Origin of the sequence: Ruegeria conchae, from assembly GCF_000192475.1 — a bacterium.
Lineage (GTDB): Bacteria > Pseudomonadota > Alphaproteobacteria > Rhodobacterales > Rhodobacteraceae > Ruegeria > Ruegeria conchae.
Genome location: NZ_AEYW01000013.1, coordinates 226,974 through 451,696 on the forward strand (window position 1 = coordinate 226,974; position 224,723 = coordinate 451,696).

At 56.2% G+C, this 224,723-nt stretch carries 224 protein-coding genes, 4 tRNA genes, 1 other RNA gene and 1 pseudogene (2 of these 230 cut by a window edge); 133 read left to right on the forward strand and 97 right to left on the reverse strand.

Annotated features, from left to right (window positions below; translation table 11 throughout):
* The 5 genes from G7G_RS23710 to G7G_RS0113030 form a co-directional block, all read left to right on the forward strand.
* Positions 1-1,103: the final stretch of a hypothetical protein gene (locus G7G_RS23710; protein ID WP_010441869.1), read on the forward strand. It extends 1,987 nt beyond the left edge of the window; the window shows 1,103 of its 3,090 coding nt (coding positions 1,988-3,090); the start codon falls outside the window, past its left edge; it ends in the stop codon at positions 1,101-1,103.
* A gap of 350 nt (positions 1,104-1,453) precedes the next feature.
* A tRNA-Gly gene (locus G7G_RS0113015) sits at positions 1,454-1,527 on the forward strand.
* Between the two features lie 282 nt (positions 1,528-1,809).
* Positions 1,810-3,630, forward strand: coding sequence for an ABC transporter transmembrane domain-containing protein (locus G7G_RS0113020; protein WP_010441871.1), 1,821 nt, complete (start codon positions 1,810-1,812; stop codon positions 3,628-3,630).
* Positions 3,631-3,788: 158 nt separating this feature from the next.
* Positions 3,789-5,678, forward strand: a complete 1,890-nt coding sequence (locus G7G_RS0113025; protein WP_010441872.1) for an acyl-CoA synthetase — start codon at positions 3,789-3,791, stop codon at positions 5,676-5,678.
* Between the two features lie 12 nt (positions 5,679-5,690).
* The gene (locus tag G7G_RS0113030) at positions 5,691-6,614 is read left to right on the forward strand and encodes an alpha/beta hydrolase (RefSeq protein ID WP_010441873.1); all 924 of its coding nucleotides are present in this window, start codon (positions 5,691-5,693) and stop codon (positions 6,612-6,614) included.
* 8 nt (positions 6,615-6,622) lie between these two features.
* Here G7G_RS0113030 and G7G_RS0113035 read toward each other — a convergent pair whose 3' ends face one another.
* The 15 genes from G7G_RS0113035 to G7G_RS0113105 all read right to left on the reverse strand — a co-directional run bounded on the left by G7G_RS0113035 (position 6,623) and on the right by G7G_RS0113105 (position 23,527).
* Positions 6,623-7,459: an alkaline phosphatase family protein gene (locus tag G7G_RS0113035; RefSeq protein WP_010441874.1), complete on the reverse strand. Its 837-nt coding sequence runs from the start codon at positions 7,457-7,459 to the stop codon at positions 6,623-6,625.
* A 162-nt stretch (positions 7,460-7,621) separates the two neighbouring features.
* Positions 7,622-9,259: an ABC transporter ATP-binding protein gene (locus G7G_RS0113040; protein ID WP_010441875.1), complete on the reverse strand. Its 1,638-nt coding sequence runs from the start codon at positions 9,257-9,259 to the stop codon at positions 7,622-7,624.
* Positions 9,256-10,071, reverse strand: a complete 816-nt coding sequence (locus tag G7G_RS0113045; RefSeq protein ID WP_029621990.1) for an ABC transporter permease — start codon at positions 10,069-10,071, stop codon at positions 9,256-9,258. The genes G7G_RS0113040 and G7G_RS0113045 overlap by 4 nt, the downstream gene beginning before the upstream one ends.
* On the reverse strand, positions 10,071-11,027 hold the full coding sequence (locus tag G7G_RS0113050) for an ABC transporter permease (protein ID WP_010441877.1): 957 nt from the start codon (positions 11,025-11,027) through the stop codon (positions 10,071-10,073). The genes G7G_RS0113045 and G7G_RS0113050 overlap by 1 nt, the downstream gene beginning before the upstream one ends.
* Before the next feature lie 15 nt (positions 11,028-11,042).
* Positions 11,043-12,629 (reverse strand): ABC transporter substrate-binding protein, encoded by a 1,587-nt coding sequence (locus G7G_RS0113055; protein ID WP_010441878.1) that lies wholly within the window; start codon positions 12,627-12,629, stop codon positions 11,043-11,045.
* Positions 12,630-12,753: 124 nt separating this feature from the next.
* The gene (locus tag G7G_RS0113060) at positions 12,754-14,748 is read right to left on the reverse strand and encodes a CocE/NonD family hydrolase (protein WP_010441879.1); all 1,995 of its coding nucleotides are present in this window, start codon (positions 14,746-14,748) and stop codon (positions 12,754-12,756) included.
* Between the two features lie 44 nt (positions 14,749-14,792).
* A complete protein-coding gene (locus G7G_RS0113065; protein WP_010441880.1) occupies positions 14,793-15,896 on the reverse strand; it encodes a glycerate kinase type-2 family protein in 1,104 nt (367 codons plus the stop codon).
* Positions 15,896-16,333: a D-aminoacyl-tRNA deacylase gene (dtd, locus tag G7G_RS0113070; RefSeq protein ID WP_010441881.1), complete on the reverse strand. Its 438-nt coding sequence runs from the start codon at positions 16,331-16,333 to the stop codon at positions 15,896-15,898. Before dtd ends, G7G_RS0113065 begins: the two co-directional genes overlap by 1 nt.
* Before the next feature lie 22 nt (positions 16,334-16,355).
* Positions 16,356-17,039 carry a nitroreductase gene (locus G7G_RS0113075; RefSeq protein ID WP_010441882.1) on the reverse strand — a complete coding sequence of 228 codons (684 nt, stop codon included), beginning with the start codon at positions 17,037-17,039 and terminating at the stop codon, positions 16,356-16,358.
* Positions 17,040-17,069: 30 nt separating this feature from the next.
* Positions 17,070-18,161, reverse strand: coding sequence for a TFIIB-type zinc finger domain-containing protein (locus G7G_RS0113080; protein WP_010441883.1), 1,092 nt, complete (start codon positions 18,159-18,161; stop codon positions 17,070-17,072).
* A gap of 35 nt (positions 18,162-18,196) precedes the next feature.
* Positions 18,197-19,345, reverse strand: a complete 1,149-nt coding sequence (locus G7G_RS0113085; protein WP_010441884.1) for an SPFH domain-containing protein — start codon at positions 19,343-19,345, stop codon at positions 18,197-18,199.
* Positions 19,346-19,367: 22 nt separating this feature from the next.
* Positions 19,368-20,339 (reverse strand): DUF2927 domain-containing protein, encoded by a 972-nt coding sequence (locus tag G7G_RS0113090; RefSeq protein ID WP_010441885.1) that lies wholly within the window; start codon positions 20,337-20,339, stop codon positions 19,368-19,370.
* Positions 20,339-21,529 (reverse strand): toxic anion resistance protein, encoded by a 1,191-nt coding sequence (locus tag G7G_RS0113095; protein ID WP_010441886.1) that lies wholly within the window; start codon positions 21,527-21,529, stop codon positions 20,339-20,341. Before G7G_RS0113095 ends, G7G_RS0113090 begins: the two co-directional genes overlap by 1 nt.
* 29 nt (positions 21,530-21,558) lie before the next feature.
* A complete protein-coding gene (locus G7G_RS0113100; RefSeq protein WP_010441887.1) occupies positions 21,559-22,473 on the reverse strand; it encodes a 5-bromo-4-chloroindolyl phosphate hydrolysis family protein in 915 nt (304 codons plus the stop codon).
* 175 nt (positions 22,474-22,648) lie between these two features.
* Positions 22,649-23,527, reverse strand: a complete 879-nt coding sequence (locus tag G7G_RS0113105; protein WP_010441888.1) for a pseudouridine synthase — start codon at positions 23,525-23,527, stop codon at positions 22,649-22,651.
* On the opposite strand from G7G_RS0113105, the gene G7G_RS0113110 reads away from it, so the two are divergent.
* Positions 23,526-23,975: a nucleoside deaminase gene (locus G7G_RS0113110; protein ID WP_010441889.1), complete on the forward strand. Its 450-nt coding sequence runs from the start codon at positions 23,526-23,528 to the stop codon at positions 23,973-23,975. The two genes, G7G_RS0113105 and G7G_RS0113110, sit on opposite strands and share 2 nt — an antisense overlap.
* A gap of 4 nt (positions 23,976-23,979) precedes the next feature.
* On the opposite strand, the gene G7G_RS0113115 is transcribed toward G7G_RS0113110, so the two are convergent.
* Genes G7G_RS0113115 through G7G_RS0113125 form a run of 3 tightly spaced genes read right to left on the reverse strand, consistent with a single transcriptional unit; the run spans position 23,980 to position 26,812 of the window.
* Positions 23,980-24,948: an adenylate/guanylate cyclase domain-containing protein gene (locus G7G_RS0113115; RefSeq protein ID WP_010441890.1), complete on the reverse strand. Its 969-nt coding sequence runs from the start codon at positions 24,946-24,948 to the stop codon at positions 23,980-23,982.
* Positions 24,945-26,120 (reverse strand): M24 family metallopeptidase, encoded by a 1,176-nt coding sequence (locus G7G_RS0113120; RefSeq protein WP_010441891.1) that lies wholly within the window; start codon positions 26,118-26,120, stop codon positions 24,945-24,947. Before G7G_RS0113120 ends, G7G_RS0113115 begins: the two co-directional genes overlap by 4 nt.
* Positions 26,120-26,812: a metal-dependent hydrolase gene (locus G7G_RS0113125; RefSeq protein ID WP_010441892.1), complete on the reverse strand. Its 693-nt coding sequence runs from the start codon at positions 26,810-26,812 to the stop codon at positions 26,120-26,122. The genes G7G_RS0113120 and G7G_RS0113125 overlap by 1 nt, the downstream gene beginning before the upstream one ends.
* 57 nt (positions 26,813-26,869) lie before the next feature.
* Between G7G_RS0113125 and G7G_RS0113130 the strand changes: the two genes are divergently transcribed.
* Positions 26,870-27,541, forward strand: a complete 672-nt coding sequence (locus tag G7G_RS0113130; RefSeq protein ID WP_010441893.1) for a ceramidase domain-containing protein — start codon at positions 26,870-26,872, stop codon at positions 27,539-27,541.
* Between the two features lie 52 nt (positions 27,542-27,593).
* On the opposite strand, the gene G7G_RS0113135 is transcribed toward G7G_RS0113130, so the two are convergent.
* On the reverse strand, positions 27,594-28,157 hold the full coding sequence (locus G7G_RS0113135; RefSeq protein WP_010441894.1) for a DUF4202 domain-containing protein: 564 nt from the start codon (positions 28,155-28,157) through the stop codon (positions 27,594-27,596).
* Between the two features lie 152 nt (positions 28,158-28,309).
* Positions 28,310-28,468, reverse strand: coding sequence for a hypothetical protein (locus tag G7G_RS24540; RefSeq protein WP_010441895.1), 159 nt, complete (start codon positions 28,466-28,468; stop codon positions 28,310-28,312).
* Positions 28,469-28,692: 224 nt separating this feature from the next.
* Here G7G_RS24540 and gatC point away from each other — a divergent pair, with 224 nt between their 5' ends.
* The 5 genes from gatC to rnpB all read left to right on the forward strand — a co-directional run bounded on the left by gatC (position 28,693) and on the right by rnpB (position 32,381).
* Positions 28,693-28,980 (forward strand): Asp-tRNA(Asn)/Glu-tRNA(Gln) amidotransferase subunit GatC, encoded by a 288-nt coding sequence (gene gatC / locus G7G_RS0113145; protein ID WP_010441896.1) that lies wholly within the window; start codon positions 28,693-28,695, stop codon positions 28,978-28,980.
* Positions 28,981-28,983: 3 nt separating this feature from the next.
* Complete coding sequence (gatA, locus tag G7G_RS0113150; RefSeq protein WP_010441897.1) at positions 28,984-30,471, forward strand: Asp-tRNA(Asn)/Glu-tRNA(Gln) amidotransferase subunit GatA; 1,488 nt, start codon at positions 28,984-28,986, stop codon at positions 30,469-30,471.
* Positions 30,472-30,511: 40 nt separating this feature from the next.
* Positions 30,512-31,204 carry an excalibur calcium-binding domain-containing protein gene (locus G7G_RS0113155; protein WP_010441898.1) on the forward strand — a complete coding sequence of 231 codons (693 nt, stop codon included), beginning with the start codon at positions 30,512-30,514 and terminating at the stop codon, positions 31,202-31,204.
* Entirely contained in the window at positions 31,155-31,859 is a 705-nt protein-coding gene (locus tag G7G_RS0113160; RefSeq protein WP_037321442.1) for an N-acetylmuramoyl-L-alanine amidase, read from the forward strand. Before G7G_RS0113155 ends, G7G_RS0113160 begins: the two co-directional genes overlap by 50 nt.
* 124 nt (positions 31,860-31,983) lie before the next feature.
* An RNA gene (gene rnpB, locus G7G_RS23715) (RNase P RNA component class A) lies at positions 31,984-32,381 on the forward strand.
* 6 nt (positions 32,382-32,387) lie between these two features.
* Here the strand turns inward: rnpB and G7G_RS0113165 are convergent.
* On the reverse strand, positions 32,388-32,720 hold the full coding sequence (locus tag G7G_RS0113165) for a GYD domain-containing protein (RefSeq protein ID WP_010441900.1): 333 nt from the start codon (positions 32,718-32,720) through the stop codon (positions 32,388-32,390).
* A gap of 371 nt (positions 32,721-33,091) precedes the next feature.
* Here G7G_RS0113165 and rpmG point away from each other — a divergent pair, with 371 nt between their 5' ends.
* Complete coding sequence (gene rpmG / locus G7G_RS0113170; RefSeq protein ID WP_010441901.1) at positions 33,092-33,259, forward strand: 50S ribosomal protein L33; 168 nt, start codon at positions 33,092-33,094, stop codon at positions 33,257-33,259.
* A gap of 207 nt (positions 33,260-33,466) precedes the next feature.
* Complete coding sequence (locus tag G7G_RS0113175) at positions 33,467-33,973, forward strand: lipoprotein (protein WP_158005272.1); 507 nt, start codon at positions 33,467-33,469, stop codon at positions 33,971-33,973.
* 62 nt (positions 33,974-34,035) lie between these two features.
* Here G7G_RS0113175 and G7G_RS0113180 read toward each other — a convergent pair whose 3' ends face one another.
* From G7G_RS0113180 to G7G_RS0113190, 3 genes are all read right to left on the reverse strand, one after another.
* Positions 34,036-34,509, reverse strand: a complete 474-nt coding sequence (locus G7G_RS0113180) for a GNAT family N-acetyltransferase (RefSeq protein WP_010441903.1) — start codon at positions 34,507-34,509, stop codon at positions 34,036-34,038.
* Between the two features lie 78 nt (positions 34,510-34,587).
* Positions 34,588-35,325, reverse strand: a complete 738-nt coding sequence (locus G7G_RS0113185) for a Bax inhibitor-1/YccA family protein (protein ID WP_010441904.1) — start codon at positions 35,323-35,325, stop codon at positions 34,588-34,590.
* A 195-nt stretch (positions 35,326-35,520) separates the two neighbouring features.
* The gene (locus G7G_RS0113190; protein WP_010441905.1) at positions 35,521-35,739 is read right to left on the reverse strand and encodes a DUF1127 domain-containing protein; all 219 of its coding nucleotides are present in this window, start codon (positions 35,737-35,739) and stop codon (positions 35,521-35,523) included.
* A 127-nt stretch (positions 35,740-35,866) separates the two neighbouring features.
* Between G7G_RS0113190 and G7G_RS0113195 the strand changes: the two genes are divergently transcribed.
* Positions 35,867-36,745, forward strand: coding sequence for a LysR family transcriptional regulator (locus tag G7G_RS0113195; protein WP_010441906.1), 879 nt, complete (start codon positions 35,867-35,869; stop codon positions 36,743-36,745).
* On the opposite strand, the gene G7G_RS0113200 is transcribed toward G7G_RS0113195, so the two are convergent.
* Positions 36,729-37,697, reverse strand: coding sequence for an NADPH:quinone oxidoreductase family protein (locus G7G_RS0113200; protein ID WP_010441907.1), 969 nt, complete (start codon positions 37,695-37,697; stop codon positions 36,729-36,731). The two genes, G7G_RS0113195 and G7G_RS0113200, sit on opposite strands and share 17 nt — an antisense overlap.
* A 336-nt stretch (positions 37,698-38,033) precedes the next feature.
* On the opposite strand from G7G_RS0113200, the gene G7G_RS0113205 reads away from it, so the two are divergent.
* From G7G_RS0113205 to G7G_RS0113215, 3 genes are all read left to right on the forward strand, one after another.
* Positions 38,034-38,405 (forward strand): helix-turn-helix domain-containing protein, encoded by a 372-nt coding sequence (locus G7G_RS0113205; RefSeq protein WP_010441908.1) that lies wholly within the window; start codon positions 38,034-38,036, stop codon positions 38,403-38,405.
* Between the two features lie 44 nt (positions 38,406-38,449).
* Positions 38,450-39,241 (forward strand): histidinol-phosphatase, encoded by a 792-nt coding sequence (hisN, locus tag G7G_RS0113210; RefSeq protein WP_010441909.1) that lies wholly within the window; start codon positions 38,450-38,452, stop codon positions 39,239-39,241.
* Between the two features lie 114 nt (positions 39,242-39,355).
* The gene (locus G7G_RS0113215) at positions 39,356-40,690 is read left to right on the forward strand and encodes an 8-oxoguanine deaminase (RefSeq protein WP_010441910.1); all 1,335 of its coding nucleotides are present in this window, start codon (positions 39,356-39,358) and stop codon (positions 40,688-40,690) included.
* 65 nt (positions 40,691-40,755) lie between these two features.
* On the opposite strand, the gene guaD is transcribed toward G7G_RS0113215, so the two are convergent.
* On the reverse strand, positions 40,756-42,045 hold the full coding sequence (guaD, locus tag G7G_RS0113220) for a guanine deaminase (protein WP_010441911.1): 1,290 nt from the start codon (positions 42,043-42,045) through the stop codon (positions 40,756-40,758).
* Positions 42,046-42,184: 139 nt separating this feature from the next.
* Here guaD and mgtE point away from each other — a divergent pair, with 139 nt between their 5' ends.
* Together mgtE and G7G_RS0113230 are read left to right on the forward strand one after the other, a co-directional pair.
* The gene (mgtE, locus tag G7G_RS0113225) at positions 42,185-43,579 is read left to right on the forward strand and encodes a magnesium transporter (protein ID WP_010441912.1); all 1,395 of its coding nucleotides are present in this window, start codon (positions 42,185-42,187) and stop codon (positions 43,577-43,579) included.
* A complete protein-coding gene (locus tag G7G_RS0113230; protein WP_010441913.1) occupies positions 43,576-44,148 on the forward strand; it encodes a 5-formyltetrahydrofolate cyclo-ligase in 573 nt (190 codons plus the stop codon). The genes mgtE and G7G_RS0113230 overlap by 4 nt, the downstream gene beginning before the upstream one ends.
* On the opposite strand, the gene G7G_RS0113235 is transcribed toward G7G_RS0113230, so the two are convergent.
* Positions 44,145-44,372 carry a putative hemolysin gene (locus G7G_RS0113235; RefSeq protein WP_010441914.1) on the reverse strand — a complete coding sequence of 76 codons (228 nt, stop codon included), beginning with the start codon at positions 44,370-44,372 and terminating at the stop codon, positions 44,145-44,147. The two genes, G7G_RS0113230 and G7G_RS0113235, sit on opposite strands and share 4 nt — an antisense overlap.
* Before the next feature lie 87 nt (positions 44,373-44,459).
* On the opposite strand from G7G_RS0113235, the gene G7G_RS0113240 reads away from it, so the two are divergent.
* From G7G_RS0113240 to G7G_RS0113250, 3 genes are all read left to right on the forward strand, one after another.
* Positions 44,460-45,272 carry a TIGR00282 family metallophosphoesterase gene (locus tag G7G_RS0113240; protein ID WP_010441915.1) on the forward strand — a complete coding sequence of 271 codons (813 nt, stop codon included), beginning with the start codon at positions 44,460-44,462 and terminating at the stop codon, positions 45,270-45,272.
* 91 nt (positions 45,273-45,363) lie between these two features.
* Positions 45,364-47,142, forward strand: a complete 1,779-nt coding sequence (locus G7G_RS0113245; protein WP_010441916.1) for an SLC13 family permease — start codon at positions 45,364-45,366, stop codon at positions 47,140-47,142.
* Between the two features lie 96 nt (positions 47,143-47,238).
* Positions 47,239-47,985, forward strand: coding sequence for a YbaY family lipoprotein (locus tag G7G_RS0113250; protein WP_010441917.1), 747 nt, complete (start codon positions 47,239-47,241; stop codon positions 47,983-47,985).
* On the opposite strand, the gene G7G_RS0113255 is transcribed toward G7G_RS0113250, so the two are convergent.
* The 4 genes from G7G_RS0113255 to G7G_RS0113270 all read right to left on the reverse strand — a co-directional run bounded on the left by G7G_RS0113255 (position 47,986) and on the right by G7G_RS0113270 (position 53,112).
* A complete protein-coding gene (locus G7G_RS0113255) occupies positions 47,986-49,647 on the reverse strand; it encodes an FAD-binding dehydrogenase (RefSeq protein ID WP_010441918.1) in 1,662 nt (553 codons plus the stop codon).
* An 11-nt stretch (positions 49,648-49,658) separates the two neighbouring features.
* Positions 49,659-50,516 carry a bile acid:sodium symporter family protein gene (locus tag G7G_RS0113260; protein ID WP_010441919.1) on the reverse strand — a complete coding sequence of 286 codons (858 nt, stop codon included), beginning with the start codon at positions 50,514-50,516 and terminating at the stop codon, positions 49,659-49,661.
* A 72-nt stretch (positions 50,517-50,588) separates the two neighbouring features.
* Positions 50,589-51,323, reverse strand: coding sequence for a glutamine amidotransferase (locus tag G7G_RS0113265; protein ID WP_010441920.1), 735 nt, complete (start codon positions 51,321-51,323; stop codon positions 50,589-50,591).
* Positions 51,324-51,339: 16 nt separating this feature from the next.
* Positions 51,340-53,112 carry an SLC13 family permease gene (locus G7G_RS0113270; RefSeq protein ID WP_010441921.1) on the reverse strand — a complete coding sequence of 591 codons (1,773 nt, stop codon included), beginning with the start codon at positions 53,110-53,112 and terminating at the stop codon, positions 51,340-51,342.
* A gap of 111 nt (positions 53,113-53,223) precedes the next feature.
* Between G7G_RS0113270 and G7G_RS0113275 the strand changes: the two genes are divergently transcribed.
* Positions 53,224-53,964, forward strand: coding sequence for a YebC/PmpR family DNA-binding transcriptional regulator (locus G7G_RS0113275; protein ID WP_010441922.1), 741 nt, complete (start codon positions 53,224-53,226; stop codon positions 53,962-53,964).
* 170 nt (positions 53,965-54,134) lie between these two features.
* Positions 54,135-55,409, forward strand: a complete 1,275-nt coding sequence (locus tag G7G_RS0113280; RefSeq protein WP_010441923.1) for an MFS transporter — start codon at positions 54,135-54,137, stop codon at positions 55,407-55,409.
* A 2-nt stretch (positions 55,410-55,411) separates the two neighbouring features.
* Here the strand turns inward: G7G_RS0113280 and G7G_RS0113285 are convergent, their stop codons facing one another.
* Positions 55,412-56,299 carry a LysR family transcriptional regulator ArgP gene (locus G7G_RS0113285; RefSeq protein WP_010441924.1) on the reverse strand — a complete coding sequence of 296 codons (888 nt, stop codon included), beginning with the start codon at positions 56,297-56,299 and terminating at the stop codon, positions 55,412-55,414.
* A gap of 84 nt (positions 56,300-56,383) precedes the next feature.
* On the opposite strand from G7G_RS0113285, the gene G7G_RS0113290 reads away from it, so the two are divergent.
* From G7G_RS0113290 to G7G_RS0113315, 6 genes are all read left to right on the forward strand, one after another.
* Complete coding sequence (locus tag G7G_RS0113290; protein WP_010441925.1) at positions 56,384-56,983, forward strand: LysE/ArgO family amino acid transporter; 600 nt, start codon at positions 56,384-56,386, stop codon at positions 56,981-56,983.
* 40 nt (positions 56,984-57,023) lie between these two features.
* On the forward strand, positions 57,024-57,956 hold the full coding sequence (locus G7G_RS23030) for a DMT family transporter (RefSeq protein ID WP_010441926.1): 933 nt from the start codon (positions 57,024-57,026) through the stop codon (positions 57,954-57,956).
* Between the two features lie 61 nt (positions 57,957-58,017).
* Positions 58,018-58,590 carry a choline-binding transcriptional repressor BetI gene (betI, locus tag G7G_RS0113300; RefSeq protein ID WP_010441927.1) on the forward strand — a complete coding sequence of 191 codons (573 nt, stop codon included), beginning with the start codon at positions 58,018-58,020 and terminating at the stop codon, positions 58,588-58,590.
* Positions 58,587-60,095, forward strand: coding sequence for a choline-sulfatase (betC, locus tag G7G_RS0113305; protein WP_010441928.1), 1,509 nt, complete (start codon positions 58,587-58,589; stop codon positions 60,093-60,095). Before betI ends, betC begins: the two co-directional genes overlap by 4 nt.
* An 87-nt stretch (positions 60,096-60,182) precedes the next feature.
* On the forward strand, positions 60,183-61,841 hold the full coding sequence (gene betA / locus G7G_RS0113310; protein WP_010441929.1) for a choline dehydrogenase: 1,659 nt from the start codon (positions 60,183-60,185) through the stop codon (positions 61,839-61,841).
* A gap of 121 nt (positions 61,842-61,962) precedes the next feature.
* Positions 61,963-62,202 (forward strand): HP1242/YdcH family protein, encoded by a 240-nt coding sequence (locus G7G_RS0113315; RefSeq protein ID WP_010441930.1) that lies wholly within the window; start codon positions 61,963-61,965, stop codon positions 62,200-62,202.
* Positions 62,203-62,274: 72 nt separating this feature from the next.
* Here the strand turns inward: G7G_RS0113315 and G7G_RS0113320 are convergent, their stop codons facing one another.
* Both G7G_RS0113320 and G7G_RS0113325 read right to left on the reverse strand, forming a co-directional pair.
* Entirely contained in the window at positions 62,275-63,675 is a 1,401-nt protein-coding gene (locus G7G_RS0113320; protein WP_010441931.1) for a helix-turn-helix domain-containing protein, read from the reverse strand.
* Between the two features lie 64 nt (positions 63,676-63,739).
* Complete coding sequence (locus G7G_RS0113325) at positions 63,740-64,945, reverse strand: multidrug effflux MFS transporter (protein ID WP_029621991.1); 1,206 nt, start codon at positions 64,943-64,945, stop codon at positions 63,740-63,742.
* Positions 64,946-65,127: 182 nt separating this feature from the next.
* Between G7G_RS0113325 and G7G_RS0113330 the strand changes: the two genes are divergently transcribed.
* From G7G_RS0113330 to G7G_RS0113340, 3 genes are all read left to right on the forward strand, one after another.
* Positions 65,128-66,660: an acyl-CoA carboxylase subunit beta gene (locus G7G_RS0113330; protein WP_010441934.1), complete on the forward strand. Its 1,533-nt coding sequence runs from the start codon at positions 65,128-65,130 to the stop codon at positions 66,658-66,660.
* A gap of 29 nt (positions 66,661-66,689) precedes the next feature.
* Complete coding sequence (locus G7G_RS0113335; RefSeq protein ID WP_010441935.1) at positions 66,690-67,157, forward strand: DUF6497 family protein; 468 nt, start codon at positions 66,690-66,692, stop codon at positions 67,155-67,157.
* A 127-nt stretch (positions 67,158-67,284) separates the two neighbouring features.
* Positions 67,285-67,638, forward strand: coding sequence for a hypothetical protein (locus G7G_RS0113340; protein ID WP_010441936.1), 354 nt, complete (start codon positions 67,285-67,287; stop codon positions 67,636-67,638).
* An 86-nt stretch (positions 67,639-67,724) separates the two neighbouring features.
* Here G7G_RS0113340 and G7G_RS0113345 read toward each other — a convergent pair whose 3' ends face one another.
* A complete protein-coding gene (locus G7G_RS0113345; protein ID WP_010441937.1) occupies positions 67,725-68,876 on the reverse strand; it encodes a DcaP family trimeric outer membrane transporter in 1,152 nt (383 codons plus the stop codon).
* A 650-nt stretch (positions 68,877-69,526) separates the two neighbouring features.
* Here G7G_RS0113345 and G7G_RS0113350 point away from each other — a divergent pair.
* Entirely contained in the window at positions 69,527-69,730 is a 204-nt protein-coding gene (locus G7G_RS0113350) for a hypothetical protein (RefSeq protein ID WP_010441938.1), read from the forward strand.
* A 117-nt stretch (positions 69,731-69,847) separates the two neighbouring features.
* The gene (locus G7G_RS0113355) at positions 69,848-71,893 is read left to right on the forward strand and encodes an acetyl-CoA carboxylase biotin carboxylase subunit (RefSeq protein ID WP_010441939.1); all 2,046 of its coding nucleotides are present in this window, start codon (positions 69,848-69,850) and stop codon (positions 71,891-71,893) included.
* Positions 71,894-71,969: 76 nt separating this feature from the next.
* Here the strand turns inward: G7G_RS0113355 and G7G_RS0113360 are convergent, their stop codons facing one another.
* Entirely contained in the window at positions 71,970-72,416 is a 447-nt protein-coding gene (locus G7G_RS0113360) for a DUF4174 domain-containing protein (protein WP_010441940.1), read from the reverse strand.
* A gap of 170 nt (positions 72,417-72,586) precedes the next feature.
* On the opposite strand from G7G_RS0113360, the gene G7G_RS0113365 reads away from it, so the two are divergent.
* The 7 genes from G7G_RS0113365 (at position 72,587) to G7G_RS0113395 (ending at position 78,865) form a co-directional block, all read left to right on the forward strand.
* Complete coding sequence (locus tag G7G_RS0113365; protein ID WP_010441941.1) at positions 72,587-73,402, forward strand: hypothetical protein; 816 nt, start codon at positions 72,587-72,589, stop codon at positions 73,400-73,402.
* Positions 73,399-75,525, forward strand: a complete 2,127-nt coding sequence (scpA, locus tag G7G_RS0113370) for a methylmalonyl-CoA mutase (RefSeq protein ID WP_010441942.1) — start codon at positions 73,399-73,401, stop codon at positions 75,523-75,525. Before G7G_RS0113365 ends, scpA begins: the two co-directional genes overlap by 4 nt.
* 109 nt (positions 75,526-75,634) lie before the next feature.
* Entirely contained in the window at positions 75,635-76,237 is a 603-nt protein-coding gene (locus tag G7G_RS0113375; RefSeq protein ID WP_010441943.1) for a VOC family protein, read from the forward strand.
* Entirely contained in the window at positions 76,234-76,758 is a 525-nt protein-coding gene (locus tag G7G_RS0113380; RefSeq protein ID WP_010441944.1) for a GNAT family N-acetyltransferase, read from the forward strand. Before G7G_RS0113375 ends, G7G_RS0113380 begins: the two co-directional genes overlap by 4 nt.
* Before the next feature lie 9 nt (positions 76,759-76,767).
* Complete coding sequence (locus G7G_RS0113385; protein ID WP_010441945.1) at positions 76,768-77,448, forward strand: molecular chaperone DjiA; 681 nt, start codon at positions 76,768-76,770, stop codon at positions 77,446-77,448.
* Between the two features lie 3 nt (positions 77,449-77,451).
* Positions 77,452-78,453, forward strand: coding sequence for an endonuclease/exonuclease/phosphatase family protein (locus tag G7G_RS0113390; protein ID WP_010441946.1), 1,002 nt, complete (start codon positions 77,452-77,454; stop codon positions 78,451-78,453).
* A 37-nt stretch (positions 78,454-78,490) separates the two neighbouring features.
* Positions 78,491-78,865, forward strand: coding sequence for a hypothetical protein (locus G7G_RS0113395; protein ID WP_029621992.1), 375 nt, complete (start codon positions 78,491-78,493; stop codon positions 78,863-78,865).
* Here the strand turns inward: G7G_RS0113395 and G7G_RS0113400 are convergent, their stop codons facing one another.
* From G7G_RS0113400 to G7G_RS0113420, 5 genes are all read right to left on the reverse strand, one after another.
* On the reverse strand, positions 78,866-80,410 hold the full coding sequence (locus G7G_RS0113400) for a Ppx/GppA family phosphatase (RefSeq protein ID WP_029621993.1): 1,545 nt from the start codon (positions 80,408-80,410) through the stop codon (positions 78,866-78,868).
* 49 nt (positions 80,411-80,459) lie between these two features.
* A complete protein-coding gene (locus G7G_RS0113405; RefSeq protein WP_010441949.1) occupies positions 80,460-81,149 on the reverse strand; it encodes a P-loop NTPase family protein in 690 nt (229 codons plus the stop codon).
* Complete coding sequence (locus G7G_RS0113410) at positions 81,150-82,223, reverse strand: AI-2E family transporter (RefSeq protein WP_010441950.1); 1,074 nt, start codon at positions 82,221-82,223, stop codon at positions 81,150-81,152.
* Positions 82,224-82,313: 90 nt separating this feature from the next.
* The gene (locus tag G7G_RS0113415; protein WP_010441951.1) at positions 82,314-83,288 is read right to left on the reverse strand and encodes an isopenicillin N synthase family dioxygenase; all 975 of its coding nucleotides are present in this window, start codon (positions 83,286-83,288) and stop codon (positions 82,314-82,316) included.
* Positions 83,288-84,685 (reverse strand): FAD-dependent oxidoreductase, encoded by a 1,398-nt coding sequence (locus tag G7G_RS0113420; protein ID WP_120981161.1) that lies wholly within the window; start codon positions 84,683-84,685, stop codon positions 83,288-83,290. Before G7G_RS0113420 ends, G7G_RS0113415 begins: the two co-directional genes overlap by 1 nt.
* A gap of 133 nt (positions 84,686-84,818) precedes the next feature.
* Between G7G_RS0113420 and proS the strand changes: the two genes are divergently transcribed.
* Positions 84,819-86,177, forward strand: coding sequence for a proline--tRNA ligase (gene proS / locus G7G_RS0113425; RefSeq protein WP_010441953.1), 1,359 nt, complete (start codon positions 84,819-84,821; stop codon positions 86,175-86,177).
* Positions 86,178-86,206: 29 nt separating this feature from the next.
* Here the strand turns inward: proS and G7G_RS0113430 are convergent, their stop codons facing one another.
* Entirely contained in the window at positions 86,207-86,563 is a 357-nt protein-coding gene (locus G7G_RS0113430; protein ID WP_010441954.1) for a hypothetical protein, read from the reverse strand.
* A gap of 392 nt (positions 86,564-86,955) precedes the next feature.
* Here G7G_RS0113430 and G7G_RS0113435 point away from each other — a divergent pair, with 392 nt between their 5' ends.
* Positions 86,956-88,242 (forward strand): lipoprotein-releasing ABC transporter permease subunit, encoded by a 1,287-nt coding sequence (locus tag G7G_RS0113435; protein WP_010441955.1) that lies wholly within the window; start codon positions 86,956-86,958, stop codon positions 88,240-88,242.
* Positions 88,235-88,921, forward strand: coding sequence for an ABC transporter ATP-binding protein (locus G7G_RS0113440; RefSeq protein ID WP_010441956.1), 687 nt, complete (start codon positions 88,235-88,237; stop codon positions 88,919-88,921). The genes G7G_RS0113435 and G7G_RS0113440 overlap by 8 nt, the downstream gene beginning before the upstream one ends.
* Here G7G_RS0113440 and G7G_RS0113445 read toward each other — a convergent pair.
* Positions 88,905-89,342, reverse strand: coding sequence for a DMT family transporter (locus G7G_RS0113445; RefSeq protein ID WP_010441957.1), 438 nt, complete (start codon positions 89,340-89,342; stop codon positions 88,905-88,907). The two genes, G7G_RS0113440 and G7G_RS0113445, sit on opposite strands and share 17 nt — an antisense overlap.
* Before the next feature lie 97 nt (positions 89,343-89,439).
* On the opposite strand from G7G_RS0113445, the gene G7G_RS0113450 reads away from it, so the two are divergent.
* Positions 89,440-89,847 carry a cytochrome c gene (locus G7G_RS0113450; protein WP_010441958.1) on the forward strand — a complete coding sequence of 136 codons (408 nt, stop codon included), beginning with the start codon at positions 89,440-89,442 and terminating at the stop codon, positions 89,845-89,847.
* A gap of 5 nt (positions 89,848-89,852) precedes the next feature.
* Here G7G_RS0113450 and G7G_RS0113455 read toward each other — a convergent pair whose 3' ends face one another.
* Entirely contained in the window at positions 89,853-90,539 is a 687-nt protein-coding gene (locus G7G_RS0113455; protein ID WP_010441959.1) for a hypothetical protein, read from the reverse strand.
* Between the two features lie 42 nt (positions 90,540-90,581).
* Positions 90,582-91,244 carry a DNA-3-methyladenine glycosylase I gene (locus tag G7G_RS0113460; protein WP_010441960.1) on the reverse strand — a complete coding sequence of 221 codons (663 nt, stop codon included), beginning with the start codon at positions 91,242-91,244 and terminating at the stop codon, positions 90,582-90,584.
* A 337-nt stretch (positions 91,245-91,581) separates the two neighbouring features.
* Between G7G_RS0113460 and G7G_RS0113470 the strand changes: the two genes are divergently transcribed.
* From G7G_RS0113470 to G7G_RS0113500, 6 genes are all read left to right on the forward strand, one after another.
* Positions 91,582-92,532, forward strand: coding sequence for an ABC transporter substrate-binding protein (locus G7G_RS0113470; RefSeq protein WP_010441962.1), 951 nt, complete (start codon positions 91,582-91,584; stop codon positions 92,530-92,532).
* A 10-nt stretch (positions 92,533-92,542) separates the two neighbouring features.
* Positions 92,543-93,592, forward strand: a complete 1,050-nt coding sequence (locus G7G_RS0113475; protein ID WP_010441963.1) for a quaternary amine ABC transporter ATP-binding protein — start codon at positions 92,543-92,545, stop codon at positions 93,590-93,592.
* Entirely contained in the window at positions 93,589-95,652 is a 2,064-nt protein-coding gene (locus tag G7G_RS0113480; protein WP_010441964.1) for an ABC transporter permease, read from the forward strand. Before G7G_RS0113475 ends, G7G_RS0113480 begins: the two co-directional genes overlap by 4 nt.
* Before the next feature lie 103 nt (positions 95,653-95,755).
* A complete protein-coding gene (locus tag G7G_RS0113490; RefSeq protein ID WP_010441965.1) occupies positions 95,756-96,421 on the forward strand; it encodes an NnrU family protein in 666 nt (221 codons plus the stop codon).
* A 72-nt stretch (positions 96,422-96,493) separates the two neighbouring features.
* On the forward strand, positions 96,494-97,018 hold the full coding sequence (locus G7G_RS0113495) for a DUF2478 domain-containing protein (protein ID WP_010441966.1): 525 nt from the start codon (positions 96,494-96,496) through the stop codon (positions 97,016-97,018).
* Between the two features lie 148 nt (positions 97,019-97,166).
* On the forward strand, positions 97,167-98,606 hold the full coding sequence (locus G7G_RS0113500; protein WP_010441967.1) for an ArnT family glycosyltransferase: 1,440 nt from the start codon (positions 97,167-97,169) through the stop codon (positions 98,604-98,606).
* A gap of 86 nt (positions 98,607-98,692) precedes the next feature.
* Here G7G_RS0113500 and G7G_RS0113505 read toward each other — a convergent pair whose 3' ends face one another.
* The gene (locus G7G_RS0113505; RefSeq protein WP_010441968.1) at positions 98,693-99,721 is read right to left on the reverse strand and encodes a LacI family DNA-binding transcriptional regulator; all 1,029 of its coding nucleotides are present in this window, start codon (positions 99,719-99,721) and stop codon (positions 98,693-98,695) included.
* Between the two features lie 131 nt (positions 99,722-99,852).
* On the opposite strand from G7G_RS0113505, the gene G7G_RS0113510 reads away from it, so the two are divergent.
* The 11 genes from G7G_RS0113510 to G7G_RS0113560 all read left to right on the forward strand — a co-directional run bounded on the left by G7G_RS0113510 (position 99,853) and on the right by G7G_RS0113560 (position 108,885).
* Positions 99,853-100,038, forward strand: coding sequence for a hypothetical protein (locus G7G_RS0113510; RefSeq protein ID WP_010441969.1), 186 nt, complete (start codon positions 99,853-99,855; stop codon positions 100,036-100,038).
* Between the two features lie 22 nt (positions 100,039-100,060).
* Complete coding sequence (locus tag G7G_RS0113515) at positions 100,061-101,206, forward strand: TRAP transporter substrate-binding protein (RefSeq protein WP_010441970.1); 1,146 nt, start codon at positions 100,061-100,063, stop codon at positions 101,204-101,206.
* Between the two features lie 111 nt (positions 101,207-101,317).
* The gene (locus G7G_RS0113520; RefSeq protein ID WP_010441971.1) at positions 101,318-101,830 is read left to right on the forward strand and encodes a TRAP transporter small permease; all 513 of its coding nucleotides are present in this window, start codon (positions 101,318-101,320) and stop codon (positions 101,828-101,830) included.
* A gap of 11 nt (positions 101,831-101,841) precedes the next feature.
* Positions 101,842-103,170, forward strand: a complete 1,329-nt coding sequence (locus G7G_RS0113525; RefSeq protein ID WP_010441972.1) for a TRAP transporter large permease — start codon at positions 101,842-101,844, stop codon at positions 103,168-103,170.
* A gap of 12 nt (positions 103,171-103,182) precedes the next feature.
* Positions 103,183-104,490 carry a histidinol dehydrogenase gene (gene hisD / locus G7G_RS0113530; protein WP_010441973.1) on the forward strand — a complete coding sequence of 436 codons (1,308 nt, stop codon included), beginning with the start codon at positions 103,183-103,185 and terminating at the stop codon, positions 104,488-104,490.
* Complete coding sequence (locus tag G7G_RS0113535; protein WP_010441974.1) at positions 104,483-105,244, forward strand: SDR family NAD(P)-dependent oxidoreductase; 762 nt, start codon at positions 104,483-104,485, stop codon at positions 105,242-105,244. Before hisD ends, G7G_RS0113535 begins: the two co-directional genes overlap by 8 nt.
* Positions 105,241-106,221, forward strand: a complete 981-nt coding sequence (locus tag G7G_RS0113540) for an alcohol dehydrogenase catalytic domain-containing protein (protein WP_010441975.1) — start codon at positions 105,241-105,243, stop codon at positions 106,219-106,221. Before G7G_RS0113535 ends, G7G_RS0113540 begins: the two co-directional genes overlap by 4 nt.
* Positions 106,222-106,251: 30 nt before the next feature.
* Positions 106,252-106,662: a universal stress protein gene (locus G7G_RS0113545; RefSeq protein ID WP_010441976.1), complete on the forward strand. Its 411-nt coding sequence runs from the start codon at positions 106,252-106,254 to the stop codon at positions 106,660-106,662.
* Between the two features lie 59 nt (positions 106,663-106,721).
* Positions 106,722-107,228, forward strand: coding sequence for a sulfopyruvate decarboxylase subunit alpha (gene comD, locus G7G_RS0113550; protein ID WP_010441977.1), 507 nt, complete (start codon positions 106,722-106,724; stop codon positions 107,226-107,228).
* On the forward strand, positions 107,225-107,779 hold the full coding sequence (comE, locus tag G7G_RS0113555) for a sulfopyruvate decarboxylase subunit beta (protein ID WP_010441978.1): 555 nt from the start codon (positions 107,225-107,227) through the stop codon (positions 107,777-107,779). The genes comD and comE overlap by 4 nt, the downstream gene beginning before the upstream one ends.
* Positions 107,779-108,885 carry an alpha-hydroxy acid oxidase gene (locus tag G7G_RS0113560; protein ID WP_010441979.1) on the forward strand — a complete coding sequence of 369 codons (1,107 nt, stop codon included), beginning with the start codon at positions 107,779-107,781 and terminating at the stop codon, positions 108,883-108,885. Before comE ends, G7G_RS0113560 begins: the two co-directional genes overlap by 1 nt.
* Positions 108,886-108,944: 59 nt before the next feature.
* On the opposite strand, the gene G7G_RS0113565 is transcribed toward G7G_RS0113560, so the two are convergent.
* The 6 genes from G7G_RS0113565 to G7G_RS0113590 all read right to left on the reverse strand — a co-directional run bounded on the left by G7G_RS0113565 (position 108,945) and on the right by G7G_RS0113590 (position 113,802).
* Positions 108,945-109,019: transfer RNA gene (locus tag G7G_RS0113565), tRNA-Glu, on the reverse strand.
* A gap of 21 nt (positions 109,020-109,040) precedes the next feature.
* Positions 109,041-109,115 (reverse strand) — tRNA-Glu (locus G7G_RS0113570).
* Between the two features lie 108 nt (positions 109,116-109,223).
* Positions 109,224-110,966, reverse strand: coding sequence for a single-stranded-DNA-specific exonuclease RecJ (gene recJ, locus G7G_RS0113575; protein ID WP_010441980.1), 1,743 nt, complete (start codon positions 110,964-110,966; stop codon positions 109,224-109,226).
* A gap of 89 nt (positions 110,967-111,055) precedes the next feature.
* Positions 111,056-112,039: a class II fructose-bisphosphatase gene (gene glpX, locus G7G_RS0113580; protein WP_010441981.1), complete on the reverse strand. Its 984-nt coding sequence runs from the start codon at positions 112,037-112,039 to the stop codon at positions 111,056-111,058.
* 69 nt (positions 112,040-112,108) lie between these two features.
* Complete coding sequence (locus G7G_RS0113585) at positions 112,109-113,395, reverse strand: homoserine dehydrogenase (RefSeq protein WP_010441982.1); 1,287 nt, start codon at positions 113,393-113,395, stop codon at positions 112,109-112,111.
* Between the two features lie 128 nt (positions 113,396-113,523).
* Positions 113,524-113,802, reverse strand: coding sequence for a hypothetical protein (locus G7G_RS0113590; protein WP_010441983.1), 279 nt, complete (start codon positions 113,800-113,802; stop codon positions 113,524-113,526).
* Positions 113,803-113,872: 70 nt separating this feature from the next.
* Here G7G_RS0113590 and G7G_RS0113595 point away from each other — a divergent pair, with 70 nt between their 5' ends.
* Positions 113,873-114,460, forward strand: coding sequence for a TetR/AcrR family transcriptional regulator (locus G7G_RS0113595; protein ID WP_010441984.1), 588 nt, complete (start codon positions 113,873-113,875; stop codon positions 114,458-114,460).
* 7 nt (positions 114,461-114,467) lie between these two features.
* On the opposite strand, the gene G7G_RS0113600 is transcribed toward G7G_RS0113595, so the two are convergent.
* Positions 114,468-115,379, reverse strand: coding sequence for a pirin family protein (locus G7G_RS0113600; protein ID WP_010441985.1), 912 nt, complete (start codon positions 115,377-115,379; stop codon positions 114,468-114,470).
* Positions 115,380-115,539: 160 nt separating this feature from the next.
* Here G7G_RS0113600 and G7G_RS0113605 point away from each other — a divergent pair, with 160 nt between their 5' ends.
* The gene (locus G7G_RS0113605) at positions 115,540-116,010 is read left to right on the forward strand and encodes a hypothetical protein (protein WP_010441986.1); all 471 of its coding nucleotides are present in this window, start codon (positions 115,540-115,542) and stop codon (positions 116,008-116,010) included.
* Here G7G_RS0113605 and G7G_RS0113610 read toward each other — a convergent pair whose 3' ends face one another.
* From G7G_RS0113610 to G7G_RS0113620, 3 genes are all read right to left on the reverse strand, one after another.
* The gene (locus G7G_RS0113610; protein ID WP_139056607.1) at positions 116,011-116,526 is read right to left on the reverse strand and encodes a hypothetical protein; all 516 of its coding nucleotides are present in this window, start codon (positions 116,524-116,526) and stop codon (positions 116,011-116,013) included.
* 64 nt (positions 116,527-116,590) lie between these two features.
* Positions 116,591-117,214 carry a TadE/TadG family type IV pilus assembly protein gene (locus tag G7G_RS0113615; RefSeq protein ID WP_010441988.1) on the reverse strand — a complete coding sequence of 208 codons (624 nt, stop codon included), beginning with the start codon at positions 117,212-117,214 and terminating at the stop codon, positions 116,591-116,593.
* The gene (locus G7G_RS0113620) at positions 117,211-119,031 is read right to left on the reverse strand and encodes a VWA domain-containing protein (RefSeq protein WP_010441989.1); all 1,821 of its coding nucleotides are present in this window, start codon (positions 119,029-119,031) and stop codon (positions 117,211-117,213) included. Before G7G_RS0113620 ends, G7G_RS0113615 begins: the two co-directional genes overlap by 4 nt.
* Before the next feature lie 325 nt (positions 119,032-119,356).
* On the opposite strand from G7G_RS0113620, the gene G7G_RS0113625 reads away from it, so the two are divergent.
* The 4 genes from G7G_RS0113625 to rpoD all read left to right on the forward strand — a co-directional run bounded on the left by G7G_RS0113625 (position 119,357) and on the right by rpoD (position 125,596).
* The gene (locus G7G_RS0113625) at positions 119,357-120,787 is read left to right on the forward strand and encodes a Glu/Leu/Phe/Val family dehydrogenase (protein ID WP_010441990.1); all 1,431 of its coding nucleotides are present in this window, start codon (positions 119,357-119,359) and stop codon (positions 120,785-120,787) included.
* 379 nt (positions 120,788-121,166) lie between these two features.
* The gene (locus tag G7G_RS0113635) at positions 121,167-121,463 is read left to right on the forward strand and encodes a hypothetical protein (protein WP_010441991.1); all 297 of its coding nucleotides are present in this window, start codon (positions 121,167-121,169) and stop codon (positions 121,461-121,463) included.
* 80 nt (positions 121,464-121,543) lie between these two features.
* Positions 121,544-123,493, forward strand: coding sequence for a DNA primase (gene dnaG, locus G7G_RS0113640; protein WP_010441992.1), 1,950 nt, complete (start codon positions 121,544-121,546; stop codon positions 123,491-123,493).
* Between the two features lie 114 nt (positions 123,494-123,607).
* Complete coding sequence (gene rpoD / locus G7G_RS0113645; RefSeq protein WP_010441993.1) at positions 123,608-125,596, forward strand: RNA polymerase sigma factor RpoD; 1,989 nt, start codon at positions 123,608-123,610, stop codon at positions 125,594-125,596.
* 165 nt (positions 125,597-125,761) lie between these two features.
* On the opposite strand, the gene G7G_RS0113650 is transcribed toward rpoD, so the two are convergent.
* Positions 125,762-126,787, reverse strand: a complete 1,026-nt coding sequence (locus G7G_RS0113650) for an AraC family transcriptional regulator (RefSeq protein ID WP_010441994.1) — start codon at positions 126,785-126,787, stop codon at positions 125,762-125,764.
* Positions 126,788-127,098: 311 nt separating this feature from the next.
* On the opposite strand from G7G_RS0113650, the gene G7G_RS0113655 reads away from it, so the two are divergent.
* From G7G_RS0113655 to ribD, 6 genes are all read left to right on the forward strand, one after another.
* Positions 127,099-127,545 carry a thiol-disulfide oxidoreductase DCC family protein gene (locus G7G_RS0113655; protein WP_050806462.1) on the forward strand — a complete coding sequence of 149 codons (447 nt, stop codon included), beginning with the start codon at positions 127,099-127,101 and terminating at the stop codon, positions 127,543-127,545.
* The gene (locus G7G_RS23035) at positions 127,535-128,089 is read left to right on the forward strand and encodes a DUF4166 domain-containing protein (protein ID WP_010441996.1); all 555 of its coding nucleotides are present in this window, start codon (positions 127,535-127,537) and stop codon (positions 128,087-128,089) included. Before G7G_RS0113655 ends, G7G_RS23035 begins: the two co-directional genes overlap by 11 nt.
* 77 nt (positions 128,090-128,166) lie before the next feature.
* A complete protein-coding gene (locus G7G_RS0113665; protein ID WP_010441997.1) occupies positions 128,167-128,562 on the forward strand; it encodes a hypothetical protein in 396 nt (131 codons plus the stop codon).
* Between the two features lie 6 nt (positions 128,563-128,568).
* A complete protein-coding gene (locus G7G_RS0113670) occupies positions 128,569-128,979 on the forward strand; it encodes a secondary thiamine-phosphate synthase enzyme YjbQ (protein ID WP_010441998.1) in 411 nt (136 codons plus the stop codon).
* A gap of 119 nt (positions 128,980-129,098) precedes the next feature.
* On the forward strand, positions 129,099-129,569 hold the full coding sequence (gene nrdR / locus G7G_RS0113675) for a transcriptional regulator NrdR (protein ID WP_008756450.1): 471 nt from the start codon (positions 129,099-129,101) through the stop codon (positions 129,567-129,569).
* A complete protein-coding gene (gene ribD, locus G7G_RS0113680) occupies positions 129,566-130,666 on the forward strand; it encodes a bifunctional diaminohydroxyphosphoribosylaminopyrimidine deaminase/5-amino-6-(5-phosphoribosylamino)uracil reductase RibD (RefSeq protein ID WP_259462631.1) in 1,101 nt (366 codons plus the stop codon). The genes nrdR and ribD overlap by 4 nt, the downstream gene beginning before the upstream one ends.
* A gap of 3 nt (positions 130,667-130,669) precedes the next feature.
* Here the strand turns inward: ribD and G7G_RS0113685 are convergent, their stop codons facing one another.
* From G7G_RS0113685 to G7G_RS0113695, 3 genes are all read right to left on the reverse strand, one after another.
* The gene (locus G7G_RS0113685; RefSeq protein WP_010442000.1) at positions 130,670-132,667 is read right to left on the reverse strand and encodes a capsular polysaccharide biosynthesis protein; all 1,998 of its coding nucleotides are present in this window, start codon (positions 132,665-132,667) and stop codon (positions 130,670-130,672) included.
* 3 nt (positions 132,668-132,670) lie between these two features.
* Complete coding sequence (locus G7G_RS0113690; protein WP_029621996.1) at positions 132,671-133,801, reverse strand: polysaccharide biosynthesis/export family protein; 1,131 nt, start codon at positions 133,799-133,801, stop codon at positions 132,671-132,673.
* Between the two features lie 80 nt (positions 133,802-133,881).
* On the reverse strand, positions 133,882-135,180 hold the full coding sequence (locus G7G_RS0113695; RefSeq protein WP_010442002.1) for a capsule biosynthesis protein: 1,299 nt from the start codon (positions 135,178-135,180) through the stop codon (positions 133,882-133,884).
* Between the two features lie 141 nt (positions 135,181-135,321).
* On the opposite strand from G7G_RS0113695, the gene G7G_RS0113700 reads away from it, so the two are divergent.
* Entirely contained in the window at positions 135,322-135,909 is a 588-nt protein-coding gene (locus G7G_RS0113700) for a riboflavin synthase (protein WP_010442003.1), read from the forward strand.
* Positions 135,910-135,912: 3 nt separating this feature from the next.
* Here G7G_RS0113700 and G7G_RS0113705 read toward each other — a convergent pair whose 3' ends face one another.
* Positions 135,913-136,701, reverse strand: coding sequence for a phosphatase PAP2 family protein (locus G7G_RS0113705; RefSeq protein WP_238528800.1), 789 nt, complete (start codon positions 136,699-136,701; stop codon positions 135,913-135,915).
* Positions 136,702-137,295: 594 nt separating this feature from the next.
* Here G7G_RS0113705 and ribB point away from each other — a divergent pair.
* The 4 genes and pseudogenes from ribB to G7G_RS0113725 all read left to right on the forward strand — a co-directional run bounded on the left by ribB (position 137,296) and on the right by G7G_RS0113725 (position 139,814).
* Positions 137,296-138,416, forward strand: a pseudogene (gene ribB, locus G7G_RS23040) (3,4-dihydroxy-2-butanone-4-phosphate synthase).
* A gap of 2 nt (positions 138,417-138,418) precedes the next feature.
* Entirely contained in the window at positions 138,419-138,970 is a 552-nt protein-coding gene (locus G7G_RS0113715; RefSeq protein ID WP_010442005.1) for a 6,7-dimethyl-8-ribityllumazine synthase, read from the forward strand.
* Positions 138,967-139,449 (forward strand): transcription antitermination factor NusB, encoded by a 483-nt coding sequence (gene nusB, locus G7G_RS0113720; protein WP_010442006.1) that lies wholly within the window; start codon positions 138,967-138,969, stop codon positions 139,447-139,449. Before G7G_RS0113715 ends, nusB begins: the two co-directional genes overlap by 4 nt.
* Positions 139,450-139,508: 59 nt before the next feature.
* On the forward strand, positions 139,509-139,814 hold the full coding sequence (locus tag G7G_RS0113725) for a hypothetical protein (protein ID WP_010442007.1): 306 nt from the start codon (positions 139,509-139,511) through the stop codon (positions 139,812-139,814).
* 216 nt (positions 139,815-140,030) lie between these two features.
* On the opposite strand, the gene G7G_RS0113730 is transcribed toward G7G_RS0113725, so the two are convergent.
* Together G7G_RS0113730 and G7G_RS0113735 are read right to left on the reverse strand one after the other, a co-directional pair.
* A complete protein-coding gene (locus tag G7G_RS0113730; protein WP_010442008.1) occupies positions 140,031-140,456 on the reverse strand; it encodes an SRPBCC family protein in 426 nt (141 codons plus the stop codon).
* Positions 140,453-140,773, reverse strand: a complete 321-nt coding sequence (locus G7G_RS0113735; RefSeq protein ID WP_010442009.1) for an ArsR/SmtB family transcription factor — start codon at positions 140,771-140,773, stop codon at positions 140,453-140,455. Before G7G_RS0113735 ends, G7G_RS0113730 begins: the two co-directional genes overlap by 4 nt.
* A gap of 102 nt (positions 140,774-140,875) precedes the next feature.
* Between G7G_RS0113735 and G7G_RS0113740 the strand changes: the two genes are divergently transcribed.
* The gene (locus tag G7G_RS0113740) at positions 140,876-141,307 is read left to right on the forward strand and encodes an MmcB family DNA repair protein (protein ID WP_029621999.1); all 432 of its coding nucleotides are present in this window, start codon (positions 140,876-140,878) and stop codon (positions 141,305-141,307) included.
* Here G7G_RS0113740 and G7G_RS0113745 read toward each other — a convergent pair.
* Positions 141,304-141,492, reverse strand: coding sequence for a DUF6324 family protein (locus G7G_RS0113745; protein ID WP_010442011.1), 189 nt, complete (start codon positions 141,490-141,492; stop codon positions 141,304-141,306). The two genes, G7G_RS0113740 and G7G_RS0113745, sit on opposite strands and share 4 nt — an antisense overlap.
* A gap of 78 nt (positions 141,493-141,570) precedes the next feature.
* Here G7G_RS0113745 and G7G_RS0113750 point away from each other — a divergent pair, with 78 nt between their 5' ends.
* The 6 genes from G7G_RS0113750 to G7G_RS0113775 all read left to right on the forward strand — a co-directional run bounded on the left by G7G_RS0113750 (position 141,571) and on the right by G7G_RS0113775 (position 145,683).
* Positions 141,571-142,053 carry a GNAT family N-acetyltransferase gene (locus G7G_RS0113750; RefSeq protein ID WP_010442012.1) on the forward strand — a complete coding sequence of 161 codons (483 nt, stop codon included), beginning with the start codon at positions 141,571-141,573 and terminating at the stop codon, positions 142,051-142,053.
* Positions 142,054-142,100: 47 nt separating this feature from the next.
* Positions 142,101-142,177 (forward strand) — tRNA-His (locus tag G7G_RS0113755).
* Positions 142,178-142,266: 89 nt separating this feature from the next.
* Positions 142,267-143,286 carry a tRNA dihydrouridine(20/20a) synthase DusA gene (gene dusA, locus G7G_RS0113760; RefSeq protein WP_010442013.1) on the forward strand — a complete coding sequence of 340 codons (1,020 nt, stop codon included), beginning with the start codon at positions 142,267-142,269 and terminating at the stop codon, positions 143,284-143,286.
* Positions 143,287-143,314: 28 nt separating this feature from the next.
* On the forward strand, positions 143,315-144,139 hold the full coding sequence (locus G7G_RS0113765) for a sulfite exporter TauE/SafE family protein (RefSeq protein WP_010442014.1): 825 nt from the start codon (positions 143,315-143,317) through the stop codon (positions 144,137-144,139).
* Entirely contained in the window at positions 144,133-144,918 is a 786-nt protein-coding gene (locus G7G_RS0113770; RefSeq protein WP_010442015.1) for a hypothetical protein, read from the forward strand. Before G7G_RS0113765 ends, G7G_RS0113770 begins: the two co-directional genes overlap by 7 nt.
* Positions 144,919-144,954: 36 nt before the next feature.
* The gene (locus G7G_RS0113775) at positions 144,955-145,683 is read left to right on the forward strand and encodes a SpoIIAA family protein (RefSeq protein ID WP_010442016.1); all 729 of its coding nucleotides are present in this window, start codon (positions 144,955-144,957) and stop codon (positions 145,681-145,683) included.
* A gap of 499 nt (positions 145,684-146,182) precedes the next feature.
* Here the strand turns inward: G7G_RS0113775 and G7G_RS0113780 are convergent, their stop codons facing one another.
* The 3 genes from G7G_RS0113780 to ccmI are packed head-to-tail and all read right to left on the reverse strand — an operon-like array spanning position 146,183 to position 148,124.
* Positions 146,183-146,416, reverse strand: coding sequence for a DUF1289 domain-containing protein (locus tag G7G_RS0113780; RefSeq protein WP_010442017.1), 234 nt, complete (start codon positions 146,414-146,416; stop codon positions 146,183-146,185).
* A gap of 17 nt (positions 146,417-146,433) precedes the next feature.
* On the reverse strand, positions 146,434-146,898 hold the full coding sequence (gene ruvX / locus G7G_RS0113785; RefSeq protein ID WP_010442018.1) for a Holliday junction resolvase RuvX: 465 nt from the start codon (positions 146,896-146,898) through the stop codon (positions 146,434-146,436).
* Positions 146,895-148,124: a c-type cytochrome biogenesis protein CcmI gene (gene ccmI, locus G7G_RS0113790; protein WP_010442019.1), complete on the reverse strand. Its 1,230-nt coding sequence runs from the start codon at positions 148,122-148,124 to the stop codon at positions 146,895-146,897. Before ccmI ends, ruvX begins: the two co-directional genes overlap by 4 nt.
* Before the next feature lie 177 nt (positions 148,125-148,301).
* Here ccmI and G7G_RS0113795 point away from each other — a divergent pair, with 177 nt between their 5' ends.
* From G7G_RS0113795 to G7G_RS0113810, 4 genes are all read left to right on the forward strand, one after another.
* Positions 148,302-149,546 carry a sarcosine oxidase subunit beta family protein gene (locus G7G_RS0113795; RefSeq protein ID WP_010442020.1) on the forward strand — a complete coding sequence of 415 codons (1,245 nt, stop codon included), beginning with the start codon at positions 148,302-148,304 and terminating at the stop codon, positions 149,544-149,546.
* Between the two features lie 76 nt (positions 149,547-149,622).
* A complete protein-coding gene (locus tag G7G_RS0113800) occupies positions 149,623-149,952 on the forward strand; it encodes a sarcosine oxidase subunit delta (RefSeq protein WP_010442021.1) in 330 nt (109 codons plus the stop codon).
* Between the two features lie 70 nt (positions 149,953-150,022).
* Positions 150,023-153,037, forward strand: coding sequence for a sarcosine oxidase subunit alpha family protein (locus G7G_RS0113805; RefSeq protein WP_010442022.1), 3,015 nt, complete (start codon positions 150,023-150,025; stop codon positions 153,035-153,037).
* Positions 153,030-153,596 carry a sarcosine oxidase subunit gamma gene (locus tag G7G_RS0113810; RefSeq protein ID WP_010442023.1) on the forward strand — a complete coding sequence of 189 codons (567 nt, stop codon included), beginning with the start codon at positions 153,030-153,032 and terminating at the stop codon, positions 153,594-153,596. Before G7G_RS0113805 ends, G7G_RS0113810 begins: the two co-directional genes overlap by 8 nt.
* 110 nt (positions 153,597-153,706) lie before the next feature.
* Here G7G_RS0113810 and G7G_RS0113815 read toward each other — a convergent pair whose 3' ends face one another.
* The gene (locus G7G_RS0113815) at positions 153,707-154,474 is read right to left on the reverse strand and encodes an FkbM family methyltransferase (protein ID WP_010442024.1); all 768 of its coding nucleotides are present in this window, start codon (positions 154,472-154,474) and stop codon (positions 153,707-153,709) included.
* Positions 154,475-154,575: 101 nt separating this feature from the next.
* Here G7G_RS0113815 and G7G_RS0113820 point away from each other — a divergent pair, with 101 nt between their 5' ends.
* Entirely contained in the window at positions 154,576-155,175 is a 600-nt protein-coding gene (locus G7G_RS0113820) for a superoxide dismutase (RefSeq protein ID WP_010442025.1), read from the forward strand.
* A gap of 130 nt (positions 155,176-155,305) precedes the next feature.
* Here G7G_RS0113820 and G7G_RS0113825 read toward each other — a convergent pair whose 3' ends face one another.
* Complete coding sequence (locus tag G7G_RS0113825) at positions 155,306-156,232, reverse strand: DMT family transporter (RefSeq protein ID WP_010442026.1); 927 nt, start codon at positions 156,230-156,232, stop codon at positions 155,306-155,308.
* A 367-nt stretch (positions 156,233-156,599) separates the two neighbouring features.
* On the opposite strand from G7G_RS0113825, the gene G7G_RS0113835 reads away from it, so the two are divergent.
* A complete protein-coding gene (locus G7G_RS0113835) occupies positions 156,600-157,052 on the forward strand; it encodes a host attachment family protein (RefSeq protein WP_010442028.1) in 453 nt (150 codons plus the stop codon).
* A gap of 46 nt (positions 157,053-157,098) precedes the next feature.
* Here G7G_RS0113835 and G7G_RS0113840 read toward each other — a convergent pair whose 3' ends face one another.
* Positions 157,099-157,650, reverse strand: a complete 552-nt coding sequence (locus tag G7G_RS0113840; RefSeq protein ID WP_010442029.1) for an LOG family protein — start codon at positions 157,648-157,650, stop codon at positions 157,099-157,101.
* A gap of 126 nt (positions 157,651-157,776) precedes the next feature.
* Between G7G_RS0113840 and G7G_RS0113845 the strand changes: the two genes are divergently transcribed.
* From G7G_RS0113845 to G7G_RS0113855, 3 genes are all read left to right on the forward strand, one after another.
* The gene (locus G7G_RS0113845) at positions 157,777-159,138 is read left to right on the forward strand and encodes a LysM peptidoglycan-binding domain-containing protein (RefSeq protein WP_010442030.1); all 1,362 of its coding nucleotides are present in this window, start codon (positions 157,777-157,779) and stop codon (positions 159,136-159,138) included.
* Positions 159,139-159,197: 59 nt separating this feature from the next.
* On the forward strand, positions 159,198-161,009 hold the full coding sequence (locus G7G_RS0113850; protein WP_010442031.1) for an ABCB family ABC transporter ATP-binding protein/permease: 1,812 nt from the start codon (positions 159,198-159,200) through the stop codon (positions 161,007-161,009).
* A 137-nt stretch (positions 161,010-161,146) separates the two neighbouring features.
* Positions 161,147-161,470, forward strand: coding sequence for a hypothetical protein (locus tag G7G_RS0113855; RefSeq protein ID WP_010442032.1), 324 nt, complete (start codon positions 161,147-161,149; stop codon positions 161,468-161,470).
* Between the two features lie 46 nt (positions 161,471-161,516).
* Here G7G_RS0113855 and G7G_RS0113860 read toward each other — a convergent pair whose 3' ends face one another.
* Positions 161,517-165,332, reverse strand: a complete 3,816-nt coding sequence (locus tag G7G_RS0113860; protein WP_010442033.1) for an efflux RND transporter permease subunit — start codon at positions 165,330-165,332, stop codon at positions 161,517-161,519.
* A complete protein-coding gene (locus G7G_RS0113865) occupies positions 165,329-166,552 on the reverse strand; it encodes an efflux RND transporter periplasmic adaptor subunit (RefSeq protein ID WP_010442034.1) in 1,224 nt (407 codons plus the stop codon). Before G7G_RS0113865 ends, G7G_RS0113860 begins: the two co-directional genes overlap by 4 nt.
* A 226-nt stretch (positions 166,553-166,778) precedes the next feature.
* Here G7G_RS0113865 and G7G_RS0113870 point away from each other — a divergent pair, with 226 nt between their 5' ends.
* The 5 genes from G7G_RS0113870 to G7G_RS0113890 all read left to right on the forward strand — a co-directional run bounded on the left by G7G_RS0113870 (position 166,779) and on the right by G7G_RS0113890 (position 172,171).
* Positions 166,779-167,450 carry a hypothetical protein gene (locus tag G7G_RS0113870; RefSeq protein WP_010442035.1) on the forward strand — a complete coding sequence of 224 codons (672 nt, stop codon included), beginning with the start codon at positions 166,779-166,781 and terminating at the stop codon, positions 167,448-167,450.
* A gap of 41 nt (positions 167,451-167,491) precedes the next feature.
* The gene (locus tag G7G_RS0113875) at positions 167,492-168,814 is read left to right on the forward strand and encodes a PQQ-like beta-propeller repeat protein (RefSeq protein WP_010442036.1); all 1,323 of its coding nucleotides are present in this window, start codon (positions 167,492-167,494) and stop codon (positions 168,812-168,814) included.
* Positions 168,815-168,862: 48 nt separating this feature from the next.
* Positions 168,863-170,326 (forward strand): ribosome biogenesis GTPase Der, encoded by a 1,464-nt coding sequence (der, locus tag G7G_RS0113880; RefSeq protein ID WP_010442037.1) that lies wholly within the window; start codon positions 168,863-168,865, stop codon positions 170,324-170,326.
* 164 nt (positions 170,327-170,490) lie between these two features.
* Positions 170,491-171,477, forward strand: a complete 987-nt coding sequence (locus G7G_RS23045; RefSeq protein WP_010442038.1) for a fatty acid desaturase — start codon at positions 170,491-170,493, stop codon at positions 171,475-171,477.
* Positions 171,478-171,547: 70 nt separating this feature from the next.
* On the forward strand, positions 171,548-172,171 hold the full coding sequence (locus tag G7G_RS0113890) for a helix-hairpin-helix domain-containing protein (protein ID WP_010442039.1): 624 nt from the start codon (positions 171,548-171,550) through the stop codon (positions 172,169-172,171).
* Between the two features lie 50 nt (positions 172,172-172,221).
* Here the strand turns inward: G7G_RS0113890 and serS are convergent, their stop codons facing one another.
* Positions 172,222-173,514, reverse strand: a complete 1,293-nt coding sequence (serS, locus tag G7G_RS0113895) for a serine--tRNA ligase (RefSeq protein ID WP_010442040.1) — start codon at positions 173,512-173,514, stop codon at positions 172,222-172,224.
* Between the two features lie 72 nt (positions 173,515-173,586).
* Positions 173,587-175,251 (reverse strand): mechanosensitive ion channel family protein, encoded by a 1,665-nt coding sequence (locus G7G_RS0113900; protein ID WP_010442041.1) that lies wholly within the window; start codon positions 175,249-175,251, stop codon positions 173,587-173,589.
* A gap of 192 nt (positions 175,252-175,443) precedes the next feature.
* Here G7G_RS0113900 and yajC point away from each other — a divergent pair, with 192 nt between their 5' ends.
* The 10 genes from yajC (at position 175,444) to G7G_RS0113955 (ending at position 182,422) form a co-directional block, all read left to right on the forward strand.
* Complete coding sequence (yajC, locus tag G7G_RS0113910) at positions 175,444-175,731, forward strand: preprotein translocase subunit YajC (protein WP_010442042.1); 288 nt, start codon at positions 175,444-175,446, stop codon at positions 175,729-175,731.
* A gap of 33 nt (positions 175,732-175,764) precedes the next feature.
* The gene (gene secD / locus G7G_RS0113915) at positions 175,765-177,426 is read left to right on the forward strand and encodes a protein translocase subunit SecD (RefSeq protein ID WP_010442043.1); all 1,662 of its coding nucleotides are present in this window, start codon (positions 175,765-175,767) and stop codon (positions 177,424-177,426) included.
* A gap of 1 nt (position 177,427) precedes the next feature.
* A complete protein-coding gene (gene secF / locus G7G_RS0113920) occupies positions 177,428-178,396 on the forward strand; it encodes a protein translocase subunit SecF (RefSeq protein WP_010442044.1) in 969 nt (322 codons plus the stop codon).
* Positions 178,389-179,135 (forward strand): TSUP family transporter, encoded by a 747-nt coding sequence (locus G7G_RS0113925; protein ID WP_010442045.1) that lies wholly within the window; start codon positions 178,389-178,391, stop codon positions 179,133-179,135. The genes secF and G7G_RS0113925 overlap by 8 nt, the downstream gene beginning before the upstream one ends.
* 10 nt (positions 179,136-179,145) lie before the next feature.
* Positions 179,146-179,499 carry an Mth938-like domain-containing protein gene (locus G7G_RS0113930; protein WP_010442046.1) on the forward strand — a complete coding sequence of 118 codons (354 nt, stop codon included), beginning with the start codon at positions 179,146-179,148 and terminating at the stop codon, positions 179,497-179,499.
* A 130-nt stretch (positions 179,500-179,629) separates the two neighbouring features.
* Positions 179,630-180,244 (forward strand): heme ABC exporter ATP-binding protein CcmA, encoded by a 615-nt coding sequence (gene ccmA / locus G7G_RS0113935; RefSeq protein WP_010442047.1) that lies wholly within the window; start codon positions 179,630-179,632, stop codon positions 180,242-180,244.
* Positions 180,241-180,897, forward strand: coding sequence for a heme exporter protein CcmB (gene ccmB, locus G7G_RS0113940; protein ID WP_010442048.1), 657 nt, complete (start codon positions 180,241-180,243; stop codon positions 180,895-180,897). Before ccmA ends, ccmB begins: the two co-directional genes overlap by 4 nt.
* A 61-nt stretch (positions 180,898-180,958) precedes the next feature.
* Entirely contained in the window at positions 180,959-181,732 is a 774-nt protein-coding gene (locus G7G_RS0113945; RefSeq protein ID WP_010442049.1) for a heme ABC transporter permease, read from the forward strand.
* On the forward strand, positions 181,729-181,887 hold the full coding sequence (gene ccmD, locus G7G_RS0113950; protein ID WP_010442050.1) for a heme exporter protein CcmD: 159 nt from the start codon (positions 181,729-181,731) through the stop codon (positions 181,885-181,887). The genes G7G_RS0113945 and ccmD overlap by 4 nt, the downstream gene beginning before the upstream one ends.
* Positions 181,880-182,422 carry a DsbE family thiol:disulfide interchange protein gene (locus tag G7G_RS0113955; RefSeq protein ID WP_010442051.1) on the forward strand — a complete coding sequence of 181 codons (543 nt, stop codon included), beginning with the start codon at positions 181,880-181,882 and terminating at the stop codon, positions 182,420-182,422. The genes ccmD and G7G_RS0113955 overlap by 8 nt, the downstream gene beginning before the upstream one ends.
* Here the strand turns inward: G7G_RS0113955 and G7G_RS0113960 are convergent.
* The 3 genes from G7G_RS0113960 to acnA all read right to left on the reverse strand — a co-directional run bounded on the left by G7G_RS0113960 (position 182,417) and on the right by acnA (position 187,544).
* On the reverse strand, positions 182,417-183,118 hold the full coding sequence (locus G7G_RS0113960; RefSeq protein ID WP_010442052.1) for an SDR family NAD(P)-dependent oxidoreductase: 702 nt from the start codon (positions 183,116-183,118) through the stop codon (positions 182,417-182,419). The genes G7G_RS0113955 and G7G_RS0113960 overlap by 6 nt on opposite strands.
* Positions 183,119-183,233: 115 nt before the next feature.
* Positions 183,234-184,736: a BCCT family transporter gene (locus G7G_RS0113970; RefSeq protein ID WP_010442053.1), complete on the reverse strand. Its 1,503-nt coding sequence runs from the start codon at positions 184,734-184,736 to the stop codon at positions 183,234-183,236.
* A gap of 120 nt (positions 184,737-184,856) precedes the next feature.
* The gene (acnA, locus tag G7G_RS0113975; RefSeq protein WP_010442054.1) at positions 184,857-187,544 is read right to left on the reverse strand and encodes an aconitate hydratase AcnA; all 2,688 of its coding nucleotides are present in this window, start codon (positions 187,542-187,544) and stop codon (positions 184,857-184,859) included.
* A gap of 226 nt (positions 187,545-187,770) precedes the next feature.
* On the opposite strand from acnA, the gene G7G_RS0113980 reads away from it, so the two are divergent.
* Positions 187,771-188,472, forward strand: a complete 702-nt coding sequence (locus G7G_RS0113980) for a DUF1223 domain-containing protein (protein ID WP_010442055.1) — start codon at positions 187,771-187,773, stop codon at positions 188,470-188,472.
* Here the strand turns inward: G7G_RS0113980 and G7G_RS0113985 are convergent, their stop codons facing one another.
* From G7G_RS0113985 to purB, 4 genes are all read right to left on the reverse strand, one after another.
* Complete coding sequence (locus G7G_RS0113985) at positions 188,473-189,396, reverse strand: lysophospholipid acyltransferase family protein (protein ID WP_037321539.1); 924 nt, start codon at positions 189,394-189,396, stop codon at positions 188,473-188,475.
* Positions 189,397-189,481: 85 nt separating this feature from the next.
* Positions 189,482-190,576 (reverse strand): flagellar motor switch protein FliG, encoded by a 1,095-nt coding sequence (locus G7G_RS0113990; protein ID WP_238528801.1) that lies wholly within the window; start codon positions 190,574-190,576, stop codon positions 189,482-189,484.
* A gap of 66 nt (positions 190,577-190,642) precedes the next feature.
* The gene (locus G7G_RS0113995) at positions 190,643-191,185 is read right to left on the reverse strand and encodes a tetratricopeptide repeat protein (protein ID WP_010442058.1); all 543 of its coding nucleotides are present in this window, start codon (positions 191,183-191,185) and stop codon (positions 190,643-190,645) included.
* A 374-nt stretch (positions 191,186-191,559) separates the two neighbouring features.
* Positions 191,560-192,864, reverse strand: coding sequence for an adenylosuccinate lyase (gene purB, locus G7G_RS0114000; RefSeq protein WP_010442059.1), 1,305 nt, complete (start codon positions 192,862-192,864; stop codon positions 191,560-191,562).
* 88 nt (positions 192,865-192,952) lie between these two features.
* On the opposite strand from purB, the gene G7G_RS0114005 reads away from it, so the two are divergent.
* From G7G_RS0114005 to G7G_RS0114030, 6 genes are all read left to right on the forward strand, one after another.
* A complete protein-coding gene (locus G7G_RS0114005; RefSeq protein ID WP_010442060.1) occupies positions 192,953-193,285 on the forward strand; it encodes a hypothetical protein in 333 nt (110 codons plus the stop codon).
* A complete protein-coding gene (locus tag G7G_RS0114010; protein WP_010442061.1) occupies positions 193,282-193,704 on the forward strand; it encodes a DUF6314 family protein in 423 nt (140 codons plus the stop codon). The genes G7G_RS0114005 and G7G_RS0114010 overlap by 4 nt, the downstream gene beginning before the upstream one ends.
* Before the next feature lie 75 nt (positions 193,705-193,779).
* On the forward strand, positions 193,780-194,367 hold the full coding sequence (locus G7G_RS0114015) for a biotin transporter BioY (protein ID WP_010442062.1): 588 nt from the start codon (positions 193,780-193,782) through the stop codon (positions 194,365-194,367).
* A 139-nt stretch (positions 194,368-194,506) separates the two neighbouring features.
* On the forward strand, positions 194,507-195,064 hold the full coding sequence (locus G7G_RS0114020; RefSeq protein ID WP_010442063.1) for a hypothetical protein: 558 nt from the start codon (positions 194,507-194,509) through the stop codon (positions 195,062-195,064).
* Positions 195,065-195,074: 10 nt separating this feature from the next.
* Entirely contained in the window at positions 195,075-195,425 is a 351-nt protein-coding gene (locus tag G7G_RS0114025) for a hypothetical protein (RefSeq protein ID WP_010442064.1), read from the forward strand.
* A 239-nt stretch (positions 195,426-195,664) separates the two neighbouring features.
* Entirely contained in the window at positions 195,665-195,943 is a 279-nt protein-coding gene (locus G7G_RS0114030) for a hypothetical protein (RefSeq protein ID WP_120981142.1), read from the forward strand.
* A gap of 12 nt (positions 195,944-195,955) precedes the next feature.
* Here the strand turns inward: G7G_RS0114030 and G7G_RS0114035 are convergent, their stop codons facing one another.
* On the reverse strand, positions 195,956-197,170 hold the full coding sequence (locus tag G7G_RS0114035; RefSeq protein ID WP_010442066.1) for a bifunctional alpha/beta hydrolase/OsmC family protein: 1,215 nt from the start codon (positions 197,168-197,170) through the stop codon (positions 195,956-195,958).
* Between the two features lie 255 nt (positions 197,171-197,425).
* Between G7G_RS0114035 and G7G_RS0114040 the strand changes: the two genes are divergently transcribed.
* Entirely contained in the window at positions 197,426-197,620 is a 195-nt protein-coding gene (locus G7G_RS0114040) for a hypothetical protein (RefSeq protein ID WP_010442067.1), read from the forward strand.
* A 3-nt stretch (positions 197,621-197,623) separates the two neighbouring features.
* On the opposite strand, the gene dddP is transcribed toward G7G_RS0114040, so the two are convergent.
* Complete coding sequence (dddP, locus tag G7G_RS0114045; RefSeq protein ID WP_029622004.1) at positions 197,624-198,967, reverse strand: dimethylsulfonioproprionate lyase DddP; 1,344 nt, start codon at positions 198,965-198,967, stop codon at positions 197,624-197,626.
* A 124-nt stretch (positions 198,968-199,091) separates the two neighbouring features.
* Between dddP and G7G_RS0114050 the strand changes: the two genes are divergently transcribed.
* Positions 199,092-199,955: a heme-dependent oxidative N-demethylase family protein gene (locus G7G_RS0114050; RefSeq protein WP_029622005.1), complete on the forward strand. Its 864-nt coding sequence runs from the start codon at positions 199,092-199,094 to the stop codon at positions 199,953-199,955.
* Here G7G_RS0114050 and G7G_RS0114055 read toward each other — a convergent pair.
* The 5 genes from G7G_RS0114055 to G7G_RS0114075 form a co-directional block, all read right to left on the reverse strand.
* Entirely contained in the window at positions 199,871-200,782 is a 912-nt protein-coding gene (locus G7G_RS0114055; RefSeq protein WP_238528802.1) for a hypothetical protein, read from the reverse strand. The genes G7G_RS0114050 and G7G_RS0114055 overlap by 85 nt on opposite strands.
* 197 nt (positions 200,783-200,979) lie before the next feature.
* Positions 200,980-201,774, reverse strand: coding sequence for a lytic murein transglycosylase (locus tag G7G_RS0114060; protein ID WP_029622007.1), 795 nt, complete (start codon positions 201,772-201,774; stop codon positions 200,980-200,982).
* A 65-nt stretch (positions 201,775-201,839) separates the two neighbouring features.
* Positions 201,840-202,487, reverse strand: coding sequence for an MSMEG_1061 family FMN-dependent PPOX-type flavoprotein (locus G7G_RS0114065; RefSeq protein WP_010442072.1), 648 nt, complete (start codon positions 202,485-202,487; stop codon positions 201,840-201,842).
* A 105-nt stretch (positions 202,488-202,592) separates the two neighbouring features.
* A complete protein-coding gene (gene glnA, locus G7G_RS0114070) occupies positions 202,593-203,999 on the reverse strand; it encodes a type I glutamate--ammonia ligase (protein WP_010442073.1) in 1,407 nt (468 codons plus the stop codon).
* A gap of 41 nt (positions 204,000-204,040) precedes the next feature.
* On the reverse strand, positions 204,041-204,379 hold the full coding sequence (locus G7G_RS0114075) for a P-II family nitrogen regulator (protein ID WP_010442074.1): 339 nt from the start codon (positions 204,377-204,379) through the stop codon (positions 204,041-204,043).
* A gap of 170 nt (positions 204,380-204,549) precedes the next feature.
* Here G7G_RS0114075 and G7G_RS0114080 point away from each other — a divergent pair, with 170 nt between their 5' ends.
* The 3 genes from G7G_RS0114080 to tig all read left to right on the forward strand — a co-directional run bounded on the left by G7G_RS0114080 (position 204,550) and on the right by tig (position 209,091).
* Positions 204,550-206,142, forward strand: a complete 1,593-nt coding sequence (locus tag G7G_RS0114080; RefSeq protein WP_029622009.1) for an NAD(P)H-hydrate dehydratase — start codon at positions 204,550-204,552, stop codon at positions 206,140-206,142.
* 307 nt (positions 206,143-206,449) lie between these two features.
* Positions 206,450-207,574 (forward strand): porin, encoded by a 1,125-nt coding sequence (locus G7G_RS0114085; protein WP_029622010.1) that lies wholly within the window; start codon positions 206,450-206,452, stop codon positions 207,572-207,574.
* 185 nt (positions 207,575-207,759) lie between these two features.
* A complete protein-coding gene (gene tig / locus G7G_RS0114090) occupies positions 207,760-209,091 on the forward strand; it encodes a trigger factor (protein WP_010442077.1) in 1,332 nt (443 codons plus the stop codon).
* Between the two features lie 98 nt (positions 209,092-209,189).
* On the opposite strand, the gene G7G_RS0114095 is transcribed toward tig, so the two are convergent.
* From G7G_RS0114095 to rpsF, 6 genes are all read right to left on the reverse strand, one after another.
* Positions 209,190-210,044, reverse strand: coding sequence for an acyl-homoserine-lactone synthase (locus tag G7G_RS0114095; RefSeq protein ID WP_010442078.1), 855 nt, complete (start codon positions 210,042-210,044; stop codon positions 209,190-209,192).
* Positions 210,045-210,163: 119 nt separating this feature from the next.
* On the reverse strand, positions 210,164-210,865 hold the full coding sequence (locus tag G7G_RS0114100; RefSeq protein WP_010442079.1) for an autoinducer binding domain-containing protein: 702 nt from the start codon (positions 210,863-210,865) through the stop codon (positions 210,164-210,166).
* Between the two features lie 280 nt (positions 210,866-211,145).
* The gene (locus G7G_RS0114105; RefSeq protein WP_010442080.1) at positions 211,146-211,631 is read right to left on the reverse strand and encodes a lytic transglycosylase domain-containing protein; all 486 of its coding nucleotides are present in this window, start codon (positions 211,629-211,631) and stop codon (positions 211,146-211,148) included.
* Positions 211,632-211,784: 153 nt separating this feature from the next.
* Positions 211,785-212,405 carry a 50S ribosomal protein L9 gene (gene rplI / locus G7G_RS0114110; protein WP_010442081.1) on the reverse strand — a complete coding sequence of 207 codons (621 nt, stop codon included), beginning with the start codon at positions 212,403-212,405 and terminating at the stop codon, positions 211,785-211,787.
* A 12-nt stretch (positions 212,406-212,417) separates the two neighbouring features.
* Complete coding sequence (rpsR, locus tag G7G_RS0114115; RefSeq protein WP_005608650.1) at positions 212,418-212,645, reverse strand: 30S ribosomal protein S18; 228 nt, start codon at positions 212,643-212,645, stop codon at positions 212,418-212,420.
* 27 nt (positions 212,646-212,672) lie between these two features.
* Positions 212,673-213,026, reverse strand: a complete 354-nt coding sequence (gene rpsF / locus G7G_RS0114120; protein WP_029622013.1) for a 30S ribosomal protein S6 — start codon at positions 213,024-213,026, stop codon at positions 212,673-212,675.
* A 277-nt stretch (positions 213,027-213,303) separates the two neighbouring features.
* Here rpsF and G7G_RS0114125 point away from each other — a divergent pair, with 277 nt between their 5' ends.
* Positions 213,304-213,813, forward strand: coding sequence for a hypothetical protein (locus tag G7G_RS0114125; RefSeq protein ID WP_238528803.1), 510 nt, complete (start codon positions 213,304-213,306; stop codon positions 213,811-213,813).
* Positions 213,814-213,939: 126 nt separating this feature from the next.
* A complete protein-coding gene (locus G7G_RS0114130) occupies positions 213,940-214,512 on the forward strand; it encodes a YceI family protein (RefSeq protein ID WP_010442084.1) in 573 nt (190 codons plus the stop codon).
* A 52-nt stretch (positions 214,513-214,564) separates the two neighbouring features.
* On the opposite strand, the gene G7G_RS0114135 is transcribed toward G7G_RS0114130, so the two are convergent.
* Positions 214,565-215,794 carry a cytochrome b/b6 domain-containing protein gene (locus G7G_RS0114135; RefSeq protein WP_010442085.1) on the reverse strand — a complete coding sequence of 410 codons (1,230 nt, stop codon included), beginning with the start codon at positions 215,792-215,794 and terminating at the stop codon, positions 214,565-214,567.
* A gap of 172 nt (positions 215,795-215,966) precedes the next feature.
* Here G7G_RS0114135 and fabD point away from each other — a divergent pair, with 172 nt between their 5' ends.
* From fabD to mltG, 7 genes are all read left to right on the forward strand, one after another.
* A complete protein-coding gene (gene fabD / locus G7G_RS0114140) occupies positions 215,967-216,905 on the forward strand; it encodes an ACP S-malonyltransferase (protein WP_010442086.1) in 939 nt (312 codons plus the stop codon).
* Between the two features lie 44 nt (positions 216,906-216,949).
* On the forward strand, positions 216,950-217,687 hold the full coding sequence (gene fabG, locus G7G_RS0114145; RefSeq protein WP_010442087.1) for a 3-oxoacyl-[acyl-carrier-protein] reductase: 738 nt from the start codon (positions 216,950-216,952) through the stop codon (positions 217,685-217,687).
* A gap of 209 nt (positions 217,688-217,896) precedes the next feature.
* Positions 217,897-218,130: an acyl carrier protein gene (locus G7G_RS0114150; protein ID WP_008756330.1), complete on the forward strand. Its 234-nt coding sequence runs from the start codon at positions 217,897-217,899 to the stop codon at positions 218,128-218,130.
* A 139-nt stretch (positions 218,131-218,269) separates the two neighbouring features.
* Positions 218,270-218,809: a GNAT family N-acetyltransferase gene (locus G7G_RS0114155; protein WP_010442088.1), complete on the forward strand. Its 540-nt coding sequence runs from the start codon at positions 218,270-218,272 to the stop codon at positions 218,807-218,809.
* 123 nt (positions 218,810-218,932) lie between these two features.
* The gene (locus G7G_RS0114160) at positions 218,933-219,676 is read left to right on the forward strand and encodes a 1-(5-phosphoribosyl)-5-[(5-phosphoribosylamino)methylideneamino]imidazole-4-carboxamide isomerase (RefSeq protein WP_010442089.1); all 744 of its coding nucleotides are present in this window, start codon (positions 218,933-218,935) and stop codon (positions 219,674-219,676) included.
* 204 nt (positions 219,677-219,880) lie between these two features.
* Complete coding sequence (fabF, locus tag G7G_RS0114165) at positions 219,881-221,146, forward strand: beta-ketoacyl-ACP synthase II (protein WP_010442090.1); 1,266 nt, start codon at positions 219,881-219,883, stop codon at positions 221,144-221,146.
* On the forward strand, positions 221,147-222,304 hold the full coding sequence (mltG, locus tag G7G_RS0114170; RefSeq protein ID WP_010442091.1) for an endolytic transglycosylase MltG: 1,158 nt from the start codon (positions 221,147-221,149) through the stop codon (positions 222,302-222,304).
* 113 nt (positions 222,305-222,417) lie between these two features.
* Here the strand turns inward: mltG and G7G_RS0114175 are convergent, their stop codons facing one another.
* Complete coding sequence (locus G7G_RS0114175) at positions 222,418-223,677, reverse strand: DEAD/DEAH box helicase (protein ID WP_010442092.1); 1,260 nt, start codon at positions 223,675-223,677, stop codon at positions 222,418-222,420.
* A gap of 287 nt (positions 223,678-223,964) precedes the next feature.
* Positions 223,965-224,723, reverse strand: the 3' end of a protein-coding gene (locus G7G_RS0114180) for an adenylate/guanylate cyclase domain-containing protein (RefSeq protein WP_010442093.1). It continues 999 nt past the right edge of the window; 759 of the gene's 1,758 nt are visible here — the last part of the coding sequence; its start codon lies off the right edge, out of view — the gene reads right to left on this strand; the stop codon is at positions 223,965-223,967.

Consider the following 224,723-nt stretch of genomic DNA (forward strand, 5'->3'; position numbering starts at 1 on the left):
CCGAAGGTAAGGGTGCCACATGGCCGGACGACTGGGAACCGCTTATTGTAGGAGAGCCCATCGGCCAGTCCGTGCATTGTGGCGACGAAGTGATCGTCGGCCCCATCCCGTGGTGCCCCGAGGACATATGCGAGGAATACGTCCTTGCCAGCGCGGATACGCCGGACGATCGCAGCAATGTCGAGACGATTGCAGGCAGTCTACCTGTCGACCGGCTGGCGCTTGGTGACAACAACGTCGCCCTCCGCCGATTGGAGGTAAACCGCGCCGAAGATGACACCCCTTGCTGCGAGGAGGAAGAACCGAAGATGACCTATCGTTACGCTGTCAAGTTCGTCTGCGGCTGTTCCAAAGGCCGCATTTTATCCACTGGCCGCTATCACACAGCAATTAACATCGGCAACGGCAGCGGAGAACCGGTGCGTTTCCGCAAACGGGTATCCTCTGCCTTGCCAAACGAGAAACCGGGCAATGTCTCAGCCAGGACAAAAAACAAACTCGGACCTTGGGAATCGATGGAGATCGATTGTGAAGACGTGGCGCGACATCTGCGTGTGGCCGAGTGCTGTTTCCTGAAGGGGTTCGTCTTTATCGACAGCGAAACACCGCTGGACGTTGTCGCGGTCTACACCGCAGCCCATGGTGAAGGCGAAGTGGAAACAATCGATGTCGAACCGGTCGTGCCTCGGCTGATCAAAAAGACGCCACCACCACCTCCTCCACCTCCGCCTCCGGATACCGAAGAGAAGCCGGATTTGATCCCGGTACAGCCCTTCCCGCCCGGTCCGCCACCCTTCCCGGCTTGGTATTGTGAGGAACCACGCAAGTTGAGGATCATCGTGCGTAACATTGGTGCAGGGGCCGCGGGACCATCGACCACACGGGTCGATTTCTTCCAGAGCGGCGTGGTGGTAGACTTGCCAACGCCGGCGTTGGGGCCAAACGGGGATGAGACCACCCTGTCGCTCGTCTTCCCTGACGACGTCAAAGGTGGCGAGCAGATCCCCTTCAAGATTACCGTCAATGCCAATCCGGTCGATGGCGTGGTGGAGATTGACACCACCAACAACAGCGACTCCTCTTCCTGCGGCCTGGCCAGCTAGGGAGCGCCGCGGGTAGCCCGGGCCTGTATTGGCCCGGGCTGCGCGGCCACGAATTTTTGGTAGCACAACTCCATTGCATTCAAGGAATAAGTCTCGTCCGCGGGGGTATCTTTCGCACCCATAGCGAACGGTAGGTTCGACGGGCCGCAGTGCAGCGACCGAGTGTGGTGGTCAACAGCCGGTTTGGACCTGTTGTGCCATGACTAGAGATGCATTCTTTCCTGATGTCGAATTGGATCATCGATGTTTTAATAGCAAACAAAACTACCGGAAGGTTGAATTGTTTTCTTACTCTCGGGTGGTTCCACTTGACCTCCATATTCACATGAAATAGGAGGTGCTGTACTTGAGCGGGCGTTGTGTAGTGGTAAGACCTTAGCCTTCCAAGCTAATGACGCGGGTTCGATTCCCGCCGCCCGCTCCAAGAAATCCCTTCCGACACATGACCTACAAAATCAGAAGAGATTTCTCCTTAAATATTTAATAAAAAACAAAATAATTTGAATTAAAGCGTTTGTCTTCCAAGCTAATGACGCGGGTTCGATTCACGCCGCCCGCTCCAGTTCTTTCCCCATGCCAGTTGCGTCAAATGGCCCTTATCGGGCTGCAAATCTCTGCCTTCAGCTTGACCATAACCGTCGCTGCCGCCAAGAAGCAGTGATTGACGCCCGTTTTGGGGCGAATGACCACAACGTAAGGGCCAGACATGGCAAATTCACGCTCCGCCAGTCCAGCGAACAAACCGGCTCCGGGCACTCAGGAAGAGCGCGCGGGATCCAGAAAAATAGGTGTTCTGGCATCGTTGTGGCCCTTCATGAAGCCTTACCGATTACTGATGATTGGCGCGACACTTGCGTTGATTTTGACGGCGAGTATGACGCTGACGCTGCCGCTGGCAGTACGCCGGGTCGTTGACAATTTTCGCATCGAAGATGGCGAGCTGCTGGATTGGTACTTTTTGGCGGCTCTTGGTATTGCAGGCATTCTCGCGGTCGGGACGGGTATTCGCTATGCGTTGGTGACGCGGCTGGGCGAGCGTGTTGTCGCTGACATCCGGAGGGCTGTCTTCGATCGCGTGATTGGTATGAGCCCCGAGTTCTATGAACGGATCATGACTGGAGAGGTGCTCAGCCGGATCACGACCGATACGACGCTGATCCAATCGGTTCTCGGATCATCGGTATCGATCGCGTTGCGCAACATGCTGATGTTTGTCGGCGGGCTTATTTTGATGTTGCTGACATCGGCCAAATTGACAGGGATGGTCCTGCTGCTAATCCCCGCGGTGATCGTGCCTATACTGGTTCTGGGCCGCAGATTGCGAACCATCAGCCGGGAAAATCAGGACTGGATCGCGGCGTCTTCTGGCAATGCAGGTGAGGCGCTTGGGGCGGTGCAAACTGTACAGGCCTTCACCCATGAACAAGCCAGCCGTGCGCAATTTGGCGAAATGACAGAAATTTCGTACGAAGTTTCTCTGCGCCGTATTCAGACCCGTGCGGTCCTTACTGTGATCGTAATTTTCCTGGTGTTTTCTGGTATCGTCGGCGTGCTGTGGATGGGTGCGAATGACGTGCGCAATGGAGCGATGACCGAAGGTGTTCTGATCCAATTCGTGATCTACTCGATCATCATGGCAGGCTCGGTCGCCGCCCTTTCGGAAATCTGGAGCGAACTGCAGCGCGCAGCCGGAGCAACTGAGCGGCTGGTCGAACTTCTAAACGCAGAGGATACGGTTAACGACCCTGCGCAAGCCAAGACGCCGCCAGCTCCGGTGCGGGGCGAGATTCGCTTTGACGACGTGACTTTCCACTATCCCGCACGCCCGGACGTGGTAGCGCTGGATCAGTTTTCACTGCAGATCGACCCCGGTGAAACCGTGGCCTTCGTCGGACCTTCCGGCGCAGGCAAGACAACCGTGATCCAGATGATCCAGCGGTTCTATGATCCGGATTCCGGGCAGGTAAGCCTCGACGGGCTTGATCTGCGCGAACTAGACCGCAACGACTTTCGCCAGCATATCGCGTTGGTTCCACAGGACCCAGTTATATTTGCCGCCTCGGCGCGTGAAAACATTCGTTTTGGCCGCCTGGATGCTTCGGATGCCGAGGTTGAGGCAGCGGCGCGCGCCGCTGTCGCGCATGAATTCATCTCGGCGCTACCTGAGGGCTACGACAGCTTTGTGGGTGAACGCGGTGTGATGCTCTCGGGTGGGCAGAGACAGCGCATCGCCATCGCCCGCGCCATTCTGCGCGACGCGCCAGTCCTGCTGCTGGATGAGGCCACCTCGGCACTCGACGCAGAAAGCGAGCGCGCGGTGCAGGGGGCTGTCGATAATATGCGGGCCGGGCGTACCACGCTGATCGTGGCGCACCGTCTGGCGACCGTGAAGAAGGCGGACCGGATTATCGTGCTCGAGGCCGGGCGCATTGTGGCACAGGGAACGCATGACGATCTGGTGTCGCAGGACGGTTTGTATGCCCGATTGGCGCGTCTGCAGTTCACTGACGGGGTGGCCGCAGAATAAAGTGACGCACCGGCACATCCGGAATCGCCGTTGCGTCATTCTACATTTTCTCACAGCTGATCGCTAAGCCCTTGCTTGCGCGAGTTGAGTTTTACTTCCATCTTGGAGGCAACGAAAACCCGCGCGTGACACGGGAGAGAGATCAGGGGAGGAGCCACATGGCCTTTGTGGGAATCGAAGACAAGGCGCGTATGGAACAGGAGATGCCATGGGAGGACCGGGATGTGCCTGTGACCTTCCACCAGCTTTTGTCGCGGACGGCGGGCAGGTTCCCGAACCACAAGGCGATCAGCTTTCAGTTGCTATCTGGCCCGACCGACAAAGCAGAGACGCTGACCTGGTCGGAACTGCTAGGCAAAGTCAATCAGGCGGCGAATCTGTTCCGCTCGCTTGGGATCGGTGAAAAGGATGTGGTGGCATATGTGCTGCCCAACTGTAACGAGACCCTGGTCACGATGATGGGCGGAGCGGTGGCGGGGATTGTGAATCCGATCAACCCGTTGCTCGAACCCGAACAGATTGCAGCGATCCTGCGCGAGACCAAGGCGAAGGTTGTGGTCACTCTGAAATCCTTCCCCAAGACGGACGTGGCCCAGAAGGTTGAAGAGGCTGTGCGCCACGCACCCGGCGTTCACACGATTCTCGAGATCGACTTGAACCGTTATCTGACGCCGCCAAAATCCTGGCTGGTACCGTTCCTGCGCCCCAAGATGGGTGACAAGGAAAAGCTGGCCCACGCGACCTATAAGAATTTCATTGCTGAGCTGAACAAGCAGCCAAAAACGCTGACCTTCGAAGACAGCAAGGAAGATCGCGTCGCGTGCTATTTCCACACCGGCGGCACCACAGGCATGCCGAAGGTGGCGCAGCACAAGTATTCCGGTCTGATCTACAACGGCTGGCTGGGGCAGACTCTGCTGTTTGACGAAAACGATGTCATCATGTGCCCGCTACCGATGTTCCACGTTTTTGCGGTGCATGTGATCGTGATGGCAGCCGTATCGTCGGGTGCCCATGTCATATTCCCGACACCTGCGGGGTATCGCGGTGACGGTGTCTTCGACAATTTCTGGAAGCTGATCGAGCGCTGGAAAGTCTCGTTCATCATTACGGTGCCCACCGCGATTTCTGCCAAGATGCAACGCCCGGTGGATGCGGATATCTCATCCGTCAAAACCGCGTTCTCGGGCTCGGCTCCACTACCGGTTGAACTCTTCCGCAGGTTCGAAGAGGCCACAGGCGTGACCATCGTCGAAGGTTATGGCCTGACCGAAGCCACTTGCCTTGTGTCGTGCAACCCGGTGGATGGAGAGAAAAAGATCGGTTCGATCGGTATTCCGTTCCCATATACAGATGTGAAAATCCTGCAGGACGGGCCAGATGGTCCGACCGAATGCGGTGTCGATCAGGTCGGCGAAATCTGCATCTCGAACCCTGGCGTTTATGCGGGCAACACCTACACCGAGGTCGATAAGAACGTAGATCTCTACCATTTCGACAAGTACCTGCGCACGGGCGATCTGGGCCGCTTTGATGAGGATGGTTATCTTTGGATCACAGGTCGGGCTAAAGACCTGATCATCCGCGGCGGCCACAATATCGACCCCGCCGAAATTGAAGAGGCGCTTCTGGGGCACGAAGCTGTCGCCTTTGCGGGCGCGATCGGTCAACCGGATGCACACGCAGGCGAACTGCCATGTGCGTTTGTTGAGCTGGTCGACGGGGCCTCGACCACGGACAAAGAGCTGCTGGAGTTCTGCAAGGTTCACGTCCACGAACGCGCTGCACAGCCCAAGCATTTGACCATTCTCGATGAACTGCCGAAAACCGCAGTAGGCAAAGTATTCAAGCCTGATCTGCGCAAGCACGCGATCACGCGTATATATAATGGTGCTCTGGAAGCCGCCGGCGTCGCGGCACGGGTCGTTTCTGTCATCGACGACAAGAAACGCGGGCTCGTCGCGCAGCTTGACGCGAACGGCGCGTCCGAGGACGATGTGGCCAAGGTGCTGGGTGCGTTTACCCGACCGTGGGAGTGGTCTGAATAATCTGGAGGGACAATGGACTATGAACGTCTAATCGACGAAGAGACCTGGGATTTCATCCGGCGTACCGCCGAGAGCTATCCCGATGATACAGTCGAAATGTCCATTGCTGACCAACGCCGGGTCTATGACACGATGTGTCAGGATTTTCGCCAACCGCGACCCTCGGGCGTTGATGTTCAGGACAGGTCCGCCGATGGCGTGCCTGTTCGCGTTTACACTGCCGGTGATCCCACTCGAAATGTGATTTACTTTCACGGCGGCGGGTTCGTCGTGGGCGGACTGGACAGTCATGATGATGTCTGTGCTGAAATCTGTGTTCAGACTGGCTATCGGATAATCTCTGTCGATTATCGCCTGTGCCCTGAATATGTGCACCCGGCGCAGTTTCAGGACAGTTGGGCTGCTGTGAGCTGGGTGGTTCAGGAATATGGCGATCCAATCGTTCTGGCGGGAGACAGTGCAGGCGGTAATCTGGCTGCAACCGTTGCGCATTATGCCCGAGGGCGATTAGATAACGTGCTGGGTCAGGTTCTGATCTATCCCGGTTTGGGCGGTGACATGTCAAAGGGTTCATATATCGAACATGCAAATGCGCCGCTTTTGACCCTGGACGACATCCGGTTCTACCAAACTGTACGCTGCGGTGGGCCTGCACCGAATAACGATCCCTCATTCGCTCCGTTGCAGGATGATGATTTTTCTGGCCTCCCACCGACGGTTGTTGTGACGGCTGATTGCGATCCACTGCGGGATGACGGACCGGCCTATTGTAAGCATATAACTGCGGCAGGTGGGTTGGCCCATTGCATTAATGAACCGGGGTTGGTTCATGGGTATCTGCGCGCCCGAACTTCGGTCAGGCGCGCCGCTGACAGCTTTGAGCGTATCTCGGTGGCGATCGAGGCGCTGGGGCAGGGGATCTGGGCTTACGACTAACAAGTGCCTCAGGTCAGGAACGATTTGGCCTTCATAGTATCTGCCACAGGCGCACCGACGCGCTGTAGTATGGTTGGCGCAAGCTGAAGCTGGTCGATCACGGTCTCGGTGTCAGGCCCTTCGGCGTCACCAAAATAGTAAAGAGCCGTTTCCTGCTGTAACGGGCTGCGCCCGCCATGATGGCCGCGTTCATCTTGGCCATGATCGGCGGTTACGATGACATCGTAGCCAAGCTGCCGCCAACGCGGGATGAAAGGTGCCAGCATTTCGTCCATGACGAAACAGGCGTGGTCCATTTCCTCACAGTCGTGGTAGAAACGGTGCCCCATACTGTCCAGCGTGCAGGTGTGCAGAATACCGTAATCCAGACCAAACCGAAGGCACAGGTTGGTCAGCGTGGCGAACAGATCAACATCGGATGGCGTCATCTGGTTGGCTTTGCCGTAGCCAGTCATCGAATGGAATCTGCCATGGTTGATGGTCTTGCTGTCAGGCTCGTCATATTCCACATCACGAACGTAGTCGAAGGGGTGACGGTTGAAGAATTGCGACCAGTAGCTATGCGTGACCGCGCCGGTCACACCGCCCGCTTCTCGTACCTGACTGAAGACGTCCTTGTGGGACAGCCGAAACACGTTGCCATTACCGGTGCAGCCATGCTGTTGCGGTGTGACACCGGTATGGATCGAAGCGTAGCAACTGGCTGATGTCGAGGGCAGGACAGAGCGCAGTTTCCAAACTCGCGCATCGCCGCTGTCGACCCATCCTTCAAGATTGCCAAACAGTCTGCGAAAGTTGCGCCACGGTACACCGTCGAGAATGATCAAAAGCAGTTTGCGGTCCATTGTCCGGCCCTATTCTTTTCGAAGTATTGGTTGTCGCGACCCTAGGGGATTCGCTTGCACGGGGCTGCCCATTTGCGCCCTAAAATGTAAAATCCCGACGTTTGTTTTCAGTCAAACGCCGGGATTTCCAAACATTATGCTATGTTCGGGATAAGTCCGGGATTAGTTGCCCGCACTTTCCATTTTGCGATGGGCGACAACCTCTTCCAGCCAACCCAGATGCATTTCGGGCACCGAGCTGAGCAGCAAATCGGTATAGTCATCGAAGGGTGGGCTCAGCACCTGCGACTTGGGTCCATAGCGGACCACGCGGCCCTGATACATCACCGCGATACTGTCACTGATGGCGCGCACCGTCGCCAGATCGTGGGTGATGAACAGATAGGCCACATCCTCGATCTTCTGCAAGTCGAGCAGCAACTTGAGGATGCCATCTGCCACAAGCGGATCGAGCGCCGAGGTGACCTCATCACAGATGATCATTTTGGGCTTGGCCGCCAATGAACGAGCGATGCAGACCCGCTGTTTCTGACCGCCAGACAGTTCGGCTGGGTAGCGATCGATGAACTTCTCGCCCAGCTCGATCTCATCCAGAAGTTCTATGATACGCTTGCGTTTCTCAGCACCGCGCATGTTGAAGTAAAACTCCAACGGTCGCCCGATGATCGTACCGACTGTTTGCCGCGGGTTCATCGCGACATCCGCCATCTGATAGATCATCTGCAACTCGCGCAGATCTTCAAGTGAACGGCCCTTCAAGTCGGGGCTAAGTTTCCGACCGGCAAAGGTGATCTCGCCATCGCGCGGCGGCAGCAACCCGGTGATCACACGGGCCAGCGTCGACTTGCCTGAGCCGGATTCACCCACCACAGCCAATGTCTGCCCCGGATGAAGCTCAACATTGACGTTGTGAAGAACGTCGAAGTTCAAGCCTTTGTAGCGCGCGGTAATACCATCGACGCTCAGCACCGGATCCGCAGTGGGCTGCTTTTCTTCGTGTTCAATCGAGCGAACCGAAACCAGCGCCTGAGTATACTCTTCTTGCGGATTGTTGATGATCTGATCGGTGTTTCCATACTCGACCGTATTGCCCATCCGCAGAACCATGATGTCGTCGCTGACTTGTGCGACAACTGCAAGGTCATGCGTGATGTACAACGCAGCGACACCTGTATCGGCGATGGCCTCCTTGATGGCCATCAGGACGTCGATCTGAGTGGTCACGTCCAAGGCCGTGGTAGGTTCGTCAAACACAACTAGATCCGGTTCGGGGCACAACGCCAGCGCTGTCATGCAGCGTTGCAACTGACCGCCCGAAACTTGGTGTGGGTATCGATCACCGATATTGTCCGGATCGGGCAGGCCTAGCTTGGCGAACAATTCGCGCGCGCGGGCTTCGGCCTCTTTACGAGAGAATTTCTTATGTTCGACTGCAGCTTCGACCACCTGATCCATGATCTTTTTGGCGGGGTTGAACGAGGCGGCTGCTGACTGCGAGACATAAGACACCTCGCCGCCGCGCAGGTTGCGGATATCACCCAGCGCCGACTTCATGATGTCACGGCCGTTGACCCAAACCTCGCCACCGGTGATCTTAACGCCGCCCCGGCCATAGGCCATCGAGGCCAGACCGATGGTCGATTTGCCAGCTCCGGATTCACCGATCAACCCCAACACCTTGCCGGGCGCGAGGTCAAAGCTGACCCCGTGCACGATTTCGATGTCATGGGGCTTTTCGCCCGGCGGATAGACGGTCGCGCCGATCTTGAGGTCGCGGACCTTGAGAAGGGTATCACTCATCCTCGGCCTCCTTTCAGCGATGTGGTACGGTTCAGAACCCAGTCAGCAACAAGGTTGACCGAGATCGCTAGCGTGGCGATGGCCACTGCAGGGTAGAGCGCGGCACCAATACCGTAGACGATGCCGTCCTTATTCTCTTTCACGATGCCGCCCCAATCCGCCAAGGGCGGCTGGACGCCAAGGCCTAGGAACGAAAGCGTCGAGATGAACAGGACCATAAAGATGAACCGCAGACCGAACTCGGCCACCAGAGGCGACAGAGCGTTCGGCAGGATTTCTCGGAAAATGATCCACCTGCGTCCTTCACCGCGCAGTTTGGCGGCTTCGACGTAGTCCATCACGTTGATATCCACGGCGACAGATCGCGACAGACGATATGGTCGGGTCGCATCCAACAGGCCCATCACAAGGATCAGGATCGGAACGGTTACCGGAACGATTGCCAGAATAACCAGCGCCAGGATCAGCGTAGGGATCGACATGATCAGATCGACCGTCCGGCTAAGCGCCTGATCGGCCCATCCGCCCAAAACTGCAGCAAGTAGGCCCAATGACGTTCCCGTCAGAAAGCTGAGAAGTGTTGCAGCTGCGGCAATGAAGATTGTTGTGCGCCCGCCATAGATCATGCGGGTTAGCAGATCGCGGCCGATATTGTCCGTGCCCAGCAGATGCTCGGAGCTACTCGGCTCCCAAACGTCGCCGACCACTTCTGCCATTCCATAAGGCGCGATCAAGGGCGCGGCGATCGCGACAAAGAAATAGGCGCCGGTGAACATAAGGCCAATCAGTGCCGAAAGAGGAATGTTCTTTATCATTTCGGATGCCTCAGTCTTGGGTTGGCAAGGATCGACACGATATCCGCGACCATGTTCAACCCGATGTAAACGGCTGCAAACACCACACCGCAGGCCAGAACAACAGGCACGTCACGCTTTGTCACGGCATCTACGAGGTACTGCCCCATACCGGGATAGACGAAGACAACCTCGACCACGACGACACCTACGACCAGATAGGCCAGGTTCAGCATGACAACGTTCACGATAGGTGAAATCGCGTTGGGAAAGGCATGCCGGGCGATAACCTGAAAGGTGCTCAAACCCTTTAGTTCAGCCGTTTCAATATAGGCGGATTGCATAAGATTAAGAATGGCAGCGCGTGTCATGCGCATCATCTGCGCCAGAACCACCAGCGTCAGTACGAAGGCTGGCAAAGCAATGGCATTTAGCTTTTGCCCAAACGACATTGAATCGTTGACCATCGCTAGCGAGGAGAACCAGCCCAGTTTCACTGAGATGTAGTAGATCACCACGTAGCCGATCAGAAATTCCGGTATCGAAACCGTTGTGAGCGTGATCGCAGAGATCAGTTTATCCGGCCAGCGGTTGCGATAACGCACGGCCAGAAGTCCAAGAAAGATTGCAAGTGGAACGGAAACGATGGCAGCGACGCATGCCAGAAACAGTGTATTTCCAAGGCGTTTTCCAATGCTCTCAGAAATATCCAGCTTGTTTGTCAAGGATTGGCCAAGATCGCCCTGAAAAATGCCTCCCAGCCATTCGAAATAGCGGGTCAGGGCAGGGCGGTTCAAACCCATCTCTTCGCGCAGGTTAGCAAGGGCCTCTGGGGTTGCGGACTGCCCCAGGACGGCTTGCGCGGCGTCTCCGGGAAGGGCTTCGGTCAGGCCAAAAATCAAGGCCGAAGCGCCGAGCAGCAATAGGAGTCCCAGCGCCAGGCGCTGGGAAACCAATTTGATGATAGGATGCATTATCCGTAGCCCGTTTTAGACGAACCACATTTTGCGGGATATGTTGCCGTTCATCATCTCTTGCGTCGGGTCAGATTCCCATCCGTCCAGTTGGTTGCTGATGCCCTCGACAAAGTCGTTGAACATCGGACAGATCAGGCCGCCTTCGTCGCGGACCATCCGGCCCATTTGGCTGTAGATGCTTTTGCGTTTTTCAACGTCCAGCTCTGCCTTTGCCGCGAACAGCATATCGTCGAACGCCTGAACCTTAAACCGAGTGTCGTTCCAGTCTGCGGTCGACAGGTACGCGGTCGAATACATCTGGTCCTGAACCGGACGGCCGCCCCAGTACGAGGCACAGAACGGCTGAACGTTCCAAACCTCGGACCAGTATCCATCGTTGGGTTCACGCTTGATTTCAAGCGGAATTCCAGCCTGTGCGGCGGTCTGCTGGAACAGTGCAGCGGCGTCCACAGCACCCGGGAAGGCACCGTCGGCTACACGCAATATGATCGGCGAACCATCATGGCCGGACTTTTTGTAGTGCTCTGCAGCTTTCTCAATGCTGAATTCGCGCTGTTCGATGGTTTCATCAAACAATGGGTAGGCTGCGTTGATCGGCATGTCATTCCCGATCGAGCCATAGCCACGCAGGACTTTGTCTACCAATTCCGCACGGTTGATTGCGTATTTCAACGCGGTGCGCAATTCGTTGTTGTCGAACGGAGCCGTGTCGCAATGCATGATGAAGACATAGTGACCGCGACCGGCGGTTGAATGCACGGTCAGGTTTGGTGCACGGCCCAACAGGTCGGCAACTTTGGGTTCAACGCGGTTGACGGCGTGGACCTGTCCGGACTGCAGTGCAGCGGTCCGCGCAGTTGCATCGTTGATCACAACAACTTCGACGCTGTCAAAATTACCGAAATCGCTGTTCCAATGGTTTTCGTTCTTGGTGAACAGGTGACGGACGCCGGGTTCGTCCACTTCCAGTTTATACGGACCTGTGCCGATACCTGCCGCCGGGTTATCCATGCCCCCATCGGGCTGAATAATCAGGTGATAGTCGGCCATCAGATACGGCAGGTCGGCGTTTGGCTCGGTCAATGTGACTTGGAAATTGTCTCCATCGGCCTTCATCGACTCGATGCCTTTCATGATGCCCAATGCACCTGATTTGGAATCTTCGTTGGAGTGGCGCTGCATAGTTTTCAGCACGTCATCGCTGGTCATGGTCTTGCCGTTGTGGAACTCAACCCCTTGACGCAGCTTGAACGTCCATACTTTGGCGTCTGCACTTCCTTCGACGCTTTCCGCCAGGCGCGGTTCAATGGTCCCGTCGGGGGCCACTTCGACCAATTGGTCACCGAATTGCTTGCCGTTCTGGAACGGGACTGAGCTTGCGTAGGTTGCCGGATCAAGTGAGTTGGTCGATTCACCGCCCTGCAAACCGAATTTCAGATCGCCGCCCTTTTTTGGGCCAGCCGCACGTGCGGCCTCGGCAAACATATTGCTTGCGATTGCGGCCGAGACACCCAGTGCCGCTGCTTTACCCATGAATTCACGGCGGGTCAGCTTACCAGCCGTGACCTGCTTTGACATGTGAGTGAGTTGTTCGTTCATCCAGAGATCTCCCAGTTGATTGGATGTTCGGTCCATTGTTGGACTTTTTATTGACGCGTGAGTCAAAGTAGGGGCAATGCAGGGTGGTGGGCAAGTGAAAATCTTTCGTCTGAAGCTTCAAAACTTACATTTCATTGCGTGGCACCGTGTCTTCGAGCGTTTTTGAGTACACCAATTCGTTATTTTCGAAGGCGCTTATCTCTGCTCGAACAAAAAAGTTCTTATTATCGGACCACATCTCGCAAACGCTTTCGGTGAATAGGAACGATTCACCGCGCTGCTGTTCTTGTGTCCAACGACAATAGCCCCGCGCCGATAGGGGGTTGTCGGGGTGAATCGACCACTTTTCTGTTGCTGTGCTTCCGGTGATCAGCCCATGCGTTTCGTCACGGAGTTTGCCAAAGTCATCCTCGATGATCAGGTGGGTTTCGCCGGTGGTCATATCCAATTCTACACGCCGGGAATTTTGCGTTTCTCGAAGAACACTGACGGGATTTGCAGATTCTGCATCAGGAGGGGCGAAGTTGTATTCGTTTGATTGATGTGGCGGACGCGTTGGAATGATTATGTCGCCTTCAGTCAGTTGAAGCTCGACAGTTTCCGGCGAAGGCCAGATTAACGGCCAATAGGCGCTCGAGATCGCCACGCGTAAGCGGTGCCCTTTCGGTATTCGATAAGCGATGTGATCCAGGTCCAGTTCTATATCGTAGGTCTGATCGGGTATTAGGGGGGTGGGATCTGCATGACTGTCCCGGTGCGTCAGATTTAGCACCCCATATGTGATCCGCGTCGAAGCACCGTCCGGGTGTATATGATTCAGCCGAACAGCAATCTGCGCCTGAGGTTTGTCAGCCCTCAGTCGGAGCCGGATTTTGGGTGCGCCCACAATCTCGATGTCGGCTGCCAATGGGTCGCTGTCGAAACAGGCTGAAAGCGCGTCGTCCCCCCTCTGGTCCCCCGGCATATCCGGACCTAGCCAAATCGCACAAAACTCGCCGCTTTCAAGACCGCAGGTATGTGGCGATCGGATTGAGGTGTTCAGTGACCCTTCGTGCCCAAGGCCGGCATCGGTCAGTTGCATCGTCATGGTTGGCAGATGCGATGTCGCGCCTTCATCCTCGGCAATCCAACGCCCTGCGCGCTCTTTGTACCAGCGCGCCGGACGCACACCGTTCATCACATAAGCGCGGTAGTCTGGATCATCTTCGACACCTGTATCCTTTCCCTTTAGCCAATGGTCCCACCACCTTAGGGCCTCCTGCAAAAAACCGATGCGAGGTTCAGGAACTGCGAAATGAGGATATTTGTGCACCCATGGGCCAACAACACCTTTGACCGGCGCGTTCAACTGTTCGACCAGCAATGGCACAGTGTTCTTATAAGCGTCACCCCAGCCTCCAACCGCCAGAGTGGCCGCTTGAATTGAATCAAAATTCTCGCAGACGGAACCATGGCGCCAATAGGCATCACGTGTTTGGTGGCGCAGCCAGACGGAGGGCAGGAAAGGCTCATTCACTAACCGATCCAACCAGAGTTCACGCCAGTTTGACCGCAGATCTGGGTCTGGAGCGCGAGAGGAGTAGGACCACATTGTCGCGCCCCAGCCCAGATTTTCATTCAGCAGGCATCCGCCTTTGTAATGTATGTCATCGGCATACCGGTCCGCGGTCGAACAAAGCGTAATGATTGCCTTCAAAGGCTCAGGCTGCATCGCGGCAACCTGCAATGAGTTGAACCCGCCCCAACTGATACCCATCATCCCGACCGTGCCGCTACACCAGGGTTGATCGGCTAGCCATTGGATTACTGCGACGGCATCGTCCAATTCCTGCTGAGTGTATTCATCCTCCATCAACCCTTCGCTGTCACCATTGCCGCGCATATCCACGCGTACGCAGGCATATCCACGTTTGGCAAACCAAGGATGGGATAAGGCGTCACGTGCAGTGGTACCGTCGCGTTTGCGATATGGCAGATGTTCCACAATGGCGGGAACCGGGTCTTCGCCCGCATCGATCGGGCGCCAGATCCGGGCTGAAAGGCGGCAGCCATCCGGCATGGTGATACCCATATCAGGGATTTCTTCGATCTCGCGAAGTGCGTTGAAGGGCGGTGCCATATCTCTGAACTCCTGACCGATAGCAACCGGGCCAAGATGTCAGATCAATTCCGTATTGCAATCACCAAGTCCATCACATTGGTCCCTGTAGGCCCCGTAACCAGCAACGCACCTGCTTTGGCCAGGAAGCTGCCGCTGTCCGCGTTGTTGAGGTATTCTTGCGCTTCGTCTGACCATGTTTCGCCGGTAACGATAGCGCCGGCTGCGTCCGTTGGCCCATCCGTGCCATCTGTTCCACCAACGATCACTGTAATGTCCCGTTGCCCTTCAATTTCGTGCGCCAAAGCCAGCGCTAGGGCCTGATTTCGTCCACCTCGCCCGGGTTGGTCCGGAAGAACGACGGTTGGCTCTCCTCCAAAAACCATCACGCCTTTGGGCATGTGGCGCAGTCGTTCTCCTATCGCGGTCGCAACTGATAGGTAGTCATCGTGCAACGCCTCCGCGTTGGCGAGGACGACAAAGCCAGCTTGCTCGGCTGTTTGGGCGGCCGCGTTACGTGCGTGCTCATTTGATGCGATTATTGAGGTCTGGGCGGCAAAACGTGGCGCATCTGGCAACGCTCCGATACCGGATCCAATCACGCCCAGGTCGTCTCCGGGGACATCCGAGATCGCCAAAACGGTCACTTTTTTCCCAGGAAAACTGGACAGCAGTCCTCCGCCCTTAATGCGCGATAGTTTGCGCCGCTCAGCATTCATCGCTCTGATATCCAATCCATCGCCAAGCAATCTTTGGTTCAGGGCTTCAAGATCGTCCAGGGAGAACCCGGGCATTAAATCCTCGGCCAGAGAGGACGCGCCGCCAGATACCAGAAGCAACAGACTACTATCATGTTCCATGCTCTCTATGGTTTCGCGCAATGCCCGTCCCCCGGCCAGACTGCGATCATCGGGTACGGGATGAGAGGATTCGATGACATCAACATGCGCTGGCAGTCCATCGCTATGGCCATCTTTGGTAACGACCAACGTGGGGACCGCTCCGAACTGGTTCGCTGCAGCGCGGGCCATCGCACCCGCCGCCTTGCCAACGGCCAGTATCTGGTCTGGCCGTTCCATCATTTGGATCGCTTCCAACGTCGCGGTGTAACCATCGACAGCCGCCACACCGGCGCTCCAAATATCCTGAATCTGTTGAGAGGCCTGCATCAGCTTTCCATCCAAATTGTCACGGGCCCGTCATTGACCAGTTCTACAGCCATGTCAGCCCCGAATGATCCCGTTTCTACTGGTATGCCCAGTGAGGACAGGTTGCGAACAAACGCTTCATAAAGTCGTTCGCCCTCTGCTGCCGGGGCCGCACCGGAAAATCCCGGGCGGTTACCGCGTGACGTGTCAGCGGCCAAAGTGAATTGGCTGATTACCAATGCTGAGCCGCAGATATCCAAGATCGAACGGTTCATTTTTCCTGCATCGTCTTTGAAGATGCGAAGCTTTGCGATCTTGTTAGCCAGTTGTTCGGCCTGAGCCTCATCATCCCCTTGCATCGCACAGACCAAAATCATCAACCCCGGACCGGATTGTCCAATCACCGTGCCTTCGACTGTGACAGAGGCACTGGAAATTCTTTGAAGTAGCGCGCGCATCTGCAATTCCTACTCTTGGTGTTTATTCACGCCAATCAACGATATCATCCAGAGCGGCACGTCCTGTTCTGAAAGAGTTGGCTGGATGGTCTTTATCTGGATATCCGAATGAGATCGCACATAAAACAATCCGGTCATCTGGAATATCGAAGTACCGGTGAAGAAACGGACCATAAGCCGCAACCGCCGCCTGAGGGATACTGGCCACACCCAGGGCTTGTGCCGCCAAAGCGAATGCTGTCACAAACCCTCCGCAATCCATGGCACCATATGGGCCCAGCTCGGTGGGGCTGGATAGGATGGCGCAGTGTGGGGCTCCGAATAGAGTGTAGTTTTTCATCATTTGCTGCGCCGAAGCGGTGCGATCACCCTTTTCGACGCCGACCGCTTTGTATAACGCCCAGCCGCATGCGCGCCGACGATCCTGATAGACACCGGAATACCTGGTTGGAAAGGGCAGGTCCGGGTTTGGGCTGGCCTGTTGTGTCTCGCGCTGCAGCGCTTCGCGAAAATGGTCAGTTTCAGTGCCACTGGTGATTGTAAGCTGCCAGGGTTGCGCATTGCACCAGCTTGGAACACGCGTTGCGCTGGTGACGATCTGTTCAATCTGTTCACGGGGAACAGGGTCTGAGCGAAAGGCACGGCACGAGTGGCGCTGAGTTAAAAGAGCGTTCAGAGCGTCAAGGTGCAAGTCAATTCCCCCCATCCAACGCGCTATCTGACACGAGTGTTCTCTTTATTGCTGGCCGGTTGCAACCAGATAACCGACACCAGCAGCAACCAGCAGGCCCAGTACCACAGCGATGGTAATCTTGATCGCCGACCAGGGGCGCTCACCCTGAACGCGCCCGGTTCTGCCATTCACTACAAAGCGATAGGTCTCGCCCCGGTATTTATAGGCTGCCATCCAGACCGGCAGTAGGATATGTTTGAACGTGACATCTCGGACTTCCGTATCGACAGCGTGGATGCGCTGACGATCGCCACCGATATCAAACCGTACATCACGCTCGATCACGCGCGCCATGTGACCGCGCGCCTCCTGATATCCTTCCTGCAATTCGACCGTATAGGCTTCGGCACGGAATCCAGCCAGATATTCGGGCTGATAGGGCTCAAGTGCAGGCAGATCCCAGGGTTCCAGCGCATCCGTATAGGATTTGGGCAGGGATTGTGATGCCAACACCAGAACATCGTCAAAAAACCGTGCCACGCGTCCGGACTTTGGCGACCAGCGCACCTTGGGAACCTGCTGCTGAACGCGCTTTCCATCCCGCATCACGGTTCGGGTTTCGTAATAGACGACACCACGTTCGCCCCGATAACTCGACTTGGTATCGGCATCGAATGTCCAGTAGGGCACGTAGATGCCCTGCATCTTGCGGCCTTTGCGGGCGTATTCCTTCAGCCCATTGGGCGCAAACCACAGTCGCCCCAGCCAATCCCCCATGGCTTGGTGCGCCGAGCGTTCGTCCAGTGCAAAGGGCAACACACCGCGTGGCTTGATATGGCGGCTTACACCGGTATCTGTGACGACAGGTGTCGCACAAAATGGGCACTCTGCGGCGTGTGTGTTCGGGTCAAATTCGACCTGTGCTGCGCAGTTGGGGCAGGTAAGAACACGAGTTTCTTCAATTTCACTATCGGGGAGGCGATCCGCGATGGCCGTGTCGAAATCGAGTTCACGTAAACTGGCCCCTCCCCACGGGCCCGCGCCAATGGCCTCGGAATGTCCGCAGTGATCGCAGGTGAGCGTTCCGTCATCGGGATTGAACCGATAATCCGCCCCGCATTGTTCGCAAGGAAAACGGTGTTCGACTTTTGCCATTACAGAATCCTGGTCATGGATAGCCTAATATCGGGTCAGGCGCCCGGTGGCGGCGGTGGCAAGATGGTGAACAACTGCGCCAATTCTTGTACGTCCCCCGCCTTTTTCCAACCGTCCTGACCGGCGGTCCAGACGTGGGTATCACGCGTGATCTCACCGTCGGTTGCCATACGACCCATCTTGGCTTTGGAAAATGGTCCGCTAGTCTGGCCATCCACCGCGATATGCCACACATGCTCGACGGGTGGCGGGGGCGGCGGTGCCGCGTGCGCTGACGCTTGCGGTGCAGCGGGGACGGAACCGCTCCAGGGACCGCTGGGCTGACCCGCTGCCATGTTCGACATTTGCTGCGCCATCGCCATGCCCATCCCCATGCCAAGACCGGCACCCATGCCACCGCCCTGACCGGGGTTATTGGCAGCCGCTGTCATGGCCTCGGCAGCGGAATACTGAGTGAACTTGCCCAGATCGCCCGCCAAACCCATCGAGGTGCGCTTGTCCAGAGCCGCCTCGACCGCAGGTGGGAGCGAGATGTTCTCGATATAGAATTCGGGCATACTCAAACCATACCCATCCAGCACCGGTGACACCTCGGCTGCGATCAGTTTTCCCAGATCGGCGGTGTTCGCGGCCATATCGAGAACTGGAATGCCCGAGCCTGCGATGACGCGGCTGAATTCCTGCACGATGATGTTTCTGATCTGAAAGCTGATCTCGTCCATGGTGAATTCACCATCGGTGCCTACGATCTCTACTAGGAATTTCGCCGGGTCCTTGACCCGCACCGTATAGGTGCCGAAGGCCCGGATGCGTGTTGGCCCAAACTCGGGATCGCGCAGCATGATCGGGTTCTTGGTGCCCCATTTCAGGTCATTGAACCGGGTCGTGTTAACGAAGTAAATTTCAGACTTGAACGGAGACTGGAAACCATGATCCCAATGCTGCAGCGTCGTCATGATCGGCATGTTGTTTGTCTCAAGCATGTAGAGTCCGGGCGTGAACACATCCGCCAGCTGCCCCTCATGCACAAACACAGCCGCCTGACCTTCGCGCACTGTCAGCTTGGCGCCGTATTTGATCTCGTGGCCCTCACGCTCGAACCGCCAGACCATCGTGTCGCGGGTGTCGTCAACCCAGTGGATGACGTCGATGAATTCGCCGTTCAGAAAATCAAAAATTCCCATTGGATTTCTCCTGTCTTCGGGGTCAGAGCGACTGCCCCATCAATTCGCGTGCAATGATACGGACCACCGGACGTGCCTCGTCAGCGGTCATGCCCGCTTTCAAGCGTGGGTCGTAAAGAATCGTCAGTAGTTTTTCGTCATGGCTGGTGAGCAGGGCGAACTCGTCGTCATCATTGAAGATCGACGGTCGGGCCGATGGGCTGTCATTCGGAAGCCCCAATCCTTGCGCAATCTCTTCATGAACGCAGCTCAGGCGCACCAGATCGGGATGTTCTGCCCGTATCAGGGCAACAGCCCGGGTATAAGTCTGAGGCGTGCTGTTCGATGCCGACGCAAACACAAAACAATAGAAAGACCGCGGCAGTTTGTCGAAGAGATCAAGCTGCGCCTGTCCTATGCCGGGGATCAGTTGTCGCAACCGGGCTTGTACATAGGCGGTATCATCTTCACCCGCCACGAATACGTGAAAGTTCGCATTCCGGGTGGTGGTCGAGACCGGATGTCGAGTCAGCCGCGACAAACGGTTGGCATAGGCGTCAATTCGGGCAGTCTCTTGCTGGCGAACGTTTGGCGCGACTGAGGGTCCGAATTCGGGTTTGATGCGTACGGGTGACGACCAGCGACTTAACTGTCGGCTGGTTCTTCTGCTACCGCTCGAGACAGCCTGCCCCGGATACTCATTATAAAACGCAATGGTTTCGAAATTCCGTGCGAGGTCATCGGCGTCGTAGGGCGTATCCGGCCCACCACCATCGGTGCGCAACAACCCGCGCGTCAGCAGGTTGTTCTGAACGCTTTCATAATACCGCGCGAGGTCGAGGCTGGCGGGCGAAGGGGGCTGATAGGCATTGCTCAAGCCCTGAGGTTGCTCCGGGTGGGGTTCCGGAGCGATGGACGTCGTCAAGGCCTCTTCGCAGCCAGCTAATGCCAGCAGCGAAACTACCAATGTTGCAGTCCTAGCGCGATGTAATGGCCGCACGCCCGCTGTTTCCATTATCCGGGGACAGCCGTTCCGGCATTGTCACCGATCCCGTCCTGTCGCGCTTTGGCCGAGGCGAGCGTGTCGCGCAACTCGGCCTCCATCTTCTTCAGTTCTTCCTCGGCGGCGGCGCGCTTGGCTTTGCCTTCGTCCGCTATGGCGAGGCTTTCGTTGATCGTACCGATCAGGTCAGCGTTGGCCTGCTTGACGGCTTCGATGTCGAATACACCACGCTCCATCTCTTCGCGGATCATCTTGTTAGACTCGCGCAGGTTGGCCGCGTTCGAGGTCAGCAGCTCATTGGTCAGATCATTGGCATCACGTACGGCGGCTGCAGCTTCGGCACTGCGCTGGATGGTTACCGCTTGTGCCAGCTGGGTTTCCCAAAGCGGCACGGTGTTGACGAGGGTTGAGTTGATCTTGGTCACCAGCGACTTATCGTTCTCCTGCACCAAGCGGATCGAGGGCAGCGACTGCATCGTCACCTGACGGGTCAGCTTCAAGTCATGGACCCGGCGTTCCAGATCGTCGCGCGCGGCGCGCAAGTCGCGCAGTTCCTGCGCCTTCATCACCTGCTGGTCTTCGGGTGCGGCCTGAACCTCGGCCTCTTTTTCGGGAATGTCATGGCTGTCCAGTTCGGTCAGCTTCTCCTCACCCGCCGCGATGTAAAGCGCGAGTTCGTCGTAGAACTCCAGCGTCTTTTCATACAGCAGATCCAGAGACTTGATATCTTTCAGCAAGGTGTGCTCATGGCCCAAGAGGTCGTCTGTGATCCGGTCGATCTGGCTTTGAACGTCCTCATACTGCGCCGTGAACTTGGCAAAGGGCGCTGCGCGGCCTAGCAGTTTTTCCCACCAGCTACGCTCGCGGCGAACGTCTAATTCGCTGACAGAGAAACCTCTGATCGTCGTTACGATATTGCGAAGGCTGTCGCCCGCCGGGCCCACATCCTTATTGCGGACATCGGCCAGCATCGCCTGACTGATCTCCTGCAATTCCGCCTGTGCGGATGATCCAAATGACACGATCGAGTTTGTGTCGCCCATGTCGATCTCACCCATCCGCTTGCGGATTTCGGCGCCAACTGGTTCATCGGCGTCTTCAAGCGGCACAATCTCAGCCTGTGGTTCAGGGAGGGCGACGGCGGTGACTTCTTGCACCAGCGTTTCAGCCTCGACTGCCTTGTTCTTGATCTCATCGGACATGGGGTAATCCTCGCTTACATAAATGCCGGTCAATCCAACCGGACGCCTTCGCGCTGCAGCCGGTCACGCAGCACATCAATTTCAACCGTCAGATCACTACGGTCATCCAATAGCATCTTTCGCGTCCGCGCCGCGAAATTCTGTTCGAGATCGTCCAGCAGGGCCGAATAATCTGCCAGCGCCTGCGCATCGCGGGTACGCGCATAGACGTCCGAAAACTTCACCGTCGCATCGCGTGCGCCCTGCAAGTAAACCGTCAGATATTTCCGCGCGCCCGCCAGATCACGTGGGTCTTCTTCGACCGTTCGGAACAAATCGCGGGCGGTATCTTGAAACCGCTCGACACGCGCTTCGATCTGACGGTCTCCGGCGCGTTTGATCGCGTCGGTCATTTGGGTCAGGTGAGATTCCGCATCCTCAACAACGCGCGCCACGCGATCTTGTTGGAAGGTGTCGATGCCTTCCATACCCTTGTCTTTCAAGGGGTCGATGCCAAAGGACACCGAATGTAATGCAGTGGCAACAACCCCAAACAGAACCGGTGCCAACAGGCTGGCCTGAGCTGCGGTTTCTGCATCTAGAAACTCTGTTCGATACGCGGCCAATGCCGTGCCCAGCCCAGTCAGGACGCTTGAGAAGATTTTGCGGGGGAAGGCCGGGCGGCGGGCGGTACTTTTGGCATTGTATGCAGATTCCGCTCGCAGCCCTTCGCGCAGCAAGAATGCGGCGGCCGTCAGCAGACCTGCAGCGATCAAACCAATTGTCATTCCGATAGCGCCGTCGTTCAGTGACAGGAATGCCAACGGAATTGCGGGCACAAATAGGAGGTTCGCGCGTGCACCCGCCGGTTCGACCCGAGCTCCGTCAAACTGTCCACGAGAGGGTTGATCTTGGTCTGACGACGCACCCTGAGGGCTGAATTTCCCACCGAACCTTTTGGCCATGCCCTTACAAGCCCCCAAGCACGCCGGTACAGACGCCGAACAACAGCACCAGCAGCGCTGCATACGCCAATTTTTGTACTCCGGTCCCGGACATGGTGCCCCCAAACTGTCGCTATCACAGAAAATTTAGGCGATGCGATGGCTTGGCGCTAGGGGGAAGGTTACTTAAGCCGCGTCACTTGCGAGGTTTCTTGCCGATTGTCGGCCTTTTGCGCTGAGGCCGGGCAGGGCGTTTGACGGTTGGCTTGCCGCTTTCTTCAGCGTCCATCCCCAGTTGGTCACGCATAACACGCCGACGAATCTCTTCAACCTCACCGGATTTCAAGTCGCCAAGCTGAAACGGGCCATAAGAAACCCGCAAAAGTCGGTTTACCGCATAGCCGATATCTTCGATTGCACGGCGAATCTCGCGGTTCTTGCCTTCGCGCAGACCGATGGTTAGCCAGGCGTTCGCACCCTGTTGGCGGTCCAATGTAACGGTCATGGGCTGAAACCGTTCCCCGTCTATGACCAATCCCTTGCGAAGCGGTGCAAAATCTTCGTCCTTGGGGCGTCCGTTAACCCGCACCCGGTATTTGCGCAGCCATCCGGTGGCGGGCAGTTCAAGCTTGCGCTTGATGCCGCCATCATTGGTGAGCAGCAGCAACCCTTCCGAATTCAGGTCGAGCCGTCCGACACTCATGACCCTCGGCATATCCTCTGGCAGATCGTCAAAGATCGTCTTGCGTCCCTTTTCATCACGCGCAGTCGTCACAAGGCCTGGAGGCTTGTGATAGAGCCATAGGCGAGATGGCTCGGGCTCGGACACGGGTTTGCCATCGACAGTGATCCTGTCCTTGGCCGTCACGTTCAGCGCTGGGCTACTGATGGGTTTGCCATTCACGGTCACACGACCGGCTTCGATCATGCGTTCAGCCTCGCGACGCGAGGCGACACCGGCGCGGGCAAGCACTTTGGCGATCCGATCGCCGGGAGGAGGGGTATTGGTCATCCCTCGCCCATAGCCTATCCCGGCGGCTTGCGAAAGCCGGGTTTCTGGGGCAGTCAGAGGCATGGAGTTCCGATCTCACATGAAACTGGCGCTGGAACAGGCGCAGGCGGCGGCAGACCGGGGGGAGGTGCCCGTGGGTGCTGTAATTATCGGACCGGACGGTCAGGTGGTTGCCGCTGAAGGTAATCGGACACGCGAGTTGAACGATCCCACCGCCCATGCCGAGATACTGGTGCTGCGCGCCGCCTGCGCACAGGCCGGATCGGAGCGGCTGCCTGATCACGATGTATATGTGACGCTGGAACCCTGTGCCATGTGTGCGGCAGCACTGGCTGCGGCGCGTATCCGGCGTGTGTACTACGGCGCATCCGATCCGAAATCGGGCGGCGTCGCCCACGGCGCGCGGGTATTTTCGCACCCGCAGGCACATCATGCCCCTGAAATCTATGATGGGATCGGTGCCGAAGAGGCCGAGCGATTGCTCAAGGATTTTTTCGTGGGGCGGCGTTAGCGCGCTACCAACTCAGGCTATAGATCGTGTGATCGCCGGGCAAACCTTTCAGTGAAACTGATCTTGGTGTGCCAAAGGTCAACCCATCTTGCCCGTCCGCTAAAAGCTGGGTTGCGTCGGACAAACGGACCTCACCCGGTGCGGCTGAGGCCGCGATCCGGGCGGCCTTGTTCACCACCGTACCGAAGAAATCGTCATCGGTCTGGATCACATCTCCCGTATGTATGCCGACGCGAATCTGCAGCGTTGGTTCACCCAATTCACTGGCGTTGCGCCGCTGCAGGTCGACTGCGGCCATCAGTGCCGCCCGCGCCGACGAGAAGCTGGACATGGTTCCATCCCCCAGCGACTTTACCAGCGTTCCGCTCTGAGCCTCGATGACGTCACGAGCCAATTCAAAGTGTTTTTGGACCGCATCGGTCCAGATCCAGTCCCCCAGCTTGTCGGCAATAGCCGATGAATTGACGATGTCCGTGAACATAACCGAAGCCATGCCCTCGCGCTGATCCTGACGAAACCCGTCGCGTGCGGCTGCTACCAGCGCGTCCAGGGCTTTGTGCTCAATACCGATTTTTTCCATGTTATGGATCGGATTGGACACGTGGCAGTGCACCATCTTCCACACACCGTCTTCGAGATGCAGGATGAAGGTGAACCTATGCAACATTGCCTTTTGGTTCGTGGCGAAGCAAAGCGTTGCAACGCAATGGGCCCAACCAACTGCACCGCATTCAAATGCCTCCAGGCTGTGTTCTTCCCAACCGTAGTCGGGAATTTCGGCCACATGATCAGGGAAACCCTTTCGGAATAGCGAGCCTGACCAAATCTCCCCATCCGCTGAGCCTTGATATCGCAGGTACTCAGACGTCGACAGCATGTTGTAGAGCGCTGCTCCATCTTTGGCTCGGACAGCGTCATTCCAGCGTCGCACCACCGCGATCAACTCCGGCGATGGGCGAATAGGCTGATTCATTTGGATTTCACCACAAGCTCCCGAGGGATGTCCGCCAAAGGCTGACCACCATTGGCGGTAACCAAAAAGCTCTCGGTGATCGCCAGTCCCCAATCCGAAGTCCAGAGCCCGGGCATCAAATGGAAGGTCATATTTTCCTGAAGTTCGGTCGTGTCACCCGGCCGCAGGCTCATGGTGCGTTCACCCCAATCGGGAGGGTAACTTAATCCGATCGGATAGCCGGTGCGGTTGGCTTTGACATATCCGGCGCGGGCGAAACTCTCGTAGACACAGTTCGCGACCTCTTCGCAAGTTGTGCCCGGACGCGCCGCGCTCAAGGCATCATCGATGGCCCTGAGCACAGCAGCCTCGGCGCGGCGAATATCTTCCGGAGGATCACCCAGAAATAGGCTGCGACTGGCCGGGCAATGATAACGGCGATAGCACCCTGAGATTTCAAAGTAAGTTGCCTCATCCTGTGTTAAGGGTCTATCGTTCCAGGTGATGTGCGAAGCAGACGCCTCGGTACCTGAAGGGGCGATTGGAACGATTGCGGGATAGTCCCCGGCCAGTCCCGGCAATCCGGCGATCCCTGCTGCCTGAACTTCGGCAACCAGTTGGTTTTTTGGCAGCCCTTCGCGGAACGCATCGCGCAACACCTGATGCATATGGGCAGTAAGCCGCCCCGCTTTTTGCATCATTTCGACCTCAGCGTCGCTTTTGACCGCGCGCTGCCAGTTTACCAGGCCAGTGGCATCCAAAATCGCAGCGTCTCCGAATGCGTTCTGCAGTATGCGATGACTGGCGGCCGAGTAATAGTAGTTGTCCATTTCGACACCCAGTGCCGAAGTCCATCCGCGGTCCCGCAAAAGTTTGGCGAGGGAATCGACGGGATGGTGGTCGGGGTGTTGAACGTGCTCTTCAGGCCAGTCCAGAAGATCAGATGCATCCATCCATGTGGTCTGCGCTGCACCAGCCTTGTCCTGCGTACGCCCCCACCATAGTGGAGAACCGTTCGCTGGCAGGATGACCATCTGGGGTACATAAAAACTCCACCCGTCGTAACCGGTAAGCCACGCCATGTTCGATGGGTCGGTTATCAGCAGGGTTTCGATCCCCTGCTGTTCCATTGCTGCGCGGGTCTTCGCGATACGGTCGGCAAATTCCTGGGCGCTGAAATCTGTGGCGGGCATCAGAGAGAAATCGCTTTCATCACTTCGGGTTCGATCACATCGACGCCCGGCAAGCCGTCAATCAGGGCCTGAGCCGATTGTTCGAGAATCGGAAAGGTCTGGTAGTGGCACGGAATAATCGTTTTGAAATCAAAGTACCGTTTGGCCGCGTAGGCTGCGCCTTTCATGTCCATGGTAAAGTGACCACCGGCGGAAAGGATGCCGATATCGGGTTTGTAGAATTCCCCCATCCAATCCATATCCGCCATGATATCGGTATCGCCAGAGACGTACACCATTCGGCCCTCGGTTGAGATCATATACCCGACTTCGGTCCCACCGGTACGCAATCCGTCGGGGGTTGAAAAGGTCGAACTGTGCGAGGCTGGGACCATCGATACCTTGATACCGCTAAGGTCAACTGTGCCGCCTTTATTGAAACCAACTGTTTCGATCCCTTCCGCCTCGGCCCAATAGCCCATCAGATCGTACTGTCCCACGACGGGTACGTTCAGATGTTTGGCCAGTGGCAATACATCAACGACATGATCGAAATGGGTATGGGTCAGTAGGATATGGGTTGCACCCTCCACCGCCGCATCATGCTGATCTTCGGGCAATGACGGGTTCCCCGTCAGCCAGGGATCGAACAGCAGGACCTGCCCCGATGTTTCGATGCGAAAGCTGCCATGTCCCAGCCAAATAATTTCCATAGTGAACTCTCCCAAATTCTGCTTGGCGTCAGCCTAGCATCGGCTATGTAAAAATCCATGGACTGGACGCAGTATATTGACGGTTATTGCGAGCGGCTCTCGCCCGCGTATTGGGCCGAGCCGATAAATGCCGTGACCAATGTGGCGTTTCTTGTTGCGGCATTTGTGATGTGGCGCAGGGTGCACGGGCAGGGTGCTCCGCTGGCGATGGCCTTGGTTGTGATACTGGCAATGATTGGTGTCGGCAGCTACCTGTTTCATACGCATGCACAGGTTTGGGCCGCGATAGCAGATACAACGCCGATCTTGCTTTATATTCTGGTTTATATCTTTGCGGTGAACCGGGATGTCTGGGGGATGCGGCCCGTTTATGCGCTGGGTCTGACCGCGCTGTTCATTCCCTACGCGGCGTTGACAATTCCCGTGTTTCAGCTGGTGCCGGGTTTGGGCGCTTCAGCAGCCTATGCACCGGTGCCGCTATTGATCCTGATTTATGCTTTTCTGTTGAGGTCGCGGACCCCCGATACAGCGCGCGGGTTGGCGATCGGGGCTGGCATACTGATCGCCTCGATCATTTTCCGAGCCTTGGATGAGCCAACCTGCGGTCACTTTCCCATCGGAACGCATTTCATGTGGCACATCCTGAACGCCACCATGCTTGGCTGGATGATCGAGGTATATCTGCGCGCCGTTCGGAAGGTGCCTGTTACGACTGCGCCGGGTACTTGAGGCCAAACCAAAACACATTGGCGGGCTACCAGTACCTTGGAATCACTTGAGGTCAGTCACGGAATGCTGCCGCCAAAGCCTCGGGCAGATCAAATTCCGCCAAAACTTTGGCGCGGCCTTCGGCGGACATTTTGATGGCGGTTTTTTCTACGATGCGCTGAATTTTCTCGGCTGAATGCTTCGCTGCGAAGGGTTCAAAATACCATTTCAGGAAAACAAAACAGATCACATCCTCAAGCGCCTGCACGTCGGCATGGCGCTTGATGCCTTGTTTGCGCAGCATCTGTTCGACTGCTTCGATTTGATCCGCACCGTATTCGGCTTGTTCCATAAAGCCTCGCACCACGTCCGCGTGGTAAACACCTTGTGCCTTGCGCCAAGCCAGATAACCGGCACGCCCTTCCGGATATTCGGTGCGCTTCAGCTTCCAGCGTTCGACATGCTGCCCGCGCGCAGCAATCTGAAGTGCATCAGATGCATTTGGGAAAAGGCGATCAAGCTCGGCACTCATGCGCTGGCCATACAGCAGTTCTGCGGGCTGCCCGTTTTCCATATTGGGATCTTCCGCATTGGCGGCGTCAATTGCGTTCAGTACTGCTTGCTTGCGTGCGCTCATGTTCTGCTCCGTTAGCTCGCCTGATCGTCACCTGTGGGTGTTTCGGCTGATGGTCTTTGGTCATGCTAACGACTTGTCGGTCAGGGTACAGCGGTGATTTGGAAAAAGTGCCGGATCAGGAGGGGGAAGCCGATCCGGCACATGGGACAGGTCTACTTGCCTGTCTGGGTTTGATCTTTGGTCACAGGCTCCGATACAGGCTGAGGGAAGCTGAGGTTTCGGGTCAGATTGTTCATGTCTATTCCCAATGCCAGGGCAGGAGATGTCAGAACCACGGCGGCCAAGATGAATGCAGGGACAAAGGTTTTCATATGCTGTCTCCGGTTTCGAATTGTGTCACACAATTGAAATGAACAGTTCGGTTTAGTTTTCAATGCCGAAAATGAACTAATCAGTTCACCAACTTGCATATGGGGCATTCAAAAACGCATGGCTGCTGGCGAATTGAGTGCGCACGGCGGCGTCATCCGGTGACCGGTCTTGCGAGTGATGCGACAGACGGGTAAACGCCCCTTAACGCATATGAGGTTTTCCGATGTCGATAGACCAAAGCACCGCCGCCAAGGTGGCCAAACTCGCCCGGATCAAGGTCGAGGATGACGCGCTGCCCGCGCTGGCATCCGAGTTCAACACCATCCTTGGGTTCATCGAGCAACTGAACGAAGTGGATGTCGAAGGTGTCGAGCCGATGGTCTCGGTCACACCGATGCGTCTGAAGCGTCGTCAGGACGTAGTCACTGACGGAAATCAGCAGGACAAAGTTCTGTCCAATGCCCCCGATGCGCGCGAAGGGTTCTTCGCTGTTCCCAAAGTTGTGGAGTAAGTCATGAGCGAACTGAACAAACTGGGGCTGGCTGAAGCTCGCGACGCGTTGCGTGCCGGTGATGTAACTTCGGTTGAACTGACTGAATCCTGCCTGACAGCCATTGATGAAGCCGATGCGCTGAACGCGTTCGTCCACAAGACACCCGAGATTGCGATTGAGCGTGCAAAGGCCGCAGATGATCGGATCAAAGCGGGCGACGCCCCTTCGATGTGCGGCTTGCCGATCGGTATAAAAGATCTGTTCTGCACCAAAGGTGTTCCTTCGCAGGCCGCGTCCAAGATACTCGATGGCTTCAAGCCCGAATACGAATCCACTGTGTCTCAGCAATTGGCTGACGCAGGTGCCGTGATGCTGGGCAAGCTGAACATGGACGAATTCGCCATGGGCTCGTCCAACGAAACCTCCGTTTATGGTAACGCCGTTAGCCCGTGGCGGCGTGGCAACGACGAGGCTCAGCTAACACCAGGCGGCTCGTCTGGTGGTTCGGCCTCGGCTGTTTCTGCTGATCTGTGTCTGGCTGCGACCGGCACCGATACCGGAGGTTCGATCCGGCAACCTGCCGCCTTTGTTGGCATTACCGGCATCAAACCGACCTATGGCCGCTGCTCACGCTGGGGCATCGTTGCCTTCGCCTCGTCGCTGGATCAGGCCGGCCCGATGACCAAGAACGTACGTGACGCGGCGATCATGCTGGAAACCATGTGTGGCCATGACCCCAAGGATTCCACCAGCGCCGAATTGGCTGTGCCGAATTTTGAGGCAATGCTGACCGGCGATATCAAGGGCAAGAAAATCGGTATTCCCAAAGAATACCGCATGGACGGTATGCCCACCGAGATCGAAAAGCTCTGGGTTGATGGCGCTGCGATGCTGAAAGACGCAGGGGCTGAGATCGTCGATATTTCGCTGCCGCACACCAAATACGCACTACCTGCATATTATGTGATTGCTCCTGCTGAGGCGTCTTCGAATCTTGCCCGCTATGATGGTGTCCGCTATGGCCGCCGCGCGCAGCTGGCACAAGGTGACGGAATCACCGAAATGTATGAAAAGACCCGCGCGGAAGGCTTCGGCCCCGAGGTCCAGCGCCGGGTAATGATCGGCACATATGTGTTGTCGGCGGGTTTCTATGACGCCTACTACAACCGCGCCCGCAAAGTGCGGACACTGATCAAGAAAGACTTCGAAGATGTCTTCGCGACTGGCGTTGACGCAATCCTGACCCCGGCCACACCTTCGGCTTCGTTCGGCCTGGGTGAGATGACCGAAGCTGATCCGGTTCAAATGTATCTGAACGACGTGTTCACAGTGACCGTGAACCTAGCTGGCCTGCCCGGTATCTCGGTTCCTGCGGGACTGGACGCTCAGGGACTGCCGCTGGGTCTGCAACTGATCGGCCGCCCATGGGAAGAGGGCGATCTGCTCAACACCGCCTATGCGCTTGAGAATGCCGCCGGGTTTGTGGCCAAGCCGGGCAAATGGTGGTAATTCTCTGACCGGAAGAACGACAAGAAGGCGGAGCAGCCGAATGCGTAAATTGCTTCTGATTTCGACCCTCGGGCTGGTAGCAGCCTGTGATACGGTCGCCCCTGTATCGGGCACCGGGTTCAATACGCCGGAATACCAGGCCCAACGCGAGGCTGAACTAACCGGGCAGGGGCTGGCTGGTAACCCGTTGCTGCCACCCGAAGCGATTTCAGAGCAGCCGCTTTCGGCGCAAGGTGCTCCTCTGAATGACGGCAGTGCGGCTGATATTGCAAACCAGACGGCTGTGGCGCTGGCCAGTACGTCTGACCAGCAAGGCTTAATGGCCCCAGTGACAAACAACACAGGCATTTCTGACGAACAGGATTTTGAAGCCGTTTCAAACAGGCGTAGTATCGATGCAGATGCGGCGCAGATCGAACAGAACCGACAGACATATGAAGTTGTCGCGCCAACCGCGGTTCCACAGCGCGGTACAGATGGACAGCCCAACATCGTGCAATACGCGTTGAACACGTCAAACCCCGTCGGAACCCAGCTCTACAGCCGTGCAGGGTTCAATTTAAAGGCCAAAGCCGAGCGGAACTGTGCGCAATTCGCATCGCCGGATCAGGCCCAGATCGAATTTCTATCCAATGGCGGTCCCCAGCGCGACCGTAAAGGTCTGGACCCGGATGGCGACGGCTATGCCTGCGGCTGGGACCCCAGTGCGTTCCGCAGTGCCGTCAACAACTGAGCTTTCGCCGATCTGGCATCCATCGCCCAATTTCGGCCCCCGGCGCGATGGGTTGAAGCCTGCGCTGATCGTTCTGCACTACACCGCAATGGAAAGCGCATCAGCTGCGCTCGAGCGCCTTTGCGATCCCGGTCCTGAAGTTTCCGCTCACTATCTGATCGGCGGCAATGGCGAGCTCTGGCAGCTTGTGCGCGAGGAAGACCGCGCCTGGCATGCCGGGGCAGGGGAGTGGCAAGGGCAAACAGATATAAATTCCCGTTCCATTGGCATCGAATTGGACAATCGGGGCGATCACCCGTTCTCCGAGCCTCAGATGAACGCGCTGGAACAGCTTCTGTCCAAACTCATGCGGCGTTGGTCGATCCCCCCGGAAGGTATCATTGGACATTCCGACATGGCACCCGGGCGCAAGACCGACCCAGGCCCCCGTTTTGATTGGCAAAGACTGGAACGTCAAAGCCTCGCCGCTCCATCTGGCACCGAAGCGCCTTCCGGATCGACGTTCCGGGCGCTGGCGCAAGTCCGGGGATATACAGCTGATGTCGATGATGACATCCTGCTCAAAACCATTCGCCTGCGCCACCGTCCCTGGGCCAAAGGCCCATTGCACCCTGACGATTTCAAAGCGCTGGCCCTTCCTCCACATCCGACCTGATCCGCAATTCATCGGGCCAAAAATATTCCGGGGTTGAATTGACCGAAGGCCAAGAAGGGGCTGGCCCCTTCATCCTCCAACCGCTCTTGACGTAACCTCTCCCAAAGCATACGCAACACCTCGCGCGGAGGGCCGGATGGCCGCTGGGGCATATGCCCGAGAGGAAAGTCCGGACTCCACAAGGCAACGGTGCCGGGTAACGCCCGGGCGGGGAAACCCGACGGAAAGCGCCACAGAAATCAGACCGCCGCGGGCCTTGGCCCGAGGTAAGGGTGAAACGGTGGGGTAAGAGCCCACCGCGCCGCTGGCAACAGTGGCGGCACGGCAAGCCCCACCGGGAGCAATGCCGAATAGGGTCCCCGCGCGGGCCGGTCGGTGCAAACCGATACCGCCGCTAGGCTCGCTTTGGCCGAGAGGGACCGGGTTGGCAGCTTGAGCCGCGCAGCAATGCACGGCCTAGAGGAATGGTCATCGAAGGGGGCAACCCCGGAACAGGATCCGGCTTACAGGCCCTCCGCGCATAATTCCTCAGCCCGTCGGCGGCGTATACACCCCGGTTAGCGTTGCTGCTTTTGCAGCGACCGAAACGAACTCTTCGGCAGACCATGCGCGCACGGTTTCGATTTTCGATACTGCACCCGTGCTGGCAACGGCCATCCCGATTGCGACCGCATCAGTGCCGTCAGGGACCTCGCTGATGACAACAACATCGTTGCTACCAGTGGTTACGTAGAATGAGATCAGCTTTCCGCCCGCTTTCTCAAGCAGCGCACTGACCGGGCCGGTACGATCCTGAGGATTGGCAACCATCGCCTGAACGGCCTCGGATGAGTAGGATGCGTAAGTGATGAATACAGGCATGAAAACCTCCCACTGTTTAAGTCTATTCGGAACCATCCGACTGGCCGGTTCCATGGCCAGATTGCTTGCTGAGACGCCTGCAATTCAGGAACACCCGGGTAACCCGGGCGATACTATTGACGTGAGTGGTGTAGGGTGCCGGACGATAGTCCCGGTCAGATTTTGCCCATGTTCGCAACACGGACTCTTTGGTCACGGTGACCCTATCACAGTTTCGTGAACACACCAAGCGACACCCCGTTGAGGCGGAGTAGGGAATTGTTCCCGGAACACGGCGAATCTGGTTGACTTGGGCGTACGAGCAGTTAAAAGCGCACGCTCATAAGGATTCAACCGAAAGGCCCCTGCCTTTTCGGACGCAGGAGATAACCATGGCGAAGCCGACGACAATCAAGATCCGTCTGAACTCGACCGCGGGCACGGGCCACTTCTACGTGACCAAAAAGAATGCGCGCACCATGACCGAGAAAATGACCATTCGTAAATACGATCCGGTTGCTCGGAAACATGTCGAGTACAAAGAAGGCAAGATCAAGTAATCTGCCCTCTGACTTGAATTTTTGAAAAAGGACTCTGCCGATGCAGGGTCCTTTTTTGTTGGTTTGAGGCGTCCCACAGCGCGTCGGTGCGAAACACGGGCGTTGCAGGGGCGCATCAGCCCCTCGGGTGTTCTGGGTGAGGGCGGCTTGCTTTTACGCACTCCATGCCGCTACGCTTCAGCAACTCTTTCCAAAATGTTGACCGCCATGAAAAAAATCTTGTTACCCGCCCTTGCAGTTCTGACCCTGTCAGCCTGCGAAGATCCGTTTAACCGCGAAGGTGTTGGTTTCACCGGGATAGATGGTGAACCGCGTACGGTATCCGATGTGAAAGGAGCCGCGGCATTTGTTCAACCTGCAACCAACATCCCGGCAGAGCTCGCCAAGTTGCCGACAGTTCAGGTTTCGTCTGATCAGACCGAGCTTTCCAAGATGGCGAAAGTAGCTATCGAGAATGGTGGGCGCACTGATACCAGCGCCGTTCAACTGTCAGGCCAGAGCACTAATCTGCTGCTGAGCACGGTCAGTGTGAACGGGACATTGTTTGGTGTGTTGCGAACTGAAGAAGGGGACACTCGCGTGGACAATTCCATCGGTGCAAACTTCGGAGCTCGGACCGAGCGCTTTACCGGTTGCTTGCCCGCTGGAGATGTTTACCGCAAAGGCTCGTCCAAGCGCAGCTCTGGTTTTGCGGTGCCGCTGAACTGTAGCTGATTGCCAAAGTACCAAACCATTTTGTACCCCCGCCAATTTGGTGGGGGTTTTCTTTTTCGCCGTCATTCAACGCGCCATTCAGCGAAACTGATCACGGGGTTTAGCCCGGCGCGCGCCATCAATTCAGCTGAAGGCGTATTGAAGGTTGCATAGGTCGTGGCCAAAACATCTCCGCCATCAGCAAGCAGATGTGCGCGAACCTCGTTTATCAAGGCTAATCCGATTCCTTTCCGACGGTGCTTGGCATCGACGCTGATGTGGTGCAGCATCGCACGTGTTTCCGCCCGGCGAAAAGGTGTCGCAGCACGCCTCTCAAGCTCAAAAATCGCATATCCCAACAGTATTTGATTCTCCTCATAGCCCAATGCAACCACTGCGTCATGGCTGAGCCATTCTGAAAGATAGGAAACAACTTCCTTGTCATCTGGCAAAGGCGCGTATCGCTGCGGCTGGTTCTGAACGTGCAGGTCATGCACCTGTTGAAGTAATGGCAGCAAACGATGCGCCTGTGACGGGCAAATGGTGGCGATGGACATCAATGGTCCTCCGATTATCCAAACAAAAAGGGCGGGTCTTTTCGGACCCGCCCTTTGGCTGTGAGTATGAGGTTCGCGTTATTCGCGATTACCAAGCAGCTGCAGCAGGAACATGAACATGTTGATGAAGTCCAGATACAGGTTCAGTGCGCCCATGATGGCCGCCTTGCCTAGCCATTCCTGGTCACCCGCATGGGCCATCTGCAGATAGGTCGTTTTGATCTTCTGAGTGTCATACGCGGTCAGGCCCGCAAAGATCAGAACACCCAGGATCGACACAGCGAACATGATCGCAGGCGATTGCAGGAAGATGTTGATGACCATCGCGACGATCAGACCGATCACGCCCATCATCAGGAAAGTACCCATGCCGGACAGGTCTTTCTTAGTGACGTATCCGTAAAGCGACAGGCCCGCGAATGCGATCGAAGTCACTAGGAATACCTGAGCGATCGAGATGCCGGTGAAGGCTACAAAAATCCAGCTCAGCGACAGGCCCATGACGGCTGCAAATGCATAGAAGAACAGCTGCGCACCAGACGCCGAAAGGCGGTTGATGGCGGCACCAAAGCCAAACACCATTGCAAGAGGTGCGAACATTACGATCCAGCCCAGGATATTAGGGCTAAGCGTGACTGGGTCACGGAAGATCGACAGAAGTTGCGGGCTTGAGCCAACGGCCCAAGCGACAGCAAACGTGATCAGCATACCTACGGACATTGTGCCGTAGACTTTGTTCATATGGGCGCGCAGGCCCTCATCAATCTCGGCAGCGCGCGCGCCGGACGCCGTCCGGATCGTGTCGAATTGTGCCATCTAAGGGTCTCCCTTCAATATTCTGTGCTCAGCCTGCGATCGCAGGCCGATTTCCCACTAAATATCGGAGAGTACGGCCTTCGTTTCAAGGGTTTTCACTCCAAAACTCAGCAAAACTGTCGGCAAATTTGGTGACTGGTGCAAAAAACCTGACGGCGCAGTCCCTAATGCCGCCAGATTTCTTCTATTGTCCAATTAATACAAGTGTTTGTACCAGTAGTCAGGCGCATCCCACATAGGACGAGAAGCCTCGGCTTGTGCCTCGGAGCGGGTGATTCCGATATCTTCCAAAGCGCGATCATCAAGCTGAGCCAGTTTTTGCCGTTGCCGCGAAAGGCTCAACATGTTGAGCAGGCGGTCTCCAATCGATTTACCTTTGATGCGACGCAGAGTCGAAATGGCTAGATGGGTCATGGGTATTGCCCTTTCATGCTTGACTGATGAAACACTGTGCTTCAATCAATTTCCTTGATCTATATGGGGCATTCTGACATATTTTAAAAATGAATGTTTTTGACGTTACCCATAAGGAATCTTGAAGATGCGAAATCTGGACATCACTACGCTTCGTTCATTCGTTGCGGTCGCTGATCACGGCGGCGTTACCCGCGCAGCTGGATTTCTTCATCTCACGCAATCTGCTGTTTCCATGCAGCTCAAGCGGTTAGAAGAGCTACTCGGGCTGGAGCTGCTGGATCGATCCGGTCGAACCATTGCGCTGACCGCGTCCGGCGAGCAACTGCTTGCCTATGCGCGCCGGATGATTGCGTTGAATGATGAGGTGATCGGGCGGCTTACTGATCAGGCTTTTGAAGGAGAGGTCGTGTTGGGGGTGCCGCATGATGTCGTTCATCCGTTCATCCCCCGTGTCCTAAAGCGCTTCAATGCCAGCTTCCCGCGCGTGAACGTGAACTTGGTTACCTCGAATACGCGTCACCTGAAGGAGGAATTTGCGCGCGGAGGTTTTGATTTGATCGTAACCACGGAATCGGGAGCGGGCGAGGGGGCTGAAACCTTGTATCATATGCCACTGCGCTGGGTCGGAGCTCTGAACGGGTCCGCCTGGCGACAACAGCCTCTGCGGCTGGGGTTTTGCCGCAATTGCATCTTCCGTCCGGTTGCGACCGCGGCGTTGGATGACGCTGGGATCGAATGGGACATGAGCATCGACAGCGACTCAGACCGTACGGTCGAAGCAACAGTCAGTGCTGATCTGGCGGTGGGTGTACTGTTGGAGGGGACACAGCCCAACCATCAGGAACTGATCGACCATGCTGGGGTCCTTCCGGACCTGCCGGTGCAGTTCATCAACCTTTATGGTGCTGAAAGAGTGCGCGAGGAATATGTGGCTGAGCTCGCAAATCTCCTGCGGCAAAACTTTTCACACCCCAGTGCGCGCCCCCTCAAAGTGGCGAGTTGATCTGGATGACGATCTTACCGGTGGATTTGCGATCACGCAGCAATTCCAATCCCTTGGCTGCGTCCTGCAAAGGCAGGATGTGGCTGATATGAGGTTTAATCCGTCCTTCTGAGTGCCAGCGAAACAGAGTGCTGAAACTATTGTGAACGATTTCCGGCTTAAATTTCAGGTAACCACCGATATAGACGCCAATCACACTGAGATTTTTAACCAAAAGATGGTTGGCCGGAATCTGAGGAACTTCACCCCCCGCAAAGCCGATGGGCAATAGGCGGCCCTCGGGATTCGTGGCGCGGAACGCAGCCTTGAAAACGTCACCACCGATGGCGTCATAGACCACGTCGGCTCCGCCAAGGACGCGAACGCGGTTACGCAGATTCTCATCCGCATCGATCAAATGGTCCGCACCGGCCTGCTGCGCCACCGCCAATTTGTCGGTGCCGCGCGCTTGCGCGATGACGGTCGCCCCCATCAGTTTCCCGATTTCGATGGCGGTCAGCCCAACGCCGCCAGCCGCTCCGGTCACCAGCAGCGTTTCGCCGGCCTGTAGGCGTGCCCGGTGCTCCAACGCGATATGGCTGGTGCCATAGGCGATCTGAATGGCGGCAGCGTCTTCGAAACTCATTGTGTCTGGGATGACAATAACCCGGTCAGCATCGAAGACACCAGATTCGGCCAGGCCGCCCTGACCAGAGAAAACAGCGACGCGGTCACCTGGTTTTAGATGCGTAACACTATTTCCGACTTCGGCAACGACCCCTGCAATTTCCATACCCAGAGTAAACGGTGTGCCGGGTGTATCCTGATAGGAGCCTTTCTGCATCAAAAGATCGGCAAAGTTCAGCCCGCAGGCCCGAATGGATACGCGCACCTGATTTTCCGCTGGTGTCGGCTCGGGCATTTGGCAAATTTGCGCCATTGCTCCCTTGGTTTTGATACGAAATGCCAGCATCAGTGTTCTCCGGTATTTTAGGGCACATAGGCGGAGAGCGCGCGCGTTTTGTCAATTCCAATCAAACACCCTTCTCAAACAGGTGTCTGGTCTAATTTGTTGTCTCCGAACATACACAGATGTGATGATCCCGGTACTCAACCATAATCAACAGTCCATATTCTTGGATTCAACCGTCTTGAAAAAAGAATCGATTGCGGCAATATTATTGTTCTATGGTGCTGTTCGGGGGGCACGATCCTAGTTAGGAAGTTCTTAAGCAGCGACCCGCTAACTTGGCGGTGACGGCTGCTGTTGCGGTTTCCCGGACAGGTGTTTGTGTAAAGGAGACTACCAATGACCCATCACGTCGATGTCCATGTGGGCAAACGCGTCCGGCATCGCCGCTGGCTGATTGGCATGACCCAGCAGCAGTTGGCGCAGCAAGTTGGTATCAAGTTTCAACAGATTCAAAAATATGAAACGGGTGCCAACCGTGTAAGCGCGTCGCGTTTGTGGGACATTGCCGAGGCATTGGATGTTCCGGTCAGCTTTTTCTTTGAAGGCCTTGAAGAAGCTCAGAAAGCAGAGGCTGACAAAAAATCAGTTCCTGCAGATCTGATGGGTGATAAAGAAGCGCTTGATCTCGTTCGCTCGTACTATGCGATACCGGAAAATCAGCGTCGCCGCTTGTTTGAACTGGCGCGCGTGCTGAGCGACGTCGCCTAATACAATCGCTTGACTTCGCGGGGTGCCCGTCGCACGGGTAAGCCATGCAAAACACCCTACGAAGTGATCTAGAGATTGCCGAAGAAATGGCCGACGCGGCGCGGGCGGCCATTCTTCCGTTTTTCCGCCAATCTAACCTGAAGACGGACAACAAGCTCGATGCCGGGTTTGATCCTGTGACTGCAGCTGACCGCGAAGCAGAGAAGGCGATGCGTGCGGTGCTGGCCATTCACCGGCCCAAGGATGGCGTTTTAGGGGAAGAGTTCGGCCATTCCGAGGGGGTGAGCGGACGGGTTTGGGTGTTGGACCCAATCGACGGTACGCGCGGATTCATAAGTGGTACGCCCACATGGGGTGTTCTGATTGCCCTGAGCGATGAGACTGGACCTAAGCTTGGCGTAATCGATCAGCCCTATATCGGTGAACGCTTTATTGGAGAAAAAGAGCTCGCCTTTGTCAAAGGCCCTATGGGGCGTGCGGAACTCGAGACGCGGAATACGCGATCTTTGGATCAGGCGATCATCTTCACGACCTTTCCTGAGGTCGGTACCGAGGCTGAGGCGGCTGCCTTCAAGGCGGTATCTCAGAAAACGAAGCTGACGCGTTATGGGATGGATTGTTACGCCTATGCGCTACTTGCTGCAGGGCAAACAGATCTGGTGGTCGAGGCTGGGTTGAATGCCTACGATATCCAAGCCCCAATCGCGGTGATCGAAGCCGCAGGTGGTATTGTGACAGATTGGCAGGGCAATCCAGCCCATAATGGCGGGCGTGCCCTCGCAGCAGCCAATGCTGAGATTCATGCGGCGGCGCTGGAAATCTTGAAGCAATATTAAACGGGTTGCCGCACCCCCCATGCGGCTTTAAACTGATCGCGGCTGGTTCTTACGCCCGTTTTCCACCAGCCCAATACTCCACGCATGAGACGGGCAGGATGCGGGAGTGCTAAAATGACAGAAATTTTGATCCGGAATGCCGACATTATCGTGACGATGGACGATGATCGGCAAGAGCTTGTGGGCGCTGACCTGTTGGTTCGGGACGGAAAGATTGCCCAGATTGGCCATGGTTTGACCAGCCTGGGTGAAATACATGATGCCGCCGGATGTGTTGTTACCCCTGGTCTGGTGAACACCCATCATCATCTCTACCAAACCCTTACACGCGCGGTGCCCGGTGGGCAGGATGCGTTGCTATTTGGATGGTTGCGAACACTTTATCCCATCTGGTCCCGCTTTGGACCTGAAGAGATGTTTATCTCTGCTCAGATTGGTCTGGCAGAGTTGGCGCTGTCTGGCTGCACGCTCAGTTCTGATCACCTCTACCTTTATCCCAATGGTGCGCGACTTGAAGATACGATCCATGCCGCGTCGGAGTTGGGTTTGCGTTTTCAACCGACGCGCGGGGCAATGAGTATCGGCGAAAGTGATGGTGGATTGCCTCCTGATGCTCTGGTCGAAGCCGAGCAAGCCATTCTGGAGGACATGATCCGCGTGGTGGATGCCTATCACGATCCATCAGAAGGCTCGATGTGTCGCGTTGGTCTGGCGCCGTGTTCACCGTTCTCGGTTAGTCGGGACCTGATGCGCGATGCCGCGCTTCTGGCGCGCGATAAAGGCGTAATGCTTCATACTCATCTGGCAGAAAACGATGAAGATATCGCCTATTCTGAAGATCAGTTCGGTTGCCGGCCCGGCCAATACGCAGAGGAGCTGGGCTGGACCGGATCGGATGTCTGGCACGCCCATTGCGTCAAGCTGGATGGCTCCGAGATCGACCTATTTGCGCGTAGCCGAACTGGTGTTGCGCACTGCCCATGCTCCAATTGCCGCCTTGGCTCAGGTATCGCGCCAGTCCGCAAGATGCGCGACCTAGGCGTGCATGTCGGGCTGGGTGTGGACGGTTCAGCCAGCAATGACAGCGGCAATCTGATCGCCGAGGCGCGTCAGTCCATGCTTTTGCAACGGGTTGCAAATGGCGCTGACGCCATGTCAGCCCGCGAAGCGCTTGAAATCGCCACCCGTGGCGGGGCGAAAGTGTTGAATCGGCCCGATTGCGGCAGGCTTATGCCCGGCAAACGCGCTGACATAGCCATTTGGGACGTACGCGGCATCGAAAGTGCAGGCAGTTGGGACCCAGCTGCGCTCCTTCTGGCCGGACCAACGCGTGTCAAACACCTGTTTGTCGAGGGACGCCAGGTTGTGCGCGACGGCCAGATCGTCACGATTGACCTGCCGAAGGCTATGGAAACTCAGAATCGTCTGGCAAGCGCGTTGGCAGAATAGCGGATCCGCTCTTCATCTGGCTGAAAATATCCCCGCCGGAGGCATGGGCCATTGGCCCATTCCCATCATCCAGTAACAGCTCGCCCGGCGATCCAGACCTCGGCAACAGCCCGATCATCCCCCATCATTATGGTCGGGAACACCGCTTCCCAAAGATCATCAGCATGTGCTTCGCGTTGGGCGATGGCCGGAGTCGAGGCAAGGTCCAATACCACCAGATCCGCCTCCATACCCACCGCAATATTGCCGATACGATCATCCATCCGCAAAGTTTGAGCTGATCCAACCGTTCCAAGCCAAAGCAATTGCGAAGGGTGTAGCGGACGACCCCGCAGTTGACCAATTTCGTACGCTGCGGCCATTGTGCGCAGCATCGAAAAGCTGGAACCACCGCCTGTATCGGTGGCAAGACCAACCCGGTGCCCCTCGCGGATCAGGCCGTTCATGTCGAACAGACCAGAACCGATAAACGTATTGGACGTGGGGCAGTGGATCAGAGCTGCATCTACCTCGCGCAAGCGGTCACGTTCGCGATCCTCCAGATGGATCACGTGACCGTAGAGACCGTTTCCACCCAACAATCCAAACTGCTCATATGTATCCAAATAGTCGCGCGCCTCAGGGAACAGAGAGCGCACCCATTCAATTTCGTCGGTTTGTTCGCTGAGATGGGTTTGCATCAGGCATTCGGGATGCTCCGCCCAAAGTGCGCCCATGGCCTCTAACTGATCTGGTGTCGATGTCGGCGAGAAACGCGGTGTAATGGCGTAGGATATGCGATTCACCCCGTGCCACTTTTCAAGCAGTGACTTGGACTGGTCATACCCGGTCTGTGCGGTGTCACGCAGCCCCTCGGGTGCATTTCGATCCATGCAGGTTTTGCCGGCGACAACCCGTTGACCTCGCGCAATTGCTGCCGAGAAAAACGCATCAACACTCTCGGGATGAATAGTGCAAAAGCTGCACATTGTCGTCGTACCGTGTGCTGTCGTCAAATCGAGGTATCTGCTTGCAATTTCAGCGGCATAGACTGGATCGTCGAACTTCATCTCTTCCGGGAACGTGTAGCTGTTGAGCCAGTCGATCAGCCGCTTGCCCCAACTCGCAATCATTGCGGTTTGCGGATAGTGAACGTGCGGATCCACAAAGCCCGCCGAAATAAGCTTGTCGCCATAATCCTTAACTTTGGCCTCGGGGTGCGCGACAGAAAGATCGGACGCGGATCCCAATGCTGCGATGCGACCATCTTCTATCAATACGGCTTCGTGTAGTTCGGTCGCGTCTGTGGGTTCGCCTTCGAACGGTGATCCGTTGAAGCTGAGCACGCGTCCCTTCAAAAGCGTCTTTTGCGCCATCTGCTGTGTTCTCCGCCTGTTTGGGGCCGCTATCCAGCATAGGGATGCAAAAGATGTGGGTAAATTGGACCATTGTCATTGTTTTCCGGTAGCTGCTTCTTCTATCTAGGGTCAATCGGCAGGAAAAAAGGGGCAGCGCATGACGACAGGCAGTGACGAAGCCAGACCCGATCAGCCCCAGGACGAGGACGCCTATGCGCTCGACCCGCGAACCGTCGAAGCCATCCTCTATGCGGTGGAGGTCGAAGATCGCGCCAAGCTGATCGAGCTCATGGAGCCGCTACATGCGGCTGATATTGCCGACCTTCTGGAACAGATCAGCCCCTTTGACCGGGCGAGCCTGATCCGGTTGTACGATAAGGAATTTGACGGGGATATTCTTTCAGAACTGGATGAATCTGTCCGGGAAGAAGTGATCGATGTTCTGAAGCCGGATGTCTTGGCCGAAGCTGTTCGGGACATGGAAAGCGACGATGTCGTTGATCTGCTCGAGGATCTCGAAGAGCCGCAACAAGAGACGATCCTTGATGCGCTTGAAGACTCTGAACGAGTCGCGGCTGAGCAGGCGTTGTCCTACCCCGAAAATTCCGCCGGTCGTCTTATGCAGCGCGAAGTCGTCATGGCGCCCGAGCACTGGACGGTGGGGCAGGCCATTGATTTCATGCGGGCCAATGATGATCTGCCAGAACAGTTCTATCATGTGGTCCTTGTTGACCCGCGGCTGAAGCCCGTTGCGCAGGTTACACTGGGAAAGCTGATGGCGACCCGGCGAGAGGTGCCCTTGCATGACCTCGCCGAGGAAGAATTCCACACCATCCCTGTCGATCAGGACGAAGAGGATGTGGCCTATGCGTTCAACCAATACCATCTGATCTCGGCCCCGGTTGTGGATACGGATGGGCGGTTGGTTGGCGTCATTACCATTGATGACGCGATGGTGGTGTTGGATGAAGAATATGAAGAAGACATGATGCGTCTTGCTGGTGTCTCGGACGAAAGTTCTTTGTCCGATAGCGTAGCGGCAACCAGTAAACGGCGCTTGCCATGGCTCGGTGTTAATCTGGTCACCGCGATTTGCGGTTCGCTGGTTATTTCGCAGTTTGAGGCCGCGATCGATCAGCTTGTTGCACTCGCAATCCTGATGCCGATTGTCGCATCGATGGGAGGCAACGCTGGAACTCAATCACTGACAGTGGCTGTACGCGCGCTGGCGACACGTGACCTGACGAGTTCGAATGTGTGGCGCGTGATCCGTCGCGAATTACTGGTTGGGATGCTCAACGGATTATGCTTTGCCATCGTGTTGGGAACCGTTGGGATGATGTGGTTTGATTCTCCGTTGCTGGGTGTCGTGATTGGATCGGCGCTGGTCGTGAACATGATCATAGCAGGCTTTGCAGGTACGGTAGTACCGGTGGTGCTGGATCGTTTGGGGATCGACCCTGCACTGGCATCTGGAACCTTTGTGACCACGACGACGGACGTCATGGGGTTCTTCATCTTTCTGGGGCTTGCCAGCATGGTGCTACTGTGACCGACACAACCGATCTGACCGAAATCAAAGCTGCGGCCCGAAAGGCGGCTTTTGCACGCCGAAAGGCGGCGTTTGAAACGCGCCTACCGGGTGCTGCAGGACGTTTGTCCGAGGTTTTGGCCGGACACCGAGGTGTTCCCATCTCAGGATACATGCCCATCCGAACCGAGATCGACCCCTTGCCGGCAATGGCCGAAGCAGCCGCTTACGGAGCCGTCGGCGTACCCGTCATTCAGGCCGCCGGGAAGCCGCTGCGGTTTTCGCGTTGGACTCCGGAAGGCGCGCTGAAAGACGGACCATTTGGTGCGAAGGTGCCCGAGATCGACGATTATTTTGATCCCGAAATCCTGATTGTGCCGTTGGTTGCGTTTGATGCTCAGGGTGGTCGTCTGGGATATGGCGGTGGCTTCTATGATCGCACGCTAGAGGTGTTGCGCGGCAAGCGCCCGACATTGGCGATCGGGTTTGCCTTCGATGCGCAAGAGGCGGAGGAGCTGCCGCTTGAGCCGACGGACCAACCTCTGGATATGGTTATCACAGAAAGCCGCGTGCTGACGTTTTCGGCCTAGCCCGTGTGCTCAGCACGGAAATAGTCCCAGGCATCCTGTTTGGTTCCGTCTGGCAGGGTGCAGATCCCGGTTTGGCCGCCGTCGCCATCCTGAATATTGTACGTGCCGCCCCGTTCGATGCAAAAAGTCGCCGCCGGGTTTGCCAGTTCAGTTGATTGCCCGGCTGGCTGATCGCACGCGGCGAGGGTGGCGAGCAGGGTAACAATAATAAGATGGCGGGTCATAAGTTTCTCCTAACCAATATTATTTGCGGTTTATGGTGACAGTTTAATCACTTGTGCTTGTGTTGCACCACACTTAGGACGGATGGCATGAGGATATTATTTCTTGGCGACGTCATGGGGCGCTCGGGTCGCGCCGCCGTTCAACAGCACCTGCCGCGTTTGCGCGAGGAGTGGCGGTTGGATTTCGTCGTGGTTAACGGCGAGAATGCTTCCAATGGCATGGGGCTCAGTGGTGATCACGCCAAGCTGCTTTTGGACGCCGGTGCCGATTGCATCACTTTGGGCGACCATGCGTTCGATCAGAAAGACATGTTGCAGTTCATCGAGAAAGAGCCGCGCATTGTGCGCCCGGTGAACTATGCCAAAGGGGCACCTGGGCGAGGTCATCGGCTGTTCACGGCGCCGGGTGGACGCAAGGTGCTGGTGGTGCAGGTACTGGGGCAAGTATTTATGAAGCGCCCGTTCGATGATCCGTTCTCAACTATCGAACCAATTCTGAAATCCCACCCTCGCGGTGGGCAGGCGCAGGCGATTATCGTCGATATGCATTGCGAGGCGACGTCTGAAAAGATGGCGATGGGCCACTATTGCGACAAACGCGCCAGCCTTGTGGTGGGCACGCACACCCATGTGCCGACGGCGGACGCGCAGATTTTGACTGGCGGGACAGGATACTTGACCGATGCCGGAATGTGCGGGGACTATGACTCGGTCATTGGTATGGACAAACAAGAACCTATGCGTCGTTTCATCACCGGTATGCCCAAAGCCCGGTTCACACCCGCCAATGGCGAGGCAACGCTGAGCGGTGTGTATGTCGAAACCGATGATCGCGACGGAAGCGCAAAAACTGTGCAGATGGTCCGCGTTGGTGGGCGTTTGCAGCAGGCAGGCCCCTAAGTCGCATGTCAGGCTTGCCCTGTGGCATGCAATGCGTGAAACTGGCTGATAGGCGCGTGTGCCAGATCAGGTTTCGGACAGAATACCAAGAATGCAATTCCTTCAACTGACAGAAACGGGTAGCGCAATTCTGGCGCTGATGATTGTTGCAGGGATGTTCATCATGTTCCTGCGCGAGGTCTATCCGACCGAAGTTGTCGCCATTGGCGGCGTGGCCCTGATGCTTGTAACGGGTATACTGCCCTATCAAAGCGCGCTTGCGGTACTGTCTAACCCTGCGCCATGGACCATCGGTGCCATGTTCATCATCATGGGGGCTTTGGTGCGAACAGGGGCGCTTGATGCGTTCACATCTGTGGCGCAAAAGCAGGCGCAGGTTAATCCGCGTATAGCCATCGGTTTGTTGATGGGGTTTGTCGTCATCGCGTCTGCGGTGGTGTCGAACACACCTGTTGTCGTCGTGATGATCCCGGTCTTTATTCAAATCGCTCGCACACTGAACGTTTCGGCGTCCAAACTGTTGATTCCGCTTAGCTATGCGGCAATTCTTGGGGGAACGTTGACCCTGATCGGCACCTCAACCAACCTTCTGGTTGATGGCGTCGCGCGTGCGCAGGGCATGACGGCCTTCACGATATTTGAGGTCACCCCACTGGGCATAGCTCTGGTTATCTACGGCATGGTTTATCTGCGCTTCATAGCGCCGCGTTTGTTGCCAGAGCGCGACAGCATGGCCGAAATGCTGAGTGACCGATCCAAGATGAAGTTCTTTACTGAGGCGGTCATCCCACCCGAAAGCAACTTGATCGACCGCGAAGTTACGGGGGTTCAACTGTTCAAACGCCAAGGTGTGCGGCTGATCGACGTGGTTCGGGGTGATGAGTCGTTACGTCGGAACCTAAAAGGTGTCACGCTGAAAGTGGGTGACAGAGTGGTTCTCCGTACCGAGATGACTGAGTTGTTGAGCCTGCAAAGCAATAAGGAATTAAAGAGGGTTGATCAGGTCTCGGCAGTTGAAACCAAGACGGTCGAAGTTCTGATTACGCCAGGTTGCCGTATGGTTGGGCGAACATTGGGTGCGATGCGTTTGCGTCGTCGGTACGGCGTCTACGTTTTGGCTGTGCATCGCCGAAACCAGAATATCGGGCGCCAGTTGGATGCTCTGACTGTACGCGTGGGGGATACACTGCTGCTTGAAGGCTCACCCGGTGATATTCAAAGGCTGGCAGCAGATATGGACATGGTTGATGTGACACAGCCCTCGGCACGTGCCTTCCGTCGCAGTCATGCACCCATTGCCATTGGAGCATTGGTAGGAATCGTTGCGTTAGCAGCGCTGGGCGTCGCTCCAATTCTGCTTTTGTCTATACTGGCCGTTGCGGTGGTCCTGCTGTCCCGCTGTATCGATGCGGATGAGGCGTTTTCCTTCGTCGAAGGCAGATTACTGGCGCTGATCTTCTCAATGCTCGCAATCGGCGCGGCGCTCGATAAATCTGGCGCTGTGACGCTGATTGTCGAGGCGATCGCACCCGCGCTGGGCATGTTGCCGCCCTTCCTTATCATATGGGCTGTGTATTTGCTGACCTCGGTATTAACCGAATTGGTTTCAAACAATGCAGTTGCAGTGGTGGTAACACCAATTGCAATCTCGTTGGCGCAGGCAGTTGGCATCGATCCACGCCCATTGGTCGTTGCGGTGATGGTGGCGGCGTCGGCTTCGTTTGCGACGCCCATCGGTTATCAGACCAACATGATGGTGTACGGGCCGGGCGGGTACAGGTTCACCGATTTTCTAAAGGTTGGTGTGCCGTTAAACCTGACAGTTGGTTTGTTGGCCTCACTCTTGATCCCGTTCATCTGGCCACTTTGAGACTGGCACAGTTTCGCCGACTTGAATGTGTTGCCCTTGTAAATGGCGATCCAGCCACAATCTTTTTCTCAAAGACGAATGAGAGAGGATAGGATCATGCCTTTTCCAAAACTCGGACAGGCCATTGTGGCCGGAGCAGTTGTATTGGCTCTGCTGGGCAGCCAGAGCCACGCCGGATCGGTGACAGGCACAGCGACATATCGTGAACGGATCGCTCTGCCACCGGACGCAACACTGTATGTCGAATTACAGGATATCTCGCGGGCGGACGCGGCTGCCGTGACACTGGCAGCGCAGCGCTACGCTCTGAACGGCGTGCCATCAGAGTTTGAGTTGTCGTTTGATGATGCGCTGATCCACGAAGGAATGACCTATGCGGTCCGGGGTGCAATCTATCGTGGAGAGGAGCTGCTGTTTACGACCGATACGATTCACCCGGTGTTGACCAACGGAGAAGGCAGTTCCGCAGACCTGATACTGGTGCAGGCGCACGATCAGAGCGCCGCGACACTAGAAGGCACTGAATGGGTGGCCATCGGAATAGATGGAGAGGTGTTGGACGCAAAGCGCCCGCCACAGCTTTCATTTGCTCAAGGCGGAGCGTTCGGCGGTACAGGCGGTTGCAATCGGTTTACCGGACAAGCCGAAATCATCGGCAATAGCATAGAATTTCCTGAGAATATGGCTGCCACTTTGATGGCGTGCCCACCAGAAATGGAAGAGATTGAAGATCAATTTCTAGCCGCTTTGCAAAGTGTAACCACTTATGCGGTTGCCGGTGACAGTCTGGTTATGCTCGACGCCGCAGGCGAACCTGTCCTGAAGTTTGTGCGCAACCAGTAATCAGGCCACGGCGCGGGACCGTCCCGCATTGCGGCCCGAGAAGATGCAACCGCCCAGAAACGTGCCCTCCAGCGCGTTGTATCCGTGGTAACCGCCACCGCCAAAGCCCGCGACCTCTCCGGCTGCAAACAGGCCGGGGACGACTTGGCCGTTTGCGCCAATCATCTGACTGTCGAGATTGGTCTGCAACCCACCAAGCGTTTTGCGAGTCAGAACATGCAATTTAACTGCAATCAAAGGGCCATTTGACGGATCGAGGAATTTGTGTGGCTTAGCGGTGCGGATCAACCTATCGCCCCGGTAATTGCGCGCGGCATGGATCGCCATCATCTGAGCGTCTTTCGAGAATGGGTTGTCGATCTGAGAATCCCTCGCCTCGATTTGCGTGCGCAAATACGCTTCGTCAATCAGTCCGCCGCCCAATTGGTTCATGCCACTGACCAATTCCGTCAGCGTGTTGGCAACAACGAAATCCTCACCCTTTTCCTTGAAAGCCTCGACCGGTCCAGTCGCCTTTGAGCCGGATAGAATGCGCTGTTGAATAACCTCTTTCCAGCTGCCCGAAGTGAAGTCCGGGTTCTGCTCGGACCCGGAAAGGGCAAATTCCTTCTTGATCACTTTCTGGGTCAGAACGAACCAACTGTACTCATAACCCGTCTTCAAGATTTCGCGCAGCGTGCCCAGCGTATCGAAGCCCGGCAGACAAGGGGGTTGCAGACGATTGCCGCACGCGTCAAACCACATCGAGCTTGGACCGGGCAGGATGCGAATACCGTGCGCGGGCCAGATCGGATCCCAATTGCGTACGCCTTCCGTATAGTGCCACATTCGATCACCGTTGATCACATGGCCGCCTGCTTTCTCGCTGATCGGGATCATCCGGCCATCGACATGAAAGGGCACACCAGCGATCATGTCTTTGGGTGGCTCACCCAATCGGTTTGTGGGCCAGTTTTTTCGCACCATTTCGAAGTTCCCACCGATCCCGCCGGAGGTGACGATGACCGAAGGCGCGTAGACTTCGAACTCGCCCACTTCGTCTCGATTGGTCTTGCCACCCCTCTGGACGCTATCATCGGCTAGGACCTCTCCGGATACGCCCTTGGCTGTGCCATTTTGCATAATGATATGGCTGACTTGGTGGCGGAACTTCAATTGGATTAGACCGGCACTGACATGATTCTGCACACGTCTGATAAAATGTTCCAACACTCCCGGGCCCGTGCCCCACGTGATATGAAAGCGCGGGACCGAGTTGCCATGACCATTGGCGTATGACCCACCGCGTTCGGCCCATCCCACGACCGGAAACCAGCGCAACCCCATGTCATACAACCACGGACGCATTTCACCTGCCGCAAACTCGACATAGGCATCCGCCCACTTGCGGGGCCAATTGTCCTCATCACGGTCGAACTGAGCGCTGCCCATCCAGTCGCGCAGTGCCAGATCGTAACTGTCGCGAATACCCATGCGACGCTGTTCCGGGGTGTCGACCATGAACAGACCGCCAAGGCTCCAAAACGCCTGCCCGCCAAGGAAGTGCTCCGGCTCCTGATCCACAATGATCACACGCTTACCGCGATCCCCCAACTCTGCCGCGGCAGCCAGACCGGCAAGTCCGCCGCCGACGACAATCGCGTCTGCTGTATTATCAGCCATCTGATCTCCTTTCAGCGGTTGCGGAACCAAAGGATAAAGGGGGTCACGACCACATACATCGTGATACCATAAACTGCGGCCGGAACGGCAAGCGGACTGAAGCCCGTTGTGGTGCCTGTGATCAGTGCCGCCAACGTAATCCCCATCGCCGAATTCTGTATGCCTGTTTCGACCGAAATGGTTTTCGCCTCTTCCCATGTCAGCTTGGCGATCCGCGCCAGCCCAAGTCCAATCAGTAGCAGCGCGATATTTAGCGCGATCAAAGCGGCCCCGATCGAACTGAGGTTCTCAATGAAGAACTGCCAATTTCCGGCTAGCGCTGCCAGAACGATCAGCACAAACAGGATCGAGGCAAGCGTGGACAAAGGGTTATCGATCCGAACTGCGAACTCTTTGGCAAAGTGGCGAATACTAACGCCTATCGCGACAGGCAACGTTGTGATCAGGAATAATGCGGTAGCAAGGGCGCCAATCGATACTTCCGGGGCGGTCTCACCCATGAAGTAATCGATGGACCACGCGGCCAGAATAGGAACTGTCACAATTGACAACAAGCTGATCACAGCCGTCAGGCTGACTGATAGCGCAACGTCGCCTTTGGCAAACTTTGCAAGGATGTTGCTGGTTACGCCGCCGGGACAAAAGCTTAGAAGCATCACGCCAACGGCAATCTCAGCGGGTAGCCCGAACATCGTGACGGTTGTGAAGGCAGCCAGTGGTATCAACACAACCTGACTGATCGCACCTATGGCGAATGGGTATCCGCGGGTAAGAACTCGGCGAAAATCAGCGGCCTCAAGCCCGATCCCGAGCGACAGCATGATAATGGCCAGCGAAAGCGGCAGGCCAACATTTATGAGCAGGTCCAAGAACAACTCCTCCCAAAGTCATTCGGGCCAGCCTATGCGAGGGGGTGTTAATCAGGCAATAACGCCGTTGGGTCACCCGTAGCGTTCGGCGAACCGTCGCAGGATTTCCCCAGGTTGTGTAACGTCCGCCGCGTGGCAGATTTCGATCAGGCGTTGTGCATCTTCGGGCGGGAAATACCCGTGATCTTTGTAGATGTTAATCCGCTGTTCAAAGTCCTTGGCATCCGCTTCGGGGTGGAACTGAGTGGCATAGACATTTTGTCCCCAGCGGATCATCTGGATCGGGCAGGGGGCCGAGGCGACCAGATGCACGCAGCCTTCTGGCAGGGATTGCACGGCCTCTTTATGGCCGACAAAGGCTTCAAACTGCGGAACTAGGCCAGCGGTCAGAGGATCCTGCGCGCCATCTTCGGTCAGTTGGCAATCCGATGGTCCAACCGGTTCGCCGAATTGCCGTTTGCTGACATCACCGCCCAGGTGCGCCGCGAGAATTCCCAGGCCATAGCAGCATCCCATAAACGGGTGATCCTGTGCCGTGATTTGAGGCATCAATCCCATGATCGCGCCCTCGATCTTGGCATCCAATGTAGATTTTCTTGCCGGATCGTCGCTGACGCAACCCGGGCCTCCGCCAACGATCACACCGGCGTAGTCGGTAACGTCCAGCCCTTCGGGCAGGTCTTCGCAATCCAGCCGGATGCGGTGGGTTTGCGAAGGTTCAAGGCCGGTTTTGTCCAGAATTGAGGCGTACTCAGCATCCGAAGCATCGGTTTCTGGGCGGAGTTGCAGGATCAGAAAGCGTTTCATGCGCTGCCTTTACCCGTCAAAGCGGCCAGAACACAAGGATCGAGGGGATTGATACGGCGATGATCAATATCTCTAGCGGTAGGCCCATGCGCCAATAATCCCCGAAATGATAGCCTCCGGGACCCAGCACTAGCGTGTTGTTCTTATGACCAATCGGTGTGAGGAATGCTGCCGAGGCTGCCACGGCCACTGTCATCAGGAATGGATCGGGCGAGACCTCAAGCGTGCGCGCCATCTGTATCCCGACGGGGGCTGCAACAATTGCAGTGGCCGTGTTGTTGAGTACGTCCGACAGGGTCATGGTGACCACCATCAGCACAGTCAGGATCGCCCATGCAGGCAGACCGTTTGTCAACTGGATCAGTGCGTTCGCTATCAGTTCAGTGCCGCCGGATGTTTCCAATGCGCTTCCCAGCGGGATCATCGAACCCAGCAATACCACCACCGGCCACTCAATGTGATTGTAAATATCCGCAATCGGGATGATCTTGGTGAGCACATAGGCCACAACGACCAGACCCAAAGCGATGGGTAGATAGATCAGCCCGATGCTAGCGGCCAGTACGGCTGTTGCGAACAGGCCGATGGCGAGCCACGCTTTTTCGTTGGCGGTGACGTTCAGGCCGCGTGCCGCCAAGGGCAAACAGCCGAGCCACTCGGTCACGTCCGCGCCCCGGTCACGCGGGCAGAGCAGAAGCAGGATGTCACCCGCCTCAACTTCGGTCTTCCGGACTTGTTCCGTGATGCGACGGCCCTGACGAGAAATCCCCATCAGCACCGTGCTCTGTCGCCAGGCCAACCCCAGCGCCTGCGCGGTGCGTCCAGTGATGCGGGCGCTTTCGGGGGCAACGACCTCGATTACCTCAAGCCCGTCGCCCTCGGCAGTCAACACCTCTTGCCGCTTTGTGTCTGAAAAATCGAGATTAAGCGCAGCGCGGAATTCGTCCAACGCTTCGGGTCGGGCTTCAAGCACAAGCGCGTCACCTTCCCGCAAAGTGGTGTGGGTGGACCTGCCATAGCGCCGCTTGCCATCCCGGATCAGGCCGATGATGGCGACGTCGGATTTCTCTGCCGCCTCATAAAGCTCGCTAACGCGCTTGCCGATATGGGGTGACTCAGGCGGGACGGTCAGTTCGGCGATGTACTCGGCCAGAACTTCCGATGCTTCTTCCTGGACGCCACGATTGGGGATCAATCGCCAACCCACCAAGGCCACAAAGGCCAGACCGGCGATGGCTGCGATCCCGCCAACCGGGGCAAAGTCGAACATCCGAAATGGCTCGCCCAGAGTTTCGGCGCGGATTGAGGCGATAATGATATTGGGCGGTGTGCCGATGAGCGTGGCCATGCCTCCAAGAATGGTGGCAAAGCTTAGCGGCATCAGGCTAAGACCTACCGAACGCCCCGCCTTGCGAGCGGTTTGGATGTCGACTGGCATTAGCAACGCCAGCGCGGCAACGTTGTTCATAAAAGCGGACAGAACTGCGCCGATCCCGCCCATCAGCGCGATATGCGCGCCCAGACTGCGCGAGGCATCAACCAGTGTCCGTGTAATCAGGAACACCGCGCCCGACCGAACCAGACCCGCAGAGACCACAAGAACCAGTGCTACGATAATCGTTGCTGGATGGCCAAACCCGGCGAAGGCGTTCTCGACCGGGACAACGCCCAGCGTCACTGCAATCATAAGGGCAGTGAACGCGACGAGGTCATATCGAAACCGCCCCCAAAGCAGCATTCCAAATACGGCAATGAAAAGGGAAAAAAGAATAATCTGATCTGTCGTCATATCGCCACCATAGCCAAGGGCGAAGGCAGGGCAAGCCGCTCTCTTGATCCTGCCCCCCGCAAACGTCTATATGAGCGCCGAACACGCAATCACGAATGACGAGGACGCACCATGGCAGGCCATTCCAAATGGGCCAATATCCAGCACCGCAAGGGACGTCAGGACGCCGCGCGGTCCAAACTGTTTTCCAAACTGTCGAAAGAGATCACCGTTGCCGCCAAGATGGGCGACCCCGATCCCGACAAGAACCCGCGTCTGCGTCTGGCGGTAAAAGAGGCCAAGTCGAACTCGGTTCCCAAGGACGTGATCGACCGGGCCATCAAGAAATCTGTTGCGGGCGAAGGGGATGAATACGAAGAAATCCGGTACGAGGGCTATGGCCCAAATGGTGTGGCCGTGATCGTCGAGACGATGACGGACAATCGCAACCGCACCGCATCGACCGTGCGTTCGACGTTTTCGAAGAATGGGGGCAATCTGGGTGAAACCGGCTCGGTTGGGTTCATGTTCGACCGCAAGGGTGAAGTTGTCTATCAGGCGGATGCTGGCGATGCGGATACGATCTTTGAAGCCGCGATCGAGGCCGGGGCCGAGGATGTCGAAAGCTCGGAAGATGGTCACATCATCTGGTGCGCCGATACAGATCTGAACGATGTATCGAATGCGCTAGAGACCGCGCTAGGCGAATCCGAATCCACCAAGCTGGTCTGGAAACCCACAACCACGACCGAATTGGGTCTGGAAGATATGCAGAAACTGATGAAATTGGTGGATGCATTGGAAGACGATGACGACGTCCAGCGGGTTACGACCAATTTTGAGGCGACAGACGAGGTCATGGCCCAGCTCTGACGCGTCGGGCAATCGTTGGTTAATTAGAACCCGGCCTTTGGCTGGGTTTTTCTGTTGCAGGGCTACGCCTAACAGAAACTTTGGTCCCTAAGGTCCTTGCATTTATGATCAGATCAATGACGCTGAAAAATCTGAATAAGTAACCATAGGCGCATTACGCAGACCAAGAAATGGCGACGAACACGACCGATCCTGCCCGAAGAAATGTGCCGGTCATAGCTGGCCAGAGCATCCTGTCACAGGTTGCGTGGACTCTGGGCAGCCCCTCTGTTGTTTTGCCCTTTCTTGCGATCTCGTTAGAGCTGCCGATGTTCCTTGCGGCGGCATTAGTTTCTATTCGCATGTCGGGCAGTATGATCTCTGACCTCGTTCTGGCGCGTCCTATCGCGGCGCAGGTTCGCAAGAAACGCGGTATCGCCCTGACCGAAATAGGATTGGGCGGCTGCCTTTTGATGGCCTTGGCCATCGCGGCAACCGGCAGCGTTACACTGACCGCTATCGCCTTTGTTGCGGCGTTTTTCCTGATCGGACTGATTGAAGAGAGCCAATCCTTGATGTTGTCCGATCTGTTCGGTGATCATCTGAAATCGAAATCTCGCATGATTATCCGATATCTCCAATTGGGTGCCGGTGGTCTTTGCGCGATCGGATTGGTGTTATTGATCCACGAGATCACAAAAGAATATCCGCCATTTTCGCGACATTCTGCTGTAATCGCAGCATCGGTTTCGTTCTTCCTGTTTTCTGCGCTGTGCATTCTCGGAATGGCAGAGAGTGCCCCCGAAAAACCTGAAGATGGAAACATCAAGATTTCCAGCCGTCAATCGCTGCGGAGTATTATTTCCGGCATTGTTGAAATGTTCGAATACCCTTGGTTCCGTCGTTATATGGCGATGCGGCTTCCTTTGGTTGTTGTATCGCTGTCGGTCCCGTTCTTTGCGCTTATCGCTGCAGAGGCACACCATACTTCTGCAAAGGGGCTGACGGCCATGATCATTTCGTCCGCATCCGGGTATCTGGTTTCGGCGCCGTTGTGGCAGTTGGTGAACATGAAGTCTCACCGCGCGGTGATGGTCTCGGGCAACCTGATGGTCGCAGCAACCGGGATCGTTCTGCTAGCCTTCCACTATGCCCACATTGACCACGAAGTTCATCTGCACGCGATTGCATTGTTTGTCGTCTCGGTCGCAACAACCGGAATATCAAGCGCGCGGAAGCTCTATTTTCTGGACATTGCCCCCAAAGAACAACGTATTCAGGGTGCTGCAGCCATCAAGTCTATGTGTCGGTTAACGGCCGTTGCATTATCGGCTGCGTTGGCCGCAGTTGCCCATATGCACGAGGTTGCATCAGCTATTGTGTTCATCGTGCTTGTCAGTATTTGGGCAGCGTTTTCCTGTTACCGAATTGCGCAGCCGCAACAGAAGGCGGATACGCAGGCATAAGGTCAGTCTGTTGTGATGAGCGCCTGGGCTGCAACACGACGAACTGCCTTGGTCAACGGTGCAAGGGCAGGGGCAAGCACCCGCCCGATCTGCCAGGTCAGTTCCACATCCAATGGCGCGCCGGGAATAACCTCGCAGAGTTGACCTTTTACAATTGCAGGGCGCGTAAGGCTTTCAGGGTTCATCCCCCAGCCCAAGCCTGCAATCGCTGCCTCAACAAAGCCGTTTGTGGAAGGCATAAATTGCGTCGGTGGCGCAAGCCGACGTCCTATCTGTTTACTTATCCAGGTTTTCTGCAAATTGTCTTTGCTATTGAAAGTCAGACAAGGTGCCAGCGACAACGAGTTTGCCGATACGCCATCGCTGAACCAGCGCTCCATGAACGCGGGGCTGGCGGTTGGCAGATAGCGCAACGCGCCCAGCGCAAATGAATCGCATCCAGTGACGGCTTGTCCACCGACGGTAATCGCCGCGCTGACCTCGCCGCGCCTCAGCCATTCGGCCGAGTGATCCTGATCGTCAATCACCAGATCGAACAAAAGGTCGCCAGCCTTTGCCATCGCGTCGATAAACCATGTCGCCAGAATGTCGGCAGGAAGTGCAATCCGCACGCGGGTAGGGCCTTCGCGCTCATCTAAGGTCAGCTCTCGTGCGAGCTTTGCTTCAAGCAGGCCAATATCTTCGGCATGACGCGCAATCCGCAAGCCAGCAGGTGTTCCGGTGCAAGGGGAACCGCGATGTATCAGAGCGGCTCCAACACGATCTTCCAAAGCCTTGATGCGTTGAGAGATTGCGGAGGGGGTCACAGACAATTCAGCTGCTGCCGCATCAAAGCTTCCATGGCGCAATATTGCAGACAGCGCTGAAAGATGATGCGGGTCCAGGAGCATTAGATTTTCTTAATTCAGATTACAAACATTAATTTGATAGGGCCCCGGGATGGCTATAGTCAACGGCCAACAACAGGAGGTCGCATGTTCCCATCAATGATCGCAGGATTTGCCCTTAGCTTCAGCCTTATCTTGGCGATTGGCGCTCAGAACGCTTTTGTTCTGCGTCAGGGGCTGCGACGCGAGCATGTCTTTCCTCTCTGCATGACCTGCGCGGTTTCGGACGCAATTCTGATTGCGGCTGGGGTGGCTGGATTTGGCACACTGGCGCAGGCCGCGCCGTGGTTTGAAACGGTAATGCGCTATGGAGGCGCGATCTTTCTGACATGGTATGCTTTGCGCAGTTTCCAGTCCGCCTGGCGAGGGGGCGCAATGTTGGACACCGATGCAGGGCAGCGTACCAGTTTGCGCGCGGCTATGCTGACCGTCTTGGCCTTCACATGGCTTAACCCTCATGTGTATCTGGATACTGTGGTATTGATCGGATCGATTTCTGCCCAATACGATGACCGAATGGGGTTTGCTATTGGTGCAGTATCCTCTAGCTTCGTGTTCTTCTTCTCACTGGGATATGGTGCGCGCGTTCTTTCACCGATCTTTGCGCGCCCGCGTGCATGGCAAATACTCGACGTACTGATCGGCATCGTGATGCTGGGTATTGCGATGAAACTTGTTATCATGTGAAGGGTTGTTCCCGAATAGAAAACGGTGTTCAACCGTCGGTATGACTTCACCAAACGATCAGCAGCGCCCGCTTGTCGGCATGTTCTGGATGCTTTCGGCAGGTCTGTCTTTTGTGGGCATGAATGCTCTGGTGAAAGTGCTCGGGACCAGTATGGATCCAATTCAGGCCGCATTTTTGCGGTATGTTTTTGGGCTGGTTTTTCTTATTCCCGCGTGGCGTGCGTTGATTGGAACGCCGCTGTCCACTCGTAACTTGACCCTGTTTGGTTTGCGAGGTGTGATTCACGCGATAGCGGTTATGCTCTGGTTCTATGCCATGACACGCATTCCGCTGGCCGAAGTAACGGCAATGAATTACATGACGCCGATCTATGTTACTCTGGGTGCCGCGCTTTTCCTGGGAGAGCGGCTCGCTGTTCGTCGAATCGCAGCAATCGTTGTTGCGATTGTTGGGGTTGTCATCGTACTGAGACCCGGATTTCGCGAGGTATCGCCGGGACATCTGGCGATGTTGGGTACGGCCTTGGCACTTGGAGGTTCTTATCTGCTGGCTAAAGTTATGGTGCGTGATATTCGCCCATCGGCAGTAGTTGCGCATCTTTCTATCTGGGTCACGATTGCCTTGATACCTTTTGCTGTCGCCGTATGGCAGCCACCTTCCATGCGTGATTTGGGCATTCTGGTTGTCGTTGCCAGCTTTGCCACGGCTGGGCACTATTTCATGACGCTCGCGTTGCAAGCTGCCCCGGTAGCCGTGACTCAGCCCGTGACATTCCTGCAGTTGATTTGGGCGACGTTGCTTGGCACATTGGTTTTCCATGAGGGTGTCGACATCTGGGTTGTTGTCGGAGGCTCTCTGATCCTGGCAGCCGTCAGTTTTATCACTTGGCGCGAGGCGATACTTAGTAAGGGCAAAGCTACTCCGCCGACCCCGCTCCAGGGTTCAGAAACACCCGCCCAGAGTCGTTATTGATTGACGAGTCAATATAAAGCGCTTAGCTTCTCTTACACTCAAGCAGGGTAGAGAGGCGAAGATGCCAAAACTCGGAATGGAGCCGATCCGGCGGGATGCGATCGTAAAGGCGACGATTGCCGAACTTGGCGTACAAAAATCCCTCGATGTGACCGTCAGCCAGATTGCCAAGCGTGCGGGAATGTCCAGCGCATTGGCCCATCACTATTTCGGTGGGAAAGAGCAGATATTCCTTGCTGCTATGCGCCGTATCCTTTCGGATTTCGGAGCAGAAGCGCGCACCCAGCTTGGTTCCGCCAAGCCTGAAGAACGTGCGCAGGCCATCATCCGCGCCTGTTTTGCGCCATCCTGTTTCACGCCGGACGTGATTGCAGCATGGATGACCTTTTATGTTCTGGCGCAAACCAACGATGACGCGCTTAGACTTTGGCAAATCTATCAGGCCCGGATCCGCTCAAATCTCATCCATGCGCTACGCCCGCTAATGCGCGATCCGACCGAAGCCGCCGAAGACATGATTGCTCTGATCGATGGGCTGTACATCCACGCTGCTTTGAACGCCCCGCAAGAGCCGCAGTTGGCCGTGAACCATGCGCTGCGGGTTATGAAAGTTTTCCTAGAGGCCGAAAAATGACAAAGCCGAATATTCTGATCCTAATGGTGGATCAGCTCAACGGGACCCTCTTCCCCGACGGTCCCGCGGAATGGTTGCATGCGCCAAACCTGAAAAAACTGGCGGCAAAATCAACGCGCTTCGCGAATACATACACGGCGTCGCCACTGTGCGCGCCGGGGCGGGCCAGCTTTATGTCTGGCCAGTTACCCTCGCGGACAGGCGTCTATGATAATGCGGCTGAATTCCGCAGCGATATTCCGACCTATGCGCACCATCTTCGCCGCGCTGGGTATTACACTTGTCTATCAGGTAAGATGCACTTTGTTGGTCCCGACCAGTTGCACGGGTTCGAGGATCGCCTAACCACCGACATCTATCCAGCCGATTTCGGCTGGACACCGGATTATCGTAAACCCGGTGAGCGTATCGACTGGTGGTATCATAACGTGGGATCGGTCACCGGGGCAGGCGTTGCCGAGATATCCAACCAGATGGAATATGACGACGAGGTTGCCTATAACGCCAAAGCCAAATTGTATGATCTGGCGCGTGGGAAAGATGAACGCCCTTGGTGTGTAACCGTCAGCTTCACGCACCCACACGATCCGTACGTGGCGCGTCGTAAATATTGGGATCTGTATGAGGATTGTGAGCATCTTGAGCCACAGATCTCGGATTTGGGCTATGACAATCAGGACCCGCATTCCAAGCGTATTTTTGATGCAAATGACTGGCGCAGTTTCGACATAAAGACCGATGATATCCGCAAATCCCGCCGCGCCTATTTCGCCAACATCTCTTATCTGGACGACAAGATCGGCGAGATATTGGAAGTGCTGGAATCCACGCGGCAAGAGGCCATCATCCTCTTTGTCTCGGACCATGGCGACATGTTGGGCGAGCGTGGATTGTGGTTCAAGATGACTTTCTTCGAGGGGTCCTCGCGAGTGCCCTTGATGATTTCGTCGCCCGATCTTCCAACTGGCCGGATCGATACACCGGTATCAACGATCGATGTCACACCAACACTTGGGGCGCTCGCCGGCGTAGATATGGCCGAAATCGCTCCGTGGACTGATGGCGAAGACCTTGTGCCTTTGGCGAAGGGCAATGAACGAACAGCTCCTGTCGCGATGGAATACGCGGCAGAAGCCTCCTACGCGCCTTTGGTTTCGCTTCGGTATGGAAAGTGGAAGTACAATCGCTGTGCATTGGACCCGGACCAGCTTTTTGATCTTGAAGAGGACCCTCACGAGCTGAAAAACCTGGCGAGCCAACCCGAGCACGCGGGCACCCTGCAGTCCTTAAGCGCCAAATCCGAGGCGCGTTGGGACCTTGAGCGATTTGATTCTGATGTAAGGGCCAGTCAGGCCCGTCGGTGGGTAGTTTACGAAGCGCTGCGGGAAGGCGGTTATTACCCGTGGGATTACCAGCCGCTGCAGAAAGCATCCGAACGCTACATGCGCAATCACATGGATCTAAACGACGTTGAAGAAAGCCAACGCTTCCCGCGGGGCGAATAACGTTCACTTTTTCAAAATACTTCCGCCAGAGGCGATTAAGATTTTTCGCCGAAAAATCTTAGCCTGCGTGGAAATGGAGACACGAATATGGAAGCAGATTTTGTCATCGTTGGCGCTGGGTCCGCCGGTTGTGCGATGGCGTATCGACTAAGTGAGGCCGGTGCCTCGGTTCTGGTGATCGAACATGGCGGCACCGATGCGGGCCCATTCATCCAGATGCCAGCCGCTCTCAGCTATCCGATGAACATGTCGCGCTATGACTGGGGCTATAAATCCGAGCCCGAGCCTTATTTGAACAATCGCCGCCTTGTTTGCCCGCGCGGCAAGGTGATTGGCGGGTCTTCGTCGATCAATGGAATGGTCTATGTGCGTGGCCACGCACGGGATTTCGACACCTGGGCGGATATGGGTGCGGATGGTTGGTCCTATGCGGATGTGCTGCCGTACTACAAACGCATGGAAACCTGGCATGATGGTGGCCATGGTGGCGATCACGCATGGCGCGGGACTGACGGGCCATTGCATGTGTCGCGCGGACCCCGTGAAAACCCGCTGTTCAAAGCCTTTGTCGATGCGGGGCAGCAGGCGGGATATGAGGTCACCGGAGATTACAACGGTGAAAAACAAGAAGGCTTTGGGCCGATGGAGCAGACCGTCTGGAAAGGACGGCGTTGGTCGGCGGCAAATGCCTATCTGAAGCCCGCTTTGAAACGTGAAAATTGTGACATTGTTCGGGGTCTCGCCGCACGCGTGGTGATCAATGACGGCCGCGCCACCGGCGTCGAATTGATCCGTGGCGGCAAGAAAGAAATTATTGGGGCAAGGCGTGAGGTCATATTGGCCGCGTCATCTATCAATTCTCCCAAGTTGCTGATGCTGTCGGGGATCGGTTCTGCGGCGCATTTGACTGAACATGGAATCGAAGTGGTCGCGGATCGACCTGGTGTCGGCGCCAATTTGCAGGACCATCTTGAGCTATACATCCAGCAAGCCTCGCTGCAGCCGATCACGCTCTACAAACATTGGAACCTGATCAGCAAAGGCTTGATCGGGGCGCAGTGGCTGTTCACAAAAACCGGCCTGGGCGCGTCGAACCAGTTCGAGAGTGCGGCGTTCATTCGCTCGAAACCTGGTGTCGAATATCCCGACATTCAGTACCATTTCCTCCCTATCGCGGTGCGTTATGACGGTCAGGCAGCGGCTGAGGGGCACGGTTTCCAAGCGCATGTGGGACCAATGCGTTCGCCGTCTCGGGGGGCTGTCACACTGCGCTCGGCACGGGTTGAGGATGCCCCAGTGATCCGTTTCAACTACATGAGCCATGATAAGGACTGGGAGGATTTTCGGTCATGCATACGCCTGACGCGCGAAATCTTCGGGCAGGATGCTTTCAAGCCGTTTGCCGGCAAGGAGATCCAGCCGGGTAAAGACGTACAGACGGATGAGCAGCTTGACGCGTTCATCGCGGAGCACGCGGAAAGCGCCTATCATCCCTGTGGATCCTGCCGAATGGGGCGCGCGGATGACAAAAGTGCAGTTGTTGACCCGCATGGTCGTGTGATTGGGGTGGACAGGCTGCGCGTCGCGGATAGTTCGATTTTCCCTCAGATTACCAACGGAAACCTGAATGCGCCATCGATTATGGTAGGGGAAAAAATGTCGGATCACCTGCTGGACAAGGAGCCATTGGCTAAAGCAAATGACGCACCTTGGATCAGCCCGAGATGGGCCACGGCGCAACGTTGATTCGGTTCTACCAATTGAGGTATCACGCAAAGAATTCTCAAGGAATTTGATTGGCGTCAAAGCGGTGTGAGACAACCATGTTTATCTCTCCGAAGTAACGCAACATTGAGGAGTTAACAGGATGTCGCACACCCCGCATGAACTGGCTGAAGAGTTTCCCGATAAGATCGACACCATAAGCCAGCTCAAGCAAACGGACGCCCATTTTGCGAGGCTTGCGGATGAATATCATGAGGTCAATCGCGTAGTGCACCGAGCTGAAACCAATGTTGAGCCAATGGAAGAGTTGGCCGAGGTTGAGTTGCGCAAGAAACGAGCTGTTCTCAAGGATCAAATCTGGGCGATCCTATCAAAAAGCTGACGGACAGGCGGGGGCTCTGCCCCCGTCGCGGCAAGCCGCGACTCCCCCGGAGTATTTCAGGCCAGATGAAGATCAGGTGACTTCGTATGGAAGGATACTGCGGATATCGGAGTTGATGGTCAGGCGGCGTTCGAGTGGCGGTACTGAACGCTGATGACAGGTCTGGCGTTCGCATATGCGACAGGAGATGCCGATCGGTTCGTATGCACTGGCGTTGTTAATATCGAGATTGTCGGCGTAGACCAAAGCTTCGGCGTGGCGCACTTCGCACCCCAATGCGATGGCATAGCGACGAACGGGTGCGCCGAAGGAACCGCCGGATTTCGATACATCGCGCGCCAGTGAGATATATCGTACACCGTCTGGTGTTTCTGCCAGCTGCTGCAGAAAGTGGCCCGGAGTTTCAAAGGCACGGTGAACGTTCCACAAGGGGCAGGCCCCGCCGAAGCGTGCGAATTGAAGCCGAGTGGCCGAATGGCGTTTAGTGATCGTTCCGGCCTGATCGACCCGGACAAAGAAGAACGGGATGCCTTTGGCCCCCGGTCGCTGCAAGGTGGAAAGACGGTGCGCGACCTGTTCGATGGATGCCCCGAACCGATTGCTGAGCAATTCCAGATCGTGACGATAGTCCTGCGCAGCACTTAAGAACAGACCATATGGCATCAGGGACGCCCCGGCGAAGTAGTTTGCGAGGCCAATCTTGGCAATCGCACGGGCCTCTTCACTTTGGAAGCGCGCGAAGTCGAGCGTTGCCTCAAGCAGTTTGTCCTGACTGATCAGCGCGACCTGCAGCAAAAGCTGGAAGACTTGTGTTTGCGGAGCTGCGCGTGAAGAAAGGCGCAGTGTCTTATCATCCGCGTTGTAGCTACGTAGGATCTCGGTATCGGTGAAGGTGACGTGGATTCCTCGTTCGGTCAGGCTGTTGATCGCTGCCTGACGAATGCCACCGAATTCATCAGCGCGACTTGCGAACCGTTCAGCTGCCCGGTCAACGGCGTCAATGTAATTGTCGCAATAGTGAAAGAAATCACGCACTTCTTCCCAAGGGCTGGCTTGAATGCGGGCGTCTTCCCGACCTAATGCTTCGTCCAAAGAAGCCAGACGTTCATGAGTTTGGCGATAGCTTCGATGCAATTCAATGAATGCGCGGGCCAGCGCTGGGGCATTTGATGCGGTCAGCCGCAGGTCAGCCAATGGGGGCATGGTGTCAGCAAAAACCGGATCGGCAAGCGCCTCGCGCATGTCCGAAACCAGGCGCTCACTATCGCCCGTGCTAAGCTCGGTCACGTCCATGCCGAACTCTTGCGCCAGCGCCAAAACAACTGTCGTTGAAATCGGACGGTTGTTGTTCTCCATCTGGTTTAGATATGGCAGAGAAACGCCTAGTTTTGTTGCAAATTCCTTTTGGGTCAGAGATAGCCGGGTCCGCATCTCACGCAGTTTTGCGCCTGCATAGAGTTTTTGAGTAGCCATGTTAGTTCTTTGCAACTTAACTGATTGCTCAAGTTAACTTTGCAAACCTATTGGCGCAAGCCCTCTAAAGCCCCAGTTGCTTCTCGCGCCAGATTACGCTGCTGATAGCGCAAATCGCCAGAATGGAGGTTGCCAGCATCAGCCAGAGCAATGGCATTGCACCTGTCTCGCGTGTCAGCAATGCGCCCGCCCACGCGCTGAGGGCAGCGCCGCCGCCGAGCATGATCGCTCCGCTGAGGCCTGATGCGGTGGCTGCCAGATGAGGCCGGACAGACAATGACCCGGCTGTCGCATTGGGTATCGACATGCCGTTGCCAAGCCCAACAAAGGTCATCAGGCCAAAGAAACTGAGCGCGGTGCCAATGCCCGCTAAAAATAGGGAAGCGGAAATGGCTACGCCGATAGCATTCAGCCAGCATCCCCAGAGGACCATTCGGTTCACGCCAAAGCGTACAGAATAACGACCACTGATGAAGTTTCCGAAGAAGTAGCCAAGTGCGGGCGCGCCAAAATATATGCCAACTTCTGCTGCTGTCATGCCGAACACTTCGGTTCCGATGAAAGGTGCTCCACCGAGATATGCGAAGAACGCCCCAGACGAAAACGCAGAAGAGAGCGAGTAGCCCCAGAATCGGGGGGAGGCCAAAAGCTCGGGATATTCGCGGAATTGTTGTACCAAAGTTTTGCCGCTGGCAGCGGCGGTTTCGCCGAAATCACGGTAGGTAAGCAACAGGGCCAGTGCGCCCAACGCAAAGGGCAGCCAAAAATTCGCTTTCCAGCCGAACGCCTCTTCAAGCAGACCGCCAACTGCAGGTCCGATCATTGGGACGACGGCCATGCCCATTGTGACATACCCAAGCATCGATGCGGCTTTGTCCTGGGTGTACATGTCCCGCACCGCTGCACGGCTAAGAACGATGCCAACGACGATCACGGCCTGACTCATGCGGAATGCCAGAAAGACCTCGATCGTTGGTGCGTAGATGCAGCCCAGAGTCGCCAACAGGAACAATGCGAGCCCCCATAGAAGAACAGGCCGGCGCCCCGCCTTGTCGGCGATGGGACCGATTATGATCTGTAAGACCGCGTTGACCAAAAGATACAATGCAATCGATAGCTGCATCAGCTTGTAATCTGCCTCAAAGTAGGCGGCCATGAAGGGGAGACTGGGTAGGAACAAGTTCATGCTCAGCGCTGACAGGCCCGACAACAATATTAGCGTTGTAAGGGTCGGGGGTGTCCGGCTGATGGATGTTGAACTGAACTGCATGGTTCACACTTAGAACTTAGTTTGGGGGAATGCCAAGAGCGGGTTTGTGATGTTACATAACTTTACAAATTTGCAATTACCACCTGCTTGATTTTCTTATGTTTGCAAATTTGCTGAAAACTTCTTTGGTCTCGGTATTCGTATCGTTATGGTCCCGCAAAATCTCATGGGAGACTACCGTCATGAAAGACATCCTTTCCGAACTCGAGGGCCGCCGCAACGATGCACGCTTAGGGGGTGGACAACGGCGCATTGACGCACAGCATGCCCGAGGCAAGTTGACAGCGCGCGAGCGGATCGAGCTGCTGGTGGATGAAGGCAGCTTCGAAGAGTTTGACATGTTTGTCAGCCATCGTTGCACCGATTTCGGAATGGAAAAGCAAAAGCCAGCCGGTGATGGCGTGGTCACTGGTTGGGGCACGATCAACGGCCGGATGGTCTATGTCTTCAGTCAGGACTTTACCGTGTTTGGCGGCTCGCTGTCCGAAACGCATGCGCAGAAGATTTGCAAGATCATGGATATGGCGGTTCAGAATGGAGCGCCGGTGATCGGGATCAATGACTCGGGTGGCGCGCGCATTCAGGAAGGCGTTGCCTCGCTGGCGGGGTATGCCGAAGTTTTCCAACGCAACATCATGGCCTCGGGCGTGGTGCCTCAGATCAGTGTGATCATGGGGCCATGCGCTGGTGGTGCGGTCTATAGCCCTGCGATGACCGACTTTATATTCATGGTCAAAGACACCTCATACATGTTTGTGACTGGTCCGGATGTCGTAAAGACTGTCACAAATGAGGTCGTTACCGCCGAGGAACTGGGTGGGGCTTCGACCCACACCAAAAAATCCTCGGTTGCGGACGGGGCGTTCGAAAACGATGTTGAGGCGCTGGCCGAGGTCCGCCGGTTGGTCGATTTCCTGCCGCTCAACAATCGCGAAAAGCCTCCGGTTCGTCCCTTCTTTGATGAGCCGGGTCGGATCGAGACGTCGCTGGACACTCTGATCCCAGATAATCCTAACACGCCCTACGACATGAAGGAGCTCATCACCAAAGTCGCGGACGAGGGCGACTTCTACGAAATACAGGAAGATTACGCCAAGAACATCATCACCGGTTTTATCCGCCTTGAAGGACAAACCGTAGGCGTTGTGGCAAACCAACCGATGGTTCTTGCCGGGTGTCTGGATATCGACAGCTCGCGCAAAGCTGCGCGTTTTGTACGGTTCTGCGATTGCTTTGAAATTCCGATCCTTACGCTCGTCGACGTGCCGGGTTTTCTTCCGGGGACCTCACAGGAATATGGCGGCGTGATCAAGCATGGCGCGAAACTGCTGTTTGCTTATGGAGAGGCAACAGTGCCAAAGGTCACGGTGATCACGCGCAAAGCATATGGCGGTGCTTATGACGTGATGGCATCGAAGCATCTGCGCGGGGATTTCAACTATGCATGGCCCACGGCCGAGATCGCAGTGATGGGTGCAAAGGGCGCAACCGAGATCATCCATCGCGCTGATCTTGGAGATGCGGATAAGATCGCGCAGCACACGCAGGATTACGAAGACCGGTTTGCCAACCCCTTTGTCGCTGCCGAGCGTGGCTTTATCGATGAAGTGATCATGCCACACTCAACCCGCCGTCGCGTATCGCGTGCCTTTGCCAGTCTGCGCGGAAAGCAGCTGAAGAACCCATGGAAAAAGCACGATAATATCCCGCTCTAAGAGTTAGATGGAACAAACCGATTTGCTTCATGATCGACTTGATTGGACATAAAAGCGCGTTTGCCGCGCAAGCAAGTTCGGAGGGACTGGCTCGCGCTGGACGCTTCCTGGGGAGCGCGCTTGCATTGGCGATGTCTATGACTAGTTCGGTTCAGGCAAGTAATCTATTGCCCGTGCCATCGGGTCAGCCAGTAGAGCTCAGCAATGTACTGCTTGATACCAATCCCGGGGAACTCTGGGTTCGTTTCAGGTTTATTGCTCCCAATATCGGGGCGACCGTGGGCCGCATCACCTATGATGTCGCAGTGATCGACATGGAGCATCTGTGCCAGACGCTGGCGGTCCCTTACGTGGCGCAGCACGATCTGGATCCTGCGCGTGTCGTGATTTCTTTCTCGGATCGACCGCTGGAGTTCGGCACGTCCGAGCCAGATGCGACCCAGTTTTTTGAGGCCTATCGGCTGGAACAATCCCAATGTATCTGGGAGGGACTCTGACCATGAGAGTACGCGATCTCGGTCACAGGGTGCCCATATACAACTCAGAGGTTCATATCGTGTTTTCATCCCGGCAGGGTCGTCTGCACCCATGTAATTTCAATGCCTTAACCAGCGAGGTGTCGAAATGCTGAAACACCGTGGCTTCCCCGGCCGCTTGGCCGGAACTGACTTTCAGTTCACGATCCGGCGCGCCAATCCCAAGGGAGTGACTCCCTTGACCAGGCGCGAACGTTTTCGGGACCGCAAGCCTGCAGATAGGCGTGCAGATGCCGCATTCATGGAAGCGCTATGGGCGCAGTTTGGTGATCAGCCGTTCGAGCGTGGTAACCTGGATGCAGGCCGACTGAGTTGGCTGTTCGAGCGGGAAGTGATCGCCGCTGAAGATCCGTTTGACCCTGCCAGCTATGACGCGCTGTTGGTGATCGACCCGGAGGTTGCTCGTCAATCGTTTCCAGAAATCTTCGACGGGGTGCGCTGAATTTGCCCACCGCAGCTGCATATCAAGTTCGACCAACCCAAATTGGTGGAGCCCTGCCCGCGAACAGGCAGGGCACTTGGGGCAAGTCAGAAGTTCAGCTGTGCGGCCAACTGAATACGGTTGCCATCGAAAGTGTCACCCGAAATCGTATCGTTCCGCTCGCCATAGATGTATTCGGCGCTCAATGTCAGATTGTCAGTTGCTTTGTAGAACGCATTGACATGGATGGTCTCAAGCTCGGTGAAGGACAAACTTCCTGTCGAGGTGGGCAGGTCGTAATCTTCCTTACCGTAGGAGATGCCCACGTTCCATTTGGGGGTCAAATCTTGACGAAACTCGATGGTATACCCGTCGACATCGTTCGCCTGACCGCCAACAATCGCGTCACCCAAACCGATCAGGTAGGGGCCGATCGCTTCACCGTTGACGTAGTTGACTTGGAACAGGCCACCTTGCCAGGGACGGATCGAACCAGAAAGGGTAAAGCCGGTCTGATCCACTTCGACATCGCCGGATTGGGCTTTGCCGTACAAAACCGAGGCGCGCGCCAGGTATTTGCCGTCGTTATACTCGACCGCACCAGTCAGCACCGGATCATCCGAGTTCGAACCTCCGACGTTTTCCTCTACAGAAACAGCAAAGGTGGTATTCGATCCGAAGCCGTTAGTGTATCGAACCTGAGGAACACGGGCAAAAGGGATGCCGACCGGTCCATTGAACTCAACTGTGGTGGGGTAAGTGTCCAGAGGCTGGAAATTAGTCCAGTACTGACCGATGAGCCATTGTTCACCAATCCGGATATTCGCGTGACGAATGCGGAATTCTGCTGTACCGCCCGAGCCGAAAGCATCCACTTCGATCTGACCCTGGATGTCGCCAATGCCGCTTGGTGTGTTGGTACGCAGTCCGATTCGCGATTGCCGAACGGTGGCGCCAAATGTGCCATCGGTTTCGGCCGAGGGCTCACCTATGACATTCACAAACGCTGTGTCGCCCTGATCATATTCGAAGTCGTAGAAGAAATCGGCTTTGACATAGCCATAGACGTCCAGCGTGGTGTTTCCGATCCTCAGATCACCGGTCCCGGCTCCGGGCTTGGACGATTCCAAAGCCTCGACTCTTGCGCGAAGCGCATCGAGTTCAGCCTGAGTTTGTGCATCTTGCGCCAAGGCCTGCATTCCGGTCACGGAAAGCGTGCTGGCAGCAAGCAGGCTAGCAGTTTTGCCCTTTATTATCATGGGGATATTTCCTTGTTTGCGAGTGTGCACCGGCACCGTTTCACGCATAAGAGCCCGGGGAAAATCACCAATCTGCGAGGAATTCTGCGCAGTTTTTCAAGTAACCGTGTCAAGAATGGCTCGTGCTTTCACAGCTCGGTGAAAGCTCAGGATAAGCGCCTGGCCCCTGTAGATTTTCTTAGTGGACTTCCGAAAGCAACGCGTGAGGTATACCGCCGTGTTGGCCATCATCCGGCCGAGTATCGTCACATGAACGTGACTGGCATGAGCAGGGAATTCGGGGGTGCAGGGCGATATGGTGTCGGCGCAAAGTTGCGCGGACGCGCTGCCGGTGGGCAAGTTTTAGCCGGAATCTCAAACGGAAACGAAGATGGGTTTGCGCTGCAAATTGTGCTGTGCACAGTGAAGGGGCCGTGCGGCTCTACTTTGCCTGCGTCGCACAAGCACCTACTATTCCGTACCCCTTCCTTCCGCGGGCAGGCTTGTGTTCCCCACAGAGCTCTGTCCGCGGTTTTCTTTTTGGCGAACACAGTCCAAAAACGGCAAGAAACTGCGCAATTCAGTGGTTTGCAACCTCTGTTATTGCATAACAATGCCGGAATTCGGCATCTGCCCTCAAAGACTTTGAGAAACCAAAAAGGGCAGAAAACATGCAAAAATCACGAATCTTCCTTGCGTTGGCGACATGCGCCGGCCTTGTGGCCTGTGGTGACACAACGGGCGAGCAGGCGATCCTTGGTGGCGGCGCAGGCGCGGTCGGGGCTGCGGTCCTCAATGCAGATCCGCTGTTTGGCGCAGCGGTCGGTGCTGCGGGGAACGTGCTGTACTGCAAAACCCAAAACACCTGTAACTAACGCTGAATTTATCGGGGCAGCCAACACCCCGTCCGTCATCACGCATCACGCCGTCGTGGGGTCAACACCCTGAGGCGGCGTTTTGCGTTTCCAGAACTTCAATCCAAAGGACGTTCCATGTTCAACAAGATCCTGATCGCAAACCGGGGCGAGATTGCCTGCCGGGTCATCAAGACTGCCCGCAAGATGGGCATTGGCACGGTCGCCATCTATTCTGATGCTGACAGGAACGCCCTGCACGTGTCGATGGCGGATGAGGCCGTGCATATAGGTCCACCACCGGCCAATCAGTCATACATTGTCATCGACAAGGTAATGGACGCCATCCGTCAAAGTGGTGCGCAGGCTGTCCACCCCGGCTATGGCTTTCTGTCCGAGAATTCCAAGTTTGCTGAAGCGCTGGATGCCGAAGGCGTCGCCTTTGTCGGCCCACCGGTTGGTGCGATCGAAAGCATGGGTGATAAGATCACCTCGAAGAAGATCGCACAGGAGGCCGGGGTTTCGACGGTCCCCGGCTACATGGGGCTGATTGAAGACGCTGATGAGGCGGTGAAGATATCGAACGATATCGGGTATCCGGTGATGATCAAGGCCAGCGCTGGCGGCGGTGGTAAGGGCATGCGGATCGCGTGGAATGATGAAGAAGCGCGGGAAGGCTTCCAATCTTCCAAGAACGAGGCTGCAAATTCCTTTGGCGATGACCGGATTTTCATTGAGAAATTCGTGACCCAACCGCGCCACATAGAAATTCAGGTCCTGTGCGACAGCCATGGCAACGGCATCTATTTGGGCGAGCGTGAATGCTCGATCCAGCGCCGGAACCAGAAGGTTGTAGAAGAGGCGCCTTCGCCCTTCCTTGATCCTGAAACCCGAAAAGCGATGGGAGAACAGGCGGTCGCGCTGGCCAAGGCCGTGGACTATGCCAGTGCTGGAACGGTCGAATTCATCGTGGATGGGGAAAAGAACTTTTACTTCCTTGAAATGAACACCCGCCTTCAGGTGGAACACCCTGTGACCGAGCTGATTACCGGTGTTGATCTGGTGGAACAGATGATCCGTGTGGCTGCTGGTGAAAAGCTGACCATCACTCAGGATAACGTGACCTTGACGGGTTGGGCCATCGAGAACCGTCTTTATGCCGAGGATCCGTATCGCGGCTTCTTGCCCTCGATTGGCCGCCTGACCCGTTATCGCCCACCGCAGGAAATCGCCGCTGGCCCGTTGCTGGTGAATGACAAATGGCAAGGCGATGCGCCCAAAGGGGATAGCGCTGTACGTAACGATACCGGCGTCTATGAAGGCGGCGAGATCAGTATGTATTATGACCCGATGATCGCCAAGCTGTGCACTTGGGCGCCGACCCGCGAGCAGGCGATCGAAGCCATGCGTGTGGCGCTCGACAGTTTTGAGGTTGAAGGCATCGGTCACAATCTACCGTTCCTGTCAGCGGTTATGGACCACCCGAAATTCGTTAGCGGTGATATGACGACCGCCTTCATCGCCGAGGAGTATCCTGACGGATTTGAGGGTGTGGAATTGCCTGAAGCTGACCTGCGCCGAGTCGCTGCATCGTGCGCAGCGATGCACCGCGTGGCCGAGATTCGCCGTACACGGGTGTCGGGGCGGATGGACAATCATGAACGCAAGGTTGGAACAGATTGGGTCGTCTCGCTGCAAGGGCAAGAGTTCGAGGTTGCGATAGAGGCCGATCAGGATGGCTCCACCGTGTCGTTTGCAGATGGCACGAAGCACCGTGTCGCCTCCGATTGGACACCGGGTGATCAGCTTGCAGTGCTCGATGTCGATGGCAGCCCACTGGTTCTGAAGGTCGGCAAAGTGTCGGGCGGATTTCGCGTCCGCAACCGCGGCGCGGATCTCAAGGTGCATGTTCGCACCCCACGTCAGGCCGAATTGGCCCGGATGATGCCCGAGAAGCTGCCGCCTGATACATCCAAGATGCTGCTCTGCCCGATGCCCGGCCTGATCGTGAAGATCGATGTCGAAGTGGGGCAGGAGGTACAGGAGGGTCAGGCGCTTTGCACCGTCGAGGCGATGAAGATGGAGAACATCCTGCGCGCTGAGAAGAAAGGCGTTGTCTCCAAAATCAATGCTGGTCCCGGCGACAGCCTTGCCGTTGACGATGTGATTATCGAGTTCGAATGATCATGCGCGCGCCTGTTTCATACCTTTCAAGGTTCTCGGCGGCTTCCGTCGGGACTTTAAGGCAAGGTGCAGGTGTTCAGCCGCCTTCGCGTCGTTCGCGAATTTCGCGTTCACGCAAGGGCGTCTTGTCAATCGAGCGGCCTATCTCGCGCACGCTCCATGGGCTGGGTTTGCGCAGTTTCACTACACCATCCTTGTCGACAAATACCATCTGGAAACCGCGTGGTCGCAGTTTTGACCGTATCGGAGATCGTGCCGACGGATCGGTATCAGTCAATACGATTACGTCGCGATCACGCATTGCCGCTTCGCCCTCCAACAGCATGTCAATCTGTTGCTGGAACCTTGGGTCTGCAGGGGTATCGGCAAATACAACGATCGGGCGATGGGTCCAGAGAAAATCGCTCAGATCGCTGTCATCTACGGGACGCACAAAGCTGTCATCCGCAGGGGCATTCGCGTCCGCGGCCAAGGCGGCCAGCGGGAATAGTGCCGAGAAAACAAGGGCAAGCGTGCGTGTCATATGGCCTCCTGTTCTGTTGAATATAGCCTCTGCGCGGACGAATGCGACTGGCGAAATGTCTGCGGACATCAAAAAATTGTACTTCAGGCTCGATCCCGTTTCATCCGCGCCTATCCAAGCGCCGAGAATACAGGTTGTTCCTGAAGACTTTCGGTGGGGAGGGTAGGGCGATGGAGATCATCCTGCATTGCGGCGCACACAGGTGCGCAACCACCAGCTTTCAAAACTATCTAAGCAGGAATGAGAACACGCTGGCTGAGCAAGGGTTGGTCTATTGGGGGCCTGAACGCACACGTGCCAACGGTTTGAATAGCCTGAACAAATTGACGCCAGATGTTTGTGACGCGCTACGCCGTGATCTGGATGCGTGTCGGCGTGCGGGTGCCAAGCAGCTATTGGTAAGTCAAGAGAACTTCGTAGGTTCTATGGAGCGTAATATTGCATTCGCCTCGCTTTATCCCAGCATGCACGAGCGTAGTCTGCTGCTCGCGAAGGCCTTTGATGAAGGGGTTGGCAAATTGGCTCTGAATATCCGGGCATTGGATATGTATTGGTCTTCCGTTTCAGCCTATAAATTCAAACGCGGAAGTGAGCCGATTGAGCCCGCCAAATGGAAACGTATCACTCAGAGCAAGCGGAGCTGGCGAAATGTGATTGCGGAGATGGGCCGCGCGTTTCCGGGCGTTCCGCTACTAGTCTTGCCCTTCGAAGATTTTGCGGGCCATCAGCGTGCACAGCTTGAGGCTTTGACCGGGCGCGCGGCACCCGAGGACAACGACGGCCTTTCACTGAATGCCGCGCCACATCCTGCCCCTCACGGCCTAAACGCAGATCAGGCGATGAAGCTGTGGTCCGATTATGCGGATGATCTGGAATGGCTTGCCTCCGGCGCAGACGGCTTGGCCGAGCTTGTCTGCCGGACAGAAAGAGATACGCGCGGGGTCATCCCCGCGGAACCCCGATTGGAACAGAGGAAATCGACATGACCGACACCAACGACTGGCAGGTGCTGGCCGAAAAAGAACTGCGCGGGCGTCCGTTGGACGATCTGACCAAGGAAACTCTTGAAGGCATCGACGTTAAGCCGCTCTATACGCAGGACGACACCGCAGACCTGCCGCATATGGGGTCACTGCCTGGCTTCGGCCCGTTTACCCGTGGGGTGAAGGCGACGATGTATGCGGGTCGTCCCTGGACCATCCGTCAGTATGCGGGGTTCTCGACCGCCGAGGAATCGAACGCCTTCTATCGTCGCAACTTGGCCGCTGGTCAGCAGGGTGTCTCGGTGGCCTTCGACCTGGCGACGCACCGGGGCTATGACAGCGACCACCCGCGCGTTGTCGGCGATGTCGGCAAGGCCGGTGTGGCCATCGACAGTGTCGAGGATATGAAGATCCTGTTCGACGGTATTCCGCTGGACAAGGTTTCGGTCTCGATGACGATGAACGGGGCCGTGATCCCGGTTCTGGCCAGTTTCATCGTTGCGGGAGAAGAGCAGGGGCATGACAAGGCCGTGCTGTCGGGCACCATCCAGAACGATATTCTGAAAGAGTTCATGGTGCGCAACACTTATATCTACCCGCCCGAGCCATCGATGAAGATCATCTCGGACATTATCGAGTTCACCTCGAACGAGATGCCCAAATTCAACTCAATCTCGATCTCGGGCTATCACATGCAAGAGGCCGGGGCGAACCTGGTGCAAGAGCTGGCCTATACGCTCGCCGATGGCCGTGAATATGTGCGTGCCGCGACTCAGTCGGGCATGGATGTGGACAAGTTTGCGGGCCGTCTGTCGTTCTTCTTTGCTATCGGCATGAACTTTTTCATGGAGATTGCGAAGCTACGCGCAGCACGCACGCTCTGGCATCGGGTAATGACCGAGTTCGGAGCGAAATCCGAACGGTCGAAAATGCTGCGAACCCACTGCCAGACATCCGGCGTATCACTGCAGGAACAGGACCCCTACAACAACGTGGTCCGCACCGCCTATGAAGCGATGAGCGCGGTACTGGGCGGCACCCAATCGCTGCACACCAACGCACTCGACGAGGCGATTGCGTTGCCCACCGATTTTTCTGCCCGCATCGCACGGAACACGCAATTGGTGCTGCAAGAAGAGACCGGTGTAACCGATGTGGTCGATCCGCTGGCGGGTTCTTACTACGTCGAAAGCCTGACCAACGAGCTGGTTGAAAAGGCTTGGGCCTTAATGGAAGAGGTCGAGGAGATGGGCGGCATGACCAAGGCGGTTGCCAGCGGTATGCCCAAGCTGCGGATCGAAGAAAGCGCAGCCCGGCGCCAAGCCATGATTGACCGGGGCGAAGAGGTCATCGTTGGTGTCAACAAGTACCGCAAGGAACAGGAAGACCCGATCGACATTTTGGACGTCGATAATGTCGCCGTACGCGAGGCGCAGGTGGCGCGTCTGGAACGCATTCGCGCCACCCGTGACGAAGCAGCATGTCAGCAGGCGTTGGACGCGCTGACCACCACTGCCCGTGAGGGTGGTAACCTGCTGGCCGCCGCCGTCGAGGCCGCCCGCGCCCGCGCATCCGTAGGAGAGATCAGCATGGCAATGGAAAAGGAATTCGGTCGCCACCGCGCTGAAGTGAAAACCCTGGCCGGTGTCTATGGCGCGGCTTATGAAGGTGATGAAGGCTTTGCCGCGATCCAGAAATCCATTGAAAAATTCGCCGAGGCCGAGGGACGTCGCCCACGTCTACTGGTGGTCAAAATGGGGCAGGATGGTCACGACCGGGGCGCCAAGGTGATTGCCACCGCCTTTGCTGATATCGGGTTTGACGTGGACGTCGGCCCTCTGTTTCAGACTCCCGCAGAAGCCGCGCAGGACGCGGTGGACAATGATGTGCATGTGATCGGGATCTCTTCGCAGGCTGCTGGGCATAAGACGTTGGCACCCCAGTTGGTTGAAGAACTGAAAAAGGCCGGGGCCGAAGACATCATCGTCATCTGTGGTGGCGTCATTCCGCAACAGGATTACCAGTTCCTCTACGATCACGGTGTAAAGGCGATCTTTGGTCCGGGAACGAACATCCCTGACGCGGCACAAGATATCTTGCGTTTGATCGGTGAAGCCAAAGCCTGAGGTGAGCCAAGATTTTTCGTACGAAAAATCTTGTGATCCGGAACCTTTGAGGAAAACATGCGGCCAGACACTTCTTGTCTGGTCGCATGTTTTTTGGGAGAGCGTCTTAATGTTATTGGACCATTTGGCTGTTGCAGGTGAAACGCTGGAAGAGGCTTCTGACCATATCGAACAGGCGTTGGGCGTTCGATTGCAGGATGGCGGCAAGCACGAGAAATTCGGGACGTATAACCGCCTGTTGGGCTTGCGAGATGGCTTGTATCTGGAGGCGATTGCGATCGATCCCGATGCGCCCAACCCGCAAAGGACGCGCTGGTTCGATCTGGATCGGTTCTCCGGATCGCCCCGCCTGACAAACTGGATTTGCCAGGTTCCCGATATCGAGGCTTCGCTGACCGCCTTTCCTGACGGTGTTGGTCAGCCCATCGATCTGAACCGAGGCGCGCTGCGTTGGCGCATGGCGGTTCCACCGAACGGGCGTCTACCGTTTGATAATATCTTTCCCGCGCTCATCCAGTGGCAGGGCGATCTGCATCCTGCGCAAATGTTGCAGGACAGCGGCTGCCAGCTGCAACGCTTGATTGTGTGCCACCCGGATGCTCTCGATCTGGCCAAGGGCTTGGGGGCGTTGGATTATGTCGTTTTTGATAGTGGTCCGGCAGCATTGCGCGCAGAAATTGAAACTCCACATGGGCTGCGCGTGCTGGAATGATCATCCGACAGGCAACGGTCGAAGACGCACCCGCGATTACCGAGATCGCAAACGCGATCATTCGTGACACGCTGGTCACTTTCACCACCGATGAACGTAGCGTGGAAAAAGTGACGGCAGAGATAGAAACCCGTGGACCGGTTTTTCTGGTCGCCGAGCGCGATGGGGTGGTCGAGGGATTTGCAACTTATAACTTATTCCGATCGGGCCCCGGATATGCGCAGTGCCGCGAGCATTCGATCCAGTTGGCGCCTGAGGCCAGAGGGCAGGGCACGGGGCGCGCATTAATGCAGGCCTTGGAGGCCATCGCCAAAACAAACAATGTGCATGTTCTGGTTGCGGGTATTTCCTCGGCCAACCCTGCAGCCGTTGCTTTCCATTCGGCAATCGGTTTCAAACAGGTGGGGCATATGCCCGAAGTGGGGTTTAAATGGGGGCAGCGCTTGGATCTTGTTCTGATGCAGAAAATACTTGCCCCGCAGTCATCTGTCGCACCTGACAGTCGCGCAAAGGCGCGCTAGGGTGCGGCCATGTCGATCTGGACCAGAATAGCTGATGCGCTTAATGCGCTTGCCAAGGGCGAAAGCCTGACCGCAGTATTTGAAAAGCTACGTACGCCCCCCGAACGTTCGGTCGCGTTTGCAATTGCCGTTGTAGCACTAGGGGCCAAGATGGCCAAGGCCGATGGTCAGGTGACACGCGATGAGGTTACAGCCTTCCGCGAAGTGTTCCAGATCGCGCCCGAAGACGAAGACGGCGCAGCCAAGGTCTTTGACATGGCCCGAACCGATGTCGCTGGATACAAAGACTACGCCCGCAAGATCGCGGGAATGTTTGCGGACGACAGCACCACGCTTTGCGATTTGATGGAAGGGCTCTTTCACATCGCTATGGCAGATGGGTTCTATCACCCAAACGAGAATGAATTTCTTGAAGAGGTCAGCCGAATTTTTGGTCAGACTGACGCTCAATTCATGGCCTTGCGTGCGCGATTTGTGCCGGACGCACCAAAAGATCCGTACACAGTGTTGGGCGTTGCGAGGAATGCGCCACTGCCCGAAATACGCAAAGTCTGGCGGCAGTTGGTGAGAGAGACTCATCCCGATGCGATGATGGCACGCGGCGTGCCCGAGGAAGCGGTGCGTCTGGCCGAGAAAAAGATGATCGATATCAACCGCGCCTGGGATGAAATAAACGGCGCTCGGGTGTGATCGGTGCGGCTGGCGACCTACAATATCGAATGGTTCGCCAATCTGTTTGATCGCGACGATAATCTGGTCGTCGACGATAGTTGGTCAGGGCGGCGTGACATAACCAAAGTGCAGCAGATCGAAGCGGTGGCCAAGGTTCTGACCGCCGTCGATGCCGATGCTGTATTGGTCGTTGAGGCCCCAAATACAGGCAAAACGCAAAATACCGTCCGCGCCCTTCAGCGGTTTGCCGAAGCATTCAATCTGCGCACGTCCCATGCAGTGATGGGGTTTGCCAATGATACGCATCAGGAACTGGCGCTGTTGTTCGATCCGGATGTCTTGAAAGCACGCCACGAGCCAGTTGGACAACTGAGTGATCTAGCCGCTCCTCGGTTCGATGGCGTGTTCCGCATTGATCTGGACATCGATGCGACCGAAGATCAGGTCGAATTCTCGAAACCGCCAATGGAACTGGCCATTGAGATGGCCAATGGATCGACCCTCCGCCTGATAGGGGCACATCTAAAATCCAAAGCCCCCCATGGTGCCGGGTCACGGGACGAAATGATCCGTCTGTCCATTGCCAATCGCCGCAAACAACTGGCGCAGGCGGTTTGGTTGGCGCGACGCGTTGAACACCACATTGACGCCAACGAGCCGGTTATCTTGCTTGGTGATCTGAATGATGGCCCGGGGCTGGATGAGTTTGAGCATCTGTTCGGGCGGTCTTCGGTCGAGATTCTATTGCAGGCAGGGCTTTATGATCCTCATGCCGCGCAAGCGCATCGCCCGCGTCCCGGATCAATACCGGCTACGGCGCGTTTTGAACGTCGGGAGGAGGGAAGGTATCTTGAAGCGCTGCTCGACTACATCATGATCAGCAAAGATCTGCGTGGTCATGACCCGGTCTGGCGCATCTGGCATCCATTTCGGGACGCCGCATGCTGGGGCACCCCCGAATTGCGCGATGCTTTGCTGGCAGCATCCGACCACTTTCCTGTGACGCTGGATATAGATCTGTAGCCTTTCAACTGCATCGGCCACCTCTTATATTTCTACCATGCGACATGTGTTGAAGATCTGCGCAACCTGCGCACTGGTGGCCTTACCCGCCCATGCTGAAGAGGACAGCAAGTCCTTGATGGAGAGAGGTGCCGAGCTTTTTCTGGAAGGTCTACGGCAGGAAATGGAGCCCACGATCGAGGATTTGCGCGGTTTCGCCGAGCAGTTCGGCCCGGCATTGCAATCATTCCTGCAGGAGATGGGGCCAGCGCTGGCTGAACTCGCCACTCAGGTTCAGGATTGGACGGCCTATGAAACGCCCGAAATGTTGCCCAACGGCGATATTATCATCCGTAAAAAGCCGGCACAGGAACGACCCGAAGAATCGGTTCCGCAAGATGACATTCCATCCGATGGGTTGACTGATATTTGATCAGCCCCTCAGGATAACCTTGGGTTCAGAATTCACCGCATTAGCCAATGAGTTGAACCGCGCTTCGGCAACTTCGTTGAACAATGGACCTGCTGATTTGGGCAAGCGCAGTTCAAGCTTTTGCTTCTTCGGATAGTAGCGCAACTTACCCATAGCCGCGTCATGCTGCATCCAAAGCATTGCGCCAAAGCGAAGTGCTTTGCCCAGTATTTCGGCCTGTTCCTGGCCGCGCTCATCCAGCAGTTCATAGAGCTTGTTAAATCGGCTACCCTCACGCTTGTTCCGATATCGGTGCTGCAAAGCGAGGCCGATAAATACTCTCTCAGAGTGTTTGATCCCGCTCATGTTGGCACGGGTCACATATTCGAAACAGGCCTCGGCCCGGTAATCCGGGTGCGCGCGCCAACTGACGTCGTGCAGCAGACAGGCGGTTTTGATCAGCCGCACCCGCTGCTCTGGCGCCGAGCGGAAAAGAGGCATGACAAAATCGAACAAGTGTTTTCCGAACCCGGGCAGGCGTGCATCTTTGGCTTCGGCAAAGCGGCTGACCTCAATCAATGGGTCGCGGTCGCGCAAGCGTTGCGGCATCTGCTCGTACAGTAATCCTTCGCGAATGCCATAGCTTGATATCGCGATGTCCTTGGGCTTGAAAGTGCGAATCAAGCGGGAAAGCACATCCATTGCATAAGGGATCAGCGCCATACGCGAACCAGATACACCAGCCTTACTGCGCAATTCATCCGCGTCATTCTGTTCGATGAATTTGATGGTCTCGCGAACTTGACTCTGAGTCATTCGGTATTCGTGCAGCACGTTCAGCGGGTAGCCTCGGCGCAGCATGTCAAGGCGTGCGAAGGCGCGCCAACTGCCGCCAACAAGAAACAGGCGATCCCGCTGGGGGCCCATCTTATCGCGCATCTCTTCCATGGTCTTCTTGATATGCTCTTTACGCGCCCGACGACCGCCTTTGATATCGCGCAGTTTAAGCGGACCCAAAGGCGAGGTCATGCGACGCCCGACCTTGCCGCCTCCGATTTCTGCCAGTTCGACTGACGAGCCTCCGATGTCACAGATCAAACCATATGCGCCGGGCCATCCCAACAATACGCCCTGCGCTGACAGGCGGGCTTCTTCTTCGCCATTGACCACATTGATGATCAATCCTGTTTCCGCTTTTACCTGTTCGCAGAATTCGCGACCATCTTTTGCTTCACGCACTGCGGCAGTGGCGACGGCGTGCAGGGTGGGTAACCCGAGGTCTTCCGCCAGATATTTGAACCGATGCAATGCAGCCAGCGCGCGTACACGTCCCAACGGGTTAAGACGCCCGGTTTCGGATAGGCCTGCCCCCAATTCGCACATGACCTTTTCGTTGTAGAAATAAGCCGGAGAGCGCGCTGCGCCATCGAAGATCACCATGCGGACCGAGTTGGACCCGATATCGACTACACCAACCCGAGACAGCGCCCGAGCCCCCGGATCTTCGAAAATGGGCTTTCCAAACAGCCCGTGATCGGGGAAATCGGTCTCGGCAGTCTGTGTCATTGTGTCCCCAGATGTTTTGGGCGCAGGATGCGGGATCACCTGGGTTGGGTCAATCGTGGGCATCAGATTGTTCGAGTTCTGTGTTCAATAGACGCACCGCCAGCGCACGGGTGATATCGCGCTTTTCATCGAGTGCAATGCGATCCAATTCGTCAACCACTTTCGCTGCAGCTTCAAAGCTGCGATCCATGTGTTTGACCAGATAGGCGATGACATCCGGGCCGGGGCTTAGCTGACGGTCAGTGAAGAGCTTTGCGAGCACTGCACCTAACAGAGCGTCATCCGGCGCTTCCAAGGCCACATGGTGCGCTCCTTCCACGCGACTTTGCAGATCGGCCAACGGCAGGCGCCATAGCTTTGGCGCGGAGCGTCCGGTCATAAGTAAGGCGTTCCCTTCGGCCAGCACCAGATTATGCAGGTGAAATAGTGTTTTTTGCTGTTCAGGATCACCTGCAATTAGGGGAACATCCTCGATTGCGACCGAGGTACGCGCGAGGTTGGGAACCTCTTCGTATCGCAAATCAATGGCCTGCACGATGCGGCCGCCTGTTTCCGCCGCCCAAACATGGGCCAAGTGGGTTTTCCCTGATCCTGCCGGGCCGCTTAGCACCAGCTTGTTTCCTGGCCATGAGGTCGCAGAGATCATCGCGACGGCCAGCGCATTGGCGGGCGAGACAAAGAAATCTTCGCGGCCCAAGGCGGTCTTGGACGGCAGATCAAAGCTGAGTTGTGTGGCCATTTACTCGTCGTCCTGTTCGAGCCCGTCAAGCCCGGTATAAAGACGGCTGTTCAGATATTGCTCAGTCGCGAAACGGGCCAATACACCCAAGGCTGCAGCAACTGGAACTGCGACCAGCATTCCGACAAAACCAAATAGTGCGCCGAACACTGACAAGGCCAGTAGCAGCCAGACGGGGTGCAAACCGACTGAGCTGCCTACCAACTTAGGGGTCAGGAAGTTGCCCTCGGTCACCTGTCCGATGGCAAATATGCCCGCGACCAGACCGATATGCGCCCAGTCCCCCCAAAACTGAAACAGAGCGAGACCAATGGCCAGAGAGCCTCCGATCAAGGCACCGAGATAAGGAATGAATGTGACCAGCCCGGCGATGAAGCCAACGATCAGGCCGAATTGCAAACCAACCAGCATCAGCGCAACTGCATAATATGTACCAAGGATCAGACAGACTGTGCCCATTCCGCGCACGAATGAGGCCAGAACAGCATCAATCTCGCCAGCCAGCCGCTTGATCGTAGGGGCGTGATCGCGGGGTAGCAGCTCTCCGATCCGGGCAATCATACGGTCCCAGTCCATCAGCAGATAGACTGCAACAACCGGTACGATGACCAGTAAAACGACAACGTTTATGGCCGATCCCAGCGAGGCCAGAACCGTCTGCAAAACATCTCCGGTTTTGGACTTCAGCGTATCACCAAAAGACACCAACATCTGGTGCGTGTTCGATTCCCGGTCCAGAAGAGCGGGGAATTGTTGTTCAATAAATGCGCGTAATTGCTTGAAAAGGCTAGGTAAAGTGTCGATCAGATCCAGTAGCTGAGTGATCAGGGCCGGAACGACCATCAAGATCATCAATACAAAGCCCAGCACTCCAACCACGGTTATGATCGCGGTCGCCGCCATTCGCGATAGACCCAGTTTTTCCAGGCGGTCCGCAACAGGATCAAGGAAATAGGCAATCGCACCACCGATCACGAAGGGTAGCAAGACATCACCCAACAGGTACAAAAGCAGCACGAAAACAACAGTGGCAATGCCCCAGTATCTAAGCTGATCCTTCACTGGCAAGGCCATGGCGCAATTCCTCGTTTGCACAGCATTGCCGTGTTCTTGGCCTATGACGCCCCGCGATGCAAGCGGTTCATGGAGCGCGATTTTTGCACCTCAATCTGTCAGTGTACCCAGTTCCGGAGTATCTCCTGTAGCCATTTCATCAGGCCAATTGGTGCGCCAAATTTCTGCTGACCAGTGGCCGCAATGCACCTCGGGGCGATCAAAGCCAGTCAGGACAGGCAGCAGCGGCGCGACCACCACATCGTGGCGCGGAACGGCGAAATACGGAAAGGAATAGCGTTCATGCCCGGATCGATTGACTACGCGATGCGGGGTCGATTTCAATCGCCCGCCTGACCATAGTTCCAGCATGTCGCCGATATTGACCACGAAGCCGCCTGGAGGGCAGTCCGGTGTGATCCAGCCTCCGGTGCGGGTCTGTACCTCAAGCCCGCCGACCGGATCGGGTGCAATTATTGTCAGCGCGTCGGTGTCTTTATGTGGATGAATTCCATAGCCACGCTCTTCCGGGGCCTGAGGCGGGTAGTGCAGCAGGGTCATGTTGGTCATCGGGTCGCGGAAGGCGTCGCGCAGAGTGTTGGGTGGGATCTCTAAGCCAACCTCTAGGGCGCCCAGCAGAAGATCGGCTACGCCATCAAGCTGTTGCCAATAATCCAGTATGACCGTACGCGCCTGCGGCACCTCTCGGGGCCAGATATTCGGGCCGTAAAGTGCGCATTCAGCCCGGATCGGGGCATCTTCGGCTGCTTCGAAATGTAGCTTGTACCCTTCGTACTTATCCGCCGCGCCCGAGCCGTCATTGGGCGTGAAGAACCCCATCGGTATGTACCCGCGATAGTTTTCGCGGGTGATGGCCTGATCCCATTTTCGGGCCTCGTCGATATCAAAGATCGCTTTTACAGTGTCGCGCACCTGATCGATGTTCTCAGGCGCAATGCCTGTCCCGGTGATCGACAGAAACCCGATACTGGTGCAGGCATCCATGATCTGCTCGACCGTTGACCGATACTGTGGTCCGGCGGGATTGGTCAGCGGGCTGATATCAATAGTTGGAATACGCTCCATTAGGTAATTCTCACGCCTTGCCGTTCCAATTCCTGATGCACAGGCGCAAGGTTCATGCTGTCGAGTTCCTGATTGCTTTTCAGCGATAAGGCCGCCGCGATCCCTGCGCCCTGACCCATCACCGCGCAGCAGGACATGTTGCGCGTCGCGGCGTGTGCGACCCGATCCGCACCATGAGATCGACCCGCAACCAACAAACCCTTGATCCCTTTGGGCAGCATTGAGCGATACGGGATCTGCATATACCGTCCGGTGGTCGGCAAGATCAGTATGCCGTAACCATCAATGAATTCAGGGTAAATACCGATGGAATCCTCGAACCGGCCCTGATGGCGGGCATCTGTTTCGGTCATGTTGTAGACTGCATCGATCTTGCGCGTATCCCGAATACCGATGGTCATGCCGAAATTGCGCAAACGTGCGTTTTCGCAGCCCGGCATGAATCGGCGGAGGGCATCAATGGCGAGCATCGCCTGACGGCGGCCTTCGATCTCACCAAATGTCAGGCTGTCGGGGTCGGTCCCGTCGATCTGATCCAAATGGATCAGGTTCATATAGGTCAGCTCTCCGGTATCGTGCATGGCACCCCAGGTGCCTGCAATCGTGTTCAGGTGAGCTGGTATCAGGCCTTCATCAATCGCCTGCTGGAAGGGTTTCTTGACGAAGGGCGAGAACATGTCATCCTCTTTGCCAGAGGTCTCGATATTCCATTCGCCACCGCCGCCCCAGTCCTTGTAGGTCTGCGGATCGGCTTTGATACCTTCCATAAAGGCCCGTTTGTCAACGCCGGCCAGATGAAACATGACCGAGGCTGCCATCATGTCCTCGCGCGGTGTCTTGTGGGTCGGGGCGCCCGCACGATGTGCGACGTCTGCATCCCCCGTTGCGTCGATGACAACCTTGGCCAAGATCGCCTCACGCCCCGCTTTGGATTCGGTGATCACGCCGGTGATGCGATCCCCATCCATGATCGGGGCGACGAATTGTCGATGCAGCATCGGAAGAACGCCAGCCTCTTCGACCAGCTTGTCGGCCACCAGCTTGAAGCCCTCGCTGTCCAGTTCATAGCTGAGCGATTGGCTTTCAGGCACGGCTGCGCCCATTTCCTTGGCGCGGGTCTCGAATTCCAGGCCGATGCCTCCGGCCTCGACGGTTTGTTCGTGGCGATACCAGGCAAAGCCTTCGACGCCGACGGCGGTGATATTGCCGCCCATGCAACCGAACCTGTCCATCAGCGAAACTTCGGCACCGGCGCGCGCTGCGGCCAGTGCCGCCGACAATCCCGCAGGGCCAGAGCCCACAACCAAAACATCTGTCTGGTGAACAACAGGGATCTGGCGAGCGGGTTCGGTGATTGTTCGCATTGTTGCCTCGCGATTGAACGTTTGCGCCAACATTGAAAAACCCGGCGTTGCGGTCAATCGAAAAACCGACAGCGGCGGGGTCGTAAAAACGCCATTGCGTGATTGCCCCCGGCGGGGCTTTGGCATAATCACCTTGCAGCGAAATTCTCACCCGTAAGGTTACGTTATGCGCCTCAGCCGTTACTTTCTGCCCGTTCTCAAGGAAACCCCCTCGGAGGCTCAGATCGTCAGCCACCGGCTGATGTTGCGGGCCGGGATGATCAAACAGGCTGCTGCCGGGATTTATTCCTGGTTGCCGTTGGGCTTTAAAGTTCTGCGCAAGCTGGAAAACATCGTGCACGAAGAGCAGACGCGGGCAGGACATATCGCGATCCAGATGCCGATTCTGCAATCAGCTGACCTGTGGCGCGAATCCGGACGTTATGATGACTACGGTCAAGAGATGCTGCGCATGCAGGACCGCCACGGTCGCGATATGCTGTACACGCCGACCGCCGAGGAATTGGTAACTGATATCTTCCGCGGCCACGTCAGCAGCTACAAGGACCTGCCGCTGACGCTCTATCAGATCCAGTGGAAGTTCCGCGACGAAATCCGCCCGCGATTTGGCGTGATGCGGGGGCGCGAGTTCTATATGAAGGACGGCTATAACTTCGATCTGACCAAAGAAGACGCGTTGCATGCCTACAACCGCCATCTGGTCAGCTATCTGCGCACCTATGAACGCATGGGCCTGCAAGCCATACCGATGCGCGCTGATTCTGGTCCCATTGGCGGCGACAATACACACGAATTCCTCGTGCTGGCTGATACCGGTGAGTCTGAAGTGTTCTATGACAGCGATGTGGTCAACCTGTCTCTTGCAAATGTGGGAAATGGGCTCGACAGTCTTAATTATGACAGCCACGAAGATATGCAGGCAATCGCCAATTTCTTCACTTCTACATATGCTCGCACTGACGAGACCCATGACCCCAAGATATTTGAGTCTCAAGTGCCCGAAGAGCGTCGCCGCGTGGCGCGCGGGATCGAGGTTGGCCAGATCTTCTACTTCGGCACCAAATATTCCGAGGCGATGGGCGCAACCGTTCAAGGCCCCGATGGCAAGCCGGTTCCGGTTCACATGGGCAGCCACGGCATCGGCGTCAGCCGACTGATCGGTGCGATCATCGAAGCCAGCCATGACGACAAGGGCATCATCTGGCCCGAAGGCGTAACTCCGTTCCATTGCGGTATCGTGAATCTGAAGCAAGGCGATGAAGAGGCGGACGCGGCGTGCGATAAACTCTACAGCGCGTTGACCGCGCTGGGGCTTGAGCCGCTGTATGATGATCGGAAAGAACGGGCAGGGGGCAAATTTGCCACCATGGACCTGATTGGTCTGCCTTGGCGCATCACTGTCGGTCCGCGCGGTCTGAAAAACGGTGTTGTCGAACTGACTTGTCGCCGAACTGGTGAAAGTGAAGAGTTGAGCCCCGAGGCCGCTGTCACCAAGATCGCAGAAATCTACGAGGGTATCGCCTGAACAAGGCGATGTACTTTCTGAGATTTAGCTCAGTTTGCTGATGTCGGGCGGGCGGTCAGGATATCGCCGTCCGCTTCACTGCCTCGAGCGACCACGATTGGGCGACCAAAGCGGCGCACGAGCTCGGCGAGTTCAAAGCCAAGAAACCGCAATCCGCAGATACGTTCGTCTGTGGCGCGATCTGAGATGCACAGCCGCCCCTGCCGGAAAGCAAGGCGATAGCCTTTATCTCGTAAAATGTCAGTCAAACCGGCCCAGCTAGCGGCACTTATAAAAATTGGCCTGATTGCTGCGCGCAACAATGCGGCGCTTTCACAATCCATTTCTGTTGCTGCCGAACGGGCTAATATTGGGCCCGTGCCTTCCATATGTTCTTGAATACCCATGAGCGTACCTCCGCCCCTAAACTCTTAAAATGTGTCCCCCGCACAAAAAGGGTGACAAAATTTCCCACACTTATCAATTTGTGAAACAATATTTCGCGCCCAAATGTTGCGATTGTGACTCAGTCAGGTGCGGATATCTCACATTGACTTCATACCTGAAACAATAAGCCTTTGTCTGTGAAGAGGTTCACAACCTTTGGTGTATTGAAATGGGAGGTGATTCTCGCTTTAACGGTGAAGCACTGCCCTAAGGGTGAAATGATTCGTTTCAGACTGTTCTTTTCATGCCCGCGTCGGCTGCAGAAGCGCCAATTGGACATCCGCGCGATAACCGGCTTGACCATCTGACCAAATGTCGAGAGGGTCGCGAAAAATCTGAACCCGAGGCAGGAATGGCCAAAACACCACCGCCCTTCGCTCTTTTTGAATGGAAGATTGCCTGGCGTTATCTGCGTGCCCGCCGTGCGGATGGCGGCGTCAGTGTGATGACTTGGATCTCGCTGATCGGGATCACGCTAGCCGTGTTCGCATTGATCGCCACGTTGGCGGTCAGGTCTGGTTTTCGCTCCGAATTCGTGGGCACCATTCTGGGGGCCAACGCCCATGTCACCGTTTATTCCGCCGGAGAGATTGATGCACAGGGGCGGCTGGATCGCACCATCAGCGATTTCGATGGTATGGCCGAGCGGATCGCGCAGGTGCCCGGGGTTGAGCGCGCCGCCCCGCTGGTTAAAGGGCAGGTGTTGATCACCAATGCCGACCGCAGCTCTGGTGTGCAGGTCTTTGGCATGCGTCCTGACGATCTTGCTGATCTGTCGGGTATTGCAGAGAGCGAAGAAGCCTACGGCGATCTGTCCAGGTTCCCGGATGGCATCGCCATCGGCTCTGGCGTGGCGCGTGCGATCGGGGCGACTGTTGGAGATCGGGTGAAGCTGACTTCGCCCAATGGTGTGAAAACCGCCTTTGGTACGTCGCCGCGCGTGAATGCTTATGAAGTGGTCTATGTCTTTTCGGCCGGGCGTTTTGACATCGATCGTACCCGAGTCTACATGCCCTTCACCGAGGCGCAGAGCTTCTTCAACCGTGAAGGAGTGGCGGATGAGATCGAGGTGATGGTCGATCGCCCCGAAGAGCTGACCCCGATCCTGGTCCCGATTATCGAGGCAGCTGGAGAGCGTAGTCAGATATGGACTTGGCAGGATGCTTCAGGCGGTTTTTTGCGGGCATTGGAAGTCGAAGACAACGTTATGTTCATCATCCTTTCGATCCTCGTGTTGATCGCGGCGATGAATATCGTTTCGGGTTTGATCATGCTGGTGAAGAACAAGGGTCGCGACATCGGTATCTTGCGCACCATTGGCCTTAGCGAAGGGTCAGTGCTTAGGGTGTTCTTCATCTGCGGAGCGTTCACGGGCATCATCGGGACCGCAATGGGCGTCATTCTGGGCTGCCTCTTCGCCATCTATATCGACCCGATATTCTCGTTCGTGAACTACGTCATGGGTGGCGGCGTCTGGGATCCTTCCATTCGAGGTATCTATGCCTTGCCTGCCGAATTGCACTTGTCGGATGTCTTGAAAGCCATCGGTCTTTCGCTAGGCCTGTCCTTCCTTGTTACCTATTTCCCGGCCCGCCGCGCGGCGCGGCTGAACCCGGTTGAGGCGCTGCGCTATGAATGATGTGACGTTAAGGCTCAGCGGTCTGAGCAAGACATATCTTCCAGGCACGCCAGGTGAGATTCAGGTGTTGCGAGGTGCCGATCTGGAGTTGCGTGCCGGGGAGGCGGTCGCGCTGGTGGCGCCATCAGGCGCAGGGAAGTCGACTTTGCTGCACATCGCAGGTCTTCTGGATACGCCCGATACCGGCGAGGTTGAAATCGCTGGTCAGGGGGCAATGGGCAAAGGGGATCGCACACGCACAGCGATCCGGCGGCGTGATGTGGGATTCGTCTATCAGTTTCACCACCTGCTTCCCGAATTCACGGCACTGGAAAATATCATTCTGCCGCAACTTGCGAATGGCACATCCGAAAAAGCGGCGCAGGTACGAGCGATGCAGTTGCTCGATCGTGTTGGCGTTTCGGCCCGCGCGGAACACCGGCCAGCCGCATTGTCGGGCGGAGAACAACAGCGCGTGGCTTTTTGCAGGGCATTGGCCAACAAGCCCCGTGTTCTGCTAGCGGATGAGCCGACCGGCAATCTGGACCCCGAAACCTCGGATCAGGTCTTTGCAGCCCTTATGGCGCTGGTGCGGGACGAAGGGCTATCGGCGCTGATCGCCACGCACAACCTCGATCTGGCGGCGCGGATGGACCGGATGTTGCGGCTGGAAGGCGGTGTGCTCAGGCCAGCTGAGTGATTGCGACACCGATCGCCATTACCGCAATACCTCCCGCCCGCATCAATGTCAGCGGTGTGACCTGAGCACCGAACAGGCCAAAATGGTCAATCGCAGCTGTGCTGATCAACTGGCCCAGAAGTACGAAAAACACGGCATTCCCCACTCCGAAATGTGGGGCCACGTGGGTAATTGATAGCACGTAAAACGCGATCAGCACGCCGCCCAACAGTAAGTGACGCGGGGCTTGTGCAATTTTGGCAAAAGCCTCACTTCCTCCGAGGATCAAAAGCGCCAGAGCCGAGGACACAAAGGCAATCGCGAACAGAATCACGGCCGCAGCGGTCGGCGATCCGATCAGTCGGCCCAAGGCTGCATTTAGGGCGGCAAGGATGGGAACGCCGATCCCGGCGGCCAGCATTATTGCTGCGTATTGTGTCATGACCCTGTATCCCTGCGCTCGTTTCGTTGATCTGGATCATTGCGCCAGTGTGGCCGTCGGGCAAGTCTGGAATTGTCAGGCAGAAGGGAGAAAAGCGATGGTCCGATCAATACTTGGCTTAGTCTCGCTGTCGGTACTCACTGCGATTTCGTCGCCCGTTTTCGCACAGGATGCCGAGGCTGGGGCCGAGCTGTATCAGCATTACTGCGCGACCTGTCATGGGTTGGACGCAACCGGGCATGGCCCGATGGCTGGGGTGCTGGTGATCCAACCAACGAACCTGAAAGCGCTGCTGGATGTTGATGGAGAATTTCCGACCGCGCGCGTGGTCGCCCGGATTGATGGACGCGATCCGTTGGTCAGCCATGGAAGCCCGATGCCGGTATATGGGCCTTATTTCGAAGGGAATGACACCGCAATCAAGACGCCCGAGGGGCAGCCGATTCTGACCAGCAAGCCGATTGTGGATCTGGTGGCATTCCTGAAAACTCTACAGGAGGGCTAGAAGGCTCAACGGCAGATACCTTGCACTTTCACGCCCGACCAAGGCAGCAACACAGCGCTTTCGCGCTTATTTCCGGGGAGTTTTGAGACATCGAAATTTACGCTTAACATATCGTGCAGGCGTTTGGTTCGGGGTGCTTCGGGGTCGAGTGCGCGGCAGCAGACATATTCTTCGACAATCGCGCCTTGTTGTTCAAACCCATAGGCAAGAAAATCAGGCGAGGTATCCAGATCGAACAGATACGGATCATTCTGGCGCCCGTGCTCAGCCGCTGCGCGCAGCGGGTGATAGCCAGTCGTCTTGCGATTCTGCCATTGCCAGACATGGGTCAGTTCATGCGCCAGCAGCATAGCCGCGATCAGGTTCATCTGTTCAGGGTATTGGCTCATGTAGTCGTCCAGATACCAGTCTTTCGTAAAGTACACGTGATTAAACAGGGCGACACCCGCCGGTTTTCCTGTCACGGTTTCCTCTTTGATGGGTGGTAATATACGCTCTCGACAAGCGACCCGAGGGCGGGCTTTCCGGGTAAAAGTTACTGCGGCAACCGGTGCGCCCTCGACCAAGCGCACGCGGTCAAGGTTCAGCGTTTCGCCATGAATTTTGCCAGCGAAGGAGCGCTCCTGATCGGTCAGGGGGCGGCCACAGGAAGCAAACAGAAACAGAGCTGAAATCATCAGGGTGCGGAGCATATCAACAAGCCTAATGTGGAAGCTTGGCTCTGCAAGCCGTTTTCAAAGGCTCATCGCCAAAACCCGGCTTATTTCTGTAAGCGAACGCCCGGATTGTTCCATCCAAGTGTTGAAAGCGGTTTGCACCGCAGCCATGGCTTTTTGGGAAGTCGCGGGTTTGTCGATGATGCCCTCGGCAACCAAACGAGCCGTCACGTCGCGTGACAGAATAAAACTATCCCGGCCAGCAAATCGCATGGCGTATTGGGCTGATGCACCGCCGAGTCGCGATCCGCGATTGGCCAGCATTTGCAGCAATCCGACGTATTCCTGTGACGGCCAACCGCCCAAAGTTTGACCAACGCCACCCTCGGAGCGGAGTTCCAGAAGAAAGGCCGCATTGTCCCGAACGGCAGCGATTTTAGCGCCGTTTCGTACGATGCGAGTATCTTGGAGCAGGGCGTCGAACTTTTCATCATCCATGAATGCACAACGACCGAGGTCGAAGCCGTCAAAGGCTGTTTCAAACCCGTCCCACTTTGCCTCGATCACTTTCCAGTTAAACCCGGCCTTAAAAATCGTTTTCGTGATTATCGATAACCAACGGTCATCAGCCATCTCCGCCAGTTCATTTAGGGGGGTTGGTTTGGTTAGCTTGTTTTCCAGCGCTTCGGGTCCACTATGGCGGTCTGCTGCCAGCTCATAGATTTCATCAAAGTGACGCATCTTAGGCCCTCCGTTGCGCAAATGCTGATACATCCTGTTCGTTTGGCAAGTAAAAACCAGTACGCAATCCGAAAAACCGGGATGTTTTTATTGACTAGTCAATCAAGTTCTTTCACTTTGTGGTATGAAGGGTGCTGCGTATGGGGAACACCGGTCGGAAGGGGGCCGGAGCGATAGTTAGAATTGGCGGGGGCGGATGATCTGGTTAAAAACAACAACTGCCTGTTCAATTTCGACCAGAATTGTGCATGTTTCGATCGCACCGTGAACGAGGAAATACTGGATGGGCTGTTAAAAGCTCAAAAACGGCAAATGAAAAAGACAGGGAGTCAAAACAATGAAAAAGCTTAGCGTAAGCGTGTTAGCTATCTTGGTCGCCAGTTCAGCCCATGCGGCAGACATGGGCGCCGTGGACGAACCGATCAAGCTGGCAATCAATGAATGGACTGGTCAGCACGTTACCACCCATGTTGCAGGCGAGATGCTGAAGGCTGCAGGTTATAACGTGGAATATGTGACCGCCGGTATGATGAACCAGTTCCAGGCACTGGCTGATGGCGACATCGATGCGACGCTGGAAATCTGGTCCTCTAACGTGTCAGACGAGTATGCCAAGAAGATCGATGAAGGCACGGTGGTCGAAATCGGAGATCTGGGCCTCGATGCGAAAGAAGGTATTGCCTATCCCGCGCACGTTGCCGAGCTTTGCCCGGGCCTGCCTGCGTGGGAGGCGTTGAAAGACTGCGCGCAGGTCTTCGCCACTGCCGAAACACTGCCTGGTGGTCGCCTTGTCGACTATCCTGCGGATTGGGGCACACCTGGCGCGGACCGCATGACCGGTCTTGAACTGCCGTTCAAAGCGGTTCCTGCTGGTTCCGAAGGTGCTCTGATCGCGGAATTGCGCGCCTCGACCGAGCGCAAGTCGCCGCTGCTGATCACTTTCTGGCAGCCGCACTGGGCGATGTCGGCCTATGATGTGCAGTTTGTTGAACTGCCTGCGGGCGAAGAGGCGTGCTTTAACGATCCGTCCTGGGGCCCGAACCCAAATGCGGTGAACGATTGCGACTTCTCACCGTCCCGTATCTTCAAGGCCGGTTGGAGCGGCATGGAAGAGAAGTGGCCTGCAGCCTATGAAATCCTGACTAACTATCAACTGGCGGTCGAAGACCAGCAGCCAATGATGGGTGCGATCGACGTAGATGGCGGTGCAGTCGAAGAGGTGGTCGCTGCATGGATGGCCGAGAACGAAGGCAAGTGGCGTCCTGTGGTTGACGCGGCAACCAAGTGAGCCCGCTTTAGTGACTGACGCCAATACGCCAGCCATCGCCTGCCAGAATCTCTGGCAGGTGTTTGGCCCCGGCGCTGAGAAAGCTCTGACCGACGCGCTGTCTCGGTCAGGGAATGACGCCGACAAAGCCGCAACTGATCTTAGGGAACACGGGTTTATTCCCGCTGTTCAAGACGCCAATTTCGAAGTTCGCGAAGGTGAGCTATTCGTCATCATGGGGCTTTCGGGTTCGGGCAAATCGACGCTGATCCGCTGTATATCGCAACTGTTGCCTGGTACGGGCGGGGAAATCCGCGTGGATGGCGAGAACGTTATCGGTGCATCCAAAAAGGTGCTGACCGATCTTCGGCGCAAAAAGCTAGGCATGGTGTTTCAGCATTTCGGCCTGTTTCCACATATGACTGTGGCTGAAAACGTAGCATACCCGCTGCGTGTTCAGGGCGTGAGCAAAAAAGAACGTTTGGCCCGCGCGCAGGAAGTGATCTCTCTGGTCGGTCTGGAGGGGCGCGAAGACAGTTTCCCCCGGCAGCTTTCAGGCGGCCAACGCCAGCGTGTGGGGATCGCGCGCAGTCTTGCCGTAAATCCGGACATCTGGTTTCTGGACGAGCCGTTCTCGGCCCTCGACCCATTGATCCGCCGCCAGCTGCAGGATGAGTTCCTGCGTATTCAGGCGACGTTGAAAAAGTCGATCGTCTTTATCACTCATGATATCCAAGAGGCTCTGAAACTGGCCGACCGCATCGCCATCATGCGCGATGGCAAGATCGTGCAGATCGGCACACCTACGGATATCGTGCTGCGCCCGGTGGACGACTATGTGCGCGAGTTCTCAAAGGATGTTGCCAAAGGCCAACACGCCAAGGTCGCCTCGGTCATGCGCGATGATGGGGAACGTGGGCCAGATGATCCGGGCCTGACCACATCAATGACATTGGATGCAGCACTTGCGCATTGCATGGAGCTTTATGAACCCGTGCCCGTGCGCGATGCAGACGGCAATATTGTCGGCACCGTGCATCCGTCTGATTTGGCTGCAGCCTTGCAGGTGGATGAGACATGACCGCGGTGACGGACACTCCCGCGCAACAGGTTCGCCTGACAGCCGGGGCGCAAGCTGCGCTGATTACAGTGATCGTCGGCGCGGTCTGCCTTGCGCTGGAAGGCGTCGCCCCGTGGCTGGTCAAATGGCCTGCCGCGTGGGAATTGCCCGCAACTCAATGGGTTGGGGCATTTCTGGATTGGTTTCTGAACGGCATTAAACCGGCCATGCGGCTGTTTTCGGACCTGATGACCTATCCGATGAATGCTGCCAACTATGTGCTGGGGAACACCCCGTGGCCGATCCTCATCAGTATCGTCACCGCTCTGGGCTGGTATCTGGGTGGTTTGCCCATGGCGGCGCTGGGCTTTATCGGCCTCAGCTTCGTTCTGGCCTCGGGCTATTGGGCCGAGAGCATGAACACGCTCGCCCTCGTCGCCGTGTCGGTGCCCGTGGCGCTGATCATGGGCGGCGCGATCGGCATCCTCGCCAATGAGGTGCCGCGGGTGAAGTCATTCGTGCAGGCGGTGCTCGACATCATGCAAACGGTACCGACTTTTGCTTATCTGACGCCGCTTTTGCTGCTCTTTGGCTTTGGCCCGGTGGTCGGTCTGATTGCATCGGCAATCTACGCAGCCCCACCCATGGCGCGCAACGTGATGCTGGGTCTGGAACGGGTAGAGTCCGAGATCAAAGAGGCCGCCATCATGTCCGGCGGCACCCGCCTGCAGCAACTATTTCAGGTCGAGATTCCGGCGGCCACCACGCAGATCATGGTCGGTGTTAACCAGTGCCTGATGGCGGCCCTGTCGATGGTGATCATCGCCGCCGTCATCGGAGGCTTCAACGACATCGGTTGGGAGGTTCTGCTGACCATGCGCAAAGCACAGTTCGGCGAATCCTTGATGGCCGGTCTGGTCATCGTCGTTTTTGCAGTCGTCATCGACCGGATGAGCGGCACGTTGGCGACCGAACGCAAACGCTATGACAGTCGTGTTGTCTGGGCGATGCTGGGCTTTGCCGTTCTGTTCACAGCCGCCTTCTGGGCGTGGCTTCCCAATCCGTCCGAGCTGACCGTGCTGGACCCGATGGCCGGGGCCATTGACAGTGGCCTGACCGCGTTCACGCAGGCCAACGGGCCGTGGCTGGATGCGCTCAAGAACAACTCATTGTTCTATGTGCTGCTGCCGCTGCGGATCGGGCTGGATCAGGCGGTGCTGCCTTTCACATGGGGATTCCAGTGGACCCCGAGCATGAGCTGGGGTCTCTTCGCCGTTGGGGCCGCAATCGCGCTACTGATGGCTTGGCGCGGTCACCTGACCGGAGGGCTGGTAGTTTTGATCCTGATCGGCATGCTGGAAACCGGCATCGGCAACCTGCCATGGCCCTTTGTACTGACCGGGGCTGCCGCACTGGGCTGGGTCGCAGGGGGCTGGCGTCTGGCGGCGTTGTCGGTGGGTCTGCTCTGCACCATCCTTGTCTCAGGCCTGTGGGAACGCGCACTGTTGTCGCTCTATCTCAGCGGCGCTGCAGTGTTCTTCTGCGCCGTGCTTGGCGGTCTGATCGGGCTGGCCAGTGCGGTCTGGTCTCCGGTCTGGACCGTTGTGCGCCCGATCTGCGATATGCTGCAGACGATCCCGCTTTTCGTGTTCCTGATCCCGGTCCTGATGGTGTTCCAGATAGGAGAGTTCTCGGCTTTCCTTGCGATCTGTGCCTACGCGATTGTCCCGATGATCCGCTACACGCGGCACGGTTTGGTCAACACGCCAGAAGAGATGATGGAGGCCGCGATCTCCAGCGGCGCGACCGAGTGGCAGATCATGCGCGACGTACGCGCGCCTTATGCTGCACCGACCATCCTGCTGGGTTTGAACCAGACCATCCTTTATGCCTTTGCCATGCTGGTGATTGCAGCGCTGATCGGCACGACCGGTTTGGGCCAGTCAATCTATCTGGCGCTGGGCCAGGCTGATGTGGGGCTTGGCATCTCGGCTGGGGCGGCCATGGCCATTCTGGCCCTGATCGCCGATCGCATGGTGCAGGGCTTTGCCGAGGAACGCCGCAAGGCGCTGGGCCTCTAAAACAGCGCAGGGGCGGGCAACCGCCCCATGCCGCACTTGATTTCGGACAAAGACCCACGCGTGATCACGACGTAATCCGGGTGCAACATGTTCGGAGATAAAAATGACCGGTTGGGGCTTTTTCCTCGCAGCACTTGCCACCTTTCTGCTCAGCCACATGATCCCGGCGCGGCCAGCGGTGCGCGGCTGGCTGATTGGCACACTAGGGCGCACGGGGTACTTCGCTGCCTACTCCCTGATCTCGCTTGTGGTGTTAGGCTGGCTAATCGTTGCTGCCGCCAATGCACCTTATGTTGAAGTCATTCCGCCGCTCACCATTTTCCGCTGGGTGCCAATGCTCGTTATGCCGATAGTCTGTTGGCTGGCCATTGCGGGCCTCTCGATCCAGAACCCATTTTCTTTTGGAGGATTAGGGCATCGTTCCTTTGATCCAGAATCCCCCGGCATCCTGCGCACTACGCGCCATCCGATCTTAGTGGCGCTGATGCTTTGGGCCGTTGCCCACCTGCTGGCAAATGGCAGTCTGTCACATGTCATCCTGTTCGGATTATTCGCGGGCTTCGCTGCGATGGGAATGGTTCTGATCGACCGCCGCACAGCCCGTTACATGGGGTCGGATTGGCGTCGCCTGTCTCGAAATACCGCGCGTATCTCCTTGCGTGTGCCTCGTCCATGGCCACGCTTTTGGGTTTGGCTTGCCGCTTTCGCTGCCTACGCAGTTATCTTCCATCTGCACGAAGCTGTGATCGGGCTCTCGCCGATGCCCTGACACGCGGGAGTGGTCGAACTGCCCGGCCCGTGCTATCTGATCTGTCACCATTCGAAGTCTTGAGGTCTCACAATGCATCTCGCCTATGTCACAACCACCGATCGCGGTGCCACCGATCGCCTGCTCAGCGCTTTTGCCGAGGCGCTGACCGATGCAGGCACAGCGTTGTCGGGTGTGGTGCAAACCAACACCGAATGCGCCGAAGGTTACAAATGCGATATGGACCTTAAGGTGTTGCCGACCGGAGAAACCATTCGCATCTCGCAATCGCTTGGTAAGAATGCGCGTGGGTGTCGTCTGGACCCGGCCGAGTTGGAACGCGCTGTTGGATTGGTGACGCAATCTCTGGATAACGCTCCGCAGTTGCTGATTATCAACAAGTTCGGCAAGCATGAGGCCGACGGGCGCGGCTTTCGCCCTCTCATAGCAGATGCGTTGGGACGTGGGATACCGGTCCTGGTAGGGCTCAACAAACTGAATATAGAACGGTTTCAGGAGTTCGCGGGCGGGATGGCCGAAGCGCTCGAACCGGACCTCGGTTGCCTGACTGATTGGCTTGACGGTCTGAACCAGTCTGAAACGCAGCGCACAGCCTGACTGCCCATCATGGGCGGTCGTCAAGCCGCATTCGACACGAGAATGTGAAAAAACTGGACATGTCTGACTGCATCGGGTCTAGCTTCGGCGAGGAAGCAATCCGGTAGTCCGACAGGATAGGGACGCACCGGTGGAATCGGGGCGTATCATGAGCCAATCCCAGACGGATCCTTACCAGCTATCCACCAATCCTGGGCGGATTCAGCAGTTGGCTGGAACTGACAGATTTTGGCTTTGGTTATTTTGCGGTTACTTCTTGCTGCAAGTTGTCGTCCGGCTCGCAACGGGTGGTGCGCTTGGTCTGGACGAGGCCGAGATTTTGCTGGATGCCCGCGAACTTCAATGGGGTTACGGCCCCCAACTACCACTGTATGCATGGTTGCAATGGGCCGTTTTCCAGATCACCGGCCCAAGCATACTTGGGCTGTCGCTGCTGAAGAACGGGTTACTGTTGGCGACTGTCGTCACTCTTTATATGACTATTCGGACCCGACAAATTCCTGTAGCCGCGGGGGTGTCGGTGCTGTCTTTGTTGATGCTTTATCAATTCAGTTGGGAAGCGCAGCGCGCGCTGACGCACACGGTTCTCGCCAATCTCTGTTCTGCGCTGAGTTTCGCGGTGATCTGGGGCTTGATCCGCAATCCCACGACCAAAGGCTATGTCCTGCTAGGCGTGGTGATGGCGGCGGGTGGGCTGTCCAAGTACAATTACGCTATTGCGCTCCTGGCTATGTTTCTGGCGGCGCTCAGTACGCGAGAGACGCGTAAACCATTCTTATCGGTGAGGTTGTTGTTGTCGGCCGGTATCGCTGCGGCTCTGATTGCTGCTCCGATGGTGTGGATTCTGAACCATTCGGCCCTTGCCTTTGACAGCGCACGCAAACTCGACATGTCTAGCGATGGACGCACCTATTCGGCGGTCTTGCGCGGCGCAGCCGAGCTGTCGATGGCGGCACTGGGTTTTGTGGCGCTGCTATCCCTGATTATGAGCATTCTCTGGTTGATCTACCGGCGGCAAGGGGCGCCTGGTGTCGCAGATGACCTATTGCGTTTTATGCTGCGGACGGTGTTTTGGGCTTTGGTCCTGATGGCGTTGATCGTGATCATCAGTGGCAGTACCAATATTAAGGATCGCTGGCTGCAACCCATCCTGATATTTGCAGGTCCAGCCATTATGCTGTGGCTTCTACCCAAGATTGGTCGAGCTGGAACCCGGCGCTTCTGCCAGATCTCGGGCGGGCTAGCTGTGCTGATCGTCGTGGCCATGCTGCATCATAATCTTGCCGGAAACGCAAAGCGTGCGGCTCCGTTTGCTGCGCTTACCCCTCAGATACTGGACCAGACCCCGCCTGAGATCGTGATCGTTGCCCATAACTGGCTGGCTGGCAACATGGCCTATCTGGCCCCGGATCGATCAATTCACGGCGAACGCCGCATGAGCGTATCTGCTCCGGCGCTCCGTGTTTGGGCTGCAGGTCGAAAAGCACCGAAAGACATCAATCCGGCAGATGTTGTCACATTGGAAGCCCCTTATCGATTTGATTCTGGCGAATTGATGTCGCTGTCTTTCGCACCTGTGACCCGGTAGCGTTGGGCTGCAGCTCAATCGAAGATCAGGGCGCTCAACGGTCATCCCATGGTCTTGAATATACCGGACGCGCTTTGGCACGATCTCTAGGGCAAATCAGGTGGCCCAGCCAACGAGTGACGAACGACCATCCTAGTATCTATACAGACTGATCGGCCTTCTGACCTACCTTCAACCATTTCTACAAGTTCCTGCGCAGCCTTGCGCCCCATTTCGCGATGAGGGACGTGAACTGTCGTCAGGGACGGGCTTACAATTTCGGCCAACTCAATGTCATCAAATCCAGTTATCGAAAGCTGCTCTGGAACCTGAATGCCAAGGTTACGTGCTTCGCGCAGGGCCCCGGCGGCAAGGACGTCGTTGCCGCAAATCACCACCGTCGGCCTAGGGCTCAGGTTCATGAGTTTACGAAGGGCCTCGGCACCCTTTTCAATTTCGTATGTGGTTTCGATCAGCGTTAAGGTGTCAGGGTCGAGGCTGTTTTCCGTCATGGCAAGTCTGACACCCTCAACCCGACTTTGAGCCCGGTCATTGCCTTTCGTTTTCCCCGAAATCATTGCGATCTGTCGGTGACCGGTCAAAATCACCTTCCGGGCCAGTTCTCCCATTGCTGCGGTGTTGCTGAAACCGACCGAAGGGCGTTGCACCCTTGGATCGTAAGACCAGGCAACCAATGACGGAATTTGGTGCTGTTCGAGATAATTGTAGATCTCTGCATCTCGTGCATATCCAATCAGCAGCAACCCGTCTGCACCGCGCGCGACAAGAGTGCGAATTTGTTCTCGCTCGACTTCGGGATCATAGGCAGAGCTGGAGACCAAAAGCGTATATCCGCTTTCGCGAAGCTGGTCCTGAAATTCCTGCAGCCCGCGGGCGAAGATCGCGTTGTCCATAGTCGGGATTATCGCGCCGATCGTAAAGCTGCGATTCGCTGCCATCACGCGGGCCGCGAAATTCGGCGTATAGCCCAGCGATTCGACTGCTTGCATCACACGCTTGCGCGTGGATTCGACCACTCTTTCCGGTGAGTTCAGGCATCGCGAGACTGTGGCGGTCGATACGCCCGCCGCCTTTGCGACGTCGTTAAGTGTCGGAGCTGAACGGGTTTTTCCCATACTGTGCCTGCATCTGATCTGACGCCCGTCTTATCACAAAAAAGCCCATTTGCCATCTATTCATGTAAGCGCTTGCATTATCAATGTAAGCGCTTACAAGTGTATTTGAGATAACGAACTGGGATTCCGTGATGTTCCTCTGGGCTGCTGCCGCTGTGTTTATCGTGTTCTTTGCCAATGTGGCCTTGGGCGCCTTTGGCGGTGGTGCGTTTCTGGGGGATGTCGGGGAAATGCTGGTTTTGTTTGCCGCCTCGATTTTGTTCGTGGTGGCCATTCTCAAGCAGGAGGCTGACCATAAAAACAAAAACGGCAGCTGACGGATTTCATGGGAGGAAGACAATGACGAATGGCAAGGATGGCCTCAAATCTGCTGAGCGCCGGAATTTTCTGAAACTGGCCTCAACCGGCTCGTTCACAGCGGCGCTTGTGGCTGGTGCGGGTGGCGTATTGTGGTCATCAGAGGCGGCGGCGCAGACCGCCAAAGAAGAAAAAGAACGCGAAAAAGCGGCCGATCACGTAATGACTGTCGCCACAGCTTATGTTTTGGGCGCTTCGCGCAGCTATCCAATTATGCAATTGGATCTGAAAGAGAACATCCAGAACGCCACCAACGGCAAGGTATATGTCAAGCTTGCCCCAGGTGGCCAGTTGGGTGCAGGTGGCGCACTGGTCCAGAAGGTTCAGGGTGGAACAATTCAGGCGGCCCAGCATTCGCTGTCAAACTTTGCACCCTTTGCATCAACCGTTGACCTGATCAACATGCCGTATCTCTGCGGCTCGAACCAGCGGTTCACAAACCTGGTACATTCGGACACATGGACCAAAGAAGTTCACCCCAAGGTCGAAGCTGCTGGGTTCAAGGCCCTGTTCTACGTTGTCATCGATCCGCGTGTTGTCGCTGTGCGGCAGGGCGGGAATGCGATCATGACACCGTCTGATATGAGCGGTGTCAAATTCCGCGTGCCGGGATCAAAAATGCTGCAGCAATACTATCGGATGGTTGGTGCAAACCCGACACCCGTAGCCTGGGGTGAGACACCGTCGGCGATCAAGCAGGGTGTGGCGGATGCGCTCGACCCATCGGTTGGTGCGCTGTATGTCTTTGGTTTCAAAGATATCCTCAGCAATGTCACCTTCACGCAGGCGGTGCCTGACAGTCAGGTCTATTCCTGTAATCTTGAGTGGTTCAATTCAATGCCAGCCGATGTGCAGGAAGGCATCATGTGGGGGTCTGAGATGACCAGCCATCAGAATCTGTCCAAGGTTCCTTCGGCCAGAGCCTTTGCAATGGCGGAATTGAACAAGGCAGGAGTGCAATTCCATTCACTGTCCGATGACCAATTGGCCGAGTGGCAGGATGCCGGCGGATATCAGCGTTCGGAATGGGATCCGTTCAAGACGGAACTGGCAGGCTCGATGGATAATTTCGAGAAACTGGTCGAAGCGGCTGGTACGCAGGGCAAATACTACGTCCACGACGCGTAATTTAGTAGGGCGAGGGGCAAACGCCCTTCGCCCGCTTTTTCCCATTCAACCAGATGGTAGCGGTCCCTTTGGACCGGCAAAATTGAGCGCTGCCAGGGATCGGGGCTGGAAATGAGCTTATTGCAAAAGATCAACCGCGACGCCGAACGCTGGTTGCTACTGGTGTTCTACGTGATGCTTGTCGTTACCATGGCGATCGAGGTGCTGCGGCGCGAGGTATTTTCGTTTTCCTCGATCTGGGGCGAGGAAATCGTTCGCTATTCTTTCATCTATCTCGCCTGGATCGGCGCGGCGGCAGCGGTCAAGGAACGTGCTCATATCCGTATCGACGTACTCATGCACTATATGGGGCAGCGTCCAAAGGCGGTTCTGTATATATTCGGCGATCTGGTGATGCTGGGTGTGGCTGTCATTGCACTCTACTGGTCCTATGAAGCCGTCCATGTCTCCGCCAAGTTTGGATCGGTCACGGATGGGCTGCGGGTGTCCAAGGTTTGGTTTCTGATGGCAGTTCCCACCGGGTTTGCGCTGATGATTTGGCGCCTCATTCAATCCTTGATGCGCGACTTCAAATCTCTTCGAGACGGCACACCCGTCTTCGAAGGTGACAAACTGTTTGACTGAGGAGAACTCGAATGCTTTGGAATTCCCTCAATCAAACGGTCGAGCTCGGCTGGGATTTTTATCTGCCCGTCATTCTGTTCGTTGGCCTGATCGCATTGGCCGTACCGGTATGGGCGGCGATCGGCACCGCCGCGATTGTCATGTTGGTCATGTCAGGGGATCTGCCGCTGAGCGCGGTTGGTGAAAGCCTGTTCACCGGAATAGACGCCTTTGCCTTAACAGCTGTCCCCCTTTTCATCCTGACCGGGGATGTTCTTGTAAGGACTGGGCTTAGTAAGAAATTCCTTGATGTCGCCGAAGCGCTGACCTGTTGGACGCGCGGAGGTTTCGGGTCAGCCACGGTGCTGGTTTGCGGGATGTTTGCCGCGATTTCGGGCTCTGATGCGGCGGGCGCTGCTGCGGTGGGGCGGATGACCATCGCACGCCTCGTCGAAAGCGGTTACCCGCGACCTTATGCCTGTGCGCTGGTGGCTGCGGGCGCCTGTACCGGCATCCTGATTCCACCTTCGATCGCCTACATCATCATCGGCCTCGTGTTGGGCATTTCAGCCTCGACCCTATTTCTTGCGGCGTTAATCCCCGGCCTAGCGATTTTGGTTTCGATCCTGATTACCAATATTATCATGAACCGGATCTATACCTATGAAACCGGGGGCAATATGGGACTGAGCGAATGGCTCGGTAACCTTGGTCATTCGCTAAAATCCGGTTGGTACGCCTTCATCGTGCCCGGGATTATCTTCTACGGAATTTTCTCTGGCCGCCTGACCCCGACAGAGGCCGGTGCGACCGCGGTTGTCGTCACCATCGTGATGGGCTTCATTTTGGGAACTCTGAAGCTATCCGACTTTCCTGCGATGCTGGTCAGTTCTGCCAAAGTGAACGGGGTAATCCTGCCAATCATCGCGTTCTCGGCCCCGCTGGCCGAAGCGCTGGCAATCATGGGAGTCCCTCAGGGGTTCGTGACGGCGGTGACTGGTTTGACTGATGATCCGATGCTGTTGATCCTGCTGATGATCTGTATTCTGATCGCCGCAGGCTGCGTCATGGAAACAACGCCCAATATTGTGATCCTGGCACCAATCCTGAAGCCACTGGCCGACAATATCGGAATGAATGAGATTCAGTTCTGCATCATGATGATCACCGCGCTGGGTGTGGGATTCATCACACCTCCGTTGGGATTGAACCTCTTTGTTGTCTCGGGCATCACGGGCGAGTCCATACTCAAGATTGCTGCCCGCGCCATACCCTTTGTGCTGACAATGTTGATTGTGGTGCTGTTGATTGCATATTTCCCACCGATCTCGACCACGCTGCTTCCCGATATCTATAAATAGGACTACCCGGTAATGACTCGCGAATATCTGAAAAAGGCAGATCTGACCCCAAAATCAGACGCGTCTGAGACCCACAAAATCGTGCAGGACATCCTGAACGATATCGAGAGTGGGGGTGACGCCAAAGCACTGGAATATGCCGCAAAGTTCGACAATTACGAGGGCAATGTACTTTTGACCCCGGAAGAGATCGAGGCGGCTTGCGCGCTTGTGCCGGAAAAGCTCAAGGCTGATATCCGCTTTTCGCACAATAATGTGCGCCGGTTCGCCGAGCTGCAGAAAAGCACAGTGCATGATGTGCAGATCGAAATATCACCGGGTTTTATTACGGGTCAAAAGGCGATCCCGGTGGATGCTGCCGGCTGCTATGTGCCGGGCGGCCGTTATAGTCATATCGCCAGCGCCATCATGACCGTGACAACGGCCAAGGTGGCGGGTTGCAAGCACATTACGGCCTGCTCACCACCGCACCCTGGGGTAGGGGTTGCGCCTGCTATCATCTATGCGGCGCACATTTGCGGTGCAGATAAAATCATGGCGATGGGGGGCGTTCAGGGGGTTGCGGCAATGACCTTTGGCCTATTCGGGCTGCCAAAGGCAAATATTCTTGTTGGCCCTGGCAACCAGTTTGTTGCCGAAGCCAAACGGATACTGTTTGGTCGCGTCGGTATCGATATGATCGCCGGACCGACCGACAGCCTGATCCTCGCCGATTCCACGGCGGACGCACATATTGTGGCCACCGACTTGGTGAGTCAGGCCGAACACGGTTACAACTCTCCGGTCTGGCTGGTGACCGACAACCGTTCATTAGCGGAAGAGGTCATGCGATTGGTGCCAGCCTATATCAACGACTTGCCAGAGGTGAATCGTGAGAATGCAGCCGCAGCCTGGCGCGATTATGCCGAGGTCATTCTGTGTGCGGATCGCGAGGAAATGGCAGCCTGTTCCGACGAATATGCGCCCGAGCATTTGACGGTTCAGGCTGATGATCTGGACTGGTGGCTGGATCGGCTGACTTGCTACGGTTCGTTATTTCTGGGTGAGGAAACTACGGTTTCCTACGGTGACAAAGCGGCGGGCACCAACCACGTGCTTCCGACTTCACGAGCGGCAAGCTACACTGGCGGCTTGTCGGTTCATAAATACATGAAGATCGTGACATGGCAGCGATCCACACGGGACGGCTCGAAGCCGGTCGCTGAAGCCACCGCCCGAATTGCGCGACTTGAGGGCATGGAGGGCCATGCGCGTGCTGCTGACGTTAGATTGGCGAAGTATTTCCCGGATGAAACCTTTGACCTGACCGCGAATGGCTGACCCACGCGCATTGTTTGACCTAACCGGACGAACCGTTTGCGTCACCGGTGCCAGTTCAGGGCTGGGAAGACAGGCGGCCATTACGCTTGCGGCGGCGGGGGCGCGGGTTGTGGCCGTGGCACGCAGGGCAGAAGCTTTGCAGAGCCTCTGTGCGGAAATTGGTGCGGACGCTGCCTATGTGCAGTCGGATGTGGCAAACCAAAGTCAGACAGAGGCATTGGTCGCAGAGATTTCGCGACCCTTCGGCGCCCCGGATATTCTGGTACATGCCGCCGGGATAAACACCCGGCAGCCAGCAGATGAGGTCACGGTTGCCGAATGGGATAGAACTCTGGCGCTGAACTTATCTGCTCCGTTTTTTCTGAGTCAGGCAATGGTGCCAGCAATGAGGCAGCGAGGTTGGGGACGAATTGTTAACTTCGCCTCGCTGCAATCCTTCCGCGCTTTCCCCGGTGGCATCGCCTATGGGGCAAGCAAGGGTGGGGTCGGTCAGCTGACCCGTGCGATGGCAGAGGCTTGGTCTGGCTTCGGGATCTCCGCAAACGCGATTGGGCCGGGGTTCTTTCCAACCGAGCTCACACAAGCTGTGTTCAGCGACGAGCATCGTGCAGCGGGCAATGCGGCGCAAACCTGCATTGGCCGCAATGGTCGGCTTGAAGACATCGACGGGCCGCTGCTGTTTCTGTGTTCTGAGGCATCTGCCTATGTCACGGGTCAAATCCTGATGGTTGACGGGGGGTTTACGGCGAAATGAAAGCCCTGGTTTACGAAGGTAATGAAACGCTCGGTTTCCACGATGTGCCCATGCCGGTCGCTCAGGTAGGAGAGCATCTGATCCGCATCCAAGCCTCTGGCATCTGCGGATCCGACATGCATGCCTATCTGGGGCATGACGCGCGCCGCCCTGCGCCCCTTATCCTGGGACATGAAGCGGCCGGTGTTGTTACCGGTGGGCCCCGCGATGGCCAACGTGTGACCATAAATCCTCTGGTCAACTGTGGTTCTTGCTCTGCTTGCGCGTCAGGTCGGGAAAACCTCTGTCCCAACCGCCAGATCATCTCGATGCCCCCGCGCGAAGGCGCGTTTGCTCAATTTGTGGCCATCCCGGATCGCAATTTGGTTCCGGTACCGGATGACGTGCCCTTGGAAAAGGCTGCGTTGACGGAACCATTGGCAGTCAGTTGGCATGCTGTGCGTCTTGCACTGCAAGCGTTGCGTCCGGGAATGGACCGTCGCGCTCTGGTCATCGGTGGAGGGGCCATCGGACTTGCGGCGGCTCTTGCCTTGCGCGCAATGGGTGTGACTGACGTGATTGTTCAGGAACCCAATGCCGAGCGTCGGGCTTATCTGTCCGAGCGTTGCGGCCAGCAAACCATCGATGTGTTTCACGGCACTGTGCCACTGGTTGTAGATGCGGTCGGAATTGCAGCTACGCGCGCAACGGCATCTGCTGTTGCATTGCCGGGGGGGGTGATTGCACATGTTGGGCTAGGCGAGGATGTCGGAGGCTTAGATATCCGCCGCATGACTCTGCAGGAAATCACGTTCATCGGCACCTATACCTACACTGCACAGGATTTCCGAGATACCGCACGCGCGATCTTCGATGGTTGCCTCGGTCCGCTGGATTGGCCCGAGATGCGCCCTTTGTCTGACGGTGCTACTGCCTTTCAGGACCTGCGTTCTGGTTCGGTGGCTGCGCCCAAGATAATCCTCGATCCCTGGGCATAAGACACCTGCCCAAGAATAAGGAGAGCACAAATGTACGACAGAGTTCTGGTCCCCATGGCGCTGGATCACGGCGTTTCCGGCACAACCCTCACCGCCGCCAAAACCTTATGCAATCCGGGCGGACAGATCACCGCGCTGCATGTCTATGAGGCGCCACATAGTTCTGTCAGCGCGTATCTCGATGAGGAGGCCGTGCGCAGCGCGTGGGATAAAGCCCAGCAGAGGTTGGCAGAGAAAACGGCCGGCCATGGTGATGTGACAACCGAAATGGTCAAGGGACGTTCCTATCGCGCCATTCTTGAATTTGCTGAAAAACATGATGTGGATTGTATCGTTGTTGGCTCGCACAAACCGGGCCTCAGCGACTTTTTCCTTGGCAGCACCGCTGCGCGTGTGATCCGACACGCACCTTGTGCGGTTCATGTCTGTCGCACATCCTAGCTTTCAAACTGACACGCCAAATCGCGCAATGCGCCCTAAACAGGACAGATACTCCGGATATGGACATAGACAAAAAGATAACAGACGACCTGGTTGCGAACGATATCTCGTTTGTGACCACCGTTCCATGCAAGCAACTTGCAGGCGTGATCGAACATATCGATGCGCGAGATGGGATTTTCCATATCCCGTCGAACAAAGAAGACGAGGGCATGGGCCTGTGTGCCGGGGCATGGATGGGTGGAAAACGCCCGGCGATTATCATGCAAAACACGGCCGTCGGTGTAACCATCAACACGCTGGCGACTTTGATTCAGTATTATCGGATGCCACTGCCTATGCTGATTTCATATCGCGGAGAGCTGCGTGAACCGATTGCCTGTCAAGTCGAAATGGCCGTTCATACCAAGGCCCTTTTGGCTCAGCTCAACATACCTACCTATCATTTCCACCATCAGTCCGATGTCGAAGAACTGGACGCGATCCTGAAATATACGTTCATGTGCAATAAGCCGGTCGCGATCCTGACCGATGCCAATTTTTGGGGAGGCTATGGCGACCAATGATCCGTTCTGAAATTCTCAAGGAAATCGCTCCGATCCTGCGTGATCAACTGGTTGTCTGCAACATCGGCATTCCCAGTCAGGAACTGCACGCCATCGACGACCAACCGTCCAACTTTTATATGCTGGGGACAATGGGGTTGGCCTCTTCAATCGGGTTGGGATTAGCGTTGTCTCAACCCAAACCGGTGATCGTGATTGATGGTGATGGCTCGATCCTGACCAATCTGGGTACTTTGCCAACCATCGCGAATAATGTGGCGGACAACTACATCCTGTTGATTGTGGACAACGGTTCCTACGGGTCGACGGGGGACCAGCCGACTTATGCGGGTCAAAAAACCTCGCTTACGAAGATGGCCGAAGCCGCGGGATGTGAACGTGTGATTGAGTGCGCGGCCGAAGAAACAGGTCGTGTCCTACAAGAGGCCCTGGATGCGAAGCAGATGACCATCATTGTCAGCAAGTGCGAAAGCGGCAATGCCAAGATGCCACCGATTACAATGGACCCGGTGGTCATTCGTGACCGCTTCATGAAGGCCGTTCAGGCCTGATGGCCGCCAGCACCATTCATTCGGCCGAGGACGCGCGACGCCAGGCGCGTCGCAGGCTGCCTTGGATGGTGTTTGACTATATCGACGGCGCTGCCGGACAGGAATCCGGGGCGGCACGAAACCGTGCTGCCTTGGATGCCATTACTCTGCGTCCGCGTATCTTGAAGGATGTGAGCCAGCGATCGCTGTCGGCGCAGATTTTAGACCAACAATCAGATCGGCCTTTTGGGATTGCCCCGATGGGGATGTGCAACCTTTCAGCTCCTGGCGCTGATCTGATGCTGGCGCGTTTGGCAGCACACAACCGTGTGCCTCATGTCGTATCCACAGTCGCATCAACGTCAATGGAAGAGATCATTGCCGAAGCCGAAGGCAATGCCTGGTTTCAGCTTTATTTCAGCGGCGAAGGCTCTGGCACGTTTAAGTTGGTCGAGCGGGCGAAATTCGCAGGCTATGACGTTCTGGTTCTGACCGTTGATGTGCCCGAGGTTGGTCGGCGTCCACGCGAACTGCGCCATGGGTTCAAGATGCCGTTTCGTATCGGACCGCGCCAGTTCCTAGACTTTGCTCTGCACCCTCGGTGGTCGTTGACCACCTTGTTCAAGGGTCGCCCTGTGATGGCGAATTTCGATGCGGAAGGTTACGATTTTGACCGAACTGAAAGCCGCGCGCGTGCCGATTGGGGTACGCTGAGCCGGTTACGCGATGCCTGGCCAGGAAAATTGGTGATAAAAGGCGTATTGGATGTCGAGGATGCCCGAACACTTGTGTCGGCAGGGGTGGATGCAATTCAGGTCTCCAGCCATGGCGCAAGGCAGCTGGACTCTGCACCTGCACCCATCGAAAAGCTGCCAGAAATCCGTGATGCGCTTGGGCCGGACTTCCCGATTTTCTTTGATAGCGGCATCAGATCCGGCGAAGATATCCTCAAGGCTCTGACAGTCGGAGCGGATTTTGTCTTTGTGGGACGAATACTGCAATATGCCATCGCCGCTGCCGGAGAGCCGGGTCTGGAACAACTTTGGGATGTTCTCAGCGACGAATTGAGCATTGCTATGGCGCAGACTGGGCTGACGACATTGGACGATGTCGGTCTGCGCGAATAGCGATAGTGCGCGCGGGTGGTCCGGATCCGGCTTCCTAAAGCATTGAAAGTGTATGGAAATGGTAGCCCGTAGGGGAATCGAACCCCTCTTTCCAGGTTGAAAACCTGGCGTCCTAACCGATAGACGAACGGGCCATTTAGACCAAACAAACGAAATGGTAGCCCGTAGGGGAATCGAACCCCTCTTTCCAGGTTGAAAACCTGGCGTCCTAACCGATAGACGAACGGGCCACGTTGGCTTGTGGAGGGCCTTTTACGGTTTACCTTCCCCCCCGCAAGACGAAAAACGCAAGGCTACGAAACTTTTTTGACTGGTTGTACGGCGTGTTGAAAAAGGTGTCAGACGGCTTCTGCCGCATCCTCCAGTCGCAGTTGCACGCTCTGCCGACCGCCCCAGGAATTGACCTCAAGCCGACCTGCGAAATGGAAGCGGGCACCGCCATGATTTGAGAGGCGATCCCCCAGCGGACCATCGAACGCACCAAAGGCGATCGCATCCAGTCCTCCGGACATGCCATCCGATAGCGACAGTTTCAGATGTGTTTCGCCTACGCGTTTTGCAAAGCGCACCTGCAGATCGGGCAGAGCATAGCGTGGGGCAGGCGCACCGGCCCCGAACGGGCCTGCCTTTTCGATCTGCTCGATCAGGTCGACTGTTGCGGCGCCAGGCATCAGTGCCCCGTCCAGTTTCAGATCGGCAGGGCCTGCTTGCCCCGCACCCTGCTTGGCCAGGAGTTCCGACAGGCGCGCCATGGCGGGCTCTAACTGATCCCGCATCACCGTCAGACCTGCCGCCATCTTGTGTCCACCACCTTTGACCAACAACCCTTCGGCTGCCAGACGCTGGATCGACGCGCCCAGGTCAATGCCCGAGACGGAACGGCCCGACCCTTTGCCCTCATCTCCATCAAACCCGATCACGATCGCGGGCCGGTTTGCGGCCTCTTTCAGCCGCGATGCAACGATGCCTACGACACCGGGATGCCATCCCTCACCAGCAGCCCACACCAACGGTGCATCAAGCCCGCGTTCATCCGCCTGTGCCAGTGCTGCAGCGCGCACTGTGTTCTCGATCTCACGCCGTTCCGAGTTCAGGGCATCTAGTCGCTCGGATAGGGCTTCGGCTTCGGTCGCCGAGTCAGTGCTTAGCAACCGCGCGCCCAGATCAGCCTGCCCAATGCGCCCACCTGCATTCACGCGCGGCCCCAGCAAAAAACCTAGGTGATAGCTGTTGGGCGCAGTATCCATGCGGGCCACGTCCGACAACGCCACCAGCCCTGGCCGTTGCCGCTGGGCCATCACCTTCAGTCCTTGCCGCACCAAGGCCCGGTTGGCCTCAATCAGCGGCGCGACATCGGCCACCGTAGCCAGCGCCACAAGATCCAGCATGGCCATCAGATCCGGCCCTTTGGCGCCAGCCTCGCGGAGTTGGCGGCCCGCCTCGACCAGCATCAGAAACACCACCGCAGCCGCGCAGAAATAGCCCAGATCACCGCTTTCATCCTGCCGGTTCGGGTTCACCACTGCGACGCAATCCGGCAGGGTTTCTCCCCCCAAATGATGATCCAAAACGATTACATCTGCACCATTCGCCGCCGCGATAGGTTCATGGCTAAGTGTTCCGCAATCCACGCAAATGATCAGATCATGGCTAACTGCCAATTCCTGCATCGCCGGTACATTTGGTCCATAGCCCTCATCAATCCGGTCGGGCACATAGAGCGTTGCGGCTATTCCCATCTGGCGCAGCCACACCAGCAGTAGCGCAGCCGAACTGCCCCCATCCACATCATAATCGGCAAACACCGCGATATTGTGACGATTACGCACCGCTTCAAGAAACCGCGAAGCGGCAAGCTCCATGTCCTTCATCGAACGCGGATCAGGCAGCAGTTCTTTCAACTTTGGCTCCAGAAAGCCCGAGGCCTCCATCACCGGAACACCGCGTCGCGCCAGCACCTGACAAACGGCGCGCGGCAAATCGGTCTGCTGCGCCATCATCTCAGCTGACCGCTCGACCTCTATCCCCGGTCCAACCCAACGCCGACCGGTCAACGATTGCTCTACGCCCAGAAACGCCACATCTCACCTCATGCGCCAAGGCCGGGCCCCTTCGAACCCGGCCTCTTCATCTTTTTAGATACTCTCGCCGAAGGCAACGGCGCAAGCCGCTAAGCGTCGGTATGTGGCCACATAGGCGTCCGATAAGACATGCGACGAACAGAACCGGTCTTTGACCGCATCAGCAGCGTCGTTGTCTCAACCCAGCCCGGTTCCCGCTTGATGCGTGGAAGCAGAGAGCCTCCGGTCACGCCAGTGGCAGCGAAGATGACATCTGCAGTCACCATCTCGTCGCGCGCATAAACGCGGTCCAGATCGGTGATGCCTGCCTTGGCGGCGCGGCCGCGTTCGTCATCGTTGCGGAACAACAGGCGGCCAAAAATCTGTCCCCCCATGCATTTCAGCGCAGCAGCTGCCAGAACCCCTTCGGGTGCGCCGCCTTGGCCCATATACATGTCGATCCCGGTCACTTCGCTTTCGGCGCAGTGCATGACGCCAGCGACGTCACCATCGGTGATCAGGCGGATAGAGGCGCCGGTATCGCGGACTTCAGCAATCATTGCTTCGTGACGAGGACGCTCCAAGATGCAAACGGTGATATCTGCAGGCTCACACCCTTTGGCTTTGGCCAGAGCCTCAACACGCTCGCGCGGGCTCATGTCCAGATTGACAACGCCTTCAGGATAGCCGGGGCCAACGGCCAGTTTGTCCATATACACATCAGGCGCGTGCAGCATCGAGCCGCGCGGTCCCATGGCGATCACCGTCAAGGCGTTTGGCATATCCTTGGCTGTCAGCGTGGTGCCTTCCAGCGGGTCCAGCGCAATGTCCACGCCCGGCCCATTGCCAGTACCAACCTCTTCGCCGATATACAGCATCGGTGCTTCATCGCGCTCGCCCTCACCAATGACGACGACACCCTCGATGTCCAGAAGGTTCAGCTGTTCCCGCATCGCGTTTACAGCAGCCTGATCAGCGGCTTTCTCATCACCCCGGCCAACCAATGAGGCGGACGCCAGCGCGGCCTGTTCCGCCACCCGCGCAAGGCCCAGAGACAGAAGGCGGTCGTTAAAATCGATCTTGGCAGCACTCATATGTTCGTATCCTCAGGTCAATAAAGCCGTAATTACCGGCATAGCTTGCGTTTCATGCAGGTCGCAAGCTCAAACCTCTTCAATGCGCAAGGCGACAGGCTCACCCGCGATAACATCCGTGTCGCGCAAGCCTTCAAGCGCGACGTCAAGAGTTGCGCGTGTAGTCTTATGAGTGACGATCAACACGGGCGCGGTGCTTTCGGCATGCCCATACTGGCGCATCCGGTCAATCGAGACGCCTGCATCTCCCAGAATAGAGGCAACCTTGGCCAGCGCGCCTGGTTTATCCTGCAGGCCCAGCCGCAGATAGTAGGGCGCAGGCAAACCAGTAACGGCAGGCTTTGCCTCTTCCAGTGATGCGGCAGGGCGGCCAAATGTCGGGATGTGCAATCCGCGTGCCAGATCGCAGACATCGCCCATCACAGCGCTTGCAGTGGGACCTTCGCCCGCACCGGGGCCACGCAGAACAATCTGCTCAACTGCATCGCCATCCAGCACGACCATGTTGGTTCCACCTTCCAGCTGACCCAACGGAGAGTCACTCGGCACCAGACAGGGTTGCATACGCTGCTCTAGTCCCCGGGCAGTGCGCTGAGCCACGCCCAACAGCTTGATCCGGTATCCCATGTCGTGAGCCTGATGGATGTCATCCAGGCTGATCTGTTGAATGCCTTCAATCTCGATCCCGTTGAAATTCGGCTTGGTGCCGAAGGCAATCGATGACAGCAGCGCCAATTTATGCGCCGCATCGATGCCACCAACGTCCAGATTGGGATCGGCTTCTAGATACCCAAGCTGCGCGCATTCCTCGAAAAGAGCGTTGTAGCCCAACTCCTGCGATTGCATCCGGGTCAGGATATAGTTGCAGGTGCCGTTCATCACACCCATGACGCGTGTGATCTCATTGCCAGCCAGCCCCTCGGTCAGAGACTTGATCACCGGGATACCACCCGCGACCGCTGCCTCGAACCGAATGACGCGGCCTGCAGCTTCGGCCTTTTCTGCCAATTCCTGTCCATGGATGGCCAGCAGCGCCTTGTTGGCAGTGACAACATCTTTTCCACTGGCCAATGCCGCCTCGACAGAGGCTTTTGCGGGACCGTTCTCACCGCCCATCAGTTCAACAAAAACATCGACGTCGTCACGTTTTGCCAAGGAAACCGGATCGGTCTCCCACGCGTAGTCGGATAGGTTTACGCCACGATCCTTATTGGCATCGCGAGCCGAAACAGCGGTGATCTGAACGGGGCGCCCGGTGCGCGCCTGCAAAAGATCGGCATGCCGGCGTACGATTTTGACCACTCCCACTCCGACAGTTCCCAGACCGGCAATTCCAAGCCTCAGCGCCTGTGTCATTCCCTCGGGTCCTTTCTGCTCGCAATGCCGCCCGCGATGGCGAAGTGTCCTTTGCGGGCTGCCTTAGCGGGTTCAGGGGAAGGGTGCAATCCGTCTAATCTTTCGGAGGCTTAGGCGCAGCCAAAATCCTAGTTAATCTCGGCATTTTGCAACGCCTCGGCTTTTTTCGCCAAGGCTTCGCCGCGCGTCGACAGATCCTCTTCAACCTCTTCCGCTTCGCTGACGGGATCGGTGGGGGCACCGAGGGCCGGATCCAATGCAATGAGTTTGGGATAGGGGGCCTTGCGCAATGCGGCGGTTTCGCTGCCTTCCAACTCGGGGATATTCGCGCAACTCGCAGTGGCGAGCACAAGAAATATCGACGGCAAAAGCTTCATCGCAGACCTTTGGGTTGCAGAGTTTTTCATGTGATGCACCTTTTACCGCGCTGGTTCAAGCGGGGTTCTATCTGAACAACCGTTCATATAGGATAAGGTCATGGCACGTACACAAGGCTCTCATTCAGACATCACCGGCCCTCGCATTCGCGAGGCAGCGTTGGGGTTGTTTGCCCGTCACGGCTATGCCGCTGTATCGATGCGACAGATCGCGGGAGAAGTGGGGGTGCAGGCTGGAGCCCTGTATAATTATACCCCTGATAAACAAAGCCTGTTGTTCCGTCTTATGCGCGATCACATGCAGGATTTGTTGGCTGCATATGAAGAGCTTGAGCAGTTTGACGATCCACAAGATGCGCTGCGCCAGTTTGTCGGGTTCCACATCCGTTTTCACCTTCAGCGCCCGGATGAAGTATTTATCGCCTATATGGAACTGCGCAATCTGACGCCCGAAAATTTCACCGAAATTGAAGCGCTGCGCCGCCGCTACGAAGACTCGTTGGAGAGTATCTTGCGCATAGGACAGCAATCGGACCAATTCTCGGTTACCGATACCAAAATCGCCACTTTGGCGGTGATCGCCATGCTCAACGGCGTGATCACCTGGTACCGCAGCGGCGGGCGATTGTCGTTGGATGAGGTTGAACAGGTTTATTGGGATATGGTGCGCAAGGCCGTCACCGCCTGACCGGCCCTCAATGTGCCGGGCGGATGAATGTGCCGTTGCGCAATTCACGAAAGGCCTGCTGCAATTCGGCCTGCGTGTTCATGACGATCGGTCCGTGCCATGCAACAGGTTCATTAATCGGAGCCCCAGAGATCAAAAGAAATCGCACACCATCGGGCCCGGCCTGAACAGTGATTTCATCCCCTGTTCCAAACCGAACCAATGTCCGGTCGCCAGACATGTCGCGGATATTGACCTCATGCCCTGCGATTTCCTTTTCCAAAAGCACTCCGGAGGGGCGGGAGGCATCAGCGAAGGCAGCGCCCCCTTCAAAGATATAGGCGAACGCACGACGATAGGTATCTATTGGAAAGGTCTTTTTCACGCCCGCCGGTATACTGATATCCAGATATTGTGGATCTGCAGCGATCCCGTCGACAGGACCTGTACGGCCCCAGAAAGTGCCGACTATTACCCGGACCGCCGTACCATCGTCTTCGATAATCTCGGGAATATCGGTACTTTGGACGTCCTGATAGCGCGGGGCAGTCATCTTTTGATCCGATGGAAGATTGCCCCATAGTTGAAAACCGTGCATCTGGCCGCTGCCCGAGCCTTTGGGCATTTCCTGATGCAGAATACCAGACCCGGCCGTCATCCATTGAACGTCTCCTGCACCCAAAGTGCCGCTATTACCCAGCGAGTCACTGTGTTCTACTGAACCGGACAGGACATAGGTGATCGTTTCGATGCCGCGATGTGGATGCCATGGAAAACCGGCCACAAAATCTTGCGGGTTGTCGTTCCGAAAGTCATCAAACAATAGATAAGGGTCCAGTTCCGACGGGTCTTGAAACCCGAATGCGCGATGAAGTTTGACACCCGCGCCTTCCATTGTTGGAACCGAAGTGCGCGTCTCAAGGATCGGTCTGAGGGACATTTTAGCCTCCTGATTGCTTAGCAGCAATTTATGGCCAGTCCCGGCGTAATCAATTTGCGCAGGAACACGCAGTCTGTGCAATCACGCTCAGACCAGCGACATGGGTGTTGTTCTTTGCATATCAAACCAGCTAGAGCAGACGAGTAACGGGGAGAGTGACATGCAAGACGAAGTTCTGGCCTCTATTCAGGCCTCATCCGCGCGCCGATGGACCGGAGTAGGGATGTTGGCCACTGTCGGAGCGTTGGTGATTTATGTCGCGATAGCATCGCCTCCGGATCTTGGTTGGCAGATATTCCTGTTTGTTGTGGGAATTGGGGCTTTCTGGTTGTCGCATCACATGTGGCATTCGACTCAGGGCAGGATCGAACTGACCTCTACCGATTTACGCACCAGCTCGGGGCAGGTGATTTGCAAAGTGGAAGAGGTTGAAACAGTCGACCGGGGTGTATTTGCGTTCAAACCATCGAATGGATTTATTATCAAAACCCGCACGGCAGGATCGTTTGACTGGTTTCCAGGCCTTTGGTGGCGTGTCGGGCGCCGCATTGGTATCGGCGGAATGACGTCCGCCGCCGAAACCAAATTCATGTCCGAGATACTGACCGGACTGCTTGCCGAAAGGTCGTAGCTAGACGACGCAGGACGGATCAGTATTGACGATATTGTCGAATACGCGCGGATGAGTGAACACAAGGTTGTTCATGTCAAATTCGGCGAATTCGAATGCGATATAGAATGGCGGCCGATATGTGTTCCGGGTTTCGACCACGATCATTGATCCATTGTCAGGCATCGCGGGTAGCCGAGGCTTAATGTCGTCAATGTCTGCGTTTGACCATTTCGGCAGGCCTGTGCCACGAACGCAGGACCACAGTACATTATGGATGTCGTTCTCGGCATCAAATGTAAGATAGGTCATCCGCAACGTCACTGGTGCGCGTGTATCGACCAAGGTCTCCAAAAGATCATACATCGTGTTTACGTAGGCTTCGGTCACATTGCCATCTTCACGCGAAACCACATCGGCAACCGCGTAGGCACCCTTGATATTACGCGCACTTTGCCGATAGGCGTCATAGTAGGTGTATGAAGCAAGCATAGACCAGTATAGCAACGGCAATATCAGCATGGCTTCAACAGACATGATGCCGTCTTCCCGACGCCGGAAGCGACGAACGGCTCTTGCAATTGCGCCTCTGATTGAGAAATTAGCCGCCGGCATCTGCTACGTCCTCCGGTTCAGAAGTGCCACCTCCAGTGGGAGTACTTGATGAGCCTCCAAATGGTTCATGAACAAACACAGAAGAGGCGTGTATTTCCCACTGCCCGTCATTATCTTGCCTTACCAGATCGTTCATCATGGAGAGGCCGAATACAGGCGAGACTTCGAGGCAGGCTCGAATAATCATCATTTCGTTCGAGGTTCCCAATTCAAAGGCAACATCTTCGGGTTTTCTGATCGTCGCCGGTGTATCAACGCAATAAGGCGTAGGATCCAGCTGGTTGCCGACGCGGGGGTCAATGGATTTCATCTCAAGCGCGAGATTTTCAGAACAGTCGGAAATGATTGCGTTCTCACACACCATCTTCTTCAGAAGGGCATGATCCCACGTGTCTTCGCCAGGCGGCAGGCGATTCAGTCGAACCTCCCTGATCGTCATGTCCAACGACCGCTCAAGGTCGGCGTGGCGAAATGAGATCAATCCCAGGTCCATGCCAGAATATGCGACATATAAGAAGAGAGGGAACCAGAACATAAACTCAATGCTCGAGGATGCGCCATCCTCTTTACGCCAGAACCTTTGCGCCCGTATTCGCAACGACATGATCATTGGGTCAGCCTCAGGTTTTGAATCGAAGTGCTGATTGAATCGAAGACACGTTCAATCTGTGTGCCAGTTGCTTCGTAGTAGCGGGCAGGTTTGATCGCGCAGTCTTTCAGCATCTGCTTGACGCCGTAGGGGGCTTCGAAAGCGATCGAGAAAATTATGACTTTTTCTTTCTCAGCTTCTACGCAAAGATCGACAACCCGTGGATTTTTGGTTGAAGGGCCGATTTCGGTGGTCGACGCAGCCGCGAATTCATTGCCACGGGTCCAACCGTAGGCATGGCGGAACATATTCCGGATCGCGTTTTTCTCCGTATGTGCCCAGACATCAGGCCATTCTAGTTCTGCTGGCGACGAACCGCTTTCGTTGAAGTCGCGATCATTCGATCTGTCGATATCGTAACAGGTGCCATTGTAGTAATCCCGGCAACGATATCGTTTGTAGGTACCATTTCCGTGCGCATGATCCTGGAACTTGTCACGTGTCCAGTACCCGCCGGTATTATTATCCCAAATGGTGGTATTTACATTTGGCCAAGCCCAATGCCCATTTTCATCATCATAGATGGAATAAGTCTGTGCACTTTCGTTCCAATAAATATTGGAGCCACCCTCGTTATAGGGTGAGTTTACCTTATGCTGATAGGTGTTTTCCCCATCCGTCATCAGCACGAGTACCTTAAGGGTGTCTGTCGTGGTGTTCGGTGCAGGCCGAATGGCGAACGAGTCTGGGATTTCGGAGCTGTCTGCAATCTGGGCAATCAATGGCTGAATACTGTCATCAAGCAAGGTCAAGCCCCACTTCAATCCAAGATCAATCGAAGTCCAGCCGCTTGCGACCAGATTATCAATCTGGTCCTTCAAAATATCCGGGTCATTCTGGATAACCGTCATTTCCCGTTGATCGGTCGCGGATTCAAGCCGGCAAATGTTACTGGATACCAAAGTATCACTGAATCTTCTGTCGTTTGTGCCGCTGTCCTTGAAGTGTAAGGTTTGAGGAATGTAATCCCCCTTCCTAATGATATTCCCGCCATCATCGACGATATCGTAATAGTTGAAATTGGTTGTCGTGAAGTCCGAGGCCTGGAAGTCGATGCAATTTGCAACTTCGTTGGCACCGATCGTATTCAAGGCATCCATCAGATAGTCAGGCACCGAGACCTGTTCGGAATAGGGTACGATCGAAATTGACAATCTACCTTCTTCTGACTTCAGAACCATTTCATCAATAAAGTCGTTTGCGGCCTTCTGTAGGTTGGTCAGCTTTGTTCCGCGCATTGAGCCTGACACATCCAAAACCAACGAGATTTCAACGTTACCAATCGATTCTTCGGCAACGCTGGTCGCGGTTGAATCGATATGATCGACACCACTCCACTTCATAAAGTGGGTCTCAACGGTCATGTCAGCACTGGCTACAACCTTGCGCTTGCCTTCAAGCTCGGCGATCTGTTCAACAGAGCCATCCGCATTTGTCTTACATGTCTCGGGTTCGACTTCGATATTGCTGATAATATCAGGGTTGAAGCCTTCCTTGGTAATGTAATCGTTGACGACAACACGGGGGCAAAGCTCCTGATCCAGGTCCGCTGCTGCCAAAACGGCGCGATCAAGGGCATATTGCAGTCGCACCCTTTCCCGATCGTAACGCATGATATCGACGGCAAATCCGGCAACGGTGAAGACAATCATCACCAAGAAGAGCGCAAGGATCGTCATCGTGCCTTCTGTTTCAGATGCAAATTGCCGCAAGCGTCGGGCGCACCTGTTTTCTCGGCACAAAAAGTTAAACAATTCTTTTAAATCATAATTGCGCATAGTGAATTCCTCTGTCGACAGGGCGCACCAATGCCAGCGGTTTGCAGCGCTAATTAATTATACAGGGATCGTGGCGAGAATTAGGCGTGATCGTCACTATGCTGCTCGTTTTTAACGGTTTTCAGCTTTATTCGTGGCGTTTTCGCTGTCTTTGTTTCCCGCTTCGGGACAATTGCGCGTAGGTGATCGATGGTCGACTCACTTCGAACACGTCGATTGGCCTTTCGCAAATTGCTTAAAATAAGTGCAGTTACTGATTGCGGTAAATTACAAGCAGTGCGACAAAACGTCATGACGTTTGTCATTTGCCAGTACGGAGGATTGTATGACCGGCATTATAGAACCCAGCTTTCGTGAGAGTGTTGATCTGATGTTCAACAGAGCTGCGTCTCTGATGGATCTGCCGCCCGGACTGGAAGAAAAGATCAGGGTATGTAACGCCACCTACACAGTCAGGTTCGGAGTTCGGCTGAGAGGGCAGATTCACACATTCACCGGATACCGCTCGGTTCATTCAGAACATATGGAGCCGGTCAAAGGTGGTATTCGCTATGCTCTCGCGGTGAACCAAGACGAGGTTGAGGCGCTCGCGGCTCTGATGACCTACAAATGCGCTTTGGTCGAAGCGCCATTTGGGGGGTCGAAAGGCGGGTTGTGTATCGATCCGCGCCAATATGAAGAACACGAGCTAGAGCAGATCACCCGCCGTTTCGCCTATGAATTGGCTAAACGCGATCTGATCAACCCGTCTCAGAACGTCCCCGCGCCCGACATGGGAACAGGCGAACGCGAAATGGCGTGGATGGCCGACCAGTATGCCCGGATGAACACGACAGATATCAACGCGCGCGCCTGTGTGACGGGTAAACCGCTAAACGCTGGGGGTATCGCAGGTAGGGTCGAAGCGACCGGCCGCGGCATTCAATATGCGTTGCGCGAATTCTTCCGGAATCCGGAAGATGTCAAAAAGGCTGGTATGACAGGCAAATTGGACGGCAAGCGAGTTGTTGTGCAGGGCTTGGGCAATGTGGGCTACCACGCGGCAAAATTCCTCAGTGAAGAAGACGGATCGCGCGTGATTGGCATCATCGAATGGGATGGCGCATTATACAATCCCGATGGCATTGATGTTGAAGCGGTGCGTCAGTGGATCGTTAAGCATGGCGGCGTGAAAGACTATCCGGATGCGACGCATTCAGCCGAGGGCGGTGCGGTGCTTGAATCCGAGTGCGATATCCTGATCCCGGCCGCACTGGAAGGGGTGATTAACCTGTCTAATGCAGAACGGATCAAAGCGCCGCTGATTATCGAGGCTGCAAACGGTCCGGTCACGGCGGGCGCAGATGAAATCCTGCGCAACAAAGGTACAGTCATTATCCCCGATATGTATGCAAATGCGGGCGGTGTTACAGTATCCTATTTTGAGTGGGTCAAGAACCTTAGCCATATCCGCTTTGGCCGCATGCAGCGCCGCCAGGAAGAAGCGCGCCATGAATTGATCGTCAGCGAGCTTGAGCGGCTTGATCGATACCTGGGTGATGCCTGGTCGATGTCGCCGAACTTCAAGGCCAAATACCTTAAGGGTGCTGACGAGTTGGAGCTGGTGCGCTCAGGCCTCGATGACACGATGCGCATCGCCTATCAGGCTATGAGCGAGGTTTGGCATGACCGAGCTGATGTCGATGACCTGCGCACTGCAGCTTATATTGTGGCGATTGATCGGGTCTCAAAAAGCTATCGGGCAAAAGGACTCTGAGCACTCAGGCAATCGAATTTCTAAAAGCGGCCGCCCCATGGGTGGCCGCTTTTTTCGATTTGTCCTATTCAGTTTCGCAGAAAGATCGATCGATATGCCGTTAGTCGTTACGGAATTGGACCAGGACGACGTTTATGTCGATGTCCAATATACCTCGGGTACTACGCTTCTACAGAGGAAACTGTGATACGCCGCCATATGACTGTACGCGAGATGTTGAAACATCTGCAAAGAGTCTGTGCCTAGTGTTGCACTCGCAGAAAATGCAGCTGTTGTTAGCCGCCTGGGATTCGACTGAGGCACAAATTGAAATCGGCGATGGAAGGTGTTGCTGTGCAGGGTTAAGCTGCGCCAAAGGAAACGAATCCGGGAGAACCCCATGTTGCGTATTGCCATTGTCGCGGCCTTGCTGGCCTCACCCTTGGCTGCTCAGGAGACTAAAGAGCAAAGTTGCAAGTATCAGGCCGATGTCGTGGCTGCGGTTCAGAAGGCACGTTTGGACCGGGTCAAGGAACGCGACGTGGCGCAGGCAGTAGCAGACAGTGGTCCGACGTGGCCCGAGAACTACAATGCGGCGATTCCGTTGATCACACCTTGGGTGTACGAACAGAAAATGCGCGACGTGCGCAAAAAAGATCTCGGTGCCGCTTGGCTGGAGTTGTGTTTACAGCAATAATCCACAGACAGATCATTTCTCTGTGGACAACCGCGCGCCATCCCCTTGGCTCGCGTTTTCATTTCTGGCAGGTTTGACCCATGTCTTTGCCCCCCGGATTTCTGGATGAATTGCGCACGCGCCTCAGCCTGTCTCAGGTTGTTGGGCGTAAGGTCATGTGGGACCAGCGCAAATCCAATCAGGGCAAGGGTGATATGTGGGCGCCTTGCCCGTTTCATCACGAAAAGACCGCCTCATTCCACGTCGATGATCAGAAGGGATTCTATTACTGCTTTGGGTGCCATGCCAAAGGCGATGCTATCAGCTTTGTGAAAGAGACCGAGAATGTCTCGTTCATCGAAGCGGTCGAGATTCTGGCGCGTGAAGCGGGGATGCCGATGCCTGCGCGCGATCCGAAAGCGCAGGAGAAACAGGACAGACGCTCGCAACTCGCCGACGTCATGGAGCAAGCGGTTCAGTTCTTTCGCTTGCAACTCAAGACCGGGGCAGGGGCCGAGGCGCGCGATTACCTGACCCGCCGAGGGCTGGATGCGCAGGCGTTGGATCGATGGGAGATCGGGTTTGCCCCCGACGGCTGGCAGGCGCTGTGGGATCATCTGACCGGCAAGAATGTAGCCGATGATTTGATCCTTGCGGCGGGTCTGGTCAAACCGTCCAACAAGGGCAAAAAACCATATGACACGTTCCGAAATCGCATCATGTATCCAATCCGCGACCCACGCGGGCGTTGCATTGCCTTCGGCGGTCGGGCGATGGACCCGAATGACAACGCAAAATACCTGAACTCGCCCGAGACCGATTTGTTCGATAAAGGCCGTAGCCTCTATAACCACGGTCCTGCGAGACAGGCGGCTGGGAAGGGGCAGCCCCTGATCGTTGCCGAGGGTTACATGGACGTAATCGCGCTGGCCGAGGCGGGCTTTGGCGCGTCGGTGGCGCCATTAGGAACAGCGATCACCGAACATCAACTACAGTTGCTCTGGCGTGTTTCAGATGAACCGATCATTGCCTTGGATGGTGACACAGCGGGCCTGCGCGCCGCGATGCGGGCGATCGATCTGGCCCTGCCATTGCTGGAGGCAGGCAAATCCTTGCGATTTGCACTCATGCCCGAAGGCAAGGACCCAGACGATCTTCTGCGTGCCGAAGGACCGGGGGCGGTGCAAGCCGTTCTGGAAGGGGCCATTCCGATGGTCAAGCTGCTGTGGCAACGTGAGACGGAAGGCAAGGTGTTCGACAGCCCTGAACGGAAGGCGGCGTTGGATAAATCCCTGCGTGAGAAGATCAAGCTGATCCGCGACCCCTCGATCCGATCGCATTACGGGCAGGAAATTAAGGATCTGCGCTGGCAATTATTTCGCCCTCAGAGACAATCGCAAAATCGAACGTGGCAGCCGCGTGGAAAATGGCAACCGCAGACCCAGCCTGCCACGCCCGGTGCGCGCGCATCGTTTCTGGCGTCGTCCGAGAACGCGGATATTCAATTGCGCGAAGCGGCCATTCTGGCAATTGCTATTCTAAATCCACAAGTTGTGATCCAATTCGAACACCAATTAGAAGAAATGGAATGTCACTATCCCGATCATGCAGCATTGCGCGGGGCGATCTTGCGCCACGCGATTGACGACCCGGACAATCTGAGAGACCACATCGTTCAAAATTTGGGGCCGGAACCCCTTGAAAACCTTCTGGCCCTTCGCCATGTCGCAGTGATCCCCTGTGTGTACAAACCAGGCGACGTTGAAAAGGCCCAGATGACGCTGGCCGAGGAACTCGCAAAGATCAAAGCGCTCCGGGGGTTGGATGCTGAGATTGCCGAAGCGGCGGAGGAATTGTCTGATCTGGCCGATGAGGCGCTGACATATCGGCTGGCGCAAGCCGCCGAAGAGCGCAACCGGACAAGCCGCAGCCAGAACGAAGACAGGGCCGTTTTTGACATCGCCGACAATGGTGCGCGAATCAACCGTGACGAGAAAGACGCGTTTGAAGCGATCATGTCGGGTATCAATTTTGAGCGGAAACGCCGATAAAGTGGTGTTTTCGTAAGGCACTGGAAAAGAAAAACAGGTAAACGGGTGGCCGAATCACTTCTACGCGCTAATGATTCGGTCAAAACGAATCACCCATCCCTGCAGGAGCATTGAATGGCCGCCAAGGATACGAACGAAGACCGCAAATCCGACGAGCAGGAACAGGAGATCTCGCTTGATATGAGCCAGGCAGCGGTCAAGAAAATGATCGCCGAGGCCCGTGAGAAAGGTTACATCACCTACGACCAGCTTAATCAGGTTCTGCCACCTGATCAGGTCAGCTCGGAACAGATCGAAGACGTGATGTCGATGCTGTCCGAGATGGGCATCAACATCATCGAAGATGAAGAGGCCGAGGAAGAAGAGAATAAAGGTTCGACCGAACTGGTCACGACCGAAGGCCCACGCGAAGTTGCGCTGGCTGGTGCGGCTACCGAAAAGCTGGATCGTACTGATGACCCCGTACGCATGTATCTGCGCGAGATGGGATCAGTCGAACTGCTTAGCCGCGAGGGCGAGATTGCCATCGCCAAACGGATCGAGGCTGGTCGGAATACTATGATCGCCGGCCTGTGCGAAAGCCCACTGACCTTCCAGGCGATCACGATCTGGCACGACGAATTGTTGAGCGAAGACATTCTGTTGCGCGACGTTATTGATCTTGAAACAACGTTCGGCAACCAGTTGGATGAAGATGGTGACGTACAGGAGCCGGTCGTTGACACATCGTCGGTTCAGGCAGCCAAACCCGCCAAGGATGAAGGCCCAGAGCTGGATGCCGATGGCAACCCGATTGCCAACGACGACGACGATGACGAAGACGATCAGGCCAATATGTCACTTGCTGCGATGGAAGCAGCGCTGAAGGATCAGGTTCTGACTACGCTAGAGCGGATTTCCAGCGACTTTGCGATGCTCTCCGAGATGCAGGATAGCCGAATTTCGGCTACTCTGAATGAAGATGGATCGTTCAGCGAAAAGGACGAAGAGACCTATCAGAAGCTGCGTGCGGAAATTGTTGAGCTGGTAAATGGTCTACACCTGCACAACAACCGTATCGAAGCGCTGATTGACCAGCTTTATGGCATCAACCGCCGGGTCATGTCGCTGGACAGCTCAATGGTGAAACTGGCCGACCAGGCCCGGATCAACCGTCGTGAATTCATCGACGCCTATCGCGGGCGTGAGCTGGATCCGAACTGGCTGGCCGAGATGGCCGAAAAGCCGGGCCGGGGTTGGCAGATGTTCATTGAACGCTCGACCGCTAAGGTCGAGGAACTGCGCAACGACATGGCGCAGGTCGGTCAATATGTCGGTCTGGATATCCCTGAATTCCGCCGCATCGTGCAGCAGGTTCAGAAAGGCGAGAAAGAGGCGCGGCAGGCCAAGAAAGAAATGGTTGAAGCCAACTTGCGCCTGGTAATCTCGATCGCCAAAAAGTACACGAACCGCGGCCTGCAATTCCTTGATCTTATTCAGGAAGGTAACATCGGTCTGATGAAGGCAGTGGACAAGTTCGAGTACCGCCGTGGTTATAAGTTCTCGACCTACGCCACTTGGTGGATCCGTCAGGCGATCACGCGGTCAATCGCGGATCAGGCGCGCACGATCCGTATTCCGGTACATATGATCGAGACGATCAACAAACTGGTTCGGACTGGTCGCCAGATGCTGCACGAGATCGGTCGCGAGCCGACTCCGGAAGAACTGGCAGAAAAGCTGCAAATGCCGCTCGAGAAAGTTCGAAAGGTGATGAAAATCGCCAAGGAGCCGATCAGCCTCGAAACGCCCATCGGCGACGAAGAAGACAGCCAGCTTGGCGATTTCATTGAGGACAAGAATGCCGTGCTGCCGCTCGACAGCGCGATTCAGGAGAACCTCAAGGAAACCACCACGCGGGTTCTTGCCTCCCTCACCCCGCGCGAGGAACGGGTTTTGCGGATGCGCTTTGGTATCGGCATGAACACTGACCACACTCTGGAAGAGGTGGGTCAGCAGTTCAGTGTTACCCGCGAACGTATTCGCCAGATCGAGGCCAAAGCGCTGCGTAAGCTAAAGCATCCTAGCCGATCGCGGAAGCTTCGGTCCTTCCTGGATCAATAAGTCAAAGGCGCCCACGAGGCGCCTTTTTCATGCCGCACCTCACATTGTCTGAACAACAAATCAAATTGGCGAAATATCGCATGTTGCGTTGCGCCGCTGTACCTATGTGCTCATTGTCCACTCATGGACAGGCCGGGGTGAGGCGGCAGCGCCGATGACCCCCGGCTACTTTCCTTTATGTGTAAGCGGACGTGAAACCCTTTTACGGAACGCGGTCGGGGCCTGACCGGTCCAGCGTTTGAAAGCCGTCGAGAACGCAGCCTGATCCGAATAGCCCAAAGAATACGAGATTTCAGCTAGATTCATGCCGTTTTTGATAAATGTTTGCGCAAGATCACAGCGCAGATCTTCGACAATCTCGCGGTAGGAAGTGCCTTCATCCGCCAGACGACGGGCAAGTGTGCGCGGGCTGAGGCCAAGTTGAGAGGCGGCTTCATCCGCCTGAATTACCCCTCCGGGCATTGACCTGGTGATTAACCCTTCGATCTGTGCACGGTTTTTTTGTTTTGGCTTACGTCCTTCCGCCAGCAGACGCTCGCCATATTCCAGCAGATGCGCCCGCAGACTGGGATCATAGGTTGGGATCGGTGTTTCGAGTGAGGGTAGTGATAAGATAACCTCCAACCGTTCAGCCTCAAACTTTAGTGGAAAGCCTCCGATCTTTTGAAATGTGTCCGCATGTCGCCCCACACTGTGCTGAAATCGTATTTCGATAGGATACAGTTTCACCTGCGTCAAAGCCCGCATCCGAGCAATGCTTGCGAACAACAAAAACTCGGTTCGACGATGATATCGCGAAAAACTTGGGTCTTTCCATTCAGCCTCCAATGAGGCGGAGTTGCCGGAAACACGCAGACTGAACGCCAGTGCGGGGTCGATGATACCATGAAACCGCGTAGTGTTTTCCAACACCTGTTTCAGATCCCGCGAGTATTTACTGATATATGCCGTCACACTGGAGGAAGAATTGAACTCTAACCCCGCGCCTGCACCGAATGTGATGTCGCCGAGCGCATCACAGGCATGGCGAACAAACATGGCCTCTTTGCGGGCGCTACATAGTGCGGCAGGTGCTTCAACATCGATCCGGGTCAATGCGCTGTTTTTCAAAACTTGATCGACAACCGATAAGCTCGCGCGTTGTTCGAGGGCGCGCATCAGCAATTGAATGCGTGAAATATCGACGTCCATAACCTTGTCCGAAACTCATCCTGATAATCTGATCACGATAGCGGAAAGGCGCTGTATTTTGCCAGCCTCTGTTACCGACACTTGTGACGTGTCGGATATTCGAAAGGATTTGGCCGAAATTGCCAAGAATACCGCAGAAGTGACACCTAAATATCCATCGTTGCCGGGTCAGCACCTTTTGGGGATAAGGTCGAGCCCAAGCAGACGGTCCACCAAGCCGTTTCAATGGGTTCCCCGGCACAGCTCTCCTTATTGGTCGGTCATGTCGCATTGCTGCGAGATTTATGCCGTGCCAGTATCTTCTTGAATTGATGGTGGTATTTGGATTTACAGTGCCTGACTTGCCAGACATTGAAACTGATTTGATTGTCTTTGACGGTGAATGCGTTTTGTGTTCGCAGTTTTTTCAGTTCATGTTGCGCCATGATCGGGACCAAAAGTTCAGATTTGCGACCGCCCAGTCGGAGTTGGGGAGGAGACTCTATTCACGGCTGAATCTCCCGACCAAGGATTTTGAGACCAATCTGGTCATCGTCGATGGTGAAGTTCACCAGAAGCTTGATGCTTTTGCCGCCGCGATGCGCGCCTTACCGGGAGCTTGGTTCTTGCTGTCCTTGTGCCGATATTTGCCAGTGTTTGTGAAGGATCGGCTGTATCACTCGATTGCCCGTAATCGATATGCGTTGTTTGGTCGTTACAACTGTTGTTTGGTTCCCGATGCTAGCCTTCGGTCCCGGTTCGCTTCAGATGGCTTCTGAGCACGACCCGTTCCTGCAAGTTCTGGGTGTGGATGAAAAGCTGCCGGAAGCAATTCAAAAACTGCACTCGGCTGAGGGGCAATATTCGGGAAAATGCAGCATAATCCGAGGTCGGGGGCCATTGGTCGCCCTGGCTTTGCGCATCGGAGGATTCCCGCCAGAAGGGGACGACCTTCAGGTCACTCTCACTATACATCGAACAAAAGGGCATTGGATTTGGAAGCGGGACTTTTCCGGGCATGAGACATGTTCACGCATTAGTTTCGACCAGAGATACAATTGCGTCCACGAAAGGATCGGGGGGCTCGCAATTTGGTTACAGCCTGTACGAACCGAGGCAGGGCTTTCGCTTCAAATCCGTCGGCTCGCCTTGTTTGGAATACCTTGTCCAAAGTTTCTGCTGCCGCAGTCAGCCTCGACAGAAACCCAAGATTCAATGGACCGCTTTTGTTTTGACATCTCTGCCCATGTGCCCGGCCTGGGTTTGCTGATCCGATATAACGGGTGGCTTGAGCCGGATCGGAACGAATTGAGGTCAGTTTGAATTGATTGTGATCTCTACTGTTTGGAGTGGTGAGGCGCACTAGGTATATTTCAGGTGGAAACAGGAAGATGACGAGGATGAAACAGATATTATCAGTTACGTTGGGCGCAATCATATTGCTCGGTTCTCCGGCAATGACCAGCGCGGCGCCAAACGGATATCAAACCGAAGCAATCAGCAATACGGAATTCGAAGTCATCCCAAGGGCGCGCAGAGATGTCGATGGATATTGGTGTGCTGCGGCGGATTTCGCACGACGGTCTTTGGGTGCGGGGTGGCAACAGCGTATTTATGTTCTGCGTGGCTATGGGCCAAGCGTGACGACCGGCCGAAAGACGGCGGTGCAGTTTTCGCTCAAACCACCTGCAAATGCAGACCAGCAAGGCAGTATATCGGTTGGGTTCAAAGCCGGCGACAGTATGTCTGTGCAAGGTGCAAATGGCCGGTGCAGTCGTCGCATTAACTTTAGGTGATCTGCGGTGCAGACCGAATTCTCGATCTCAACGCAGGGTGCGGGGCTTTATGAGTTCACCGCCCCTGTGTGCGATTGGCTGAGGCCGGTATCAGATGGCCTGCTGACCCTCTTTGTGCGGCACACCTCTTGTTCTTTGCTGATTCAGGAAAACGCTGATCCAGAAGTGCAGACCGATTTACATGCCTTTTATGACCGGCTTGTGCCGCCTTCCGACCATCCTTCGATGGCTTATCTGCGCCATACATATGAGGGGCCGGATGACATGCCAGCTCATATCAAAGCTGCGATGATGCCGGTTTCGTTGTCGATCCCGGTGAGGGGTGGGGCACCTGTGTTGGGCACATGGCAGGGGATTTACGTGTTTGAACATCGCAATGCACCGCATATGAGAAAGGTCGCTGCACACTTTGCGTGACGCTTCATATTGGGGTGGAAAATTCCGACTACCCAAACCCTAGCGGCTGCCCTATAGTTGTGGATAAGTAAGCCGCAGCGCTTACAAAAGAGGCCGAACTAGGGACGAGGAGACGGCGGATGCGCTGCCCGTTTTGCGGAAATATCGATACTCAGGTCAAAGATTCACGCCCGGCAGAGGATCACGTCGCGATCCGCCGACGCCGGTTTTGTCCGGCCTGCGGCGGACGGTTTACGACTTATGAACGTGTGCAGTTGCGCGATCTGGTTGTGATCAAGACCAATGGAAAACGAGAAGATTTCGACCGCGACAAACTTGAGCGTTCAATCCGCATATCGATGCAGAAGCGGCCGATTGATCCGGAGCGGATCGACCAGATGATTTCGGGTATCGTTCGCCGATTGGAAAGCATGGGTGAAACCGATATCCCATCGAACAAAATCGGTGAGATTGTCATGGAAGCGCTGGCCCGGATTGATACGGTCGCATATGTTCGTTTTGCGAGTGTGTACAAGAATTTCCAGGCGGCCGACGATTTCGAGGAGTTTGTCCACGAGTTGCGCCCGCCGCAACCTTCGACGGACGAGTGAACGAAGCAGATAAGCGATTTATGGCGCTTGCCTTGTCTTTGGGGCGGCGCGGCCAGGGCACGTGTTGGCCGAACCCGTCCGTCGGGTGCGTGATCGTGCGCGATGGGCGTGTTGTCGGACGCGGCTGGACGCAGCCCGGAGGCCGCCCGCATGCCGAACCCATCGCACTTGCCCAAGCAGGCGAGGCGGCACAAGGGGCGACAGCGTATGTCTCTCTTGAACCCTGCTCGCATCACGGAAAAACGCCACCCTGTGCCGAAGCATTGATCGAGGCTGGAATTGCACGCGTTGTCTCGGCAATCGAAGACAGTGACCCGCGTGTGGCTGGACAAGGGTTCGCCTTGCTGCGTGAAGCTGGGATTGATGTCGTTACCGGGGTTCTGGCCGAACAGGCGGCACGGGATCACGCGGGGTTCTTTCTGAAAACCGAGCAAGGTCGACCGTTTGTAACACTGAAACTGGCCAGCAGCTTTGATGGTCGGATTGCCACGGAAACCGGGCACAGCCAGTGGATCACCGGCCCCAATGCACGCCGTGCAGTGCACGCAATGCGGGCCCGCCATGATGCGGTCATGGTCGGCGCGGGAACGGCGCGGGCTGATGATCCGTCGCTGACGGTTCGCGATTTAGGCGTAGAACGCCAGCCGGTCCGCGTGGTGGTGTCTCGGCATCTGGACTTGCCTTTGATGGGGCATCTCGCGCGGACCGCGTCCAAAATTCCGGTCTGGCTCTGCCATGGTCCTCATCCGGATCCTGATCGCGCCCGCACCTGGGAGGGGCTTGGTGCGCGACTGATCCCATGCGCATTGGACGATCATCACGTTGAAGCCGCTGATCTGCTGCACCAGCTCGGGCAAGCGGGGTTGACGCGCGTCTTTTGTGAAGGCGGATCAGCTTTGGCTGCGTCCTTGCTAGAAAGTGATCTGGTCGATGAGCTGGTTGGTTTCACCGCCGGGCTTACGATCGGAGCCGAGGGTCTTTCGGCGATCGGAGCCTTAGGGTTGGATACTTTGGAAACCGCACCCCGGTTCGATCTGATCGAAACGCAGGTTGTTGGCGGTGATATCCTGCACCGTTGGGCGCGCGTCACGCATTAGGCCTCAGCGCCACCAACGCGCATGCGTTGCCATCATTCCTTGTAGCTTGGACAGAAGGCGGTTCATAGGTCCTGTCGCCGTTGGTGCGCCGTGCGCAAGCCGCTCAACCGCGATCTCGACTGGGCAAGCCTGCCCGGTCACGGGATCAAAGTATCGCGGGTAGTCGATCAGGGTTGCATGTACCAAGCCCATCAATGAAGGCTGCGCGCCGCGACGAGCAGGCACCGCCCCCAAATCTGTCGTCAACCCCCACCCAGCATAGAATGGCGCGCCTAGCGTCGTGACCTTGACGCCGCGCAGCAAAGCTTCGAACCCCAGCAGAGAGGTCATAGTCCAAACCTCGTCTACCTGAGACATCAGGGTGGCGGGGTCGGTGCGCTTGACCACAATGTCAGCCAAATTTGATTCGATTTTGCCTTCTCGTAGTCCGGCTTCGACATCCGGGTGAGGTTTGTAAATTAGAACAGCATCAGGGTTGGCCTCGCGCGTTACACGCAGCAGGTCGAGGTTGTTGCGAATATTGCTTGTACCCAGTCTGATCGAGGCGTCATCTTCTACCTGCCCCGGCACCAGAATGCGATGGCCTTTCGGCAGGTCCGGGGCAGGACTACCGACGTTGTACTTGCTCAGGCCGTCAGAGAGTAACCGGGCTATCAGCCGTTCTGATCGGAGCCTCTGGTCCGGTCGCAACGTCTCGCGCGCAGTGATCCATTCCTCTAGCCGGCTGGGGTGGGTCGGGTCGTAGTAAATACCGATATCATCGGTCACAAGCGAAAGCGGCGGCACCAATTCCGCACCCAATCCACACGAGCGTAGAAAGCCATCCTCGACGCGTGTTGCGCTCAAGGTATCACGCGCTTGGCTCGCCCAGGCCATATGGGGATGTGTGGTATCTTTTGGCTGCTCGGATGTAAAACGCAACTTACCGTGTTGACCGAAAATGCGCTGCAGGCGCCGCCGCTTCCACACCCGCATACCCGATGCAGTCCAACCTTTGTGATCCTGTCTCCAAGCGCGGGTCTGCGCCTCGAGTGTATCGATCACGGTTTCCAATTCGCACAAGCAGTCTTGATATGGGTCGTACCAGCGCGGATACAGGATCATTGTTGCAGCAAAAAGCTGCGCCCGCGTGAGGTTGCGTTGTCGACGGGGGAGGGAGATGTCGTCCTGTGTCAGCCCCCACCCTGAGTAAAACGGTTGCCCGAACACTCGGGGTTTATGTCCCGCCAGAATGGCTTCAAATCCCATCTGTGACGACAGAGTATAAACACCGATAGCGCCTTCCAACAGTGACCAAGGGCTTATCGGGCGGTGCAGAATGGACACGCGGTCACTCAGATCTTGATCAGAAAAATACCCTTTCCGATGACCAGCGGTCGTTTCGGGATGGCTTTTGATGATGACGCGTGCGCCTGGGTTTTCCTCTTGTGCAATGACCAGCATCTCGCGGAACCGCGCATAGTCGCCGTGGCTCGCAGTAACGGCCGCATCTCCCTGGGTCTGATCAATCACCAGAACGTAGCCGGGTTCAGGGGGTGGTTGGTCAAGATCGTAGGCAGAGTATTTGCTGAGGTGCAATTCGCGTAGGCGCGCAATCGCGCCGCGCGCGCGATCCAGCAGGGCAGTGTCATCCAGCGGATGTGTCGTAAGCAGGGTTTCCAGATCGGATTGCGTAGTAGGATCAAAATGTAGACCTGCACGGTCAAGCAGCAATCCCAGCGAAGCCTCGCCGCTGCGTCCGGGTTGCAGAGATCTCAGGAACGCATCTTCGACCCGTAAGATGGGCACATCGCGTTTCCGCGCTATGGTCAAGCCGCGATGAGCAGTTGGGCTGTTGCCCCAGACCCCAACAAGATCTTCGTGTTGGGGCAGACCAAGCCGAATGTCATACCCGGACAAAGACAGGATCCGGCGCACACGCCGTTGTGTCAGGAAACCACCGTTGTAAACAAATAGCCGGGAGCGTTCGCCCCCGGCCGTGCTCTCCGGTTCAGGAAACATCCGCTAGTTTCCTGTAAGTGTCGCTACATTCGCAAATGGCGTCAGTCCTCCGGCGATCAGCGAGATTGATTTGCTCCACTGTGCATATGGGGCTTCGGTGACATAGATCGTGTCATCGTCGCGGATCACAAAATCACGTGCAACAAACAAGCCGTTGGGTGCGGTCAGGTTCAACAGGTAGATCATGCGTTGATCACCCGTCAGCTCAGGGCGCCCCATAACGCTACGTGCAATGTCCTGCCGTTCGTCGCGCAGAATGAAAATCCCGGTGGGGTCTGACGACAGCGACTGAAGGCCCCCGACTTGTGCCAGAGCTTCGAGAGCCGATAAATCCTGACTTTCGAACGCCACGCGGGACTGCCCAGTCGAACCCAGTGCAATATACGAGCGGCTATCCTGTTCAACCAGAATGCGATCGCCGCCGCGCAATGCGATGTCGGTTTCCGGATTGCGGAACAGATCGTTGTACCAGATCGTTCCCTTTTGATTTCCGCGGATCACGGTAACCAAAGCAATATCCGATGCAACTGCGACGCCTCCCGCTTGTGCGAGCATGGTCGACAAGGTTCCCGTCGGGCGCTCGATCGGGTAAATACCCGGTGCACCGATGGTCCCGGTCAAGGAAACAGTCGACCCATTGCCCGGCGTGCGCGTAACCTGAACCTGTGGATCCGGCGTTTGCTCTTCCAGTTTGCTGGAAATCAGGGTGCGCAATTGCTCGGGGGTATTGCCCGCCGCACGCAGCCGACCAGCGTAGGGAACGAAAATATATCCGTCATTGTCGACCTGAACCTGATCCAGATTGGTCGCACCACCAGCTTCTGAAGTCAGCAACCCGTCGTCGACATTCTCCCAGATGCTAAGATTTAGAACATCGCCGGGACGCACAGTATCAGACGCAATGCTTTGGGCGCTGCGAAAAGATTGTGAAAACCCGTATTGCGGAACCGCAGAGGCGGCACGTGCCACGCGGTCGTCGACCTCGACAACAAAGGCGTTGCCGCCGTTTTCGACAGAACCGGCCAGGATTTCTGTTTTGTTCGGTCCGGATTTCGGAAGCTGACACGCTGCCAGCAAACCAAGGACCACCACAAAGGAAGCCCCCCGTATCCATCGGGTAGGAAAACGCTGCACTGCCGATTTACCTCAGTCGTCTTTGTTTTGGGCAGGTTACTCGTTTCAATGCCAAACATCCAGCAACGGGTTGATTCAAGTTACTTAACAAGATGCAACTGTGGCGTTGCGGCCTCGTTGTCTTCCAGTGCCGACTGATATGGACCCTGTTTCATAAGCATCATATCTGCGGCGCGGCGCAATAATTGTCGACGTCCTTTTCGGGAATAGAAGCCACCCGGAATCTGACTGGTATTGAGAAGAAATTGTCGATAGTCCCGGTAGGCTTTGCTGTCCGGAGCATTGGGGCGAGCAAAAAAAGCCTCGATTGGCTGCCGGGAAACAAACTGTGGCTTGTCATATACCGACCGTCCGAAACTGCGCAGGGGAATGCCGCGCCACAGGGCTTGTTGGCCTGCAGTTGAATTCACGGTTACTGCTGATCTTGCTTCATCGAGAAGTTTTGCCAACTTACCACCCGGGACATAGTGAATGCGATCAGTGATATCGAGTTTTTCGGCCATGCGCTGGGCCATGTGCCGAAGTGGTTCACGATGGTTTTCCAGCGGATGCTCTTTGATGACGAGGTGGTGGTGCGCAGGGGCGCCCTTGGCAAAACCGTCAATCACCTGGCTAAGAAACTCGCTCATGCAGGAATAATCCGAATGGGATTGCACCGAGCTGTCATGACCCAGTTGCAACAGGACAAGGTGATAGGGAAAGCCCCCCCGCCTGACCCGAGTCGTTGCCCATCTTCGCTGTAATCTGTGGATTGGCATCAGTGCCAGGCGCTTGAAATACAACTGAAACTCTTTGGCGACCGGTAGCTCGCGGTGAGGCTGGAAATTTCGATAGCGCCGGTTCATGAACATCACGAACCAATGGTAAAGCGCGCCGTAGAAAATGTGCTGGCGCATATCCCCCCAATGCGAGGGCGGCGGAGGGGTTTGACCCTCAGACTGCGCCAATGCCGTCTGCATCTCTTCCACATCAAGCTCCATCAAACGCGAGTTTCCGTTCGAGCCATTGCGCTCATACGTCACCCACCAGGGGCGCAGATATCCCTCTTCGAAAACATGGATAGTAATGCCGCGTGATTTCGCAATTCGAACCGCATTTGCATGGATAGGCCGGGTATCACCATAGAGTACGATATCAGTGACACCATTGAGTGTAACTATGTCGGTGAATGTAGCTGGCCAATCGTCGGGATTCCCCAGATAGGGAATAAAGCTGGTCGTGTCGCTCCAAAACGCCTGATCGCCCGCGTTGAATCCAACACGGATGACTTTGGCTCCGGCCGCGCGCAGCATACCACCTAGTGCATTGAAGAATGGGCCATGGGGACCTTGCAGGAACAGGAACACACGCCGGTCAGGGCAGGTGGTTGAAGATGCCATATAGTCTGCTCGCAAGGAATATTAGTGGTACGTTTGGATGAAATTATGCCTCTTTGTTGGTTTCTGGGCAAGGCAGGGCTTGTTCGTCGGGCTGGGTGCCTTTACCTCGATTATTGAATTTAGGCTCTTGGGGTTGATGAAATGTTTACAGGGATCGTCACCGATATTGGCACCGTTGCCGAACTTGACCAGCAGGGTGACCTACGGGCAAGGATCAGGACCAGCTATGACACAGCAGGGATCGATATGGGTGCTTCGATCGCAAGCGATGGCGTGTGTCTGACCGTTATCGCGCTGGGGGACGACTGGTACGATGTTCAGATCAGCGCCGAAACGGTTTCGAAGACCAATCTGGATCACTGGCAGGTCGGCACGCGGGTAAATCTGGAACGCGCCTTGAAAGTCGGGGATGAACTGGGGGGGCATATCGTCTCGGGCCATGTTGATGGCGTAGCCGAAGTGATTGCGGTAGCTGACGAGGGCGATAGCACGCGTGTGACTTTGCGCGCACCCGTTGATCTTGCTCGGTTTATCGCGCCAAAAGGATCGGTAGCGCTGAACGGCACGTCTTTGACGGTCAACGATGTTGAGGGATGTGACTTCGGTATCAACTTCATCCCGCATACCAAAGAGGTCACGACATGGGGTGATGTTGCGGTTGGTGACAAGGTGAATCTTGAGATCGATACTCTGGCCAGATACGTGGCCCGTCTGGCCGAGATGTCCTGAACCTCAGGTTCCCGGCCCGAACCGTGCCGTGAGCCTTTTGGCCAGCCACCAGAAGAAAAGGACCAACAGGATCGAGGCATATCCATCAATGGCGTAATGCCACGCAAGATGTACCGATCCCAACAGGATGACAAAGGTAAACACCGTCAGCCCCCAGCCCAGCCACCGCGAATAAGTGAACCCATACAGCGCCAGGAGCGCGCTTGAAGCGACATGCATACTAGGCATAGCAGAGATACCTCGTGCGAGCCCCGAATTTTGAAAGCCATCCAGCAGCGTGCTTTGCACTTTCAGCGCCCAAACCGGGCTGATTTCATGTGATTGACGCAGCAATTCCATCTGCGGAACGAAATCCGTGCCCAGATTGAAGGGTTCATAATAAACAGGACCGACAGATGCAAAGACCGTCGCGATCACGTTACCCCCGACAAACCAGCACAGCACAAAGGCGACCAGGAATACCGTGCTACGAATTGGATCACGGCGATCTAGGCAGGCCACACAGACGGCGATATAAAGCATCGGAAACCAGATATGATAGGCCGCATTCAAAGCTGTTGTAATCACTGGCGACCCAAGGACGGGCCTTAGCAAAGTCCAGGGATCGACACCGCCGTGTAGGAACCTGTCCCATTGCGCAAACTGTGTGTCCCAAAGAGAGGGATTCAACGAGTGAATCTCGTTCTTCAAAAATGTGTAGGTTACGATCAGAGCGACGATGCTGACGAAGCAGATCAAAACGTCGGGTGCTTTTTCGACGTCTGTCAGTTTGGTCCGCAGGTCTTGCAACATCCAATGAATTGGCTTTTTCGGTTTGACCACAAAAATCGCAACACCAAGCCTCCAGAGGATGAAATTTGCGAACATAAAGCAAAGCAGACGGAGCGATATTCCTAAAAGGATGGGGGTCGAGGAATCCCAAAATGACCGGCCCACATATAGGCTGACGGCGATGGCGCATGCGATTTGCAGCGCAACCAGTAACAATAACAGCCTGTTACGCCAAAGGGAATTTATCAGAACTGCATTAGAAGCAGGGAGATAGGCGGTCTTGGACACTGGGCTCGATATCTCGACACACTAGGGAATTGTTGAGTTTTAGGTGCCTTTGATATCGGGCATTCCGAGGGCTTGATTGCGGCAATTTGTGGACAAAGCCCACATTTGCACCTCAAAGGTTCAGAAAATGGCAACAATATCGGCGTATCGAAACAGGGGTATTTACACCCGCCGTGGCCAGTTTTTTACGCCCGTCTCAGATTGAACTACTTGTTGCACATTCCGATGCCAGGGGCGGATCGCACAAACCGGAGCGCATACGGGCTGGTCATTGACGCGCACGTGGTCTATTTCGCCAGCAAACCTGCCATGCGAAAGGCTTACCCCATGAGCTTTGAAACCCCCGGACCGGTTGAGGCCCAGTTGCGCGAGGCGATTAGCCCGATCGAGGACATCATCGAAGAGGCCCGCAAAGGCCGGATGTACATTCTTGTCGATCACGAAGATCGCGAGAATGAGGGCGACCTCGTAATTGCTGCAGAATTTGCCGATGCGAATGCCATCAACTTCATGGCCACCCATGGGCGCGGGCTGATTTGTCTGCCCATGACAGCCGAACGGATTGATCATCTGGGGCTGCCGATGATGGCCGTTAACAACTCATCACGTCACGAGACGGCGTTCACCGTTTCAATTGAGGCGCGCGAGGGGGTTTCCACTGGAATCTCAGCCGCTGACCGCGCGTTGACCGTCGCAACCGCGATCAACGAGCAAAACACGATGGCGCATATTGCGACGCCGGGCCATGTGTTCCCGTTGCGTGCCAAGCGCGGTGGGGTGCTTGTGCGCGCGGGTCATACCGAGGCGGCAGTGGATATCTCGCGTCTGGCTGGGTTGAAGCCAGCGGGAGTGATCTGTGAGATCATGAACCCCGACGGCACCATGGCGCGTCTGCCCGATCTGGTTGAGTTCGCCAAAGAGCATGACTTGAAGATCGGGACAATCAGCGACCTGATCAGCTATCGCTCGCGTAATGATAATTTGGTCGTCGAAACCTCGCGTGAGACGGTGACCTCGGAATACGGTGGCGACTGGGAGATGCGGATTTTTACCGATCAAACCCATGGCATCGAACATGTTGTGATGATCAAGGGCGACATCACAACGCCCGAGCCGGTCCTGACTCGGACCCATGCTTTGCATGAAGCACCCGATATTCTGGGGCTCGGCCCGAAATCCTCGCGAGAGCTGCCTCGCGCGATGGAGAAGATAGCCGCAGAGGGGAGGGGGTGGTTTGCCTGTTCCGCCAGCCCCGCAATTCTCTCTATGCTGCCGAAGATGAAGGTCCGCGGACTATCAAGCAAACCGGCCTGGGTGCGCAGATTCTATCCAAGATGGGTGTTCAGGAACTGGTGTTGCTGACTGATTCACCCGAAACTGTATATCTGGGGCTCGACGCCTTTGGGCTGTCCATTGTCGGAACCCGCTCGATCCTCAAGGAAGACTGAAAATGGCTGAACAAGACAAACATGGTATCCTGCCGACACCGACATTCGATAAACCGGTGAAGTTGCTAATTGTGGCGGCTCCGTTCTACCGCGCGATTGCCGACAACCTGATTGCGGGTGCCAAAGCCGAGATCGAGGCGGCTGGCGGTACCTGCGAGGTTGTCGAAGTTCCCGGTGCGTTGGAAATTCCGACCGCTATCGCCATGGCCGACCGTCAGTGCAATTTTGACGGCTATGTCGCGCTGGGCTGCGTCATTCGCGGCGAGACCACGCATTATGAAACAGTCTGCAACGACTCGAGTCGTGCCATCCAACTGATGGGCCTGCAGGGCCTGTGCATCGGCAATGGTATTCTGACGGTCGAGAATGACGATCAGGCCGAAGTTCGCGCAAATCCTGAAAAGATGAATAAAGGCGGCGGAGCCGCCGCTGCGGCCTTGCATCTGATCGCGCTCAGCCGTAAGTGGGGCTCTTCCAAAAAGGGCGTGGGCTTTAAGCCGCCGTCCGAGTCCATCCTTGTGGCGGGCGACAGCAACGGATCCACAATCGCATGACCAAGACAGACGCGCCGAAACCGGCCAACCAGAAACGCCTGATGAAATCCGCCGCACGCCTCTATGCCGTGCAGGCGCTATTCCAGATGGAGCAATCGGGTCAGACGACTGAAGCAGTCGTAACCGAGTTTCTGGATCACCGTTTTGGCGCCGTCTATGAAGGCGAAGAAATGCTGGATGGCGATATCAGCGTCTTCCGCAAACTGGTGGATGACGCCGTGAACTATCAGGCCCCCATCGACCAGATGACCGACCGCGCGCTGGTGGCGAAATGGCCCATAGCCCGCATCGATCCGACCCTGCGCGCCCTGTTTCGAGCCGCCGGAGCGGAACTGACCCAAAGTAACACACCGCCCAAAGTCGTCATCACTGAGTTTGTCGACGTGGCCCGTGCATTCTTCCCCGAAGGGAAAGAACCCAAATTCGTCAACGCTGTGCTGGATCATATGGCGCGCGAGGCTCAGCCCGAGGCGTTCTGACACCTTTACCCGGACCAGATATGCACTAGCCTGAAAACCAGAGCGCAAGGAGGTTCACCATGCCCAAACTGGTCCGACTTTATATCACTCAAGTTGCATGGGGCTTTGTCATCTCGGCTGTTTTTGTCGGTGTGCTTCTGGCGATGAACGTTGCCAACCTGCGCCACCTGATTACAGGGTCAGAGATCGGACTGATCGCATTGGTGATGATCTGGTTTATGAACGGGATCGTATTCGCAGGGGTTCAGTTCGCCTACAAGATCATGAGCATGGCAGATAACACCCAGGGGCCGCACGGTGGATCAGCTGTTGCCCACAATTTCCGACCTGCAGTCGTGAAGCAGGAAGTGCGACCAGATCATTGATCTGAAAAGGAAAAATGTGGCGGGACCACCAGTCAACCGTGGGGCTTTGATTCCCGAGGACCTGTGTATACAGGTGGGCGCCAGATAATCAGGCCAGGACCTGAACAGAGCCAGCTCCCTCGGAATTGCTTAAGGCCACCGGAATGCTGCCGTGCACGAGAAGGGCAGAACCCGCCAAGCGCTTAAGTAGGGCGTGAAGCGGGTTCGCACAAGGGGTTATGCATCAACAGTTTCGTGCAGTGCTGTGCGCATCTTACCGAAATGTTCGTCCCAGCCATTGTCCAGTGCAAGGATCAGGCCAAAGGCGTCGACCCCTTGTGGTAGCCCTTCGTGCAACAAGCCAAGGCGTGTACCGCCCGGGACCGGTTCCAAGGTCCATTTGACCACGCTCACGGCTTTACCCATTGGTTTGACGGTGAATGTGTATTCCAGATATTCCGGGCGGCGCGCCTCACGCACTTCACCCCAGATCAGAAGATCACCGCTGGTCGTCCCGAACATCTCAAGCTTATTACCCGCTGCCAAAGGTCGTTCGGGTTTGTGGAACCATTCTGCCAGACGGTCGGGTTCGGTTAGGTAAGCCCAAACAGTTTCGGGCTCGGCCCGCAAGAATATGGTCTTTTGCAATACGGCATTGGTCACTTTTTATTCCTCTCTATCGCTTCTTGTAAGTTCGAAAGGCGGTCGTCCCAGAACCGATCAAAATAGCTGAGCCAGTCCAGAACAGGGGCTATCCCCTTGGGTTCAAGCCGATTAATGCGTTCACGGCCCTTTGCTTCGACCGTAATCAGACCGCCATCTGACAGAACAGTCAGGTGTTTTTTGACCGCCGCCCTTGTCATGTCGAAGCGTTCGGTGAGTTGTGCGATCGTCATGTCCTTGGCCGCCAACATCTGCACAATGTCCCGACGGGTAGGGTCAGCAAGCGCCCGGAACGCGTTTTGAATCTTCGGGTCCATGGTACACTCCATATGATACCATTAGGTACTATATTAATGAGATACCAAATGGTATCATGTCAAGAGCTTGATTTTTGTTCACTAATTGTTCACATTTTAGATATGACACTCGATCTACAACCTGGACAAAAACTGGCACGCGGTGTTTCGCGACATTTGTTAACCCATGGCTATGTTTCAATTGAGGAATTTGTACCGGCACGGGGTCTGCGCGTCGATGTAATGGGCTTGGGCCCAAAGGGCGAGCTGTGGGTGATCGAGTGCAAATCCAGTCGTGCTGACTATCAGTCAGACTCTAAGTGGCAGGGCTATCTGGAATGGTGTGATCGATTCTTTTGGGCGGTAGATACTGACTTTCCGACCGATTTGCTGCCTGAAGACACTGGGTTGATTATTGCAGACGCATATGATGCCGAGATCATCCGAATGAGCCCGGAAAGCAAAGTGGCTCCGGCGCGAAGAAAGAAGATGATCCAGAAATTTGCTGTAGACGCAGCCCGCAGGCTGCATACGCTGCGTGATCCGCGACTTTAACTGCTGACTGCCCGCGCTGCCTGAGCAGCGGCGCGGATTTCCTCGGCGATTTCTTCGGCCTCTTCCGGGTCAAAATCCATCGGAATCTCAATACCGGAACCTTCAATAAACAGACGCACCATACCCTGATCGGTGGGGCCGATCTGCAGATTCGCTTCGATTTCGCGTTCGGTGTTGATGCCCATTTGTGCCTCCGGGAATTCAGTCTTGGTGCTAGCGTGCAACGGGTTGAGAATCAAGCGGGCTATAGGGTCAGATAGGGAATGGATGACATCAACCTTAGACCCTTTCGTCCAGATGACACCGCGTGGCTGGTGGAACGTCACGGTACGCTGTATGGCCGCGATGAGGGGTTCGACGAGACTTTCGCCCCACTGGTGGCGCGAATTCTTGAGGATTTTATTGCCAATAGTAACTCGGAACGCGAATGCGGTTGGATTGCCGAGCGCGCAGGTAAGCGACTTGGAAGTATATTCTGTGTCACGCAGGACAACCACACTGCCAAGCTGCGCTTGTTTTTGCTGGTGCCCGAAGCTCGCGGGCTGGGGCTCGGAAAGCGTCTTTTGACCACCTGCATGGGCTTTGCGCGCGGCGCGGGATATCGTGAAATGGCGCTTTGGACTCATGAAAGCCACGCTGCGGCCTGCGGGCTTTACCGCTCGTTTGGATGGCGGCTTACAGACAGCAAGCCGGTACATTCCTTTGGTGTCGATCTGGTAGAACAAAGCTGGCGAATTCGCCTTTAATCCCCTTGCAATCCTCGCACGCCTTCGCTAAATCGCCCCTCACGAGTGCCGCCTTAGCTCAGTTGGTTAGAGCGCTGGATTGTGGATCCAGAGGTCCCCTGTTCAAGCCAGGGAGGCGGTACCATTTCCCCGGACTTGCATCGATTGCCGAATAAGGTCTCGGGGGTGATCCGGCGCTTGCCATAAACCGCATTCTAGAGGTGTAGTTGAGACATGCCGGACGCTAAGTTTTCAGAAACCCGCACTGCCGCCCGCCTCTCTGTCGCCCCCATGATGGACTGGACGGATCGTCACTGTCGGTATCTGCATCGCCTGCTGAGTTCGCGAACGCTGTTGTACACCGAAATGGTGACGGCACCCGCTTTGGTACGGGGTGGGGCGTTTCATTTGCTTGAATACAGCCCCCAGGAACATCCAATCGCGCTTCAGCTGGGTGGGTCCGATCCAAGCGAATTGGCACTGGCTGCCAAGATGGGGGCCGAGGCTGGGTATGATGAGATCAATCTGAATTGCGGCTGCCCGTCTGATCGTGTGCAATCGGGCACTTTTGGCGCCGTATTGATGCGCGAACCTGAGCGTGTTGCGGAATGTGTTGCGGCAATGCGAGAGGTCGTGGAGGCTGAAGTCACTGTAAAGTGCCGGATCGGCGTTGATGAGCAAGACCCTCAAAAGGTGCTGCCCGTTTTCCTTGAGCAAATCAAAACGGCGGGATGTGAACGTGTCACGATCCACGCACGAATGGCATGGCTGCAAGGGCTAAGCCCTAAGGAAAATAGGGATATCCCTCCGCTTGACTACGAACTGGTTCATCAGATGAAGGCAGATTTTCCTGACCTTCACATTTCGATCAACGGTGGAATTACATCGCTGGTACAGGCGCAGGAGCATCTGGACGCTGGGCTTGATGGCGTCATGATCGGGCGCGCGGCCTATCATCAGCCAACGGATATCCTGGCCGGGGCAGATCCGCTGATTTTTGGAATCGGCCAGATTGCAGATCCGATGGACGTGGTTCAAAAAATGTTGCCCTATGTCGAGGCGCATCTTGCCGGTGGTGGGCGATTGCACCAGATCACTCGGCATATGCTGGGTCTGTTTGCAGGACGTCCGGGTGCGCGGGGATGGCGGCGGATGCTATCTGAGGGCGCAGTGCGCGAAAATGCAGGGCCTGAGGTGATCCTGCGGGCTCTGGATTCGATTGTGTCGAATGCATCGGTAGAGCAGGTGGTTTGACACGGCCCTTGGCCGATTTGGAGGGATGATGCCGGATACGATGTTGCTGGCCCAGATGCTGGGGCTATTGCTTGTCATTGGCGCCTTCGCAGGGGTTTTGGCCGGGTTGTTGGGCGTTGGGGGCGGTATCGTGCTTGTGCCTGCTTTCTTCTATGCGTTTCAAACACTTGGATATGGCGGCCCACAGTTGATGCAATTGTGTCTGGCAACTTCGCTGGCGACTATAATTGTAACCTCTGTCCGCTCGGTGCTGAGCCATAACAAAAAAGGTGCAGTTGACTGGGATATTTTGCGCAGTTGGGGGCCGGGCATTGCGGCTGGTGCGATTATCGGCGTTCTGGTGGCTTCGGCGCTGAGAACAGAGTTGTTGCAGGCGTTATTCGGTATTCTTGGTATGGTTATCGGAGCCTATCTGGGATTGGGTAAGTCCGAATGGAGGCTGGGGGAAGCGATGCCCAAAGGTTTGCGCCGCGCCGCCTTGTCCCCCTCGGTCGGATTTCTATCGGTTTTAATGGGGATCGGCGGGGGCAGCTTTGGTGTCCCACTCATGAGCCTCTACAACACCCCGATCCATCGCGCAGTTGCGACCGCCGCTGGATTTGGCGTGATCATCGCAGTGCCATCGGTGCTGGGCTTTCTATTTCTTAACATCGCACCTGAGCATCGCCCGCCTCTGACCATTGGAGCGGTCAATCTGGTGGCTTTCAGTATCGTTGTGGCCATGACCATGATCACTGCGCCATGGGGCGTAAAGCTTGCTCATGCGATGGACCCGAAACCGCTTAGACGCGTATTTGCTGTCTTCCTTACGCTCGTGGCGTTGAATATGCTGCGCAAGGCTCTGGGATGGTAGACGCCTTTTACAACCGCGGTTGGGTCAGGTTTTCTCATGATGCAGCACTCGCTCAGTGGGTGGCGCAGGTTCTGCCTACGGCCCGCAAGGCGATCGACGATCCGCTACATTCTATCTGGCATGATTGCGAGGGGACTTGGTTCATCGGCGTGGACGCGCTGGAAAACGACGCGCAGGGCAGGGTAGAAGGGTCGCCAGCATTGTCCGGCGCGGCTATTGAGTTCGCGCAGCAACAATTCGGGGCGATCGACCTGCATAAGGCGCAGGTATCGGTCATTTATCCGGGGTATCCTCAGCCCCGCCGGGGTGAAAGTGAAGCCGCCGCACGATATCGCGCCAATCGCGATGCAGCGCATGTGGATGGATTGAAGCCATCGGGACCAGACCGGCGACGGCACGTGGATGAACCGCATGCCTGGATATTGGGCATTCCGCTGACAGAAGCGTCTTGTGATGCCTCACCCATGGTGGTTTGGGATGGTAGCCATAAAATACTTGGTGCAGCGTTCCGCAACGCGCTGAAAGATGTCTCTTCGGGCGAATTGGCCAACACTGATATCACGGATACCTATCAGGCTGCCCGACTGGAGGTGTTTCAAAACTGTCGGCGGATTGAACTGCCTGCACGGCCGGGTGAGGCCTATCTGTTGCATCGTCACTGTCTGCATGGTGTTGCCCCCTGGGGCGCTGACGCGGTTGCCGGGCCCGATGGACGGATGATCGCCTATTTCCGCCCCGAGTTGCCGGGCGGTGTGGCACAATGGCTGGAAACTCCGTAACCTCCTGCCATTATTTGGCTTTGGAGGATGATTTAGATGATTACAGTTCATACAAATTCTGATGGTGCGCTGATCGAAGTGGAGCTTTCAGGCGAGGTGACAAGCGCGGATTACGCCGCCACATTGGTGCCCGCAATCGAGGCGGCGCTTGAGGATCACGATTCGGTTCGCCTGCTGGCGATCGCAACGCCTGAGTTCAAAGGATACGACCTCGGCGCGGCATGGTCTGATACCAAGCTGGGGCTCAGTCATTGGCGTGGTTTTGATCGGATCGGGGTTGTCGCCGATCAAGGCTGGGTTCAGACAAGTATCCGATTGGCCGCCCCCATACTTCCGTGCCCTGTGCAGGTTTTTGGGATGGATGAAGTGGAAGAGGCGCGCCGCTGGATGCGTGAGTCTCTCGGGGCGATCCATGTGACCGATCTAGGTGGGCCGTGTGTTCAGATTAGTCTGATGGGCAAGCTTGATTCTGAAGAATACGGTCAGGCGCAATCCGACCTGGATGCAATGTTGCGTGAACGCGACGGATTTCGTCTCCTGATTGATCTGCGCGAATTTGATGGCTGGCAAGGACTTACTGCGATGGCGGCGCATTTTCGGTTGGCCGCTGGTCATATCGGTATGTTGGACCGTGCAGCGATTGTTGGCGATAAGAGCTGGCAAAAGATGGCGCAACGCATGGCCAGTCACGTATTGGGGACCCGGACACAGTATTTTCCTGCAGAAGAGTTCGAAAATGCGAAAACCTGGCTTGCGGCAGGGTAAGCTTGCTCAAGTAATAGCTATTGGAAACAATGCCTTGACCGGCGCCAAATTGATCTTTTCCAAGGTGACGTTACGGAATGCAGGCAATCGAGTACGTTTTTATTGACTGGCTGGTCAAAAAATTAAAGTGTGCGTTTTATCTTTCCCACGTTGCGAGGGAAGGGTGAAAACTGTTTCGCGCCGCTGTGGGCTGCCACTCACTCGACCTTCGGTCTCCGGGCTCTTCTACCCCCTCAGAGTTCGGGTCTGAACCACAGCGGCGCGGTTATTTTTTTGATCTGGCCCTAAGATGAAACTCCGCTCAGTTTTGAACCGAATTTTGATTTGGGAAAGGTCGGATCGACCTCGAGTCAGCAGCGTCCCAGATGAAGCGCGCAAAAACTTGAAACAAGCGGCAAATCGGGCTGAATTGGTCGAATTGTTCGGCGCAGAATTACGAGACCGAAATGTGCTCCAAGAATTACCACCAACTCAGAAAGCTAAATTCTGACATATAGTTTTATGAATTGCCCAAACGTGCGGCACGCCCGCCACGACGCCTGGCCAGACGCGGTTTGCGTTCGGGAAGGTCTTGCATAATCTCGGCCCGTTCGCTGCTATTCATTTTGGACCAGCGCGAGATCTCGTCAATTGTACGATAGCAACCAGTGCAGATACGCTCGGTCGGGTGAACGACGCAGATCTGGATGCAAGGGCTTTCGACCTCGTCCCGTTTCCAAACCATGTTCGTCATTGGCGATATCCGATCCGTCAAAGAAAGCGCAGTCTGTCCAGCGCCCCTTGCAGGATATAGCCGGCGGCGACGTGATCGATAACCTGTCCGCGACGTTTTCGTGTCGTATCCGCCTCCAACAGTGCTTTTTCTGCCGCAACCGTGCTAAGCCGTTCGTCCCAGAACCCGATGGGCAGATCGGTTAAACGTGCCAGATTACGGGCAAATGCACGCGTGGACTGACATCTTGGTCCCTCGCTGCCGTCCATGTTGCGAGGCAGCCCTAAGACAATACCGCCAATCTCACGGTCGGTCACGATCTCGATCAAACGCGCGGAATCCAGCGTGAATTTCTTACGACGAACGGTTTCAAGCGGAGTCGCAACGCCACGCATTCGGTCGGACACCGCAACCCCAATGGTTTTCTCGCCCAGATCAAGACCCATGAGGGCCGACATCGGTGAAAGGGCGGCGGCGAATTCCTCGAAGGCATCGTGGATCATTGTGCTATACCAGCCTGAACTGATGCAGCGTCGATCATTTGCAACGCCTGATCGTTACCCGCGAAAACTGCAACAGCCTCGTCACGAATTTTTATCGCCTGCGCCGCTTCGCCCAATACGCCTAAGGCTGCGATCAGTCGCGCCCATTCCTCGGGCGATCCACCTTCGCTGGCAAGCCGTTCAGAAAGCCGATCCACCATTCCTCGTATCATGTCCTGACGTTCTTCGGGCGATAGCTCGGCGGCAGCGTCCATATCTTCCTGGCTGGGACCTGGTGCCGCTGGCGTTGCAGACAGATCCGGCGCGTTGAATACCCCTGCGCGAAACGCCAAATCGTCGATCTGGGCACGAATGGCGTCTGCCCAAGGCGCACCTGCAGGTGCGTCGCGCAATGTATCCACCCAAACCCGATAGGCCATATCTGGTCGTCCGGTCTGCGCCAGCATTTGTCCCCAATAATATCGCGCAGGACCCAATCTTGGATTTCGCTCGAGCGCGTATCGCAATGCCTCCTCCGCTTCGGGAGAGACATAACCACCAGCGGCCAGAATCATCATCTCGGCCTGATCCGAGTAAGCTTGTGCCGGTGCGCTTTCACCCGACAGTTCGATTACACGCGTCTGCGCCTCATAACCTGCTTTAAAGTTTCCGGCATTGGTCTCATGCTGCGCTAACAGAGTTTGCCCCTGCAGATCATCCGGTCGTACGGCCACTGTTTCGCGCAATCGATTCAGAAGGTTTTCGTAACTTTCGTCCAGTGGCGGTGCTTGCACCGGCGTTGCTAATTCCTCGGCTTCTGCCTGGCCAGGCCGGTTCTCGCGCAGTTCTTCTGCCAATTCCAACCGCGCCGAGAGTGGCATATCTGGAAATCCGGCAGCGCCCAGTTGGCGATACATTACCAATGCTCCACCAATCAGTATGGCCGCCATGACGACGAAGGCCACCAAGGTGACTGTTGGTGATGGTCCTGTACTTTCAGCCTCGCCGCGCATCTGCGCATCAGCAGCCAGGATTCGGCGCGAGATTTCCGTGCGCACGCGTTCGGCATCGGCTTTTGCGATTACCCCGCGCGCCAAGTCTCGATCAACGCTTGTCAGCTGTTCGCGATAGACCCGCAGGTCATAGGCGGCGGTAGGGCCAGTGCCGCGACGACCGCGCAGCATGGTGTAACCCAAAAAAACGGCGATGAGCAGTGCAATCAGGAAGATGAGAACCCAAAACGACATGGTCCCTCCAAAATGGTTGCCCTGACTTAGACCTGTCTGCGCATGGAAAAAAGGGACAAATGGCCGCTAGGGGCGGTCATGTCGCAATAGTGCATTATTGCGACGTTGTGCGGCAGGGCTAATATGTCAATGCACGGCATATCTGCGCCAATCATCGAAGACCGAACGGATTCGCTCATGAAACACTACTCAGCCTTTGCTGTGGCGCGCGAAGCGCTGCGCTACCATACCGGGTGGGAACGCGCCTGGCGTTCTCCTGAACCGAAAAAGCGCTATGACGCTATCATCGTCGGTGCAGGTGGTCATGGTCTGGCAACTGCTTACTATCTTGGAAAGAACTACGGCATTCAGAATGTTGCAGTGATCGAGAAGGGCTGGCTGGGCGGTGGCAATACGGGCCGGAACACGACCATTATCCGTTCGAACTATCTGCAGGACCCTTCAGCGGCGATCTATGAAAAGGCGCGCGGCTTGTATGAGGATCTTAGCCAGGAGTTGAACTACAACATCATGTTCAGCCCGCGCGGCGTGATCATGCTGGCGCAGACTCAGCACGAGATTCGCGGCTATCAGCGCACCGCGCATGCGAATGCGCTGCAGGGTGTTCAGACCGAGTGGATTGGACCCGAGCGCGTGAAAGAGCTGGTGCCGATCATCAATCTGGAAGGCCCGCGCTATCCGGTTCTGGGCGGGCTCTGGCAGGAGCGTGGCGGCACCGCGCGCCATGATGCCGTGGCGTGGGGCTATGCACGTGCATGTTCCGCAATGGGTATGGACATCATCCAGCAGTGCGAAGTTACCGGCGTGCGTCAGGAAAATGGCCGCGTTGTCGGTGTCGACACCACCAAGGGTGCCATCGATTGTGACAAGCTGGGAATCGTAGTTGCGGGCCATTCCGGTCAGCTGGCCGAGATGGCGGGATTTCGTCTGCCGCTCGAGGCCGTTGCCCTGCAAGCGCTGGTGTCCGAGCCAATCAAACCCTGCATGGATGTGGTCGTCATGGCCAACACGGTGCATGGTTATATGTCTCAGTCCGACAAGGGCGAGATGGTGATCGGTGGCGGTACAGATGCCTATAACAACTTCACCCAACGCGGTTCGTTCCACCACATTGAGGAAACCGTCCGCGCGCTGGTTGAGACCTTCCCGATGATCTCGCGCCTCAAGATGCTGCGCCAGTGGGGTGGTATCGTGGACATGACTGGCGACCGGTCTCCAATCCTGTCGAAGACGCCGTTGCAGGGCTGCTTTATCAACGGTGGCTGGGGCACCGGAGGCTTCAAGGCGATTCCGGGATCCGGCTGGGGCATGGCACAGCTGATGGCGACCGGCCACTCATCGCTGACTGAAGCCTTCTCGCTCGACCGCTTCAAAGAGGGCCGCTTCATCGACGAAAGCGTCGCCGCCGGGGTGGCGCACTAGGGGTACACCCCAAACGCGCCACTGATTAGAATTCTGGTCGGCCAAGTTGTCGACCAACCGCCAAAAGGATGAACATATGCTGATCCTAAATTGCCCCTATTGCGGCGTCGACGCCGAAGAAACTGAATTGGCTGCTGGTGGCGAGGCGCATCTGAAGCGCTTTGGCCCTGGTTCGTCTGATGACGAATTCCATGACTACCTGTTCATGCGTGAAAACCCCAAGGGTGTTCATTTCGAACGCTGGCGCCACGCCAACGGTTGCGGCAAGTGGTTTCACGCCGCCCGTTGCACCCAATCACTCGAGGTGTTCGGGACCTATTCCGCCCAGACCACCGAGCCGCCAAAAGAAATCAAAGACGCCATCACCGCAAAACGCCCTGGATGGACGTGGAGAGAGTTCTCCTGATGCTTCATCTTTTCAAAAATACTCCCGCCGGAGGCTCCTCTGACGCCTCCACCCGCGAAAGGTCCGCACTATGAGCACCCGTCTCGCAAAACAAGGCCGGCTAATCGACCGGTCGAAACCGGTCAACTTTTCCTTCAATGGCACCTCGATGCAGGGTTACGAAGGTGACACGCTTGCCTCGGCTCTGCTGGCCAATGACCAGATGATGATGGGCCGGTCTTTCAAGTATCACCGTCCGCGCGGCGTCGTTGCCAGCGGCGCGGAAGAGCCTAACGCTCTGGTCGGGTTGGGGCAGGGCGGCCGCTTCGAACCGAACCAGCGCGCGACCACGACCGAACTGTTCAATGGTCTGACCTCGGTGTCGCAGAACCACTGGCCGAACCTTGAGTTCGACATTGGTGCAATCAACACGCATCTGTCACGGTTCTTGCCGGCCGGTTTCTACTATAAGATGTTCATCCACCCGAAGCCATTTTGGAAACATGTGTATGAACCTTTCATCCGTCAGTCGGCGGGCCTGGGCAAAGCGCCGGATAAGGAAACCAAGGACGCGGACACCTACGAACACTTCTATGCTTTCACCGATGTTCTGGTGATTGGTGGTGGTATCGCAGGTCTTCAAGCCGCCAAAACGGTTGCGCAGTCGGGTGCCAAGGTGTTGCTGATCGAGCAAACCGCCCATTGGGGTGGTCGCGCCCCGGTTGATGGCGGAACTGTCGGCGGTGAGCCTGTGGATAAGTTCGTGGAACAATTAGTTTCCGAACTCGAAACAATGGACAACGTCACCATGCGCAACCGTTGCATTGGGGCAGGGGTCTATGATCACGGCTATGTGTTGGGATACGAACGTCTAACCGACCATAAACCCGGCACCCAAGGTCCGCGTCACCGTTTGTGGCGGATCCGCGCCAATCAGGTGGTTACGGCGACAGGGGCAATCGAACGACCGCTTTCCTTCGCTGGGAATGACGTACCAGGTGTGATGCTGGCCGCAGCTATGCGCGACTATGTGGTCAACTGGGGTGTGACTCCGGGTGAGCGGGTCATCGTTGCGACGAACAATGACGATGCTTATCGCACGGCGATCATTCTGAAGCAGGCAGGTGTAGATGTTCTGCGTGTGGTCGATGCGCGCGATACCGCAGGTCCAATGGCAGAAGAGGCGCGACAGCTGGGCATCCGTGTTGATCCGGGCAAGGCGATTGCAAAGGTCAAAGGCGGCAAGCGCGTGAAAAAGGTCGAGCTTTGCAACCAGAACGGCATCGGCGGCGCGCGCGAAGAGGTTGAGTGTGATGCGGTTGCGATGTCGGGCGGCTGGTCTCCAGTTGTTCACATGTGGTCGCACTGTGGTGGCAAGCTGATCTGGGATGAGGCCCAGGTCCATTTCCGCCCCGACCCGGCGCGTCCGCCTCTGGGTGCCAATGGTGAAGGGTTCGTCGTTGCAGCTGGGGCGTCGAACGGACCGCTGGCATTGGCCGAGGTTCTGACTGATGCACATGCGGCAGGTAAAGCAGCCGCCAAAGCAGCGGGTTTCAAACCCAAGAACACCAAGACTCCTGTTGGTGAAACCACCGAAGAAGCTGCGATGGAAGCCGTCTGGCTCATGCCTGCCAATGCAGAGATTCAGCTACGCATGAAGTCATGGCTCGACTTCCAGAATGACGTCAAAGTCTCTGATGTGCAGCTAGCAGCCCGCGAAGGCTATGAGAGTGTTGAACACACCAAGCGGTATACCACTCTGGGCATGGCGACGGATCAAGGTAAGCTGAGTAACATCAATGGTTTGGCGATCTTGGCTGATGCGCTTGAGTCCGAGATCCCGAAAGTGGGAACCACTACTTTCCGCCCGCCATATACGCCCATTTCGATGGGTGCGATTGGTGGCGAAGCGCGCGGTGACGTGTTCCAGCCGATCCGGCAGACGCCGATGCACAATTGGCACGACAAAAATGGCGCTGATTGGGAACCGGTCGTTCATTGGCGTCGGACGTATGCTTATGTGCGTCCCGGTGAGTCCGTGCATGACGCGGTGAATCGTGAGGTGAAGAACACCCGCGAAAATCTCGGTCTGCTGGATGCCTCAACGCTGGGCAAGCTGATCGTCAAAGGCCCCGACGCAGGTAAGTTCCTGGACATGATGTACACCAACATGATGTCCACGCTGAAGATTGGCAAATGCCGCTATGGCCTGATGTGTTCGGAAAATGGTTTCCTGATCGACGACGGCGTTGTTGCACGGATCGACGAGGACACATGGCTGTGCCACACCACCACAGGTGGTGCGGAGCGTATCCATGGTCACATGGAAGAGTGGCTTCAGACCGAGTGGTGGGACTGGAAGGTCTATGTCGCCAACGTCACCGAGCAATATGCTCAGGTCGCCGTGGTAGGCCCCAACGCGCGCAAGGTGCTGGAAAAGCTTGGCGGCATGGATCTATCGAAAGAGGCGCTGCCATTCATGGAATGGCGCGATGGCAAGATCGGAGAGTTCGACGCGCGGGCCTACCGCATCTCGTTCTCTGGCGAGCTGTCCTATGAGATCGCGGTTCCCGCTTCTCAGGGTCAGGCGTTCTGGGACGCTCTGATCGAGGCTGGGCAGGAGTTCGGCGTGATGCCTTACGGCACCGAATGTCTGCACATCCTGCGGGCCGAGAAGGGCTTTATCATGATCGGCGATGAGACCGACGGCACCGTGATCCCACAAGATCTGGGGTTGCACTGGGCTCTGTCGAAGAAGAAAGAGGACTATCTCGGAAAACGTGCCCATTCGCGCAGCCATATGGCCGATCCAGAACGCTGGAAATTAGTCGGTCTTGAGACTGTGGATGGATCGGTTCTGCCGGACGGCGCCTATGCGGTGGGCGAAGGCGTCAATGCCAACGGTCAGCGTAATATGATCGGGCGTGTAACTTCGACCTATTATTCGGCCAATCTGGGTAAAGGCATTGCTATGGGCCTGATCAAGCATGGCCCGGATCGGATGGGCGAAGTGGTCGAGTTCCCGGGCACCGATGGCAAAACCTACAAAGCCAAGATCGTGGACCCGATCTTCTATGACAAGGACGGGGAGAAGCAGAATGTCTGAACCCATCAGCGCACTGAACCACGCCTCATATGATGGCATCGCCAAGATCGAGGAATGCGGCCTGCAGGGCATGATCACACTGCGCGGTGATCTGTCGGACAAGGTACTGGCCAAGGCTGTCAAAGATGCCACCGGGCAGAAAGTGCCTGGTCAGCGTGAAGCGTTTGTGGATGGCGACACCGGTGTTTGCTGGATGTCCACCGACGAATTGCTGGTGCTGGTGCCTTATGCCGAGGTTGAGGCCAAGCTGGCCGCGATGACCAACGCGCTGAGCGGTACGCACGCGCTGGCGGTCAACGTCTCCGACGCGCGGGCCGTATTCCGTGTTTCGGGCGCGAATGCGCGCGAGATATTGGGCAAGCTGGCTCCGGTTGAGTTGTCGGCCGAGGCATTCCAACCCGGCCAGATCCGCCGTTCGCGTTTGGCGCAGGTGGCCGGTGCCTTCTGGATGGATGACGCCGAGACCTTCCGCATTGTCTGTTTCCGCTCGGCGGCGTACTATGTTTTCAAACTGCTGAAGGTTGCAGCGCAGCCGGGTAGTGAGGTTGGGGTTTATTAATCCCTGATCGCCTGATGATATATGGGTGAGGGGGCTTTGCCCCCTCGGCCTGCGGCCTCACCCCCAGGATACCTTGGGCCAGATGAAGTGCGGATCACCTTTTCTCAGCGTCAGGAGTTCGCGCTGAACAGGAAGGTCGGGAACTGGGTGAGTGCCCGTTGGCTGGTGAGGGCTGATTTGCCGGTTTCGCCAGTAAGTGGGTCGTGGCAATGGGGATAGAAGGCTAGGTCTTCTGATAGTTTGTTCATGGCTGCGCCACGGTAATCTGCGCTAAGATAAGGTGCATGCGTTGAGAGAAACAGCGCTGGGCTTTCTTTTTCCAGCCAGGGAAGCAGAGAGGGCAGAACCGAAAATTCAGCGCCTTCAATATCCATTTTGACCAAAGAAACATTAGTCAGGTCTATGGATTCAGAAAATTGATCCCAACCGACGGTCAGTGCGTCAGTGCCATGGCTTCCATCGTGGAGCAATGATGAGGTGGAATCGCCTGCCTCTCCGTGTGCAGATGCCATTCGGGTCACCCCAAATCCATCAGATAAGGCGATGCTGAAAGCTGATACGTTGCGGATGTCGTTCAACTCTAGATTCCAGACCAAGTGGCGGTAAGCCACTGGGTCAGGCTCAAAACACCATACATGGCGAGCGCGCCGCGCCGCATAGAGGACCGTGGGGCCGATCCACGCACCAATATCGAGATAATCCTGCGCGGGCGACAGATATTGGTCCAGCACTGAAAATGTCTCGGGTTCCCACTCCCCGGCTGATGCCTTGCGCCAGAATTTCGAGTGATAGGGGTCCAGACGAAAGTGCTCACCGTTCAGGTTGCCCGCATAGTATCCGCGGGCGCGATAGAACATTTTGCGCGCCTGTGTCAGCATCGCGGACCTCCGGGTTTTTGTGTCGCGGGCCTTGACCTGCGGCGGCTGTCAAAGCATTTAACCTTTGGAACCGCAACATTCATTTTCAACAGGGGGCCGACATGGCTTTTGAACTTCCTGATCTTCCTTATGCACATGACGCGCTGGCAGCCAAGGGTATGTCGGCGGAAACGCTGGAATATCACCACGACCTGCACCACAAGGCCTATGTCGACAACGGCAACAAGCTGATCGCCGGCACCGAGTGGGACGGCAAGTCGCTGGAAGAGATCATCGTTGGCACCTACGACGCAAACGCCGTCGCGCAGAACGGTATTTTCAACAACATCAGCCAGCTTTGGAACCACAATCAGTTCTGGGAGATGATGGGCCCAGGCGGCAACGCCATGCCCGGCGAACTGGAGAGGGCTCTGACCGAAAGCTTCGGTTCGGTTGACGAATTCAAGTCGCAGTTCAGCGCTGCCGGTGCTGGTCAGTTCGGTTCGGGCTGGGCATGGCTGGTCAAGAATGCCGACGGCTCGCTGGCTGTCACAAAGACCGAGAACGGCGTGAACCCGCTGTGCTTTGGTCAGACCGCACTGCTGGGTTGCGACGTATGGGAACATTCCTATTACATCGACTTCCGCAACAAGCGTCCGGCGTATCTGTCGAACTTCCTCGACAACCTGGTGAACTGGGAAAACGTCGCCTCGCGGATGTGATCGGTTGATCGGAGAGTGACCTTCTCAGAGGCCTGCTTGCGAAAGCGAGTAGGCCTTTTTGTTTATTTATCCAGGACTGGCAAGAAGTCGGCAATTCTATTTAGTTTCAATGAACGATTAGAGCCCAAAGTCACCTTTCTGGCTCCTTGCTGATCACGGTCGTTACAGTTCGTGTTGAGCGACTTTGAGTGAGAGCTATAGCACCCAAAACCAGCGCACACGCAAACGCCTGCGCCACCGTGATCACTTCACCAAAGGCAAGAACTCCAACGGCGAACATCGTGGGCAGTTCAATACTGCCTATCACAGCGGTGCGCGTCGCACCGATGATAGGCGAACAGACGGTGTAAATCAGTTGTGGAACAAGCGCAGTCACAAGGCCGAAGCCAACGACCAGAAGCCAGCCGTTCCCGCTTTTTGGCAGAATTTCACCAGCGTCGGATGAGAAAATGAGAGGAGCAAGGCCAATGACGGAACCAAGCGAGACGGACGCAATTCTGGCCAAAGGCACAATGCGCGAGAGGCGGTGCACGAGAACGCATATGCCAAAGCCAAACCCGAACGGCGCCGCTAATGAGATGATAAGAATTGGAACCTGATTCGGCGGCACGGATGCCGGGGACCCTGCAATTATCGCAGCGATAACTATCAATCCAGCTGCAACAAGGCTGCGCCGCGTTGGTTGATCACCAAAAAGCATCCATGCGATGGCGATCGTAAACACCGGGTAAGTCATATAGAGGACACCAACTGTCGATGCAGGAACAGTCTCAAGAGCCGTGACATAGCCGACCCAGCCAAGACCCATGACTGCGCCTGCAATCACACCCCAGAGGATTTCCCGCCACTTTGAGCGATGCATCAGAAGTGCTGGCAGCAGGACAATCGCTGCCAATATATACCGATAAAAAGCAACCGCGTAGGGCGCGAGACCTTGATCAGTTAGCCCACGGCTAAAGTAAGGGACCAAGCCAAAACAGATGGATGCAAAAAGCACACCAATGACCGCAAGGGCATAGGGTGTCGCATTCTGCCTGACTGAAGTTTGTTGTTTCATTCATCGTAACTATCACGCCACTCCATGGTTGACATCATCAAGACAAATGAATGGCGTGAAAGTCCCGCAATGCAGACGTTGAATTTTCGCAAATATGGCGCCAAAAGTGCTGATCGGCTTTCTCTGCTAATTTCATAGCCCCCTCGCCGCTAGTTAGTTCACTGGTAAACTCTCGCTCATAAATTCGAATTAATCTGAACACGTATTGTACTACACCTCCCAATGCCTAGCTAATACAGGCGGAGGGAGAGAACCGCCAAATAATTGAAAAACAAAGCTGTTGCGCGTGGGTGTCTTCATTCGCACGAAGCTGAAATCATGGCCGCTGGGCGAGGGATCGGCACCTTAACCTTTGAAGGAGACCATTATGGCAGCACTTGAGCAGGGAACATGGGTCATCATCGCAGACGGGGAGAAGGCTCTGGTGATGGAAAATATCACCGACGCGCAAGATCCGAATCTGGTTGTCGTTTCAGTTGAAGAACAAGACACCGTAATAGCAAAGCCGACGGATCGGGCTGGGCGCAGGTCTGATATCGGCCCCAATCAGAAATCCGCCGTGGAAGAGGACACATGGAGGGCTCACGCCAAGTCTTTGTTCGTGCAGGATGTGGCAAATCTACTGAATCGTAAGGGCCTGAAGGGTGCATACAAACGCCTGGTGTTAGTGGCCAGTCCGCATGTTTTGGGTCTGTTGCGCCGCAGATTGCACAGCAAAGTGCTCGCTAAAGTGGTAGCAGAAGTTGATAAGACGCTGACCAACCATCCCTTGCACAAGGTTGAACAGATACTCAGGAATCGATTGGCCAAACCTGCCTGAGGAGAGGTGATCTGCGGGCGGTTCACACCGCCCGATTACCGTCTTTTCAGTTCAGCAGTCTGCGAAGTTCGGACATCGCTGCCTCAGGCGTGGTGACCCAGGTAATGAACTCTGCCAGAGAAGCGTCAGCAAAGCCTTGACCAATAAGTTGCTCCAGCAATGTATGCAGCGCGTCCCAGTAGCCATCTATATTCATCACCAGAATGGGTTTGTCATGCAGACCCAACTGCCGCCATGTGAGGGCTTCGAACAACTCGTCCAATGAACCAGGTCCGCCAGGCAAGACGACAACGGCATCGGCATTCATGATCATGACCTTCTTGCGTTCGTGCATCGTTTCGGTCACGACAAAGCGGGTTAGGTCAGTTTTACCAACTTCGCGTTGCAACAAGTGGACAGGAATCACTCCAAAAGTATCACCATCAGACGCCTGTGCCGCACGGGCTACTTCGCCCATCAGACCCACATCTCCGGCCCCATAGACTAGCCGCCAACTTTCTTTGGCCAGTAAAGTCCCAAAGCTTTGGGCGGCAGCGGCGTAGGCGGGATTCACTCCATTGCGTGACCCGCAATACACACAGACCGATTTCTGAGACATGGGTTGGGCTCTCTGCTCTTGTGTTAGGGGTTTTGACCCGTGATAGCGGGATTGATAGGTTGGCTCAACCGCTCCTGGGAATGTGTGCCAAATTGGCCAAGTACCGGGCGGAGTGAAAGGATAAGAATGAACGCCAAATCGGGAAGCGGAGGTTCTGGTACCTTCATATGGGGTCTGGTCGCCGGGATCGTTGTGGTGCTCGTTGCGGGCGGATTATATCTGTCAGGTCTGTTTGACCGACCTCAGGAACTGGCCGAGCCAGAAGCAGTTGAAACATCCGAACCGAACGTAACAGCCAAGCAGGAAGCCGAGGAACCTGCAGATATCCAGCCGGATGAACAGACGACAGAAGCTAGCGAACCTGCGCCTGCTACGCCCGTCGAGAGCACCGAGCAAGCCGCTGTAATCGAAGAAGAGCAGGTGCAAGAGAGAGAAGAGCCGGAAACCCCGGTTCTGGCATCGCCGGTGCTGGATCAGATTTTTGTCGAATCCGATGGAAACGGATTGTTGTCCGGTAGCGCCGAACCGGGGGCCGAGGTCAATGTTCTGCTCGACGGTGAAACTATTCATCGCTTTACCGTCGACGCAAGCGGTCAGTTCGCCGAATTCGTATCGATTCCATTTGGAGACGACGCTCGCGGGCTGGTTCTTGAAACCCGGAGTGGAGAAAGTACCAGCCGGTCAGATGACTATCTGATCGCAGCGCTGCCAGAACCGGTCTCGCCGGTCGAGTCAGAGCCTTCTGCCGATGAGCCGGTCAAAGAAGTTGCTGAGGCGCAGACCGTGGTCACCGAAACAAACGATCAGCAAGCAGCCGACCAAGCGGAGACCGAAGAAAATGAATCCGAGGTTGCTGGCACCGTTTCGCCGCCCGCAGACCAGGCTGCGCCCGCGACTGAAACACAGTCCGAAACAGTTGACGTGCCTGATCAACAAGTCGCGATCCTGCGCTCGGGCGAAGAAGGTGTTGAACTCGTGCAACCGCCCACCGTGCTGGACACACCGCCGGAACAGATCGCATTGGACACGATCGGGTATTCAGACGTTGGCGATGTGGAGTTGACAGGGCGCGCTCAGGACGGATCTGCAGTGCGCCTGTATCTGGACAACAAACTTGTTGCTGACCTTGAGCCTGCAACGGATGGACAGTGGCGTGGTGAGGTCGAGGGTATAGATCCCGGCGTTTACACCCTACGCGTGGATGAGGTTGCTCCAGATGGGACAGTTGTCAGTCGGCTTGAGACTCCGTTCAAACGCGAGCCCGTCGAGGCACTGCGTGCAGCCGAAACAACCGAGGCGGGTGAAACCCCGTCGGGAACTCCTGCGATCCGCTCCGTCACGGTTCAAAAGGGCGATACACTTTGGGCGATTTCTCGGGACAGGTTCGGAGATGGTGTGTTGTACGTTAAGCTGTTTGAGGCCAACAAGGACTCGATCCGTGATCCTGACTTGATCTATCCAGGGCAGATTTTCACTATCCCTGAGTAAAAAAGACCACTGGCCCAACACCGGGCCAGGGCTATCTCTGACCGCAGTTAAGGTACGTGATGAGGCAACCATCCGCGATTCAATCCGAGCCGGACGAACAACGTTCAGGCTGGCGCACGATCCGCAAGGTAGCACCCTATCTTTGGCCAGAAGATGAGCCATGGGTCAAACGCCGTGTGGTTTGGGCGATGGCGATGCTGGTGCTGGCCAAGCTGATCGCTGTTTATACACCGATCCTGTATAAGGGCGCAGTGGATGGACTGGCGGGTGAGGGCGTGCCACCGATTGCGCTGGGTGCGATTGGTTTGACGGTTGCCTATGGGGTTGCCCGCATGATGACCGTCGGGTTCCAGCAATTGCGGGATGCGTTATTTGCACCAGTTGGTCAACGGGCATTGCGGGCATTGGCGCTTGAGACGTTTCAGCATATTCACCAGCTTTCGATGCGTTATCATGTGACGCGGCGTACGGGTGGTCTGAGCCGAATTATCGAGCGCGGGGTGAAGGGCGTTGAATTCCTTTTGCGTTTTCTGCTCTTCTCGATTGGGCCACTGATCCTGGAATTGCTTCTGGTGTCGGTCATACTGCTGTGGCTATTCGACGTCTGGTATCTGGTCGTCGTCGCGGTGACGATCGCGCTTTATATTTGGTTCACATTTGCGGTGACTGAATGGCGCGTGAAGTTGCGGCGCGAGATGAACGATCAGGATACCGAAGCCAATCAGCGCGCCATCGACAGCCTTCTAAACTTTGAAACGGTTAAATATTTCAATGCCGAGATGCGCGAAGCAGAACGCTATGATGTCTCGATGAAAGGCTATGCCCAGGCTGCGCTGAAGACGGCTTATTCGCTGGCATTCCTGAATTTCGGCCAATCGTTCCTGATCACTTGTGGTTTGATCGGGGTGATGGTTCTAGCCGCCATAGGCGTGCAAAAAGGATCATTGACTGTGGGCGACTTCGTGATGGTCAACGCATACATGATCCAGATTACGGTTCCGCTGAACTTTCTGGGCACGGTTTACCGCGAGATCCGGCAGTCACTGGTGGATATGGGGCAGATGTTCGATCTGCTCGAACAACCGGCAGAAGTGACAGACAAACCTTGTGCGCCAAACCTCAAGGTAGATGGTGGAGAGGTCACGCTTGAGAACGTGCATTTCGGATATGAAGCGGATCGCGAAATCCTGAAGGGTGTGTCGCTGACGGTGCCTGCCGGGCAGACCGTGGCGATTGTCGGGGCGACAGGTTCAGGTAAATCCACCATTGGGCGGCTGCTGTTCCGGTTCTATGACGTCACAGGCGGCGCGTTGAAGATCGACGGGCAGGACGTGCGCGATGTCAGCCAATCGAGCCTGCATGCCTCGATCGGGGTGGTTCCACAGGATACGGTTCTGTTCAATGATACGATCCGCTACAATATCGCCTATGGGCGCGAAGGGGCGACCCAGCAGGATGTTGAGGCCGCCGCTAAAGCCGCTCAGATTCACGATTTCATCGTCAGTCTGCCTGAAGGGTATGACACCATGGTCGGCGAGCGTGGCTTGAAATTATCAGGTGGTGAAAAACAACGCGTTGGCATCGCCAGAACGCTTCTGAAAAACCCGCCGATCTTGTTGCTGGACGAGGCGACCTCGGCCTTGGATACGGAAACCGAGCAAGACATCAAAGACGCTCTGGCACGTGCAGGTGAGGGCCGGACAGTGATCACTATCGCTCATCGTCTCAGCACAATTGCCGAAGCAGACCGGATTGTTGTGCTTGAGCGAGGTGAGATCATCGAGCAAGGCACGCATGATGAGTTGCTTGGGCATGAGGGACGATATGCCCAGCTGTGGAGCCGTCAGCAATCCGACAGCCAAGCGGCCTGAGCCCAACGGCCCTTACAACTGATGATTGTGCGGATCGGTTTAAAAGAAAATCGGTCGCTGCGATACGGTTTTCCGTTTGACGCGGACCCGCCGCCGCGACACTGCGCGGGCCGAAACACAGACAAGGAAGAAACTTCATGAAAATGCGAGCGGCGGCGGTGTTGGCTGCAACACTAATGATGGCGACTTCGGCAGCAGCTGAGGATCTGGAATTCTTGATCATCAACTCAACCAGCTATGATCTGGTTGAGTTCAACGTGTCTCCGGCCTCGTCCGGCAGCTGGGAAGGCAATCTGCTTGAGGGTGGCTATCTGGGTGCGGATTACGAAGTGGGCGTCCTTATCGCGGACGGGCTAACCACCTGTGTCTATGACATCCGTGGTGTTTTCAGCGACGGAGAATCGATTGAAGACTATGGTCTGAACCTGTGCGATCTGGGCGAATACGCGTTCGTCGAATAACACTTCTGCCTGAAACGATAAGGCGAGCCCGAGGGCTCGCCTTTTTTTATTCCGCCGCCTTCAGCGGGGTTGTTGGCGGATGATCTGGCCGGTCGTCCAGAGCGCTCTGATCAGGGGCAACTCTGTCCGGTTCATCAGTCCAGATCATCTCGGCTGCTTGCACATCTCGCGCGCTTTGGCCGATTGCCATGTCCTGCGCGATCTGGCTGGACCGTCCCGCCGTGGCGCGCGCCAGCGCCCTACCCAGCCATACCGCGTAGGTTGTGACCCACACCCGTAGCGCCAGGAATGAAGGCGTGACGATCAGCGTCAGCACCGTGGCCGTGCCGAGGCCAAAGACCACCGCCGTCGCCAGCTGTTTCCACCACAGAGCCGTAGGGCTATCGATCGAATATCCGCCACCGATGAAATCCAGCGATAGGCCGAACATCATTGGGGTCAGACCCGCCATGGTCGTCAACGTGGTCAACAGAACCGGACGGATACGCGCCTCGGCCGTGCGGACGATGGCATCGATACGCGACATGTAACCGCTGTATTCCTGATAGGTGTCGATCAGAACAATGTTGTTGTTCACCACGATCCCGGCCAGCGCGACAATCCCGGTCCCGGTCATGATGATCGAGAACGGCTGTTGCATCACCATCATGCCTAAAAGCACACCTGTGGTCGACAGAACCACCGCTAGCAGCACCAGAACCGAATTATAGAACGAGTTGAACTGCGCCAGCAGGATCACGAACATCAGGCCTAGAGCGGCAAGGAATGCGCTGGACAGGAAGGCCTGGCTTTCAGCCTGATCTTCCTGATCGCCGGTCCACTCCCACGCGATGGTGCGGCCGAACGGGTCGGTCTGCAGCCATTCGGTAAGTACAGCAATCCGTTCGTTCGGATTGATCAGGGCAAACCGAGCTTCACCGCTTTCGATGGCGGCCCGCACTTCGCCCACATTCTCGGCGCCCGTCAGCTTCACGAGTTCGAACTCGGCTCCGTCCATATTGGTGATCGTGGTGCCGGTTGGCGTGGAACCTTCGCCAATCGCGCGCACGGTGGCCAGACGCAGTTCTGCGCCGTCTGGGCCAGAGGTCACGATCTTGCTCAGCCCCGGCTCGACATCCGCTTTCACGTCATAGTAACGCTGTTGATCCACGCGATTGATCTCGGCTAGTTTGGCCACCGGTTTGCGGGTGACAAAGTTTGACAGCGGCACCAATCCGTCAGGCGTACGCACCTTGAGCGTATCCAGCGTCGACAAGACACGATCCTGATCGGGCAGGCGGACACGAATTTCGACCTCTTCGTCTGTGGAATCCGGGCGCATTTCACCCAGCAGGATGCCGCGCGTCACAAGCTGTACCATCGCGCCTACGGTTGCGACGTCCGCGCCGAACCGGCCTGCCTTGGCCACGTCCACGTCGATCTGCCAGTCGATGCCGGGCAGGGGCAGGGTGTCCTCGATCTTGATCAGGCCGGGGGTGGCGTCAAAGGCTTCACGCGCCGCGACGGTCGCGGTTGTCAATTCTTCCCAGCTATCGCCCTTAATCCGCAGATGAACGGGCTTGGCCGAGGCGGGACCTTGCTCCAGCGCCTGAATATCAACGATGAAGCCGGGAAGAGTTGCTAACTCTGCGGTGAGTTCTTCCAGAACAAAATTGCCGTCATATTCGGCTGCAACTTCCTCCTTTGCAAAGCCGAGCAGACCAGCAATCGGCCCCCAGAACCAGCCGGTGATCTGCTCGGAACTGATCGGGCGATCTTCCCAAGGAATGAGCTCGAACTGCACACGGCCAATGGTGTCGGCTGGGGCTTCTGCTCCGCCATTGTTCTGATTCAGGCCGCCTTCGCCCGCAAAGGCAAATACGTTGATCACTGCCGGATGTTCACTGATGAAGCGTTCGGCCTGAAGAACCATCTCGTCTTTTTCAGCCAGAGACAGGTTGCCGCGCGCCCGAACATAGGCCGTAGCCTGTTCCGGTTCGCTCTCGACGAAGAATTCTACACCGCGCGAGTTCTGCGGGAACAGGATGAACGCGATCCAGAATACCGCCGCAAAGACTACGGCGATTGATACCACCGGCATGACCGGATTGCCGACCAGGAACTTGATCACGTAACCAAAGGGCGTGTGCTCTTTTGTGGTATGCACATGTTCATCCGGGGCCCGTTCGATCTTGGCAGCGCTCAGCGTGACCGACCCGGCGAATGCGCCGAACAGGAACAACAGCACACCAGCAAGTGAACCACCGGGTAGCAGGTAGTTGGGGTTCAATACCTGCATCGCGCCGAGGAAGATCATGTACAGAGAAGGCGGCACCAGTAGCGCCCGCAGCCACCACGGCGCGCGTGCCCGCAGCCAGTTCGAACTGCGCTCGAAGCTGCGGCTCATACGGCCCGACACACCGCCCACGACCGGCAGGTAGATCAGTGCTACGATCAGCGAAGCCGACAGAACGAAGATCAGCGTGATCGGCAGCATCTTCATGAACTCGCCGGGAATACCGGGCCAGAACAGCATCGGCAGGAAGGCGCACAAAGTTGTGGCGGTTGATGAGACAATCGGCCAGAACATCCGCTGCGCCGCCTCGACATAGGCGTGCATCGGGCCGACGCCTTCTTTGATGCGCTTGTCGGCATATTCCACCACAACGATGGCACCATCAACAAGCATACCCACTGCAAGGATCAGGCCGAACATCACCATATTCGAGATTGTGACCCCGATCATCGCCAGAAAGGCGAAGCACAACAGGAACGATGTCGGGATCGCAAAGCCCACCAGCAACGCGGCGCGCGTTCCAAGAGATGCCAGAACCACGATCATCACAAGCGCGACGGCGGTCAGAACCGACCCCTCAAGTTGACGCACCATCGAATCGACGATGCGGCTTTGGTCGTTCGAGGTGCCTACATCAACTGCGGCCTGCAACTCGGCTGGCCAATTGGTCTGAGCCTCTGCGACGGTGGATTTGATCAGCGCGACGGTGTCGATCAGATTGAAGCCCTTGCGTTTGACGACCTGCAGCGCGACGGTGGATTCTCCGTTGAACCGGGCCGTGCCTGCGCGGTCCTCAAAAGTATAGTTAATCTCGGCCAGTTCACCCAAGGTGACCACGCGGTCGCCATTGACCTTGACGGGCAGGCCATAGACGTCTTGTGCAGTCTTGAATGAAGAAGGGATCTTGACCGAGAACGTGCCCTGCTCGGTTTCAACCTCACCCGCCGCGATCAGTTGGTTGTTGTTCTGCACAACGTTGATCAGTTCAGCGGCCGTGACGTTGTACGCCTCAAGCCGGAGCGGGTCGATCACGACCTCAAGCATTTCATCGCGGTTTCCGGCAATGCCCGCCTCAAGCACCGCATCCAACGCCTCAAGCTCGTCCTGCAGGTCTTTGGCAACGCGCGCCATAGTGCGCTCGGGGACCGGACCGGTCAGGTTAACAATTACGATGGGGAACTCTGAGAAGTTGACCTCAGTAATCGTATACTGCTCGGCCCCATCAGGGAAATCAGCTTGTGCGCTGTTCATGGCGTCGCGCACATCGGCGATGGTGGCGGATTTGTCCCAACCGAACTCGAATTCCAACAGAACGCCCGCGTAGCTTTCAGCAGCAGTGGCGGTCATCGAGTCTAGCCCGTCGAGATCGGCCATCTCGGTTTCCATCGGCTTGATCAGTAGGCTCTCGCTATCCTCCGCCGAGATGCCCGGAAACTGGACCGATACAAATAGCATCGGGATATCGATATCCGGCTCACCCTCTTTCGGCAGCCCTACATAAGCATATCCGCCGATAACCAGCGAGATCGCGATGAAAGCCAGAACCATTCTGGCTCGGCTTGCGGCCCAACTGACGATACCCGTCATTGCGATGCTTCCCTGTAGGTCGGCGCAACGGTTACGCCGCGTGTCACGAATTCCTGACCGATCACGATAATATCGGCGGATTCTGGCAGGCCGCCAACCCAAACACCCTCGGCAGTGTCGCGCAGCAGGCGGATCGGGACGAAATCGACAACGTTGTCAGCGACAACGGTGCGTACACCAAGTTCGCCCTCATTGTTCAGGGTCAACGCGGATTGCGGCAGCAGATGTGCTTTGACGCCCTCGGCAGCGATTTGGATATTGGCGGTCTGGCCATCACGGATCAGAAGTTCCGGGTTGGGAACGGTGATTTCCACCTCGAACGTGCGGGTGGTTTCATCGGCCGAGCGGCTCAGGAAGGTGACGCGCCCTTCGACCTGCAAGCCTGTGACCAGTTGTGCAGACGCCATCGAACCGACGATAATCCGGTTCACTTCGGTTTCAGGCACAAAAGCCACCAACTTGATTGGGTCGAGCTGGATAATGGTCGCACACAGCGAACCGGGCTGCATCAGGCTGCCCAATTCCGCGGTATCGCTTTCCAGCAGCCCCTTAAACGGTGCCTCGATAGTGAGGCGATCCATCTCGCGTTGGGCGGCCGCAACCGCTGCAGTGGCGGCTTCAATGCCCGCTTGCGTTGATTCCAGACCAGCCTCAGCGGATTTGATGCCAGCCTCGGCGGTGCTCATTTCGGCCTCGCTCGAGATGCGGCGCGTTTCCGAACCGAACCCGGTTTCAGACAGCTTGCGCGCTGCTTTCAGATTGATTTCAGCCTCGGCCAGACGAGCATGAGCCTCTTCGATACGTGCTTCGGCTTCGGGGACACGGCTTTCGGCCTCAAGTTTTGCAGCCATCGCTTCGGCCAGACTTGCAGGGCGGGTGCCGGGATCCAGCTCACACAGTAGATCACCCGCTTCGACAAATGCGCCTTTGCGTTTAGGTTCGGACACGACGGTCGAGATCGTCTCAGCCAGTACCTCGACCTGGCGATTTGCCTTGGTTTGACCGCGCAACTGGACCGCACTGCCGATTTCGCGCGCAGTCGAACGCACCACGACAACACCTATCGCATCCGGAGCAGGCACTGATTCCGAAACCTCAGTTGCGGCTTCAGCAGGCTCATCCCCGCGACCAGCGAACGCAAAAAGCGTGTCGCGTTCGAATACAAGAAAATACAACGCAATAATAACCAAAACAGCGTTAACGAATGAAATCAATCGCATGCGGTACAATCTCCAGATCTGTTCGCGCGGCTGGCTCTCGCCTCTATCACTTGAAATGGGGTAATAGACACGGCTTTTCCATACTGAACTGAATAGTTCGGTTTAGTTTTTTTCGCAAGGGCGATGCGGATGCGGGCAAATGTGTGGATTCGAGCACTTGGCTTGGCCTGAACGGCGCGGTATGACATGGCGCTAGAAAACCGGACACTTAAGCCTGGGGGCAGGGATGAGCGACGTCGACAGTTTTATTGATGAGGTCACCGAAGAGGTGCGCCGCGATCGCATGTACCTGCTATTGCGCCGATGGGGTTGGGTGGGTGTTGTCGCTGTCGTTGCTATTGTAGGTGGCGCGGCATTCAACGAATACCGCAAGGCGCGCGATACAAACCAGGCCGAAGCTCTGGGTGATGCGATTCTGTCTGCTTTGTCTCAGAACGCATCCGATGAGCGCGCAGCCAGCCTGCGAGCGGTCGATGCCTCATCTGCGGGAGGTGACGCGGTTCTGAATATGTTATTGGCTGCATCGCAGGCCGATGCAGGGTCGCATCAGGATGCTGTGAACAGCCTGAACGCGATCGCTACACAGGGGGATTTGCCAGAAATCTACCGGGCGATTGCAAGCTTCAAGGCGTTGCTGCTGCAAGCCGACACGATGCCCGTCGCAGATCGCCGTCAACAATTCGAGGCGCTTGCGATACCCGGTGCGCCTTTGCGCTTGCTTGCCGAGGAGCAGCTGGCCCTGATTGATGTGACCGAGGGAAGTACACAGGCTGCGTTGGATCGCTTGCAGGCTTTGCGCCAGGACGCCGAAGCCAGCGCCGATCTACAGCAACGCGCAGCCCAACTGATCATTGCGCTTGGGGGTGTGCCCGAGCCTGTCGCAACCCAGCAGGGTTGACCCGGCAGCGAAACGGAACATCACAGGCGAGTTTGTCGAATATGGTAACACGTTATTTCTCACGCTTTGGATTGGTCGCCGCGGCAGTTTCCTTGACTGCGCTGAGCGCGTGTCAGGAACCAGAGGTTATTTTGCCCGGTGAGCGTGAGGATATTCGCGCCGCCGTTGACAACGAAACCGTTGAAACACGTGGCGCCAAGCCAATTAGCATTCCGGCCCAAAGCCGGAACGCGAACTGGTCGCAAAGCCCAGGCACCCCTGAATTTCGCACTACAAATGCCGCATTGAACCCCACGCCACAGCGTATCTGGTCAGCCAACATTGGTTCCGGCGACAGCCGGAAACAGCGGATTACTGCAGACCCGGTTGTTGCGGGTGGTTTGATTTATACGCTCGATTCCGGTGCGACTGTTTCGGCGGTGACGCCACAGGGGCAAGTTGCCTGGAGCACCAATCTGATTCCACCGAATGAAAAAGACGTCGATGCCACGGGGGGCGGGCTCGCTTACGCCGATGGTGTGCTGTACGTCTCATCGGGTTTTGGTCGTTTGACCGCGTTAGATGCTAAAACAGGCGCTCAAAAGTGGCAAAAGCGTTTGAATGCAACCGGCAGTGGCGCGCCTTTGGTCAGTGGCGGGATTCTCTATCTGGTGGCCGGGGACGAGACCGGCTGGGCGGTGAACACAAAGGACGGCCGGATCATTTGGCAGATTGACGGCACTCCGAGCGTCGGGAACGTTTTGGGTGCACCAGCGCCGGTCATCGCTTCGGACCTGTCGGTTTTTGCATTTGGGTCGGGTGACATTGCCGCGACTTTTCGCCGGGGAGGCATCTTGCGTTGGAACGCATCTGTAGCGGGTGGCCGCCGGGGTCGCGCGGCGGCTCAGATCGTAGACGTGACAGCCGGGCCTATGGTGTCTGGCAATTCGATCCTGATCGGCAACCACTCGGGTCGTACGGTTTCCTTTGATACTGGTTCAGGTGAGCGGAACTGGACCGCTCTGGAAGGTGCGGTTGATACGGTCTGGCCAGCAGGAAACAGTGTATTCCTGATCAGCGATCGCAGCCAACTGGTGCGTCTGGACGCAGCGGATGGCTCGATTGTCTGGGCAATCGATCTGCCCGGATTCGTCAAGAACAAGCCGGGCCGTCGGGGTCCGATCTTTGCTCATTACGGCCCGATCATGGCCGGAGGGCGGCTGGTTGTAGCTTCGAACGATGGGTATCTACGCTTCTTCAATCCAGCTGACGGCGCGTTGGTCCATCAGATCGAAGTGCCGGGCGGCGCGACCACTGCGCCGGTTGTGGCGGGTCAGACGCTCTATGTCGTTTCGACCAAGGGCGAATTGCACGCTTTCCGTTGACGACAAGATGCGCTAAAGGGCGCTTCTTGAGTCTTGAAAGATGAGAACATGTCGCTGACCCTCGCCATTGTGGGGCGCCCGAATGTGGGCAAATCCACCCTATTCAATCGCCTCGTGGGCAAACGTCTGGCTTTGGTCGACGACCAGCCTGGCGTGACACGTGATTTGCGCGAAGGCGAGGGCCGTTTGGGAGATCTGCGCTTTACTGTGATCGATACGGCGGGTCTTGAGGACGCGACCGATGACAGCCTGCAGGGCCGGATGCGGCGACTGACCGAGCGTGCTGTGGACATGGCTGATGTTTGCTTGTTCATGATCGACGCGCGGGTAGGGCTTACGCCGACCGATGAAATGTTTGCTGATATCCTGCGCAAAAAATCCAAGCATGTGATCCTTGCCGCCAATAAGGCCGAAGGCAACGCGGCCGATGCGGGTGTGCTTGAGGCTTACAACCTTGGTCTTGGCGAACCGGTGCGCCTGTCTGGCGAGCATGGCGAGGGGATGACCGATCTCTATGCCCAACTTATGCCACTGGCGGATGCGGCAGCAGAAAAGGCGCAGGACGACAGCCCCCAGATTGATATCGAACTGGACGAGGATGGCGAGGGTGAAGCCCCTTTGATCACGGCTGATAAACCTCTGCAGGTGGCTGTGGTTGGGCGGCCAAATGCGGGTAAATCCACTTTGATCAACAAGATCATCGGGGAGGATCGTCTGCTGACCGGCCCCGAGGCCGGGATTACCCGTGACGCTATCAGCTTGCGGATCGATTGGGCTGACCCAGATGGCGACAGCACACCGATGCGGATCTTCGACACAGCTGGGATGCGCAAGAAGGCCAAGGTGCAGGAGAAGTTGGAGAAGCTCTCGGTCTCGGATGGTCTGAGGGCGGTCAAGTTTGCCGAAGTCGTCGTGGTTCTGTTGGACGCGGCCATCCCGTTCGAACAGCAGGATCTGCGGATCGCCGATCTGGCTGAACGCGAAGGCCGCGCCGTGGTCGTCGCCGTGAACAAGTGGGACATCGAGGACAACAAGCAAGAAAAACTTCGTGACCTGAAAGAGTCGTTTGACCGTTTGTTGCCACAACTGCGTGGTGCGCCTCTGATCACGGTATCGGCCAAAACAGGTAGGGGGCTGGAGCGTTTACGCGCCGCGATCCTGCGTGCTCATGACGTTTGGAACCGCCGCGTGCCGACCGCAGCGCTGAACCGTTGGCTGACCGCCATGCTGGAACAGCACCCGCCTCCAGCGCCGCAGGGTCGTCGGATCAAGCTGCGTTATATGACTCAGGCCAAGACGCGCCCACCGGGGTTCGTCGTGATGTGCTCGCATCCCGACAAGATGCCCGCAAGCTACAACCGCTATCTGGTCAATGGGTTGCGCGAGGATTTTGACATGCCGGGCACCCCGATACGCCTGACTTTGCGTGGGCAGGGCGACAAGAACCCCTACAAGGGCCGTCGCAAGAAGAACGCAGGCGCCTTGGCCAAGCATCTCAAGGGACGCGCGTAACCGCGCTAATTTTCAGCATTTTCAGTGAGGGGGCGTGACAGCCCCGTTTCCGCGCGCTAGCATTCAAGTGCGTGCATTTGTATTTGTACGTGCTGCTTGATTGCGGGTTTGCCGCACGTAATTTGAGTTTGAGATTGGTCGGACCACCCTGGGGAGCGGGCGTGATGGATCTGAGAGAATATACAAGACAATACGCGGTACAGGACAATACGCTTGCCGCCCTTAGCTATTTTGGAACATTTGCGGTGTATTTCGCATCGCTGGCTTTGGCGATCACGTATGTGGACCAGTGGTATGTCATGATTCCGGCAGGGATCGTTTTTGCCTTTTCTGCAGTCCGTCTATACGTGCTGCAGCATGATTGCGGTCACCATTCGCTGTTTGAAACCCGTCTGCAAAACGAATGGGCTGGCCACGGATTGTCGCCATTTACCTTCGCCCCGTTCGAAGTGATGAAGCAGAACCATAATCTGCACCATGCTGGGATCGGAAACCTCGAACATCGCGAGACAGGTGAAATTCACACAATGACGCTGCGTGAATGGAACGAAGCCGATTGGAAAACGCGTCTGTTTTATAGGCTTTACCGGAACCCGTTCATTCTTGTGCCAGTTGGTGCTTTGTTCACCTACTTCATTCGCTATCGCTGGCCCAAGAATACTGTTCGGTTTGGGGTGATGGGTGTGCTGCTGCATAACCTCTCAATTATCGTGTTTCTGGGACTGCTTTACCTGATTGCAGGCGCCACCGGTATTTTAGTCTGGTTGGTCTTTTCTCTGCTCGGGGGCATGCTTGGTGTGTTTCTAGTGTATCTGCAGCATAATTTCGAAGACACCTATTGGGACCGACGTCCTGAGTTGGACCCCAAGCTAGCAGCGCTGGAAGGATCATCGGCATTGGATTTCGGTTGGTGGTTTGACAATGCCGTAGCTTGCATCACCTTGCACGACATTCACCACTTCAATGCGCGCATTCCGTCCTATCGTCTGCGCGCGTGCCACTATAACTTACCCCCGGAATACACGCCGCGTCGGATCAAATTTCCCGAAGCAGTGGCGGCACTGAACCTGAAGCTTTGGGATGAGGAAGCCAAACGCCTTGTCCCGTTCCCCAACAGAACAGAACAGCACCGGCTGGCCGAAAGCGGTTAACGCTACAAATGCTGTCAATCTCTCTACTTTTTGGTCGATGCCAAAACACTTACGTTGCCAGGTGGAGACAATGAAAGGAACCAACATGACCGCAGTTGCCGACGTGAGTGGGGTAGGGCCAACGCTGGAGCGGGCGCTGAATTCAAAGGGCTTCAAAACAGCAGAAGCCTTAGCCAAGGCCAAACCTGAAGACATGCTTGGTATTCCGCGCGTCGGTATTGCCCGCGCAACCAAGTTGATCGCAGCGGCGAAGGCTGTTGCAGGTGCCAAACCCAAGGCCGCGGCTCGTGCACCAGCACGCGGCTCAAGCACGCAAAAGCCAGCAGCAAAGCAATCTGCGGTACGTCGGGCAACTGCAAAAAGCAATGCCGCCGCGAACAAGGCCGAGGCCGAGCGAAAAGCCACAGAAGAACGCCTTGCGGCGGAGAGAGTCGCTGCCGAGGCCAAGGCGAAGAAAAAGGCAAAGGCCAAAGCCAAGGCTGAGAAGGCTGCGAAGAAGAAATCCGAAATGGAAGCAGCATTTTCCAAAGCCAAGGAAAAGGTCAAGGAAAAGTCCAAGAAGGGCAAGAAAGACAAAAAGCCCAAAAAGGACAACAAGAAGAAGGACGCTAAGAAGAAGTCTGACAAAAAGTCCGGCAAAACGTCTAAAAAAAAATCTGGTAAGAAGAGCAATAAGAAAAAGGCGAAGAAGTAACTCTTCTTCGCCTTGTCAATCGGGAACCGGCATCATCGATGCCGGTTTTGTTATGCCAGTTTACCGTCGATCTGTAGCGTAAGCTTGCCGCCCAGATAGGGGCCCAAGGCTTCAGGCAGGGTCACCGTGCCATCTGCGTTTTGGCCATTCTCAAGCACGGCGATCAGGCAGCGCCCGACAGCCAGACCAGACCCGTTCAAGGTGTGAACATATTCCGGCTTACCGCCAGCTTCTGGCCGGAAGCGTGCGTTCATTCGGCGGGCCTGGAAATCACCGCAGGTCGAAACCGAACTGATCTCGCGATAGGTGTCCTGACCGGGTAGCCAAGCCTCGATGTCATAGGTGCGACGTGCGCCAAAACCCATATCGCCCGTGCACAGAATGACGGTGCGATAGGGGATGCCCAGTTTTTCCAGAATGCCTTCGGCGCAGCGCAGCATGCGTTTTTGCTCGTCGTCCGATTTGTCCGGATGCGTGACCGAGACCATCTCGACCTTTTCGAACTGGTGCTGGCGCAGCATCCCGCGCGTGTCCCTGCCCGCCGAGCCCGCTTCGGACCGGAAGCACAGGGAATGCGCGGTATAACGGCGGGGCAGATAGCTTTCCTCGATCATCGTGTCGTTGACGATGTTGGTCAGCGACACTTCGGAGGTTGGGATCAACCACCAGCCCTCGCGGGTCTGATAGCTGTCCTCGCCGAATTTCGGTAGCTGGCCAGTGCCTTGCATCATTTCCGAGAGAACCAGGACCGGGCCGTTAACCTCGGTCAGCTCGTTCTCATTGATATGCGTGTCCAGCATGAATTGCGCCAGAGCGCGATGGATGCGCGCGACGCCGCCCGAGAGCAGCACAAAGCGCGAGCCAGAGAGTTTGGCAGCCGTCTCAAAATCCATACCGTTCTGAACGGCTTCGATTTCAAAATGCTCTTTCGGGGCAAAATTCAGTTCACCCGGCGTGCCCCAGCGGCTGATCTCGACATTGTCATTCTCATCCGCGCCCTCGGGCACATCCTCTGCCGGCAGGTTGGCGATACGGATCAACTGGTCGGTCAGCAGAGCGTCCAGGTCCTTGGCTTCGGTCTGCATCCGGGCCACTTCGGCCTTTTTCTCGGCCACCAGCGCGCGCAGACGTTCGAATTCGGCCTCATCGCCGCGCCCTTTGGCGGCACCAACCTCTTTGGAGGCCTTGTTTTGCTCCGCCTGCGCCGTCTCGGCCGCGAGGATTTTCGCGCGACGGCTTTCGTCTAGCCTCAGCAGGTCTGACGACACCGGCGCGTCCCCACGGCGCGCAAGGGCGGCGTCGAAGGCGGCTGGGTTTTCGCGAATGGCGCGGATGTCGTGCATGGTTCAGATCCTTAAATGCGTGAATCACTGAAACCGCTTATGCACCATCTGAAAGGAAGGGTGTAGCGCCGGTTACGACTTATCCGCGTCGTCGTGCGTTTCATGTGCCAGATGGCCATCCCACTCTTCCGCTGGGATCTTCGGCTCGGGCGGATCAGCCATGTACGAAGGTGTCATGATTTGCACGTTGTTTTCGTTGAACACGGCAACGATGTTGCGATGCAAATCCGAGCGGATCTTCGGGATGATACTGCCCCGTGTGCTATATCCGTTGATCTGATAATTGATCGCGTAATCCGCCAAAGCAGTCCACAAAACAAAGGGTTCGGGTTTGGCTTTGATGCTCTTGGTACGATGTGCGGCCTCGATCAGCATCGCTTCGACCTTCTCGGGCGGTTCTTCATATCCGATCCCAACCGTTGTATGCAGCAGCAACCCATTGCCATCGGTTTTTTTTGAGAAGTTCACCACGTCCGAATTCATCAATTGCGCGTTCGGGATCGAGATCAGCTCATTCTTGATCGACTTCAGATGTGTCTCCATCAGCTTGATCTGCACTACATCTCCGATGTGGTCTCCGATCTGGATACGGTCCCCGAGCGAAGTCGAGCGGCGATAAATCACGAAAAGCCCCGCCAGCATATTCGAGACCACCGAGTTCGCGCCCAGCGACAGCATCGCGCCGACAAGGATAGTCAGTCCCTGAAAGGCCGCAGAGTCCGATCCGGGAATGTAAGGGACAGCAAAGACTAGTGCGATCAGTATCACAACAACCCGGGCGATGTTAAACGTGGGGCCAATCCAGTGTTTCTCGAAATCGCCAAGATCGAACGATCCCGCTTCGACTGCGTCAAAGAACACGCGCATTCCCCGGATGATATACATCGTTATCCAGGTGATAAGCACCAGCATGATCAGGTTCGGGAAATAGCTGAGGATACCCTTGAAGATCAGCAGGACCGGCTCGGTCAGGTAGGTCAGCAGCAATTGCGCAAAGTATCGCGTTTCGGCAAAGGCCAGCAGAACGAAGGAGAGATAGTAATAGAAGCCAAGGAAAAAGATCACCAGCAATACGAAATTCAGGGCATACCGGATCAATGCCGCTATGGCCTCGGCCTGGACGCTCTTGGCGGTCGCGGTTTCGACGTTTTTGAGATAGCGTTTAACCAGTTTAAGCGTCCGCCGCCTGATGCGTCGGTGTAACCAGAGAATGATGACAACGAATAACGCGAAGCCGAGCGTCCAGGCCAGGGCCTCGATAGCACCCGAAACGCGTGCTTGTTCCGTGCGATTGGCGCGGTAGTTTTCGATCGCCTGTTCAATAGCTTGGCCGTGCAATAACCCGAGAACATTCAGATCCATTTGTTCAAGTTCGGAATCCGCATCGGTCACGATCGAAACCTGGATGCCATCGGCAAATATCCGGATCCCGAATTCAGAGTCCTCGAAGGTTATCGAAACTTTCTTTGCATCCGAGGATTCGGCTACTTCAATGATCTTGTTCTGAACACCCTCCGCCCGCTCGTTTGCGGGCAAAGCGCTGGAGCCGCGCACATGAAACAGTGTATCGCCATCAACGATAACTGGAGCCTGAAAGGTCTGTGTTTCAGAATCCTCTGTGTTTTGTTCTTCTCCGATTACGTTCTGTGACCAAAGTGGTGGTGCCAAGAGACAAAGAGAAACCGTCAAAAGGATTAGGCGAATAAACTTGCCAAAGGTCTGGATTAATTGAATCATTAGGCCCCCCTGGCCACAACTATATCCGACTTGCCGGGGCTGCCTAGAACATATCTGCAACGTCCCGCATCAATCCTGTGCACTTGATAGGTGAATTGCAGATGCGTTTGCTTGCAAACGTCTGAACCAAAGCATAGGTTCGCGCCAACTTTGCAGAGAGCCCTCTGCATTACCAGAACAAAGGAATATGTCATGGAAGGTGGCGCAATCGCCCAGTTTCTCCCGCTGATCCTGATTTTCGGGATCATGTATTTTCTGCTGATCCGCCCGCAGCAGAAGAAGATGAAGGAACATCAGGCCATGGTCGAAGCCGTGCGCAGGGGTGATCAGGTTGTCACGCAAGGTGGGCTGATCGGCAAGGTGTCCAAGGTCAAGGAAGGCGATAACGAGATCGAAGTCGAGATTGCCGAAGGCGTGAAGGTTCGCGTGGTCAAATCGACCATCGCTCAGGTTCTGAACAAGACCGAACCGGCGAAGTAACTTCGCGCGTTAAATCCTTGAAAAGGCAGGGTAATGCTGCAAATTGATTCCTGGAAACGGGTCCTAATATGGTCGGTCTGCGTGATCGGCCTACTGTTGGCCCTGCCGAATGCGTTCTATACACGCGTTGAGCAATCGAATGATGCCAAAGCCGCAATTGAGCTTGGCATCGATACACCTGAGATGCAGGCAGAGGCGGCGCAATGGCCGAACTGGCTGCCTTCATCGCTTGTCAATCTGGGTCTCGATTTGCGCGGCGGTGCGCATCTGCTGGCTGAAGTTAAGGTTGATGACGTCTACGAATCTCGGATGGAGGCGATGTGGCCCGAAATCCGCGATGCGTTGCGCGATGAGCGCGCCACGGTAGGCACCATTCGCCGACAAGACTCGGCCCCTGATGAGATTCGCGTGCGCATTAGTCAGCCCGAAGGTATGTCGCGTGCGCTGGAAGTCGTGCGCGGTCTGGCGCGTCAGGTGCAAACACTGACCGGGGTTGGGGCCACTGACATCGAAGCCCGCGCTGAAGGAGATACCATTGTCGTACAATTGTCCGAGGCTGAAAAGCTTGCCTCGGATGACCGTACGGTGCGTCAGGCGCTTGAGATTATTCGTCGCCGCATCGACGAAGTCGGCACGCGAGAACCGACAATCCAACGCCAAGGTGCTGACCGGATACTGATACAGGTGCCGGGCATCGGTAGCGCAGGTGAGTTGAAAGACATTATCGGCACCACGGCTCAGCTGACGTTCAACCCCGTGGTGGGGCGCGGTACTGATCCTGACGCCATCGCGGGTGTGGGTGAAGAAGTTGTTCCTTCGATCGATGAGGACGGGGTTTATTACACCTTGGAATCAGCGCCGGTGGTAACCGGGGAAGAGCTGGTCGACGCACAACCGTCATTCGATCAGAACGGACGCCCTGCGGTCAGCTTCCGGTTCAACACTTCTGGTGCCCGCAAGTTTGGTGACTACACGCTAGAAAATATCGGCGCGCCGTTCGCCATTGTTTTGGATGATGAGGTGATCTCGGCCCCTGTAATCCAAAGCCATATTCCTGGCGGTTCCGGCATCATCACCGGTAACTTCACGGTTGAGGAAAGCACCAATCTGGCGGTCCTGCTGCGTGCCGGGGCCTTGCCTGCGGGCCTGGAATTTCTTGAAGAGCGCACCATCGGCCCGGAGCTGGGGCAAGACAGCATTGATGCGGGTAAAGTCGCTACCATTGTGGCGTTTGTCGCAGTATTGGTGTTCATGGCGCTCAGCTATGGCCTGTTTGGCATCTTCGCCAATATTGCGCTGATCCTGAATGTGGGCTTGCTCTTCGGACTGCTCTCGTTGATCGGTGCGACGCTGACCCTTCCAGGAATCGCTGGCATCGTACTGACGGTCGGTATGGCTGTAGACGCCAATGTGCTGATCTTTGAACGCATTCGCGAAGAACTGAAATCTGCCAAAGGCCCTGCGCGCGCCATCGAGCTGGGCTATGAAAAGGCGCTTTCGGCCATTCTGGACGCGAACGTAACCACGTTCATCACCGCAACCATCCTGTTTGCCATGGGTAGCGGGCCGGTACGCGGGTTCTCCATTACACTTGGTCTGGGTATTCTGACCTCGGTCTTCACCGCGATCTTTGTAACGCGCCTGATGATCGTAATCTGGTTCGAACGCCGCCGTCCGAAAACGATCGAGGTTTGACATGAGACTGAAACTCGTACCGCAAAACACCTCGTTCGATTTCTTCAGCCGCTGGAAGATCTGGTTGGGAATCTCGGGCCTAATGATGGTGATCGCCTTCACGTCGTTCCTGCTGCAGGGGCTGAACTTCGGTATCGACTTCCGCGGGGGCACCACGATCCGCACGCAATCCGCGCAAGAGATCGACGTGGGCGCCTATCGCGACGCCATTGCGCCGCTGGAACTTGGTGATGTGACCATCACAGAGATTTTCGATCCGACCTTTGGCGAGGATGAAAACGTCGCCATGATCCGTATTCAGGCCCAGGATGGAGCCGAAGCTGTGTCTGCAGCAATCGTTACCGCCGTTGAAGAAGCATTGACTGTTGCCGCGCCGGACATTCAGTTCGTTTCGGTCGAATCTGTGGGCCCCAAGGTCTCGGGTGAGTTGATCCAGACCGCCGTTATCGCCGTCGCCTTGGCGATTGGTGCGGTGCTTGTCTACATTTGGCTCCGGTTCGAATGGCAGTTTGCTCTGGGTGCGGTCGCCGCGCTGGTGCATGACGTGATCCTGACAATTGGTATCTTCTCGGAACTGCAAATTCGCTTTGACCTGGCCATCATCGCGGCGCTCCTGACCATTGTCGGCTATTCGCTGAATGACACCGTGGTTGTCTTTGACCGCGTTCGCGAAAACCTTCGCAAATACAAGAAGAAAGACCTCAAAGAGGTTTTGAATATCTCGATCAATGAAACGCTTAGCCGGACGGTGATGACCTCGGTGACCACGCTGCTGGCGTTGATCTCGCTTTACGTGCTGGGCGGTGACGTGATCCGCGGCTTCGTCTTCGCGATGATTTGGGGCGTGATTGTCGGGACCTATTCGTCGGTCTTCGTGGCCTCGACCATCCTGCTGTGGCTGGGGGTCAAACGCGACTGGTCGAAGCCGTCGAACACGGCGGGCAACCAGTTTGCCAACATCGATGCCTGAGTATTTCGGCCAGACCCCAACCGGTCTGGCCGTTATCATTTTCGCTGCCTTTGTTGGGGGCATCGTGCGCGGTTTCTCCGGCTTTGGCACGGCCCTGATATTCCTGCCCATCGCCAGCCCCTATCTTGGACCTTTCGGCGCGATCATCGCGCTGACAGTTATGGACATATTCGGTCCCATCCCAAACCTACGCCGCGCATGGTCTGTCGTCGACAAAGGAGATTTGGCGCGCCTTCTACTCGGATGCGCATTAGTTCTGCCGGTCGGCTTATGGCTGCTGACGCTTACGCAACCCGAAGTATTTCGCTATTTGGTCAGTGTGATCTCGTTGTCGATGCTTGTCGTACTGATATTTGGTCTGCGCTATCGCGGGACGGTGCGGCGCCGCATGGTTGTGGCAATTGGCGGGGTAGCGGGGCTACTCGGTGGAGTGGCCGGGATTCCCGGACCAGCTGTCATCCTGTTCTACATGTCGCGTTCATTGCCAGTTGAGATAATCCGCGCGACGATCCTGCTGTTCCTGTTTGTTTTCGATTTGCTGATCCTTGGATACCTCGGCGGGATGGGGCGTCTTTCGATGGCGAGCATCGGATTGGGCCTCGCGCTGGCGATCCCCAACATCGCCGGTAACTGGCTGGGGGGCTGGATGTTTCGACCCGAACATGAAAGGCCGTACCGCGCCGCAGCCTATCTGGTGATCGCAACAGCGGCCTTGTCCGGCCTGCCGCTTTGGGGCTAGAACCCCGCACATGCGTTTGAACGAGATCACATATACAAACGCCCAACCCGTCGATGGCTATGGACCTGGCTTCTTTCGGATCGGGGGGCAGGTTTATGACGGGGCAGTCTTGACGGGCCCCACTGGCACATCGGCCTGGGCGGGTTACTCCGACGCCCAGGCGTTGCTGGCCTTGTCCGAACATGTCGACGTTCTGTTCATCGGTACGGGCAAAGACCTGACCCACATCCCCGCCGACCTGCGTACCACATTGGAAGAGGCGGGGCTGGGTGTCGAAATCATGAACTCTCCGGCTGCCTGCCGCACCTACAACGTGCTGCTTTCCGAAGGCCGCCGCGTTGCGCTTGCGCTGATACCGGTCTGAGGATCTGTTCTTCATCTGGCTAAAAATATCCCAGGGAGTGTGAGGGGCTGGCCCCTCACTGCGATCCAACCAGCCTCTCTGCGGCAATTCCGACCTTTTGCCTACACGCACAATCCGCTAAGCGGGCTTCATGACTTTGAAAGTAACCGACCTGGCCATCGCACGCGGCGGTGTCCCCGTGCTCGAAGGGCTGAGCTTCTCGCTTGAGGCCGGAAATGCGCTGATCCTGCGGGGGCCGAACGGGATCGGAAAGACAACATTACTGCGTACGCTTGCGGGCCTGCAGCCGCCGCTGGTGGGACAGATCGAAGGGGCAGAAGACCAGATCGCTTATGCGTCCCATTCTGACGGGTTAAAGCCGACCCTCACCGTGGTCGAAAATCTCAACTTCTGGGCGTCGGTCTTTGGGACCCGTGATATCCAGCACGCTTTGGATGCATTCGCCCTGAACGAACTGGCCGACCGCCACGCCGGCAACCTATCGGCGGGGCAGAAACGGCGTCTGGGATTGGCGCGAATGCTGGTTACCGGTCGCCCGATCTGGATGCTGGATGAGCCGACAGTCTCGCTGGATCGTCACGCCGTGGAGATGTTCGCGGATGCGGTGCGCGCGCATCTGGGGCAGGGCGGCTCTGCTTTGATCGCCACCCATATCGACCTTGGTCTGGATGGAGAGGTACTAGACGTCGGTCCCAATAAGGCCAAACCCAAACCCTTCGACGATTTCGATGGAGGCTTCCTGTGATCGCTTTATTGCTGCGTGATCTGAAACTGGCCTTCCGCGCAGGGAGTGGCTTTGGCCTCGGTCTTGCTTTCTTCCTGATCGTCACAGTTCTGGTGCCATTTTCGGTAGGCCCGCAATCCTCATTGCTTTCGACCATCGCGCCGGGCGTTCTTTGGCTGGGCGCGCTTTTGGCGTGCCTGCTTTCGCTGGACCGTCTGCTGGCGCTGGATTGGGAAGACGGCTCGCTTGATCTGCTTGCCACCGCGCCGCTGCCACTGGAGTCGGTCGTCACCATCAAAGCGCTAGCCCATTGGTTGACCACAGGATTGCCGCTGGTGTTGGCTGCGCCGTTTCTGGGCGTTTTACTAAACCTGCCTGTACCTGGGTTTTCGTGGCTGGTGATCTCACTGCTGCTTGGCACCCCGGCGATGAGCGTTATCGGCACCTTCGGCGCCGCCCTCACCGTGGGCCTGAAACGGGGCGGTCTGCTCCTGTCGCTTCTGGTTTTACCGCTTTACGTGCCGACATTGATCTTCGGGGCCGAGGTTGCCCGACGCGGTGCGACAGGCATGGAGACGCAAACGCCCCTGCTTATGCTGGCAGGGATTACTGCCGCAACGGTCGCACTTTTACCCTTTGCCAGCGCAGCGGTTTTGCGCATCAATCTTAGGTGATGGCAACAAAGCTTGACTGAGGTCAATTGAGAACCACGCCGACTCGGACTAGATAGTGCCCATGACAATCGCAGCCAAAGCCAACGCCCTTTGGGAATACGCCAATCCGCGCAAGTTCCTCGCCACCAGCGAGCGGGTTCTTCCGTTCTTCTGGATCGGTGCAGGTCTGTGTCTGGTCGTAGGATTGATCTGGGGTTTCTTCTTTACCCCTGATGACTACAAACAAGGCTCGACCGTAAAGATCATCTACCTGCACGTGCCTGCCGCGCTGATGGCGATCAATTGCTGGATCATGATGCTGGCGACCTCGCTCGTCTGGCTGGTGCGCCGCCACCATGTGAGCGCATTGGCCGCCCGCGCCGCTGCGCCGATCGGCATCGTGATGACGTTGATCGCTTTGGCCACCGGAGCGATCTGGGGCCAGCCCATGTGGGGTACATGGTGGGCCTGGGATCCGCGCCTGACCTCGTTCCTGATTCTGTTCCTGTTTTATTTGGGTTATGTCGCGCTATGGGAGGCGATCGAAGATCCGGACACCGCGGCTGATCTGACCTCGGTCCTTTGCCTCGTGGGCTCGGTCTTTGCATTCCTCAGCCGGTATGCGGTGAATTTCTGGAATCAGGGGCTGCATCAGGGGGCTTCCGTGATGCGTGCAGGGGCGATCACAGGTACGGATACCGAGGAGAAGGTTAGCAACATCTACTTCTATCCGCTGCTCCTGTGTATCATCGGCTTTGTGCTTCTGTTTATCGCGCTGGTCTTCTATCGCACGGGCACCGAAATCCGAGCCCGTCGAACCAAGGCGCTGATGGCGCGGGAAAGGGTGAACGGATGATCCCTGATCTTGGAAAATATGCCGATACTGTTTTGTGGTCCTATGTTGTATCCATCGGGCTTCTGATTGCGCTGGTGGGATTCAGCGTGATCCGAGGCCGCAAGGTGCGGGCTGAGATGGAGAAAGTCGAACAGAGGATGTCGCGCAATGGCTAAGATTTCGCCCCTGATGATCGCGCCTCCTCTGATTTTCGGAGCCTTCGCTGTGCTTGCTGGAATCGGCATGTTCCGCGACGACCCCAATGCCTTGCCTTCGGCGCGCGAAGGGCAGCCTGCTCCGCCCGTCGTTCTGACAGAATTCGCGGGTAAACCCGGTTTCGACGATGCCACCCTGCGTGATGGTGAGGTCAAGCTGGTCAACTACTGGGCCAGTTGGTGCGCCCCGTGCCGCGTCGAACACCCCAACCTGCAGGCTTTGTCCGACGAGGGGATTCCAGTTTACGGCATCAACTACAAAGACCAACTGGACAATGCCGAGGCTTTTTTGACCGAGCTGGGTGATCCCTATGCCGGGATCGGACGGGATGAACAGGGCCGTATGGGGCTGGATTGGGGCGTCTACGGCGTGCCCGAGACCTATGTGGTCGATGGTGAGGGCACGATTATTCTGCGCTGGGCCGGGCCGATTACGCAGCGGGTGATCGAGAGCACGATCCGCCCGGCGCTTGAGAAAGCCGCGGGGGGCTCATAAGCGATAGCCACCCGTCACGGTTAACACCTCGCCGGTGATAAACGACGCGGCATCCGAGGCCAAGAATCTAACAGCCTTGGCGATATCATCGGGCTTTCCCGCGCGTCCTAAGGCGGTGTCGTTGACAAACAGAGCAGTCAGTTCCTCTGATCGAGGTGCTTCGGGAATGTTAATCGCGCCTGGCGCCACTGCGTTGACACGTATCCCCTCGGGCCCAAGCTCTTTGGCCATGGCGCGGGTCCACAGGTTCAAGGCCGCTTTACTGGCGCCATAGGTCACTGCGTCTCGGGGGGGCAGGACTGCGTTCATTGATGAGATGCTGACGATTGAGGCATCGCGTTTCAGATGCGGCAGCGCGGCGGTTAACAACGCGGCTGGAGCCAGTAGGTTAAGGTCCAGAATGGCGCGATGATTCTCGGCCTGAAATTCTTCTTTCGGCGTAGATTTCACCAGACCGGCGTTATTGACGATCACATCAAGCCGCCCAAAGTGCTGCACTACCTGTTCGATCACCTTGGCAGGCTGATCTGGCGCAGATAGGTCGGAACGTATAGCCAGTTTATCCCCGACCAAAAGATCTGGCATCGGTTCGCTCGACAGCCATGTAAATGCAATGCGGTGATCGCGGCCCAGGTCTTCGACGATTGCGCGCCCAATGCCGCGCGCGCCGCCGGTTATCAATGCGACTTTTTCCATAGTCGCAGAAAATCGGTAAAGCGGCAGAGATTCAAGCAGCTACTTGCGAACCAAAATCCAGATCATTGCGCCGATGAAGGCAAATGTGGTGAGGTTCATCAGGGTGTCTGTCAGATCACCGATCAGCATGGATTTGCCCCTCCTCTCGTAACCCTCGGAATAGGCAGACCATCAGCAGAACCGAGATGAACACAAAGGGTAGCGCTCCAAGTGAAATCAGGACTTTGACCGAGTCCACCGAGCCCGACAGGATCATCGCGACGCTCAACAGGCCCAGTAATGCGCCCCAGAGCAGGCGCACGCGCGGTGGCGGATTTTCATCCCCCTCGGTCGAGAAGGTGCCCAGCACAAAGGCCGCGCTGACGACGCTGGTTACGATGAACAGAAACGCCGCGGCTACGGTTGCGAGTGTTGTGATCAGCGACAGCGGCAAACGGTCGAGCAGGGCAAAAGTTACACGCTCGATGTTTGTTTGCGTATAGGCCAACAGCTCTCCGGCACCGTTGAGCGCCTCAAACAGACCAATGCCGCCAAAGGCACCAAACCAAAGGATCGAGAACAGTGTGGGTGCGAAGAGCACTCCGATCACGAATTCTCGGATCGTGCGACCGCGAGAGATACGCGCGACGAACACGCCGACAAATGGCCCCCAGGCGATCCACCAGACCATGTAGGTCAGGGTCCAGTCGCTGAACCATTTGGTGACGTCATCGCCGAAGAACGTGAAGGTCTGAAAGCCCCGAGGGATGACATTGGTGACGTAATCGCCGAACCCCTGAACCACAGTGTTCAACAGATACTCTGTGGGGCCGAGGACAACCGTATAGGCCACAAGGCAGATCGCGATCAGCATTGCTGCATTCGACAAACGCGCCATGCCTTGGCCAAGGTCAATCAACAGAGCAGGGATATAGGCTGCGACCATCGCCAGGAAAACAACGCCGATCAGAAGGGCACCAACCGTTTCCCGACCACCCAGAACCGCGATCCCGTCCGCAACCTGAAACACGCCCATGGCCATGGAGCCGCCAACGCCGATGGCGATGGCGACGATGGCCATGAAATCCGACAGCCACCCGACCCGCTCGGCCCAGCGTTCACCGGGAAACAGGCTTTTGATCGGGGCGCTGACCATCATGCCCGTCCCGCGCCGAAAGCTGAAATAAGCGATGGTCAGCGCGGTGGAGCCGTAAATCGCCCAGGCGTGCAGGCCCCAGTGGAAGTTTGTCGCCAGCATCGCCTGCTGCGCGGCAACAAAATCGGGGGCCATGCCTGAGATGAAGTTGAAATGGGTTAGTGGCTCGGCGACGGCCCAGAACAGCAATCCGACGCCCATTCCGGCCGAGAATAGCATTGAGATCCAAGTGGCGGTCGAGAACTCGGGCTCTTCATCATCCCGGCCCAAACGAATGTTGCCATAGGGCGAAAATGCGAGAACCAAACACCCGATCAACATGCCCGAGGCCGCGAGCATCACGAACCATCCGCGACTGTGGAAGGTTTGCTGCACGATGCCGTTGGCCCAAGTCACCAGGCTCTGGATATCGATCACGCCCCATATCCCGATCACCGAGATGACGCTGAGCGAGCAAACCAGCAAGGCGTTAGGTTTTTTCATAGTGATTGGGTTCCAGATGTGCTTTCGCCTAACAGTTTCAGACTTTTGAATAAATGACCAGAAAACAAAACCCCCGGCGCTGGGCCGGAGGTGAAGATCGGATTGTAAGCTATTGCGTTACTAAGATTTTGCGAGGTTGCGCAGCACATATTGCAGCACACCGCCGTTTTCGATGTACTCGATTTCGGGCGCGGTATCGATGCGGCACTTCAGGGCGATCGTCTTCTCGGTCCCATCGCCATATACGATTGTGCAGGGCACCTCTTGCAGTGGTTCAACCGAGTCCAATCCGTGGATTGAGACGGTTTCATCGCCTTTCAGACCCAGCGTTTTGCGATTATCGCCGCCTGTGAACTCGAACGGGATCACACCCATTCCGACGAGGTTCGAGCGGTGGATACGCTCAAAGCTCTCGGCGATCACGGCTTTGACACCTAACAAAGCAGTCCCTTTGGCCGCCCAGTCGCGCGAAGACCCCGCGCCGTATTGCTCGCCCCCGAAAACGACCAGCGGTGTGCCGTTTGCCTGATAGGCCATCGAGGCGTCATAGATCGACGTCTGCTCGCCATCGGGTCCTTTTGTATAGCCGCCTTCAACGCCGTCCAGCATCTCGTTCTTGATGCGGATATTGGCGAAGGTGCCGCGCATCATGACCTCGTGGTTGCCACGGCGCGACCCGTAGGAATTGAACTCGCGCGGCTGAACCTGACGTTCAATCAGGTACTTACCAGCCGGAGTTGTTGTCGCAAAGGACCCAGCGGGTGAGATGTGATCGGTGGTGACCATATCACCCAGAACGGCCAGAACCTTCGCCCCGTCGATATTCGAGATTGTGCCGGGTTCATGTCCCATGCCCTGGAAATAGGGCGGGTTCTGGATGTAGGTCGAAGCAGGTGGCCAGTCGTAGGTTTCTGCATCGGTGGTATCAACCGACTGCCATTTCTCGTCGCCTTTGAAAACGTCGGCATATTTCGACTGGAATGCCTCGCGCGTCACGGTTTCCTGCACCAGATCGGAGATTTCCTTTTGGCTCGGCCAGAGGTCTTTCATGAAGACATCGTTACCGTCCTTGTCCTTGCCGATTGGCTCGGATGTCAGGTCGATATCCATGGTGCCCGCCAGTGCGTAAACGACAACCAGCGGCGGTGAGGCCAGATAGTTGGCGCGGACATCAGGCGAGATTCGACCTTCAAAGTTCCGGTTCCCCGACAGAACCGAGGTTGCGACCAAATCACCCTCGGCAATCGCTTCGCTGATTTCTTTCTGGATCGGACCCGAGTTACCAATACAGGTGGTGCAGCCATAGCCCACAAGGTTAAAGCCGATCGCGTCCAGATGTTCCTGTAGACCAGCAGCTTCAAGATACTCGGACACTACTTGCGACCCAGGGGCCAGAGAGGTTTTGACCCAAGGCTGACGATTCAGGCCCAGCTCATGCGCTTTCTTCGCCACCAGACCAGCGCCAATCATGACATAGGGGTTCGACGTATTGGTGCAGGAGGTGATCGAGGCGATTACAACCTTGCCGGACTCCATTCCATATTCTTCACCTTTGACTTCGACCTGCTTTCCCATCGGGCGCTTGAAGGTCTCAGCCATTTCCTTGGTGAAAGCGGCTTTGGCATCGGTCAGGGCAACATAATCCTGCGGACGTTTCGGGCCCGAGATAGCGGGAACGATCGTGCCCATGTCCAGTGACAGGGTGTCGGTGTAGATCGGGCTGTAATTCTCATCCCGCCAGAACCCGTTTTCCTTGGCATAGGTTTCGACCAATGCCAGACGATCCTCATCGCGCCCGGTATTGCGCATGTAGCGCAGAGTTTCGCCGTCGATGGGGAAGAACCCACAGGTCGCGCCGTATTCGGGGGCCATGTTGGCGATGGTCGCCCGGTCGGCCAGAGGCAGCCGGTCCAGTCCTTCACCGTAGAACTCGACGAATTTACCAACCACACCTTTCTCGCGCAGCATCTCAACGACCTTCAGAACAAGATCGGTGCCGGTTGTGCCTTCGACCATCGAACCCGTCAGTTCAAAGCCCACAACCTCGGGGATCAGCATCGAGATCGGCTGACCTAGCATCGCGGCCTCGGCCTCGATCCCGCCGACGCCCCAACCAAGAACCGCCATACCGTTGACCATGGTGGTATGGCTGTCGGTACCGACAAGCGTGTCGGGATAGGCGACTTCTTCGCCGCTCTGGTCCGTATCGGTCCAGACGGTCTGGGCCAGATATTCAAGGTTCACCTGATGGCAAATGCCGGTGCCGGGGGGCACAACGCGGAAGTTATTGAACGCACCCTGACCCCATTTGAGGAACTGGTAACGCTCCATATTGCGCTCATACTCGCGATCCACGTTCATCTGAAACGCGCGCGGGTTCCCGAACTCGTCGATCATGACCGAGTGGTCGATGACCAGATCAACCGGGTTGAGTGGGTTAATTTTCTGGGCGTCACCACCCAGTGCCTTGATGCCGTCGCGCATCGCTGCCAGATCAACCACAGCCGGGACGCCAGTAAAGTCCTGCATCAGCACGCGGGCAGGGCGATAAGCAATCTCGCGCGGGTTCTTGCCGCCATTTGCGCCCCATTCGGCGAAGGCCTTGATGTCATCTACGGATACCGAGAACCCGTCATCCTCGAACCGCAGCATATTTTCCAACACCACTTTCAGCGCGGCAGGCAGGTTCGAGAAATCACCCAGGCCTGCTTCTTGAGCAGCTGGAATCGAGTAATAGGAAATGGATTTACCATTCACGTTCAGACTGCGGCGTGTTTGGGCTGTGTCCTGTCCGACCTTGATGGGCATCTTTGGCCTCCCTCTCGAATGATTTGGATACTAGAGTTCGCTATGGCTTATCTGCATCACGGCACGCGTTGTTTCAAGGTGCAACGGCTCACATACATATAAAATTGTATACCATTGCACACATTTTGCCGAAGATTGAAGGTTTCGGTCTCAAGAAACCTTGATTGGCAGTTTTTTCAGTTTCGATCTAATGCTTGTTGGTGCTCACAAAAAATCGAGAGAACCCATGCTCAGATCGGCCACCGCATCCGCGTTTGTTTCGCTCTTTCTTGCTGTCTCGGCTGAGGCGCAAGACGATCCGGTGGTGGTCGAATTGTTCACGTCACAAGGTTGCTCATCCTGCCCGCCTGCAGACCGGATCATGCATGAACTGGCCAAGCGAGATGATGTGATCGGACTCGCGCTGCATGTCGACTATTGGGACTACATCGGGTGGAAAGACGAATATGCCAATCCCGATCATACAGTGCGACAGAGGGCCTATGCGCGCGAAGGTGGGCGGACAATGATCTATACGCCGCAGATGGTTGTGAATGGGCAGCAGGACGTGGTTGGGGCCAAGTCATTTGAACTGAACCGATTGATCGACGCGCACCTGACCGCAGCGCCCCAAGCCGAGGTTAGCGCCACGCGTACGGCTAACGACGTGACTGTGGACGTTGTCCCGGTCGAGTTGGCGGAAGGTGAAACCTATGATGTGCGGGTCGTGCAGTATTCGCCGATGCGTCACGCCTCGATCCGGCGCGGAGAACTGGCTGGGCACGAACTGGATTATGCGAATGTGGTTGAGAACTGGCAGGTGGCCGGTCACTGGGATGGCCAAACACCGAAGAGCTTCACTGCGTCGCTGTCATCGGATTTGCCGGCGGTAGTTCTGATCCAACGTACAGAGCATGGTGCGATCGTCGCTGCGGCAAGAGTCGAGTAATCAAGGCATATCTTTGGGTTGAACGCCTAGTCCACGCCAGGCCTTCCAGCGGCGGTGAATCCAGAACCATTGCCCCATATGTTGACGCACCATCGCTTCCAGATCGTCATTCGTGAACTGGGTCATGGTCTTGGGATCGGTATGGGGGACCGGATCATGCAGAACGATCTCAAAATCGATCCCATTGGGTTGGCGCACCGCATAGCAGGGGATCAGTACAGCCTTGTACTTGATCGCAAGTTCCGCGTTCAGCACCGAAGTCACGGCGGGTTTGCCGAAAAAGGTCAACTCTTCGCCGCCATGCGCATGCAGATCGGATACGATGGCGATAATACCTCCGCTTTTGAGCGATCTGACCATCTCAACCATGCCCCGGCGCCCCTGTTCGAACATGGGGGAACCAGTCTGATGGAATGCTTCGACATACATATCGTTGAAGTACGGGTTAGCCATGCGGCGATAAAGGCAGCCGATGGGTCGACCGCTGCGGGCCTGCAAAGCGACGCGCGCTGCCAGATAATGACCAAAATGCGCAGTGATCATCATCACCGGACGTCCCTCGGCGACGGCGGTATCAAACGCCTGGACACCCGATCCAGAAACTTTGGCCTTGCTTTGCCGATCAATGAAACCATCGGCCGAAAAGTGCTCCATGATCGCGCGTCCAGCATTGTCAGGCACGGCACGGCAGATTCGCTTGACCTCGGCCTCGGTTAAGTCGGGGCAGGTGAGTTTCAGGTTGCGGCGCACACGGGTCCGGAAACCAACCAAAGGCGCAAGCCAGCGAACAATTGCTCCCATTGCGCCGATACGGCGCTCATATGGCAGCAGGCGCATACAGCCGATCACACCGGTCAGAAACAAGTTGGCGATGTAGTATTTTCCAAGCTCAAAGCGGCTCAGTTCCGACTTTTCGACGGGCATGGGGAAGGACACCTGAGTGTTGTGAACTGCGCGCTCAGACATACAGTCCTCATCGTGCGATCACAAGTAGCCGCGCCGGGCCAGATTATTCTTCAGCCTCTTCCGTTTCGACAAGTGTAATCGCGCCTTCGTCCAGAAGGGCGCGAATGGCGGCGACGACCTGAGACATCGCATCCTCGGTATCGGATTGTTTGACTTTGCCACGTTCGGCCATTTCTTCACGCAGATTGTCTGCCATGCGAGAGGACACGTTTGCCAGCAAGAACTCTACCGTTGCAAGGTCTTCGTCGGTGCTGGCCCCGGCAAGTGCGGTGACAAGAATAGGTTGGTCCACGCTGCGCAGAATCGCAGGAATATCGCGGGGTTGGATGCGGGAAGGCACGTGCGAAAAGATGAAGATCGATTGCCGGACGGTATTGGCAAAATCGGCGTCTTCTTCATCCAGCGCGGTCAGCAAACCATCACGCGTCGCCGCAGCGGACTGGTTGAGGATCGCGCCCACACGCTCACCCGGTCCATCCCGAAAGGCGGGCTCGGGTCGTTGATCCAATTGAGCAGCCAAGGACCAACCAATCCGCTCAACCGCCTCAGGCGTCACGTTGGCCGTTTTCGATACCGCATAGGTTATCCGCCGCGCCGTGGGGCCGGGCAGGTGGCCCAGCAACTGGGCGGCCTTGGCGGTTTCGAGTTTTGACAGCATAACAGCTGCCACCTCTGTGCTTTCCGCTCTGGCCATCTCGGCCAGATTTTCTGCGGATACCTCTCGCAAGCGTTGCCATGGGTCACCGATCTGGCGTACCCCCGCCACCTTGCGCAACCGGGCAGCAGTGGCCGGTGCAATTTTGCCATTCACGGCATCCAGTGCGCCCGCCAACCCATGTGGAAATGAGAGACCGACACCATCAAGCGCATCGGCAAATTCCTGTGCGACAGCGGCGAGCGTCACTCGGTCAACCAGTCCCATTTGACCCAGTTGATGGGTCAACTGCTCCTGCAGCAGGTCAGGCAGTTCCTCAAGCGGGATATCCGCGCCTTCGTTCAGAAGAAGCCGTACAACAACCGCAGCCTTTTCCCGATTGCTGAGATTGCGAGGCACGACGCGTGGGGCGTCGTTCTCTTGGTCGGCCGCCGAGGACTGAGCACCCGGCGACATCTGTACCATTAGGTTCGTATCCTGCATCTGCCTGCATTGCCAATATTGCGTTACAGGTAGTTTAGGTAGACTCAGGTAAAGAAACCCTGAAACTCAGTAGCTATAGGTCAGCCCGGTGCGAATAGCCTCGCGCAGCGATGCTTCGGCCCAAGTACCTTCACCGCCGCGCGCCTTGATCTCGCGCCATTGCGCTATGGCTAGTTCGTTCTTTCCCTCGGCGACAAAGCCCTGACCCATATAGCTACGGGCGAGAATGTTATCAGGGTTGGTTTCGATGGCTTTCTGATAGAAGGTGTTGGCCAGTTCCAACTCACCCATTTTGCGATAGGTGAAGCCCCAATAGGTCTGCACCCGATCGTCACCTTGGTTCATGATACGCAGAATGCCCTGCGCGTTCTCATATTGCCCGTCATAGGCCAACTCACGCACGGCGTCATACAACTGATCGTCGGAGAACTTGGATTTGTCTGGTTTAACACAGCGCCCTGCAGACTCGTCGTAAACCCGACCAAACAGGCACTTCTTGGTGGTATTTGTCGGCTTGGGTGGGCTGCTATCACCACCACCCGCAGCAATTGCCATGGGTGCGAAGGTAAAGGCCTGAAGAGCGATGGCCGAGGCTAGTACGAGACGCATGTTCCTACTCCATTGTCAAAGTGACTTGTTACAATCATAGCGTGATCTACAAAAAAGCTAACGATTGACAGATCGCTTTTATTCACAAGCAGGAAATAAAAATGTCAGCTATTGACGATTTTCATGCAGCTTTGGCTTTCGCTGTCCCATGTCGTGCCTTCCGCACAGGACTGGGTTTGCTTTGCATGACCGCTGCAAGCAAGCCCGGCGGTGCCTGCGCAAATCAAAGCAATTGCACATAGAGCAGTTCTTAGCATCGTGTTTTCCTTTCGCGGAAAAGATGCCAGCAGATTAACCGAGTTTTGCCAATCTGGCAAAGAAACAAGGCCCGTCCTGAACAAACAGGCCGGGCCTTGCTTAAATCCGGTCCGGACTTATTCGCCGAACACGCGCGCGAAAATCGTATCAACGTGTTTGGTGTGGTAGCTGAGATCGAATTTCTCTTCGATCTCTTCGGGGCTCAGCGCGGCGGTGACATCTGCATCGGCCAGCAGTTCCTCTTTGAAGTCGGTGCGATGCTCCCAAACTTTCAGGGCATTGCGCTGAACCATGGAATAGGCATCCTCGCGGCTGACACCCGCCTGTGTCAGCGCCAGAAGAACCCGCTGGCTCATCACAAGGCCGGGGAACTTGTTCATGTTTTCAAGCATGTTCTCGGGGAAGATCAGCATCTTGTCGATCACCCCTGTCAGGCGGGCAAAGGCAAAATCCAGAGTGATGGTGGCGTCCGGCCCGATCATACGTTCGACCGAGGAATGCGAGATATCGCGTTCATGCCAGAGCGCCACGTTTTCCATCGCTGGGATCACTGCTGCACGCACCATGCGCGCCAGACCGGTCAGGTTCTCGGTCAGCACAGGGTTCTTCTTGTGCGGCATGGCCGACGAGCCCTTTTGGCCCATCGAGAAAAACTCGGCCCCTTCCAGCACCTCGGTCCGCTGCATGTGGCGGATTTCGATGGCGATGTTTTCGATGCTGCTGGCGATCACGCCCAGCGTGGCAAAGAAGGCCGCGTGACGGTCGCGCGGAATGACCTGCGTGCTGATCGGCTCGGGCACCAGACCCAGTTTGTCGCAGACATGCTCTTCGACCTGCGGGTCGACATTCGCGAAGGTCCCAACCGCGCCGCTGATCGCGCCGGTGGCGATTTCCGCTCGGGCGTCGCGCATGCGGGACAGGTTGCGATCCATCTCGGCATAGAAACGCGCGAAGGTCAGGCCCATGGTAGTCGGCTCGGCGTGGATGCCGTGGCTGCGACCGATGCGGATCGTGTTCTTGTGCTCGATCGCCCGGCGCTTGAGGGCGGCCAGCAGGCCTTCGAGATCAGAGATCAGGATGTCAGCGGCACGGGTGAGCTGCACGTTAAGGCAGGTGTCCAACACGTCGGAGGAAGTCATGCCCTGATGCACGAAACGGGCCTCTTCGCTGCCCACATGTTCGGCCAGATGAGTCAGGAAGGCGATGACGTCGTGCTTGGTAACGGCCTCAATCTCGTCGATGCGGGCAACGTCGAATTCCACGTCCTTGGCTTTCCACACCGCCTCGGCGTTTTCACGCGGGATCACGCCCAGATCGGCCATGGCGTCGCAGGCATGGGCCTCGATCTCGTACCAGATGCGGAACTTGCTCTCGGGCGACCAGATGGCGACCATCTCGGGGCGGGAATAGCGGGGAATCATTGGCGGCAGCACCTTTTTGTGATTGGGATGAGGCGTTGGCGCGGGGTTTAGCCGCGCATTGACCAAGGAACAAGGCGCGAGTGCTGGGATGAGACGGTTTGCCCTGATTTTATTGCTTTGGCCGGGAATTTTATCCGCCGAAGAGTTTCGGCGGCTGACAGCGGATGAAATACTGATGGCGCTCATGGGCAAGAAACTCGACTACGGTGAGGGTATCAGCCAGACCTTCGATGACAGCATGCACACGCAGTACTTTTCAGGTCGCCCAAGCGCGGGGCGCTGGGCTGTGCGTGAGGATCGATATTGTTCGGTCTGGCCGCCATCTGATATCTGGGCTTGCTACGATGTCGAGCAAAGCGGAGATACGATCCGATTTGTAGATGATGCAGGCAATACGACTGACGGAACCTTTGTAAAGTGAACCTACCCAGGAATATTGCGGATTTCCAAGGGGTTTGGAGCCTGACACGCCTCATCCGGGATGAGCGCGCGGGCCATATCATTCAGGCGGATGGTCAGGCAGAGTTGCAGCAAGATGCGCTGGGGTTGGTGTATGACGAGACGGTCACGCTTCGCATCCCGGGGCAGCCTGCAATGACGGGAACGCGTCGATACCTTTGGCATGATGCTGGGGATCAGATTGCCATTCACTTCGACGATGACCGGTTTTTTCACGCACTCAAGCTAGGTCAGCCCCGCGCCGAGGACCACCACGATTGCCCGCCAGACAGCTATGATGCAGTATATGATTTCTCGGGATGGCCGCGCTGGACTGTCCGTTGGAAAGTGTCCGGACCGCGAAAATCCTATGAAATGGAGACCAAATACGCGCTGCGATAGCGTAATCATCTTGCAGCAACGCTTCGGAACGGGCATTGCTGCAGTTGCAAATAAGTCCGAATGTGGAGAAATGAGATGAACGCAAACGTATTGGCCAATGCTTTTGGCCCGCGTGAGGGGACGGCGCTGCGCGTCAAGCAGGTGGCTCTGGTTGCCCTGGGTATCGTTGCTCTGGCTGTTGCTGCCAAAATCAAAGTGCCGATGTGGCCGGTTCCGATCACCATGGGCACATTCGCCGTTCTGACCATCGGCACCGCTTATGGCGCGCGCCTTGGCCTGATCACGATGCTGGGTTACCTGCTGGTTGGCGCTCTGGGCTTTGACGTGTTTGCGGGTTCCTCGGCCGAAAAATTCGGCCTGACCTACATGATGGGTGGCACCGGTGGCTATCTGGTCGGTTACCTGATGGCGACCATTCTGCTGGGTGCACTGGCCGCGCGCGGCTGGGATCGCTCGGTTGGCAAGCTGGCGCTGGCGTTGGTACTGGCCAATGTGCTGATCTACGTGCCGGGCCTGTTGTGGCTGGGTCAACTGTATGGCTGGGACAAGCCGATCCTGGAATGGGGTCTGACACCGTTCCTGCTGGGTGACGCGATCAAGCTGGCGCTGGCCGCTCTGCTGATCCCCGGTCTGTGGAAGCTGCTGGGCGACGCACGCACCTGATAGCGCGCTCTTGCGCAAGACACACCCGCGTTCGGAGCTTTCCGGGCGCGGGTTTTTTATTGTCTGCAGAATAGGATACTGGACAAAGTCAATCTGCGTGGGCAACCTGAGACCAGAAAACTGATCAGGTTATTGAGATATGCGTATTTTGTTAAGCTTGGCGCTTGCTGCAAGTGCCGTGACTTGGTTGGCTGTAACGCCTGTGCAAGCCGACACACCGGTGACCTACACCGATGAAGGGCGCGCCCTGTTCCGCTTTGAGGTTCCCGACTTCTGGACATTGCGCACCGGTGGCCCGCGTGAGATCGAGGATACCAATCTGGGCGATGCCCGTGCGGTTTCGCGCGTCATGGGGATCAGACCGGTGACTGACGATAATGTCTGGATGGGGTTCGTCTCACCATCGCGGGTTTCAAGCATTCAGGGCGGGCTGCGCTATCTTGAGGATATCGACAAATTCCTCGTCAAAGACCCGACCGTGACCAGTAAGAGCGATACAAGGATTGGTGGGCGGCCTGCCCAGGTTATTCGAGGCACCGGCAATCGAGATGGGCGCGGAGTGAACTTTACCGCCACCGTGATCGACCTGCCGCGCGACCGTGTGGCCATTGGGGTTGCGATCCTGCGGGACGGGGCCGACCCGTCTTATGTTGATGCCTTGAACGCCGTTTTCGCGTCGTTCCGGTCTTTGCAGTAAGGAGGCCTGGATGACACGCAAAGTGATAAAACGCTCAGTTTTGGCGCTGGGACTGGGGGCTGCAACCTTCACATTGTCAGCCTGCGATGGCGTAACGGTCGGGGTAGGGTATGGCGTCGGCTATGACCCATTTTACGATTCGATGCTGTGGAATGACTATTACCACGATCACGATGTAGACGTGGACGTGGATATTGATCGGCCCGACAGACCCGACAGGCCTGACCGCCCGGTGCGCCCGAACCCGCCGCAGCGGCCCAAACCTCCAGTCGCCAAACCACCTTCGCGCCCGCATCCCCCAGTGGCGCGCCCCCCGGCGGCGCGGCCGCCGATCCATCGGCCGTCTCCAAGACGTCGCTGAAGAACTCGGGGCAGATTGGTCAGCCCCGACCCGATCGGGGATTGGTACGTTAGGCCCCACAGATTATGCGAATTGCAAATCCGTGATAGAGTGCAAATTGGGCGGGCTTGATTTAGAAGTTCCGTAATAACAACCGCATCGAATGTCACAGCCCGCTCGACCTTTGCCAAAAGGAGTCGACGATGCTGACTTAAGAACAGCTAAGAGCCTTTGCAGCCGCGTTCTGCGGTATCCTGATTGTGCCCAATATCGGTCTACCGAACCCGTTTCGCATAAACCTGAATGCCAGGGCCATACCCGAAGATATTATGGACGAGATCGAAGATGATATGGGCGACTTTGGATTTGCCGCTCATCCACGCGGACCGTTTGGAAAGGATATCCGCGACGCCCTTATGGAGATTTCGTTCGATCAGAGGGGATGCGTCTATTCGATCTCTGTTGTCGGTGGGGTCAAGCGCGGTCTTGGCGCTACCAGACGCCGAGAGACGCACTCGACAGATTGGAAAGCGCCCTGATCCAACCGCAATTTACTGCAGAAGTTCAGTCGTGATATGGGCCGAGCCTTCAAGAGTTCTGTGAACAGGACATTTGTCGGCAATCTCCAGCAGCTTGGCCTTCTGATCCGCGTCCAGCGGGCCCTCCAGCCGAATTTTACGGCGAAACTGATCGACCTTGCCTTCGCTAGCAAGCCCGGCATCCTGCGCGTGAACTTTATCATGACAGACATCGACCGTGATACCTGTCAGCGGCCATCGCTTGCGGCGGGCATACATGCGAATGGTCATCGAGGTACATGCCCCCAACCCGGACGACACGAACCCGTAAGGTGACATGCCCCGATCCGAACCACCATAAGATGCGGGCTCGTCCGCGACCGCGTGATGACGCGGGCCCGACTGAATGTCCTGCAGAAAACCCGACGGGTCTGCCTCGGTCACGCGGACGACACCTTCTGGTGCCCCAGGTGGCGGGGCCGGAGGGCACAGCTTGACATAGCGGGAAACCCAGGCGGTGATGACATCAGCCGCATAATCCGCATCTTGCGCACGCGTGATCAGGTGGTCGGCATTATCGAGTGTAACAAAGCTTTTGGGATGTTTTGCCGCCATGAAGATGGTGCTGGCATTGTCAATACTGACCGTACTGTCGCGTGGTGCGTGCAGGATCAGCAAGGCAGCTTTCAGTTCAGCAATGGCCGGAGTGAGCGCGGTTTCTGAAATATCTTCAACAAACGCCTTGCCAATGCGGAACGGACGCCCTCCCAACGACACTTCGGCGCTGCCTTGAGATTCGATTTCGGGCAAGGCGGCCTCGAAATGGTGGGACACATGGCCGGGGTCGGCGGGTGCGCCGAGCGTTACCACGGCTTTGATTGACGGAATTCCTGCGCGTGCTCGCAATACGGCAGCGCCACCAAGCGAATGGCCGATCAGAAGCGACGGTGCCATATTACGGCCCGCAAGGTATTCTGCGGCTTTGATCAGGTCCTCGACATTCGAGGTGAATGTCGTATTGGCGAATTCGCCGTCCGAGTGACCAAGGCCGGTAAAGTCGAACCGCAGGACCGCGATGCCCATCGCCGCCAAGCGCGCCGAAATTCGCCGTGCTGCCGGAATGTCTTTCGAGCAGGTAAAACAGTGTGCAAATAACGCCGTCGCCAGAACCGGCCCGTCTGGCAAATCCAGGCGCGCGGCCAGTTGGCTGCCGTCGTGACCGGCAAAGGTAATGCGTTCGGTGGGCATGATTATTCCTAGGTTGTCAGGTTTCGACAATACTGTGCGCTGGGGGCGGGCGGCTCAACCCTTGTGTCAGCTGCGTCACGGGAAGGTGAGAGATCGGGAAGTGATCTTATCTGGGCACCAAGTTCTTTTACAATTTTCGTCAAAGAGCCCAATAAATCAAAAATGGTGATGTGTTGCCGTAAAAATATTCATTTTACTTATTTGCTGTCGCCTCCCAACTAATAGTCATTCCAATGACTCACTGTGGAGACCAAAATGGCACATTCGACACCTGTACCTCTGAGTCCGGCAATTCGTCCCGGAGTACTGATTGCGATCCTGCTGACGGGTGCAATCGGTTTCGCGCTTGGGCAAACCTGGCCACTGAGCACCTTGCCCCAAGAAACACAGATCATCACCGCGCCCGAGGATTGGCACGGTAACGTCAAACGATCTCACTGGTCGAAATAGCGCTTAGTTTGCGCCCATCAACTGTGCGTCGAACGGATACTTGGTCAGGTTTTCGTAGCCGTCTTCTGTAATCAGCACCTGATCTTCCAGCTTGATTGAGAAGTCGCCACCTACCTCACCAACCGCCGCTTCGACGCACAGCACCATTCCTGGTTCAAGCGGGTAGTCATAGGCCCCTTCCACCGCCTTGTCTGGATAAGCCACCAAAGGCCATTCGTCGCACAATCCCACGCCATGCATCAGGCAACCATATTTCTGTGCCTGGAATTTGTCGTCCAGCCGGTGTGCATTTGCGGTCAGTTCTGGGATCATGACGCCCGGTTTCAGCATTTCCATATTGGTCATGATATGCTCGTGCGCGTGCTGCATTGCATAAATCATGTCAGGCCGTGGCTTTTGATCGCCGATCCACCATGTGCGCGAAATGTCGATGCAAATGCCGTATGATCCGATCAGGTCGGTATCGAATGCGATGATCTCGTTCTGTCTCGTGATACGTGGGCCACATTCCTGAAACCATGGATTGGTACGCTGGCCCGAGGCCAGAAGCCGGGTTTCGATCCACTCGCCTCCGCGTCGAATATTTTCAGCATGCAAAACAGCCCAGATGTCATCCTCAGAGGTCTTACCATCCCCGACATTGGCACGTGCGAAGCGCTCCATTTCGGCCACCGCGGTTTCACAGGCGTGGCTGGCACAGCGCATGGCGAGGATTTCGTCAGGGCCTTTGACAGCGCGGGTTTTCTCGGTGAGCTCTTCCCCCTCCATAACTTCAAACCCTTGCGCCTCAAGCGCGCGCAGGCCGTGCAACATGATCTTGTCTACACCAAGTCGCTTATTTCCGCCGCCATGTTCCTTGATCAACACGCGCACTTCGTTCGAGAACACATCCGCCGCGATATCGATTTTGTCGCCCCGGTCGAAATAGAACAGATCCGCACCCGAGCGTTGCTCGCGCACCAGCGGGTTGAACTTCGACAGGAAAGGAGAGTTTTTGTAGTCCCAGATGACCATATAGCCATCTGCGCAAACCAACACCGCCCGGAACGGATTGTGAGTGTTCCAAAGCTGCATATTGGTGCTGTCGGTCGCGTAGCGAATGTTGAGGGGGTCAAACAGCAAGACACCACCCCAGCCACGTTTCACAATGGCTTGGGTTAATCGCGACCAGCGGTATTCCCGCATCCGTTCGAGATTGGGCAGGCTCAGCCCTGCTGCCGTCCATTCATCAAAGGCCAGCTGGGTCGGTCCGATTTCGATCCGATCATTGTCATTTGGGGTTCCATCGCCGAGAGTGGTACCCTTGGTGGGATCAATCTTACGGGTGTCGCGATAGGGTGTGTTCACGGGCGGGCCTTTCTGCTTGTCAACCCAGCCTGCAAAGCCAAAGACGATACGTCTCGAAAGTTTGCGACTGTCTAGAAGTCGCTTTTTGACCGGCAAAGCCAGTTTGGGATGCTATGCCTCAGTCATGACGGAGATATTGCAGCATTCCATCCCCCACAATCCGCTTGCCCCAAACCCGCTACCTGGGATCAAGCCGGCTGATCCTAACAACTGGTTGCACCAGGACGATGCCTTTGCGGCTCAGATGCAACGGCGGACAGATTTGTTGGAAGAGCGGACGTTAGATGTTCTGGCCCTGAGCCCCGAAGCATCGAAGCCCGCGCAGGAGTTGCTTGAATTGGTTCTTAGGCAAGCCTACCCGGGCGCTTCCGATCAAGTTGTTAGGCCAGACGGGATCAAGGTCGAAATTGATCGGGACCACCCGTTGGAAACGCTTTGCCAATTGGTACAGGAAGATTTCTGCATATTGCAGAAGCACGGAGATGAGCATGTACTTACAGGCGCGATCCTGTGCTTTCCTGCAAGCTGGATGTTGTCCGAAAAATTCATGCGCCCACTGACCGGAATTCATGAACCCGTGGATGTCTACGACGCAAACATAGCACGTAGGGTTCAGCGTTTATTTGATGGGATTCAACCGAACCGCCCGCTGTGGCGGTTTAATGCGCTTTGGTATCATGACGCTGAACTGTTCCAGCCACGCAGTATTGCGCAAAGACGTGCGCCACAGAACGAAAACACCGCCCGGTATCTGCGCAGCGAACGACAAACTCTCTTGCGTTTACCACAAACAGGCGCGGTGGTATTTGCCATCCACACATACGTGATGGTGGCGGAGCAGGTCTTAGAATTGGAAACCCCGCCTGATGGCGGGGTTTCCAAGGAGGGTCTTGGGTCGTTTGGTTACATGCCTAGGGCGCTTGCGACCTCGCCAAAAGCATTTGTAAGGTTCAGGCCGAAAATCGCGGTTGTAAATGCCAACACCTGAGTGTTGAGGCGAAAGTCCTCACCGCGGATCAGATTGACAGCCGCCAAGGAAACGGCAACCGGGGCAGATATGCTGGCAATCGCGCCTGTCATGCCCCAACTAGTCAGCCTAAGGATATCGCTTGGGCGATCGGTTTCCTCAGCGCTGTCCTGAGAAAGGTTTGCCGACGGCGACGGATCGGTTTCAGTGCGAAACGCGATACTGAGGAGTTGGTCATCGCTCAGCTTTATTGGGCGCGGCTTGCTCTGGGTTTTGGTATCCAATTGCACTGGATTGGGATCGGGCAAGTCGAGCCCGGCAAATGGACCGCTGATCGCTTCGAAAATCTGTTTACGATTTCGGGAATTGCGGGGGCTGATCGAGTCGAACGCGCTCATGAATTGTTCAATCGTCAGTACTGTATTGGGCGATAACCATTCAACCCGCCGGGTCGTACAGATATCGACCATGCGGTAAAGCATCACAACCAGCATCAGCTCTGAAATTTCGCTATCATCAAGCAGCTTTGAAACTGGACAAATTGTAATCGTCAACCGGTTGTCTGGGGGGGCTACGACACGACGCGCCTTGGTTCTGAGACCCGCAGTTTTGTCCATCCGTTCATGGTGGCTGTGTTCAACTGCCTTGGATTCTGAATCAAGGGTCAGACGCACAAGATACTGGCTGCAGACGATGCTAGCCTCGGACGCGCTGAGAAGCGTCTTGCGCTCGACCAGATGGCCATAATCCGCGAGTGTGGTGGATACGACATCGCAAACGCGTTCAAGCGCGCCATCCGCAGAGCCGTCGAACTGGAGACCGCCGTGGTACATATGCTTCGAAGTCACAGCATGTTCCTTTGCCGTAATAATCTTCACAACAATGTAGCAACCGAAATGGTGCAAATTTTGACGAAAATGCAAAAAAGTCAGAGATTTCCATCATTGATTACACTTTGGAAACCAAGAAAAACGCGGTTTTCTTTAATATATGTGGCGAGAATGTGGCTGAAATCGGATCTGCCGGGCCAGATAAGTTGGTCGACTCAACCGTCGATTCGAGCGGCCATAATAGCGATGGATTGCTGATAAACAGTGGCGGCATTCCACTGTTGAATAACCGCAAAATTCGGCTCGCCGGATTGGTAGCCACGTCCTGGCTTCCACCCATTCTTACGTAAGAAATTTGCAGTTGAGGCAAGGGCGTCGGTCATGTTGTAGAAATCGACCCGACCATCACCCGTTGCGTCCACGCCATAGGTCAAAGCATTGCCAGGCAAAAATTGCGTATGACCCAGCTCGCCATGTTTTGCCCCTTTTGTCGCCATCGTGACGCTTCCTTGATCGACCAATTTTAGCGCACCAATGGCATGCGGGATAAAGAACTCGGATCGGCGACAATCATAGGCCAATGTTGTGATTGCGGAAACAACCTGGCTGTCGCCCATGAAGTTACCAAAGCCGGTTTCCATGCCGTGGATGGCAATCAGAACACCCGCGGGCACCCCGTATTGGCGCTCCAGAGCAGCATAGAATTGCGGGTTGCGCGCCTTACGCTTACGTCCCCGCGCGACGATGGTATCCGCTCCGCGAATTTTCATGAACTTGTCCAGCGAGTATTTGAAGCTTTTTTGATTGCGATCAGCTGCAATGGTGCGGGTCGCGTATTGGGTCTGCGCCAATGCCTGCAGGCCTTTCTTTTTCACCCCCGCACGCTTGGCCGTTTTGGCGAAGTCGGCTTTCCAAGCCTCAAATCCGCTACCGGTATTACCGCATGGGGCCGTGAACGCCATCGAGGGCATGAGAATAGCGATAGCAACGCAGGTGCAAATTCTAAGCATGAAGGAAATCCGATTGCAGATTAACTGCTTCAGCCTAAGCTTTGATCGCTGTCGGGCAAAGCGGTTTAATACAGATCAAGTTCACCTGTGGTTTTCAGGGTTTCGAACCACTCGTCCGGGGTTTTATCGATCTTGGCATGCTTGACCATCATCGCGTTCATATTGGGAAGATGCGAAGAATCCGGCCATTCCTCTGGCTGCCACAGGTTCGAACGGATGATGCATTTGGGGCAATGCGCAAAAACGGTGTCGACATGGATCAACAATGCCAATTTGGGCATGTGACCTCCTACAGTCATGGTAGAAAGCAGTTCAGAATCCGCACAAATCCTAGCGGTGCCCCGAAGCCGCAGCGTTTCCATTTTTCCGGGGACTAAGAAGATCAAACTAACGCGCGGGTCCTTCAGAACGTTGTGAAAGGTATCTACGCGCTTGTTTCCGGGGCGGTCGGGCAGGGCGATCACCGTGTCAGAAATGATGAATGTGAACCCTGCCGGGTCCCCACGCGGAGAAATATCTAGATAGCCGGACGGGTTCGCCGACGCGATGAGGCAGAAAGGTGAGGTTGCGATAAAGTCACGGCACATCTGATCCAGCGCCGGAAGTTCTTTGTCGATGATCTGAGGCAGGGGGTGCCCGCAAATCTGTTCGAGTTCGGCTTCTGAGGTCACGAGACTTGCGAACTCTGAAAAAGGTGAAGCATCGACGGGCATGCGCGTTCCTCCTTTGGTGCTGGTTCAGCGAGTGTGGAAGATCGCGTCAAACGAAACAAGGGCGCCCCGAAGGGCGCCCTTGAAACAGTCCGATATGCTATTGGATCAGCAGCTGTAGTACATGCCGTACTCAACCGGGTGCGGTGTGTGCTCGTAGGTTTCGACCTCTTCCATCTTCAATGCGATGTAGCCGTCGATTTGGTCTTTTGTGAAAACGTCGCCCTGCAGCAGGAAGTCGTGATCGGATGCCAGAGCTTCCAGAGCCTCACGCAGCGATCCGCAAACGGTCGGGATGTCGGCCAGTTCTTCGGCGGGCAGATCGTACAGGTTCTTGTCCATGGCTTCGCCCGGATCGATCTTGTTCTTGATGCCGTCCAGACCGGCCATCAGCAGCGCAGCAAACGCCAGGTAGGGGTTTGCGGCCGGATCGGGGAAACGAGCCTCGACGCGCTTGGCTTTCGGGCTTTCGGTCCACGGGATACGGACACAACCCGAACGGTTACGTGCCGAGTAAGCGCGAAGAACAGGAGCCTCAAAACCCGGGATCAGGCGCTTGTAGCTGTTGGTTGCTGGGTTGGTGAAGGCGTTCAGGGTTTTGGCGTGCTTCAGGATACCACCGATGAAGTACAGCGCTTCGTCCGACAGGTCGGCGTATTTGTCGCCCGCAAACAGCGGCTTGCCGTCTTTCCAGATCGACATGTTCACATGCATGCCGGTGCCATTATCACCATAGATCGGCTTGGGCATGAAGGTAGCCGACTTGCCATAGGCGTGCGCCACGTTGTGGATGACGTATTTGTACTTTTGCAGCTCGTCGGCCTGCTTGGTCAGGCTGTCAAAGATCAAGCCCAGTTCGTGCTGGCACGACGCGACCTCATGGTGGTGCTTATCGACCTTCATGCCCAGACGCTTCATGGTTGACAGCATTTCCGAGCGCAGATCCTGTGCTTCGTCAATCGGGTTCACGGGGAAGTAACCGCCCTTGATGCCCGGACGATGGCCCATGTTGCCCATCTCGTATTCAGTGTCGGTGTTCCAGGATGCGTCGGTCGCATCGACTTCGAACGATACCTTATTGATGCTGTTCGAAAAACGAACGTCGTCGAACAAGAAGAACTCAGCTTCGGGGCCCATATAGGCAGCATCGCCGATTCCGCTGGATTTCAGGTAAGCTTCGGCCTTCTGCGCGGTGCCACGCGGATCGCGACCATATGCTTCGCCAGTGTCAGGTTCAACGATCGAGCAGTGCAGACACAACGTCTTTTCGGCATAGAACGGATCGATGTAAGCCGAGGTCGTATCGGCAATCAATTTCATGTCCGAGTTCTCGATCGACTTCCAGCCCGCAATGGACGAGCCGTCGAACATGAAACCTTCCTCCAGGAAGTCTTCGTCAACCAGATCAACGTCCACGGTTACGTGCTGCAGCTTGCCACGCACGTCGGTAAAACGAATATCGACGTAAGCGACGTCTTCTTCGCGGAGTGTCTTGAGCACTGCGTCTACGCTCATTCCATTGGTCCTTCTGATAGATATGTTTGTATTCGGATGATTTAGAGTGCGTCTGGACCGGTTTCGCCGGTGCGGATGCGAACAGCTTGTTCAACCGGTGAGACAAAGATTTTGCCATCGCCGATTTTGTCTGTTTTGGCAGCGGATATGATTGCTTCGATGGCAGCGTCAACCTGATCATCTTCAAGCACTACATCGACTTTTACTTTGGGTAGAAAGTCGACGACATATTCCGCGCCGCGATAAAGTTCGGTATGGCCCTTCTGGCGTCCGAAGCCCTTGACCTCGATCACGCTCAGACCTTGAACGCCCACGTCCTGCAGCGCTTCTTTCACTTCGTCCAGCTTGAACGGCTTGATGATCGCTTCGATCTTTTTCATTCCGGCTCACCTTGCATGGTTGTCTTGAAGGCACTGATCACGTCTAAGATTGGGCGGCAATCTGATTGCTGTGTTGCAGGCTGCCAGAAACAGTGAAAGCGATCATTGGATCAAATTTTGATCGCTGTGCACAAAAAGTAATCGAATTTGAATCGCCTGAGGGGCCAGAGATGACGAAACTGCTGACCGCTGCGCAAATACGCCTCATCGAGACCACCGCGATTGGTCTTGGGCAGGCGACGGGTCTTGAGTTGATGGAGCGCGCAGGACAAGGCGTTGTGGCCGCGATTTTTGAGGAATGGTCAGACTTAGCGAAATCCGGTGGTCGCGCGGTGATATTAAGTGGCCCGGGCAACAATGGCGGAGACGGCTTTGTGGTCGCGCGGTTGCTGCAAGGGCAGGGGTGGCAAGTCGAAGTGTTGCTCTATGGTGACCCTGCCAAATTGCCACCGGATGCGCGCGTAAACTATGAACGGTGGGAAGGAAGGACGCTTGGCGTGGCTGATTTTGGTAGGGCTGAAATTCAGCATCCTGACCTTTCCATTGATGCATTGTTTGGCACCGGATTGACGCGACCAATCGAAGATCCGGTTTTGTGGGAATACCTATGGGCGCATGATGATGCGGAAGACGCATGGGAAATGCGCAGGCAAGGTGGTGGAACCGATATCGTACCACCACGAACAGTCGCAATTGATCTGCCTTCAGGTCTCTGCTCGGATTCAGGCAAAGTTATTGGGGGCGCCTTTGCACAGCATGGTCGCCGTTGCGCACGGTCCGCCCTGACCGTTTCATTCCACGCGCGAAAGCTTGGGCATGTTCTGAGTGAGGGTCCATCTCATTGCGGTCGGCTGGTCGTGAAAGATATCGGATTGAATCGGGATGATGGAGGGATTGAGGCGGCAACTTCTGTCGAAGCGCCATCTGGCACTCATCTCTACAAAAGTGAGCACAGCCATAAGTACTCGCACGGTCATGCGCTTGTGCTGTCGGGCGGCGTCGGCAAAACCGGGGCCGCACGTTTGGCAGCTCGAGCGGCGCTGCGGATAGGGGCGGGGTTGGTGACACTGGGTGCGCCACCTGCCGCGCAAATGGAGATCGCGAGCCAGATCACCGCTCTGATGCTGAAGCGGGTTGATGGGGCAGGGGACTTACTTGAAACTCTGCAGGATGAGCGGTTTAACGCATTGTGCCTTGGACCGGGCCTGGGGGAAACGCGATCTCGGGAATTGGTGCCGGTTGCACTAAGCGCAGCGCGGCCGACTGTGTTGGATGCGGATGCCTTGTCAGCGTTTGCCGAAGAACCGGGGGCGCTATTAGAACTGCTGCATGAAAGATGCGTGCTGACGCCGCATACAGGAGAGTTCGCGCGTTTGTTCCCGGATATCGCAGAAAAGCTGAATGAAGTGCCCGCCAAGGGCCCGGCATTCTCTAAGGTTGATGCGGCTCGTGAGGCTGCGGCGCGAGCTGGATGTTGTGTATTGGTGAAAGGGCCTGACACGGTCATTGCCACGCTGGACGGGCGGTGCTCGGTCAATTCTGCACATTACAACCGGGCGGCCCCTTGGCTTGCAACGGCCGGATCGGGCGATACGTTGGCCGGCTTCATCACCGGATTGCTTGCCCGTGGGTTCGAGCCAATGCAAGCGGCAGAAACGGCGGCCTGGCTGCATGTTGAATGCGCTCGGATATTTGGGCCAGGCTTGATCGCCGAAGATTTAGCCGAGCAGTTGCCCGCCGTATTGCAACAGATTGAAGTATAAATGGATCGGCGGTTAATGGCCGATCACAGCCCAAAGCGGCGAATTTATGCCGCTGCGTCCCGCCAGTCGCATAGCGGCTGTTTGCAGTATGCAACGATCAGCGTCACAATTTTCTTGCATGGTTATTAGAGTCGCTTCTGGGACTCGATCAATGAATTGAAATTAATGCAGAATTCTTGCCTTCGACGCAGATACCTGTGGCGATAAAGCAATGAATGCGGAACTTGAGCCGGGTATCATTGGAAATGCAGGAGCCGATGAGCATTTGAGCAGTATCAAACTTAAAGAACCATCTACGGTGAATGACATGACAGTGAATTATAAACTGACTTCCTTAGCAGCAGCTTTTGCTGCAACAACCGCGATACCTGCCGCCGCCGAACTCAAATATGAAAACAACACAGGTGGTTATGTGTTGCTATACGGGCAGCTGCACCCTGCGTTGATCTCGGTCGATGATGGAGAAGACACCGAGACCCGCGTGTTGGACAACGACCTTTCGAATAGCCGGGTCGGACTTGAGCTGTTACAGCCTTTTGGGAACAACGATTTCACATTCCGGCTGGAAACCGGATTGGGACTTCCGAATTCAAGCGAGTGGAACCAGTTGGGCACTGATTTCAGCGGTTGGACTCGCGAAGACATCCGGCATGTAGATTTCGCTCTGGCGGGTGACTGGGGTAAATTCTCTGCTGGTCAGGGCAGCATGGTGGCGGACGGTGCCGCCGAAGTGGACCTGTCCTATGTCGGGACCGCGCTGTATTCATTCACTAATGACGAGAACGGCGGTTTTTTCTATCGCGGCACTGACGGTTTCCTAAGCGATATCACCGTAGGCGATTCCAGCAGCAACTTTGACGGCGCGCGTCGTGGCCGTGTTCGTTATGATACACCCGAGTTCAGTGGATTCACCGCTGGGCTGGCATATGGTCAGAACATCCTGTCCAGCAGCGATGACGATGACTATTATGATGTTGGCCTCAGATACAACAACACCTTCGGTGGCGGGGTCGAGTTTGCTGCAGCCATTGCTTACTCGGTTCGTTCGGCTGACGATGGATCAGGGGATCGCAAGGATACCATCGGTTCCGCGTCCGTTCTGCTGCAGAGTGGGTTGAGCTTCACCGTCGCTGCGGGCACGCGCGACAATGATGCGGACGGTGCGTCTGATCCGAACTACTTCTATGGAAAGATCGCGTATGAAGATCAGTGGGTCTCCTGGGGCAAAACCGGTATCGGGATCGACTACTATTCGGGTTCGGACTTCGTGAATGACGGGTCCAGCACAGACGCTTGGGGCATCGCTGTCGTTCAGCGTATCGACAGCATCAATACAGATGCCTACCTGAAATACCGCAATCACGACTTCGAAGATGGCGCTTCGTTCGACAACAACGAAGCCTGGGTGTTGGGCGCCCGCTGGAAGTTCTGAGCTCTTAACTCTGTAATGACCAAACGCTCCGGCCTGCGCCGGGGCGTTTTTTCGTCTGTGATATGGGCAAAACGGGGCTGAAAAGGCCTTTGCCTCTTGCACGCGGGCGGCTGGGCAAATAGAAGGCGTCAAATTTGCCCGGCGCGCCCGTTTTGCGCGCCCCGAATCCTATGGGGACTACCATAATGCAGGTTACCGAGACGCTGAATGAAGGTCTGAAACGCGGGTACAACATCGTTGTGACCGCTGCCGAGCTGGACAACAAGGTCAACGAAAAGCTGACCGAAGCGCAGCCCGAAGTCGAGATGAAGGGCTTCCGTAAAGGTAAAGTGCCGATGGCGCTGCTGAAGAAGCAGTTTGGCCAGCGCCTGCTTGGCGAAGCGATGCAGGAAACCATCGACGGTGCGATGAATAAGCACTTTGAGGACAGCGGCGAGCGTCCTGCACTGCAGCCTGAGGTCAAGATGACCAACGAGGACTGGAAAGAAGGCGATGACGTAGAAGTTGCTATGTCCTACGAAGCACTGCCCGAAATTCCAGAGGTTGACCTGAAATCGGTCGAGCTGGAGAAGCTGGTTGTCAAAGCCGATGACGCAGCCGTTGAAGAAGCGCTGAACAATCTGGCCGAGACCGCCCAGAACTTTAAAGCGCGCCGCAAGGGTTCCAAAGCCAAGGATGGCGACCAGATCGTTTTCGACTTTGTTGGCAAGGTTGATGGCGAAGAGTTCGAAGGTGGTTCGGCTGAAGATTACCCGCTGGTTTTGGGCTCGAACAGCTTCATCCCTGGCTTTGAGGAGCAGTTGGTTGGCGTAAAAGCCGAGGAAGAAAAGGACGTGAACGTCACCTTCCCGGAAGAATACGGTGCCGAGCATCTGGCCGGTAAAGACGCCGTATTCACCTGCACCATCAAAGAAGTGAAAGAACCGGTTGCAGCCGCGGTTGACGACGAACTGGCAAAGAAATTTGGTGCCGATGATCTGGCTGCTTTGAAAGAGCAGATTGGTGAGCGCTTGGAAGCGGAATATGCCGGTGCGTCGCGTGCGGTTATGAAGCGCGCGCTATTGGACGTGCTGGACGAGAAAGTTTCGTTCGACCTGCCGCCCTCATTGGTGGAAGCCGAAGCCAAGCAGATTGCACATCAGCTGTGGCACGAAGAGAACCCTGAAGTTGAAGGCCACGATCATGATCCGATCGAGCCCACCGACGAGCACAACAAACTGGCCGAGCGCCGCGTTCGTCTGGGCCTGTTGCTGGCAGAGCTGGGTCAGAAGGCCGAGGTTGAAGTCACCGATGCCGAGATGACTCAGGCGATCATGAACCAGGCACGTCAGTACCCAGGTCAGGAACGTCAGTTCTTTGAGTTCGTGCAGCAGAACGCTCAGATGCAGCAGCAATTGCGCGCGCCGATCTTTGAAGACAAGGTTGTCGACTACATTGTCGAGCTGGCTCAGGTCGCAGACAAAGAAGTCAGCAAAGACGACCTGCAAAAAGCCGTTGAGGCACTGGAAGAGGAATAATCCTCTTCCTTCTCCCAGCCTGGGGCCACAAAAAAAGCGGAGCCGTCTGGAAATTAGACGGCTCCGCATGGGTGGCTTTGTACTATGAGGTGAGGGGGTCAGGCCTCATGAGCAAAAGCACGGGGGGTCTGTAACAGAGCGGTCTTTTGCTCTGGGGTGAATGTATCGGTCAGCGCTTCGATCAGATTCAGCACTGCCTGTCTTTCCAATTCCGTCTTGGCCGCACTCATCTGTTCGACAAAATACTTCTCAAGATCAGTGAGCGGTTTGTGGTCGCGGTTTGCCGGGTTGGCAGTCTCTGCCTTTTTTGCCTCAAAGAACTCCAATGCCTTTTCTTCTTCGATAAAGACATCGTGGTGGATGTCAGCAAATTCTCGAAGGCCCGAAATCCTTTCCTCGGAGCAATCCAACAGGGCTGCCATCGCCGGCACTTTGCCCATCGGTACTGTTTCGCCAACATAGTCGTAGGGCGCACAGTTCGAGCGTTTGAGGACGCGGTTCATGACCGGGTCGATGACGGTGATGATGTCTTGAATACCTGCGCTGCGGCAATATTCCAGTGATCCAATCATCAACTCACAGGTCGCATATGAGACCGAGTTTTTCTCTTTCCCTCGGGTCAGTCGCTGCGTATCGACACAGAAGCGGGTCGATTCCCACATGGTCGCACCGCGCATTGGTGCTTCGCCGCATAGGATATCCGAGAACACATCCGAAAGCATGTGTGGACCAGTGGTCTGGAGTGCACGTACTGCGGCCACGACGTTCCCCTCATCGTCGAGACCGATTACATATGCAGGATCCAGATGATCGAATTGATCGATTTCTTTCCCATCTTGGATGTTAACGTCCCAACCAAGCCGCCCGCCAAAAACCCGAGCGCGCAGTTCGAACATATCGTCAAGAACTTCGGTGAACAGATGTCTGTTCAGCCCATCAACTACCAAAATCATGTTAACCCCCTTCGAGTGATCTGTCTGTGGATAAGACGTTACTCGGTTTCCACAGCGAATCTATTGGGGGTTTCCCGTAATATTGGCTTTTTTTAGCCCAATTTTGGCAAGATTTGGCTTTATCCTGGGTAGATTAAGCCGATTCCGATGGCGCGACCGACGGCCTGCGGAGTCGTCAGTGCATTAAGCTTTTCGCGAGAAGAGCGCAAGTGCACCTCAACCGTACGGTGCGAAATCGACAGAATATCGCCGATATCCTGCTGTGATTTGCCTGCTGCAGCCCATTGCAAAATCTCCAACTCGCGGCTGGAGAGGGTCGGGTGGTACAGCATTCGGCTGATTGTATCCGACGTCATGACGTTGTCATGAATGTGTACGGCCAAAGATTGCAGGTCACTTATCACGTTGGGCACCAGTTTCTTCCACTCTTCCCGGCTGCATTCACGCACGGCGCTGAGCAGGCCGATATCTCCGTACGGCCCGCGCACAGGAATCGTAATGCCCTGATCTGGAATGCCAAAATCATGTGCATCACGAAAAACGCGCTGGAAATCTTTGCCCCGTTCAAGACGACTCCAATCTACGGGCGCGATGCTACGTTGACTCATGTGCAACGTCGGATCGATCAGATGCAGACCTTGTTCTTGATAATGAGCTTTCCAGTCATCGCTATAGGTCACATGGCCGTGGATGGTTCCTGCGGCAGGGTTCATGCCAGCATAAGCGGCATGGTCCATTTCGTATTTGTCACAGACTTGGCGCAGGAACTCGTCATACCGAGTATCCTGTTCTGGAAGGGTGCTGAGATCAACAATATCCATACGGCAACGACCAGCTAGACCCGAGTGAGCGGGCGGATCCCTTTTTCCAGGAAAAAAGATACTGTCTTCCCTGACGTCAACAAGGACACCACATTTCCCACATCATGACAAGAAGCTAGGGGAAATGTCTGCCTTTTAAAGGGAAATGTGCCATTGGTGCACATCTTTATGGCGTCCTTTGCTTAGGTCAATGTCAGATTTGTGGTGCCCATTCCGAAGTTTATCGGGTGTTTGAGTGGTTATGCGCATACTTTACGAGGTGAATGCGCATTAATAACGTCTATTTTGTGGCGGAAACTAGACCAGTTTCAACTAGCATACCCCTCTTCTTAGCTTCGGGGTAGTACCCTTTCGCATAGAGAAAAATAGCGCGCTGTTGATCGCCGTCCGACAATAGCCACGCGCCGCGTAGGTATTTACCTGCAAATTCCAAGTTTGTGTCTGCGTCCAGCAATCCCTGGGCATTACCTGCATAGCCCATAGATCGCGCGGTCGCAGGCAGGATTTGCAGCAGCCCATAATAGGGGCGGTTCACCGCCCAGGGGCGATGTGTGCTTTCGCGGATGGCAAGTTTGTGCACCAACTCTCGTGGAAGCTCATAGTGATCGGCCCATTTGTTGATCGAGGCACGCAGTTCCGGCGTCTCATTGGGATAGAGGGGCGGGTCGGAGGTGTCGGTGCCACCTGAAGCGTTTGGGCCACCACAGGCGGCAAGTGGCGCAATGAGCAACAAGGTCAAAACGCTGCGGCGAAGGAGAGGGGTCATATATATGCTCCTGATATCGAAGGGCGATGATATGAAACCTTCGCCGGTCCGCAAGTCTAGGCGATCAATCGGGCTAAATCTTGCTGGTGGCGATAAGAAAACAAAAAAGGCCGCACATAAGTGCGGCCCTTTGGATTCGTAGAAGCAGCCGGATCAGGCTTTGGCTTCGTCTTCTTCAGCCGGAGCTTCTTCGGCAACCAACTCATCGTCATCCGACGCGGCCGAGCCGATGTCGTCAAAGAGTTCAGCGATTTCGAATTCAGCGGCGGCTTCTTCTTCAGCAGCCAGTTCCTGAATCGATTTACCCGATGCTTGCAGTTCGGCTTCTTCTTCCGAACGGGCAACGTTCATCTTGATCTCGACTTCAACCTCAGGGTGCAGTTTGACTGCCAGCGAGTGAAGACCCAGTTCTTTGATCGGGGCGATCAGAACAATCTGTTTCTTGTCGACGGTGAAGCCTGCGTCGGTCGCAGCGTCTGCGGCGTCACGCGGGGTGACCGAACCGTAAAGAGCGCCGGCATCTGACGCCGAGCGAATCACGATGAACTGCTGACCGTCCAGCTTTTCAGCCAGCGCTTCAGCTTCTTTCTTGGTTTCCAGGTTGCGTGCTTCAAGCTGCGCTTTCTGGGCCTCGAACGATGCGATGTTCGATTCGGATGCGCTCAGTGCTTTGCCCTGAGGCAGCAGGAAGTTGCGGGCGTAGCCGGGCTTGACGTCAACGACGTCGCCCATCTGACCCAGTTTCGCAACGCGTTCCAGAAGGATAACTTGCATGTCAGTCTCTCCTTACTTCACAGCGTAGGGCAGCAGGGCGAGGAAGCGGGCGCGCTTGATAGCACGGGCCAGTTCACGCTGCTTTTTCGCCGAAACGGCGGTGATGCGCGAAGGTACGATCTTGCCGCGCTCTGAGATGTAGCGCTGCAGCAGACGGGTGTCTTTGTAGTCGATTTTCGGCGCGTTCTCACCCGAGAACGGGCAGACCTTGCGGCGGCGGAAAAATGGTTTTGCGGCCATGGGTTATGTCCTTTCGTCAGGCGTTGATCAGCGGCGCTCGCGGCGACCTTCGCGCTCATCGCGCTTTTGCATCTGGACCGAGGGGCCCTCGTTGTGCTCGTCGACCTTGATGGTCAGAACGCGCATAACGTCGTCATGCAAGCGCATCAGGCGTTCCATTTCCTGAACTGCGCCCGAAGGGGCATCGGTTTTCAGAAAGGCATAGTGGCCTTTGCGGTTCTTGTTGATCTTATAAGCCATCGTCTTGACGCCCCAGTACTCGCTGTCTACGACGTTGCCGCCGTTGTCAGCCAGAACGGTGCCGAAATGTTCGACAAGGCTTTCTGCCTGCGCGTTGGACAGATCCTGACGCGCGATCATTACATGCTCATACAGTGGCATGTGCACTCCTGTTTATATCAAGGCGCATTTCAAAGGCGGGGTCATTGGTCCTTCGCGACCCTGCCACGAGAGGCTGCGCGATTCATAACCTTTGCGAAGGATGGCCCCGTATACACGTTTGCGCGGTCGGGGCAAGCCCTGCCATGGATGCCTTGGTGAAGTCGCCCAATTTCCTTTGGTGTGCCCAATTCCTGACGCTTTTCGCCCCGAGGTTGTTCATGAAGACCGGAGTACCCGGCAGTTTGGAAAAATTAGACAGGGCAAAACAATGGCCGTCATGAACACAAACACTTTTGAACAATCTGCGTCTCGCGCAGCATTTGAGAAATCAGTTCCCGTTCTGATTACCTTCGCGCCTAACTGGCGCGCACGGATCGTTCTTATGCGTGTCGTAGGGGCTTTTCTGATCCTCTCGGCATTTTCAATGTGGCTTATGCCTGGCTCTGTCATGGGGGCCGAAGTTTGGCCGATCAAACTGGCCGCATCGATGATGTTCCTAATTGTTGGCGTCAGCCTGCTGACCATCGAGGTCATGGATTCACGCCCAGATGCCTATTTTGATCCGATCCGCCGCGAAGTTCGCATTTTGCAGAAGAATGAAAACGGTCGGCCGCAAACGGTTCTGCGCCGCAGCTACGACTCGCTGGGCGGTGCACGATTTGCGGATGATCAGGTTGAATTGTTTGATGTGGATGGCAGCCTGCTGATGAAGCTGCCGCTGCAATCGGCCGATGTCAGCTCAGCGCTGAAAGGTCAACTCAGCCAAAACGTAACAATTTTCGCCTGAATTTTATTCTGTTCAAAAAGGAACAGATTCTGTGAATCAAAAAAACTTGTGTGCTGCCCTTGGGCAGCACATTTTTGTTGGTGAGCAACCCACCCGGTTTGCGACAACACCATTGCGGAGATTGTTATGAAATCCACCCTTCTTGCCGCTGCTCTGGCTGTTTCGGCCACGACTGCATTTGCCAGCGCTGAAAAATATACTCTGGATCCCAGCCATAGCCAGGTCATCTTCAACTACAACCATCTGGGTTTTTCGACCACCTACGGTATGTTCTCGGGCTTTGAAGGCGAGATCATGTTTGATCAGGAGAACCCTGCTGCTTCAAGCGTGAATGTGTCGATGCCAGTTGTTGAGATGTTCACGGGCTGGAAGCCGCGTGAAGACCACTTCATGACCGAAGATTTCTTCGGCGTGACTGAGGGTGATCTAATCACGTTTACCTCTACGGGTATTGAAGTTACCGGCGAAAACACTGCCAACATCACGGGCGATCTGACCATGAACGGTGTTACGAAATCGGTCGTACTGGACGCCAAGCTGAACCAAGTGGGCGAACACCCAATGGCGGGCAAACCCTGGGCCGGTTTTGACGCCACCACAACACTGGTGCGCAGCGAGTTCGATCTTGGCCAGTTTGCACCCTTTGTCAGCGACGAAGTCGAGGTTCGCATTTCGGTAGAGGCCCAGAAGGCCGACTAATCCGACGTTGACGAACTCTATTACCGCCGGAGGCAACCCTCCGGCGGTTTTTTCATTCCTGGTCGCGCTCTGCCGTCAATTCAACTTTGACAGCGACAGTGAAGCCTAACGAATCTTCAGTGGGTTGCGATGTGCCGACGTTGAAATCCATGCGGTTGAGCTCCAGACTGCCGGACATGGTCGCTTCATCGTCCGCAATCTCCAGCGTGAACGGCAGAACAACATCAACCGATTTATCTCGGATCGTCAGAGGCCCACGTGCTTCGTAGCCTGTTTCTGTTTTGAGAAGATCAGCTTTGAATTGAGCCGTGGGAAATGTCTTGCTGTCGAAGAAATCCGCACCCATCGCCTGATCGGTGACCGTACCAAGGCTGAGTGATCCGATCGCAATGGTCACATCGACCGATCCCGCCAGTCCCGGTTCGGTGGGGTCCTCGAACGCAATCGCCGCAGTCCAGTCGGCGAATTCACCGGTCACCGGGCTCCCCAACTGGGAAATCGTGATCGACAGGGTGCCTTCCTCAACCTCCCACTCTGATTGGACATCTTCAAGCTCTGCAGTGTCCAACGAGGCTTTGCCGTGGTCGTCAAACTCGCCAGTGGCCCAGCCAACGACGAGCACCGCAGCCCATATTGCCAAAGCGGCAAACGCGGGTACGGTCGAATGGTGCTGTGCTGGTGGCTGTGGCGCCTCGGATCGACCCGGCAGCATGCGGCGCAGAGTGCTGTCTCTGTCCACGACATGGTGTTTCAACGCACCCGCGATATGTAGCAAGAGCGATCCGGCCAGTACCAAGATGAATAACCAATGAAAGGCGGCGGTTAGCTCGGCGAGAAATGCCGATTTTGGAACAAACGGCAGGTTCTGACCGAACGGCCAGAGAATTGGGGCAAAGCCTTCGGCGGCGGCGTGGTGGATCCAGCCACTGAGTGGAACCAATATCAGCGAACCGTAAAGTAACCAGTGCACGGTTTCAGCGGCAAAGGCCTCGGGCTTGTTATCGGCGTTGAGCAGACCGGGTTTTGTTTGGTTTAGAGCCCAGAGGATTCGTGCCAGAGCCACGAAGAACACGGTGACCCCGACGGTCTTATGCAACGAAAATAGCCGGGCCGCGCGGGCGATATCATCCTCGGTCGTTTGGATGTTTGGATCATATATCGCGTGGGCCAGTTCATTCGCGAACCAACCCAGTGGCAGAGCCGTCAGGATCAGCAGTGCAGTCAACCAATGAAATGCTTTGGTTACACCACCATAGCTGGACTGGGTATTTGTCAGGGACATTGTTTAGCTCTCCGCATTTCTGGGTTGCGGCTAAGTTAAAGGGATGCTGTGCGGACACAAGGCGGAGAAATGCACAGTCAAGGTGTCCTGATGCAGAACGCATGCAACGCTTGTGCAGCGTCGTCAGTCAGTTTACACCCCGCCGCAATCTAACGTCATCCATGAGGTTGCAATGACACGCGCATTCGTTTTCCCGGGGCAGGGTGCCCAGACCATCGGAATGGGCAAAGCACTGGCGGAGGCCTATCCCGCCGCGCGCGCCATTTTCGATGAGGTCGATGAGGCCTTGGGCGAAAAGCTTAGCGATCTGATCTGGGAAGGCGATATTGCTGAATTGACGCTGACGCAAAATGCTCAGCCTGCGCTGATGGCGACATCGATGGCGGCGATGCGTGCACTGGAGGCTGAAGGAGCGTCAATCTCGATGGCATCCTATGTGGCCGGACACTCGCTGGGTGAATACTCGGCTTTGGCCGCTGCCCGTGCTCTGTCAGTTGCTGACACCGCACGGCTGTTGCGGACGCGCGGACGGGCGATGCAAAGCGCTGTACCGGTAGGTGAAGGCGCAATGGCCGCAGTCCTGGGTCTGGACCTAGAAGCAGTGCGTCTGGTGGCCGAAGAGGCCGCGCAGGGAGAAGTTTGTCAGGCTGCCAATGACAACGATCCGACACAGGTCGTCGTCTCGGGCGCAAAGGCCGCTGTTGAACGCGCTGCCGAGATTGCCAAGGAAAAAGGTGCCAAACGCGCGATTATGTTGCCTGTAAGTGCTCCATTTCACTGTGCGCTGATGCAACCTGCTGCAGATGTAATGGCAGACGCTCTGGCTGCCGTGGAAATCAAGGCACCTGCCGTGCCGTTGGTCGCGAATGTTCGGGCCGATGCTGTGACCGATCCGGATGTGATCCGACAGCTGCTGGTGGAACAGGTAACAGGTTCGGTTCGGTGGCGCGAGAGCGTGCAGTACATGGTCGCACAAGGTGTGACCGAGGTGTGGGAGATCGGCGCGGGTAAAGCTTTGTCTGGCATGATCCGCAAGATTGATCGTGCGCTGTCCTGCACGGCGGTTGGATCGCCTGAAGACGTACAAAAAGCCGTTAACCCCGGCGCATAAACAAAAGACAGTCGCCGGTTTCGGCGGCCAGAGAGGGAACATAGATGTTTGATTTGACAGGTAAGAATGCGCTAGTCACTGGTGCTTCGGGTGGAATTGGAGGCGATATCGCTCGCGCTCTGTACGACGCTGGTGCCACTGTTGGTCTTTCCGGAACGCGAGTAGAGCCTCTGCAAGCCTTGGCTGACAGTCTGGGCGACCGTGCGCATGTCCTGCCTTGCAACCTGAGCGATCCCGAGGCCGTCGAGGCACTGCCGAAACAGGCAGTCGAGGCGATGGGCTCGGTCGATATTCTGGTCAACAACGCAGGCATCACGCGCGACAACTTGTTCATGCGCATGTCAGATGAAGAGTGGCAGAGCGTGATCGACGTGAACATGACCGCCACTATGAAGCTGTGCAAAGGCGTGATCCGGGGCATGATGAAGGCGCGCTGGGGCCGGATCGTGAACGTTTCGTCGGTAGTGGCTGCGATCGGGAACCCGGGTCAGGCGAACTATGCCGCCTCCAAGGCCGGTATGATCGGCTTTTCCAAGGCGCTGGCGCATGAAGTTGCGACCCGTGGCATCACCGTGAACGCGGTTGCGCCGGGCTTCATCACCACCGCAATGACCGAGAAGCTGACCGATGAGCAAAAGAAGGGTCTGCTGCTCAAGGTTCCGGCAGGTCGTATGGGTGATCCACAGGAAATCGCAGCCGCTGTGCTGTATCTTGCAAGCCCCGAAGCAGGTTATGTTACCGGAAGCACCTTGCATGTGAATGGCGGTATGGCCATGTTGTAGTCGCAATTCGGGGCTGATGCGAAAGCGTTTGCCTTGTGCGTAGTCTGTGTTATAGGCGGCGCATATGCGCAGGAACCGGTCCAAGGGCCGGTTCTCTGATTTCCCGGGGACCCGGGACCCAAACCGCCCGGAAAGGGCAAAACCAGTCCATCCCGAACGGGCAAGGGCAGAACCGGGCGGACAGCCCTGAAATGAAATGAGGAATAGACATGAGCGACGTCGCAGATCGCGTAAAGAAGATCGTTGTTGAGCACCTGGGTGTTGAAGAGGACAAGGTTGCTGAAAACGCCTCGTTCATCGACGATCTGGGCGCAGACAGCCTGGACACCGTTGAGCTGGTAATGGCGTTCGAAGAAGAGTTCGGCATCGAGATTCCGGACGACGCTGCCGAGACCATCCAGACCTTTGGCGACGCGGTCAAATTCATCAGCGAAGCTTCCTAAGCTTATCGTTCTAAGACAAAAGCGGCGCTTCCGGGCAACGGAAGCGCCGTTTTTTTGTGCCTGACGTAATTCGCACTTGCCTTGATCTGTTGAGAATTCGCAATCTGGCGCTTGAGGCAAAAAATAAGCGGGTAAGGGCATGATAAGATCCATCCCGATGATCAATACGGCGCGTCTGACCTTGTGTGCGATGCGCCCCGAGGATTTCAACCGTTTCGCCGAGATCTGGCGTGATCCGAAAGTTGTGCGACATATCGGTGGCACCCCGAAGACGCGTGGCGAGGCCTGGGATTCCTTCTTGCGCAACGCTGGCCACTGGCAGATGACCGGTTTCGGTCAATGGGGTGTGATGCTGCAATCGAATCGCACTTTGATCGGGCAGGCCGGGTTCTTTTTCGGCAACCGCGAGCTCGGAGAAGATTTTGATGGCTTCCCTGAAGCAGGGTGGGTTCTGGACCCAGAATTGCAAGGGCAGGGGTACGGGCGCGAAGCCGCCCAAGCCGCGCATGATTGGTTCGACCGCGTCATACCCGGCCCGCTTGTCGCGCTGATTGATGCCGACCATGCAGCGTCTCAGCGACTGGCTGAGAAGTTGGGCTACAAGTTGCTGCGTGAGGCAGAGTACCTCGACACGGCGGTTCATTTGTTTCGCCGTGATGGACCCCCGGCGCGGGTCTGAAACGCTTATACTTGAGCAATGCCGCAAACGGCATTTACTTTGCCGATCCCGGGAAAAGATGGGAGGGGCGGCGGAGATATGGTATCGTGGTATTGCCATTTGAGTGAGCGGAGGAAAAGGCTCATGAGAATTTATCCCACGATGGAACTACAGAACGGTCGCTGTGTGACGCTGGACAAGGGGCGTCTGGATGACGCGATGATCTGGCATGTGAATCCGGTAGAGACCGCGCGAAGCTGGTCGGCTGCAGGCGCAGCATGGATGCAACTGACGGACTTCGATGCCATCGAAGGACGTGACACCAATGCAGAGCTGGTTGAAGAGATCATTCGTTCGTCCGAGATGTCCGTGCAGTTGGCCGGTGGCATGCGGACGCGCGAGCAGGTTGAATATTGGATCAACAAAGGCGCTGGGCGAATCGTAATCGGGACGTTGGCGGCCTGGGACCCTCAATTGGTTAAAGAACTGGCTAAGCTGTATCCTGATCAGATCGTATTGGCAGTTGATGTCTGGCAAGGCCAGGTGATGACCGAAGGTTGGCGAAGCCAGAGCGCCTTTACACCGGAAGCGTTCATTGAAGCATTTGCAGATACACCATTTGCGGCCATTTTGGTCACTGACATCGATAGCGACATGGAAGATGTCGAGGCGCAGCTGGGGCTGATCTCGGGTCTCGCCGAGAAATCACGCACACCGATCATTGCAAGCGGCGTCGTCCGTACTGCAGATGATATTTCGCGCCTTGCCTATATATCGAATATTTCAGGCGCAATCGTTGGTCGCGCACTGTTCCGCAAAACAGTTGATTTGTCCGAAGCGTTGGAAGTTGCAAAATCGGCGCACGAGCCGGTCGCTGAATTCCAGTAGACATAGCGCAACAAAAAACCCGGCCGTTATATGCTTGATGTCGGTCGGGTTTTCACTTTTTCACGCATTTTAGATTACATGGCAGAGTTTTGAACGATTTCCGGTTTGGGGATACCGAGCCAGATTCTGCCGTTGCTCTTGCCCCCGCACCCCGGGCCGGGGTATGAGCGGTTCTCATAACAGGAAGCAGGCAAGAGGCACTTCATGCGCAGAGTCGTCGTAACCGGTCTTGGATTGGTCACTCCTTTGGCCAGTGGGGTTGAGGAAACATGGTCGCGGCTGCTGGACGGCGAGTCCGGTGCAGGCCCGATCACACATTTCGACGCTGAGGCAAGCGGGGTCACCACGACCTATGCCTGCGAAGTGCCGCGCGGAGATGGCACCGACGGAACGTTCAATCCCGATGATTGGATGCCACCGAAAGAGCAGCGCAAGATTGAGGATTTCATTCTCTATTCGATCGCGGCTGCCGAGATGGCCTGCAAGGATGCCAATTGGCTGCCCGAGGACGAAGAAGACCGCCTGCGCACGGGCGTTCTGATCGGATCGGGTATTGGCGGGCTTGGGTCGATTGCCAACACAGCAAATCTGATCCGCGACAAAGGTCCGCGTCGAGTGTCACCGTTCTTTATTCCGGGCGCTCTGATCAATCTGGCCTCGGGTCAGGTATCGATCCGGCATGGATTTAAGGGGCCGAACCACTCGGTCGTTACCGCGTGCTCGACCGGTGCCCATGCGATCGGCGACGCCAGCCGCATCATCCGCGCCGGAGATGCAGATGTGATGATCGCGGGCGGCGGCGAGGGCTGCATCTGCGAAATCGGTATCGCAGGCTTCAACGCCTGCAAAGCCTTGTCGACCAAATATGCCGGTGACCCGAAGAAGGCGAGCCGCCCCTATGATATTGACCGCGACGGTTTCGTCATGGGTGAGGGCGCGGGTATCGTGGTTCTTGAGGATTACGAACACGCTAAAGCTCGTGGTGCGAAAATTTACGCGGAGGTGCTGGGTTACGGTATGTCCGGCGACGCCTATCACATCACTGCTCCGTCTGAGGATGGCGACGGGGCCGAACGCTCGATGAAAGCAGCGCTGCGCAGCGCGGGGCTTGAGCCGAAGGATCTGGACTACATCAACGCACATGGCACCTCGACCATGGCGGATACGATTGAGCTGGGTGCTGTAGAACGCCTGCTGGGGGATCACGCCAGCAACGCGACCATGACCTCGACCAAATCGGCCACCGGTCATCTGCTGGGCGCTGCTGGCGCGATTGAGGCAATCTTCTCGATCCTTGCGATCCGCGATCAGGTCGCTCCGCCGACTATCAATCTGGACAACCCGGCGGTTGAAACTCCGATCGATCTGGCGCCGAATGCCAAGCGCGAGCGTGAGATCAATGTGGCCTTGTCAAACTCGTTCGGATTTGGCGGCACCAACGCAAGTGTGATCTTCGGAAAGGTCAGCTAAATGTGGCGAGCGCTCGCTTCGAACGCGTTGACTATTCTGATCGTTGGCCTGTTCCTGATGGGTGGCGTCATCCTGTGGGGGCAGTCGCAATACAAGTCCGAAGGTCCCCTAGAAACTGCGATCTGTCTGCAGGTGAAGCCGGGGTCCAACATGACACGGGTCAGCCGTGATCTGGAGGATCAAGGTGCGATCAGCAGCGGGATGATTTTCCGCTTAGCTGCTGATTACACAGACAAATCTCAGCAATTGAAAGCGGGCAGCTTTCTGGTGCGCGAGGGGTCGTCGATGGAGCAAATCGTCGACGACATTACCCATAGCGGCGCCAGCACCTGCGGGACCGAGATTGAATACCGCATCGGTGTGACCCGTATGCAGACTCGCGTACGCGAACTGAACCCGGCGACGCTGGATTTCGACGAAGTCGCATCCTTCGTAGTCGGTGAAGAGGAAGCGCCTGAAGCCTATGCAGAAAAACGCGGCGAGGCGGATACGCGCTATCGCATTTCTCTGGCCGAAGGCGTTACCAGTTGGCAAATTGTCGAGTCGCTGAAAGCAATGGATTTACTGACCGGCGAGGTGGCCGAATTGCCCGCAGAAGGGATGTTGGCCCCTGATAGCTACGAGGTTAGACCCGGTGAAGATCGGAATGCAATTCTTGCTGAAATGCAGGAAAAACAGCAGCTTAGAATAAATGCGGCGTGGGAGGGGCGTCAGGACGGTTTGCCTTTGAACAGCCCTGAAGAGATGCTGGTTCTGGCTTCGATCATCGAAAAAGAAACGGGTCAACCGGAAGAGCGCGGCCAAGTGGCCAGCGTTTTCGTCAATCGTCTGAACCAAGGTATGAGGCTGCAGACTGACCCGACCGTAATCTATGGCGTGACCAAGGGGCAGGGCACCTTGGGTCGCGGATTGCGGCAAAGCGAACTGCGCCGCGCGACGCCTTGGAACACCTATGTCATCGAGGGGTTACCGCCCACCCCGATCGCCAATCCGGGCCTTGCGAGCCTTGAGGCTGCGGTGGCACCTGACAACACGGATTTCATCTTCTTCGTTGCAGACGGGACCGGTGGTCATGCCTTTGCCGAGACCCTGCAAGAGCACAATCGCAACGTCGCAAAGTGGCGCGAGATCGAGGCAGAGCGGAATTCAGGGAACTGATCTGATCTTCCGACTTGTACAGGTTTGAAACGGCGTGTTGTTCGACTTGTACAACACGAAATTCCAACCCCAGTAATGAAACGGCCCAGTCACTCGACCGGGCCGTTTCTTGTTCAGGCCGCCTTGGCGCGACGTGGACGGCGGCGTTTCTGACCGCCCGGCTTCGGTGCGCCGGAGTGCTGAGGTTTCGGGCCACGACGACGATTGTTCGGACGGCGTGGGGATTTCTTGGGCGCGATTGCTTCGGGCATCTCACCGCTGGCGACCGGGATCTCGATCTTCATCAGCTTCTGGATCTGACGTAGCAGGTCGACCTCTTCCGCCGAGCAGAAGGCGATGGCCTCACCCTCGCGGCCTGCACGGGCGGTGCGGCCGATGCGGTGGACATAGTTGTCGGGCACCTCGGGCAGATCGTAGTTGATCACGTAAGCCACGCCCGGAATGTCGATGCCGCGCGCAGCGACGTCTGTTGCGACGAGGACGTTAATCTCGCCCGCGCGGAAGGCTTTGATCGCGCGATCACGCTGGCCCTGACTTTTGTTGCCGTGGATCGAGGCTGCGTTGAAACCATCGGCAACCAGGCCTTTCATCAGCTTTTCCGCTCCGTGCTTGGTGCGGGAAAAGACCAACGTCAGCGCGTCCATGTCAGCCGAAAGGATTTCGCGCAGTTTGGCGGGTTTCGCAGGCTTTTCAACGAAGTGGATCGATTGAGTGATCTTGTCTGCCGCTTTGCCAGGGGGCGAGACCTGCACCCGTTGCGGATTGGTCAGGTAGGCGCGGCTGAGCTCTTCCATTTGTTTTGGCATCGTTGCCGAGAACAACATGGTCTGGCGTGGCGTTCCTAGTTCCGGCGCGATGCGGCGCAGCGCATGGATGAAGCCCATGTCGAGCATCTGGTCCGCCTCGTCCAGCACGAGGTGCTTGACTGAGCCCAGATCAACAGCACCGCGGTCCATCAGGTCGATGAGGCGGCCGGGTGTGGCGACAAGGATGTCAGTGCCGCGCGCAAGGAACATGATCTGTTTGTTGATAGATTGGCCGCCGACCACGGTGGCAACCCGCAATTTGGTCTTTTTGGTAAGGCCCCGCAGGCTGTCCGCGATCTGGTTAACCAGTTCGCGGGTGGGCGCGAGGATCAAAGACTTGGCCGTTTTGGGCGCTGGTTTGCCGGGCTGGGCCAGCAGATGGTCGATCAGGGGCAAGCCAAAGGCCAGAGTCTTGCCAGTTCCGGTTTGAGCAAGGCCAAGAATATCGTGACCGTTAAGCGCCAGCGGGATCGCCTGGTTCTGGATTGGGGTCGGTTGAGTGAAGTTGGCGCGTTTGAGCGCATCATTCAGAGCGGGCGCGAGGCCCAGCATGTCGAAGTCGAACAAATAACTATCCTTTACAGCCCGAGGCAATGGCCCACGGGCAAGTCGTGATGGGCCGCATCCGCGACCGGCAGGGGTTGTGCGAAACCTCAGGACGCGCAGGCGTTTCCTGCAGCATCTGGTTGTCGCGTCAAGAACCCTGCGTGATGGGGAACTATGGGTGAATCGGGCGCTGTTGGGGGGCGGTGTCGCCCACATGCTCACGCGGTAGCGCTGTTTGAGGGGCACATGCGGGTTGGAAGAACGATTGTCAAGCAAACATTACGGAGATGAGACAGTAAAACACTGGTTTAACTGCGATCGATTAACCCGTGGCGCACCAGGCCAGAAAAAAGGATGTCGTCCCGTTCGTCCTCATACGGACACCATTTACTAAGGCGCGCGACACTTCCAGGTGAAAGCTGCTCGCACGTGACCAAAGCTTTTGATGCGTCGTCCACCCGGTCAAGTGCTGCAAGGCAGATCGCACGACGAAACACCATATTGGCGTCGGTCGGGCGTGTGCTGACAGCGCGATCGGCCCAGTCAAGTGCATCAAACGCTTCACCTGCCACTAGGTTGATGCGTGCGATGGACCAGAAATAAAATGCGCGGTCAGGTTCACGCGGTGAAAGAGCTAGCGCCTTTCGAATCTCTTCGGCGGCTTCCAATCCCTGTGAAGGATCGGCCAATTCCTTTCGGTTGTGATATGCGACTCTTGCGCGGGTGAAATAGGGATTCAGCCGAATTGCATGCTCAAGCTCATTGAGGCTGAGTTCTTTTTCTCCGCGCCAGACATAGGCTGTTGACATAACGTAATGGGCAAATGGTGATTTTTTAGAAAGAGACAGAGCCTTTCGCGCAGCATCGAACCCATTTTCGAGGGCGGTGTCACGGTTCTTTGACAAGCCAAAGCCATACTCTTTTAGGTAGGCCCAACCTAGAGCCGCCCAGGCCTCGCCATAGTCCGGCTCAATATCGATGGCGGCACAAAAGTCCCTTTGCGCTTCTTTGAGGTCCTGCAGCGCCGCGTTGCGCAGATTTGCCATGCCACGCAGATAGAGTTCCCA

What these genes read in the sequence shown, in the direction of transcription:
- G7G_RS0113715 (WP_010442005.1), top strand. Translation starts at nt 138,419, where the DNA reads ATGGCTGAACAAGACAAACATGGTATCCTGCCGACACCGACATTCGAT.
- G7G_RS0113745 (WP_010442011.1), bottom strand. Translation starts at nt 141,492, where the DNA reads ATGGGCATCAACACCGAACGCGAAATCGAAGCGAATCTGCAGATCGGC.
- G7G_RS0113380 (WP_010441944.1), top strand. Translation starts at nt 76,234, where the DNA reads ATGATCATCCGACAGGCAACGGTCGAAGACGCACCCGCGATTACCGAG.
- gatC (WP_010441896.1), top strand. Translation starts at nt 28,693, where the DNA reads ATGTCGATAGACCAAAGCACCGCCGCCAAGGTGGCCAAACTCGCCCGG.
- glnA (WP_010442073.1), bottom strand. Translation starts at nt 203,999, where the DNA reads ATGAGCGTAGACGCAGTGCTCAAGACACTCCGCGAAGAAGACGTCGCT.
- G7G_RS0113820 (WP_010442025.1), top strand. Translation starts at nt 154,576, where the DNA reads ATGGCTTTTGAACTTCCTGATCTTCCTTATGCACATGACGCGCTGGCA.
- G7G_RS0113765 (WP_010442014.1), top strand. Translation starts at nt 143,315, where the DNA reads ATGCCGGATACGATGTTGCTGGCCCAGATGCTGGGGCTATTGCTTGTC.
- G7G_RS23035 (WP_010441996.1), top strand. Translation starts at nt 127,535, where the DNA reads ATGGCTTCTGAGCACGACCCGTTCCTGCAAGTTCTGGGTGTGGATGAA.
- rpoD (WP_010441993.1), top strand. Translation starts at nt 123,608, where the DNA reads ATGGCCGCCAAGGATACGAACGAAGACCGCAAATCCGACGAGCAGGAA.
- G7G_RS0113635 (WP_010441991.1), top strand. Translation starts at nt 121,167, where the DNA reads ATGTTGCGTATTGCCATTGTCGCGGCCTTGCTGGCCTCACCCTTGGCT.
- G7G_RS0113355 (WP_010441939.1), top strand. Translation starts at nt 69,848, where the DNA reads ATGTTCAACAAGATCCTGATCGCAAACCGGGGCGAGATTGCCTGCCGG.
- G7G_RS0113360 (WP_010441940.1), bottom strand. Translation starts at nt 72,416, where the DNA reads ATGACACGCACGCTTGCCCTTGTTTTCTCGGCACTATTCCCGCTGGCC.
- glpX (WP_010441981.1), bottom strand. Translation starts at nt 112,039, where the DNA reads ATGAGTGCTGCCAAGATCGATTTTAACGACCGCCTTCTGTCTCTGGGC.
- G7G_RS0114040 (WP_010442067.1), top strand. Translation starts at nt 197,426, where the DNA reads ATGGCACATTCGACACCTGTACCTCTGAGTCCGGCAATTCGTCCCGGA.
- G7G_RS0113100 (WP_010441887.1), bottom strand. Translation starts at nt 22,473, where the DNA reads ATGGCCAAAAGGTTCGGTGGGAAATTCAGCCCTCAGGGTGCGTCGTCA.
- G7G_RS0113290 (WP_010441925.1), top strand. Translation starts at nt 56,384, where the DNA reads ATGTTCCCATCAATGATCGCAGGATTTGCCCTTAGCTTCAGCCTTATC.
- G7G_RS0113625 (WP_010441990.1), top strand. Translation starts at nt 119,357, where the DNA reads ATGACCGGCATTATAGAACCCAGCTTTCGTGAGAGTGTTGATCTGATG.
- G7G_RS0113325 (WP_029621991.1), bottom strand. Translation starts at nt 64,945, where the DNA reads ATGCAGTTCAGTTCAACATCCATCAGCCGGACACCCCCGACCCTTACA.
- G7G_RS0113990 (WP_238528801.1), bottom strand. Translation starts at nt 190,576, where the DNA reads ATGCAGGATACGAACCTAATGGTACAGATGTCGCCGGGTGCTCAGTCC.
- fabF (WP_010442090.1), top strand. Translation starts at nt 219,881, where the DNA reads ATGCGCAGAGTCGTCGTAACCGGTCTTGGATTGGTCACTCCTTTGGCC.
- rpmG (WP_010441901.1), top strand. Translation starts at nt 33,092, where the DNA reads ATGGCGAAGCCGACGACAATCAAGATCCGTCTGAACTCGACCGCGGGC.
- G7G_RS0113185 (WP_010441904.1), bottom strand. Translation starts at nt 35,325, where the DNA reads ATGGCACAATTCGACACGATCCGGACGGCGTCCGGCGCGCGCGCTGCC.
- G7G_RS0113330 (WP_010441934.1), top strand. Translation starts at nt 65,128, where the DNA reads ATGAAAGACATCCTTTCCGAACTCGAGGGCCGCCGCAACGATGCACGC.
- G7G_RS0113195 (WP_010441906.1), top strand. Translation starts at nt 35,867, where the DNA reads ATGCGAAATCTGGACATCACTACGCTTCGTTCATTCGTTGCGGTCGCT.
- G7G_RS0113515 (WP_010441970.1), top strand. Translation starts at nt 100,061, where the DNA reads ATGACGAATGGCAAGGATGGCCTCAAATCTGCTGAGCGCCGGAATTTT.
- G7G_RS0113385 (WP_010441945.1), top strand. Translation starts at nt 76,768, where the DNA reads ATGTCGATCTGGACCAGAATAGCTGATGCGCTTAATGCGCTTGCCAAG.
- tig (WP_010442077.1), top strand. Translation starts at nt 207,760, where the DNA reads ATGCAGGTTACCGAGACGCTGAATGAAGGTCTGAAACGCGGGTACAAC.
- G7G_RS0113655 (WP_050806462.1), top strand. Translation starts at nt 127,099, where the DNA reads ATGGTGGTATTTGGATTTACAGTGCCTGACTTGCCAGACATTGAAACT.
- G7G_RS0114135 (WP_010442085.1), bottom strand. Translation starts at nt 215,794, where the DNA reads ATGTCCCTGACAAATACCCAGTCCAGCTATGGTGGTGTAACCAAAGCA.
- fabG (WP_010442087.1), top strand. Translation starts at nt 216,950, where the DNA reads ATGTTTGATTTGACAGGTAAGAATGCGCTAGTCACTGGTGCTTCGGGT.
- G7G_RS0113075 (WP_010441882.1), bottom strand. Translation starts at nt 17,039, where the DNA reads ATGGGGGGAATTGACTTGCACCTTGACGCTCTGAACGCTCTTTTAACT.
- betI (WP_010441927.1), top strand. Translation starts at nt 58,018, where the DNA reads ATGCCAAAACTCGGAATGGAGCCGATCCGGCGGGATGCGATCGTAAAG.
- G7G_RS0114130 (WP_010442084.1), top strand. Translation starts at nt 213,940, where the DNA reads ATGAAATCCACCCTTCTTGCCGCTGCTCTGGCTGTTTCGGCCACGACT.
- G7G_RS0113110 (WP_010441889.1), top strand. Translation starts at nt 23,526, where the DNA reads ATGGAGTTCCGATCTCACATGAAACTGGCGCTGGAACAGGCGCAGGCG.
- G7G_RS0113705 (WP_238528800.1), bottom strand. Translation starts at nt 136,701, where the DNA reads ATGTTGCAAGACCTGCGGACCAAACTGACAGACGTCGAAAAAGCACCC.
- G7G_RS0113265 (WP_010441920.1), bottom strand. Translation starts at nt 51,323, where the DNA reads ATGAAACGCTTTCTGATCCTGCAACTCCGCCCAGAAACCGATGCTTCG.
- G7G_RS0113350 (WP_010441938.1), top strand. Translation starts at nt 69,527, where the DNA reads ATGCAAAAATCACGAATCTTCCTTGCGTTGGCGACATGCGCCGGCCTT.
- G7G_RS0113610 (WP_139056607.1), bottom strand. Translation starts at nt 116,526, where the DNA reads ATGTCTGTTGAAGCCATGCTGATATTGCCGTTGCTATACTGGTCTATG.
- G7G_RS0113365 (WP_010441941.1), top strand. Translation starts at nt 72,587, where the DNA reads ATGGAGATCATCCTGCATTGCGGCGCACACAGGTGCGCAACCACCAGC.
- G7G_RS0113620 (WP_010441989.1), bottom strand. Translation starts at nt 119,031, where the DNA reads ATGCGCAATTATGATTTAAAAGAATTGTTTAACTTTTTGTGCCGAGAA.
- G7G_RS0113275 (WP_010441922.1), top strand. Translation starts at nt 53,224, where the DNA reads ATGGCAGGCCATTCCAAATGGGCCAATATCCAGCACCGCAAGGGACGT.
- acnA (WP_010442054.1), bottom strand. Translation starts at nt 187,544, where the DNA reads ATGCCCATCAAGGTCGGACAGGACACAGCCCAAACACGCCGCAGTCTG.
- G7G_RS0113980 (WP_010442055.1), top strand. Translation starts at nt 187,771, where the DNA reads ATGCTCAGATCGGCCACCGCATCCGCGTTTGTTTCGCTCTTTCTTGCT.
- G7G_RS0113815 (WP_010442024.1), bottom strand. Translation starts at nt 154,474, where the DNA reads ATGCTGACACAGGCGCGCAAAATGTTCTATCGCGCCCGCGGATACTAT.
- G7G_RS0113490 (WP_010441965.1), top strand. Translation starts at nt 95,756, where the DNA reads ATGACCGGTTGGGGCTTTTTCCTCGCAGCACTTGCCACCTTTCTGCTC.
- gatA (WP_010441897.1), top strand. Translation starts at nt 28,984, where the DNA reads ATGAGCGAACTGAACAAACTGGGGCTGGCTGAAGCTCGCGACGCGTTG.
- G7G_RS0113480 (WP_010441964.1), top strand. Translation starts at nt 93,589, where the DNA reads ATGACCGCGGTGACGGACACTCCCGCGCAACAGGTTCGCCTGACAGCC.
- mgtE (WP_010441912.1), top strand. Translation starts at nt 42,185, where the DNA reads ATGACGACAGGCAGTGACGAAGCCAGACCCGATCAGCCCCAGGACGAG.
- G7G_RS0113215 (WP_010441910.1), top strand. Translation starts at nt 39,356, where the DNA reads ATGACAGAAATTTTGATCCGGAATGCCGACATTATCGTGACGATGGAC.
- G7G_RS0114080 (WP_029622009.1), top strand. Translation starts at nt 204,550, where the DNA reads ATGACGAAACTGCTGACCGCTGCGCAAATACGCCTCATCGAGACCACC.
- rpsF (WP_029622013.1), bottom strand. Translation starts at nt 213,026, where the DNA reads ATGCCACTGTATGAGCATGTAATGATCGCGCGTCAGGATCTGTCCAAC.
- secD (WP_010442043.1), top strand. Translation starts at nt 175,765, where the DNA reads ATGCTGCAAATTGATTCCTGGAAACGGGTCCTAATATGGTCGGTCTGC.
- dtd (WP_010441881.1), bottom strand. Translation starts at nt 16,333, where the DNA reads ATGCGCGCGCTACTTCAAAGAATTTCCAGTGCCTCTGTCACAGTCGAA.
- G7G_RS0113855 (WP_010442032.1), top strand. Translation starts at nt 161,147, where the DNA reads ATGAAAATGCGAGCGGCGGCGGTGTTGGCTGCAACACTAATGATGGCG.
- G7G_RS0113560 (WP_010441979.1), top strand. Translation starts at nt 107,779, where the DNA reads ATGGCCGCCAGCACCATTCATTCGGCCGAGGACGCGCGACGCCAGGCG.
- G7G_RS0113595 (WP_010441984.1), top strand. Translation starts at nt 113,873, where the DNA reads ATGGCACGTACACAAGGCTCTCATTCAGACATCACCGGCCCTCGCATT.
- G7G_RS0113795 (WP_010442020.1), top strand. Translation starts at nt 148,302, where the DNA reads ATGAAACACTACTCAGCCTTTGCTGTGGCGCGCGAAGCGCTGCGCTAC.
- G7G_RS0113400 (WP_029621993.1), bottom strand. Translation starts at nt 80,410, where the DNA reads ATGACACAGACTGCCGAGACCGATTTCCCCGATCACGGGCTGTTTGGA.
- dusA (WP_010442013.1), top strand. Translation starts at nt 142,267, where the DNA reads ATGCCGGACGCTAAGTTTTCAGAAACCCGCACTGCCGCCCGCCTCTCT.
- G7G_RS0114060 (WP_029622007.1), bottom strand. Translation starts at nt 201,774, where the DNA reads ATGCTTAGAATTTGCACCTGCGTTGCTATCGCTATTCTCATGCCCTCG.
- G7G_RS0113545 (WP_010441976.1), top strand. Translation starts at nt 106,252, where the DNA reads ATGTACGACAGAGTTCTGGTCCCCATGGCGCTGGATCACGGCGTTTCC.
- G7G_RS0113995 (WP_010442058.1), bottom strand. Translation starts at nt 191,185, where the DNA reads ATGCGTCTCGTACTAGCCTCGGCCATCGCTCTTCAGGCCTTTACCTTC.
- G7G_RS0113040 (WP_010441875.1), bottom strand. Translation starts at nt 9,259, where the DNA reads ATGAGTGATACCCTTCTCAAGGTCCGCGACCTCAAGATCGGCGCGACC.
- G7G_RS0113585 (WP_010441982.1), bottom strand. Translation starts at nt 113,395, where the DNA reads ATGACACAGGCGCTGAGGCTTGGAATTGCCGGTCTGGGAACTGTCGGA.
- G7G_RS0113685 (WP_010442000.1), bottom strand. Translation starts at nt 132,667, where the DNA reads ATGTTTCCTGAACCGGAGAGCACGGCCGGGGGCGAACGCTCCCGGCTA.
- G7G_RS0113245 (WP_010441916.1), top strand. Translation starts at nt 45,364, where the DNA reads ATGCAATTCCTTCAACTGACAGAAACGGGTAGCGCAATTCTGGCGCTG.
- G7G_RS0113605 (WP_010441986.1), top strand. Translation starts at nt 115,540, where the DNA reads ATGCAAGACGAAGTTCTGGCCTCTATTCAGGCCTCATCCGCGCGCCGA.
- G7G_RS0113875 (WP_010442036.1), top strand. Translation starts at nt 167,492, where the DNA reads ATGGTAACACGTTATTTCTCACGCTTTGGATTGGTCGCCGCGGCAGTT.
- comD (WP_010441977.1), top strand. Translation starts at nt 106,722, where the DNA reads ATGGACATAGACAAAAAGATAACAGACGACCTGGTTGCGAACGATATC.
- G7G_RS0113285 (WP_010441924.1), bottom strand. Translation starts at nt 56,299, where the DNA reads ATGCTCCTGGACCCGCATCATCTTTCAGCGCTGTCTGCAATATTGCGC.
- G7G_RS0113155 (WP_010441898.1), top strand. Translation starts at nt 30,512, where the DNA reads ATGCGTAAATTGCTTCTGATTTCGACCCTCGGGCTGGTAGCAGCCTGT.
- G7G_RS0113255 (WP_010441918.1), bottom strand. Translation starts at nt 49,647, where the DNA reads ATGGCTGATAATACAGCAGACGCGATTGTCGTCGGCGGCGGACTTGCC.
- G7G_RS0113945 (WP_010442049.1), top strand. Translation starts at nt 180,959, where the DNA reads ATGACAATCGCAGCCAAAGCCAACGCCCTTTGGGAATACGCCAATCCG.
- G7G_RS0114155 (WP_010442088.1), top strand. Translation starts at nt 218,270, where the DNA reads ATGATAAGATCCATCCCGATGATCAATACGGCGCGTCTGACCTTGTGT.
- G7G_RS0113020 (WP_010441871.1), top strand. Translation starts at nt 1,810, where the DNA reads ATGGCAAATTCACGCTCCGCCAGTCCAGCGAACAAACCGGCTCCGGGC.
- G7G_RS0113840 (WP_010442029.1), bottom strand. Translation starts at nt 157,650, where the DNA reads ATGTCTCAGAAATCGGTCTGTGTGTATTGCGGGTCACGCAATGGAGTG.
- G7G_RS0113835 (WP_010442028.1), top strand. Translation starts at nt 156,600, where the DNA reads ATGGCAGCACTTGAGCAGGGAACATGGGTCATCATCGCAGACGGGGAG.
- G7G_RS0113335 (WP_010441935.1), top strand. Translation starts at nt 66,690, where the DNA reads ATGATCGACTTGATTGGACATAAAAGCGCGTTTGCCGCGCAAGCAAGT.
- purB (WP_010442059.1), bottom strand. Translation starts at nt 192,864, where the DNA reads ATGATTCCCCGCTATTCCCGCCCCGAGATGGTCGCCATCTGGTCGCCC.
- G7G_RS0113810 (WP_010442023.1), top strand. Translation starts at nt 153,030, where the DNA reads ATGTCTGAACCCATCAGCGCACTGAACCACGCCTCATATGATGGCATC.
- G7G_RS0113080 (WP_010441883.1), bottom strand. Translation starts at nt 18,161, where the DNA reads ATGGCAAAAGTCGAACACCGTTTTCCTTGCGAACAATGCGGGGCGGAT.
- G7G_RS0113125 (WP_010441892.1), bottom strand. Translation starts at nt 26,812, where the DNA reads ATGGAAATTATTTGGCTGGGACATGGCAGCTTTCGCATCGAAACATCG.
- G7G_RS0113175 (WP_158005272.1), top strand. Translation starts at nt 33,467, where the DNA reads ATGAAAAAAATCTTGTTACCCGCCCTTGCAGTTCTGACCCTGTCAGCC.
- G7G_RS0113435 (WP_010441955.1), top strand. Translation starts at nt 86,956, where the DNA reads ATGGCCAAAACACCACCGCCCTTCGCTCTTTTTGAATGGAAGATTGCC.
- G7G_RS0113430 (WP_010441954.1), bottom strand. Translation starts at nt 86,563, where the DNA reads ATGGGTATTCAAGAACATATGGAAGGCACGGGCCCAATATTAGCCCGT.
- G7G_RS0113825 (WP_010442026.1), bottom strand. Translation starts at nt 156,232, where the DNA reads ATGAAACAACAAACTTCAGTCAGGCAGAATGCGACACCCTATGCCCTT.
- fabD (WP_010442086.1), top strand. Translation starts at nt 215,967, where the DNA reads ATGACACGCGCATTCGTTTTCCCGGGGCAGGGTGCCCAGACCATCGGA.
- G7G_RS0113250 (WP_010441917.1), top strand. Translation starts at nt 47,239, where the DNA reads ATGCCTTTTCCAAAACTCGGACAGGCCATTGTGGCCGGAGCAGTTGTA.
- G7G_RS0113200 (WP_010441907.1), bottom strand. Translation starts at nt 37,697, where the DNA reads ATGCTGGCATTTCGTATCAAAACCAAGGGAGCAATGGCGCAAATTTGC.
- G7G_RS0113725 (WP_010442007.1), top strand. Translation starts at nt 139,509, where the DNA reads ATGCCCAAACTGGTCCGACTTTATATCACTCAAGTTGCATGGGGCTTT.
- dnaG (WP_010441992.1), top strand. Translation starts at nt 121,544, where the DNA reads ATGTCTTTGCCCCCCGGATTTCTGGATGAATTGCGCACGCGCCTCAGC.
- G7G_RS0113740 (WP_029621999.1), top strand. Translation starts at nt 140,876, where the DNA reads ATGACACTCGATCTACAACCTGGACAAAAACTGGCACGCGGTGTTTCG.
- G7G_RS0113345 (WP_010441937.1), bottom strand. Translation starts at nt 68,876, where the DNA reads ATGATAATAAAGGGCAAAACTGCTAGCCTGCTTGCTGCCAGCACGCTT.
- G7G_RS0113500 (WP_010441967.1), top strand. Translation starts at nt 97,167, where the DNA reads ATGAGCCAATCCCAGACGGATCCTTACCAGCTATCCACCAATCCTGGG.
- der (WP_010442037.1), top strand. Translation starts at nt 168,863, where the DNA reads ATGTCGCTGACCCTCGCCATTGTGGGGCGCCCGAATGTGGGCAAATCC.
- G7G_RS0113870 (WP_010442035.1), top strand. Translation starts at nt 166,779, where the DNA reads ATGAGCGACGTCGACAGTTTTATTGATGAGGTCACCGAAGAGGTGCGC.
- G7G_RS0113505 (WP_010441968.1), bottom strand. Translation starts at nt 99,721, where the DNA reads ATGGGAAAAACCCGTTCAGCTCCGACACTTAACGACGTCGCAAAGGCG.
- betA (WP_010441929.1), top strand. Translation starts at nt 60,183, where the DNA reads ATGGAAGCAGATTTTGTCATCGTTGGCGCTGGGTCCGCCGGTTGTGCG.
- nrdR (WP_008756450.1), top strand. Translation starts at nt 129,099, where the DNA reads ATGCGCTGCCCGTTTTGCGGAAATATCGATACTCAGGTCAAAGATTCA.
- G7G_RS0113065 (WP_010441880.1), bottom strand. Translation starts at nt 15,896, where the DNA reads ATGCAGGCCTCTCAACAGATTCAGGATATTTGGAGCGCCGGTGTGGCG.
- G7G_RS0113095 (WP_010441886.1), bottom strand. Translation starts at nt 21,529, where the DNA reads ATGTCCGATGAGATCAAGAACAAGGCAGTCGAGGCTGAAACGCTGGTG.
- G7G_RS0113590 (WP_010441983.1), bottom strand. Translation starts at nt 113,802, where the DNA reads ATGAAAAACTCTGCAACCCAAAGGTCTGCGATGAAGCTTTTGCCGTCG.
- G7G_RS0113700 (WP_010442003.1), top strand. Translation starts at nt 135,322, where the DNA reads ATGTTTACAGGGATCGTCACCGATATTGGCACCGTTGCCGAACTTGAC.
- G7G_RS24540 (WP_010441895.1), bottom strand. Translation starts at nt 28,468, where the DNA reads ATGAAAACCTTTGTCCCTGCATTCATCTTGGCCGCCGTGGTTCTGACA.
- G7G_RS0113160 (WP_037321442.1), top strand. Translation starts at nt 31,155, where the DNA reads ATGCCTGCGGCTGGGACCCCAGTGCGTTCCGCAGTGCCGTCAACAACT.
- rpsR (WP_005608650.1), bottom strand. Translation starts at nt 212,645, where the DNA reads ATGGCCGCAAAACCATTTTTCCGCCGCCGCAAGGTCTGCCCGTTCTCG.
- G7G_RS0113320 (WP_010441931.1), bottom strand. Translation starts at nt 63,675, where the DNA reads ATGGCTACTCAAAAACTCTATGCAGGCGCAAAACTGCGTGAGATGCGG.
- G7G_RS0113025 (WP_010441872.1), top strand. Translation starts at nt 3,789, where the DNA reads ATGGCCTTTGTGGGAATCGAAGACAAGGCGCGTATGGAACAGGAGATG.
- G7G_RS0113090 (WP_010441885.1), bottom strand. Translation starts at nt 20,339, where the DNA reads ATGGAAACAGCGGGCGTGCGGCCATTACATCGCGCTAGGACTGCAACA.
- G7G_RS0113445 (WP_010441957.1), bottom strand. Translation starts at nt 89,342, where the DNA reads ATGACACAATACGCAGCAATAATGCTGGCCGCCGGGATCGGCGTTCCC.
- G7G_RS0113955 (WP_010442051.1), top strand. Translation starts at nt 181,880, where the DNA reads ATGGCTAAGATTTCGCCCCTGATGATCGCGCCTCCTCTGATTTTCGGA.
- G7G_RS0113240 (WP_010441915.1), top strand. Translation starts at nt 44,460, where the DNA reads ATGAGGATATTATTTCTTGGCGACGTCATGGGGCGCTCGGGTCGCGCC.
- G7G_RS0114100 (WP_010442079.1), bottom strand. Translation starts at nt 210,865, where the DNA reads ATGGATATTGTTGATCTCAGCACCCTTCCAGAACAGGATACTCGGTAT.
- G7G_RS0113805 (WP_010442022.1), top strand. Translation starts at nt 150,023, where the DNA reads ATGAGCACCCGTCTCGCAAAACAAGGCCGGCTAATCGACCGGTCGAAA.
- G7G_RS0113780 (WP_010442017.1), bottom strand. Translation starts at nt 146,416, where the DNA reads ATGACGAACATGGTTTGGAAACGGGACGAGGTCGAAAGCCCTTGCATC.
- secF (WP_010442044.1), top strand. Translation starts at nt 177,428, where the DNA reads ATGAGACTGAAACTCGTACCGCAAAACACCTCGTTCGATTTCTTCAGC.
- G7G_RS0113120 (WP_010441891.1), bottom strand. Translation starts at nt 26,120, where the DNA reads ATGCCCGCCACAGATTTCAGCGCCCAGGAATTTGCCGACCGTATCGCG.
- G7G_RS0113800 (WP_010442021.1), top strand. Translation starts at nt 149,623, where the DNA reads ATGCTGATCCTAAATTGCCCCTATTGCGGCGTCGACGCCGAAGAAACT.
- serS (WP_010442040.1), bottom strand. Translation starts at nt 173,514, where the DNA reads ATGCACGACATCCGCGCCATTCGCGAAAACCCAGCCGCCTTCGACGCC.
- G7G_RS0114085 (WP_029622010.1), top strand. Translation starts at nt 206,450, where the DNA reads ATGACAGTGAATTATAAACTGACTTCCTTAGCAGCAGCTTTTGCTGCA.
- guaD (WP_010441911.1), bottom strand. Translation starts at nt 42,045, where the DNA reads ATGGCGCAAAAGACGCTTTTGAAGGGACGCGTGCTCAGCTTCAACGGA.
- G7G_RS0113520 (WP_010441971.1), top strand. Translation starts at nt 101,318, where the DNA reads ATGAGCTTATTGCAAAAGATCAACCGCGACGCCGAACGCTGGTTGCTA.
- G7G_RS0113540 (WP_010441975.1), top strand. Translation starts at nt 105,241, where the DNA reads ATGAAAGCCCTGGTTTACGAAGGTAATGAAACGCTCGGTTTCCACGAT.
- G7G_RS0113410 (WP_010441950.1), bottom strand. Translation starts at nt 82,223, where the DNA reads ATGGCCTTGCCAGTGAAGGATCAGCTTAGATACTGGGGCATTGCCACT.
- G7G_RS0113615 (WP_010441988.1), bottom strand. Translation starts at nt 117,214, where the DNA reads ATGATCATGTCGTTGCGAATACGGGCGCAAAGGTTCTGGCGTAAAGAG.
- rplI (WP_010442081.1), bottom strand. Translation starts at nt 212,405, where the DNA reads ATGCAAGTTATCCTTCTGGAACGCGTTGCGAAACTGGGTCAGATGGGC.
- G7G_RS23030 (WP_010441926.1), top strand. Translation starts at nt 57,024, where the DNA reads ATGACTTCACCAAACGATCAGCAGCGCCCGCTTGTCGGCATGTTCTGG.
- G7G_RS0113130 (WP_010441893.1), top strand. Translation starts at nt 26,870, where the DNA reads ATGGACTGGACGCAGTATATTGACGGTTATTGCGAGCGGCTCTCGCCC.
- G7G_RS0113985 (WP_037321539.1), bottom strand. Translation starts at nt 189,396, where the DNA reads ATGCCCGTCGAAAAGTCGGAACTGAGCCGCTTTGAGCTTGGAAAATAC.
- G7G_RS0113525 (WP_010441972.1), top strand. Translation starts at nt 101,842, where the DNA reads ATGCTTTGGAATTCCCTCAATCAAACGGTCGAGCTCGGCTGGGATTTT.
- G7G_RS0113970 (WP_010442053.1), bottom strand. Translation starts at nt 184,736, where the DNA reads ATGAAAAAACCTAACGCCTTGCTGGTTTGCTCGCTCAGCGTCATCTCG.
- G7G_RS0113440 (WP_010441956.1), top strand. Translation starts at nt 88,235, where the DNA reads ATGAATGATGTGACGTTAAGGCTCAGCGGTCTGAGCAAGACATATCTT.
- G7G_RS0114065 (WP_010442072.1), bottom strand. Translation starts at nt 202,487, where the DNA reads ATGCCCGTCGATGCTTCACCTTTTTCAGAGTTCGCAAGTCTCGTGACC.
- G7G_RS0113375 (WP_010441943.1), top strand. Translation starts at nt 75,635, where the DNA reads ATGTTATTGGACCATTTGGCTGTTGCAGGTGAAACGCTGGAAGAGGCT.
- ruvX (WP_010442018.1), bottom strand. Translation starts at nt 146,898, where the DNA reads ATGATCCACGATGCCTTCGAGGAATTCGCCGCCGCCCTTTCACCGATG.
- G7G_RS0113415 (WP_010441951.1), bottom strand. Translation starts at nt 83,288, where the DNA reads ATGGAGCGTATTCCAACTATTGATATCAGCCCGCTGACCAATCCCGCC.
- G7G_RS0113460 (WP_010441960.1), bottom strand. Translation starts at nt 91,244, where the DNA reads ATGCGTCACTTTGATGAAATCTATGAGCTGGCAGCAGACCGCCATAGT.
- G7G_RS0114095 (WP_010442078.1), bottom strand. Translation starts at nt 210,044, where the DNA reads ATGATTTTGGTAGTTGATGGGCTGAACAGACATCTGTTCACCGAAGTT.
- G7G_RS0113890 (WP_010442039.1), top strand. Translation starts at nt 171,548, where the DNA reads ATGAAAGGAACCAACATGACCGCAGTTGCCGACGTGAGTGGGGTAGGG.
- G7G_RS0113315 (WP_010441930.1), top strand. Translation starts at nt 61,963, where the DNA reads ATGTCGCACACCCCGCATGAACTGGCTGAAGAGTTTCCCGATAAGATC.
- G7G_RS0113495 (WP_010441966.1), top strand. Translation starts at nt 96,494, where the DNA reads ATGCATCTCGCCTATGTCACAACCACCGATCGCGGTGCCACCGATCGC.
- yajC (WP_010442042.1), top strand. Translation starts at nt 175,444, where the DNA reads ATGGAAGGTGGCGCAATCGCCCAGTTTCTCCCGCTGATCCTGATTTTC.
- G7G_RS0114005 (WP_010442060.1), top strand. Translation starts at nt 192,953, where the DNA reads ATGAGACGGTTTGCCCTGATTTTATTGCTTTGGCCGGGAATTTTATCC.
- G7G_RS0114125 (WP_238528803.1), top strand. Translation starts at nt 213,304, where the DNA reads ATGAACACAAACACTTTTGAACAATCTGCGTCTCGCGCAGCATTTGAG.
- G7G_RS0114035 (WP_010442066.1), bottom strand. Translation starts at nt 197,170, where the DNA reads ATGCCCACCGAACGCATTACCTTTGCCGGTCACGACGGCAGCCAACTG.
- G7G_RS0113105 (WP_010441888.1), bottom strand. Translation starts at nt 23,527, where the DNA reads ATGCCTCTGACTGCCCCAGAAACCCGGCTTTCGCAAGCCGCCGGGATA.
- G7G_RS0113270 (WP_010441921.1), bottom strand. Translation starts at nt 53,112, where the DNA reads ATGACGACAGATCAGATTATTCTTTTTTCCCTTTTCATTGCCGTATTT.
- G7G_RS0114105 (WP_010442080.1), bottom strand. Translation starts at nt 211,631, where the DNA reads ATGACCCCTCTCCTTCGCCGCAGCGTTTTGACCTTGTTGCTCATTGCG.
- G7G_RS0113055 (WP_010441878.1), bottom strand. Translation starts at nt 12,629, where the DNA reads ATGAACGAACAACTCACTCACATGTCAAAGCAGGTCACGGCTGGTAAG.
- G7G_RS0113535 (WP_010441974.1), top strand. Translation starts at nt 104,483, where the DNA reads ATGGCTGACCCACGCGCATTGTTTGACCTAACCGGACGAACCGTTTGC.
- G7G_RS0114150 (WP_008756330.1), top strand. Translation starts at nt 217,897, where the DNA reads ATGAGCGACGTCGCAGATCGCGTAAAGAAGATCGTTGTTGAGCACCTG.
- G7G_RS0113470 (WP_010441962.1), top strand. Translation starts at nt 91,582, where the DNA reads ATGAAAAAGCTTAGCGTAAGCGTGTTAGCTATCTTGGTCGCCAGTTCA.
- G7G_RS0113750 (WP_010442012.1), top strand. Translation starts at nt 141,571, where the DNA reads ATGGATGACATCAACCTTAGACCCTTTCGTCCAGATGACACCGCGTGG.
- G7G_RS0113600 (WP_010441985.1), bottom strand. Translation starts at nt 115,379, where the DNA reads ATGTCCCTCAGACCGATCCTTGAGACGCGCACTTCGGTTCCAACAATG.
- G7G_RS0113060 (WP_010441879.1), bottom strand. Translation starts at nt 14,748, where the DNA reads ATGGCACCGCCCTTCAACGCACTTCGCGAGATCGAAGAAATCCCTGAT.
- G7G_RS0113930 (WP_010442046.1), top strand. Translation starts at nt 179,146, where the DNA reads ATGCGTTTGAACGAGATCACATATACAAACGCCCAACCCGTCGATGGC.
- G7G_RS0113405 (WP_010441949.1), bottom strand. Translation starts at nt 81,149, where the DNA reads ATGGCCACACAACTCAGCTTTGATCTGCCGTCCAAGACCGCCTTGGGC.
- G7G_RS0113770 (WP_010442015.1), top strand. Translation starts at nt 144,133, where the DNA reads ATGGTAGACGCCTTTTACAACCGCGGTTGGGTCAGGTTTTCTCATGAT.
- G7G_RS0113050 (WP_010441877.1), bottom strand. Translation starts at nt 11,027, where the DNA reads ATGCATCCTATCATCAAATTGGTTTCCCAGCGCCTGGCGCTGGGACTC.
- G7G_RS0113340 (WP_010441936.1), top strand. Translation starts at nt 67,285, where the DNA reads ATGCTGAAACACCGTGGCTTCCCCGGCCGCTTGGCCGGAACTGACTTT.
- nusB (WP_010442006.1), top strand. Translation starts at nt 138,967, where the DNA reads ATGACCAAGACAGACGCGCCGAAACCGGCCAACCAGAAACGCCTGATG.
- hisN (WP_010441909.1), top strand. Translation starts at nt 38,450, where the DNA reads ATGCAAAACACCCTACGAAGTGATCTAGAGATTGCCGAAGAAATGGCC.
- G7G_RS0113420 (WP_120981161.1), bottom strand. Translation starts at nt 84,685, where the DNA reads ATGTTGGCGCAAACGTTCAATCGCGAGGCAACAATGCGAACAATCACC.
- G7G_RS0113860 (WP_010442033.1), bottom strand. Translation starts at nt 165,332, where the DNA reads ATGACGGGTATCGTCAGTTGGGCCGCAAGCCGAGCCAGAATGGTTCTG.
- ccmI (WP_010442019.1), bottom strand. Translation starts at nt 148,124, where the DNA reads ATGTCGTTTTGGGTTCTCATCTTCCTGATTGCACTGCTCATCGCCGTT.
- G7G_RS0113865 (WP_010442034.1), bottom strand. Translation starts at nt 166,552, where the DNA reads ATGCGATTGATTTCATTCGTTAACGCTGTTTTGGTTATTATTGCGTTG.
- G7G_RS0114160 (WP_010442089.1), top strand. Translation starts at nt 218,933, where the DNA reads ATGAGAATTTATCCCACGATGGAACTACAGAACGGTCGCTGTGTGACG.
- G7G_RS0114020 (WP_010442063.1), top strand. Translation starts at nt 194,507, where the DNA reads ATGCGTATTTTGTTAAGCTTGGCGCTTGCTGCAAGTGCCGTGACTTGG.
- G7G_RS0114075 (WP_010442074.1), bottom strand. Translation starts at nt 204,379, where the DNA reads ATGAAAAAGATCGAAGCGATCATCAAGCCGTTCAAGCTGGACGAAGTG.
- G7G_RS0113510 (WP_010441969.1), top strand. Translation starts at nt 99,853, where the DNA reads ATGTTCCTCTGGGCTGCTGCCGCTGTGTTTATCGTGTTCTTTGCCAAT.
- ccmD (WP_010442050.1), top strand. Translation starts at nt 181,729, where the DNA reads ATGATCCCTGATCTTGGAAAATATGCCGATACTGTTTTGTGGTCCTAT.
- G7G_RS0113695 (WP_010442002.1), bottom strand. Translation starts at nt 135,180, where the DNA reads ATGGCATCTTCAACCACCTGCCCTGACCGGCGTGTGTTCCTGTTCCTG.
- G7G_RS0114015 (WP_010442062.1), top strand. Translation starts at nt 193,780, where the DNA reads ATGAACGCAAACGTATTGGCCAATGCTTTTGGCCCGCGTGAGGGGACG.
- G7G_RS0113085 (WP_010441884.1), bottom strand. Translation starts at nt 19,345, where the DNA reads ATGGGAATTTTTGATTTTCTGAACGGCGAATTCATCGACGTCATCCAC.
- G7G_RS0113450 (WP_010441958.1), top strand. Translation starts at nt 89,440, where the DNA reads ATGGTCCGATCAATACTTGGCTTAGTCTCGCTGTCGGTACTCACTGCG.
- G7G_RS0113455 (WP_010441959.1), bottom strand. Translation starts at nt 90,539, where the DNA reads ATGCTCCGCACCCTGATGATTTCAGCTCTGTTTCTGTTTGCTTCCTGT.
- proS (WP_010441953.1), top strand. Translation starts at nt 84,819, where the DNA reads ATGCGCCTCAGCCGTTACTTTCTGCCCGTTCTCAAGGAAACCCCCTCG.
- G7G_RS0113650 (WP_010441994.1), bottom strand. Translation starts at nt 126,787, where the DNA reads ATGGACGTCGATATTTCACGCATTCAATTGCTGATGCGCGCCCTCGAA.
- G7G_RS0113205 (WP_010441908.1), top strand. Translation starts at nt 38,034, where the DNA reads ATGACCCATCACGTCGATGTCCATGTGGGCAAACGCGTCCGGCATCGC.
- G7G_RS0114025 (WP_010442064.1), top strand. Translation starts at nt 195,075, where the DNA reads ATGACACGCAAAGTGATAAAACGCTCAGTTTTGGCGCTGGGACTGGGG.
- G7G_RS0113395 (WP_029621992.1), top strand. Translation starts at nt 78,491, where the DNA reads ATGCGACATGTGTTGAAGATCTGCGCAACCTGCGCACTGGTGGCCTTA.
- G7G_RS0113845 (WP_010442030.1), top strand. Translation starts at nt 157,777, where the DNA reads ATGAACGCCAAATCGGGAAGCGGAGGTTCTGGTACCTTCATATGGGGT.
- betC (WP_010441928.1), top strand. Translation starts at nt 58,587, where the DNA reads ATGACAAAGCCGAATATTCTGATCCTAATGGTGGATCAGCTCAACGGG.
- G7G_RS0113235 (WP_010441914.1), bottom strand. Translation starts at nt 44,372, where the DNA reads ATGACCCGCCATCTTATTATTGTTACCCTGCTCGCCACCCTCGCCGCG.
- G7G_RS0113960 (WP_010442052.1), bottom strand. Translation starts at nt 183,118, where the DNA reads ATGGAAAAAGTCGCATTGATAACCGGCGGCGCGCGCGGCATTGGGCGC.
- G7G_RS0113665 (WP_010441997.1), top strand. Translation starts at nt 128,167, where the DNA reads ATGAAACAGATATTATCAGTTACGTTGGGCGCAATCATATTGCTCGGT.
- scpA (WP_010441942.1), top strand. Translation starts at nt 73,399, where the DNA reads ATGACCGACACCAACGACTGGCAGGTGCTGGCCGAAAAAGAACTGCGC.
- G7G_RS0113280 (WP_010441923.1), top strand. Translation starts at nt 54,135, where the DNA reads ATGGCGACGAACACGACCGATCCTGCCCGAAGAAATGTGCCGGTCATA.
- G7G_RS0113850 (WP_010442031.1), top strand. Translation starts at nt 159,198, where the DNA reads ATGAGGCAACCATCCGCGATTCAATCCGAGCCGGACGAACAACGTTCA.
- G7G_RS0113925 (WP_010442045.1), top strand. Translation starts at nt 178,389, where the DNA reads ATGCCTGAGTATTTCGGCCAGACCCCAACCGGTCTGGCCGTTATCATT.
- G7G_RS0113165 (WP_010441900.1), bottom strand. Translation starts at nt 32,720, where the DNA reads ATGCCTGTATTCATCACTTACGCATCCTACTCATCCGAGGCCGTTCAG.
- mltG (WP_010442091.1), top strand. Translation starts at nt 221,147, where the DNA reads ATGTGGCGAGCGCTCGCTTCGAACGCGTTGACTATTCTGATCGTTGGC.
- G7G_RS0113030 (WP_010441873.1), top strand. Translation starts at nt 5,691, where the DNA reads ATGGACTATGAACGTCTAATCGACGAAGAGACCTGGGATTTCATCCGG.
- G7G_RS0113735 (WP_010442009.1), bottom strand. Translation starts at nt 140,773, where the DNA reads ATGGACCCGAAGATTCAAAACGCGTTCCGGGCGCTTGCTGACCCTACC.
- ccmA (WP_010442047.1), top strand. Translation starts at nt 179,630, where the DNA reads ATGACTTTGAAAGTAACCGACCTGGCCATCGCACGCGGCGGTGTCCCC.
- G7G_RS0113135 (WP_010441894.1), bottom strand. Translation starts at nt 28,157, where the DNA reads ATGAGCGCACGCAAGCAAGCAGTACTGAACGCAATTGACGCCGCCAAT.
- G7G_RS0113900 (WP_010442041.1), bottom strand. Translation starts at nt 175,251, where the DNA reads ATGATTCAATTAATCCAGACCTTTGGCAAGTTTATTCGCCTAATCCTT.
- G7G_RS0113035 (WP_010441874.1), bottom strand. Translation starts at nt 7,459, where the DNA reads ATGGACCGCAAACTGCTTTTGATCATTCTCGACGGTGTACCGTGGCGC.
- G7G_RS0113180 (WP_010441903.1), bottom strand. Translation starts at nt 34,509, where the DNA reads ATGTCCATCGCCACCATTTGCCCGTCACAGGCGCATCGTTTGCTGCCA.
- G7G_RS0113775 (WP_010442016.1), top strand. Translation starts at nt 144,955, where the DNA reads ATGATTACAGTTCATACAAATTCTGATGGTGCGCTGATCGAAGTGGAG.
- G7G_RS0113115 (WP_010441890.1), bottom strand. Translation starts at nt 24,948, where the DNA reads ATGAATCAGCCTATTCGCCCATCGCCGGAGTTGATCGCGGTGGTGCGA.
- hisD (WP_010441973.1), top strand. Translation starts at nt 103,183, where the DNA reads ATGACTCGCGAATATCTGAAAAAGGCAGATCTGACCCCAAAATCAGAC.
- G7G_RS23045 (WP_010442038.1), top strand. Translation starts at nt 170,491, where the DNA reads ATGGATCTGAGAGAATATACAAGACAATACGCGGTACAGGACAATACG.
- G7G_RS0113190 (WP_010441905.1), bottom strand. Translation starts at nt 35,739, where the DNA reads ATGACCCATCTAGCCATTTCGACTCTGCGTCGCATCAAAGGTAAATCG.
- G7G_RS0114050 (WP_029622005.1), top strand. Translation starts at nt 199,092, where the DNA reads ATGACGGAGATATTGCAGCATTCCATCCCCCACAATCCGCTTGCCCCA.
- comE (WP_010441978.1), top strand. Translation starts at nt 107,225, where the DNA reads ATGATCCGTTCTGAAATTCTCAAGGAAATCGCTCCGATCCTGCGTGAT.